214 protein-coding genes, 1 tRNA gene, 1 other RNA gene and 3 pseudogenes (1 of these 219 only partly in view) are annotated in these 222960 nt (G+C 61.5%); 100 read left to right on the plus strand and 119 right to left on the minus strand.

Features of this window, described 5'->3' with window-relative positions:
• Positions 1 to 126 precede the first annotated feature (126 nt).
• From C5J24_RS24860 to C5J24_RS24870, 3 genes are read right to left on the minus strand one after another with little or no spacing between them, the layout of a single operon-like run.
• Positions 127 to 1068 (minus strand): rhodanese-related sulfurtransferase, encoded by a 942-nt coding sequence (locus tag C5J24_RS24860; protein ID WP_371674827.1) that lies wholly within the window; start codon positions 1066 to 1068, stop codon positions 127 to 129.
• Between the two features lie 39 nt (positions 1069 to 1107).
• Positions 1108 to 2094 carry a CHAD domain-containing protein gene (locus C5J24_RS24865; RefSeq protein WP_105421712.1) on the minus strand — a complete coding sequence of 329 codons (987 nt, stop codon included), beginning with the start codon at positions 2092 to 2094 and terminating at the stop codon, positions 1108 to 1110.
• On the minus strand, positions 2069 to 2566 hold the full coding sequence (locus tag C5J24_RS24870; protein ID WP_105421714.1) for a CYTH domain-containing protein: 498 nt from the start codon (positions 2564 to 2566) through the stop codon (positions 2069 to 2071). The genes C5J24_RS24865 and C5J24_RS24870 overlap by 26 nt, the downstream gene beginning before the upstream one ends.
• 164 nt (positions 2567 to 2730) lie before the next feature.
• On the opposite strand from C5J24_RS24870, the gene C5J24_RS24875 reads away from it, so the two are divergent.
• The 5 genes from C5J24_RS24875 (at position 2731) to C5J24_RS24895 (ending at position 5630) form a co-directional block, all read left to right on the plus strand.
• Complete coding sequence (locus C5J24_RS24875; RefSeq protein ID WP_105421716.1) at positions 2731 to 3369, plus strand: 2-dehydro-3-deoxy-phosphogluconate aldolase; 639 nt, start codon at positions 2731 to 2733, stop codon at positions 3367 to 3369.
• A 74-nt stretch (positions 3370 to 3443) separates the two neighbouring features.
• A complete protein-coding gene (locus C5J24_RS24880; protein ID WP_105421718.1) occupies positions 3444 to 4160 on the plus strand; it encodes a tellurite resistance TerB family protein in 717 nt (238 codons plus the stop codon).
• Positions 4161 to 4170: 10 nt separating this feature from the next.
• Positions 4171 to 4599, plus strand: coding sequence for a VOC family protein (locus C5J24_RS24885; protein WP_105421720.1), 429 nt, complete (start codon positions 4171 to 4173; stop codon positions 4597 to 4599).
• Positions 4600 to 4737: 138 nt separating this feature from the next.
• On the plus strand, positions 4738 to 5433 hold the full coding sequence (locus C5J24_RS24890; RefSeq protein WP_105421722.1) for a GNAT family N-acetyltransferase: 696 nt from the start codon (positions 4738 to 4740) through the stop codon (positions 5431 to 5433).
• Positions 5430 to 5630: a hypothetical protein gene (locus C5J24_RS24895; protein ID WP_105421724.1), complete on the plus strand. Its 201-nt coding sequence runs from the start codon at positions 5430 to 5432 to the stop codon at positions 5628 to 5630. Before C5J24_RS24890 ends, C5J24_RS24895 begins: the two co-directional genes overlap by 4 nt.
• Before the next feature lie 5 nt (positions 5631 to 5635).
• Here C5J24_RS24895 and C5J24_RS24900 read toward each other — a convergent pair whose 3' ends face one another.
• Complete coding sequence (locus C5J24_RS24900) at positions 5636 to 6535, minus strand: LysR family transcriptional regulator (protein ID WP_105421726.1); 900 nt, start codon at positions 6533 to 6535, stop codon at positions 5636 to 5638.
• Positions 6536 to 6639: 104 nt separating this feature from the next.
• On the opposite strand from C5J24_RS24900, the gene C5J24_RS24905 reads away from it, so the two are divergent.
• Entirely contained in the window at positions 6640 to 7629 is a 990-nt protein-coding gene (locus tag C5J24_RS24905) for a zinc-dependent alcohol dehydrogenase family protein (RefSeq protein ID WP_105421728.1), read from the plus strand.
• Between the two features lie 6 nt (positions 7630 to 7635).
• Here the strand turns inward: C5J24_RS24905 and C5J24_RS24910 are convergent, their stop codons facing one another.
• The 4 genes from C5J24_RS24910 to C5J24_RS24925 form a co-directional block, all read right to left on the minus strand.
• Positions 7636 to 8706 carry a nickel/cobalt transporter gene (locus C5J24_RS24910; protein WP_371674829.1) on the minus strand — a complete coding sequence of 357 codons (1071 nt, stop codon included), beginning with the start codon at positions 8704 to 8706 and terminating at the stop codon, positions 7636 to 7638.
• Entirely contained in the window at positions 8700 to 9344 is a 645-nt protein-coding gene (locus C5J24_RS24915) for a DUF1007 family protein (RefSeq protein WP_105421730.1), read from the minus strand. Before C5J24_RS24915 ends, C5J24_RS24910 begins: the two co-directional genes overlap by 7 nt.
• Positions 9345 to 9436: 92 nt before the next feature.
• Entirely contained in the window at positions 9437 to 10612 is a 1176-nt protein-coding gene (locus tag C5J24_RS24920) for a glycosyltransferase (protein ID WP_105421732.1), read from the minus strand.
• A gap of 156 nt (positions 10613 to 10768) precedes the next feature.
• Complete coding sequence (locus C5J24_RS24925; protein WP_105400119.1) at positions 10769 to 11662, minus strand: LysR family transcriptional regulator; 894 nt, start codon at positions 11660 to 11662, stop codon at positions 10769 to 10771.
• Between the two features lie 530 nt (positions 11663 to 12192).
• Here C5J24_RS24925 and odc2 point away from each other — a divergent pair.
• The 3 genes from odc2 to C5J24_RS24940 all read left to right on the plus strand — a co-directional run bounded on the left by odc2 (position 12193) and on the right by C5J24_RS24940 (position 14962).
• Positions 12193 to 13326: an ornithine/lysine decarboxylase gene (odc2, locus tag C5J24_RS24930; protein WP_105421734.1), complete on the plus strand. Its 1134-nt coding sequence runs from the start codon at positions 12193 to 12195 to the stop codon at positions 13324 to 13326.
• 121 nt (positions 13327 to 13447) lie between these two features.
• A complete protein-coding gene (locus C5J24_RS24935; protein WP_105421736.1) occupies positions 13448 to 14017 on the plus strand; it encodes a GNAT family N-acetyltransferase in 570 nt (189 codons plus the stop codon).
• A gap of 255 nt (positions 14018 to 14272) precedes the next feature.
• Positions 14273 to 14962, plus strand: a complete 690-nt coding sequence (locus C5J24_RS24940; RefSeq protein WP_105421738.1) for an OmpW family protein — start codon at positions 14273 to 14275, stop codon at positions 14960 to 14962.
• Between the two features lie 87 nt (positions 14963 to 15049).
• Here C5J24_RS24940 and C5J24_RS24945 read toward each other — a convergent pair whose 3' ends face one another.
• On the minus strand, positions 15050 to 15268 hold the full coding sequence (locus C5J24_RS24945) for a 4-oxalocrotonate tautomerase family protein (protein ID WP_105421740.1): 219 nt from the start codon (positions 15266 to 15268) through the stop codon (positions 15050 to 15052).
• 24 nt (positions 15269 to 15292) lie between these two features.
• The gene (locus C5J24_RS24950; protein WP_105421742.1) at positions 15293 to 16033 is read right to left on the minus strand and encodes an SDR family oxidoreductase; all 741 of its coding nucleotides are present in this window, start codon (positions 16031 to 16033) and stop codon (positions 15293 to 15295) included.
• 100 nt (positions 16034 to 16133) lie between these two features.
• Here C5J24_RS24950 and C5J24_RS24955 point away from each other — a divergent pair, with 100 nt between their 5' ends.
• Positions 16134 to 17027 carry a LysR family transcriptional regulator gene (locus C5J24_RS24955; protein WP_105422031.1) on the plus strand — a complete coding sequence of 298 codons (894 nt, stop codon included), beginning with the start codon at positions 16134 to 16136 and terminating at the stop codon, positions 17025 to 17027.
• Between the two features lie 6 nt (positions 17028 to 17033).
• Here the strand turns inward: C5J24_RS24955 and C5J24_RS24960 are convergent, their stop codons facing one another.
• A complete protein-coding gene (locus C5J24_RS24960) occupies positions 17034 to 17273 on the minus strand; it encodes a hypothetical protein (RefSeq protein WP_046668285.1) in 240 nt (79 codons plus the stop codon).
• Positions 17273 to 17539 (minus strand): hypothetical protein, encoded by a 267-nt coding sequence (locus C5J24_RS24965; RefSeq protein ID WP_105422033.1) that lies wholly within the window; start codon positions 17537 to 17539, stop codon positions 17273 to 17275. The genes C5J24_RS24960 and C5J24_RS24965 overlap by 1 nt, the downstream gene beginning before the upstream one ends.
• A 270-nt stretch (positions 17540 to 17809) precedes the next feature.
• Here C5J24_RS24965 and C5J24_RS24970 point away from each other — a divergent pair, with 270 nt between their 5' ends.
• Together C5J24_RS24970 and C5J24_RS24975 are read left to right on the plus strand one after the other, a co-directional pair.
• Positions 17810 to 18841: a serine hydrolase gene (locus C5J24_RS24970; RefSeq protein ID WP_105421744.1), complete on the plus strand. Its 1032-nt coding sequence runs from the start codon at positions 17810 to 17812 to the stop codon at positions 18839 to 18841.
• 89 nt (positions 18842 to 18930) lie between these two features.
• A complete protein-coding gene (locus C5J24_RS24975) occupies positions 18931 to 20088 on the plus strand; it encodes a GGDEF domain-containing protein (protein ID WP_105421746.1) in 1158 nt (385 codons plus the stop codon).
• 399 nt (positions 20089 to 20487) lie between these two features.
• Here C5J24_RS24975 and C5J24_RS24980 read toward each other — a convergent pair whose 3' ends face one another.
• From C5J24_RS24980 to C5J24_RS25010, 7 genes are all read right to left on the minus strand, one after another.
• Positions 20488 to 21474 carry a WD40 repeat domain-containing protein gene (locus tag C5J24_RS24980; RefSeq protein WP_105421748.1) on the minus strand — a complete coding sequence of 329 codons (987 nt, stop codon included), beginning with the start codon at positions 21472 to 21474 and terminating at the stop codon, positions 20488 to 20490.
• 58 nt (positions 21475 to 21532) lie between these two features.
• Positions 21533 to 22651 (minus strand): GTP-binding protein, encoded by a 1119-nt coding sequence (locus C5J24_RS24985; protein WP_105421750.1) that lies wholly within the window; start codon positions 22649 to 22651, stop codon positions 21533 to 21535.
• Positions 22652 to 22793: 142 nt separating this feature from the next.
• Positions 22794 to 23192 carry a type II toxin-antitoxin system VapC family toxin gene (locus C5J24_RS24990; RefSeq protein WP_105421751.1) on the minus strand — a complete coding sequence of 133 codons (399 nt, stop codon included), beginning with the start codon at positions 23190 to 23192 and terminating at the stop codon, positions 22794 to 22796.
• Positions 23189 to 23446: a type II toxin-antitoxin system Phd/YefM family antitoxin gene (locus C5J24_RS24995; protein WP_105400129.1), complete on the minus strand. Its 258-nt coding sequence runs from the start codon at positions 23444 to 23446 to the stop codon at positions 23189 to 23191. The genes C5J24_RS24990 and C5J24_RS24995 overlap by 4 nt, the downstream gene beginning before the upstream one ends.
• A gap of 87 nt (positions 23447 to 23533) precedes the next feature.
• On the minus strand, positions 23534 to 23938 hold the full coding sequence (locus C5J24_RS25000; protein WP_105421753.1) for a type II toxin-antitoxin system VapC family toxin: 405 nt from the start codon (positions 23936 to 23938) through the stop codon (positions 23534 to 23536).
• Positions 23938 to 24192, minus strand: coding sequence for a type II toxin-antitoxin system VapB family antitoxin (locus C5J24_RS25005; protein WP_046668278.1), 255 nt, complete (start codon positions 24190 to 24192; stop codon positions 23938 to 23940). Before C5J24_RS25005 ends, C5J24_RS25000 begins: the two co-directional genes overlap by 1 nt.
• A 52-nt stretch (positions 24193 to 24244) precedes the next feature.
• The gene (locus C5J24_RS25010) at positions 24245 to 25036 is read right to left on the minus strand and encodes a creatininase family protein (protein WP_105421756.1); all 792 of its coding nucleotides are present in this window, start codon (positions 25034 to 25036) and stop codon (positions 24245 to 24247) included.
• Positions 25037 to 25119: 83 nt separating this feature from the next.
• Between C5J24_RS25010 and C5J24_RS25015 the strand changes: the two genes are divergently transcribed.
• Together C5J24_RS25015 and C5J24_RS25020 are read left to right on the plus strand one after the other, a co-directional pair.
• Positions 25120 to 25620, plus strand: coding sequence for a MarR family winged helix-turn-helix transcriptional regulator (locus C5J24_RS25015; RefSeq protein ID WP_046668276.1), 501 nt, complete (start codon positions 25120 to 25122; stop codon positions 25618 to 25620).
• 109 nt (positions 25621 to 25729) lie between these two features.
• A complete protein-coding gene (locus tag C5J24_RS25020) occupies positions 25730 to 26752 on the plus strand; it encodes a LacI family DNA-binding transcriptional regulator (RefSeq protein WP_046668275.1) in 1023 nt (340 codons plus the stop codon).
• A gap of 90 nt (positions 26753 to 26842) precedes the next feature.
• Here C5J24_RS25020 and C5J24_RS25025 read toward each other — a convergent pair whose 3' ends face one another.
• Positions 26843 to 27442 carry a GNAT family N-acetyltransferase gene (locus tag C5J24_RS25025; protein ID WP_105421757.1) on the minus strand — a complete coding sequence of 200 codons (600 nt, stop codon included), beginning with the start codon at positions 27440 to 27442 and terminating at the stop codon, positions 26843 to 26845.
• A 255-nt stretch (positions 27443 to 27697) separates the two neighbouring features.
• The gene (locus C5J24_RS25030; RefSeq protein ID WP_105421759.1) at positions 27698 to 28471 is read right to left on the minus strand and encodes a gamma-glutamyl-gamma-aminobutyrate hydrolase family protein; all 774 of its coding nucleotides are present in this window, start codon (positions 28469 to 28471) and stop codon (positions 27698 to 27700) included.
• A 306-nt stretch (positions 28472 to 28777) separates the two neighbouring features.
• On the opposite strand from C5J24_RS25030, the gene C5J24_RS25035 reads away from it, so the two are divergent.
• Positions 28778 to 29884: a TRAP transporter substrate-binding protein gene (locus tag C5J24_RS25035; RefSeq protein WP_105400132.1), complete on the plus strand. Its 1107-nt coding sequence runs from the start codon at positions 28778 to 28780 to the stop codon at positions 29882 to 29884.
• A gap of 83 nt (positions 29885 to 29967) precedes the next feature.
• Here the strand turns inward: C5J24_RS25035 and C5J24_RS25040 are convergent, their stop codons facing one another.
• The 3 genes from C5J24_RS25040 to C5J24_RS25050 form a co-directional block, all read right to left on the minus strand.
• Positions 29968 to 30903: an FkbM family methyltransferase gene (locus tag C5J24_RS25040; protein ID WP_172724131.1), complete on the minus strand. Its 936-nt coding sequence runs from the start codon at positions 30901 to 30903 to the stop codon at positions 29968 to 29970.
• A 320-nt stretch (positions 30904 to 31223) separates the two neighbouring features.
• The gene (locus C5J24_RS25045; RefSeq protein WP_105421763.1) at positions 31224 to 32726 is read right to left on the minus strand and encodes a TRAP transporter large permease subunit; all 1503 of its coding nucleotides are present in this window, start codon (positions 32724 to 32726) and stop codon (positions 31224 to 31226) included.
• Positions 32727 to 32751: 25 nt separating this feature from the next.
• Positions 32752 to 33291: a TRAP transporter small permease subunit gene (locus C5J24_RS25050; protein WP_105421765.1), complete on the minus strand. Its 540-nt coding sequence runs from the start codon at positions 33289 to 33291 to the stop codon at positions 32752 to 32754.
• A 314-nt stretch (positions 33292 to 33605) separates the two neighbouring features.
• Here C5J24_RS25050 and C5J24_RS25055 point away from each other — a divergent pair, with 314 nt between their 5' ends.
• The 9 genes from C5J24_RS25055 to C5J24_RS25095 all read left to right on the plus strand — a co-directional run bounded on the left by C5J24_RS25055 (position 33606) and on the right by C5J24_RS25095 (position 42394).
• Positions 33606 to 35927, plus strand: a complete 2322-nt coding sequence (locus C5J24_RS25055) for a bifunctional diguanylate cyclase/phosphodiesterase (RefSeq protein ID WP_245440334.1) — start codon at positions 33606 to 33608, stop codon at positions 35925 to 35927.
• Between the two features lie 169 nt (positions 35928 to 36096).
• The gene (locus C5J24_RS25060) at positions 36097 to 36855 is read left to right on the plus strand and encodes a hypothetical protein (RefSeq protein ID WP_105421769.1); all 759 of its coding nucleotides are present in this window, start codon (positions 36097 to 36099) and stop codon (positions 36853 to 36855) included.
• 190 nt (positions 36856 to 37045) lie between these two features.
• Positions 37046 to 37270, plus strand: a complete 225-nt coding sequence (locus tag C5J24_RS25065; protein WP_046668269.1) for an aa3-type cytochrome c oxidase subunit IV — start codon at positions 37046 to 37048, stop codon at positions 37268 to 37270.
• An 86-nt stretch (positions 37271 to 37356) separates the two neighbouring features.
• On the plus strand, positions 37357 to 38619 hold the full coding sequence (locus C5J24_RS25070) for a Re/Si-specific NAD(P)(+) transhydrogenase subunit alpha (RefSeq protein WP_105421771.1): 1263 nt from the start codon (positions 37357 to 37359) through the stop codon (positions 38617 to 38619).
• Positions 38619 to 39017 carry a proton-translocating transhydrogenase family protein gene (locus C5J24_RS25075; RefSeq protein WP_046634620.1) on the plus strand — a complete coding sequence of 133 codons (399 nt, stop codon included), beginning with the start codon at positions 38619 to 38621 and terminating at the stop codon, positions 39015 to 39017. Before C5J24_RS25070 ends, C5J24_RS25075 begins: the two co-directional genes overlap by 1 nt.
• Before the next feature lie 13 nt (positions 39018 to 39030).
• Positions 39031 to 40431 (plus strand): NAD(P)(+) transhydrogenase (Re/Si-specific) subunit beta, encoded by a 1401-nt coding sequence (locus C5J24_RS25080; RefSeq protein ID WP_105421773.1) that lies wholly within the window; start codon positions 39031 to 39033, stop codon positions 40429 to 40431.
• Positions 40432 to 40522: 91 nt separating this feature from the next.
• Positions 40523 to 40693: a hypothetical protein gene (locus tag C5J24_RS25085; RefSeq protein WP_172724132.1), complete on the plus strand. Its 171-nt coding sequence runs from the start codon at positions 40523 to 40525 to the stop codon at positions 40691 to 40693.
• 10 nt (positions 40694 to 40703) lie between these two features.
• Complete coding sequence (locus C5J24_RS25090) at positions 40704 to 41669, plus strand: acetylxylan esterase (RefSeq protein ID WP_105421777.1); 966 nt, start codon at positions 40704 to 40706, stop codon at positions 41667 to 41669.
• Positions 41666 to 42394 (plus strand): esterase family protein, encoded by a 729-nt coding sequence (locus C5J24_RS25095; protein WP_105421779.1) that lies wholly within the window; start codon positions 41666 to 41668, stop codon positions 42392 to 42394. The genes C5J24_RS25090 and C5J24_RS25095 overlap by 4 nt, the downstream gene beginning before the upstream one ends.
• A 38-nt stretch (positions 42395 to 42432) precedes the next feature.
• Here the strand turns inward: C5J24_RS25095 and C5J24_RS25100 are convergent, their stop codons facing one another.
• Positions 42433 to 43320, minus strand: a complete 888-nt coding sequence (locus C5J24_RS25100; RefSeq protein WP_245441017.1) for a tetratricopeptide repeat protein — start codon at positions 43318 to 43320, stop codon at positions 42433 to 42435.
• A 120-nt stretch (positions 43321 to 43440) separates the two neighbouring features.
• Positions 43441 to 43686, minus strand: a complete 246-nt coding sequence (rpsU, locus tag C5J24_RS25105) for a 30S ribosomal protein S21 (RefSeq protein WP_037077280.1) — start codon at positions 43684 to 43686, stop codon at positions 43441 to 43443.
• Positions 43687 to 44153: 467 nt separating this feature from the next.
• Between rpsU and C5J24_RS25110 the strand changes: the two genes are divergently transcribed.
• The 5 genes from C5J24_RS25110 (at position 44154) to C5J24_RS25130 (ending at position 49893) form a co-directional block, all read left to right on the plus strand.
• Entirely contained in the window at positions 44154 to 45407 is a 1254-nt protein-coding gene (locus tag C5J24_RS25110; RefSeq protein ID WP_105421781.1) for a sarcosine oxidase subunit beta family protein, read from the plus strand.
• Between the two features lie 244 nt (positions 45408 to 45651).
• Positions 45652 to 45993 carry a sarcosine oxidase subunit delta gene (locus tag C5J24_RS25115; RefSeq protein WP_105422035.1) on the plus strand — a complete coding sequence of 114 codons (342 nt, stop codon included), beginning with the start codon at positions 45652 to 45654 and terminating at the stop codon, positions 45991 to 45993.
• Entirely contained in the window at positions 45990 to 48965 is a 2976-nt protein-coding gene (locus C5J24_RS25120) for a sarcosine oxidase subunit alpha (protein ID WP_105421783.1), read from the plus strand. The genes C5J24_RS25115 and C5J24_RS25120 overlap by 4 nt, the downstream gene beginning before the upstream one ends.
• The gene (locus tag C5J24_RS25125) at positions 48958 to 49518 is read left to right on the plus strand and encodes a sarcosine oxidase subunit gamma (RefSeq protein WP_105421785.1); all 561 of its coding nucleotides are present in this window, start codon (positions 48958 to 48960) and stop codon (positions 49516 to 49518) included. Before C5J24_RS25120 ends, C5J24_RS25125 begins: the two co-directional genes overlap by 8 nt.
• 66 nt (positions 49519 to 49584) lie before the next feature.
• Positions 49585 to 49893, plus strand: coding sequence for a hypothetical protein (locus C5J24_RS25130; protein ID WP_105421787.1), 309 nt, complete (start codon positions 49585 to 49587; stop codon positions 49891 to 49893).
• Between the two features lie 12 nt (positions 49894 to 49905).
• Here C5J24_RS25130 and C5J24_RS25135 read toward each other — a convergent pair whose 3' ends face one another.
• The 17 genes from C5J24_RS25135 to C5J24_RS25215 all read right to left on the minus strand — a co-directional run bounded on the left by C5J24_RS25135 (position 49906) and on the right by C5J24_RS25215 (position 75987).
• Positions 49906 to 51147, minus strand: a complete 1242-nt coding sequence (locus C5J24_RS25135; RefSeq protein WP_105422037.1) for a cyclopropane-fatty-acyl-phospholipid synthase family protein — start codon at positions 51145 to 51147, stop codon at positions 49906 to 49908.
• Positions 51148 to 51231: 84 nt separating this feature from the next.
• Positions 51232 to 52290, minus strand: coding sequence for a DUF2332 domain-containing protein (locus C5J24_RS25140; RefSeq protein WP_105421789.1), 1059 nt, complete (start codon positions 52288 to 52290; stop codon positions 51232 to 51234).
• Between the two features lie 5 nt (positions 52291 to 52295).
• Complete coding sequence (locus C5J24_RS25145) at positions 52296 to 52781, minus strand: MaoC family dehydratase (protein ID WP_105421791.1); 486 nt, start codon at positions 52779 to 52781, stop codon at positions 52296 to 52298.
• A gap of 135 nt (positions 52782 to 52916) precedes the next feature.
• Complete coding sequence (glgX, locus tag C5J24_RS25150) at positions 52917 to 54863, minus strand: glycogen debranching protein GlgX (protein WP_105421793.1); 1947 nt, start codon at positions 54861 to 54863, stop codon at positions 52917 to 52919.
• A gap of 4 nt (positions 54864 to 54867) precedes the next feature.
• Entirely contained in the window at positions 54868 to 56496 is a 1629-nt protein-coding gene (locus tag C5J24_RS25155) for an alpha-D-glucose phosphate-specific phosphoglucomutase (RefSeq protein WP_105421795.1), read from the minus strand.
• Positions 56497 to 56498: 2 nt separating this feature from the next.
• The gene (gene glgA, locus C5J24_RS25160; protein WP_105421797.1) at positions 56499 to 57956 is read right to left on the minus strand and encodes a glycogen synthase GlgA; all 1458 of its coding nucleotides are present in this window, start codon (positions 57954 to 57956) and stop codon (positions 56499 to 56501) included.
• A gap of 6 nt (positions 57957 to 57962) precedes the next feature.
• Positions 57963 to 59225, minus strand: a complete 1263-nt coding sequence (glgC, locus tag C5J24_RS25165) for a glucose-1-phosphate adenylyltransferase (RefSeq protein WP_038545199.1) — start codon at positions 59223 to 59225, stop codon at positions 57963 to 57965.
• A 19-nt stretch (positions 59226 to 59244) separates the two neighbouring features.
• Positions 59245 to 61455, minus strand: a complete 2211-nt coding sequence (gene glgB, locus C5J24_RS25170) for a 1,4-alpha-glucan branching protein GlgB (RefSeq protein ID WP_105421799.1) — start codon at positions 61453 to 61455, stop codon at positions 59245 to 59247.
• Entirely contained in the window at positions 61455 to 63917 is a 2463-nt protein-coding gene (locus C5J24_RS25175) for a glycogen/starch/alpha-glucan phosphorylase (protein WP_046634656.1), read from the minus strand. Before C5J24_RS25175 ends, glgB begins: the two co-directional genes overlap by 1 nt.
• 200 nt (positions 63918 to 64117) lie before the next feature.
• The gene (locus C5J24_RS25180; protein ID WP_172724133.1) at positions 64118 to 65416 is read right to left on the minus strand and encodes a TadE/TadG family type IV pilus assembly protein; all 1299 of its coding nucleotides are present in this window, start codon (positions 65414 to 65416) and stop codon (positions 64118 to 64120) included.
• A gap of 125 nt (positions 65417 to 65541) precedes the next feature.
• Positions 65542 to 66423, minus strand: a complete 882-nt coding sequence (locus tag C5J24_RS25185) for a transglutaminase family protein (protein WP_105421803.1) — start codon at positions 66421 to 66423, stop codon at positions 65542 to 65544.
• Entirely contained in the window at positions 66423 to 68834 is a 2412-nt protein-coding gene (locus tag C5J24_RS25190) for a circularly permuted type 2 ATP-grasp protein (protein ID WP_105400153.1), read from the minus strand. Before C5J24_RS25190 ends, C5J24_RS25185 begins: the two co-directional genes overlap by 1 nt.
• 8 nt (positions 68835 to 68842) lie before the next feature.
• Positions 68843 to 72169: a DUF2126 domain-containing protein gene (locus C5J24_RS25195; RefSeq protein WP_105421805.1), complete on the minus strand. Its 3327-nt coding sequence runs from the start codon at positions 72167 to 72169 to the stop codon at positions 68843 to 68845.
• A gap of 128 nt (positions 72170 to 72297) precedes the next feature.
• Entirely contained in the window at positions 72298 to 73458 is a 1161-nt protein-coding gene (locus C5J24_RS25200) for an ABC transporter permease (protein WP_105421806.1), read from the minus strand.
• Positions 73455 to 74408, minus strand: a complete 954-nt coding sequence (locus C5J24_RS25205; protein ID WP_105421808.1) for an ABC transporter ATP-binding protein — start codon at positions 74406 to 74408, stop codon at positions 73455 to 73457. Before C5J24_RS25205 ends, C5J24_RS25200 begins: the two co-directional genes overlap by 4 nt.
• On the minus strand, positions 74405 to 75370 hold the full coding sequence (locus tag C5J24_RS25210) for an HlyD family secretion protein (RefSeq protein WP_105400157.1): 966 nt from the start codon (positions 75368 to 75370) through the stop codon (positions 74405 to 74407). The genes C5J24_RS25205 and C5J24_RS25210 overlap by 4 nt, the downstream gene beginning before the upstream one ends.
• Complete coding sequence (locus C5J24_RS25215; protein ID WP_105400158.1) at positions 75367 to 75987, minus strand: TetR/AcrR family transcriptional regulator; 621 nt, start codon at positions 75985 to 75987, stop codon at positions 75367 to 75369. The genes C5J24_RS25210 and C5J24_RS25215 overlap by 4 nt, the downstream gene beginning before the upstream one ends.
• 285 nt (positions 75988 to 76272) lie before the next feature.
• Between C5J24_RS25215 and C5J24_RS25220 the strand changes: the two genes are divergently transcribed.
• Together C5J24_RS25220 and C5J24_RS25225 are read left to right on the plus strand one after the other, a co-directional pair.
• Positions 76273 to 78048 carry an ABC transporter ATP-binding protein/permease gene (locus C5J24_RS25220; protein ID WP_105400159.1) on the plus strand — a complete coding sequence of 592 codons (1776 nt, stop codon included), beginning with the start codon at positions 76273 to 76275 and terminating at the stop codon, positions 78046 to 78048.
• A 1-nt stretch (position 78049) separates the two neighbouring features.
• Positions 78050 to 78772, plus strand: coding sequence for a DUF1003 domain-containing protein (locus C5J24_RS25225; RefSeq protein ID WP_205412903.1), 723 nt, complete (start codon positions 78050 to 78052; stop codon positions 78770 to 78772).
• Positions 78773 to 78816: 44 nt separating this feature from the next.
• Here the strand turns inward: C5J24_RS25225 and C5J24_RS25230 are convergent, their stop codons facing one another.
• Positions 78817 to 79701 carry a GyrI-like domain-containing protein gene (locus C5J24_RS25230; RefSeq protein WP_105421810.1) on the minus strand — a complete coding sequence of 295 codons (885 nt, stop codon included), beginning with the start codon at positions 79699 to 79701 and terminating at the stop codon, positions 78817 to 78819.
• Between the two features lie 252 nt (positions 79702 to 79953).
• On the opposite strand from C5J24_RS25230, the gene C5J24_RS25235 reads away from it, so the two are divergent.
• Entirely contained in the window at positions 79954 to 80451 is a 498-nt protein-coding gene (locus C5J24_RS25235; RefSeq protein ID WP_105421811.1) for a histidine kinase, read from the plus strand.
• A gap of 67 nt (positions 80452 to 80518) precedes the next feature.
• Here C5J24_RS25235 and C5J24_RS25240 read toward each other — a convergent pair whose 3' ends face one another.
• The 3 genes from C5J24_RS25240 to C5J24_RS25250 all read right to left on the minus strand — a co-directional run bounded on the left by C5J24_RS25240 (position 80519) and on the right by C5J24_RS25250 (position 84502).
• Complete coding sequence (locus C5J24_RS25240) at positions 80519 to 81229, minus strand: alpha/beta fold hydrolase (protein WP_105421813.1); 711 nt, start codon at positions 81227 to 81229, stop codon at positions 80519 to 80521.
• A 98-nt stretch (positions 81230 to 81327) separates the two neighbouring features.
• The gene (locus tag C5J24_RS25245; RefSeq protein ID WP_105421814.1) at positions 81328 to 82383 is read right to left on the minus strand and encodes a dipeptidase; all 1056 of its coding nucleotides are present in this window, start codon (positions 82381 to 82383) and stop codon (positions 81328 to 81330) included.
• A gap of 49 nt (positions 82384 to 82432) precedes the next feature.
• Positions 82433 to 84502, minus strand: coding sequence for an ATP-dependent helicase (locus C5J24_RS25250; RefSeq protein ID WP_105421816.1), 2070 nt, complete (start codon positions 84500 to 84502; stop codon positions 82433 to 82435).
• On the opposite strand from C5J24_RS25250, the gene C5J24_RS32070 reads away from it, so the two are divergent.
• From C5J24_RS32070 to C5J24_RS25270, 5 genes are all read left to right on the plus strand, one after another.
• Positions 84501 to 84716, plus strand: coding sequence for a hypothetical protein (locus C5J24_RS32070; RefSeq protein WP_172724134.1), 216 nt, complete (start codon positions 84501 to 84503; stop codon positions 84714 to 84716). The two genes, C5J24_RS25250 and C5J24_RS32070, sit on opposite strands and share 2 nt — an antisense overlap.
• A gap of 109 nt (positions 84717 to 84825) precedes the next feature.
• Positions 84826 to 85839 carry an iron ABC transporter substrate-binding protein gene (locus tag C5J24_RS25255; RefSeq protein WP_105400166.1) on the plus strand — a complete coding sequence of 338 codons (1014 nt, stop codon included), beginning with the start codon at positions 84826 to 84828 and terminating at the stop codon, positions 85837 to 85839.
• Positions 85840 to 85911: 72 nt separating this feature from the next.
• Complete coding sequence (locus C5J24_RS25260; protein WP_105422038.1) at positions 85912 to 87480, plus strand: iron ABC transporter permease; 1569 nt, start codon at positions 85912 to 85914, stop codon at positions 87478 to 87480.
• Complete coding sequence (locus C5J24_RS25265) at positions 87477 to 88526, plus strand: ABC transporter ATP-binding protein (RefSeq protein WP_105421818.1); 1050 nt, start codon at positions 87477 to 87479, stop codon at positions 88524 to 88526. Before C5J24_RS25260 ends, C5J24_RS25265 begins: the two co-directional genes overlap by 4 nt.
• 60 nt (positions 88527 to 88586) lie before the next feature.
• Complete coding sequence (locus C5J24_RS25270) at positions 88587 to 88760, plus strand: DUF1328 domain-containing protein (protein ID WP_038545141.1); 174 nt, start codon at positions 88587 to 88589, stop codon at positions 88758 to 88760.
• A gap of 234 nt (positions 88761 to 88994) precedes the next feature.
• Here the strand turns inward: C5J24_RS25270 and C5J24_RS25275 are convergent, their stop codons facing one another.
• Positions 88995 to 89234 carry a hypothetical protein gene (locus C5J24_RS25275; protein WP_037077223.1) on the minus strand — a complete coding sequence of 80 codons (240 nt, stop codon included), beginning with the start codon at positions 89232 to 89234 and terminating at the stop codon, positions 88995 to 88997.
• Between the two features lie 552 nt (positions 89235 to 89786).
• Between C5J24_RS25275 and C5J24_RS32075 the strand changes: the two genes are divergently transcribed.
• From C5J24_RS32075 to C5J24_RS25290, 3 genes are all read left to right on the plus strand, one after another.
• Entirely contained in the window at positions 89787 to 90392 is a 606-nt protein-coding gene (locus C5J24_RS32075; protein ID WP_172724135.1) for a hypothetical protein, read from the plus strand.
• Between the two features lie 195 nt (positions 90393 to 90587).
• On the plus strand, positions 90588 to 91493 hold the full coding sequence (locus C5J24_RS25285; protein WP_105421822.1) for a hypothetical protein: 906 nt from the start codon (positions 90588 to 90590) through the stop codon (positions 91491 to 91493).
• 123 nt (positions 91494 to 91616) lie between these two features.
• Positions 91617 to 93236: a DUF927 domain-containing protein gene (locus C5J24_RS25290; protein ID WP_105421824.1), complete on the plus strand. Its 1620-nt coding sequence runs from the start codon at positions 91617 to 91619 to the stop codon at positions 93234 to 93236.
• A gap of 691 nt (positions 93237 to 93927) precedes the next feature.
• On the opposite strand, the gene C5J24_RS25295 is transcribed toward C5J24_RS25290, so the two are convergent.
• Complete coding sequence (locus C5J24_RS25295) at positions 93928 to 94194, minus strand: hypothetical protein (RefSeq protein ID WP_105421826.1); 267 nt, start codon at positions 94192 to 94194, stop codon at positions 93928 to 93930.
• A gap of 322 nt (positions 94195 to 94516) precedes the next feature.
• Here C5J24_RS25295 and C5J24_RS25300 point away from each other — a divergent pair, with 322 nt between their 5' ends.
• Genes C5J24_RS25300 through C5J24_RS25320 form a run of 5 tightly spaced genes read left to right on the plus strand, consistent with a single transcriptional unit; the run spans position 94517 to position 101421 of the window.
• On the plus strand, positions 94517 to 95878 hold the full coding sequence (locus tag C5J24_RS25300; protein ID WP_105422040.1) for a metallophosphoesterase: 1362 nt from the start codon (positions 94517 to 94519) through the stop codon (positions 95876 to 95878).
• A complete protein-coding gene (locus C5J24_RS25305) occupies positions 95878 to 96906 on the plus strand; it encodes a GTPase-associated system all-helical protein GASH (RefSeq protein WP_105421828.1) in 1029 nt (342 codons plus the stop codon). The genes C5J24_RS25300 and C5J24_RS25305 overlap by 1 nt, the downstream gene beginning before the upstream one ends.
• 53 nt (positions 96907 to 96959) lie before the next feature.
• Positions 96960 to 97934: a GTPase domain-containing protein gene (locus C5J24_RS25310; RefSeq protein ID WP_205836974.1), complete on the plus strand. Its 975-nt coding sequence runs from the start codon at positions 96960 to 96962 to the stop codon at positions 97932 to 97934.
• Entirely contained in the window at positions 97931 to 98782 is an 852-nt protein-coding gene (locus C5J24_RS25315) for a hypothetical protein (RefSeq protein ID WP_105421832.1), read from the plus strand. Before C5J24_RS25310 ends, C5J24_RS25315 begins: the two co-directional genes overlap by 4 nt.
• Positions 98779 to 101421, plus strand: coding sequence for a hypothetical protein (locus tag C5J24_RS25320; RefSeq protein ID WP_205836975.1), 2643 nt, complete (start codon positions 98779 to 98781; stop codon positions 101419 to 101421). The genes C5J24_RS25315 and C5J24_RS25320 overlap by 4 nt, the downstream gene beginning before the upstream one ends.
• Positions 101422 to 101493: 72 nt before the next feature.
• On the opposite strand, the gene C5J24_RS25325 is transcribed toward C5J24_RS25320, so the two are convergent.
• The gene (locus tag C5J24_RS25325) at positions 101494 to 101991 is read right to left on the minus strand and encodes a hypothetical protein (protein ID WP_105421834.1); all 498 of its coding nucleotides are present in this window, start codon (positions 101989 to 101991) and stop codon (positions 101494 to 101496) included.
• Between the two features lie 278 nt (positions 101992 to 102269).
• Between C5J24_RS25325 and C5J24_RS25330 the strand changes: the two genes are divergently transcribed.
• Both C5J24_RS25330 and C5J24_RS25335 read left to right on the plus strand, forming a co-directional pair.
• Entirely contained in the window at positions 102270 to 103016 is a 747-nt protein-coding gene (locus tag C5J24_RS25330) for a DUF4145 domain-containing protein (protein ID WP_105421836.1), read from the plus strand.
• A gap of 385 nt (positions 103017 to 103401) precedes the next feature.
• Positions 103402 to 103953, plus strand: coding sequence for a recombinase family protein (locus C5J24_RS25335; protein WP_105421838.1), 552 nt, complete (start codon positions 103402 to 103404; stop codon positions 103951 to 103953).
• 106 nt (positions 103954 to 104059) lie between these two features.
• Here C5J24_RS25335 and C5J24_RS25340 read toward each other — a convergent pair whose 3' ends face one another.
• Together C5J24_RS25340 and C5J24_RS25345 are read right to left on the minus strand one after the other, a co-directional pair.
• Positions 104060 to 105127 (minus strand): hypothetical protein, encoded by a 1068-nt coding sequence (locus tag C5J24_RS25340; RefSeq protein WP_172724136.1) that lies wholly within the window; start codon positions 105125 to 105127, stop codon positions 104060 to 104062.
• On the minus strand, positions 105124 to 107142 hold the full coding sequence (locus tag C5J24_RS25345; protein WP_105421842.1) for an AAA family ATPase: 2019 nt from the start codon (positions 107140 to 107142) through the stop codon (positions 105124 to 105126). Before C5J24_RS25345 ends, C5J24_RS25340 begins: the two co-directional genes overlap by 4 nt.
• A gap of 747 nt (positions 107143 to 107889) precedes the next feature.
• On the opposite strand from C5J24_RS25345, the gene C5J24_RS25350 reads away from it, so the two are divergent.
• Positions 107890 to 108522 carry a hypothetical protein gene (locus C5J24_RS25350; RefSeq protein ID WP_172724137.1) on the plus strand — a complete coding sequence of 211 codons (633 nt, stop codon included), beginning with the start codon at positions 107890 to 107892 and terminating at the stop codon, positions 108520 to 108522.
• Here C5J24_RS25350 and C5J24_RS25355 read toward each other — a convergent pair.
• The 4 genes from C5J24_RS25355 to C5J24_RS32080 form a co-directional block, all read right to left on the minus strand.
• The gene (locus C5J24_RS25355) at positions 108519 to 109331 is read right to left on the minus strand and encodes a reverse transcriptase domain-containing protein (protein WP_105422042.1); all 813 of its coding nucleotides are present in this window, start codon (positions 109329 to 109331) and stop codon (positions 108519 to 108521) included. The genes C5J24_RS25350 and C5J24_RS25355 overlap by 4 nt on opposite strands.
• A gap of 386 nt (positions 109332 to 109717) precedes the next feature.
• Positions 109718 to 110251: a hypothetical protein gene (locus C5J24_RS25360; RefSeq protein ID WP_105421846.1), complete on the minus strand. Its 534-nt coding sequence runs from the start codon at positions 110249 to 110251 to the stop codon at positions 109718 to 109720.
• 9 nt (positions 110252 to 110260) lie between these two features.
• A complete protein-coding gene (locus tag C5J24_RS25365; protein WP_105421848.1) occupies positions 110261 to 110959 on the minus strand; it encodes a hypothetical protein in 699 nt (232 codons plus the stop codon).
• A 254-nt stretch (positions 110960 to 111213) separates the two neighbouring features.
• The gene (locus tag C5J24_RS32080; RefSeq protein ID WP_172724138.1) at positions 111214 to 111357 is read right to left on the minus strand and encodes a hypothetical protein; all 144 of its coding nucleotides are present in this window, start codon (positions 111355 to 111357) and stop codon (positions 111214 to 111216) included.
• A gap of 300 nt (positions 111358 to 111657) precedes the next feature.
• Between C5J24_RS32080 and C5J24_RS25370 the strand changes: the two genes are divergently transcribed.
• Positions 111658 to 112188 carry a hypothetical protein gene (locus tag C5J24_RS25370; RefSeq protein ID WP_105421850.1) on the plus strand — a complete coding sequence of 177 codons (531 nt, stop codon included), beginning with the start codon at positions 111658 to 111660 and terminating at the stop codon, positions 112186 to 112188.
• Positions 112189 to 112856: 668 nt separating this feature from the next.
• On the opposite strand, the gene C5J24_RS25375 is transcribed toward C5J24_RS25370, so the two are convergent.
• Entirely contained in the window at positions 112857 to 115751 is a 2895-nt protein-coding gene (locus C5J24_RS25375; RefSeq protein WP_105421852.1) for a TIR domain-containing protein, read from the minus strand.
• Between the two features lie 291 nt (positions 115752 to 116042).
• On the opposite strand from C5J24_RS25375, the gene C5J24_RS25385 reads away from it, so the two are divergent.
• A complete protein-coding gene (locus C5J24_RS25385; RefSeq protein ID WP_172724139.1) occupies positions 116043 to 117536 on the plus strand; it encodes a hypothetical protein in 1494 nt (497 codons plus the stop codon).
• A gap of 246 nt (positions 117537 to 117782) precedes the next feature.
• Here the strand turns inward: C5J24_RS25385 and C5J24_RS25390 are convergent, their stop codons facing one another.
• The 3 genes from C5J24_RS25390 to C5J24_RS25400 form a co-directional block, all read right to left on the minus strand.
• Positions 117783 to 118748, minus strand: a complete 966-nt coding sequence (locus C5J24_RS25390) for a DUF2207 domain-containing protein (protein WP_105421858.1) — start codon at positions 118746 to 118748, stop codon at positions 117783 to 117785.
• Positions 118741 to 119094, minus strand: coding sequence for a hypothetical protein (locus C5J24_RS25395; protein WP_105421860.1), 354 nt, complete (start codon positions 119092 to 119094; stop codon positions 118741 to 118743). The genes C5J24_RS25390 and C5J24_RS25395 overlap by 8 nt, the downstream gene beginning before the upstream one ends.
• A gap of 83 nt (positions 119095 to 119177) precedes the next feature.
• Positions 119178 to 119702 (minus strand): DUF805 domain-containing protein, encoded by a 525-nt coding sequence (locus tag C5J24_RS25400; RefSeq protein WP_105422044.1) that lies wholly within the window; start codon positions 119700 to 119702, stop codon positions 119178 to 119180.
• A gap of 149 nt (positions 119703 to 119851) precedes the next feature.
• Here C5J24_RS25400 and C5J24_RS25405 point away from each other — a divergent pair, with 149 nt between their 5' ends.
• The gene (locus C5J24_RS25405) at positions 119852 to 120118 is read left to right on the plus strand and encodes a helix-turn-helix domain-containing protein (protein WP_105421862.1); all 267 of its coding nucleotides are present in this window, start codon (positions 119852 to 119854) and stop codon (positions 120116 to 120118) included.
• 62 nt (positions 120119 to 120180) lie between these two features.
• Here C5J24_RS25405 and C5J24_RS25410 read toward each other — a convergent pair whose 3' ends face one another.
• From C5J24_RS25410 to C5J24_RS25425, 3 genes are all read right to left on the minus strand, one after another.
• Complete coding sequence (locus C5J24_RS25410; RefSeq protein WP_105421864.1) at positions 120181 to 120513, minus strand: DUF3768 domain-containing protein; 333 nt, start codon at positions 120511 to 120513, stop codon at positions 120181 to 120183.
• A gap of 78 nt (positions 120514 to 120591) precedes the next feature.
• On the minus strand, positions 120592 to 121161 hold the full coding sequence (locus C5J24_RS25415) for a hypothetical protein (RefSeq protein WP_105421866.1): 570 nt from the start codon (positions 121159 to 121161) through the stop codon (positions 120592 to 120594).
• Between the two features lie 314 nt (positions 121162 to 121475).
• Entirely contained in the window at positions 121476 to 121919 is a 444-nt protein-coding gene (locus tag C5J24_RS25425) for a hypothetical protein (protein WP_105421870.1), read from the minus strand.
• A 330-nt stretch (positions 121920 to 122249) separates the two neighbouring features.
• Here C5J24_RS25425 and C5J24_RS25430 point away from each other — a divergent pair, with 330 nt between their 5' ends.
• Positions 122250 to 123392, plus strand: coding sequence for an integrase (locus C5J24_RS25430; RefSeq protein ID WP_105421872.1), 1143 nt, complete (start codon positions 122250 to 122252; stop codon positions 123390 to 123392).
• A 65-nt stretch (positions 123393 to 123457) separates the two neighbouring features.
• Here the strand turns inward: C5J24_RS25430 and C5J24_RS25435 are convergent.
• Both C5J24_RS25435 and cpdR1 read right to left on the minus strand, forming a co-directional pair.
• A tRNA-Val gene (locus C5J24_RS25435) sits at positions 123458 to 123532 on the minus strand.
• 105 nt (positions 123533 to 123637) lie between these two features.
• Positions 123638 to 124000 (minus strand): response regulator CpdR1, encoded by a 363-nt coding sequence (cpdR1, locus tag C5J24_RS25440; RefSeq protein ID WP_037077221.1) that lies wholly within the window; start codon positions 123998 to 124000, stop codon positions 123638 to 123640.
• 184 nt (positions 124001 to 124184) lie between these two features.
• On the opposite strand from cpdR1, the gene C5J24_RS25445 reads away from it, so the two are divergent.
• Complete coding sequence (locus tag C5J24_RS25445) at positions 124185 to 125069, plus strand: N-formylglutamate amidohydrolase (RefSeq protein ID WP_105400168.1); 885 nt, start codon at positions 124185 to 124187, stop codon at positions 125067 to 125069.
• 347 nt (positions 125070 to 125416) lie between these two features.
• Positions 125417 to 126193, plus strand: a complete 777-nt coding sequence (gene hisN / locus C5J24_RS25450) for a histidinol-phosphatase (protein ID WP_105421874.1) — start codon at positions 125417 to 125419, stop codon at positions 126191 to 126193.
• Positions 126194 to 126214: 21 nt separating this feature from the next.
• Here hisN and C5J24_RS25455 read toward each other — a convergent pair whose 3' ends face one another.
• Positions 126215 to 127183: an alpha/beta fold hydrolase gene (locus tag C5J24_RS25455; protein WP_105422046.1), complete on the minus strand. Its 969-nt coding sequence runs from the start codon at positions 127181 to 127183 to the stop codon at positions 126215 to 126217.
• Between the two features lie 421 nt (positions 127184 to 127604).
• On the opposite strand from C5J24_RS25455, the gene C5J24_RS25460 reads away from it, so the two are divergent.
• The gene (locus tag C5J24_RS25460) at positions 127605 to 127988 is read left to right on the plus strand and encodes a YciI family protein (protein WP_105421876.1); all 384 of its coding nucleotides are present in this window, start codon (positions 127605 to 127607) and stop codon (positions 127986 to 127988) included.
• Positions 127989 to 128340: 352 nt separating this feature from the next.
• Positions 128341 to 128823, plus strand: a complete 483-nt coding sequence (locus tag C5J24_RS25465; protein ID WP_046668362.1) for an Hsp20 family protein — start codon at positions 128341 to 128343, stop codon at positions 128821 to 128823.
• Between the two features lie 89 nt (positions 128824 to 128912).
• Here the strand turns inward: C5J24_RS25465 and C5J24_RS25470 are convergent, their stop codons facing one another.
• The 3 genes from C5J24_RS25470 to C5J24_RS25480 all read right to left on the minus strand — a co-directional run bounded on the left by C5J24_RS25470 (position 128913) and on the right by C5J24_RS25480 (position 130646).
• Positions 128913 to 129326 (minus strand): DUF2442 domain-containing protein, encoded by a 414-nt coding sequence (locus C5J24_RS25470; RefSeq protein WP_105421878.1) that lies wholly within the window; start codon positions 129324 to 129326, stop codon positions 128913 to 128915.
• Positions 129313 to 129561, minus strand: a complete 249-nt coding sequence (locus C5J24_RS25475) for a DUF4160 domain-containing protein (protein ID WP_080951244.1) — start codon at positions 129559 to 129561, stop codon at positions 129313 to 129315. The genes C5J24_RS25470 and C5J24_RS25475 overlap by 14 nt, the downstream gene beginning before the upstream one ends.
• An 83-nt stretch (positions 129562 to 129644) precedes the next feature.
• A complete protein-coding gene (locus C5J24_RS25480; protein WP_105421880.1) occupies positions 129645 to 130646 on the minus strand; it encodes a bile acid:sodium symporter family protein in 1002 nt (333 codons plus the stop codon).
• A gap of 88 nt (positions 130647 to 130734) precedes the next feature.
• Here C5J24_RS25480 and C5J24_RS25485 point away from each other — a divergent pair, with 88 nt between their 5' ends.
• Positions 130735 to 131592, plus strand: coding sequence for a LysR family transcriptional regulator (locus C5J24_RS25485; protein WP_105421882.1), 858 nt, complete (start codon positions 130735 to 130737; stop codon positions 131590 to 131592).
• 9 nt (positions 131593 to 131601) lie between these two features.
• On the opposite strand, the gene C5J24_RS25490 is transcribed toward C5J24_RS25485, so the two are convergent.
• The gene (locus tag C5J24_RS25490; RefSeq protein ID WP_105400175.1) at positions 131602 to 132654 is read right to left on the minus strand and encodes a low specificity L-threonine aldolase; all 1053 of its coding nucleotides are present in this window, start codon (positions 132652 to 132654) and stop codon (positions 131602 to 131604) included.
• Positions 132655 to 133133: 479 nt separating this feature from the next.
• On the opposite strand from C5J24_RS25490, the gene gltB reads away from it, so the two are divergent.
• Both gltB and C5J24_RS25500 read left to right on the plus strand, forming a co-directional pair.
• Positions 133134 to 137867: a glutamate synthase large subunit gene (gltB, locus tag C5J24_RS25495; protein WP_371674832.1), complete on the plus strand. Its 4734-nt coding sequence runs from the start codon at positions 133134 to 133136 to the stop codon at positions 137865 to 137867.
• A gap of 65 nt (positions 137868 to 137932) precedes the next feature.
• Positions 137933 to 139387, plus strand: a complete 1455-nt coding sequence (locus C5J24_RS25500; protein WP_105421886.1) for a glutamate synthase subunit beta — start codon at positions 137933 to 137935, stop codon at positions 139385 to 139387.
• A 243-nt stretch (positions 139388 to 139630) separates the two neighbouring features.
• Here C5J24_RS25500 and C5J24_RS25510 read toward each other — a convergent pair whose 3' ends face one another.
• On the minus strand, positions 139631 to 140929 hold the full coding sequence (locus C5J24_RS25510; RefSeq protein ID WP_105422048.1) for a GDSL-type esterase/lipase family protein: 1299 nt from the start codon (positions 140927 to 140929) through the stop codon (positions 139631 to 139633).
• 66 nt (positions 140930 to 140995) lie between these two features.
• Positions 140996 to 142216, minus strand: a complete 1221-nt coding sequence (locus C5J24_RS25515) for a lytic murein transglycosylase (RefSeq protein WP_105421888.1) — start codon at positions 142214 to 142216, stop codon at positions 140996 to 140998.
• Between the two features lie 200 nt (positions 142217 to 142416).
• Here C5J24_RS25515 and galU point away from each other — a divergent pair, with 200 nt between their 5' ends.
• Complete coding sequence (galU, locus tag C5J24_RS25520; RefSeq protein ID WP_105400180.1) at positions 142417 to 143304, plus strand: UTP--glucose-1-phosphate uridylyltransferase GalU; 888 nt, start codon at positions 142417 to 142419, stop codon at positions 143302 to 143304.
• 94 nt (positions 143305 to 143398) lie between these two features.
• Entirely contained in the window at positions 143399 to 144283 is an 885-nt protein-coding gene (locus C5J24_RS25525; RefSeq protein WP_105421890.1) for an ornithine carbamoyltransferase, read from the plus strand.
• Here the strand turns inward: C5J24_RS25525 and C5J24_RS25530 are convergent.
• On the minus strand, positions 144280 to 145824 hold the full coding sequence (locus tag C5J24_RS25530; RefSeq protein WP_105421892.1) for an outer membrane beta-barrel protein: 1545 nt from the start codon (positions 145822 to 145824) through the stop codon (positions 144280 to 144282). The two genes, C5J24_RS25525 and C5J24_RS25530, sit on opposite strands and share 4 nt — an antisense overlap.
• 145 nt (positions 145825 to 145969) lie before the next feature.
• Between C5J24_RS25530 and C5J24_RS25535 the strand changes: the two genes are divergently transcribed.
• Positions 145970 to 146965 (plus strand): SIS domain-containing protein, encoded by a 996-nt coding sequence (locus tag C5J24_RS25535; protein ID WP_105421894.1) that lies wholly within the window; start codon positions 145970 to 145972, stop codon positions 146963 to 146965.
• 38 nt (positions 146966 to 147003) lie between these two features.
• Here C5J24_RS25535 and C5J24_RS25540 read toward each other — a convergent pair whose 3' ends face one another.
• Both C5J24_RS25540 and C5J24_RS25545 read right to left on the minus strand, forming a co-directional pair.
• Positions 147004 to 147462, minus strand: a complete 459-nt coding sequence (locus C5J24_RS25540; RefSeq protein WP_105421896.1) for an NfeD family protein — start codon at positions 147460 to 147462, stop codon at positions 147004 to 147006.
• 3 nt (positions 147463 to 147465) lie between these two features.
• Complete coding sequence (locus C5J24_RS25545) at positions 147466 to 148503, minus strand: SPFH domain-containing protein (protein ID WP_046634717.1); 1038 nt, start codon at positions 148501 to 148503, stop codon at positions 147466 to 147468.
• Between the two features lie 193 nt (positions 148504 to 148696).
• On the opposite strand from C5J24_RS25545, the gene queC reads away from it, so the two are divergent.
• Both queC and C5J24_RS25555 read left to right on the plus strand, forming a co-directional pair.
• Complete coding sequence (queC, locus tag C5J24_RS25550; protein ID WP_105421898.1) at positions 148697 to 149407, plus strand: 7-cyano-7-deazaguanine synthase QueC; 711 nt, start codon at positions 148697 to 148699, stop codon at positions 149405 to 149407.
• A gap of 87 nt (positions 149408 to 149494) precedes the next feature.
• Positions 149495 to 150250, plus strand: a complete 756-nt coding sequence (locus tag C5J24_RS25555) for an MBL fold metallo-hydrolase (protein WP_105421900.1) — start codon at positions 149495 to 149497, stop codon at positions 150248 to 150250.
• 51 nt (positions 150251 to 150301) lie between these two features.
• Here the strand turns inward: C5J24_RS25555 and hemH are convergent, their stop codons facing one another.
• The 8 genes from hemH to C5J24_RS25595 all read right to left on the minus strand — a co-directional run bounded on the left by hemH (position 150302) and on the right by C5J24_RS25595 (position 160110).
• Positions 150302 to 151336 carry a ferrochelatase gene (gene hemH, locus C5J24_RS25560; RefSeq protein WP_105421902.1) on the minus strand — a complete coding sequence of 345 codons (1035 nt, stop codon included), beginning with the start codon at positions 151334 to 151336 and terminating at the stop codon, positions 150302 to 150304.
• Positions 151337 to 151516: 180 nt separating this feature from the next.
• Positions 151517 to 153529: a 5'-nucleotidase C-terminal domain-containing protein gene (locus tag C5J24_RS25565; protein WP_105421915.1), complete on the minus strand. Its 2013-nt coding sequence runs from the start codon at positions 153527 to 153529 to the stop codon at positions 151517 to 151519.
• Between the two features lie 227 nt (positions 153530 to 153756).
• Complete coding sequence (gene omp10 / locus C5J24_RS25570) at positions 153757 to 154116, minus strand: outer membrane lipoprotein Omp10 (RefSeq protein ID WP_105421917.1); 360 nt, start codon at positions 154114 to 154116, stop codon at positions 153757 to 153759.
• Positions 154117 to 154291: 175 nt separating this feature from the next.
• On the minus strand, positions 154292 to 155743 hold the full coding sequence (locus C5J24_RS25575; protein ID WP_105421919.1) for a homospermidine synthase: 1452 nt from the start codon (positions 155741 to 155743) through the stop codon (positions 154292 to 154294).
• 249 nt (positions 155744 to 155992) lie between these two features.
• On the minus strand, positions 155993 to 156367 hold the full coding sequence (locus C5J24_RS25580) for a DUF4440 domain-containing protein (RefSeq protein ID WP_105421921.1): 375 nt from the start codon (positions 156365 to 156367) through the stop codon (positions 155993 to 155995).
• The gene (locus tag C5J24_RS25585; RefSeq protein ID WP_105421923.1) at positions 156367 to 157071 is read right to left on the minus strand and encodes an aminotransferase class IV family protein; all 705 of its coding nucleotides are present in this window, start codon (positions 157069 to 157071) and stop codon (positions 156367 to 156369) included. The genes C5J24_RS25580 and C5J24_RS25585 overlap by 1 nt, the downstream gene beginning before the upstream one ends.
• Positions 157056 to 158231 (minus strand): aminodeoxychorismate synthase component I, encoded by a 1176-nt coding sequence (locus C5J24_RS25590; RefSeq protein ID WP_105421925.1) that lies wholly within the window; start codon positions 158229 to 158231, stop codon positions 157056 to 157058. The genes C5J24_RS25585 and C5J24_RS25590 overlap by 16 nt, the downstream gene beginning before the upstream one ends.
• Before the next feature lie 22 nt (positions 158232 to 158253).
• The gene (locus tag C5J24_RS25595; RefSeq protein ID WP_105421927.1) at positions 158254 to 160110 is read right to left on the minus strand and encodes a M3 family oligoendopeptidase; all 1857 of its coding nucleotides are present in this window, start codon (positions 160108 to 160110) and stop codon (positions 158254 to 158256) included.
• Between the two features lie 150 nt (positions 160111 to 160260).
• On the opposite strand from C5J24_RS25595, the pseudogene C5J24_RS25600 reads away from it, so the two are divergent.
• The 3 genes and pseudogenes from C5J24_RS25600 to C5J24_RS25605 all read left to right on the plus strand — a co-directional run.
• A pseudogene (locus C5J24_RS25600) lies at positions 160261 to 161449 on the plus strand (sigma-54-dependent transcriptional regulator); the annotation flags it as partial.
• 197 nt (positions 161450 to 161646) lie between these two features.
• Positions 161647 to 161823, plus strand: a pseudogene (locus C5J24_RS32735) (helix-turn-helix domain-containing protein); the annotation flags it as partial.
• Positions 161824 to 162101: 278 nt separating this feature from the next.
• Positions 162102 to 163877 carry a DUF882 domain-containing protein gene (locus C5J24_RS25605; RefSeq protein ID WP_172724140.1) on the plus strand — a complete coding sequence of 592 codons (1776 nt, stop codon included), beginning with the start codon at positions 162102 to 162104 and terminating at the stop codon, positions 163875 to 163877.
• 86 nt (positions 163878 to 163963) lie between these two features.
• Here the strand turns inward: C5J24_RS25605 and C5J24_RS25610 are convergent, their stop codons facing one another.
• The 3 genes from C5J24_RS25610 to C5J24_RS25620 all read right to left on the minus strand — a co-directional run bounded on the left by C5J24_RS25610 (position 163964) and on the right by C5J24_RS25620 (position 165460).
• Positions 163964 to 164236 carry a DUF2312 domain-containing protein gene (locus C5J24_RS25610; protein WP_007752220.1) on the minus strand — a complete coding sequence of 91 codons (273 nt, stop codon included), beginning with the start codon at positions 164234 to 164236 and terminating at the stop codon, positions 163964 to 163966.
• A gap of 86 nt (positions 164237 to 164322) precedes the next feature.
• Positions 164323 to 164646: a DUF1244 domain-containing protein gene (locus C5J24_RS25615; protein WP_105421931.1), complete on the minus strand. Its 324-nt coding sequence runs from the start codon at positions 164644 to 164646 to the stop codon at positions 164323 to 164325.
• A gap of 22 nt (positions 164647 to 164668) precedes the next feature.
• Entirely contained in the window at positions 164669 to 165460 is a 792-nt protein-coding gene (locus C5J24_RS25620) for an N-formylglutamate amidohydrolase (protein WP_105422052.1), read from the minus strand.
• A gap of 272 nt (positions 165461 to 165732) precedes the next feature.
• Between C5J24_RS25620 and C5J24_RS25625 the strand changes: the two genes are divergently transcribed.
• Positions 165733 to 166143, plus strand: a complete 411-nt coding sequence (locus C5J24_RS25625; protein ID WP_245282782.1) for a DUF1036 domain-containing protein — start codon at positions 165733 to 165735, stop codon at positions 166141 to 166143.
• Positions 166143 to 167582 carry a pyruvate kinase gene (gene pyk / locus C5J24_RS25630; protein WP_105421935.1) on the plus strand — a complete coding sequence of 480 codons (1440 nt, stop codon included), beginning with the start codon at positions 166143 to 166145 and terminating at the stop codon, positions 167580 to 167582. The genes C5J24_RS25625 and pyk overlap by 1 nt, the downstream gene beginning before the upstream one ends.
• Positions 167583 to 167651: 69 nt before the next feature.
• On the opposite strand, the gene C5J24_RS25635 is transcribed toward pyk, so the two are convergent.
• The 7 genes from C5J24_RS25635 to C5J24_RS25665 all read right to left on the minus strand — a co-directional run bounded on the left by C5J24_RS25635 (position 167652) and on the right by C5J24_RS25665 (position 172275).
• Positions 167652 to 168398: a hypothetical protein gene (locus C5J24_RS25635; protein WP_105421937.1), complete on the minus strand. Its 747-nt coding sequence runs from the start codon at positions 168396 to 168398 to the stop codon at positions 167652 to 167654.
• Positions 168399 to 168473: 75 nt separating this feature from the next.
• Complete coding sequence (locus C5J24_RS25640; protein WP_371674833.1) at positions 168474 to 169511, minus strand: alpha/beta fold hydrolase; 1038 nt, start codon at positions 169509 to 169511, stop codon at positions 168474 to 168476.
• Positions 169512 to 169530: 19 nt separating this feature from the next.
• The gene (locus tag C5J24_RS25645; RefSeq protein ID WP_105400201.1) at positions 169531 to 170139 is read right to left on the minus strand and encodes a hypothetical protein; all 609 of its coding nucleotides are present in this window, start codon (positions 170137 to 170139) and stop codon (positions 169531 to 169533) included.
• A gap of 99 nt (positions 170140 to 170238) precedes the next feature.
• Entirely contained in the window at positions 170239 to 170364 is a 126-nt protein-coding gene (ykgO, locus tag C5J24_RS25650) for a type B 50S ribosomal protein L36 (protein ID WP_003497670.1), read from the minus strand.
• Positions 170365 to 170487: 123 nt separating this feature from the next.
• Positions 170488 to 171567 carry a 5-(carboxyamino)imidazole ribonucleotide synthase gene (locus C5J24_RS25655; RefSeq protein WP_105421939.1) on the minus strand — a complete coding sequence of 360 codons (1080 nt, stop codon included), beginning with the start codon at positions 171565 to 171567 and terminating at the stop codon, positions 170488 to 170490.
• Positions 171564 to 172061 carry a 5-(carboxyamino)imidazole ribonucleotide mutase gene (gene purE, locus C5J24_RS25660; RefSeq protein WP_007757842.1) on the minus strand — a complete coding sequence of 166 codons (498 nt, stop codon included), beginning with the start codon at positions 172059 to 172061 and terminating at the stop codon, positions 171564 to 171566. The genes C5J24_RS25655 and purE overlap by 4 nt, the downstream gene beginning before the upstream one ends.
• Before the next feature lie 10 nt (positions 172062 to 172071).
• Positions 172072 to 172275: a YdcH family protein gene (locus C5J24_RS25665; protein WP_037077103.1), complete on the minus strand. Its 204-nt coding sequence runs from the start codon at positions 172273 to 172275 to the stop codon at positions 172072 to 172074.
• A gap of 231 nt (positions 172276 to 172506) precedes the next feature.
• On the opposite strand from C5J24_RS25665, the gene C5J24_RS25670 reads away from it, so the two are divergent.
• Positions 172507 to 172683, plus strand: a complete 177-nt coding sequence (locus C5J24_RS25670; protein ID WP_105400203.1) for a YdcH family protein — start codon at positions 172507 to 172509, stop codon at positions 172681 to 172683.
• A 158-nt stretch (positions 172684 to 172841) separates the two neighbouring features.
• Here C5J24_RS25670 and C5J24_RS25675 read toward each other — a convergent pair whose 3' ends face one another.
• Positions 172842 to 173102, minus strand: a complete 261-nt coding sequence (locus tag C5J24_RS25675) for a helix-turn-helix transcriptional regulator (RefSeq protein ID WP_046634883.1) — start codon at positions 173100 to 173102, stop codon at positions 172842 to 172844.
• A gap of 114 nt (positions 173103 to 173216) precedes the next feature.
• Positions 173217 to 173987 carry a sulfite exporter TauE/SafE family protein gene (locus tag C5J24_RS25680; protein ID WP_105400204.1) on the minus strand — a complete coding sequence of 257 codons (771 nt, stop codon included), beginning with the start codon at positions 173985 to 173987 and terminating at the stop codon, positions 173217 to 173219.
• A gap of 119 nt (positions 173988 to 174106) precedes the next feature.
• Here C5J24_RS25680 and C5J24_RS25685 point away from each other — a divergent pair, with 119 nt between their 5' ends.
• Positions 174107 to 174760: a thiamine phosphate synthase gene (locus tag C5J24_RS25685; protein WP_105421941.1), complete on the plus strand. Its 654-nt coding sequence runs from the start codon at positions 174107 to 174109 to the stop codon at positions 174758 to 174760.
• Entirely contained in the window at positions 174760 to 175905 is a 1146-nt protein-coding gene (locus tag C5J24_RS25690) for a tetratricopeptide repeat protein (RefSeq protein WP_105421943.1), read from the plus strand. The genes C5J24_RS25685 and C5J24_RS25690 overlap by 1 nt, the downstream gene beginning before the upstream one ends.
• Here the strand turns inward: C5J24_RS25690 and C5J24_RS32085 are convergent.
• Entirely contained in the window at positions 175892 to 176110 is a 219-nt protein-coding gene (locus tag C5J24_RS32085) for a hypothetical protein (RefSeq protein ID WP_172724142.1), read from the minus strand. The two genes, C5J24_RS25690 and C5J24_RS32085, sit on opposite strands and share 14 nt — an antisense overlap.
• 53 nt (positions 176111 to 176163) lie before the next feature.
• Between C5J24_RS32085 and C5J24_RS25695 the strand changes: the two genes are divergently transcribed.
• From C5J24_RS25695 to C5J24_RS25710, 4 genes are all read left to right on the plus strand, one after another.
• Positions 176164 to 176964, plus strand: a complete 801-nt coding sequence (locus C5J24_RS25695) for an inositol monophosphatase family protein (RefSeq protein ID WP_105421945.1) — start codon at positions 176164 to 176166, stop codon at positions 176962 to 176964.
• 135 nt (positions 176965 to 177099) lie between these two features.
• The gene (locus C5J24_RS25700; RefSeq protein WP_105400207.1) at positions 177100 to 178152 is read left to right on the plus strand and encodes a flagellar motor protein MotA; all 1053 of its coding nucleotides are present in this window, start codon (positions 177100 to 177102) and stop codon (positions 178150 to 178152) included.
• A 3-nt stretch (positions 178153 to 178155) separates the two neighbouring features.
• Positions 178156 to 179187, plus strand: a complete 1032-nt coding sequence (locus C5J24_RS25705) for a peptidoglycan -binding protein (protein ID WP_105400208.1) — start codon at positions 178156 to 178158, stop codon at positions 179185 to 179187.
• Positions 179188 to 179211: 24 nt separating this feature from the next.
• A complete protein-coding gene (locus tag C5J24_RS25710) occupies positions 179212 to 179430 on the plus strand; it encodes a hypothetical protein (protein ID WP_105400209.1) in 219 nt (72 codons plus the stop codon).
• Here C5J24_RS25710 and C5J24_RS25715 read toward each other — a convergent pair.
• Together C5J24_RS25715 and C5J24_RS25720 are read right to left on the minus strand one after the other, a co-directional pair.
• Entirely contained in the window at positions 179414 to 180697 is a 1284-nt protein-coding gene (locus C5J24_RS25715) for a glucoamylase family protein (RefSeq protein WP_105400210.1), read from the minus strand. The genes C5J24_RS25710 and C5J24_RS25715 overlap by 17 nt on opposite strands.
• A 131-nt stretch (positions 180698 to 180828) precedes the next feature.
• Positions 180829 to 182625: an ABC transporter transmembrane domain-containing protein gene (locus C5J24_RS25720; protein ID WP_105400211.1), complete on the minus strand. Its 1797-nt coding sequence runs from the start codon at positions 182623 to 182625 to the stop codon at positions 180829 to 180831.
• Between the two features lie 187 nt (positions 182626 to 182812).
• On the opposite strand from C5J24_RS25720, the gene rpmE reads away from it, so the two are divergent.
• Together rpmE and C5J24_RS25730 are read left to right on the plus strand one after the other, a co-directional pair.
• Positions 182813 to 183034 (plus strand): 50S ribosomal protein L31, encoded by a 222-nt coding sequence (rpmE, locus tag C5J24_RS25725; protein WP_038589408.1) that lies wholly within the window; start codon positions 182813 to 182815, stop codon positions 183032 to 183034.
• A gap of 84 nt (positions 183035 to 183118) precedes the next feature.
• Positions 183119 to 183646, plus strand: a complete 528-nt coding sequence (locus C5J24_RS25730) for an AAA family ATPase (protein ID WP_371674834.1) — start codon at positions 183119 to 183121, stop codon at positions 183644 to 183646.
• A 53-nt stretch (positions 183647 to 183699) separates the two neighbouring features.
• Here C5J24_RS25730 and C5J24_RS25735 read toward each other — a convergent pair whose 3' ends face one another.
• From C5J24_RS25735 to C5J24_RS25745, 3 genes are all read right to left on the minus strand, one after another.
• On the minus strand, positions 183700 to 184212 hold the full coding sequence (locus C5J24_RS25735) for a DUF1465 family protein (protein ID WP_037077074.1): 513 nt from the start codon (positions 184210 to 184212) through the stop codon (positions 183700 to 183702).
• Between the two features lie 466 nt (positions 184213 to 184678).
• Positions 184679 to 184870 carry a DUF1192 domain-containing protein gene (locus tag C5J24_RS25740; RefSeq protein ID WP_046666813.1) on the minus strand — a complete coding sequence of 64 codons (192 nt, stop codon included), beginning with the start codon at positions 184868 to 184870 and terminating at the stop codon, positions 184679 to 184681.
• A complete protein-coding gene (locus C5J24_RS25745; protein ID WP_105421947.1) occupies positions 184867 to 186165 on the minus strand; it encodes an MFS transporter in 1299 nt (432 codons plus the stop codon). The genes C5J24_RS25740 and C5J24_RS25745 overlap by 4 nt, the downstream gene beginning before the upstream one ends.
• A 188-nt stretch (positions 186166 to 186353) precedes the next feature.
• On the opposite strand from C5J24_RS25745, the gene C5J24_RS32090 reads away from it, so the two are divergent.
• Positions 186354 to 186521, plus strand: coding sequence for a hypothetical protein (locus tag C5J24_RS32090; protein ID WP_172716904.1), 168 nt, complete (start codon positions 186354 to 186356; stop codon positions 186519 to 186521).
• A gap of 161 nt (positions 186522 to 186682) precedes the next feature.
• A complete protein-coding gene (locus C5J24_RS25750; RefSeq protein WP_105422058.1) occupies positions 186683 to 186997 on the plus strand; it encodes an EthD family reductase in 315 nt (104 codons plus the stop codon).
• 98 nt (positions 186998 to 187095) lie between these two features.
• Here C5J24_RS25750 and C5J24_RS25755 read toward each other — a convergent pair whose 3' ends face one another.
• The 10 genes and pseudogenes from C5J24_RS25755 to C5J24_RS25805 all read right to left on the minus strand — a co-directional run bounded on the left by C5J24_RS25755 (position 187096) and on the right by C5J24_RS25805 (position 197686).
• Positions 187096 to 187974 carry a GNAT family N-acetyltransferase gene (locus tag C5J24_RS25755; protein ID WP_105421949.1) on the minus strand — a complete coding sequence of 293 codons (879 nt, stop codon included), beginning with the start codon at positions 187972 to 187974 and terminating at the stop codon, positions 187096 to 187098.
• Between the two features lie 59 nt (positions 187975 to 188033).
• Entirely contained in the window at positions 188034 to 188951 is a 918-nt protein-coding gene (locus tag C5J24_RS25760) for a PhzF family phenazine biosynthesis protein (protein WP_105421952.1), read from the minus strand.
• Between the two features lie 111 nt (positions 188952 to 189062).
• Complete coding sequence (locus C5J24_RS25765) at positions 189063 to 189509, minus strand: hypothetical protein (RefSeq protein ID WP_105421954.1); 447 nt, start codon at positions 189507 to 189509, stop codon at positions 189063 to 189065.
• 157 nt (positions 189510 to 189666) lie between these two features.
• On the minus strand, positions 189667 to 190563 hold the full coding sequence (locus C5J24_RS25770; protein WP_105421956.1) for a fructose bisphosphate aldolase: 897 nt from the start codon (positions 190561 to 190563) through the stop codon (positions 189667 to 189669).
• 218 nt (positions 190564 to 190781) lie between these two features.
• Positions 190782 to 191984, minus strand: coding sequence for a phosphoglycerate kinase (gene pgk / locus C5J24_RS25775; protein ID WP_105421958.1), 1203 nt, complete (start codon positions 191982 to 191984; stop codon positions 190782 to 190784).
• Between the two features lie 170 nt (positions 191985 to 192154).
• Entirely contained in the window at positions 192155 to 194002 is a 1848-nt protein-coding gene (locus tag C5J24_RS25780) for a potassium/proton antiporter (protein WP_105421960.1), read from the minus strand.
• A gap of 666 nt (positions 194003 to 194668) precedes the next feature.
• Positions 194669 to 195526, minus strand: a complete 858-nt coding sequence (locus C5J24_RS25785; RefSeq protein ID WP_105421963.1) for a hypothetical protein — start codon at positions 195524 to 195526, stop codon at positions 194669 to 194671.
• 308 nt (positions 195527 to 195834) lie between these two features.
• On the minus strand, positions 195835 to 196869 hold the full coding sequence (locus C5J24_RS25790; protein ID WP_105421965.1) for a PIN domain-containing protein: 1035 nt from the start codon (positions 196867 to 196869) through the stop codon (positions 195835 to 195837).
• 306 nt (positions 196870 to 197175) lie between these two features.
• Positions 197176 to 197283 (minus strand): annotated as a pseudogene (locus tag C5J24_RS25800) (erythrose-4-phosphate dehydrogenase); the annotation flags it as partial.
• Positions 197284 to 197305: 22 nt separating this feature from the next.
• A complete protein-coding gene (locus C5J24_RS25805) occupies positions 197306 to 197686 on the minus strand; it encodes a helix-turn-helix domain-containing protein (RefSeq protein ID WP_105421969.1) in 381 nt (126 codons plus the stop codon).
• Between the two features lie 86 nt (positions 197687 to 197772).
• On the opposite strand from C5J24_RS25805, the gene C5J24_RS25810 reads away from it, so the two are divergent.
• Positions 197773 to 198390, plus strand: coding sequence for an FMN-dependent NADH-azoreductase (locus tag C5J24_RS25810; RefSeq protein WP_105421971.1), 618 nt, complete (start codon positions 197773 to 197775; stop codon positions 198388 to 198390).
• Positions 198391 to 198496: 106 nt separating this feature from the next.
• Here the strand turns inward: C5J24_RS25810 and gap are convergent, their stop codons facing one another.
• Complete coding sequence (gene gap, locus C5J24_RS25815) at positions 198497 to 199507, minus strand: type I glyceraldehyde-3-phosphate dehydrogenase (protein ID WP_105421973.1); 1011 nt, start codon at positions 199505 to 199507, stop codon at positions 198497 to 198499.
• Positions 199508 to 199550: 43 nt separating this feature from the next.
• Positions 199551 to 201533, minus strand: coding sequence for a transketolase (gene tkt / locus C5J24_RS25820; protein ID WP_105421975.1), 1983 nt, complete (start codon positions 201531 to 201533; stop codon positions 199551 to 199553).
• 342 nt (positions 201534 to 201875) lie between these two features.
• On the opposite strand from tkt, the gene C5J24_RS25825 reads away from it, so the two are divergent.
• The 10 genes from C5J24_RS25825 to C5J24_RS25870 all read left to right on the plus strand — a co-directional run bounded on the left by C5J24_RS25825 (position 201876) and on the right by C5J24_RS25870 (position 210845).
• Positions 201876 to 202148 carry a DUF4164 domain-containing protein gene (locus C5J24_RS25825; RefSeq protein WP_038589375.1) on the plus strand — a complete coding sequence of 91 codons (273 nt, stop codon included), beginning with the start codon at positions 201876 to 201878 and terminating at the stop codon, positions 202146 to 202148.
• A gap of 22 nt (positions 202149 to 202170) precedes the next feature.
• The gene (locus C5J24_RS25830) at positions 202171 to 202548 is read left to right on the plus strand and encodes a cell division protein ZapA (protein ID WP_105421977.1); all 378 of its coding nucleotides are present in this window, start codon (positions 202171 to 202173) and stop codon (positions 202546 to 202548) included.
• 65 nt (positions 202549 to 202613) lie between these two features.
• Positions 202614 to 202772, plus strand: a non-coding RNA gene (gene ssrS / locus C5J24_RS25835) — 6S RNA.
• A gap of 170 nt (positions 202773 to 202942) precedes the next feature.
• Positions 202943 to 204751: a diguanylate cyclase domain-containing protein gene (locus C5J24_RS25840; protein WP_105421979.1), complete on the plus strand. Its 1809-nt coding sequence runs from the start codon at positions 202943 to 202945 to the stop codon at positions 204749 to 204751.
• Between the two features lie 127 nt (positions 204752 to 204878).
• Entirely contained in the window at positions 204879 to 206378 is a 1500-nt protein-coding gene (locus C5J24_RS25845) for an ATP-binding protein (protein WP_105421981.1), read from the plus strand.
• The gene (locus C5J24_RS25850) at positions 206375 to 206818 is read left to right on the plus strand and encodes a response regulator (protein WP_105400228.1); all 444 of its coding nucleotides are present in this window, start codon (positions 206375 to 206377) and stop codon (positions 206816 to 206818) included. Before C5J24_RS25845 ends, C5J24_RS25850 begins: the two co-directional genes overlap by 4 nt.
• A gap of 9 nt (positions 206819 to 206827) precedes the next feature.
• On the plus strand, positions 206828 to 207856 hold the full coding sequence (locus C5J24_RS25855) for a sensor histidine kinase (RefSeq protein WP_105421983.1): 1029 nt from the start codon (positions 206828 to 206830) through the stop codon (positions 207854 to 207856).
• A 279-nt stretch (positions 207857 to 208135) separates the two neighbouring features.
• Entirely contained in the window at positions 208136 to 209419 is a 1284-nt protein-coding gene (locus C5J24_RS25860) for a hemolysin family protein (RefSeq protein ID WP_105400887.1), read from the plus strand.
• The gene (locus tag C5J24_RS25865; protein ID WP_105421985.1) at positions 209416 to 210018 is read left to right on the plus strand and encodes a 5-formyltetrahydrofolate cyclo-ligase; all 603 of its coding nucleotides are present in this window, start codon (positions 209416 to 209418) and stop codon (positions 210016 to 210018) included. Before C5J24_RS25860 ends, C5J24_RS25865 begins: the two co-directional genes overlap by 4 nt.
• Before the next feature lie 2 nt (positions 210019 to 210020).
• Entirely contained in the window at positions 210021 to 210845 is an 825-nt protein-coding gene (locus tag C5J24_RS25870) for a TIGR00282 family metallophosphoesterase (RefSeq protein ID WP_105400231.1), read from the plus strand.
• Between the two features lie 58 nt (positions 210846 to 210903).
• Here C5J24_RS25870 and C5J24_RS25875 read toward each other — a convergent pair whose 3' ends face one another.
• Together C5J24_RS25875 and C5J24_RS25880 are read right to left on the minus strand one after the other, a co-directional pair.
• Positions 210904 to 211335 carry a type II toxin-antitoxin system VapC family toxin gene (locus C5J24_RS25875; protein WP_172724144.1) on the minus strand — a complete coding sequence of 144 codons (432 nt, stop codon included), beginning with the start codon at positions 211333 to 211335 and terminating at the stop codon, positions 210904 to 210906.
• A 314-nt stretch (positions 211336 to 211649) separates the two neighbouring features.
• Positions 211650 to 212252 (minus strand): hypothetical protein, encoded by a 603-nt coding sequence (locus C5J24_RS25880; RefSeq protein ID WP_105421989.1) that lies wholly within the window; start codon positions 212250 to 212252, stop codon positions 211650 to 211652.
• 204 nt (positions 212253 to 212456) lie between these two features.
• On the opposite strand from C5J24_RS25880, the gene C5J24_RS25885 reads away from it, so the two are divergent.
• A complete protein-coding gene (locus C5J24_RS25885; RefSeq protein ID WP_105421991.1) occupies positions 212457 to 214391 on the plus strand; it encodes a DEAD/DEAH box helicase in 1935 nt (644 codons plus the stop codon).
• Positions 214392 to 214511: 120 nt separating this feature from the next.
• Here C5J24_RS25885 and C5J24_RS25890 read toward each other — a convergent pair whose 3' ends face one another.
• Complete coding sequence (locus tag C5J24_RS25890) at positions 214512 to 215243, minus strand: dienelactone hydrolase family protein (RefSeq protein WP_105421993.1); 732 nt, start codon at positions 215241 to 215243, stop codon at positions 214512 to 214514.
• A 200-nt stretch (positions 215244 to 215443) separates the two neighbouring features.
• On the opposite strand from C5J24_RS25890, the gene C5J24_RS25895 reads away from it, so the two are divergent.
• A complete protein-coding gene (locus C5J24_RS25895) occupies positions 215444 to 216289 on the plus strand; it encodes an MBL fold metallo-hydrolase (protein WP_105400234.1) in 846 nt (281 codons plus the stop codon).
• Positions 216290 to 216313: 24 nt separating this feature from the next.
• Here C5J24_RS25895 and C5J24_RS25900 read toward each other — a convergent pair whose 3' ends face one another.
• Complete coding sequence (locus C5J24_RS25900) at positions 216314 to 216826, minus strand: pyridoxamine 5'-phosphate oxidase family protein (protein WP_105400235.1); 513 nt, start codon at positions 216824 to 216826, stop codon at positions 216314 to 216316.
• Between the two features lie 191 nt (positions 216827 to 217017).
• On the opposite strand from C5J24_RS25900, the gene C5J24_RS25905 reads away from it, so the two are divergent.
• Complete coding sequence (locus tag C5J24_RS25905; RefSeq protein WP_105400236.1) at positions 217018 to 217764, plus strand: YebC/PmpR family DNA-binding transcriptional regulator; 747 nt, start codon at positions 217018 to 217020, stop codon at positions 217762 to 217764.
• A gap of 58 nt (positions 217765 to 217822) precedes the next feature.
• Here the strand turns inward: C5J24_RS25905 and C5J24_RS25910 are convergent, their stop codons facing one another.
• Positions 217823 to 218824, minus strand: coding sequence for an LLM class flavin-dependent oxidoreductase (locus C5J24_RS25910; protein ID WP_105421995.1), 1002 nt, complete (start codon positions 218822 to 218824; stop codon positions 217823 to 217825).
• Between the two features lie 129 nt (positions 218825 to 218953).
• Positions 218954 to 220366 (minus strand): methyl-accepting chemotaxis protein, encoded by a 1413-nt coding sequence (locus tag C5J24_RS25915; RefSeq protein ID WP_105421997.1) that lies wholly within the window; start codon positions 220364 to 220366, stop codon positions 218954 to 218956.
• A 190-nt stretch (positions 220367 to 220556) separates the two neighbouring features.
• Between C5J24_RS25915 and ruvC the strand changes: the two genes are divergently transcribed.
• The 6 genes in view from ruvC to C5J24_RS25945 are tightly spaced (at most 57 nt apart) and all read left to right on the plus strand, a layout consistent with a single transcriptional unit that may run on beyond the window.
• The gene (ruvC, locus tag C5J24_RS25920) at positions 220557 to 221066 is read left to right on the plus strand and encodes a crossover junction endodeoxyribonuclease RuvC (protein WP_105400888.1); all 510 of its coding nucleotides are present in this window, start codon (positions 220557 to 220559) and stop codon (positions 221064 to 221066) included.
• A gap of 55 nt (positions 221067 to 221121) precedes the next feature.
• The gene (locus C5J24_RS25925; protein ID WP_105421999.1) at positions 221122 to 221382 is read left to right on the plus strand and encodes an AbrB/MazE/SpoVT family DNA-binding domain-containing protein; all 261 of its coding nucleotides are present in this window, start codon (positions 221122 to 221124) and stop codon (positions 221380 to 221382) included.
• Positions 221363 to 221779, plus strand: a complete 417-nt coding sequence (locus C5J24_RS25930) for a type II toxin-antitoxin system VapC family toxin (RefSeq protein WP_105422000.1) — start codon at positions 221363 to 221365, stop codon at positions 221777 to 221779. The genes C5J24_RS25925 and C5J24_RS25930 overlap by 20 nt, the downstream gene beginning before the upstream one ends.
• A gap of 12 nt (positions 221780 to 221791) precedes the next feature.
• The gene (gene ruvA / locus C5J24_RS25935) at positions 221792 to 222409 is read left to right on the plus strand and encodes a Holliday junction branch migration protein RuvA (protein WP_105422002.1); all 618 of its coding nucleotides are present in this window, start codon (positions 221792 to 221794) and stop codon (positions 222407 to 222409) included.
• 57 nt (positions 222410 to 222466) lie between these two features.
• Positions 222467 to 222802: an AbrB/MazE/SpoVT family DNA-binding domain-containing protein gene (locus C5J24_RS25940; RefSeq protein WP_172724145.1), complete on the plus strand. Its 336-nt coding sequence runs from the start codon at positions 222467 to 222469 to the stop codon at positions 222800 to 222802.
• On the plus strand, positions 222765 to 222960 hold the 5' portion of the coding sequence (locus C5J24_RS25945; RefSeq protein WP_172724146.1) for a PIN domain-containing protein. 164 nt of this gene lie beyond the right edge of the window; 196 of the gene's 360 nt are visible here — the first part of the coding sequence; its start codon is at positions 222765 to 222767; the stop codon falls past the right edge of the window. The genes C5J24_RS25940 and C5J24_RS25945 overlap by 38 nt, the downstream gene beginning before the upstream one ends.

The raw sequence follows: 222960 nt of genomic DNA on the forward strand, positions 1-222960 counted from the left end.
CGTGGCTGTTTGCGACTATACTGCCGCCGGGTGGTCGGGTTCCACATGGCGCTTCCATTCAGGCTTCAGACACCTTCTTGGAATCATCATCGGCCCGATCACTCAACCCAATTCTCGGACGGGCTCTCAGCCGCCGATATGCCTCACGCCACGCTTTTTGGCGAGCGAAATCTGGAGTTGCCGCTGGCGGTAGCGATCGCGGTCTTCCTCGGTGCGGGTCGGGTAGCAGGTGGAGCAGGAGACGCCTTCCTCGTAATGGGGCGAGGTTACCTCTTCCGCGGTGATAGGGCTGCGGCAGGCGTGGCAGAGCTTGTGGTTGCCCTCCTTCAGCCCGTGCTCCACGGAGACCCGCTCGTCGAAGACGAAGCAGGCGCCTTCCCAGAGGCTTTCCTCTGCGGGCACCTCTTCGAGATATTTGAGGATGCCGCCCTTCAGGTGGAAAACCTCGTCGAAGCCCTGTTCCTTCATGAAGGCGGTTGCCTTCTCGCAGCGGATGCCGCCGGTGCAGTACATGGCGATCTTCGGCTTGTTGTGGAGGCCGGAATTGTTCTTCACCCAGTCGGGAAACTCGCGAAACGTCTTGGTCTGCGGATCGACCGCGCCCTTGAAGATGCCGATCGCCGTTTCGTAATCGTTGCGGGTGTCGATGACGATCGTTTCCGGATCGGAGATCAGCGCGTTCCAGTCCTTCGGCTCGACATAGGTGCCGACGATGCGCTTGGGGTCGATATCCTCGACGCCCATGGTGACGATTTCCTTCTTCGGCCGCACCTTCATGCGCAGGAAGGGCATCTTCGACGCGCGGCTTTCCTTGTGCTCGAGGCGTGCGAATTCCGGCTGGGCGCGCAGATAGGCGAGAAGGTCTGATATCGCCGCGTCGGAACCGGCAACCGTGCCGTTGATCCCCTCGCGGGCGATCAGCAGCGTGCCCTTGATGCCGTTCTCGTCGCAGAAGGCCTGCAGCGGCTCGCGGAAGCTCTCATAGCGGTCGAAACGCGCAAAATGATAGAGCGCGGCGACGAGCCAGGCGCCCGTCGCTTCCGGTTTGGCCTCCGGGCGGGTTTGCATGATGTTTTCGGTCATGGGCGCTGAAATACAGTTTCCGGACTATCCGCGCAACGCGGTTTCTTTCTCGTGCGCCGCGACGGCCCTGTGCAGCTTTGCCGCACGGCGCTCCTTGCGCGGCGCGGTGGCCGCCTTTTCCCACAGCAGCGCGATCAGGCCGCTTTCCGTCTCGGGGCTGTCGGCAAACACTTCGTGGGCGGCTTCCAGGCCTTCGTGCCGCAGCGCCTGCTGGCGGGCGATGATGGCGCCGAGCACCCGGGCGAGCGTATCGCTGTCGCCGAACAGTTCAGGGTTTTCGTTGACGAGCCCGGTCAGCACCGAAAGATCGTGTTCGTGGCCGAGCAGGTCGACCAGGGCCTTCGCCTGCTGCTGCTTGGCGAGCATGGCCGAAGGCCAGATCCCGCCGAGCAGCGACAGGTGCATCCAGTAGGTCTGGCCGCATTTGCGCAGCTCGTGATAGGTCTCCGCGTCGCCGTGTTCCTCGCAGCCGGCGAGTGCGCCGAGCGCCTTCTCGCGCTGGTCCTTCCAGGCCCTGGCGAGCCGCTTGGCCGTCTTGTGCGGATCGTCGTCGAGATCAAGGTCGTCGAGGGCTGCGATCGCCGCGCGGCAGGTGTCGGCGGCGGCCGCCATCTTGGCCGGCAGGTCGTGTTCCTCCGAAGCGATCCGGTCGCGACGTTCGCTCAGCGCCGTGGAGGCCGCGGTGAGGGCGGCAAGCTCTTCGGGAGAACCTGCGTGGCCGGCGAGGTAGTCGACCGTCTCGACCAAAGCCGTGGCGTCGCGCACGGCCGACAGCGTCTGCGCCATGTCGCGGATACGGGTGTTTTCCTGCCGGCGGAACGTTTTTGCGTCCGGCTGGATCAGCCGGTAGAGCGCACGCACCCGCTTGAAGCGTTTTCGCGCGCCGTGCACCGCTTCGTGCGGCCCGTCCGGCTGGTCTTGCAGCAGCCGGATCGCGTGGGAAAGCTGGCTTTCCGCAACCGAGCGGAACTCGTCGGTGAAGGATTTAGCGGGCCGCAGACGGTACGCCATGACACAATTCTCCGCTCAAATCTTCAGTCGCCATCACCATGTTGGAATACCGCCGGTCGCCGGTGATCTCCTCGCCGATCCAGTCCGGAATGTCGGGCAGCGCGCCCTCGTCCTCCACCTCGACCTCGGCGACGACCAGTCCCTTGTAGGCTCCGTCATAGACATCCACCTCCCAGGTATAACCCCCGTGCCGGACCTCGTGGCGGGTCTTTTGGAGCACCACGCCGACGGCGGCGTTCGCCATCTCCTCGGCGTCGCCAAGCGGAATTTCGTATTCGAATTCGTCGCGGGCTAGCAGTTCCCGGCCGATCTTGATGGTCAGCTTGGCGCGCTTGCCGTCCATGATCCGCACCCGTACCGAACGGTCGTCGCCGGATGCGACATAGGCCTGCAGGAAATCGGAGGATGACGAGACCTCCGAGCGCCAACCGTCGCTCTTCACCAGAAATTTCCGTTCGATTTCCTTGGCCATGCTCCACCCGCCGCCTCGGGAACTTCCACAATTGTTGCAACCCTAGTGCAAACTCCGCGTCCCGCAAACCCGTTCGACGTCGGAGGCCTGTTTTTTCTCGACAATGACGGGCTTGAGGGGTATCTCGACCTCAAAGTTTCAATCGTTTCAGCGGAGACCTTACCATGACCGGCAAGACGGAAAAGCTGCTTTCCATCCTGAAACTGCAGCCGGTGGTACCGGTGCTGATCGTCGACGACGCCAAGTCGGCGGTGGGCCTGGCACGGGCGCTGGTCGCCGGCGGCCTGAGGGCCATCGAGATCACCATGCGCACCCCGGCCGCCCTCGATGCGGTCAAGGCGGTGGCCGCCGAAGTCGAAGGCGCCAATGTCGGTGCCGGCACCATCCTCAACGCCCGCGACTACGAAGCGGCCGTCAAGGCGGGCTCGACCTTCATCGTCTCGCCCGGCGTGACACCCGGCGTGCTTTCCGCCGCCAAGGACTCTCCCGTGCCGCTTCTGCCGGGTGCTGCGACCGCCAGCGAAGTGATGACGCTGCGCGAAGCCGGCTTCGAGGTGCTGAAATTTTTCCCCGCTGAACAGGCCGGCGGCGCCGCTTACCTGAAGGCGTTGTCCTCGCCGCTCGCCGGCACGCTGTTCTGCCCGACCGGCGGCATTTCGCTGAAGAACGCCAACGACTACCTGTCGCTGCCGAACGTCATCTGCGTCGGCGGCTCCTGGGTCGCGCCGAAAGAGCTGGTCTTGGCAGGTGACTGGGCCGGCATCACCAAGCTCGCTTCCGAAGCGGCGGCGCTGAAGGCGTAAACCCCGCAACCCGTCTTTGTAATTTCACAATCGCATCCCTATCTTTCCCCGGAAACACAACAGGGAGATGTGCGATGTTCGACGCAAAGAAGCTTCTCGACCAATTTCTGGGGTCACAGATTCCGGGTATGTCGGGAGGAAGTGTGAGGGACCGGGCAGGGCAGGCGACCCAGCTTGCCAAGAACAACCCGCTCGCCACCGGCGCCATCCTCGCGGCCGTCCTCGGCACCAAGACCGGCCGCAACATTGCCGGCAATGTCGCCGCCGTCGGCGGCATTGCGGCGATCGCCGGCCTCGGTTATCTCGCCTACAAGAACTATCAGTCCGGCAAGTCTCCCGAAGCCGTGCCTCAGCCGGCACCTCAGGCCGACAAGCCGCTCCTGACGCCGCCGACCGATTCCCCCTTCCATCCGCAGTCTCCCGCTCTCACCAACGATTTTGCGCTGACGCTCGTGCGGGCAATGATCGCCGCCGCCAAGGCCGATGGGCATATCGATGCCGGCGAGCGCGCCAACATCATGGACAAGGTGCATGCGGTCGATCTCGGCGCCGAGGCGGAAGCCTTCATCGAGAACGAACTCGCCAATCCGATCGATATCGACGACCTCGTCGCCGCTGCCCGCACCGAGGAGCAAAAGGTCGAGATCTACGCCGCCTCGCGCCTGACCATCGATCCGGACACCCGCGCCGAACGCGGCTACCTCGATCTGCTCGCCGGCCGCCTCGGGTTGGACGATGCGCTGATCGCCCATATCGACGCGACGGTATCTGCGGCCAAGGTCAAGGCGTAAGGCACCCGTCATGGCGATCCCTTTTTCTCCTGTCGGCATCGATCATGTTGTCCTTCTGGTCGACGACATGGAGCGTGCGCTTGATTTCTATTGCGGCGTCCTGGGTTGCCGGCCGGGTTATTCGTACCCGGCCCTTGGGATGGAACAGGTCTGGTGCGGGTCGTCGCTGATCGTTTTGTGGGACATAACGCATCCGGGCGGAAAAAAGGCTGCTCCTCCGGTCGCCGGTGGCCGCAACGTGGATCACATCTGTATCGCGACCAGCCCTTTCGATCACGATGAACTGCGCCTGCATTTGCAAAGCCACGGCATCGAGATTGCTCAGGAGGCTTTCCACGGCGGGGCTCGAGGCATGGGGCACTCGTTTTACATCCATGATCCGTTCGGCAACAAGATCGAGATCAAGGGGCCGGCGGAATATCCGGATGGGCGAGCTTGACCACGAAGACGCGGTCTTCAATCGGCCTCCGTGCGTCTTCGCGAAGTCTTGTCGCCTGACCGGTGGGCAGGGCGTGGCCCACCGGTTGCCTTTCCCCCGTCGCTGGCCTAAGCCTCAGCCACGATGCAAGAGGCTGATATGCGCGATCTGAAGAACTACAAAGTTGCCGCCCCGGCTCCGGTCACCCTCAAGGGCCGGTTCGTGACGCTCGAACCCTATGACAGGGACACCCACCTCCAGGCGCTGTGGGACGGGCTCGGCGGCGCAGACGGCATCAATCCGCTTCTCAAATATTTTCCCAACGACGATTTTGCCGATGTCGGCGCCTTCGGCGACTGGCTGGAAAACGCCCGCGTCCATTCGAATTTCGTGACGCTCGTGTCGCGCGACAACGCCACCGGCAAGGTGGTCGGCATGGCGAGCTACATGCGGCCGGACCCGAAGAACGGTGTCATCGAGGTCGGCTCCGTCGCGCACGGCGCCGACATGAAGCGTTCGCCGCTGTCGACCGAAGTGCATTACCTGATGGCCAGGCACGTGTTCGAAGGGCTCGATTACCGCCGCTACGAATGGAAATGCCACAACGAGAACGAGCCAAGCAAGGCATCCGCCCGTCGCTACGGCTTCACCTTCGAAGGCGTGTTCCGCCAGCATGTCATCTCCAAGGGCGCCAATCGCGATACTGCCTGGTTTTCGATGATCGATGTGGAATGGCCGCTCCTGAAGGCCGCTTTCGAAGCATGGCTTTCGCCCGAGAATTTCGAGGCGGATGGCACCCAGAAGCGGCGGCTCGAAGATATCCGCGCCGAGCTTGCCAAGGGAGTGGCGGCATGACGCCCGAGGCAAAATCGCAGGCGATCGCCGCGGCGGTGATCCTCGCAGGCATCGGGCTGGTGATCTATTTCTTGCCGACGATCGTCATGTGGATCGCCCAGTTTTCCCCGGTGCTGGCCGTGGTCGTCGGCTCGATGCTGCTGCTCGGCTTCTTCGCGATCTTCTGGCTGCGGGCACGCTACCAGCGCCGTAGATAAACGCCTCAAGTCATCAGCCGGGGTAGCGCGGCGGCCAGGGCGTCGACCGTCAGGCGGACCTTGAGTGGCAGATGCGGCGTCTGCAGCCACAGCGCATAACAATCATACAGAAATGGTGGCTCCTCCGGCAGCAGCCGCACCAGCGCGCCCTGGCGGATACGTTCCCGCACCAGCCAGGAGGGCAGCCAGGCAAGCCCCATTCCCATCGCCGCCGCATCGGCAACCGCGTCGAGATCGTCAAGCCGAAAGCGATTGGGCGGCGACACTTCGACGGGCGGGGCACCATCGCACGGAAACAGCCAGGGCGGAACGGGGCCGGTCCGGCGATAGACAACCGCCCGGTGGGACATCAGATCCTCAATCGCGCGCGGTTGTCCGGCCTCGGCGATATAGGCCGGCGAGGCGCAGACGATCATCTGCTGGCGGGCCACTTTGCGGGCGATCACTCCGCTCCGGTCGCCAAGCTCACCGGTCCTGATCGCCAGATCGTAGCCGTCTTCCGCAAGATCGACGAGGCGGTCCGCAAAGGAGAGATCCAGCTCCAGCGCCGGATACCTGCGGGCGAATTCCATCAGCACGGGAAGCACGCAATGCCGGCCGAAATGGACGGGCATGGTGATGCGCAGCCTGCCGCGCGGTTCGGACTGATGGTCTGCGGCGAGCGCATCCGCGGCGGCGGACTCCGACAGGATCAGCCGGCAGCGGTCGTAATAATCACGCCCGAAATCCGTCAGGCTCTGGCGGCGCGTCGTACGGTGGAGAAGTCGCACGCCGAGCCGCTCTTCCAGAAACTGGACATGCTTGCCGACCATCGGTGCCGACATGTCGAGCGCGGCGGCTGCGGCCGCAAAGGAGCCGAGATCCACCGCCTTGACGAAGACGGCCATGCTGGTCAGCCGGTCCATATTCAAAACACCTGGTTTCTTCTGAAATACCGAAAGGCTGATTTATCGCCGATCTGGAGATCGGCATAGCTCATTCCATTCGATTATTTTGGAGTTTGGAAGAAATGGCACGTATCATCCGCTTTCATGAACATGGTGGGCCGGAGGTTCTGCGCATCGAGGCTTTCGAACCTCAGCCGCCCGGCAGGGACGAGGTCCGCATCCGGGTCAAGGCGCTCGGTCTCAACCGTGCCGAAGCGCTGCTCCGCGCCGGGACCTATATCGAGACGCCGGTGCTTCCATCAGGCCTCGGGCTCGAAGCGGCCGGTATCGTCGATGAGGTCGGTGAAGGGGTGGAGAATTTCGTCGTGGGCGATGTCGTCAGCATCATACCGCCGATCTCGATGGTCCGCTGGCCGGCCTATGGCGATCTCGTCACCTTTCCCGAATCGATGATCGTGAAACATCCGGCAAGGCTCGACTTCGTCGGCGCCGCGGCGCTCTGGATGGCCTATCTGACCGCCTATGGCGCGCTGATCGGCATTGCGGGGCTAAAACGCGGTGATTTCATTGTCATCACCGCGGCATCGAGCAGTGTCGGACTGGCGGCGATCCAGATGGCCAGGCTCGTGGGTGCCGTCCCGATTGCCGTAACGCGCAACTCGGTCAAGAAGCAGGCCCTGCTGGATGCGGGAGCGGCCGAGGTGATCGTTTCTTCGGAAGAGGACCTGCAGGCGAGGCTTGAGGAGATAGCCGGGAAGAACGGCGTCCGGGTGGTGTTCGATGCGATCGGCGGGCCGATTTTCCAGCCGCTGACCGCCGCGATGTCGCGCGGCGGGATCCTCATCGAGTACGGCGGCCTGAGTGGAGAGCCGACGCTGTTTCCCCTCTTCGAGGTGCTTGCGAAACGCCTGACCTTGCGGGGCTATCTCGTCCACGAAATCACCGGCGATCCGGCTCGACTGGCGGAGGCCAGGTCCTTCATTGCCGATGGCGTGGAGAGAGGGCTGCTGAAGCCGGTCGTCGCCAGGACGTTTCCGTTCGAGGAGATCGCCGAAGCGCATCGCTTTCTGGAATCGAATGCGCAGTTCGGAAAGATCGTCGTCACGGTCTGATCGGCATCAGCCGCCGGGGCCAGAGGCCTGCAGCGCGGCGCCGAGCAGCGACAGGCCGACCAGCAGCACGAACAAGGCGCCGCCGATCTCGATCGCATGGGTGACGCGCCGCCCAGTGCGCGAGCCGGGGCCGGCAAAGCGGACGGCGAGGTCCTTGGCGGTGACCGCGAGTGTCGCAAGGATGGTGACGGTGATCGCCGTGCCGATCGACATGGCGAGAACCGAAAGCACGCCGCCGAGATAGAGGCTGTTCAAAAGCGCGAAACTCATTACCAGGATCGCGCCCGAGCAGGGGCGCAGGCCGACAGCAATGATCGCCGACCAGGCCTCGTGCAGGCTGAAATCCCTGGACTTCAGCAGGGCCGGATCGGGCATGTGGCTGACGCCGCAGGTTTCGCAATAGTCGCCGGTTCCCTGGTAGTCGTGGTCGTCGATCTCGACGGCCTGGAAATTGAGCCCGGTGGAGCCGCGTCCGTTACCGGCGGGGGCTGCCATTGGCATGTTGACGACGCGCATCCGAAGCGCCCGGATCTTCTTCACCAGCAGCCAGGCGCCGAAAAGGGCGACCATGGCGAAGCTGGCGATCTCCATCGCCTGGGTCGCCGCCGTCATGGTGATGCCCGAACCGCGCAGTACCAGATAGGCCGCGCCGACGAGCAGCACGGCCACCAGGCCCTGGAGCAGCGCGGAGATGAAGGAGATGACGACGCCGCGCCGAAGTTCGACTTCGTTGGCGATCATGTAGGAGGAGATCACCGCCTTGCCATGGCCGGGACCGGCGGCATGAAAGACGCCATAAGCGAACGAGAGCCCGATCAGACCGGAAAGCGCCCACGGGTCCTCGCGCATCGCCTTCAGCGAACCGGTCAGCGCCCGGTAGAAGGACTGCTGGTAAAAATTGATCCAGGCGAAAAACGGACCGAGCGGTCCGCCGACCGAGAAGGAGGGTTCGGCCGAACCGACGCCGAGGGGTGATTGCGCATGCGCCGAACCCGTCATCAGGATTCCTCCCGCCGCAACAACGAGAAGGGCAGGGATCATGGCCGAAGGGGAGAGGGCACGGCGGATCGTCAGCATGTCAGTTCCAGTCGGGTGGCGAAGAGTTTCGACATGTCGGTGCCGGTCGGATCGTTGAAGAAGGCGTCCGTCAGCGACTTGCTGTTCTGCGAGATCACCTCATCGGGGTCGGGGCGCACCACCTTGTGCTGGCAATGCGAAAAACCGTCGCCCTTGACGTTCAGGTCGCCATCGGTCGGGAAGTCGATCGAGGTGTACATCGAAGGGTCATAGACGCCGAAGGCCAGCCGGCCCTTGAGCGGCACCGGCTTTTCGGGCTTGACCGCAAACAGGACAAGGAGCTGGTTGCCGTCGAGCGAGACGTGGATCACGTCCGGCTTCTGCACCCCGACGGTCGCGCCGTTCACCGTAATCGTCGTGAAATAGTGGTAGTCGCCGAGCGACTTGCGCATCACCTCGCCGAGCGCGGCAAGTTCCTTCGCGTCGAGCTTCAGGTCGGTGTTCTTGTCGAAATCCAGCAGCACGCTCGACGAGAACACCTCGTCGAACCGCCAGACATTGTGCAGTTCCGAGATATTACCGTCGGTGCCGGCCACCACTTCGAGCCGCGCCTCGGCGAAGATGTGTGGATGGGCGATAGCGGGCAGCGGAAGACAGGCTGCCGCCAGCGCGGCAATGGTCATGACTCGATATCGCATTCGCCCTGTGGCTCCCGGTTCGTCCGCCCCTTGCAGTGCAGCGTAAATGAGACGGAATTTCGACTCGAACCGGCCCCATGTCCAGTCCCGGTCTAGTGCCGGGTGAGATTTTCCAGATGCTCCATGCGTTTGCGGAACTGGCTCTCGAAATCCCAGCCCTTAGCGAACTGAAGCGCATTCTCGGCGCACTCCAGGATGGACGAGCGGTCCTTGTCGAGGGCGGTCAGCCGATCGGCCACCGCCCTGATGTCGCTGAGCGGGGCGATCCAGCCGGCTTTCGATTCGGCCATCAGCGCCGACCACATCCTGTTGTCGTAACCGACGATCGGCACGCCACAGCCCATCGTCTCGATATAGGTGCAGGAGGGATCCGACTGCCTGTGGCAACTGAGGAAGATATCGGCCCGGTTGCGCGTCAGCGGCACGAGCTCCTGCTCGAAATCGACCGGATCCTTGAGGAAGACGCAGTCGTGAAGCCAGTGCCTGCGGATATCGGCGTCGATCGCACCAGACAGGCTTCCCTCGCCGTAGATCGTCAGGGTGAAATCGACGCCCCGTTCGCCAAGCAGCCTGGCGATCGGAACGAGGTCCTGCACGCCCTTCATCGGTTCCAGCCGCCCGGAATGGATGAGCCGCAACGGCTCGCCGCTCAGGAGATGCCGTTTTCGGGCGGTCATCTCCTGCGGCGTCGCGAACATCGCCGGTTTCATGCGGTTGTCGAGATAGAGGAGTTGGCTGCCGCCCATGTCGCGGTAGGCCGTGTGGGCCGGGTAACCGTTTGCCTGGATGCCGCGGGCGGCGCGGAACGCGCGCTTGCGCTTGTATTCCTGCATCACCGTCCAGGCCATGCCGTAGATTTTCCGCGGCAGGCTGCGCGTATCGTCGAGCGAGATGATCTGCAGCCGGGTCTGGTGGGTGTATTCGATCGAGTAGACCACGGCGCTCCTGGCTTTCCGAATCGCCTCGGGGGCTAAGAGGTCGAGGTAGGAATCTCCCGACAGCAGCGCGAGGTCGAAATCGGCGAGATGGTCCACCGACACCCGTTCCTCCGGCTCCAGGATACGCACCCGGAAATCAAGTTCGCCGATGTCGTAACGCCCGCCGAACGGTATGTCGGTCGCGCCGCGCCGGATGAAGCAGGTGACCGGCCCCGACCAGTGCTGCACATGCAGGGCCATGCCGGAAACGAACTTCTTGTCGAGCACCAGCTTGCCGTTCGCGGCCTCGATCACCGGCGCCGACACGAACATCGCCAGGCTTTTCTGCATGGACGTCGATCCTCCGCGATGCCAGATTTTCGCACGCTGAGCCGTACTATGCTGATCGAGGCCAGGCTCGAGCAAGCCGGCCAATAGGTCGACTTGCCGCGGAGGCGTTACCTCATTTGCCGTAGGGACCGGCGAGGCGCCGGGCGCCCGGATCGGTCAATGCTGGCGGCGGAACCAAGTGGAGAGGAAGTCGACGAAGCTCCTGACCTTGGCCGGCAGGTAGCGGCGATGCGGGTAGACCGCGTAGATACCTCGGTCCTTGGCAATATAATCGTCGAACAGCGTCACCAGTTCGCCCGACTGGATCGAGGCGTTGGCGATGAAATCCGGGATGATTGCGACGCCGAGGCCCGCGCGGGCGGCACGCAACGTCGCCTGTGGGCTGTTGATCTCGACCGGGCCGCTGACGGCGACCGAGATGGTCGAGCCGTCCTTGTCGGTGAAGCGGACATTGTTGTGCCAGCGGGAATTGGTGTCGATGATGAAGGGGACGCGGTTCAGGTCCTGCGGGTGTTCGAGCGGACCGTATTTGGCGACGAAATCGGCGGTTGCTACCGTATAGACCCGGAAGTCTGAGAGCTTTCGGGCGATCAGCCCGGAATCCTCGAGCTTGGTGATTCGGATCGCGAGGTCGAAATTTTCCTCGATCAGGTCGACGAACCGGTCCTCGGCGACGATTTCCAGCGACACTTCCGTGTGGCTCTTGGCGAAATCGATCAGCGACTGGCCGACCTCGGCATCGATGAAGGTCCGGGGCACGGAAACGCGCAGGCGTCCCTTCAGGTCGGCATTGTTCTCGCGCACCAGGTCGGCGAGATTGTCGATCTCCTTGAGGATGTCGGCGGCGGTCCGGTAATAGGTGTGGCCGGCCTCGGTCATCGAGAACTGGCGGGTAGTGCGATTGAGCAGCAGCGCGCCGAGATCGTCTTCCAGTTCGCGCACGTATTTGGAAAGCAGAGCCTTCGACCGCCCGGTCCGCCGGGCTGCGGCTGAAAAGCCTTCTGCTTCAACCACATCGATGAAGGCCCGCATGCGCGTTAGAGTGTCCAAATGTCGCCCCTTTTAGTCTGGTCGATCGTAGTTGGGATTTAGCATGGAATTGTGCAATGCGAAATTTCGGTGATGGGCAAAAAAACTCTTGATTATGACTGCGAATATTCTTATCTCCCCGGTCAGCCCAAAGTCGCACGTGCCCGTGGGTGTCCGCCGACCCTCTATTTGGTGAGGTCATCGGTAAGGTACCTGGAACTAACCCCTCCAGTCGCTATTCCGGCCATCCGGGAAATGCGAGGACATCTGAAGCAACGACGGTGCGGGCCTTTTTGTTCTCTCCCTGCTTTCCATCAGCGGGGGTTACTGAAGAGGCACACCATCATTGCCGGAAGTGCGGTAGGGACCTCCCTCCAATCCATGGCAGACAAAGCCGGATCATTGTTCGTGGCAGAGCGTTGATCCACTTATCGCGCGTTTGAGCGTGTTCACGGTACCGGTGTCTCCACCAACCGGGCTGAACGCATTCTCATCCGTCCTTTGTCCTCCGGTTCACAGCCGGAGCTTTGAGATTTTGAAGGGACTGACCGATGACCACTGCTCGCATCCTTGACTTCATCAAGACCCAGCGTCCCGAAGGACCGTATCTTGTTGTCGATCTCGACGTCGTGCGCGACAATTTCACCGCTTTCCGTCATGCCCTGCCGGACAGCGCGATCTATTACGCGGTCAAGGCCAACCCGGAACCGGCAATCCTGAAGCTGCTTGCTTCGATGGGTTCCAACTTCGACTGCGCCTCGGTCGCCGAAATCCAGATGGCGCTCGACGCCGGCGCGTCCTCCGACCGCATCTCCTTCGGCAACACGATCAAGAAGGAACGCGACATCGCTCGCGCCTTCGCGCTCGGCGTCGGCCTCTATGCCGTCGACAGCCATGAGGAAGTCGAGAAGATCTCCCGCGCGGCTCCCGGCGCAAAGGTATTCTGCCGCGTGCTGACCGATGGCGAAGGCGCCGAATGGCCGCTGTCGCGCAAGTTCGGCTGCGTGCCGCAGATGGCCGTCGACGTGCTCGTCTACGCGCACCAGATGGGCCTGGAGTCCTACGGCGTGTCCTTCCATGTCGGTTCGCAGATGACCAAGGTCGATGCCTGGGATGCGGCTCTTGCCGATGTCAAGCGCGTCTTCGGTTCGCTTGCAAAGCAGGGCATCGTTCTGCAGATGGTCAACATGGGCGGCGGTTTCCCGACCAAGTACCTGCGCGACGTGCCGAAGGCCGAAGAATACGGCAAGGCGATCTTCGCTTCGCTGCGCAAGTATTTCGGCAACAACCTGCCGAAGACGATCATCGAGCCGGGTCGCGGCATGGTCGGCAATGCGGGCGTCATCAAGGCTGAAGTCGTCCTCGTGTCGAAGAAGTCGGACAACGACAATCACCGATGGGTCTTCCTCGACATCGGCAAGTTCGGCGGTCTCGCCGAAACCATGGATGAGGCCATCCGTTACCCGATCCGCACCGAGCGGGACGGCGACGAGATGGAACCCTGCGTTCTCGCCGGCCCGACCTGCGACAGCGCCGACGTGATGTACGAGAAGAACATGTATCCGCTGCCCGTCACCTTGACGATCGGCGACGAGGTTCTGATCGAAGGCACCGGCGCCTATACGACGACCTACTCGGCCGTCGCCTTCAACGGTTTCGACCCCCTGAAGGCCTACGTCATCTAAGGCGGCTTTGCCTGCCTAACTGGCGTCATCTAATACCGCCGGCCCCGTAACCAGCCGGGGCGGCAAATTCACAATTCCTCTTCATCGCCGCTCATAACGGTATTGGGTACGGGAGGCCACGATGGCCGCTGTTCTTGATTCTGTACGCGCATTCTTTGCGCCTAACTCCACTTTCACCATCGACGCCGAAACGCCGGCCGACGTGGTCGCCCGCGAAACCCTGCTCGACCGCGCCATGGGCCCGGATCGTCGCCGGAAGTCGTCGGAAAAGATCCGCCGCAACCGCGTGCCGGCCGATGGGCTCGCCATCGTTGCCCGCGACGGCGCCGGCCACGTGATCGGTACCGTGCGTCTTTGGAACGTAGAGGCCGGCATTTCGTCCGAAGGTCAGGCCATCGATGCCCTGCTGCTCGGCCCGCTCGCGGTCGATTGCGCTCATGAAGGCAAGGGCATCGGTGCGGCGCTGATGCGTGCAGCGATCACCGAGGCCCACAAGCGCGGCCACGGTGCTGTCCTGCTGGTCGGCGATGCGGCCTATTACGAACGGTTCGGCTTCTTCGCCGACAAGACCCGGCATCTCGTCATGCCAGGCCCCTTCGAGCGCTCTCGTTTCCTGGCGCTCGAACTCAAGGCCGGCTGGCTTGAAGGTGCCGCCGGCATGATCGTCGCCAACGGGCGCAAGCTGGCCTGACGAGGTCGCGTTCCCGACCCAAGGCATTCAGCACTCAAGGCCTCGCGCCCCGACGATCTGCGCAGACCCCGCCTCTCCGGTGGAGCGTTCCTGTTGGAGCGCCCGCGGCGAGGCGGGGTTTTTCGTGCGACAAATTCTCCGTTTCGGGCCGCCGCCGCGCATCCGCCGGCAGCGGTTGATCCGGATCAATCCGACTCTCGCTGCCCGCGCCTAAGCCTTTCCCTGCAAGATCAAAAAGCAAGCAGGAGAGCTTACATGAACACGAGCGGGGCACGGCATCTGAGATGGATCGCGGGCGCGGGTGCGGCTTTTTTCGCATTCGGGGCAGCGGCGGCGGATCTGACGCCCGTTTCCGTTGCCCCTCCGGCGGAGGAACCCGTGGCGGCATCGAGCCCCTGGCAGATCCGCGTGCGCGGCTTGGGCGTCATCACTGAGAACCGCGGTTCGGTCAACGGCGTGCCGGGTTCGGACCTGTCTTTCTCCGACTCGGTCATCCCCGAGCTCGATATCAGCTACTTCTTCACCGACAACATCGCGGCCGAACTGGTCCTCGGCACCACCTATGCGAATATCAAGGAGGACGGTGCCGTCGGCGTGCCGGTCGGCCGCGCCTGGCTTCTGCCGCCGACGCTGACACTGCAATACCACTTCACCGATTTCGGCGCGTTCAAGCCCTATGTCGGTGCCGGCGTCAATTACTCGCTCTTCTACAACCAGTCCGAAAAGCCGGGCTTCCACAATCTCGACGTCGAGAACAATGTCGGCGCGGCCCTGCAGCTCGGTTTCGATTACATGATCGACCAGCACTGGGGCGTGAACTTCGACGTGAAGAAAATTTTTCTCGAAACCAAATGGAAAGCCGACCACGACGTGCTCGGGCCGCTGAGCGGCAAGGCGAAAATCAATCCCTGGCTGATCGGGGCAGGCGTCACCTACCGCTTCTAGAAAAACAAAAAAATCGGTGGGGGACGGGGCCGGCGCCAGACAGGTGGCGCCGGCCTTGTTTTTTAGTTTCGCGGTGAATTGCGTTTCTCAGTCGCCGTCCTTGGCCCGATAGGCGTCCGGGGTGACGTAGATCTCGTCGGCGCGGCCGTATCCGCCGTCCTTCACCTCTTCGATCAGCACCATGGTGTGAGGCCGTGCGGCCTCGCTCAGGTATTCGACCAGCATCTCGGTGGTGCGGTGGACGATCTCCTGCTTCTGGGCCTTGCTGAGCGCGGCTTCGGGCGTCTTGATGTTCACGAATGGCATTGTTCTATCCTTTGGTTTGGTGTTTCAGATCATGCCGCCATTGGCGCGCAGCACCTGGCCGTTGACCCAGCCGCCGTCCGGGCCGGCGAGGAAGGAGACGACGGTGGCGATCTCCTGCGGCTGGCCGAGACGGCTGAGCGGGATTGTCTTGACGATGTTCCGGACCAGTTCGTCGGACTTGCCGGTCATGAACATCTCGGTTTCGACAGGACCCGGCGCGACCGCGTTGACGGTGATCCCGCGCCGGCCGAGTTCCTTGGAGGCAACGTGGGTCATCGCTTCGACGGCCGCCTTGGTGGCGGCATAACCGCCATAGGCCGGCCCGTAGACGCCGACGACGCTCGACGAGAAATTGATGATGCGGCCGCCGTCACGCAGCCGCTTGCCTGCTTCGCGTATGCCGCGGAACGTGCCCATCAGGTTTGTGGCAAGCTGGAATTCGAAAGTCTCGTCGTCCATCTCGGCGAGCGGCGCGAGCCGCATCACGCCGGCATTGTTGACGAGGATGTCGGCACCGCCGAAGCTTTGTTCGGCGGCGTCGAACAGGGTTGCGGCAGCGGTCGGGCTGCCGACATCCGCCTGCACCGCGACCGCCTTGCCGCCGCCGGCTTCGATCTGTGCAACGACCTCGGCGGCGGCCTGCCGGCTGGTCGCATAGTTGACGACGACGGCGATGCCGTCTTCAGCGAGGCGGAGCGCAATGGCTCTGCCGATGCCCTTCGAAGCGCCGGTGACGATCGCGACGCGTTGTCCGTTGGTGGTCATGGGATCTCTCCTTGGTTGGTGAGCAGGAGATATTGCTGACACGATGCAAGAACAATTGGCAGCGAATTGACATCAGAATTCGCCTGTGGTGAACAAGGTCATGGATCGCCTCGACCGCATGCAGCTCTTTGTCCGGATCGTCGAACGGCGCAGTTTTTCCGCTGCGGCCGCGGATCTAGGCCTTGCCCGTTCGACCGTCACCGAAGCGGTCAAACAGCTCGAGGAGGGGATCGGCACGCGACTTCTGGAGCGGACGACGCGCTACGTCACCCCGACGCTCGACGGCCGGGCCTTCTACGAGCGTTGCCTCGCGATCCTCGCGGAGGTGGACGAGGCGGAGAACATCTTTCGGGACGCGCAGCCGCGCGGCCTGCTGAGGGTTGACGCGCACGGGTTTCTGACCCGCACCTTCCTCTTGCCGCGCCTTCACGAATTCCTCGACCGTTATCCGCTCCTGGAACTGCAGATCGGCCAGGGCGACCGGCTGGTGGATCTGGTTCGCGAAGGCGTGGACTGCGTCATCCGGGCAGGCGAGATCGACGACAGCGGGCTGATCATGCGCAGGCTCGGAACCATCACCGAAATCACCTGCGCCAGCCGTACCTATGTCGAGAAACACGGGCTTCCGAAATCACCCGATGCGCTGGAAGGGCATCTTGCCATCGGCTTCATTTCGTCGCGCACCGGCCAGATCATGCCGCTCGAATTCGTCGTCAGTGACGAGGTGCGCTACGTCACACTTCCAAGCCGCCTGACGGTCAACAATTCCGATACGATGGTCGATCTCGCCCGCCGCGGCTTTGGGCTCATACAGGCGCCCCGTTATCGCCTGCAGCGGGATATCGACGAGGGCGTGCTCGTCGAAGTGCTTGCCGATTTCCCGCCGCCGCCGACACTGCTTTCGGCGCTCTATCCGCAGAACCGCCAGCTTTCGCCGCGGGTGCGCGTCTTCCTCGACTGGATCGTCAAGGTGTTCGCCGAAGCCGGGCTTTGAGGTGTCTTACGGCCGATAGATCGCCTGCAGCTTGGCAAGGTCGGCGATCTTCAGTTCCACGGGATCAAGGTCGTCGCGGGAAGGCTTGAACCAGGAGGCCGCCTCCTGGATATGCCGGCCGTAGGGCTCCGGATACATGCTCAGACCCAACACCCATTGGCGAACGATTTCGCGGTCCATGCGCCCCGACGCGTAGCGGTCGTGCATGGTTTTGGCGGATGTGGTGAGGTCTTCGACATTCTTCATCAATGCACCGCTGGATTGGGTTCGGGTTCGCCGAAGAAGGAGCGGATGCCGTCGCGCTCGACGGTCGCCAGGAACTCGTCGAAGGCTTCGCGGTCGGTCGGAAACGGCTCTTCCCAGGTGGTGACGTCATCCTCTTCGGTGATGACTTCGAGCGTCCAGTCGCCCTGGGTGCCGGCAGTGCGGTAGATATCGACCAGTACGGTAATGCCGTCGTCGGTGAATTCGCCGGCGAGTTCGGAATGTTCAGTCTTGGGTGCCTTGGCCATGTCGTATCCGATCGTATAAACGGCTGTCCCGCGCTGCGGGTCCGGTCCCGTGAGGGAATCGGGGACGCAACGATGAAGACGGTCGGGATGGTCCAATACACTGCTTTCCGTTTTTGCTCCACCGTGGATGATCCTTGAAGGTATTCGTTGCCGGAGGAATCGGAACGAGGCCTCGCATATGCGGGGAAGTGGCTTCACACTCCATCATCTCTGCGTGAAACGAGCCTTTCCGCCATGGTTTCGGCCGCCTGGCCGTCCTAGCTTCGCTGCATGATCACACGCCGCGCAACCCTCCTGTCCCTCCCTTTCGCCTTGACTGCGGCCCGCAGCCTTGCGCAGGACGCGCCCCAGGCACCTGTGCCGCAGCCGCCGGTGACGCTCGATACTGTGCTCGGCGGTGCGGCGGAGCTGGAGCCCCTGAAGGTCGTTCTGGTCGCCCGTAGTGGCGAGATGCTGGCCGAGCGGGCGTTCAACGGTCATTCGCTGGACGCCTCGACCAACATCAAGTCGGCCTCGAAATCGATCATCTCGGCTTTGACAGGCATCGCCATCGACCGCCGGCTGCTCGAAGGTCCGGACCAGAAGATCGCGCCGATCCTGAAGGCCGACCTGCCGGCCAATCCGGATTCGCGCATCCACACGATCACCATCGGCAATCTTCTCTCGATGCAGGCGGGGCTCGGAAGGTTGTCCGGGCCGAACTATGGCCGCTGGATCGCGAGCCGCAACTGGGTGCGGTTCGCACTCGCCCAGCCGTTCGACGACGATCCCGGCGGTTCGATGCTCTATTCGACCGCCTCCAGTCACCTGCTTTCGGCGGTCCTCACCAAGGTCGGCGGCAAATCGACGCTGGCGCTGGCGCGCGAATGGCTGGATCCGGTCGACGGGTTCCGGATCGGCTCCTGGGAACGCGACCGTCAGGGCATCTATCTCGGCGGCAACCAGATGGCGATGACCGCCCGCTCGCTTCTGGCGTTCGGGGAACTCTACCGCAACGGCGGCAAGACGAAGGACGGTCGCCAGGTCGTCTCGAGGGATTGGATCGACCAGTCCTGGACGCCGCGCACCAATTCGCGCTTTTCCGGCGACGGTTACGGATACGGCTGGTTCCTGCGCAATATCGGCGGCGAGGAGGTCAAGTTCGGCTGGGGTTATGGCGGGCAGATGCTCTATATCGTGCCGTCGCTCGGCCTCACCGTGGTGATGACGTCAGACGAAAGCGGCCCCTCGGCCCGCAGCGGTTATCGCGACGACCTGCACCACCTGCTCGCCGAAATCATCGGCGCTGTCCGCATCGTTTAAAGCCAGTTTGTATAAACTTGAATGACCGGGCACACCAAATCGTAACCGCCTGACGCTAGCATGCCCCGCGTCGCCATTGGGGGTGTTTCATGCTGGATCTGCGGACGATCTATATCGTCTCGGCTATGACCTGCTCTGTCCTGGGCATCGTCCAGATGATCGCCTATTCCAGCGGCCGGTTTGAACGCTGGCTGTTCTGGTGGAGCGCCAGCGGCATCGTCATCGGAGCCGGCCTGTTCAGCGTCGGCCTGCGAAACGTATTGCCGGATGTCGTCTCGGTCCTGATCGGCAACAACCTGATCCTGGTCGGCTATCTGTTGCTGATCGTCTCCGTCCGGCTTTTCGGCGGCCGTCCGGCCCGCTGGGGCCTGAGTTGGCTGATCCTCGCCGTTCTTTCGGCGCCGCTGATCCTCTTGTGGCGGGACGATGCCAGTACTGCGCCGCGCATCGCCATCTTCTCGCTCGTCTGCGCCCTCGGCGACCTCCTGGTGATGCTGGAGGGTATTCGCCTCGCACGGCAGGAGAAGCTGCGGTCGGCATGGCTGGTCGCTGCGATCTACCTGCCGACTGCCGCCATCTTTGCAGCGCGCGCCCTTCTGGCGGTGACGGGCTGGATCGGAGAGGGCGGCCTGTTTGGCCCCGGCAACGGTGCCGATGCCTGGCTGGGGCTCTGGGCCGCACCCTTCCTGGCATTGCGAAGCATCGTCATCAATCTGATGGCGGCCGAACGGGCCGGAAACAAGCTCACTTACCTGGCGGATCGCGACGCCCTGACCGGCGTGCTCAACCGCGGCGGCCTGATGCGCTCCTATGCTGGTCTCGAGCCGGGGCCGGTCGCCCTGATGCTCATCGATGTCGACCGTTTCAAGCAGCTCAACGATACGCATGGTCATGGGGTTGGCGACGAGGTCTTGCGGCGGTTCGCCTCCTCTGCATCCCTGCACCTGCGCAGCCGCGATCTCTTCGCTCGGCAGGGCGGCGACGAGTTTGTGATCGTCCTCAAGGGATGCCCGGTCGAAAAGGCAGTCGAGACGGCTCAGAAGATCCGCGCCGCCTTTGCCGCTTCCCTCGCCGAGATGGAGGGCCTTGTCGTGCAGCCGACACTCAGCATCGGCGTGGCGACCGAGATATGCGGTCCTGGCAACCTCGAAACCCTGCTGCAGCGGGCCGACCTGGCGCTCTATGCCCGCAAGCGCAACGGCCGCGACGGTATCGATACGTTCGAGGAAGACCGCCAAGCGGCGTGAAGGCGGGGACGATTTCGTTGCGGCGAACAGAAATTCCCTTTTCGTTTGAAGCAATTTTCCGTCGAAACAGTTCCGCGGCATCCCCGCCTGCGCCGGCGCGATTATAGTGGTCGCGTCACAGGGCAGGGGCCGGGTCGCGAACCGGGTCGCATCCTACGGAGAGCATCCGGCGTCCGGTGATGGTCGTAAAGGTGAGGAAGGCGCCGTCAGGGCGCCGACCGCCGCAAGGTCAAGGTTTCGGATCCAGACCCTCCGTTACCCGCCTTTCGGAAAAACGGGAGCGATCGGGCAGGCAGTACAGCCTGACACCCATACCATTCATACACGCTACCTGCCCATCCCGCATGGACCAGGCCGCGGCGGAGATTTCTCCGCCGCGGTTATTCGTGCTGCAAGATTTCAGGCTGCAATATCGATGACGCCGCAGTCGCCGGCATCGGACGCGAAGGCGACGAGCTTGCCGTTGGCACTCCAGCTCAATCCGGTAATGCCGCCCTTGCCGGGCCGGCGTAGAAGCGCTTCCTTTGCGTCGGCGAGCCTGACGCCAAGGATCATGCCGTCGATGAAACCGATGGCGAGCACTTCCTCGGCCGGATGGAAGGCCACCGACGTGACCATGATATTGGCGCGCGTGCCGAGTTCCTGCGGCGCCTTGCCCATCGGCCCGTCCTTTGCCGAAAACGGCCAGACGATCGCCGCCGGCGCGCCCGACGAGGCGAGCCACTTGCCCTTCGGCGACCAGGAGAGCGATTTCACCTTGGCCGGGTAACCGGTCATCCGCATATGGCGGTTTTCGCCCGGCTTGCCATCGAGCTTCCAGCCGTGCAGGGCGTTTTCCTGCATGGTCGTCACCAGGAAACGTCCGTCGGGCGAGAAGGTGACGGCGTTATGGGCGCCCTTCCATTCGAGATCGACCGGCGGGGCATTGGTGCCGACCCAGTGCAACGAGACGCCGTTGTAACGGGCAGCCGCGATCCTGAGACCCTTGCCGGCGAAGGCGAGGCCTTCGACGCTGCGCTCTTCGGGAAACTCCTTCAGCGTGCCGTCGCTCTGCTTTACGAAGCTCGACTTGCCATGCGCATAGGCGACCGCATTCTGCGGGCCGCCGGCGATGACGCTGATCCATTTGCGGGGCGCTTCGGCGATCAGGGTCGCCTCGCCATTGCTGCCGATACGCATCACCTTGCCGTCCTCGCCGCCGGTCAGCAGCGTGGCGCTGAAGGGATCGCGGATGCAGGTCAGCAGACCCTGATGGGCCTCTGTGACTTTCTCGCCGCCATCCAGACGGTGGATCGTGCCGGCAGCGGTGGCGAAGAATGGAACGTCGCCGAGGAAATGCGCGGCGACGACATGGCCTTCGAGATCAAGCGGTGCAACAGTCGGCATTACGCAGCATTGCTCCCGGGCATGACGTGGTCCGAAAACCGCTTCACACTTTTCGGCGTCATGCCGCTACCTCACAAGCCTTGAAGCTCTTCTCGATCTTGTCGACATCGAGATCGCGGCCGATGAAGACGAGGCGCGATTCGCGCTTTTCGCCATCCTTCCACGGCCGCTGGTGATCGCCCTCGACGATCATGTGGACGCCCTGCACGACATAACGTTCCTCGTCGCCCTTGAAGGCGATGATGCCCTTCAGGCGCAGGATGCTCGGGCCGTCCGTCTGGGTGATCTTCTGAATCCAGGGGAAGAACCGTTCCGGGTTCATCTCGCCGCCGCGCAGCGAGATCGACTTCACGGTCACGTCATGGATCGGCGACATCTCGCCGTGGTGATGGTGGTGGTGATCATGGCCGTGATGATCGTGATCATGGTCATGCGCGTGGTGGTCGTGGTCATGATGATGGTGGTCGTGCCCATGGTCATGGTCGCAATCCGGGCCGCAGACATGGTCGTCATGGCCTTGATCCAGGAAATGCGGATCGTTTTCGAGCGCGCGCTCCAGGTTGAAGGCGCCCTGGTCGAGCACGCGGGCGAGATCGACGCCGGAACGAGTGGTCTTGTAGACGCGGGCAGTCGGGTTGATGGCGCGGACGACGTCTTCGATGATCGCCAGCTCTTCCGGGGTGACGAGATCGGTCTTGTTGATGACGACGACGTCAGCAAAGGCGATCTGGTCTTCAGCTTCGCGACTGTCCTTCAGGCGCAGCGGCAGGTGTTTTGCATCGACGAGGGCGACGACCGCGTCGAGCTCGGTCTTGGCACGCACGTCGTCATCCATGAAGAAGGTCTGGGCGACCGGCACCGGATCGGCAAGGCCGGTGGTCTCGACGATGATGCCGTCGAAGCGGCCCGGGCGGCGCATCAGGCCCTCGACGACGCGGATCAGGTCGCCGCGTACCGTGCAGCAGACGCAGCCGTTGTTCATTTCGTAGATCTCTTCGTCCGACTCGACGATCAGGTCGTTGTCGATGCCGATCTCGCCGAACTCGTTGACGATGACCGCGTATTTCTTGCCATGGCTTTCGGAGAGAATGCGGTTGAGGAGCGTCGTCTTGCCGGCGCCGAGATAACCGGTGAGGACGGTGACGGGAACGGGCTTGACGGTGGCTGTTTCGGTCATGAAAACCTCGAGGACTTGAGAGCGCCCGATCGGCGCGGAAGCTTTGTTCGTCTCATATAAGGGCAAGCCGGGACGAGTTCAAAGGGTTTGTATGTTATAAGATCACATCGGAATTGCAGCTGACGCCGGGTGATCTTGTTGCTCACGCTGACGGCGACGCGATTGCGGAAACCACGTCTGTTCTTGCGAAATCGTCACCAACATAGAGAAGCGGACAGTCGAATTCCTTCGCTGTCGCATAAGCGAAGCAATCGCCGAAATTGAGCGAAGCCTTGTGAAAGCCTTTGCCGAACAGAGCGTAAGCGGCCGCAGCCCGTTCTGCTCTTACAGCATCCAGTTCGATGATGGTGATGGGAAGCCGGTCAATCAGGTTGGTAAGACCAGCCAGACATTTCTTTCCACGAGCCACAATCAGTGCTTCGGTGAGAGTAGCGGCGTTGAGGAGGACCTTCGATTCCCCTGTGAGCACCTCTTGGCAGTCAAAGGCACCAATTTCATTCTTGACGATGGCGATCAACGCTGACGTGTCGACCACAATCATGCCGGCAGGCCATCGTCACCATAGAGATAATCCTGGCTTCGCTCCGCGGGTACGTCGTTGCCATCAGGTGCAGGCGCCATTGCTCTGATCTCTTCGATCAGCGCTCTGCGTTGATCGCGCGTCAGTTCCGGCTCAATGGGTACAAGCCTTGCGATCTTATGACCTCTTCGCGTGAGAACAACATCTTCTCCAGCCTCCGCGCGATGAAGGAGTTCAGTCAGACTTGCTTTGGCCTCGCTCACTGAAATTTCCATTACGTGCTCCGTTGGTCCAATTAGATGGTCCAAACTTAGTCGTATCATGTTGTAGATTCAACTACGCCCCCGGAGGCGGTTTGATCCCTACGGCCTCGTTTCGGCATCCGTCTGGCGCAGAAGCTGGTCGAGGGTCAGAAGCGGCTGCTCCGTCACCTTGGCATAGGCATAGTGAAAGCAGTCGAAATTGCTGAGATACCGCCGCCCAATCCCGTGCCTCTCGGCGACTGCGACGGCATAACTCAGAAGCTGCCGAGGCGATCCGGCCTCGCGAATTTCAATACTCCGCGCATCCAGCCATTCAACGACAGCGCCTTCTGCCTCTCGATAACGGCAATCGAGCTGATCCGGGTGAGACAGGACGATGATCGCTTCCCAAGCGGCCAATGGTGAAGTGAAAGGCGAATTTGCCTGCAGAAGCGCCGTTTCGTAGGCTTCCGCAGTCTCCTCGCCGGCCATCATCGCGACGATCGCGCAGGCATCGACGAACATCAGCCGTCATCTCCGATCTGGTGATCGAGATCGTGATAGGCCTCGGGCGGTACAGGCTGCCTGTTCGCCTTGAAGGCAAGGCCGCGTTGCGTGAGAATTCTCGTTGCGGTCTCGCGAGGCGTTTCCTGGCGGATACGTTTGTCGATGGTTTCCTTCAATGCGGAAATCACCGCGTCGGTGATGGTCGTTCCGTCGATACGGGCCAATTCACGGGCCAATGCATCGGCCTCTTCGTTTCGGATATTCAGCGTCATCCGCAGCTACCTCAAGCGTGTAGCCTAATATCGCACATTGTGTAGCTTTTTCCTACTTCAATGTTCCAACATCAAACCGCGCCACATCCTCCAGCAGCTCGATGATGCCCGTCACAGCATGCGCAACCAGCATCTCACCGCGTTGCGCCGTCGCCGCGGCCGCGTTGCCGGCGACGGCCTTGGGGTTTAGATCGGACATCTTCCAGCCGAAGGCGTGCGGGCCGTAGGCGCGCAGATGTCTGAAATCGCGGGAAAAGTCCGATTGGCGGGACGGGAAGTTTTCGGCCCTGGTCATGTTGACCCTATCCGGATTGAGCGCCAGCATGACTGAAGTCTCGATGTCTCCGCCGTGGATGTCGACTGCCTTGTCCTCCGGGGCGATCCAGCCGGCGGGCTGGCCGAAGCGGGTCCAGCTTGTGGCGACCACCAGCATGCCGAACCGCACCCGCGCCTCGGTCGCGACGACGGTCATGAGCGGCGAATTGCCGCCATGGGCGTTGAGCAGCACCAGTTTGCGGATACCCTTGGCGTGAAGATCGCCGGCAATGCCGAGCCAGCGGTAAACGGCTTCGTCGAAGGCAAGTGTCTTCGTACCGGCGACATCTATATGCTCTATCGAATAACCGACGGGCTCCGTAGGCAGGAACGTGACCGGCAGGTGGGCAGGCAGGGCAGGGATCAAGCGGGCGACGAGGCCCTCGGCGATCATCGTGTCGGTCTCGAACGGCAGGTGCGGTCCGTGCTGCTCATGGGCGCCGAGCGGCAGGACGGCGACCCAGTTTCGCCTTTCTGTGGACGCAAGTGTCGTATCATTGTCATGATAGCGTGGCGAAGGGTGCGACATCTGGCGGTGGTTTCCCGGTTTCGATATGGATAGCGCGCAACAGATATAACGGCTACTTCTTTAGGGCAAAACGGGCGGAGCGAATGAGCAAGAAGAAGGGCGACAAAAAAGCCAAGTCCGGCAAGAAGAAGGAACTGGAAGGCCTTTCGGCCACCGACCTTGCGCCGGCGATCACCCAGGCCGCCCGCTCCATGCGCACAGCGCTCAGCCGCAGCCTCGGTGAAAGCGGGCTTTATGCCGGCCAGGACGGCGTCATCCTGATTCTTGCCGAAGAAGACGGCATGACCCCCGGCCAGCTCGCCATACGGCTCGGCGTCAAGGCCCCGACCATGACCCGCACGATCGGCCGCATGGAAGCTCAGGGTTTTCTGGAACGCCGCGCCGACGGCACCGACGGGCGCCTCACCAAGGTGCATCTGACGGAAGCCGGATTGCAGACTGTCGAACAGATCGGCCGCTCGGTCTCCGAGTGCGGCTCGATCGCCGCAAAAGGTCTCTCCGACAAGGAGATCCGCACCCTCCTCAAGCTTCTCAAGACCATCGAACAAAATCTCCAGTCCGAGCCCTCGGACGACAGAGGTTGATTTCCCTCCAGATTTTCGCGGTCACAGGATTGTCGCACGGAATTAAATTGTTTATTTAAAGTTTAATTCGAGCATCGGATAGCGATGCCGGCCATTGCGGGTGGGGGAAATGGCGCAAAAGATCAAGTTGTCGACGATTGGCGAGAGCCTTGGTCTTTCAACTGCCACGATATCGCTCGCGCTGCGCGACAGCCCGCTCGTGGCGGCCGATACCCGGGAAAAAATCAAGGAACAGGCAAGAGCGCTAGGTTATATCTACAACCGCCGGGCCGCCAGCCTGCGTACCTCGCGTTCCGGCATTATCGGCGTCGTGGTGCACGACATCATGAACCCGTTCTACGGGGAAATCCTCAAAGCGATCGAAAGCGAGCTCGACCGCAGCCGTCATACCTTCATCCTTTCCAACCATTACGATTCGGTCGAGAAACAGCGTACCTTCATCGAAACGCTGCTGCAGCTCGGTGGTGATGGGGTGATCATGTCGCCGGCGATCGGCACGCCGATCGAGGATATGAGGCTTGCAGAAGAGAACGGCATGCCGGCCATCCTCGTTGCCCGTTCGATGGAAGGCGTCGAACTGCCGACCTATCGCGGCGACGACAGCTACGGCATTTCGCTTGCCACCAACCATCTGATCGGCCTCGGTCACCGGGTGATCGCCATGATCGGCGGCACGGACCAGACATCGACCGGCCGAGACCGCTATCAGGGTTATGTCAACGCGCTGCGCAAGGCGGGCATCGAGGTCGATCCGAACCTCCGCCTGCCCGGTCCGCGTTCGAAGCAGGGCGGGTTCGAGGCGGCGGTGCATTTTCTCTCCCTGCCGCAGAAGCCGACAGCTGCGGTCTGCTGGAACGATCTGGTGGCGATTGGCCTGATGAACGGCATTGCCCGTGCTGGCCTGATGCCCGGCCATGACATCTCCGTCACCGGTTACGACGATCTCGAGGAAGCTTCGATCGCGACACCGGCGCTGACGACCGTGTGGAATGGGCAGACAGAAGTCGGCCGGCTTGCGGCGCGCGCCCTGCTCGACCGCCTCGCCGGCAGTCACGAGCCGGACGGCATCCATCTGATCAAGCCGGAAATGCGCATCCGCCAATCGACCGGCGTGCACCGGCCGAGGGCCTGAGGTTCACGCCGTGACATTGTGCGGTTGGTTCCGGCTGGAAGCGAAAAGACACTATAAGCAGTGGTGATGCCCAACCGAGGGGTCTGGAAATTATGGTCTTGGCTTTTCCAATTGCCACCTCAAGTTGGCTTTGACAGCGGGCCATTCAGACGCGATTATCGAATAAACTGCCGTATCGCGAATGGTGCCATTGGCCATCACCATATTGGAGCGAAGCACCCCATCAAGCTTGGCCCCAAGCCGCTCGATCGCTCGGCGGCTTTGAATATTCATAAAATGCGTCCTGAACTCCACGCATATGCAATCCAGCTTCTCAAAGGCGTGTTGCAACAAAAGCAATTTGCATTCGGTGTTGAGTGGTGACCTCTGCACAGACTGACGGCACCATGTAGCGCCGATTTCAAGCCTTCTGTTTGCGGCATCGATGTTCATATAGGTGGTCATTCCAACGGCTTTACCATTTGTCCTTTCGACAATGGCAAATGGGAGCATCGAGCCGATTGTGCGGAGCTCGAGCCGTCTTTCAATTTCGGCCCCGATATTTTCTGGCTCTGGAACTTTTGTGTACCAGAGGCGATGCAACTCTCCGTCGCCGGCGGCTTCGACCAAGTCATCATGATGCTCCATCGTAAGCGGAACGATGGATGCGAAATTGCCTTCTGCCGTAAACAGATCTGGCCAAACTGACATCCAAACACCCCAAAATTCGTTTCGATGGTTATGAAATTGACGAGGTTTTCTCACGACAATCATCACCTACTGAAGCACTGTCCACCTCGGCCACGCGGTCGCCGAAATGAAGGGCTTGATGTTCCGCCGGAACCTCTTAGAGCATCTCTCTCTGTTGGTTGGGCGCACATATTGCCGACCGGAAAGATCTCCGGTCTAACGGCGCAAGCGCTCAGAGTGTTATTTCCCCTATCGGAACCGGTCCCATTGTGATTGTCAGGCCGCCACGTTGGTCAGCGTCTTGCGGGCCGCATAGGCGCGGACAGCCTCGCCGAAGGCCTGGAACAGCGCCCGTGACGGCGCGTCGGTTTCCGCCCAGTATTCCGGGTGCCATTGCACGCCGACGGCGAAGTTTTTCGCGTCGATGACCGAAACCGCCTCGATCGTGCCGTCTTCGGCCGTCGCTTCGACCTTCAGCCGGGGGGCGGTTTCGGCGATCGCCTGGCGGTGCAGCGAGTTCACCTGGACCTCGCCTGTCAGGCCGAGATAGGTGGCGATGCAGGAGCCTTCCTCGATGAAGACCGGCTGGCGGATCGCATACATGCTGTCGCGCTCCTTCACATCGGGTTTGCGGTGGTCCCAGATGCCTGGCTGGTCCTGGATTTCGCTTGCCAGCGTGCCGCCCAGTGCCACGTTCAGTTCCTGGATGCCGCGGCAGATGGCGAGCAGCGGAATGCCGCGGTCGATCGCCCGGCGGATAAGGGGCAGGGAGGTCGCGTCGCGGGCCGGGTCGAAGGGACCATCGCCGGCCGTTGCTTCTCTGCCATAGAGCGACGGGTGAACATTGGTCGCTGAACCGGAAACCAGCACGCCATCGACCCGGTCGAGGATGGCGTCGGTCTCGTTGCCTTCTTCGAAAGCCGGAATGATGAAGGTCATCACATCCGCCACCTTCAATGCCGCCTGGACATACTGGTTCGGCGAGGCATGCCAGATCGCTCCATCCAGTTGGCGGATATCGGCAGGCAGGGCGATGATCGGTTTCGGCATCAGGCTCTCCAACGAGGCTCGCTATCGCGTCTCTTTTCGTTGTGCCGCGGCACCGCGCTTCAAGTCAAGATCGAGGGCCGTTTCGGGGGAAGGCGCTGCCCAAAGAATAAGCATCGGCGCTTTGAAATCTCTTGTGAATCCAGTTTGGGGGAGGCGCTACGAAAGTCTAAGGACAAAAGGCGTTCCCGCATTAAGGAATATTAGCTCCGGCGCTTGCAACCCATAGGCCAAAATGTTTACCTCGCCGCAGGATCGGGGGAGTGGGAACAGATAATCCCTCCGGTTTGTCTTACTGGGAGGTATTTCATGGATCGTCGTTCATTCTTTAAAAAGGCCGCCGTCACCGGCGCCGGCGCAGCTGCCGCTACGGTGCTCGCCGCACCGGCCATCGCGCAGTCGAGCCCGAAAATCACCTGGCGTCTGACGTCTTCATTTCCGAAGTCGCTGGACACCATCTATGGCGGCGCTGAAGACATCGCCAAGCATGTCGCCGCAGCAACCGACGGCAATTTCACCATTCAGCCGTTTGCCGCCGGTGAAGTCGTGCCGGCCGGTCAGGCTTTGGATGCCGTCAGTAACGCGACGGTCGAAATGTGTCATACTTGCTCCTACTATTTCGTAGGCAAGGACCCAACGTTTGCCATTGGCACTGCAATTCCTTTCGGCCTCAACGCACGACTGAGCAATGCATGGTTCTACGAAGGCAACGGCAACAAGTTCCTGAACGAATTTTACGCCAAGCACAATGTCTACGGGCTTCCCGCGGGTAATACGGGCGCTCAGATGGGTGGTTGGTTCCGGAAGGAAATCAACACCGTAGACGATTTCAAGGGCGTCAAGATGCGCATCGCCGGGCTTGCCGGCCGGGTGGTCGAGAAGCTCGGTGTCGTGCCGCAGCAGATACCTGGCGGCGACATCTATCCGGCGCTCGAAAAAGGCACGATCGATGCGGCGGAATGGGTCGGCCCCTATGACGACCACAAGCTCGGCTTCTACAAGGTGACCAAATATTACTACTATCCGGCCTTCTGGGAAGGTGGCCCGGTCATCCACGCCTTTATGAATTTGGACAAGTGGAACGCCCTGCCGAAGAGTTACCAGGCGGCACTGACCGACGCCTGCGCGTTTGCCAATACCAGCATGATGGCGAAATACGACACGAAGAACCCGACGGCGATCAAGCAGATCGTCTCGCAGGGCACCACCCTTCGCCCGTTCAGCCAGGAAATCCTCGAAGCCTGCTACAAGGCATCTCTTGAGGTCTACAAGGAAATTTCGGCTTCGAACGAGACGTTCAAGAAGATCTACGAAGATCAGGTCGCCTTCAAGAAGGAAGCCTATCTCTGGATGCAGCTGTCGGAATATACCTACGACACCTTCATGATGATCCAGCAGCGTAGCGGCAAGCTCTGATCCCAGATCAGGCAAGTGTCATTTCAGGAACCCCGGATCGAAAGGTCCGGGGTTTTTGTCTGTGCTGATGCCGCCGGGACGCATCAAGCCGAGGTGAGGGAGGCCGAAGGACGGTTCGTGAAGCGGCTGAAGACTTCCGGGGAGGGAAAGGCCAGGATGTTTTCGTAGGTCCGCGCCTCGGGGCGATCGAACCGTTTGAGAACCGGTGCGCCGCCATGGCGAAAATTCCATTTCAGTTTTTCCAGCGTTGAAGCCGATGCCGGCGCATATTCCAGGTCGTAGAGTTGATAATCCGGCAGGCAGGCGGTGAGCTTGCCGAAGTCGTCGGGCCCTGCGAGATGGCCGTGGAACTCGAAGGACACGATAGGCCGGTTGAAGGCGATGGTTTCGCGCAGTCCTTTCAGAACCCGCTGCTCGAACCCCTCGACATCGATCTTGATGAAATCGACCCTGGTTATTCCGAGCTGCCTGACGAGTTTGTCGGCTTGGAAAACCGGCAGGCGCAGGATGCGGCTATGCCCCGATGGCCGGTCATCGTCCACAAAGCCGCTGGCGCCCAGGTTGCCTTCGAGATTTTCGCGGAACATGAGCGTGTCGTCGCAATCGCCGAGAGCCGCTTGATGCAGTCGGATGTTGGTGAGCCGGTTCGAGCGAATGTTGTCGGTCAACCGCCTGAAGACTTCGGGGTTCGGCTCGAAGCAATGGATCTCGGTGAAGTCTCGATTGAGGTGAATGGCGTGGTTGCCGATATTGGCGCCGACATCGAGTGCCACGGCGCCGGGATCGAATCGGCCCTGCAGGAATTCCAGAAACCGTCCTTCAAAGCAGCCTTCGACGAAGATGGCCTCGTCGATGCTTTGCGCGGGATCGAGTTTGAAGATGTATCCCCGGTTGGTGCAGTGAATGAAGACGTCGCTCTCTTTCGCAAACCGCCTGCGCCGCAACGGCTCGACGATGGTGCGACCGATCGACCTTCGCACAACGTACATAGCATTCGGCAATACGTGGCTTATCTGCATGTCAGGCCCCGAGCGCTTCAGCCAAACTGATTTGGGGACGACCGACTTCAGCATCATGCCGTCTGTCAAACTTTATAGGCTCGACGGGCCGGTTAGTATGGCTACCTAAGTGTTAGCTGCGCCGGGATCTGGCACCGGACCTCGATCGGCATACGACTATTGCGGTAGAGGAACGGCCAAAAGACGAGTTTGACGTAGGGGCTCCGGGCTGGCCGGACTTCGCTGGGCTCCCTTGCTTGGCGGGAATAGCGATGGAGGACAGAGCGTCAACTCTGTCCTCCCAAGATATGGTCCCTGTCCAGGGTGGACGGGTGCTGCCCTTACGGGTTGATCTTCGGTGGCTCGCCGAAGTTCGGCATGCCGGGCAGGCCCTGCTGGCCCGGCTGAGCCGGGGCGCCGTCCATCGGGGGCAGGCCGAAATTCGGCATCTGGTTGCCGCCGCCGTTGCCGAAGCCGGGGATCTCGATCTTGATCGTGTTGAGATCGACGTCAGGCGCCTTGTCCAGCCAGTAGGTGACGGACTCGGGCCAGAAGATCACGATGGCGACGAGAACCAGCTGCATGCAGAGCCACGGGATGGCGCCGAGATAGATATCCTTCGTCTTCACCGATTTCGGCGCGATCGAGCGCAGGTAAAAGAGCGCAAAGCCGAAGGGCGGGTGCATGAAGCTGGTCTGCATGTTGATGCAGAGCAGCACGCCGAACCAGATCAGGTCGATGCCGAGAGCGCTCGCGACCGGCGCCAGCATCGGGATGACGATGAAGGCGATCTCGAAGAAATCGAGGAAGAAGGCGAGGAAGAAGATGAAGATGTTGACGAAGATCAGGAAGCCGAGCGCTCCGCCGGGAACGTGCGACAGAAGATGCTCGATCCACAGGCCGCCATCCATGCCCTGGAAGACGAGGCTGAAGCAGGTGGCGCCGACCAGGATGAAGACGACCATGGAGGTGATCGTCATCGTCGAATGCATGCCCTGACGCAGCAGATCCCAGGTGAGGCGGCGATGCATCGCGGCGATCACCATGGCGCCGACGACACCGAGTGCGCCTGCTTCCGTCGGGGTCGCGAGGCCCATGAAAATGGTGCCGAGCACGAGGAAGATCAGCACGATCGACGGGACCATGCCCCAGAGGACCTTGATGACCAGGGCCATGTTCATCTCGCCCCGCGCTTCCGGCGGCAGCGGCGGAACGTCCTGCGGCCGGAAGATCGACAGGCCGAGGATGAACAGCATAAAGATCGTCACCTGCAGGATCGAGGGTCCGATCGCGCCGAGATACATGTCGCCGACGGAACGGCCAAGCTGGTCGGCCAGAACGATCAGCACGAGCGAGGGCGGGATGACCTGGGTGATCGTGCCCGAGGCGGCGATGACGCCGGTCGCAAGCCGCGGATTGTAGCCGTATTTCAGCATGATCGGCAGCGAGATCACGCCCATGGTGATGACTGACGCGGCGACCGTGCCGGTGATCGCGCCGAGGATGGCGCCGACGATGATAACCGCATAGGCGAGGCCGCCGGGAACGGCGCCGAACAGCTTGCCGGTTCCTTCGAGCAGATCTTCGGCCAGGCCGCAACGCTCGAGGATCGCTCCCATGAAGGTGAAGAAGGGAATGGCAAGCAACAGATCGTTGGAGACGATGCCGAATATGCGGAACGGCAGCGCCTGCATGAAGGCGAATTCGAAATGGCCGGTGGCGATGCCGAGAAGACCGAAGAAGAGGCCGACGGCCGAGAGCGAAAAGGCGACCGGGAAGCCGTAAAGCATGAAGATGATCATGCCGATGAACATTGCCGGCGGCATTATACCGTATTGGAACATGAGCGGTTATCCCCCGAAAATGGTGTTATTGCAGCGGCTTTTCGTAGGTCGTATCGACCTGGAGGACGCCCAAAAGACCGGCGATGCGCTTCACCAGTTCGGAAAATCCCTGCAGCGCCAGGAGGCTGAAACCGGCGACGATGATGAGTTTCACCGGCCAGCGGATGAGGCCGCCGGCGTTCGAGGACACTTCGCCCTGCGCGTAGGAGAGCGCGAAGAACGGCCAGGCAAGCCATGCGAGATAGATGCAGGCCGGGATGAGGAAGACAATCAGGCCGATCGTATCGATCCACAGGCGGGCGCGGTCGGAAACGGCGCCGTAGATGAGATCGACGCGCACATGCTCATTCAGCCTCAGAGTGTGGGAAGCGCCCAGAAGCACGACGAAGCCGAAGAGATACCACTGGATTTCAAGCCAGCCGTTGGAGCTGTAGTTGAAGAGGTAGCGGATGAGCGCATTGCCGGCGCTGATGAGGGTGCAGGCGAGAACGAGATAGCCGGAAAATTTGCCAATAATTTCGCTGAGGCGGTCGATGAGACCGCTGATCTTCAACAATGCAGCCATGGTTTCCCCAATTCAACGGGTCTCTCTTATCCCGCCCGCCCTGGCATGGCGATGTAAACCAAGGTCTAATAAAAGGAAAGTCCTAAAAGCCTGGGTTTTCGTCTACAAAAAGCAGGGATCGAAAGGCGTTGCGCAAGCCGGGAAGAGGTTGCGTCTCTGCCGAAGGTTGCGTGGTCGAAATTTTAGCTATCCTGTTGTCAATTTATTCAGCAAACTCTCAAGAACCCCCCAATGAAAGGGGGGCTGCGGCCCGCGGACAAGCAATTTTTAAAGGGTTTCCCGCAGTGTCGACCGGAAGACAAGGGATGAACCCGATGAAAGAGACAGAAGCGAAGACGCTGTCGACGGATGTGTATCTGTCGTTCGTCACGTCGCTATTTGGAAATCGCGGCACACTATGGACCGGCGTGGTTGTTCACGTCCTGTGGTGCCTGCTCGTTTTCCATTACAGCGGTGCGCAATTCTATCTCCTGTTCGCCTGCGGCTTCGCGGCGGTCTTTGCCTATCGCATGTACTGGTTCCAGCGGTTCGACAAGGTGGACAAGGGGGCGCTGACCTATGACGGCATCGCCGCCTGGGAGCAGCAATATGTGATCGGCGCGTTCCTCGCGGCCTTCCTGCTCGGCATCGCCAGCGGCTATGCCCTGCTGGTGCTGGAAAACCCGTTCGTCGGCTTCACCTGCATCGCCATGACGCTCGGCTCGATGATGTCGATCGTCGGCCGCAACTATGGTTCGCGCATCGCCGTCGATCTCCAGACGCTCGGCTGCTGCGGTCCGATCCTGATCGCCTGCCTCTTTACCGAGGATCTGCATCTGGCGCTGATGTCGCTGCTGCTCATCCCCTTCGGCCTTACCACCAGGTCGATGGCCAACGGGGTGCGCGAATTCCTTTATGAAAACGTCATCGCGTCGCGGAAGATGGCGATCATCGCCGGCCGCTTCGATATCGCCTTGAAGACCATTTCCCACGGCCTGGTGATGCTCGACGGCGAAGGCAAGATTCAGGTGATCAACCGCCGCGCCCGCGATCTGCTCGGCCTCGACAAGAAGAGCGATCTCAAGGACCGCGATTTCGCCGCCGTGCTCTGCGAGGATGCGGAGAATGCGCCCGAGACCATCCTGCGCCAGCTTTCCAAACTTGCCGACGGCTCGCTCGAACGCGCGCTCTTCAAGTTCAAGGACGACCGTCATCTCGAATTCTCGGTCAGCCCGCGCACCGACGGCGGTGTCGTGCTGATCTTCGAAGATGTCACCGCCCGTCTCGCAGCCGAGGAAAAGGTGCTGCACATGGTGCGGTTCGACGCCTTGACCGGCCTGCCGAACCGCGGCCACTTCGCGGATCTTGCCACAAAGAAGCTGAAACGGCGGGGCGAAGCCCTGGCGGCGCTCGCGATGTTCGACGTGGACGGGTTCAAGCATGTCAACGACCTGCGCGGCCACGTGGTCGGCGACCGATTGCTTGCGGCGATCGCGGCAAGGCTTACAGCACTGAAGAGCGACGGACTGCTGGCGGGCCGCCTGGTCGGTGACGAGTTCGTCGTGTTGCTGACCGGCGGCGACGACGATTGCGAGCTGGAGCGTCAGATCCGCCGCATCCACGCCGAGATCCAGGGCGACTATTACGTCGACGGGCTTCGTCTTCCCGTTTCGATGAACAGCGGCTGCGTCATCCTGCCGTCGCAGGACTTCGACATGGAAAACTGGCAGATCAAGGCGGACCTTGCACTCAACCACGCGAAATCCACCGGCAACGGCACGCTGACAGTGTTCCTTTCGGAAATGGACGCCCAGTATATCGACGAGCAGAAGCTCCGCGTCGACCTTCGCCAGGCGATCGAGAACCACGGCCTGCATGTCGTCTATCAGCCGATGTATCGTCCCGACGGTTCCGGCATCGAATGCAGCGAGGCGCTGGTGCGCTGGCGCCATCCGGAGCGCGGCATGGTGGGACCGAACGTCTTCATCCCGATGGCCGAGGACATGGGGCTCGTCTCGCACATCACTCACCTCGTGCTCGACCAGGCCTGCCGCGACTGCGCGACCTGGCCGGAGCCGATGGCCGTTTCCGTCAACCTTTCGATCCAGGACCTGCGCAACGACGACATCGTCGGTTATGTGGCGGACGTGCTGAAGCGCTATTCGCTCGATCCGTCGCGGCTGCATCTCGAGGTCACCGAAAGCTGCTTTATGGACGAACCGGTGGCGGTCAGCGCCATTCTCAACCAGTTCCGGGTGACCGGGGTGACTATCGCGATCGACGATTTCGGCACCGGCTTCTCGAGCCTGAGCTATCTCGACTCCCTGCCGCTCGACGTGGTCAAGATCGACCGGGCGTTCATCCGCAATATCGCCGAGGACCAGCGCAAGCTGAAGCTCCTGCGCGGCATCGTGCATCTGTCTCGCGAACTCGGTCTCAAGATCGTCGTCGAAGGCGTGGAGACCAAGGAACAGCTTGCGCTGATCAACCGCCATCGGTTCTCCGATCTGGTCCAGGGTTACGTGTTCTCCGTGCCTGTCGCTTCCGAAAAGATCATCGAACTGGCGGCCGAGGCTGCTCCCGCCGCCAAGCTTTCGTCCATCCGGCGTGGTGCCAAAAATGCACAGGCCTCGCCTCTTCGGGCTGCCGCTCGCTAAATCCCGCCTGAAACTGGAACAGTGTTAACGGTTTTGGGACGCTGGCGAGCGGTCGTTAACCGTTTGTTAACCATAACATTTAGAATTTTATTCAATTCGTGGTCCATTCATTGCGGGCTATGGGTCTTTTAGGGTTAATCCATGGTTAAAGCTCATGGAACAAATCCCAATGCCCTTAGGCCAATCATTTTCTGACGGAAACTTTTCAGCAAAACTTCTCTCCACACTCGACCATGTCGAATATCGGCGTATCGAGAGCAACGAAGATTTCGAGGATATCGCCAGGCTGCGATACAGAGCCTACAAGACCCACAACGTGCTGCCGGTCGCGGCGACCAAGCTCATCGACGAGATCGACTTCGACAAAAATGCGCATGTCTTCGGCGTCTATTACGACGAGGAACTGGTCAGCACGATCCGCCTCCACCACGTCACGCCGGAGCACAGGGTCTGCCAGTCGATCGCCATTTTCCCCGAAGCCGTGAACGGCCTGCTGGATGCCGGGATGACGCTGATCGATTCAGCGCGTTTCGCCATTGCCCCGGAATATGCCAGCGAACTTTCGGCCATGCCTTACCTGACGGTGCGGCTGACGCCGGTCGCGGCGATCTATTTCGACGCGGACCGCGTGCTGCAGCCGATCCGTCCGGCGCATGCGGCATTTTATCGCCGGTTCTTCTATGCCCAGCCGGTGGTGCCGCCGCGGCGGATCCCGCAATACGATTTCGATCTGATGCTGCTCGCATCGCAGACCCGCGAATTGCGCTCCAAGATGATGAAGCGCTTCCCGGCGTTTCAGTCGGAGGCCTATGAACGCCGCCTGCTGTTTGCGCGCTCCTCGAATTTCGACACCGCGCCGCTCACCATCCTGCCGACGGCCCGCATCGCCGGCCGGCCGAACTCCCCCGAAATGTCCTACCTGACCTGAAGCTCTGAAGCTTGGGCGTACCGGAAGCCATTGTGGCGGCATTGCGCTTTCCCATGGCTTTGTGTAAGGCCTGAAGTGACCTCCATCGTGCCGAACGAGGCATGATTCCGGATGTCGACAAGGGTTTTCCCCGCAGGCGCCGACGCTTCGATCGAGCGGGCGCGTGCGGCTGATGAAGGAGACGGGACTGATGGACAATCACCATAGCGGGCCGGTGGAAACGGGTGCTTCGATGGATTATGCGGAACACGACAGGACCTACAACGCCTTCATCGCGGGTGCGAAATGGGGCACGATGGTCATCGTCGTTCTGATGATCGCCATGGCTGCCGGTTTCTTCGGCGGAGCGGGCTTCATCGGCAGCCTTCTCGTCTTCATCATTCTCAATATAGCCGGCGTTTTCCTGCTGCGTTGATCCGGTTCGGCCAGCCCGGCCACCGGCTTTGAGGAAGGGCGAAGCTTTTCGCCCGCCTTGCGATATCGACTGGGAGGAGACAGTCTTTGCCGAAGATCGTATTTGTATGCCGTGAAGGTTCCGACGAACCGCGCGTCGCCGCTTCGCCCGAGAGCGTCAAGCGGCTGACAGGGCTAGGGCTCTCGGTGGTGATCGAGAGCGGGGCCGGCCTTGCGTCCGGTGTTCGCGATGCGGATTTCGAAGCCACCGGTGCCCGCATAGCCGGTGCGGGGGAGGTCGGCTCGGCCGATATCATCCTGAGGGTCAACCGGCCGACGGCCGCCGAGATGGTGTCCTACAAGGCGGGCGCCGTGGTGTTCGCCGTCATGGACCCCTACGGCAACGAGGCCGCCCTTGCCGGGATGGCGAAAGCCGGGCTCACCACGTTTGCCATGGAACTGATGCCGCGCATCACCCGCGCCCAGTCGATGGACGTGCTGTCCTCCCAGGCGAACCTTGCCGGATATCGCGCCGTCATCGACGCATCCCATGAATACGGCCGCGCCATGCCGATGATGATGACCGCCGCCGGCACCGTGCCTGCCGCAAAAGTCTTTGTCATGGGCGCCGGCGTTGCCGGCCTGCAGGCGATCGCCACGGCTCGCCGTCTCGGCGCCGTGGTATCGGCAACCGACGTGCGCCCCGCCGCCAAGGAACAGGTCGCCTCGCTCGGCGCGAAGTTCATCGCGGTCGAGGACGAGGAATTCAAGGCGGCCGAAACCGCCGCCGGTTACGCCAAGCCGATGTCGGAAGCCTATCAGGCAAAGCAGGCGGCCTTGGTCGCCGAGCATATCGCCAAGCAGGACATCGTCATTACCACGGCTCTCATCCCCGGCCGCCCGGCCCCGAAGCTGGTGACGCGCGCTATGCTGGCGTCGATGAAGCCCGGTTCGGTGGCGGTCGATCTGGCCGTCGAGCGCGGCGGCAATATCGAAGGCTCGGAAAAGGGCAAGGTCGCCGATGTCGAGGGTGTCACCGTGATCGGTTACGCCAATGTCGCGGGCCGCATCGCCGCCTCCGCTTCGGCGCTTTATGCCCGCAATCTGTTCGCGTTCATCGAGACCATGGTCGACAAGGGCACCAAGGAATTTGCCGTCAATCTTGAGGACGAACTCGTCAAGGCAACCATGCTGACCCATGGCGGCCAGGTCATGCACCCGAATTTTGCGGCGGCCGCGCTCGCCGACGAGACGCCGGTTGCTGCGCCTGCTCCAGCCGCAATCTCCATAAAGGAGCCGGCGGCTGCCAAACCGGTGCGCGCCCGCAAAAAGCCGGTCGCAGATGAAGCCGCAAGCAATGGAGATCTGTGATGGCCGGTGAAGCAATGGACAAGGCGCTGGAGCAGCTCGACCAGGCTGTGACCGCCGTGATGAGTGCCGCCGCCCAGGCACCGGAAGCGGCGAGCGCCGCAACCGGCGGGGCGATCGATCCCTTCGTGTTTCGGCTGGCGATCTTCGTGCTGTCGATCTTCGTCGGTTATTACGTCGTCTGGTCGGTGACGCCGGCGCTGCATACGCCGTTGATGGCGGTTACCAACGCGATCTCCTCGGTCATCGTCGTCGGCGCGCTGCTTGCGGTCGGCGTATCGGCGAGCGGCTTTGCGACCGGCTTCGGCTTTATCGCGCTGGTGCTCGTTTCGGTGAACATCTTCGGCGGCTTCCTGGTGACCAGCCGGATGCTCGCCATGTACAAGAAAAAAGATCGCTGAGGGTTCGGATACCATGTCGCAGAGCCTCGCAGCTTTCCTCTATCTCGTGTCCGGCGTGCTGTTCATCATGGCTCTCCGGGGTCTTTCCCACCCGACGACCAGCCGCAAGGGCAATGTCTACGGCATGGTCGGCATGGGTATCGCCATCGTCACCACCCTGCTGCTCGCCACGCCCACTTTCGGCGGCTTTATCCTGATCGTGCTGGCGCTCAGCCTCGGCGGCGGGGCAGGGGCCTATATCGCCCGTACCATTCCGATGACGGCGATGCCGCAGCTCGTCGCCGGCTTCCATTCGCTGGTCGGCTTTGCCGCGGTGATGGTGGCGGCGGCAGCACTTTATGCGCCCGATTCCTTCGGCATCGGCGCGATCGGCCATATCCACGGTCAGGCGCTGATCGAACTGGCGCTCGGCGCGGCGATCGGAGCGATCACCTTTACCGGCTCGGTCATCGCTTTCCTGAAGCTCGACGGGCGGATGTCCGGCAAGCCGATCATGCTGCCCTACCGGCACTTCATCAATATCGGCCTGCTGGTGCTGGTCGTCGTCTTCGTCTTCGGCCTGGTGCAGACCGAAAGCCATTTCGACTTCTGGCTGGTCGTGGTGCTGGCCTTGGCACTCGGCGTGCTGCTGATCGTGCCGATCGGCGGCGCCGACATGCCGGTCGTCGTGTCGATGCTGAACTCCTATTCCGGCTGGGCGGCCGCCGGCATCGGGTTCACGCTCGGCAACCTCGCGCTGATCATCACCGGCGCGTTGGTCGGCTCCTCGGGTGCGATCCTCTCCTACATCATGTGCAAGGGGATGAACCGGTCCTTCATCTCGGTCATCCTGGGCGGCTTTGGCGGCGAGACGGCATCTGCTGCCGGCGACGACGGCGTGCAGCGGACGGTGAAACAGGGCTCGGCCGACGACGCGGCCTTCCTGATGCAGAACGCCGAGAAGGTGATCATCGTGCCGGGTTACGGCATGGCCGTCGCCCAGGCCCAGCATGCGCTGCGGGAACTCGCCGATACGCTGAAAAGCCACGGCGTCGAGGTCAAGTACGCGATCCATCCGGTCGCCGGCCGCATGCCCGGCCATATGAACGTGCTGCTCGCCGAAGCCAATGTCCCCTATGACGAAGTCTTCGAACTGGAAGACATCAATGCGGAGTTCGCGCAAGCCGACGTCGCCTACGTCATCGGCGCCAACGACGTCACCAACCCGGCGGCCCGCGACGACAAGACCTCGCCGATCTACGGCATGCCGATCCTCGACGTCGACAAGGCGAAGACCTGCCTGTTCGTCAAGCGCTCGCTCGGTTCTGGCTATGCCGGCATCGACAACACGTTGTTCTACAAGGACGGCACGATGATGCTGCTCGGCGATGCCAAGAAGATGACCGAGGACATCGTCAAGGCGATGAAGCACTGAAGCCAGTTGAACGGTGAACATGAAGCCCGGCATCGCCGGGCTTTTTTGTGAAGGCGGATCGTGCGACATTGGAAGTGAGCAGGAGGCCAGAATGGCGAAGATTGCCGATCACACGCGCGCTGCCGAAGAGCTTTCGCAGCGGGAATGGCAAGAGCCTGCATCCCGGGCCGCCCGTAAAGAAGCTTTGAAAAGATTGGGAAAATTCCGCGGCCGGCTTCCCGAAGACTTTGTCTTCGACCGGGAGGATGCGAGTTGCCGGTAATTTTTCGAGCATGACCATCCCCACCAGTCACCCTTTCGATTTCGATCCCACCTACGGCATGGGGCTGAAGCAGCTTCAGGCCGTGGTGCCGCCGCAAGCGCCGGAGGGTTTCGATACGTTCTGGAGGGATCGGTACCGGCGGGCGATGACAATCGATCCGGAGCCGGGCCTGCGCAAAAGCGGGCTCGACCATCCGAAATGGCATGTCTTCGACATCGCCTATATGTCGACCGGCCGGTTTCCGATCGGCGGCTGGCTTCTTTTGCCGCGGCAGGGGAAGATCAGGCGCGGGCTCGTCGTCGGCCATGGATATGGTGGGCGCGACGCGCCGGATCTCGACATCCCGGTCGAGGAGACCGCCATCCTGTTCCCCTGCTTCCGCGGTATGTCGCGCAGCACCCGGCCGCCGATCTCGCCTGACTCCCACTGGCATGTGCTGCACGATATCGACAAGCCGGACCGCTACATCATCGGAGGCTGCGTCGACGACCTTTGGGTCGCGGTGAGCATGCTGATCGCCCTTTACCCCTGGCTTTCCGGCCATATCGGCTATAGCGGCATCAGCTTCGGCGGCGGCATCGGCGGGCTGGCCATCCCCTTCGACAACCGGATCGATAGAGGACATCTGTCGCTGCCGACCTTCGGGCATCAGGAGCTTCGGCTGAAGCTGAAAAGCATCGGCAGCGCTGCTTCCGTCCAGGCCTATCAGGCCAAATATGGCAACGCGTTGAAGACGCTGCGCCTGCATGATTCGGCGGTGGCGGCGAGCCGCATCACGGTGCCGATGCTGACGAGCGTCGCGCTGTTCGATCCGGCGGTTGCGCCGCCCTGCCAGTTCGCCGTCGCCAACGCAATTCCGAAATCAAAATTTAATGAAATCTTCATCCTGGACGCCGGACATTTCGACTATCCTGGTAGCATGTTGCAAGAGGCGGCCCTTCGCGAGAGGGTCGGACAGTTTTTCAAGGTGTCATGAACCGCGAATATCTGCGCTGGTACAGCCAGCGGCTCCATCGAGACATGGAACTCCTGGTGTTCGGTCATGCCGGCGCCAAGGTGCTGATGTTCCCGACCCGCGAGGGGCGTTTCTGGGAATATGAAGAGCTCGGCATCGTCGGAAGCCTCGCCGACAAGGTGCGCGCCGGCCAGCTGCAGCTCTATTGCGTCGACGGGCTGGCGGCCGAGACCTTTTACGACACACACCAGCATCCCTCGGTGCGGATCCGCAGGCATGCGGCATTCGAGGATTATATCCTCAATGAGGTCCTGCCGCTGATGGCTACCCGGAACGGACATGACTGCACGATCGTGCAGGGCTGCAGCCTTGGCGCCTTCCAGGCGGCCAGCATCGCCTTTCGCCATCCGCATCTGTTCCGCAAGCTCGTCGCGTTTTCGGGGCGGTACGACCTGACGCTGAAGGTCGAGGCGTTCGGCGACCTGCTGGACGGCTATTATGACGATACCGTCTATTTCCACACCCCGTCGCATTTCCTCCCCGGCATCAGCAGCGGGTGGCAGCTCGAAAGGCTGCGGCAGGTGGAGATCGTGCTGACGATCGGTGATGCCGATCCTTTCCTCGACAACAACCAGCATCTCAGCCAGGTTCTGTCCGAAAAGGGTGTCGGGCATCGCATGCATGTCTGGGATGGCCGCGCGCACCGGGCCGGCGCCTGGCGCAAGATGGCGGCGCTTTATATCTGAGGCAGGGCGGAAATCAGCTCGGCCGACAGGCGGGGGTATCAGGTGCTGGCGCGGGTGCGGGTCGCGCCGTCCTGGGCCGGCTTGTAGTTCGGATCGAGACGCATGGCGTGCGAATAGGACTTGTAGGCGCGTGCCTTGTCGCCGCGGCGCTCATAGACCAGTGCCTGGTTCGCCCAGGATTCGGCGAGCTTGTCATTGAGCTCGATCGCGCGGTTGAAGTCCGCAAACGCGTTGTCGTCGTCGTTCAGGGCGACATAGGAAATGCCGCGGCCGTTATAGGGTTCCGGCGAATTCGCCGACAGCGAGATGGCTTTGGAGAAATCGTCGATCGCCTGGGCGTGCTGGCCGCGCCCCTGGTAGATCAGGCCGCGATTGTGCCAGGCGCGGCCATCGGTGGTTTCCAGCTGGATCGCCTTGTTGAAGTCGTTGAAGGCTTCGTTGGTACGGCCGGCCTGGCGATAGATATTGCCGCGGCCGATATAGGCGACGTCGTAGTTCGGGTTGATCTGCAGCGAGCGGTTGTAGTCGTTGGCCGCTTCGACGGGCTTGCCCATGTTGCGATAGACCAGCGCCCGGTTGGCATAGGCCTGGTAGAACTGCGGATTGAGCTGGATGGCGCGGTTGAAGTCCTCCAGCGCCTTCGAAAACTCGCCGGCGCGTCCATAGGCCGTACCACGGACATTGTAGGCTTCCGGATCCTGCGGACTGGAACTGATGACGGAAGAGAGCGAGGCGATGTTCTCTTGGGACCCCTGGGCGCGATCGACGGTGATCATGTCGGTCGAGGTCGTGGTCGAGCAGCCGGCGAGCGCCAGAAGGGCGATCAGCGCGGCAGGCAATGCTGTCTTGCGGCGGACGGGAGAAACATGGTTCAAGAGGCCGGAAATTTCGGTTCCACGAGAGAGAACGGGATTTTTGGCGGCCATCAGGCGCATTTCCTCATGTCGGGGCAAAGGCATTGTAAGTCTCGGACCAAATCAAAAGAGCGGCGGCGCCCATGTCGCCACCGCCCTGAAAGCACATGAAAACGTCCAAAAAACGGCCGATCAACGAGCCGGGCGTGCTGGAACCGTACGAGCCGGAGCTGCAATCAGGCCTTCGCGCTGCATGCGCTTGCGGGCCAGCTTGCGAACGCGACGAACAGCCTCTGCCTTTTCACGGGCGCGCTTCTGCGACGGCTTCTCGTAATAATCGCGCATCTTCATTTCACGGAAAATGCCTTCGCGCTGCATTTTCTTCTTGAGAGCGCGGAGCGCCTGGTCGACGTTGTTGTCGCGGACTAGTACCTGCACGTGAATCCCGTTCCTTTGGTTTGTTGCTCGCCTGGATCGGTACGATTCGAGGCGAAAGAATAACGTCCGCTCGGCCTGGAGCCGTGCGATTGATGACGGCAGATAGCAGAAGAGATGTGCGAAGTCCAGACGCATTAAGGTTGATTGCGCCAATTCTGCGGCCTTTTGCGGGGTGGTATGAGTGGGAAGAGCCTGCCGCGGCCGATGATCCGAATGCGGCGCTGGCCGGAAGCGATCGATCCGATGGTTATCCGGGCCGATTTCGCAAGACCTCGGGCCGGGTTCCGGAACGTCCGGCACCTCGGTCGGATATCGTCCAATCGGCGGACGATCTTGCCCGTGTCGATGGAGAAGGCGAATGCGTCGCAATAGAGCCATTGCGACGCATATTGATTTGCGATGGGTATGGCACTACCCAAATGCCGGCCCTGCGATGAGGGCTGACGATCCGAGGAGTTCGAGGCGAGATGCGCAGATATTCGGTTTTCGCCGTGGCCCGCGAGGCGATGCGTGCCCACAAGGGCTGGGAAGCGCAGTGGGCCTCGCCGGAGCCGCGCAGCGCATACGACGTGATCATCGTCGGCGCCGGCGGGCATGGCCTGGGCGCTGCCTATTACCTGGCCAAGGAACACGGCATCACCAATGTCGCGGTGATCGAAAAGGGCTGGCTCGGCGGCGGCAATACCGGCCGCAACACGACGATCATCCGCTCCAACTATCTCTATGAAGAGAGCATGGACATCTACGAGCATTCGCTGAAGCTCTGGGAGGGGCTGAGCCAGGATCTCAACTACAATGTCATGTATTCGCCGCGCGGCGTGATGATGCTGTCGCACAACACCCATGACATGCAGAGTTTCAAGCGGCATATCAACGCTAACCGGCTCTACGGCATCGACAACGAATGGCTGACGCCGGAGCAGGCCAAGGCCTTCGTGCCGCCGCTCGATATTTCAAAGACGGCGCGTTACCCGATCAACGGCGCCGCCCTGCAGCGGCGCGGCGGCACGGCCCGCCACGATGCGGTCGCCTGGGGTTATGCGCGTGCAGCGTCCGACCGCGGCGTGCACATCATCCAGAATTGCGAAGTGACCGGGATCCGTCGCGGCCCGAACGGCGATGTCCTGGGCGTCGAGACGAACAAGGGCTTCATCGGGGCGAGGAAGATCGGCGTTTCGGCCGCCGGGCATTCGTCCGTCGTGATGGAGATGGCGGGCGTCAGGGTGCCGCTCCATTCAACTCCGCTGCAGGCGCTGGTCTCCGAGCCGCTGAAGCCGATCTTCCCCTGCGTCGTCATGTCGAACACGGTGCATGCCTATATCTCGCAGTCGGACAAGGGCGAACTCGTCATCGGCGCCGGCACCGACCAGTACAATTCCTATTCCCAGACCGGCGGGCTGCAGATCATCACCCACACGCTCGACGCCATCTGCGAACTCTTCCCGATGTTCCGGCGGGTGAAGATGATGCGCCAGTGGGGCGGCATCACCGACAACACGCCGGACCGTTCGCCGATCCAGGGCATCACGCCGGTGCCGGGCCTGTTCGTCAATTGCGGCTGGGGAACCGGCGGCTTCAAGGCGACGCCGGGTTCGGCCAATCTCTTCGCGCATCTGATCGCCAAGGGCGAGCCGCACCGGCTGGCAGCGGGGCTGAACCTCGACAGGTTCCGCACCGGCCGGCTGATCGACGAGGCGGCCGCCGCCGCGGTGGCGCATTGATGTCGGCGGTTTTGGACATGTTTGCGAGCGGTGGATGGGGTCCTTCTTCTCCCCAGCGGGGAGAAGGTGGCGGCAGCCGGATGAGGGGGGCTTCAAGGCAGGCTCGTCCTTCGCTTGTCGCTCGGACGCTCGCGCCTTTCGTCGCTCGCCCCCTCATCCGCCCTTCGGGCACCTTCTCCCCGCTGGGGAGAAGAAGGAGTGCGAGGCTGGCCTTTACACCGACCCCATGTGCCGGGAGACTTTCATGCTGCTGATCCATTGCCCCTATTGCGAGGATGATCGCTCGGAACTGGAATTCCGCTGGGCCGGCGAGGCGCATATTGCGCGGCCGGAAAATATCTCGGCGATTTCCGACGAGGAATTCGCGGAATATTTCTTTCTGCGCAACAACGAAAAAGGCCTCACCTATGAACGCTGGCGGCATATCCACGGCTGCGGCCGGTTCTTCAACGCGGCGCGCGACACGGTGAGCGACAGGTTCCTGATGACATACAAGGCGGGAATGCCGAAGCAGCCGCTTCCGGAGACCGGAGCCTCGGAAAAGACCGTCGAGACCTATGAAGCGACCGAAGGAGACGCACGATGAGCGCCTCCTCCAATTCCGGCGGTTTCCGCATCAAGGGTGCGGGCCGGCTGACGCCCGCCCGCACGGCGCGCTTCACCTTCGACGGCAAGAGTTATACGGCTCTGGAAGGCGATACCGTCGCCTCGGCGCTCTTGGCGCATGGCGTGCATCTGCTTGGCCGCTCGTTCAAATATCATCGGCCGCGGGGCATCTTGTCTGCCGGTCCGGAAGAGCCGAACGCGCTGATCGACGTGTCGCGCGATGCGGCACGGCGCCAACCGAACGTGCGGGCGACCGTGCAGGAAGTGTTTGACGGCGCCAAGATTGCCTCGCAGAACCGCTGGCCGTCGCTCAAGTTCGATGTCGGAGCGGTCAACAATCTGTTTTCGCCATTCTTTGCGGCCGGTTTCTACTACAAGACCTTCATGTGGCCGCGCGAGGCCTGGGTGAAGATCTACGAACCCTTCATCCGCCGTGCGGCGGGCCTCGGCGTTGCGCCAACCGAAGAAGATCCGGATCACTATGCCAACCGCTACGCCCATTGCGACGTGCTGGTTGCCGGTGCCGGCGTTGCCGGCCTGACGGCGGCGCTTTCGGCGGCTGTGACGGGACAAAGCGTTTTCCTCGTCGACGAACAGCCAGAAGTCGGCGGCGCGCTGCATTACGACACGGCGACCACTATCGACGGACAGAACGGTTACGACTGGGCGCAGGCGACAGCGGCAAAGCTGAAGGCCATGCCGAACGTGACGGTGCTGACCCGCACGACGGTGTTCGGTTATTACAATCATGGTTTTCTCGGCCTCGCGGAGCGGGTGACCGACCACGTCGCCAAGCCTGCGAAGAGTTATCCACGCGAACGGCTGTGGCAGGTGCGGGCGAAAAAGGTGGTGCTGGCGACCGGTTCGATCGAGCGGCACATGGTGTTTGCCAATAACGACCGGCCGGGCATCATGCTGGCGTCTGCGGCACGCACCTTCCTCAACCATCACGGCGTTGCAGTCGGAAGACAGGTCGGCGTCTACACGGCGCATGATTCGGCTTACGAAACCGCCTTCGACCTGAAGCGGGCGGGCGTTTCGATCGCGGCGATCGTCGATTGCCGCGCCGATCCCGGCGAGACGCTGCTGGCGGAAGCCCGTGCGCTCGGCATCTCCGTGCTGAGCGGCCATTCGGTGACCGATACCGGCGGCCGGCTGCGGATTTCCTCGATGACCGTGGCCCGCAACGGTGGCGGCGATGCCCGCAAGATTGCCGTCGACGCGCTGATCGTTTCGGCCGGCTGGACGCCTTCGGTGCACCTGTTTTCGCAGTCGCGCGGAAAACTCCGGTTCGACGACGTCAACCAGCGCTTCCTGCCGAATATCTATGCGCAGGATTGCGTTTCCGTCGGCTCCTGCAACGGCACGGACGACTTGGCTGAACTGATCGACGAGGCGATTGCCGCCGGCGGCGGTTCGGTGGCCCTTGCAGGCGAGAACCGGTTCGAATGGACCGGCGGCATGATCGGGGCTGCAGAAGGGGCGGGGCCGGATACGACGGTGAAGGCCTTCGTCGATTTCCAGCACGACGTGACCGCCAAGGACATCCGCCTTGCGGTGCGCGAGGGCATGCATTCGATCGAGCATATCAAGCGCTTCACCACCAACGGCATGGCCTCCGACCAGGGCAAGCTTTCCAACATGCATGGCCTCGCCATCGCCGCCGAAATGCTTGAGCGGCCGATCCCGCAGGTGGGGCTCACCACGTTCCGCGCGCCCTACACGCCGGTCACCTACGGTACTCTGGTCGGCCATTCGCGCGGAGAACTCTTCGATCCGGCGCGCAAGACGCCGATGCACGCGCTCGAAACGGCCAAGGGCGCCGAATTCGAGGATGTCGGCAACTGGAAACGCGCCTGGTATTACCCGAAGCGCGGCGAGGACATGCTGGCTGCCGTCAACCGCGAATGCCGGACGGTGCGCGAAGTGGCGGGCGTGTTCAATGGTTCGACGCTCGGCAAGATCGAGGTCGTCGGCCCCGATGCGGCGCAGTTCCTTGACCTCCTCTATACGAATGCCTGGGGCAGCCTGAAGCCGGGCAAGAGCCGCTACGGGATCATGACCCGCGAGGACGGTTTCGTTTATGACGACGGCGTCGTCGGCCGGCTTGCCGAGGACCGGTTCCATGTGACGACCACGACCGGCGGGGCGCCGCGCGTGTTGCATCATATGGAAGACTATCTGCAGACGGAGTTCCCGCATCTCAGGGTCTGGCTCACCTCGACCACCGAGCAATGGGCGGTCATCGCCGTGCAGGGGCCGAAGGCGCGTGAGATCATTCAGCCGTTCGTCGAAGGCGTCGATATTTCCAGCGAGGCCTTTCCGCATATGAGCGTGGCGGAATGCAGCGTGATGGGCGTTCCGGCGCGGCTGTTCCGCGTCTCGTTTACCGGCGAACTCGGTTACGAAATCAACGTACCGGCCGACTACGGTCCGGCCGTCTGGAAGGCGATCTGGGAGCGGGCGGAGCCGATGGGCGCCTGCCTCTACGGCACCGAAACCATGCACGTGCTGCGCGCCGAAAAGGGCTATATCATCGTCGGTCAGGATACGGACGGCACGGTGACGCCGCACGATGCGGGCCTCGGCTGGGCTGTTTCCTCCAAGAAGCCGGATTTCGTCGGCATTCGCGGGCTGAAGCGCCCAGACCTTGTGCGCGAAAACCGCAAGCAGCTTGTCGGGCTGCTGACCAAGGACCCGGCTGTGGTGCTGGAGGAGGGCGGCCAGATCGTCGCCGATCCGAACCAGGCCAAGCCGATGACCATGCTTGGCCATGTGACCTCCGCCTATTGGTCGGACAATTGCGGCCGCTCGATTGCGCTGGCGCTGGTTGCCGGCGGAAGGGCGCGGATCGGCGAGACGCTCCATGTGCCGCTCAAAGACAGGACGATCGAGGTGGAAGTGACCGACATGGTGTTCTTCGACAAGGATGGAGGCCGCATCCATGGCTGATTCTGGGGCTGATCTGGCAAACCGCACTTTGCCCCTTTCCGGTTTCCACGGCGGTTCATCGACCGTCCGCCTTGAAGCCGCACCGCCCGCCGAGCGCATTTCGCTGCGCGCCAGGGCCGAGGATGTCGCAGCACTCTCCTCGGCGCTCGGCGTCGATCTGCCGGTGAGGCCGAAAACCTCGGCTTCCGCGAATGGCCGCTCGGCGCTGTGGCTCGGGCCGGACGAATGGCTGGTGATCGCGGAAGGGAACGGCGGGCTGATGCAGGCCGCGAAGAATTCCGGCGCGCTGCATTCGGCAACGGATGTTTCCCACCGCAATACGGCGATCCTGGTGTCGGGGCCGGGGGCCGCGGCGGCGATCAATGCCGGCTGCCCGCAGGACCTGTCACCGAAGGTCTTCCCGGTCGGCGCCTGCTCGCGGACCGTTTTCGGCAAGGTGGAAATCGTGCTTCTGCGAACCGCCGACGATGCCTTCCGGATGGAGGTGTGGCGGTCGTTCTCGGACTACGCCTTCGGCCTCTTGGCGGAAGGCGCACAGGACGCGGCCGTCTAAGACAATCGCCTGGCTTGACTTCATCCTGCAGAACCTCACTCTCCTCACGAGAATGGGGAGGATGTCATGGGACAATTCACACTGATGGCAATTGCCGTCGTTGCGGCGGTGATCGGCGGGGCGATTGCCGCAAAGCTTGCCGGAATCGAGATCTGGAAAGGTGCGCTGATCGGCGCCTGCGCGTCGGTCGCCGGGGCGGTCGCCTTCTTGGTGCCGGGAATCGACCGAAGCCTCTCGATCCCGATCGCCGGATTGGTCGGGGCCGGCATTTCCGGCGCGGCCGTCGGCCTGACGCCGACCCGCACCGCCCACCTCGCGATCGGCGCGGCGCTGCTGCCGCTCATCGGTTTCGTACTGATGGAAATGGGGGCTTAGAGGGCTGCGGGGTCACAGCGACAGATCGAGGGCGGCTTCCCGCTCGATATAGGCGCGCTGCTGATCGGTGATGTAGTCGCGAATGATCGGCGCTGCATCGCGCGAGCGCGAGAGCTGCATGTGGAAGACCAGCTGGCTGCCGGTGCGGAACATCATCTCGGCGCTGATCAGGTAGAATTCCCACATGCGGGCGAATCGCTCGTCATAAAGGGCGATGACGGCATCGCGGTTCTTCTCGAACCGCTCGCTCCAGTGGGCGAGCGTGGTGGCGTAATGCACGCGCAGGAATTCGAGATCGCTCACCCACAGGCTGTTGCGCTCGACCACCTCGAAGACCTCCGACAGGGCCGGCGAATAGGCGCCCGGGAAAATGTACTTGCGCAGCCACGGGCTTGCCATGCCGGGCGGGCTCATATGGCCGATCGAGTGCAGCACCGCCAGGCCATCGTCCGGCATCAGGCTGTTCAGCTTGGCGAAGAACTCGTCGTAATGATGCACGCCGACGTGCTCGAACATGCCGACCGAAACGATGCGGTCGAATTTTTCCGTGACATCGCGATAGTCCTTGAGTTCGAAACGCACACGGTCGGCGAGCCCCGCCGCCTGCGCCCGTGAGGAGGCGAGCGCCTGCTGTTCCTTCGACAGGGTGACGCCGACAACCTCGACGTCTTCGAGCCTGGCGAGGTAGAGCGCCAGATCGCCCCAGCCGCAGCCGATATCGAGCACTTTCATGCCGGGCTTGAGGCCGAGCTTGGCTGCCAGCAGCCGCAGCTTGTTGCGCTGCGCCTGTTCCAGCGTCTCGGTCTGCTCGCGGAAATAGGCGCAGGAATAGAGCATGTTGTCGTCGAGGAAGAGTTTGTAGAAGTCGTTGCCGAGATCGTAATGGTGCGCGACGTTCTGCTGCGCCTGGCCCTTGCGGTTGGATTGCTGCCGCTTGCGGAAGCGCATCTTGATGCTGCGCAGAACCTTCTGGAGTGGATAGGAGCCGAGCGACAGCCGGTTGACCGAAAACAGCGTCAGGAAATCGCGCAGCGTCGAGCCGTCCTCGAACCGCATCGTGCCGTCCATATAGGCTTCGCCGGCCGCCAATTCCGGATTGAACACGAGGGTCCGGTAGAGCCGTTTGTCGGTGAGGCGCATGGTGACCGACGGGCCGGGCGTACCGGCGAACACATGGCGGTTACCCTCTGCATCGATGACCGTCAGTCGGCCGCGGCGAATGAAGGATTTCATCATATGCGACAGCGGAAACATCAGCATCCCCCGGAACCATTAGCACCCGAGGGACAGGCTAACATCAAGTTTCGGGAATGGCGATCAACAGTTCGCGCGCGGGTCCTAGGCTTGCCAGCCCTTCCACTTCACCCAGCGGCCGTGGGGGTCGATGCGGGCGAGCTCCCGGGTCTCGCCGGTCGGCCAGATCTGCAGGCTGAGCGCCGCGCTGTTCGGATCCTCGTCCATTTCCATCTGCAACCGGGCGAGCGGGGCTGCTTCCGTCGCCCGGTTGCCGGCTTCGGCGATGATCGCCTCGCCTGCCGAGCGGGCTTCCGGCGGCAGGTATTGCCAGGCGATCGAATGGTAGACGACGTGGATCGTGCCAGGCACAAGCGCCTTCAACCGCTTGTCGCGGAGCCAGGCGAGCGCATCGCCTTTTTCGACGAGCACCGGATGTTCTCTGGCGATCTGCAGCGCCGCGCGGGTACGCTCCACCCGGTCCGCCTGGTCGGCCCATATGTAGGACAGGAGCCGCAGGCTGTCTTCCGGCGAGTTGGGGTCGAGAGGGTTGAGGTCGCAGCCGGCGCGATCCGCAATGGTGATTGGGATATTTGGCGGAGCTGGGCCCTGCCAATCGGGCTTCAGCCGGACCGGCGATGACAGGTCGCCCCAGAGTAAACCGCCGAGATCGTGATGATAGCGGTCCCAATTGAGATTGAGGCCCATGCTGGCACCGAATTCCGACAGGATCAACGGCCTGCGGAACAGATCGGCGACGGTGAGGAAACCCGCAAGCAGGCCGCTCGATCGACGCACCTCGTTGGTTTGCGGGGCGAAATTCAGCCGTTCGAGAATGAAGGCTTCATGTGTTTGGAAGGCGCTGGCGATCGCGGTCCAAAGCACATCGTCGCTCACCTCATTCGGCGGATAGGCAGCCTTCAGGCGATCGTCCTTGCCGTCGATGATCAGCGCACGCAGGGCGCCGGCGAGGCGGGTGGGCACCAGGTCACCCCTTGTGCCAGGATCGCCTTCCCAGCTCAAGATCCGCCTGCCCACTTCGGTCGAACGGTCGAGATGTTCGAGCATCAACTTGCCGAGGCGCGAGGTAAAAGGCGATCCGAGGATCTGGCCGGCGACGATCTGTTCCCGGAACGCCTGCCTGATTTCCTCTTCGGACGCCATGGCGCTCACACTCCTTCCGGCCGGTCCTTCGGGTCGAACTGGATGATGGTAGTCCAGATGGCCGTGAGCGCCGGTTTCTTTTCGTTCTCGATCTCGATCGAGATGTCGTAAGTGGTCATCAGCATGCCGGCACCACGGAAGCGGATTTCGGCCAGCGTGAAATGGCCGCGGATGCGGCTGCCGCTCTTGACCGGCGACATGAAGCGGATGCGGTCGAAACCGTAGTTGATGCCCATCGTCTGTTCGCGGATCCTCGGCACGCAGTCGAAGTTCATGGCAGACAGCAGCGACAGCGTCAGGAAGCCGTGGGCGATGGTGCCGCCGAAGGGGCTCTCTGTCAGCGCCCGTTCCGGATCGACATGGATGAACTGGTGGTCGTGGGTGGCCTTGGCGAAGAGGTCGATCATCGGCTGATCCACCGTGAGCCAATCCGAGACGCCGACTTCCGTGCCAACCAGACCCCCGACCTCGGTTAGCGAAATTTCACGCATGCGACCTCACTGATTTCTTTCAGAAAGCTGACGCAATTCCGGACGGAATGCCGCTTGATACTTTCCCGGAACTGCTCTGATGGCTGGCGGACTTTACAGGGTTTGCCTTGGTTGGCGAGTGATTTTTGCGGCGCATCATTCCTCGATGCAGAAACGGACCGAACGGGCGGGAAGCACCTGATTCCACAGCTCGCGGGAGGCGAAATGTTTCCATCCCCAGCCCGGAAGCGCGAAGCTTGCCTGCTCGTGGCCGCGGTTGAAGAGGATGGCGATGCGGGTGTCTTTGTCGGTCTGCCGGTCGAGCGTCTTCAGCAGCATGCCGAGCACCGGGTTGCCGGGATTTTCCCAGTCGCCGACCTCCATGGGCTTGCCCGAGGCGGACAGCCATTCGACATCGCCGCTGCCGGTGAAGAAGGACGTCTCCGTAAAGACCGCGAAGCGCTTTCGAAGCGCGGCGAGCATGGAGGTGTGTTCGATGAGCACCTTGTCGATCTTGCTCCAATCGAACCAGGTGATGGCATTGTCCTGGCAATAGGCATTGTTGTTGCCGCGCTGGCTGCGTCCGACTTCGTCGCCCATGGTCAACATGACGGTGCCGCGGCTGGCAAACAGGGTGGAGAGCAAGGCAGCGACATCGCGGCGGCGGTTCTCAAGGATAGTCACATCGTCGGTCTCGCCTTCGACGCCGTTGTTCCAGGAAAAATTCTCGCCATGGCCGTCGCGGTTCTGTTCGCCGTTCGCCTCGTTGTGCTTGTGCTCGTTGGAGACGAGGTCCATCAGGGTGAAGCCGTCATGGGCGGCGAGGAAATTGACGGTGCGGCTGCGGCCGGACTTTTCGAAGATATCCGATGACCCGGAGAGCCTTGTTGCAAGCGCGCCGGTCGTCCACTGGTCCCCACGCCAGTAGCGACGCATGTCGTCGCGGGCGCGGTCGTTCCATTCGAGGAAGGGTTCCGGGAAATTGCCGAGCTGGTAACCGCCACGGCCGATATCCCAGGGTTCGGCGATCAGGATGCGGTCCTTCAGCGCCTCGTCGGAGATCATCGCCTTCAGCGTCTCGCCCTTGGCGTCGAAACCGCTTTCTGTGCGGCCGATGATCGGGGCGAGGTCGAAGCGGAAACCGTCTATGCCGGCATGCACGACGAAATGGCGAAGCGTATCGATGATCAGCCGGCGGACGTAAGGGTGGTCGCAGGCGACCGTGTTGCCGGTGCCGGTATCGTTGACCAGATGGCCGGGCTCGCCATGGACATGGCGGTAATAGGAGCGGTTGTCGATGCCGCGCATGGAGAGCGTCGCGCCAAAGCGGTCGCTCTCGCCGGTATGGTTGAAGACGAGGTCGAGGATGGTGCCGATGCCGGCCTGGTGCAGCGTTGCGACCGTCTCGCGCAGTTCCCTGATGCCGCCCGGGCAGAGCCGCGGGTCGAGCGCCATGAAGGCGACCGGATTGTAGCCCCAGCCGTTGGTGAGACCGAGCGGAGGCAGGTGGCGTTCGTCGATCCAGGCGGTGATCGGCATCAGCTCGATCGCATCGACGCCGATTTTCTTCAGGTGGGCGACGATCGAGGGATGGGCAAGCGCTGCGACCGTGCCGCGCTGTTTTTCGGGGATCGCCGGGTGGAGCATGGTGAAGGGTTTGACCGCGACCTCGTAGACGAAGCCGCCCGGCGGCAGGATCGGCCGGCCGATCTTGGCGAGCGGGTCGCGGGTAATGACCGTCTTCGGCACCAGATCGGCGGTGTCGACGCCGAACATCGAGAGCCGGGCGTCGTGGCGGAAGGGGCGGTCCAGTTCGCGGGCATAAGGGTCGACGAGCAGTTTCGATGAATCGAACCAGGAGCCGTTGTCGGGATCGTAGGCACCCCAGGCACGGTAGCCGTAACGGGTGCCCGCACCGAGCGCCGGCACCGAGATGCGATGAATGTCGTCGCGGCCGCGCACCAGCCGGTGGCGGGCGGTTTCCTTCTTTCCCTCGGCGTCGAAGAGGCAGAGCTCGATCCGCTCGGCATGGTGCGACCAGACGGCGAAATCCGCGCCGTCTGCCGTTAGAGTCACGCCGCCCTGGATCGCCGTTTTTGCCATAGGCTCAGGTAATCACAGTGGGCTTGTCGCGGCCTGTCCTCTTGCGGAGATCGGAAATCTGGTCGGCCACAGTGATGAGGTCGGCGAGCGCCTCCTGGGTGTCGATCGCGTGGCGCGACGGATCGGGCTCGTAGCGCTCGACGTAGACGCGGATGGTGGCGCCCGAGGTGCCGGTGCCGGAGAGGCGGAAGACGACGCGGGAGCCGCCTTCGAAGAGGATGCGGATGCCCTGGTTCTTGGAGACGGAACCGTCGATCGGGTCGTGATAGGCGAAGTCGTCGGCGGTTGCGACCTTCAGTGCACCGAACGACTGTCCGGGGAGGGTTGCCAGCTTGTCGCGCAGGGCGGTGATCAGCAGGTTGGCGGCGTCCGAATCGACTTCTTCGTAGTCGTGGCGCGAATAGTAGTTGCGACCGTAGTCGGCCCAGTGCTTCCTGACGATCTCTTCGACGCTCTCGTTGCGGGCGGCCATGATGTTCAGCCAGAAGAGCACTGCCCAGAGGCCGTCCTTTTCGCGCACATGGTCGGAGCCGGTGCCGAAGCTTTCTTCGCCGCAGACGGTCGCCTTGCCGGCGTCGAGCAGATTGCCGAAGAACTTCCAGCCGGTCGGGGTCTCGTACATCCCGAGCCCCAGCTTTTCGGCGACGCGGTCGGCGGCAGCGCTGGTCGGCATGGAGCGGGCGATACCGGCAATGCCGCGGGCGTAACCGGGGGCGACGGTGGCATTGGCGGCGATGATCGCAAGGCTGTCGGAAGGGGTGACGAACATGCCCTTGCCGACGATCATGTTGCGGTCGCCGTCGCCGTCCGACGCGGCACCGAAATGCGGACCGTCGGGGCTCATCACGTCGTCATAGAGTTCCTTGGCGTGGACAAGGTTTGGGTCCGGGTGGTGACCGCCGAAATCCGGCAGCGGGACTGCGTTGCGCACCGAGCCTTCCGGGGCGCCGAGGCGGTTTTCGAGGATCTGTCGCGCATAGGGGCCGGTGACGGCGCCCATCGAATCGATGACGACATTGACGCCGCTGGCGATCAGCGCCCGGATGGACGGGAAGTCGAACAGCTGTTCCATCAGCTCGGCATAGTCGGCGACCGGGTCGATCACCTCGACCGCCATGCCGGCGACGTCGAAGGAGCCGATCGCATCGAGGTCGAGATCGGCGACATCGGCGATCTTATAGGTATCGATGACCTTGGAGCGGGCGAAGATCGCATCGGTGATCTTTTCCGGGGCCGGGCCGCCATTGCCGATATTGTACTTGATGCCGAAATCCTCGGTCGGACCGCCGGGATTATGGCTGGCCGAGAGGATGATGCCGCCGAAGGCCTTGTATTTGCGGATGATGTTGGAGGCGGCGGGCGTCGAGAGGATGCCGCCCTGGCCGACCATGACCTTGCCGAAGCCGCTGGCTGCGGCCATCTTGATCGCCTTCTGGATGACCTCGCGGTTGTAATAGCGGCCGTCGCCGCCGATCACCAGCGTCTGGCCCTCGAAGCCTTCGAGGCTGTCGAAGATCGACTGGATGAAGTTCTCCGCATAGTTCACTTGCGCAAAGACGGGGACCTTCTTGCGCAGGCCGGACGTGCCCGGCTTCTGATCCTGATAGGGGGCGGTGGTGACGGTCTTGATCATGGTCAGGAACCTTTTTTGGCAATAAGGCTGGCATAGAGGCCGGCATAAAGTCCGGCGCTCCTTTCCCAGGATACATCGGATTTCATGCCCTGCTTCTGCATCCCCGTCCAGACCTTCGGCTGGTGGTAGAGGCGAACGGTGCGGCGGAGTGCCCGGCGCAGGTTGTCGGTGGTGACCGGGCTGAAGGATACGCCGGTGGCTGCCTTGGCGGCGATCGCGGCGTGGCTGGCATCGATGACGGTGTCGTTCAAGCCGCCGGTTCGGGCGACGACGGGAATGCAGCCGTATCTGAGGCCGTAGAGCTGGGTGAGGCCGCAGGGCTCGAAGCGCGAGGGGATGACGATCGCATCGCAGCCCGCCTGCATCAGGTGGGAGAGCGGCTCGTCATAGATCGAGAGGACGGCGACCTTGCCGGGATGGCGCTTGGCCGCGGCATGGAAGGCGTTTTCGAGCGCCCGGTCGCCGGAGCCGAGCACGGCGAGCCGCCCGCCCATGTCTATGAGATCGTCGAGCGTGTCGGCCAGCAGGTCCATGCCCTTCTGCCAGGTGAGGCGCGAGATGACGCAGAACAGCGGCCCGGCTTCCTGGTCGAGGCCAAAACGCTCGGTGACAGCCCGTTTGTTCTCGGCCCGGGTCTTCAGCGTCGTGGCGTCGTAGTGGGTTTTCACGGCGGGGTCGGTCGCCGGGTCCCAGATCTCGGCGTCGATGCCGTTGACGATGCCATGCAGGTCGCCCTGGCGGATCGTCAGCAGGCCTTCGAGACCCATGCCGAACTCGGGGGTGAGGATTTCCTCGGCATAGGAAGGGCTGACGGTCGAGATCGCCCAGCTCGTCTGCAGGCCTGCCTTCAGGTAACCGACGCCGCCGAAATATTCGACGCCCTCGATGCTGAAGGCATGCGCCGGGAGCTCGAGATAGGGGAAGATGTCGGCGCCGTACTGGCCCTGGAAGGCGATGTTGTGGATGGTGATGAGCGTCGGCACTTCCGGCTTGTCGGAATAGCGCATATAGGCCGGCACCATCGCCGCCTGCCAGTCGTGCACGTGGACGATGTCAGGCCGCCAGCCCTCGATGCCGTCCGACATTGCCCCTTGCGCAATCATCGCGCCGGCCTTGGAGAGAGCCGCGAAACGACGCCAGTTGTCGAAATGGTCCTTGCCGGTGGCATCGACATAAGGGCCGCCGGGGCGGTCGAAGAAGGTCGGGGAATCGAGGATGAGGAGGTCGAGCCCCTGATGCTCGACTTCTAAGACATCGGCTCTGGCGCCGAGCAAATTGTCGAAGCTGACAACGACCTTCGCGTCCTTGACGGCCCGCATCACGGCCGGATAACCGGGCATCAGCGTCTTGACCGAAACGCCATGGCCCTTCAGCGCCAGCGGCAGCGCCCCAGCCACATCGGCAAGTCCGCCGGTCTTGACCAGCGGATAGACTTCGGACGCAACCGAAAGCACTTCCATAACGCGTTACAGGTCCAGTTTGTCGATCATCGTCTGGGTGATCAGGCAGATGCCGTTTTCGGTGCGCCGGAAACGCTTCGCATCGATTTCGGGATCCTCGCCAACCACCAGGCCTTCCGGAATGGTTACACCGTGATCGATGACGACATTGCGAAGTTGCGCGCGTCTTCCGATCCTGACATTCGGCAGCACGACCGCGCCCTCCAGGCGGGAATAGGAGTTGGCGCGCACGCCGGTGAAGAGCAGGCTGCGATTGAGCGACGAACCGGAGATGATGCAGTCGCCCGACACGACCGAAGAGGTCGCCGAACCGCGGCGGTTTTCGTCGTCATGCACGAATTTCGCCGGCGGGGTGATTTCCGCATAGGTCCAGATCGGCCAGGACTTGTCGTAGATATCAAGCCCCGGAACGATTTCCGTCAGGTCGATATTGGCCTGCCAGTAGGCGTCGACCGTGCCGGCGTCGCGCCAATAGGGTTCGCGTTCGAAATCGGAGCGGACGCAACTGTCGGCGAACCGGTGGGCGACGGCTTTGCCGTGCTCGACGATATAGGGGATGATGTCCTTGCCGAAATCGCGGCTGGAGCCGGGCGTCTCGGCGTCGCGCTTCAGCACGTCCATCAGGAACTTGGTGTGGAAAACGTAGATGCCCATCGAGGCGAGCGCAAAACCGGGATTGCCGGGAATGCCGGGCGGATCGGCGGGCTTCTCGACGAAGGCGATGATCTCGTCCTTCTCGTTGACATGCATGACGCCGAAGCCGGTCGCTTCCATGCGCGGCACTTCCAGGCAGCCGACGGTGACCTGTGCACCGGAATCCACATGCTGCTGCAGCATGTATTCGTAGTCCATCTTGTAGACGTGGTCGCCGGCGAGGATGACCATGTATTCGGGCGCGTAGGCCTCGATGATGTCGATGTTCTGGAAGACGGCGTCGGCGGTGCCTTCGTACCATTGCGTCTCGGAGACACGCTGGGAGGCGGGCAGGATGTCGAAGCTCTCGTTGCGCTCGGGGCGGAAGAAGTTCCAGCCGCGCTGCATGTGGCGGATCAGCGAATGGGCCTTGTACTGCGTCGCCACCCCGATGCGGCGGATGCCGGAATTCAGGGCGTTTGAGAGCGCGAAATCGATGATGCGCGCCTTGCCGCCGAAATAGACTGCCGGCTTGGCGCGGCGGTCGGTGAGTTCCTTCAATCGGCTGCCGCGGCCGCCGGCAAGCACATAGGCCATGGCATCGCGCGACAGAGGCTGAATTCTTTTCTCGTTCATCGTTCCCTCCCAAGGTCCCTTATGCTTGTTCCAGTTCGAGCATGATCGTCGCCAGCGGCGGCAGCGTGACTTCGGCCTGAACGGTTCCTCCCGCGTTCACAGCCTGAACGCGACCGCCATTGCCTTTGCCGCTGCCGCCGTAGATCTCGGCGTCGGTATTCAAGATTTCCCGCCATCTGCCTTCGATTGGCAAGGGGATGCGGAAATTTTCACGGTAGACGGGCGTAAAATTGCTGATCACCGCCACCGGCTTTTCTCCCGGCGACATGCGCAGCCACGCATAGACGGAGTTTTCCGCGTCGTCGGCGATCAGCCACTGGAAACCATCGCCCTCGCAGTCGCGCGCATGCAGCGCGGGTTTGGAGCGGTAACAGAAGTTGAGATCGCGGACCAAGCGGCGCATGCCCTCGTGCGGATGGTACTGGAGCAGGTTCCAATCGAGCGAGCGGGTTTCGCTCCATTCGCTCCACTGGGCAAATTCCTGGCCCATGAACAGCAGTTTCTTGCCGGGATAACCCCACATGAAACCGTAATAGGCCCGCAGGTTTGCGAATTTCTGCCAGTCGTCACCGGCCATCTTGGCGATCAGCGAGCCTTTGCCGTGCACCACTTCGTCGTGGGACAGCGGCAGGACGAAGTTTTCGGAATAGGCGTAGATGAGACCGAAGGTGAGTTCGTTATGGTGGTGTTTGCGGTGGATCGGTTCGCGCTGCATGTAGCTCAGCGTGTCGTGCATCCAGCCCATGTTCCACTTGAAGCCGAAGCCGAGGCCCCCCTCGTGGACGGGATGCGAGACCTTTGGCCAGGAGGTCGATTCCTCGGCGATCGTCATCACGCCCGGATGGGCGTTGTAGGAAAGCGAATTCATCTTCTGCAGGAAGCGCACCGCCTCGAGGTTCTCGCGCCCGCCATATTCGTTAGGCACCCATTCGCCCTCTTTGCGCGAATAGTCGAGATAGAGCATGGAGGCGACGGCATCGACGCGCAGGCCATCGAGATGGAATTTCTCCGACCAGTAGAGCGCGTTGTTGACGAGGTAGGAAAGCACTTCCAGCCGGCCGAAATTGTAGATCGCGGTGTTCCAGTCCGGGTGGAAACCCTGGCGCGGATCGGCATGTTCGTAAAGCGCCGTGCCGTCGAAGAAACGCAGGCCGTGGGCATCGGTCGGGAAATGCGCCGGCACCCAATCGAGGATGACGCCGATGCCGACCTTGTGGCAGCCGTTGACGAAGCGGGCGAACCCTTCCGGCTCGCCGAAGCGTGCCGTCGGGGCGAAAAGCCCGGTCGTCTGGTAGCCCCAGGACGGATCGAAGGGATGTTCGGTGATCGGCAGAAATTCGATATGGGTGAAGCCCATGTCGGTGCAATAGGGGATCAGTTCCGAGGCGAGCTCGTCCCAGGAGAGGAAGGAGCCGTCCGGCTTTTTGCGCCAGGAGCCGGCGTGTACCTCGTAGATCGAGATCGGCTGACGGCGGTGGTCCGCCTTTTCCCAGAATTCCCGGTGGGCGGCATCGTCCCATGCCTGGGAGAGTTCCGCTGCGGTGACCGAGGCGGTGTCGGGGCGGAGCTCCGCCCGCCGGGCGTAAGGATCGGCCTTCAGCGGCAGGAGCTTGCCGTTCTTGCCGACGATTTCGAACTTGTAGGCGGCACCCGGCCTGATGTCGGGGGCGAAGATCTCCCAGATGCCGGTATCCACCCGCAGCCGCATGACGTGCCGCCGGCCATCCCAGCCGTTGAAATCGCCGACGACGGAAACGCGCTTTGCATTTGGCGCCCAGACGGCGAAGTGGAAACCTTCGACGCCCTCGTGTTTCAGGGCATGGGCGCCCATCTTGTCGAACAGGCGCAGATGCGAACCTTCGCGGACGAAATAGTCGTCCATCGGGCCGAGCACCGGGCCGAACGTATAAGGGTCGGTGACCGCCCATTCGTCATCGCCGCGGCGGGCGCGGTACCGGATGGGCTGCAGGTGGGTGGCGTTGACGAGGCCTTCGAAATATCCGGCATCGTGGCGGCGCGTCAGTTCGCCGAGTTCGGCGCCGCCGAGCGACAGTGCGGTGACGGCCTCGGCACCCGGAACGAAGCAACGGACCCTGAACGCGTCCCCGAGCTTGTGGAGCCCGAGGACGGCAAAGGGATTGGTATGCCTGCCTTCCAAAATCGCCTCGATCTCGGATAACGGAATCTCCCCAGGGACTCTCCCGTCATCGACGCGCGGCGATTTTTTCATCAGGCTCTCCAGATTTCAGACGCATACTGACGAATAGTTCTGTCCGAGGAGAACCATCCCATCCGGGCGGTATTGCGAATTGTCTTCGAATACCAGGATTTAGGGTCGGACCAGATTTGGTCAACGTTACGCTGGGCGTCCGCGTAGGCATCGAAATCGGCGGCGACCATGAACCAGTCGTGATTGTAGATGCCGTCGGTGAGGGTCGTGAAGCGGGAACGGTCGTCCGGCGAGAAAACGCCCGTGGCGATGGCGTTGAGCGCCTGTGCAAGTTCCCGTGACTTCTCGATGATGGCGCGAGGCTGGTAGGTCTCGGAACGGACCTTGGCGACCTCGTCGGCAGTCATGCCGAAGATGACGATATTCTCCTCGCCGACATGGTCGCGCATCTCGACATTGGCACCGTCGAGCGTGCCGATGGTCAGTGCGCCGTTCAGTGCGAACTTCATGTTGCCGGTGCCGGATGCTTCCATGCCGGCGGTCGAGATCTGCTCGGAAAGATCGGCGGCCGGAACGATGATCTCGGCGAGCGAGACGTTATAGTTCGGCACGAAGACGACCTTGAGCAGGCCGCGGACGGCCGGGTCGTTGTTGATGACGCGCGCCACGTCATTGGCGAGCTTGATGATCAGCTTGGCATTGTGATAGCTCGGCGCCGCCTTGCCCGCGAACAGTTTTACGCGCGGCACCCAGTCCATTTCGGGATGCGAGCGGATCTGGTCGTAGAGGGCGACGGCTTCGATGATGTTGAGCAGCTGGCGCTTGTATTCGTGGATGCGCTTGATCTGGATGTCGAACATCGCCGACGGATCGATGCGGATGCCCATGCGGCTGCCGACGAGGTTGGCGAGCTGCACCTTGTTGGCCCGCTTCACGGCGGCGAACTTCTCCTGGAAGGAGCTGTCGTCGGCATGGGCGTTGAGCCCCTGCAAGGCGTCCGTATTGTCGAGGAACTCGTCGCCGATCGCTTCCTGGATCAGTGAGGTGAGGCCCTGGTTGCACTGCATCAGCCAGCGGCGCGGGGTGATGCCGTTGGTCTTGTTGTTGATGCGGGCCGGATACATCGTGTGCAGGTCGGCGAAGACCGTGACCTTCATCAGGTCCGTATGCAGGGCCGAGACGCCATTGACCGAATGCGAGCCGACAAAGGCGAGGTTGCCCATGCGGACGCGGCGGTCGCCGCTTTCGTCGATCAGCGAGATCGAGCGGATTTGGGTGTCGGAGAAGCTCTTCTGCTTGCGTGCCTCGATCAGGATCAGGGCGTTGATCGCATAGACGATCTGCATGTGGCGCGGCAGAAGGCGCTCGAACAGCGGTACCGGCCAGGTTTCCAGCGCTTCCGGCAGCAGCGTGTGGTTGGTGTAGGAGAAGGTCTGGCGGGTGACCGACCAGGCCTGCTCGAAATCCATGCCGTGGATGTCGGTCAGGAGGCGCATCAGCTCGGCGATCGACACGGCCGGGTGGGTGTCGTTGAGCTGGATCGCGACCTTTTCGTGCAGGTTCGTGAAGTCCGGATATTGCTGCAGGTGGCGGCGCAGGATGTCCTGAAGCGAAGCCGACGAGAAGAAGAATTCCTGGCGCAGGCGCAGTTCTTGCCCGGCCGGGTTGGCGTCGGCCGGATAAAGGACGCGGGTCAGGCTTTCGGCCTTGTTGCTCTCGCGCAGGGCGCCGATATGGTCGCCGGCGTTGAAGGCATCCAATAGAATCGGGTCGATCGGCTGGGCCGACCAGAGGCGCAGGGTGTTGACGCGCTTTCCGCGCCAGCCGACGGCCGGCGTGTCGTAGGCCATGGCGATGACGCGTTCGGCCGGCTTCCAGACGTAGCGCGGCGTCTCGTCATACCCGCCGACGGTTTCGACCGTGCCGCCGTAACCGATTTCGTAGGAGCTCTCGCGACGCTCGAATTCCCAAGGGTTGCCGTGGGCAAGCCAGCTTTCCGGAAGCTCGACCTGCCAGCCGTCGGCCATCTGCTGGCGGAACAGGCCGTGGACGTAGCGGATGCCATAGCCATAGGCCGGGATGTCGACCGTCGCCATGCTCTCCATGAAACAGGCAGCGAGCCGGCCGAGACCGCCATTGCCGAGTGCGGCATCGGGTTCCAGAACCGCAATCACGTCGATATCCACACCGAGCGAAGACAGCGCGTCGCGGATTTCCTGCATCAGGCCCATGTTGCTGACGGCATCGCGCATCAGGCGGCCGATCAGGAATTCGAGCGACAGGTAATAGACGCGCTTGCCGCCGGTCCGATAGACCTTGCGGGTCGATTCCATCCAGGTGTCGATGATGCGGTCGCGCACCACCAGGATGGTGGCGGTCAGCCAGTCGTGGGGCTTGGCCACCTTCGCGTCCTTGCCGATACGGTAGGTCAGGCGCTCGATGATCTCTTCCGCCATGATCTCGGGACGGGAGCTGCGGGGGGCCGGCTGAGGAATTTCGACCGGAGAAGACGTGTTGTTCATATGTCGCCAACTTTCTGGGGGAGCGGGAGGAAGGGCGTCCGATTCAGTCCATCTGGCAAGATGTATAAGGACAGTTTATGCACCGTTATGACACTGCGCAATGACCGATTTATCTTTGCGTGTATCGCTCGGACAAGACCAACGAAAAACGCCCCGCCGGTGAGGGCGGGGCGTTTTTGCAGCCTTTCTGAAAGGCAGGTTCAGTTGGTCAGGCGAGTGCCGGTCTGGGCAGCCTTGCGGGCGATCTCGCCGAAGGTTTGCACCAGCGTCGTCATGTTGGTCGGCTCGTAATAATAGCCGGGGCCGCTGGAGCAGTAGTTCAGCAGGCTCTTGCCCCTGTCCGGGGCCATGAAGGCGATCGTGTAGATCCTGATGCCCTTCCCCATCTCCTCTTCCGTGAGCTGCTTCCCTTCCGTCAGCTTCAGCTTTGCGGCATCCGTCAGACCGTCACTTTTCGCGTTCAAGCACATGTCGCGGACTTTGGCGTCGATCGTTGAGTTCCAGGTCCCGCTGTAGCCGGTCATCTCGCCGTCGGTCATGAGCACGATGAAACGTTCGAAATTCGTGTTGCCACTGGCGTCATGAGCGGCCTTCTCGGTGACGTTCGCCTTTTTCAAGGCAGCATAGGCATTGGCCATGGCGCCGCTGGCATCGGTGCCGCCAGCAGGAACATCCGGTAGGTCGTTGACATAGTCGATGACATTAGCCATGCCCCAGGCCATTCTTTCTTCCGCCTTGGTCTCATGGGTGTAGGAATCGGCACCGATACGGATCAGTGTCTTGTTAGGATCGGCTATTCCCAGCTCCTGAAACATCACCCCTGCAGCCGCCTTCAGAGACTCCATTTTTGTAAGATAGTTGGGGACATCCTTGTAGCAGGTCTGTTTGTTGTTTTTGCCGCACTTGTAGGATTCCTGTATGGTCGGCTGGGCGGAATTGATCGTCGTCGTGTCCTCTTTCATCGAGCCGGATTCATCGAGCGCCAGGTACATGGAAAGGGCGTTGCCTTCGCGGCCGCTCGCGGCGACGCTTTCGACGCTGACGCGCACGGTCGGGAAACCGAGGAACGAGGTCAGGCCGCTGAGCGGTACGTCGTAGCTCGACTTCATGCGGACCTCGTAGCTGGCAGCCGTCGTGGAACTGCCCGAGAAGGTTACCAATGTCTCGGTGTTCGCTCGAAGCTTGGCCTCTTCCGCAGCCAGCGTCTCAGCGGAAACACCGGAATTCTTGAGCTCCTTAATCTTCTGGGCGATATACATGTCGGTGCCAAGCTTCTGGGCTTCCGCCGTCGTCATGGTGCCCTTGGCGGCCATGGCGGACGCCGCAGCGAGAGTGGCGCCGTCCGCCAGCGCCTGGAGCTGGTTCTTTTGATCCATCGCCTGTGTCAGATCGACCGCGACGCCGCCGACCGCCAGCAGGACGGGAAGCAGTGCAGCCGTCATGATACCGAAATTACCGGCGCGGTCCTTCGCCAGCCGCGCAAAAATTGTGTGCTTCATCATGGCCCCCAGAGTTCAATTCATTTGAACACCTGTGGTGTATTCCTGGCGGGTATAGGAAGGCCTAAACCATTCGTTGCAATTTTACGGAATGCCAAGAATCAGCGCCAAAACGGAGCGGGATTTCAGGATTTCAGCGGAATGACGTCCACCGCCTGCACCGCATTCTGGTTTCCGTAACCCTTGAGCATGCCGATGACCGGGGCGACGTCGGAATAGTCGCGGCCGTATCCGACGACGATATGGTCGCTGCCGGCGGGAATGTTGTTGGTCGGATCGAGTTCGACATACCCCATGGTCTCGCCGCACCAGACCCGCACCCAGGCATGCATGGCGTCGGCGCCTTCGAGGCGCTCCTTGCCGGGTGGCGGGATGGTGCGCAGAAAGCCGCTGACATAACCGGCCGGGATGCCGAGGCTGCGGAGCGCCACGATCATGATATGGGTGAAATCCTGGCAGACGCCACGCTTCAGCCGGAACGCCTCCTTCGGGGTCGTATCGACCTCGGTCGCCTTGGCGTCGTAGGTGAAGTCCTTGTGGATGCGGGCGCAGATGCCAAGCGCGATTTCCAGCACCGTCTGGCCCGGCTTGACGATCTCGCGGGCATAGGCGGCGATCAGCGGCTCTTCGGCAAGGCGCGGGCTTGCGCCGGTCAGGTGATGCGGGGAGGCGGCATCGACCGACCAGAAATCCGCCAGTTCGTCGGCGAGCGTCGCCAGTTCCGGCGACAGGTCCGCCGTCATCGAGGTGGTTTCCACCATGACGCGGGCCTGCATGCGGATGTCGAGCTTTTCGTGCGGCGCACGCAGCAGCACGGATGTCGCCTGCTGGCCGAAGAAATCGATGAACGTGGTCCGCTCGTCGGCATGCGGGCCGACGGTGATCGAGCCGGCGATCAGCCGCTGCCGGTCGGGCAGGGACAGCGGCAGGAGGCGGATCACATGGCGGGCGCCCGAGGCCGGCACGTCGTAGGTATAACCCATGTGGAGGGAGAGGTCGTAAAGCATCAGCTGAAATAAGTCTGGCCGAGAATATCGGACAGCTTCTCCATCTCCAGTTCGATCTTCTGGTAGGTGTCGTCGTTCATGCCCTCCGGGGTCATCACCGCAAGGCCCGAATGCAACCGCATCGCCTCACGGTAGAAGGGCGACATCTGGCCGTTGACGAAGGCGTTCGGCAATTGCTCCACCTCGGTGCGGATTTCGTTCAGCTGGAACAGGATCGAGCGCGGGTTCAGGGGGTCGAGCGCCAGGAGGTCGGCGACCGTCAGCCTTGCCGTGGCGACGTTGTAGCGGCGTCGATGGGTCATGACGCTGTCGCCGATCTCGAGCAGCATGTCGAGCGAGCCATCCGGCGCGTCGGGGCCGGACATGTGGCCGAGCAGCCGGGTCATGTGCATGCCGCGCTCCAGGTGGCGACCGATCGACAGGAAACGCCAGCCGGTGAAACGGTACATGTTTTCATGCACCAGACCGGCAAACCCCGCGAGCTTGCGCAGGAGCACCGTCATTGCATGCGAGGCGTCGTCGCCCGCATGCACGGTGTCGTGGAAGCGGCGGGCGGTCTTGGCAAGGTCGGTCAGCGCCAGCCAGCCGTCCGGCGAGAAACGGTCGCGAATGTTGCTCGCCGAATAGATGGCGCTGTCGATGTTGCGCAGAAGCGATGCCGGCACCGCCTTGGTCATCTCGACATCGATGCCCTTCAGGTAGCGGGTGACGTCGGCCAGAAGCGGGGCTTTCGGATCGGCAGACTCCGCATAGCGCAGGTGCCAGGCGCGCAGAATGCGCAGGGCGCCTTCAGCCCGTTCGATATACCGGCCGAGCCAGTAGAGATTGTCGGCCGCGCGGCTCGGCAGGCTGCCGGGCATGTTGCGGGTGAAACTTTCCTCGGGCGGCAGGAGCGTCGCCTTCGCGACCGGCTTGTCGCTGACGATCCAGACGTCGGCAGCGGCTCCACCCGACTGCATGGCGATCGCCGCCACGTCGTCGCCGGCACCGATGCGGGCAAAGCCGCCCGGCATGATCTGCCAGCCGTGTTCGGTGCGGGCGGCAAAGACGCGCAGCGACATCGGCCTCGGCGTGAGCTTGCCGTTGACGTAGGCGGGCGTGGTCGAAAGCGTCACGACCTCCTGGCCGACCAGCTTGGCGCCCTCTGTCGCGAGCCAGTCGCCGACCGTGTCCCTCGCCGTCTTGCGCAGCGACGAGCCGAGCACCGATTGGCCGTTGTCGTCGAAGAAGGGCAGCCGCGAATAGGCTGGCCCGATGACCATGCGCTCGATATTCTTGGCGACGTGCTCACGTTCCTTTTTCTGCCCGCACCACCAGGTGGCGATCGAGGGCATGATCAGGTCTTCGCCGATCAGCCGCCGACAGACGGTCGGTGCGAATGCCAGCAGCGCGCGGGTCTCGAGAATGCCGGAGCCGAGCGCGTTGACGAAGGTGAGCGCGCCGGAGCGTAGCGCCTGCACCATGCCGGGGGTGCCGATATGGGAGTGCTGGTTGAGTTCGAGCGGATCGGCATAAGCCGCGTCGAGGCGGCGCCAGAGTACGCCCACGGGCTTCAGGCCAGCCACGGTGCGGACCATGACGCGGTCGCCGACGACCGTCAGGTCCTCGCCTTCGAGAAGCATGAAGCCGAGATAGCGGGCGATATAGGCGTGCTCGAAATAGGTCTCGTTGGCGGGGCCCGGCGACAGGACCGCGATGCGGTCCTCCGGGTTCTGCTTGTGGGATTGCAGCGCATCGCGGAAGGCACCGAAGAAGGAGGCGAGGCGGTGGACATGCGATTCGGCATAGATGTCCGAAAAGGCGCGGGTGGTGGCGACGCGGTTTTCGAGCGCGAAACCGGCGCCAGACGGCGCCTGGGTGCGGTCGGCAAGCACCCACCAGTTACCGTCCGGTCCGCGGCCGATCTCGAACGAGCAGAAATGCAGGTAATGGCCGCCGACCGGCTTGACGCCCACCAGCGGGCGGAGGAATTCGGCGTTTCCGGCAATCAGCGCCGGCGGCAGGAAACCCTCCTGCACCAGCTTGTTGTCGCCGTAGATATCGGCGATCAGCGCTTCCAGAAGATCGGCGCGCTGGGTCAGGCCCTTGCAGACCGTCTCCCATTCCTTGCCGTCGATGAGGACCGGCACGTGGCTGATCGGCCAGTTGCGCTCGCCGCTGCCCTGGGCGCCGTAAGTGCGGTAAAAGACGCCCGCATCCCGCAGGTAACGGTCGGCACGGGCGAAACGCTCGCGGCGCTCGTGCTCGGTCATGCGGCCGAGATGGGAGAGCAGGTTGCGCCAGACCGGCCGGATCTGGCCGTTCGCATCGAGCATCTCGTCGGCAACGCCGGGCAATGCGGCATAACCGAGAAGGGGATCGCCAGCGATCCCCCCTTTTGCCTTGCGTTCGGTTGCCGGTGCCTTGGACATCGGGCGTTTCAGACTCCTTGCGGCCGGCGCAGATCGAGCGTCAGCGGAAATTCGGGCGAGGGCGTTTCGGCCAGAAGCGTATAGCCGCCCGCCGTATGCCCCCACGGCTCGAACCGGGCGAGGCGGCGTGCTTCCGCCTCGTTGCCGTTGACCGGGAAGGTGTCATAACTACGCCCGCCCGGATGGGCAACGTGATAGATGCAGCCCCCGATCGAACGGCCGGACCATGTATCATATATGTCGAACGTGAGCGGCGTGTTAACCGGCAGGACCGGGTGCAGGCCGGCGGATGGCTGCCAGGCCTTGAAACGGACGCCGGCGACCGAGACGCCGGAGGTGCCGGTGCCTTTCAGCGGCACGGCGCGACCGTTGCAGGCGACGGTATAGCGGGACGGATTGGTGGTTTCGAGCCGGACTTGGAGTCGTTCCACCGATGAATCGACGTAGCGCACGGTGCCGCCGATCGCACCCTGTTCGCCCATCACGTGCCAGGGTTCGAGCGCCTGGCGAAGTTCCAGCTTTGAGCCTTCGTATTCGACCTCGCCGAAGAAGGGGAAGCGGAATTCGAGTTGTGCCTCGAACCATTCGGGACGCAGGTCGAAGCCGTTTTCTCGCAGGTCCTGGAGGACGTCCATGAAGTCGGCCCAGACATATTGCGGCAGCATGAAGCGGTCGGCGAGCGCCGTTCCCCAGCGCACGAACCGGCCCTGTAGCGGGTTTTTCCAGAAGCGGGCGATCAGTGCCCGGACCAGCAATTGCTGGGCAAGCGACATGCGCGCGTTCGGCGGCATCTCGAAGCCGCGGAACTCGACGAGGCCCAAGCGGCCGGTCGGGCCGTCCGGCGAGAACAGTTTGTCGATGCAGATTTCCGAACGATGGGTGTTACCGGTGACGTCGGTCAGAAGATTGCGGAACAGCCGGTCGACCAGCCATGGCAGGGGGGGCTCGCCCTGGCCGGGCGCCGGCACCTGGGCAAGCGCGATTTCCAGCTCGTACATCGAATCGTGACGAGCCTCGTCGATGCGCGGCGCCTGGGAGGTCGGGCCGATGAACAGGCCGGAGAACAGGTAGGAGAGCGACGGATGGCGCTGCCAGTGCAGGACCAGGCTCTTCAACAGGTCGGGGCGGCGCAGGAAGGGGCTGTCGTTCGGATTGGCGCCGCCGACCACGACGTGGTTGCCGCCGCCGGTACCGGTGTGGCGGCCGTCGATCATGAACTTGTCGGCGCCGAGGCGGCTCTGGCGGGCTTCCTCGTATATCGCGGTGGTGGTCGCAACCGTCTCCTTCCAGCTTGCGGCCGGATGGATGTTGACCTCGATGACGCCGGGATCCGGCGCGACGCGGATGACGTTGATGCGCTCGTCATGCGGCGGGGCGTAACCCTCGATATGAACGGCGAGCCCGAGCGCCGTCGCGGCGTTTTCGGCAGCGGCGATCAGTTCGAGATAGTCCTCGATCTTTTCCACCGGCGGCATGAAGACGCAGAGCCTGCCGTCGCGGGCCTCTACCGAAACCGCGGTGCGCACCGCACCGCCGATTTCGCCGAGGGTTTGTTCGACGCGGCCGGGATTGGCGGCATCACCTGCCTTGAAGGAGGATTCCGGCATGGCACGGCCGGCCGGGATGATCGCCTCGGGCAGCGGCTGGCGGGGGATCGAGGGGTCTGCTTCGTGGATATAGGGAAATTGCGAGGGTGGAACGTAAGGCAGGGTGCCGAGCGGCAGGCGATAACCGACCGGGCTGTCGCCGGGCACCAGGAAGATGCGGCCGCGGCGGGTGCGCCATTTCTCGCTGATCCAGCGCTTGCCGGCCGCTTGCGCGTTCCAGGCCTGGACGGGCAGGACGTAGCCGCTCGGGCTTGTCAGGCCGCGCTCGAAGACGCGGGCGATGCGATTGCGCTCCTCCGGGTCCTTGAGCTTTGAATTCGACGGATCGACATTGTCCGGCAGCGAGCCTTCCTTGATGATCCATTCGGCCGGATCCTCATAGGCCGGCACGACCATGTCCGGGGCGATGCCGAGTTCGGCGGCGATGCCGGTCAGGAGCTTGGCGGATTCTTGCTCGCCGACGCCGTAGTCGCGGCCTTCCTCGGCGACGAGGTCAGGATTGCTCCAGATCGGCCGGCCGTCCTTGCGCCAGTAGAGGGAGAAGGTCCAGCGCGGCAAGGTCTCGCCGGGATACCACTTGCCCTGGCCGTAATGCAGGAAGCCGCCGGGCGCGAAACGCTCGCGCAGCTTGCGGATCAGGATGTCGGCCTTTTCGCGCTTGGTGGGGCCGACGGCGTCGGTGTTCCATTCACCGGCTTCGAAATCATCGATCGACACGAAGGTCGGCTCGCCGCCCATGGTCAGACGAACGTCCTGGGCCTGCAGCACGCGGTCGACCTGGTCGCCGAGAGCGTCGAGCGCATCCCAGGATTCGTCCGAGAACGGCTTGGTGATGCGCGGATGTTCGGCGACGCGATTGACCTTCATGTCGAAGGCGAAGGAGGTTTCGGCTTCGCCGAAATAACCGCCGGAAATCGGGGCGGCGTTACGGAAATGCGGGGTCGCGGCAAGCGGGATATGGCTTTCGCCGGTCAGAAGCCCGGAGGTCGGGTCGAGGCCGACCCAGCCGGCGCCGGGGAGATAGACTTCGCACCAGGCATGCAAGTCGGTGAAATCGACCTCGGTGCCGGAGGGGCCGTCGAGCGCCTTGAGGTCCGGCGTCAGCTGGATCAGGTAACCGGAGACGAAACGGGCGGCGAGGCCGAGATGGCGCAGGATCTGGACGAGCAGCCAGCTGGTGTCGCGGCAGGAGCCCATGGCCGAGGTCAGCGTCTGCTCCGGCGTCTGCACGCCCGGCTCCATGCGGATGACGTAACCGATCGCCTGCTGCAGGCGGGCATTGATGCCGACGATCATGTCGACCGTCGGCTGGTCCGGGGACATGTCGAAGGTTTTCAGATAGTCGGCCAGCGCCGGTTCCGGCGGCTCCGGCACCATGTAGATCGACAGGTCCTCGACCAGTTCCGGCGGATAGCTGAACGGCCATTTCATCGCTTCCTCTTCGACGAAGAAGTCGAAGGGATTGTAGACCGTCATGTCGGCGACGAGATCGACCTCGATCTTGAACTCGGTGACCGGGTCCGGAAAAACGAAGCGGGCGAGGTAGTTGCCGTAGGGATCCTGCTGCAGGTTCACGAAGTGATTGGAGGGCGTCACCTTCAGCGAATGGCTGAGCACCTTGGTGCGCGAATGGGCAGCCGGTTTGAGGCGGATGATCTGCGGTCCGAGACGGACGGGCTTGTCGTACATGTAGTGGGTAAGGTGGTAGACACTCGCCTTGATCGACATACTTCCCCTTGCCGGCCGCTTTACCGGGCCGATCGATGATCGTTGCAAGGATTTTGTGCAATGCACGAGAATAAAGCAAGGCGGAATCCAAGCTTATACCGCAGACGCGAGATAACCGGCTTTATTCCTCAATCCAGCGTGCGGCGGAAACGGCGTACCGCGATCAGCATGGCGACGGTCATCAGGGCGGCGAGCGCCGCCGTATCGTAGCCGAGGCCGCCGATATCGGCGCCCTTCAGCATCACCGCCCGGACGATGCGGATATAGTGGGTGAGCGGCAGGGCCTCGCCGATCCACTGCGCCCAACCCGGCATGCCGGCGAAGGGGAACATGAAGCCGGAAAGGAGGATGTTCGGCAGGAAGAACATCATCGCCATCTGCGTCGCCTGCAACTGGTTCGCCGCGATCGTCGAGAACGTGTAGCCGATCGACAGGTTGGTGATGACGAAGAGGGCGGTGGCGGCGGTCAGCGACAGGGGATCGCCGAGGATCGGCACGCGGAAGACGAGGATGCCGACGCCGATGATCACCAGCGCCTGGATGAGGCCGATCAGCACGTAGGGAGCGATCTTGCCGAGCATGATCTCCAGCGGCTTGATCGGCATGGAGAGCAGGTTCTCCATCGTGCCGCGCTCGACCTCGCGGGTGACGGAGAGGGCGGTGAAGATCAGCAGCGTCATCGTCAGGATTGTGCCGAGCAGGCCAGGAACGATGTTCAATGTCGAGGATCCGGCCGGATTGTAGCGGCGGTGCTGGACAATCTGGAAGGCGGGTTTCACGGGCTCCGCAAAGGTGATCTGGCGGTCGTTTTCCAGCGCCGTCGAAATGATGCCGGAGAGCGCGCCGAGCGCGGAACTGGCAGCGACCGGGTCTGTCGCGTCGGCCGCGACCAGCAGCGAGGGAGAATCGCCGCGGCGCAGCGACCGTTCGAAACCTTCGGGGATTTCGACGACGAACAGGGCCTCGCCGGACTGCAGCAGGGCATCCATGTCCTCGGCGCGGGTGACGACCGATTTGACCTCGAAGAAATCGGTGTTTTTCAGCGCGGCCAGGATGGAGCGCCCGACATCGCTGTTTTCGCGCATCAGCACGGCGGTCGGCAGGTTGTGCGGAGTGGTGTTGATGGCAAAGCCGAACAGGAAAAGCTGCATGATCGGCAGCATGACCATGGTAGCGAGCGTGATGCGGTCGCGGGTCATCTGGATGAATTCCTTGACCGTCATCGCCCAGAAGCGGCCGAAGGAGCTGCCATTGCCATTGCCGTTGGTGTTGCCGGGCGCCGGGGTCATTTGAAATTGTCCTCCGAGCGGCGCATCAGGTCGATGAAGGCGTCTTCGAGTGTCGGTTCGCCCTTTTCCCATTTGAGGCCCGGCCTGTCGCGATAGGGAGCGATCGCCTGTTCCAGGGTCGCGGCATCGCGGCCAGCGACGTGCAGGCTGGTGCCGAAGGGGGCGATCATGTCGACACCGGGAGCATGTTCGAGTTCCGCTTGCAGACGGTCGGCGCCTGGGCCGGAGACGGCGAAGGTGACGAGGCCGGTGCCGGCGATCACCTCGTCCACAGTGCCTTCGGCGAGCAGTTTTCCGTAGGCGATATAGGCGATCTCGTGGCAGCGCTCCGCTTCGTCCATGTAATGCGTCGAGACGAGCACCGAGAGGCCGTTGGCGGCAAGCGCGTGAATCTCGTTCCAGAAGTCGCGGCGGGCCTTCGGGTCGACGCCGGCAGTCGGTTCGTCGAGGAGGAGAAGCGCGGGTTCCGGCAGGATGCAGGCGCCGAGCGCGAGGCGCTGCTTCCAGCCGCCGGACAGTTCTCCGGCCAATTGTTTTTCGCGGCCCTTGAGGCCGAGGCGCTCGATGGCGGCGCTCGCCTTGCCGCGCGGATCGGCGAGGCCGTAGACGCGGGCGACGAATTCGAGGTTCTCGCGGATCGACAGGTCCTGGTAGAGCGAAAATTTCTGGGTCATGTAACCGACCCGGCGGCGGATGCGGTCGCTCTCGGTCAGGATGTCGAAGCCGAGGCAGGTGCCGTCGCCGCTATCGGGTGTCAGCAGGCCGCAGAGCATGCGGATGGTGGTCGTCTTGCCGGAACCGTTGGGGCCGAGAAAGCCGTGGATGCGGCCTTTCTTCACCGACATGGAAACATCATCGACCACCTTGCGGCCGCCAAAACTCTTGGTGAGGTGGTGGACGTCGATCACCGTTTCCGGGGCGTCGACTTGGTAGGTTTCGGCGGCGGTCATGGATGAACTCCCGGAAGGACATCGACCGGCTGGCCGGGGCGGAGCGCCTTCGGGTCGGCAGGGATGGCCTCGATGCGATAGACGAGTTTTGCACGCTCTTCGAGGCTGTAGATTTCCGGCGGCGTATATTCCGCGCTCCTGGCGATGAAGCTGACCTTTGCATCGGACGGCCGGCAGGCGTCGCAGCCGACGCGGACCGGCTGGCCGAGCGACAGGCGGGCGATTTCGGTTTCGGGCACGAAAAAGCGGATGCGGACATTTTCGGGTGGCAGGAGGGCGACGATCGGGCGGCCTGCGGGCACGACTTCGCCCGTGCGGTAATAGAGTGTCTCGACGCTGCCGGCGGCGGGAGCCGAAACCGAGCGGCGGGCAAGTGCTGCCTGCGCCGAGGCGAGATCGGCCCTGGCGGCGGCGACGGATTCTTCTGCCTGACGCAGCGCCTCATCGCGGGCGGGAAGGGCGGCGAGGATGATCTGGCTGCGGACATTCTCGAGGGCGGCGCGGTTGGCGGCCTCGGTCGCGGTCGCGGTATCGAGATTGGCGCGGGTCGCGGTGCCGCGCTCGACGAGAACCCGGGTGCGGTCGAGATCCTGTTCGGCAAGCTCCAGCCGGGCGGAGGCTTCGCGTTCGGAGGCGCGCAGCACGTCGATCTCCTGGGGGCGTTTCTGGGCGGCTTGCGCCAGATCCAGTTCCGCCCGCGAGCGGGCAAGCGCGGCGCGGGCCGCAGCGACGGCGGCCTCTTCGCTTGAGGAGTCGAGCCTGAAGAGCGGCGCGCCGGCTGCGATCGTCGCACCTTCGGCGATATCGACCTGAGTGAGCCGGCCGGCACTTTCGGCACCGATGAACAGCGTGTCGGCTTCGACCCAGCCCTGGTAAGGGCGCGGCGGCTTGTCGGCGAAGAGGAAGGGCAGGGCGGCAAGGGCGGCGCCCGCCAGGATAGCGATGATGAGGATACGCTTCACTTCGCACCTCCTTCCGGCACGAACAGGGTTTCGAGAAAGGCATCGAACAGATTTTGGGTGTCGAGATGTTCGTAGGCCTCGAACAGCGTCGTCCAGACGATCGACAACAGCGCCGGGGCGATGACGATCTGCGGCACTTCGGCAATGGCCGGATTGCGCAGGTCGCCGCGGGCGGCGGCACGGGCGAGCAGGATGCGCAGGACGCCGAGACCCTTCGAAATGATCTCGCGGTGGTAAAACTCGGTGACGGCCGGAAACATCGGGCCTTCGGCGAGGATCAGCCGCAACAGGTGGCGGCGCTCGGTCTCCAGAACCTCGCGCTTGAAGAGGGTATAGAACATCGAGATGGCGAAACGCGGCGGGATTGCCTCGTTGGCCGCCAGCCCGTCGATCTGACCGAGGATCGGCGTGGCGATGCCCGAGACGAGCTCGGTGAACAGCGCTTCCTTGTCCGGAAAATGCAGGTAGACGGTGCCCTTGGCGATGCCGGCACGGGCCGCGACATCCTCCATGCGGGTGGCGGCGAACCCGCGTTCGGAAAAGCAGGCGAAGGCGGCGGCCAGGATTTCGGCCCGGCGCTGCTGCGGATCGCGTTTCTCTCTTTTCCTCTCGGCCACCGCGTATCTCCAATTGTGACTGACTGGTCGGTCATTAACATTTGGCTGCGAAATTTGCAAGCGGTTTTGGGAAAAGTGAAGAGAGGAGGTGGCGCGTGACGAACATTGTCGGGCGGTTTTTCGGTGGGGTTCGGCGGCGCGGACGCCGGATGAACCTCACGAAGACGTTGGATGCATCCGGCTGGTTCGACCCCCATATAAACCAAACGGGACCCTTGAAGCTGCATAAGCCGCAAACGCGTGCTAAGTTGGGGGTGACGAGGGTGATTGTAGGAGTCGCAGTAGATGTCGCAGAATTCCGAAGGTGTAGTGCCGGCCTTCGAACTTTCCCTGGGGGGGCAGCTCCGCATGATGGGCAAGGCATTCTGGAATGCGCCGGTGCGCAATCGCGTCCTGGTACTGACCGCGGCCCTGCTCGTCGTCATCTTCGCAACGACCTATGCGACATACCGTCTGAACGAGTGGAACGGACCATTCTACGATGCGCTGGAACGGCGCGACATGCCGGAATTTCTGAACCAGCTCGTCGTCTTTGGTATTATCGCCTTTTCGCTGACGCTCCTGAACGTCATCCAGCAGTGGCTGAACCAGATTACCGCCCTGCGGATGCGCGAGGGGCTGGCGCGCGACCTCGCCGATGTCTGGCTGAAGCCCGGCCGGGCGCTGAAGCTTGGCCGCGCAGGCTCGATCGCCAGCAATCCCGACCAGCGGCTGCATGAGGACACGCGCATCCTGGCGGAAAACACCACGGCGCTGGCGATCGGGCTCGTCAACTCGACGATCCTGCTCGCGAGCTTCATCGGCGTGCTCTGGGCGATCTCGTCGAATTTCGTCTTCCATTTCGGCGACCGCGCCATTTCGATCCCCGGCTATATGGTGTGGACGACGATCCTCTATGCGCTGCTGGGTTCGGTGCTCAGCAACGTCGTCGGCAACCTTTTGCCGAAGCTCAACGCCGAGCGTTATGCCCGGGAAGCGGACCTGCGCTCGGCCCTGGTGCGCGCCAACGAGAACCTCAAGCCGATCACGCTCGCGCGCGGTGAGGCAAGCGAGCGCGACCGGGTGCATTTTGCGATCGACGGCGTGCTCGGCATGCTGCGCAAGCTCGCCTGGGCGCTCGCCAACCTCACCTGGGTCTCTGCCGGGTTCGGCTGGCTGGCGCTGGTGGCGCCGATCATCATCGCGTCGCCGATGTATTTTTCCGGCGAACTTTCCTTCGGCGGGCTGATGATGGCGGTCGGCGCCTTCAACCAGGTCAACCAGGCGCTTCGCTGGTACGTCGTCAATTTCAGCGTCATCGCCGACTGGCGGGCAACGCTGAACCGCGTCTCTTCCTTCCGCAACGCGCTGCTCTCCATGGATACGCCGGCTGAGGAGGGCGGGGTGATCGCCTATCGAGAGGCGCAACAGGGGGAGGGCATCAGCGTTTGCGGCATCACGGTTTACGGCGCGCCCGAGCAGGGCGAGGCCGGACATGGGGTGCGCGTCGTCGAGGGCGATTGCGCCATCAAGCCGGGCGAGCGGGTGATGATCAACGGCGATCCCGGCGCCGACCGGCATCTGTTTTTCCAGGCGCTGGCCGGCATCTGGCCCTGGGGGCGCGGCGAGATCGCCCTGCCGCCCGCGGGCCGCATGATCCTGATGCCGCAGGACGGATACCTGCCGACGGCGACGCTGCGCGAGGTGATGACCTATCCGGACGGGCTGAGCGACATCAACGACAAGGCGCTGACCGAGGCCCTGGAGAAGGTCGGGCTCGACCGCCTCGTGCACCGGCTGGACGAGGTGGAGCGCTGGGACCGACTGCTCGACAAGGACGAGGAGGCAGCGCTCGCGATCGCCAACGCGGTGCTGCGTAAGCCGGCCTGGCTGATCATGGACGACGTGCTGGAAGGCCTGGAGCCGGAAACCCAGCAGCGGCTGCTGAACGTGCTCAGCCGTCTCGACGGCGTGACGCTCATCTATATCGGCCGTTCGGAAGAGTTCCGGGCCAAATTCTCGCCGCGCCTCTTCCACCTCTCGCCGCTTCACGCGCATGCGAAGAAGAAGGAAGATGCGTGAAATGAGCAGGCATCTGGCTCCGACCAAGACAGGGCAATGCGTCGTCTGCGGCCGCACTTTTCCGCTCTCGAAAATGCACAAGGCCGGACACCTGCGGCCGAACCTCGTGGCAATGGTCGCCGAGGAAGTCCCGGACTGCACAGCCGACAGCTATATCTGCGACGAGGACCTCGGCCGCTATCGCCGCCGTTATGTGGAAAAGCTGCTCGACGAAGAGCGCGGCGAGCTTTCCGATCTCGACAGGCGCGTGCTCGACAGTTTCGAAAAGGGCGCCTCGACGGTGCAGACGAGCGCCAGCGACCTGCTCGAGCGCAACCCCACCTTCGGCGAGCGGATTGCCGACAAGGTCGCCACCTTCGGCGGCTCCTGGACGTTCATCCTGAGCTTCCTCGGCGTGCTGGTCGTCTGGATGGGGATCAATGTCGTCGGCCTGTTCTCCCAGCCTTTCGACCCCTATCCGTTCATCCTGCTCAACCTGGTGCTCTCCTGCCTTGCGGCGCTGCAGGCGCCTGTCATCATGATGAGCCAGAGGCGGCAGGAGGAGAAGGACCGGCTGCGCTCCGAGAACGACTACATGATCAACCTGCGCGCCGAACTCGAAATCCGCCAGCTCCACGAAAAGATTGATCACCAGATGGCGCATCAATGGGAGCGGCTGGCGGAAATGCAGCAGATCCAGATCGAGCTTCTGGAACGGCGCGGCGGCGGGCGGAGCCCGAGCTAGGCCGGAAATACCGAATGTCCGAGACCGGCCGCCGTCCAGCGCTGCTATTTCAAGGGCAGGAACAGTTCCACGACGACATCATGGACCTGCGCGCCCGGGAAGAGGGAGAAGTGCCGCTGGCAATAGATGGGGAAGTCGCGTGCGTCCTCCCCACTGGCTGGAAGCCAATCCCGATAAAGAAAGAGCGCGGCGGGCTCTAAATTGTGGGTATCATGGAAGACGCGCAGGACCGCACAGCGCCCGCCGGGGATCACGCCTGGTTTCATCTGTGCGTCATCGGGCGCAATCGGCAGGTCAGTCCCGACACACAGGTCCATGCTATAATCGGCCGGGATCGCAGGGGTCCTCTCAGAACGGAAGACGTTGAAGGTCGGGCTCGTCTCAGGCGATAAGCCGGCCGCCTTGCGCCAGGCAATGAAGCGCTCGATGGTATCGCCAAGTGTTGCCCGGTCGCCCCGATGCTCCATGATCGCCACCGGCGTCGGGGGGACATCGCGGATAGTCACGTCGTCGTGGGTATAGGTAATCTGCATGAGCTTGCTCCTCGCATTGTTCAAAGGCCCGAAGGCCGCAAGCCACGGTGCCCAGTCGGGCGACTTCCGGAATGATGAAGGCGATTGGCCAAGCCTTTGCCGAAAGGCGCGGGCAAAGGCGTCGGGTGCATCGTAACCGGCATCCATCGCTACGTCCGTGACACTTGGAGCGTCCTTCGAAGCCAGCCGGTGCGAAGCATGCTTCAAACGGGCAAGCTGGACATAGCGATGTACGGACACCCCGAAGGTGGACGCGAACTGCCGGTGGAAATGGTATTTCGAGAACGCCGCAACGCCGCTCAACGCGTCCAGGCCCAGATCATCGTCCAGGTGCTGGTCGATATGGTCCAGCACCCGCTGCATTCGGGCATGGTAGTTTTCAAGTGGCGCCTTCATAGTCTTCCTCCGTGGCGACACCATCTACGCCCTTTCAAATATGACGCGCTCGACCGATCTTGCGGTTTGGCATGGATCAGCAGGTGCCTGCCAGCGACGGCGGAAGGGGAGGTGGCAAACCCTAACGCGAGTTTGGCGGAATTCCCCGGCTTTTTGAATGTTTGCTCCACCTATTCTTAAAGGGCTGCGTGCTAAACGGATTTTCGCCGCTGGTAGAAGCATCTGCGGTCCCCATTTCTTAAGGATTCACAGATGAAAAAAGCTCTCCTGATTGCCGTGCTCGTCATGGCCGCTCCCATGCTGGCTGAGGCGAAAACACTCAAGTTCCCGAGCGATGCTCCGATCGCCAGCATCAAGATCCCCGACAGCTGGAACCCGAAGGAAACCGACACCGGCGTCGATGCCACGTCCAGCGACGACGCCGTCTATCTTTCCGCCGATGTCGCGGAGCTGAAGTCGATGGACAAGACCGTTACGGACGCCATCGATTTCCTGAAGGAGGTTGGCGTCACCGTCGATCCCAAGACGCTGAAGGAAACTCCGGTCGAGGAGTTCAACGGCATGCAGATGACCACGCTCGATTGGGACGGCAAGGACGAGAACGGCCCGGTGAGCGTCGGGCTTGCGCTGATCCAGACGTCGCCGACCAAGGGCCTCGTCGTCACCTATTGGGGAACCAAGGGCGACGAGGAAAAGCACCAGAAGGAACTGGTCGACATCCTGTTGTCGATCAAGCCGATCGGAAAGTGATCCGGACAAGCGGCGGCGGTTGTTTTCGCCGCCGCTTTCGTCTCGCCTGACTGAACGGGCGAAAAAATCAGCCGATGAAATCGTGGATGATGCGGGCGACCTCGTCCGGCATTTCGAGCTGCAGCATGTGGCCGCTCGGCACTTCCATGGATGCCCAGGACGGATCGGCGCCAACCTTGGCGTAGATGCCGGAAAAGATCTTCGACTGGTCGATATTGGCCGAGACGTAAAGCCTTTTCGTGATCTTCCGATAGTCACCCGACAGCTTGATCTTCTGGATCATCGTCGCGAACGGCTGCGACGAGCGGCTGGTCATGTAATGGCGCAGATGTTCCGGCACGCGGGCCGTGTGACGGGCAGGCGGCGGCACCGCGACGCCGCCGAGTTCGCCGGCCATGGCAAGGTTGGCCATCGCCACTTCCGGGCCAAGCAGATCGAGCGCCGACTGGCCGTTTTCCGGCAGGAAAGCGTCGAGATAGGTCAGCGTGCGGATGCGGGCCGCGAAACGATCGGCGACGCCTGTAATCACCATGCCGCCATAGGAATGGCCGACGAGGTCGAATTCCTCCAGGCCCTCCGCTTCGATAAGGCCACAGACATCGCCGATATGGGTGTCGAGATTGATGGCGCCCGAGAAGAGGTGAGTGCGTTCACCGAGCCCGGTGAGGCTCGGCACGAAAACCTGGTGACCCATGCCCCGCAGAATATCGGCAACCGGCGTCCAGCTCGCACTCGAACCCCAGGCACCCTGAACCAGAACGATTTTGCGGCTGGCCATTCATCCCCTCCCGTCTGAACGATGCCGGTTGTTTCCCATCCGGGTCGGGTGGAGTCAATGCGACAGGCGAGGGGGCAGGTTTGGTGGAATACGGCCGTTCAGCCGTTCTTCCAGGTGAGGCGAAAGACGCGGAGCCAGTTGTCGAAGGCAAATTTTCTCAAGGTCGGTTCGTCGAAACCGGCCTTGCGCATGGCAGCGAAGAGATGCGGCAGGCCGCTCGCATCTCCGATCTCGCGGGGCACGACCGTGCCGTCGAAGTCTGACCCGAGCGCCACGCGGTCCACGCCAACGCGATCGATCAGATATCTGATGTGGGAGACAACGGTGTCGAGAGGCGTGTTTTCGTCCAGATGCGCGTCGGCACGGATATCGTAGACGGCGAGGTTGAAGCCGATGACCCCGTCCGTATCGCGAATGGCGTCAAGCTGCCGATCGGTGAGGTTGCGGGTGGAGGGGCAGAGTGCATGAGCACAGGCATGCGTCGCGACGAGGGGAGCGGAGCTCAAGGCGGCCACATCCCAGAAGCCCCGTTCGTTCAGATGCGCAAGGTCGATCATGATGCCGAGGGCATTACAGGCTCTCACCAGTTCCTTGCCAATATCCGTCAGGCCTGGGCCGGTGTCAGGCGACCTCGGATAAGCGAAAGGCACGCCGTAGCCGAATATATTCGGGCGGCTCCAGACCGGGCCGAGCGAACGCAGGCCCGCCATGTGCAGGACATGGAGATAGTCGAGATCGGGGCCGATCGCCTCGGCGCCTTCCATATGAAGAACGACGGCAAAGGCGGATTCCGCCCGGGCCGTCTCGATGCTGCCGACATCGGTCGCGAGGCGCATCCGGCCACTTGAGCGCCGGATCAATAGATTGATGGCAGCAAGCTGGGCGTCGATCAGCCGGCGGGCATAACCCTCTTCCAGGGCGTCGGCGTAACGAACCTCATAACCATCGTCGGTAACCGTCAAATCGTTTTCCGGCTTGCGCTCCGGATGGGCATGCAGCGCAAACAATCCGCCGACAAGGTTACCTTCGATCGCGCGGGGAAGATCGAGATGGCCGGCATCCGAGCGCGCCAAAAAATCCCGGCCGCCGGGTTTGTAGTCCAGCATGAACTGGACCGCATCGTTATGCCCGTCGAAGACTGCGATTTTGTCCATAAGAATTCGTCCGGTTCCGTGGAAGATGGCGAGTCTTAGGACAGTTTTGTTACCGCCACATGCCGCGCATGCGGGCGGTGACGTCGATGCGGACCTGGTGGCGGGCCTGGCGTTCGGCGTCGGTCATCTGGGCGACGACCGGCCAGGCGGCGGTTTCGAAGAATTGCAGCAAGGTCGCCGGGATGAAGCGGGTCCGGGCGGCATAGACGTGGCGGTCGCCCTGCGAGGCCTGGCCGTGCACGAAGAAGCGCTGCGGCGTCATCAGGTGCAGGTGGTCCTTGGCGCGCGTCATCGCGACATAGAGGAGGCGGCGTTCCTCCTCGATTTCGGCGGTCGAGCCGACGCCGAGGTCGGAGGGGATGCAGCCGTCGACGCAGTTCAAGAGGAAGACCGACCGCCATTCCTGGCCCTTCGAGGAATGGATGGTTGAGAGGATCAGATAGTCCTCGTCGAGCAGAGGCGTGCCGGATTCGGCGCTGGTCGCATCCGGCGGGTCGAGGGTCAGTTCGGTAAGGAACCGTTCACGCGAGGCATAACCCGAGGCGATCTGTTCGAGTTGCAGCAGGTCGGCCTTGCGGGTCTCGGCGTCCTCGTGGATGCGGACGAGATGCGGCTCGTACCACTGGCGGGCAAGGCCGATCTCGGACGGCCAGCCCTGGCCCCTGCGGATGGCGGCGAGCATGTCGACAAAGGCCGACCAGTCGGCGCCGGAACGCGGCGGGGCCGGGATTTCCTGGAGGGCTGCGAGCGGCTCGGGATCGGCGGCGATCGCATCGAGGATTTTTCCGGCCGTCTGCGGGCCGATGCCGGGGATGAGCTGCATCAGCCGGAAGCCGGCGACGCGGTCGCGCGGGTTCTGGGCGAAACGCAGCGCCGCCAGCATGTCCTTGACATGAGCGCTGTCGAGGAATTTCAGGCCGCCGAACTTCACGAAGGGGATGTTGCGGCGGGTGAGTTCGACTTCGAGCGGCCCGGAATGATGCGACGAGCGGAACAGCACGGCCTGCTGTTTCAAGGTCATGCCGGTTTCGCGGTTTTCGAGGATCTTTTCGACGATGTAACTGGCCTGCTCGGTCTCGTCCTTGACGGCGACGAGGCGGGGGCGCTCCTCAGACTGGCGCTCGGTCCAGAGGTTCTTGGTGAAGCGCTCGCGGGCAAGATCGATGACGCCGTTGGCGGCGGCGAGGATCGTGTTCGTCGAGCGGTAGTTGCGGTCGAGCGTGACGATATTGGCCGGCGGATCGAACGTGTTCGGGAAATCGAGGATGTTGCGGATCGTCGCGGCGCGGAAGGAATAGATCGACTGGGCGTCGTCACCCACCACGGTGAGGCCGATGCCGCCGGGCTTCATCGCCATCAGGATCGACGATTGCAGGCGGTTGGTATCCTGGTATTCGTCGACGAGGACATGGTCGAAACGGCCGCCGACATCCTGCGCAATCGCCGGCTCGCTCATCATCTGCGCCCAGTAAAGCAGTAGGTCGTCGTAATCGAGGACATTCTGGGCCTGCTTGGCCTCGACATAGGAGGCGAACAGTTCGCGGAGCTGCGGTTCCCAGGCGGAGCACCAGGGGAAATAGAGTTTCAGCACCTCGTCCAGAGGCGTTTCGGAATTCACCGCACGGGAATAGATCTGCAGACAGGTGCCTTTGGTGGGAAACCGGTTCTCGGTCTTCGAGAAGCCGAGTTCGTGGCGTACCAGGTTCATCAGGTCGGCGGAATCTTCCCGGTCGTGGATGGTGAAGTCGTGGTCGAGGCCGATCTGTTCGGCGTAGAGGCGGAGCAGCCGGGCGCCGATGCCGTGAAAGGTGCCGGCCCAGGCGAGCGCATCGGTCATGATGCCGGCATTTGCGCCCAGAACCTGCGCGCAGATGCGCTCGACCCGGCGGCCCATTTCCGAGGCCGCGCGGCGGGAAAAGGTCATCAGCAGGATGCGGCGCGGGTCGGCGCCCGAGACGATCAGGTGCGCGACGCGATGGGCGAGCGTGTTAGTCTTGCCGGAACCGGCGCCGGCGATGACCAGCAAAGGCCCGGCGGGGCCGCCCTTGGGCACGTCCGAGCCGTGCTCGACCGCACGCCGTTGCGCATCATTCAGCTTTTCCAGATAAGCAACAGCCATGCCCGTTCCCGATGTGTTCGAATTAGCCATAGCTGATTCGTGGGCCTGCGCGGAAATCCGCTTCGGCACTTATGCGGCAAGTCGCCAACTTGCCCGCGGGCCGGAAGATTGCGACGATGCGGCCGGCGGCAATTTCCGCCCAAGTACAATTTGCACACCACGGCCCGGTGCCGCGATCAATTCGCGTCTCCTGCTGTATCTATTTGTATTTTAAAGGTAAATCACGCTTTTGTTATGCCTGTCACGGGAATAAACTTGACCACAAATCTCTGCTTTGGTTATGACGGGCTCGTCAAATTCCTGACTCTCTTGCGGAGGCGACCTTGAAAGCTTCATTCACCTTGGCCGCGGGCGTTGCCCTGGCTTTTTCCGTTCTGTCCCTATCGTCGCCGGCTTCGGCGCAGGTGGCCGACAGTCTCACTATCTATAATGCCCAGCACGAAGGGCTGACCAAGGAATGGGTGAAGGCCTTTACGGAAGAGACCGGCATCGCGGTCACCATCCGCCAGGGCAGCGACCTCGAAGTCGCCAACCAGATCGTCCAGGAAGGCGCCAATTCGCCGGCCGACGTGTTCCTCACCGAAAATTCGCCGGCCATGGTGCTGGTCGACGGCAAGGGCCTTTTCGCGCCGGTCGACAAGGCAACCCTCGACCAGGTTTTGCCGGGTTTCCATCCGGCCAACGGCAACTGGGTCGGCATCGCTGCCCGCTCGACCGTTTTTGTCTATGACAAGACCAAGCTGACGGGAGACAAGCTGCCGAAGTCGATGCTCGACCTTGCCAAGCCGGAATGGAAGGGCCGCTGGACGGCCTCTCCGTCGGGCGCCGATTTCCAGGCGATCGTCGGTGCGCTGCTGCAGCTCAAGGGCGAAGAAGCGACCGCTGCCTGGCTGAAGGGCATGAAGGAAAATGCGACCCCGATCCGCGGCAACTCGACAGCGATGAAGGCGGTCAATGCCGGCCAGTTCGAAGGCGCCCTGATCTATCACTACTACTATTTCGGCGACGTCGCGAAGACCGGCGAGAACACCAAGAACATCGGCATGCATTATTTCAAGAACCAGGATCCGGGCGCCTTCGTGTCGATCTCGGGCGGCGGCATCCTCGCCTCCTCCAAGCACAAGGAACAGGCGCAGACCTTCCTGAAGTGGGTCACCGGCAAGGGCGGCCAGAAGATCTTGCGCGACGGTACCGCCTTTGAATACGCCGTCGGCAAGGGGGAGGCTTCCAACAAGATGCTGACCCCGATCGCCGATCTGCAGGCCCCGAAGGTCGAGCCTTCGACCCTCAACAACGCCAAGGTCACCGACATGATGACCGCCGCCGGCCTGCTTTAAAAAGCGGCCGATAACAGTTGCACGGAGACATCGCAGGGCGTACCTGCGATGTCTCGTATTTTCGGACCGGCAATGACTTCCACCACAGATACCAGGATCTCCATCGCGCCGCGACACCGCCTGCCGGCGGCGTCGTCCTGGACGCTGACGATCGCGGTCGTGGTGGCCTTGCTGGCGCTCCTGCCGCTCGGCTTCGTGTTATGGGCAGCGGTAGTGACAGGCTGGGAGATGGCCTCGCAGCTGATCTTCCGCTCGCGGGTCGGCGATCTGCTGGCCAATACGGTCCAGCTCGTCGTCTTCACCATTCCCATCTGCGCCGTGCTGGGCGTCGCGCTCGCCTGGTTGACGGAACGCAGCGACCTGCAGGGCGCGCGGTTCTGGTCCTGGCTCTGCGTCACGCCGCTTGCCGTGCCGGCCTTCGTGCATTCCTATGCCTGGATCGGGCTGTGGCCCGGTTTCAACGGCCTTCCCGCCGGCGTGGCGATCTCGGTCGTCGCTTACTTTCCGTTTCTCTATCTTCCGCTTTCCGCCGCCTTCCGGCTTCTCGATCCGGCTCTGGAGGACCAGGCGGCTTCGCTGGGGCTGGCGCCCTTCGCCGTCTTCCGGCGCGTCGTGCTGCCGCAGCTACGGCTTGCCCTCTGCGGCGGCGCGCTGCTGATCGGCCTGCATCTGCTGGCCGAATACGGTCTGTTTGCGATGATCCGCTTCGACACGTTCACGACTGCCATTCTCGACCAGTTCCAGTCCACCTATAACGGTGTCGCCGCCTATATGCTGGCGCTGGTACTGGTGCTCTGCTGTTTCGTGCTGCTCGGCCTCGAAGCTTCGCTGCGCGGCCGCAGCCGGTATGCGCGGCTCGGCTCCGGCGTCGCCCGCCGGCCGAAGATCGCCCGGCTCGGCCGGTGGAAATACGTCGCTCTCCTTCTGCCGGCCGCGACCGCCGCCTTTGCGCTCGGCATTCCGGTGCTGACGCTCGGTCGCTGGCTGATCGCCGGCGGTGCCGGCGTCTGGCGCGTCGACGAAGTCGGGTTGGCGCTGTGGCAGACGCTGGTCATTTGCCTGATCGGCGGGCTTGCGACGACTGCGGCCGCTGTGCCGATCGCCTGGCTCTCCGTGCGCCGGCCGACCCGCGCCAGCCGGTTCCTCGAAGGCTGCTATTATCTCGCGAGTTCGATGCCGGGCGTCGTCGTGGCGCTGGCGCTTGTCACCATCACCGTGCGGACCATGCTGCCGCTCTACCAGAGCGTTGCCACCATCGTGCTCGCCTATGTGGTGATGTTTCTGCCGCGGGCGCTGGTGAGCCTGCGGGCCAGCATTGCGCAGGTGCCGGTCGAGATCGAACAGGCGGCGGCAAGCCTCGGCCGCTCGCCGGGCAACGCGCTGCTCGCGACCACGATCCGGCTTGCCGCACCGGGTGCTGCGGCCGGCGTTGCGCTGTCTTCGCTCGGCATCATGAACGAGCTCACCGCCACCCAGATGCTGGCGCCGAACGGCACCCGCACGCTCGCCATGGCCTTCTGGGCGCTGACCGGCGAGATCGATTATGCCGGTGCAGCGCCCTATGCGGTGCTGATGGTCGCCTTCTCGCTGCCGCTCACCTTTCTTCTCCATCACCAATCGAAAAAGATCGCCGGGCGATGACGCTGCTTACCCTGACCTCCCTGCGCAAACAGTATGGCTCCGTCGCAGCCCTCGACGGGATCGACCTGTCGGTGACAGCCGGCAGCCGCACGGCGATCGTCGGTCCGTCCGGATGCGGCAAGACCACGCTTCTGCGCCTGGTCGCCGGCTTCGATGCCCCGGATGAAGGCCGCATCGTGTTCGGCGGCCAGACGCTCGCCGACGGCTCGTCCCAGGTGCCGGCGCACAAGCGCGGTATCGGCATCGTGGCGCAGGACGGCTGCCTGTTTCCGCATCTGACGATCCGGCAGAATATCGGTTTCGGGCTGGAGGCGGAGGCCTCGGTCAAGAATGCCCGCATCGCAGAGCTGATGGACATGGTCGGGCTTGACGCTGCCATGCTCTCCCGCAAGCCGGACCAGCTCTCAGGCGGCCAGCAGCAGCGTGTGGCGCTTGCGAGGGCCTTGGCACGCAAGCCGAGGCTGATGCTGCTCGACGAGCCCTTCTCGGCGCTGGATACGGGTCTGAGAGCCGCCACCCGCAAGGCGGTGACCGACGTGCTGACGGCCGCCGGCATCACCACGCTTCTGGTGACCCACGACCAGGGCGAGGCGCTCGCCTTCGCCGACCAGGTGGCGGTGATGCGGGCCGGCCGGTTCGCGCAGGTCGGTTCCCCACGCGAGGTCTATTCCAGGCCCGTCGATGCGGCGACGGCGGCTTTCCTCGGCGAGGCGATCGTGATGCCGGCGGATATTGCCGACGGACAGGCAAAAAGCCCGCTGGGCGTGCTGCCGGTCGACGATGCCGCCTATCGCGGCAAGGCGCAGATCATGCTGCGGCCGGAACAGGTCACGGTCAGTCAAGCCGGCGGCCACAATGGCGGCGAGGGGGCTTCAGGCACGATCGCCGAGATGAATTTCTGCGGTCCGACCTCCGATGTCCGGATCAGGCTTGGCGGCGATCCGCAAGGCTTCTCCTTCCGGCTCGACATTCCCAGCCGCGAGACGCTTGTCGTCGGCGACCGGGTGACGATCGGCGTGGCCGGAGCCGCCCACGTCCTGCGCTGATTGGGAACCCTGGAACATTTCTTCGCGTTATCGGACCATCAACGTGAAGGAAACAATTCCATGCTGAAATGGGCTCTCATCTTTCTGGTCATCTCGCTGATTTCCGGTTTCCTCGGTTTTTCGGGCATTTCCGCGGCGACGGCAGGGATCGCGAAAATCCTGTTCTTCATCTTCCTTGTCGTTTTCCTGATTTTCGTCGTGCTCGCCTTTGCCGCCGGCAATGCGATTCTCTGATTCCCCTGGCATCCTCGGGGCGTTAAGCGCGAGGAACCGTGCCCCGGAAACAAAAAAGCCCCGCCGAAGGTCGGGCGGGGCAAATTGGGGAAAATCCGCATCAAGGACGCGGTAGGTCGCATCTGGCATATTCGATGTCGTGTTGCGAGGCTGGTTGGGGCCGATTCGGTACGCTCCGACGAAAAAAGAGACCGGTCTCGAAACGGCGGTAACTGTTCTGCGCAGATGCGGAGGTCAGGGGCGCGAGGGATGTTTCTGGGCGAACACGAGCAGCTTCCAGATTACCGGTCCGAGGACCGTGTGCTCGTGGTGGATCTGAGGGATGGCCGCGTCCTTGTGTACGACGATTTCGTCGCCGCAGGTCTTGCACCGGTAGATGCCGGCATTCGGCACCTTCTGCCCCGGCATCCAATCCTTCTCAAAGGCCGGTGCTTTCGTCTGGACGAGATGCTCCGAATTCTTGAACTGCGCCATCTAGACCTCCTTGATGTCGTAACACCATAACAGCCGCAGATGACCAAATCGCCAGCAAGGCTGGTGAAGGATTTCGGGCGCAAGTGCGCCGTTTTGGAACGAATAGATTAAGGGGAGGATCAGAAACGAAGAAATCCGCCGAAGCGGATTTCTTAACGTTTTGAACTGGATGGTGGGCGTGACAGGGATTGAACCTGTGACCCCTACGATGTCAACGCACTGACTGTGCCGTAAATCACGGCTTTCTGGTCAAACGCCCCCGATAAGGATGCCGTTATCTCAAGCGGGCTTGGTCGTTGCTTGGGCAAACCTTGGGCAAATGATGCCCGCGAGGTCCATTATCACACGGTAAAAAAGCTTTGTAACTTGGCTGCTGCTGAGCGCATGCCGCCAATCCAAGTTAGAGGATCAGCTATGGAACTAAAATTCGGCGAAAGCCAGCGAAGGGTACTGAACAATTATTTCACTTCCGAAGGGCGAGATCCGCCGCTTCCCCCATGTAACAGCGGTTCTCCCTGTATGGACGGGCGGTGTCTCAAGTGCGGCTCTGACATGGCTTCGGTATTGTCAGGGTTCCGCCGTAAAGAGCAATTCGACCGGCGATCCTGGTATCGCGGCGCGTTCATTCTCGAAGATTTATCTGTCAATGTTGGTGACGCGCGAAGAATCCAAATATCGGCAGCTCACCGTTTGCTTCGCCGCCTCGCCTCTTCGCTTACCCGTAGGGACTCCATCTTCATCGGCACGACCGGTTTGATCCTGGACCTGGCTCGCCGCCGCAAAGTTGTCGCGATTGAGTTCTCCTGCACGCGGCGTGCTCAAGCTGCCGCGAAGGTCGCTTCTATCTTCGAAGATTTCGGTGATGGCGTCACTGCTCTTGCTCCGCATGAGAACATTACGAGGAATTTTGGCGACAGCGCATTTCTCCATGAGATCCTGCTGTACAACTACATCAAGCGGAGCTTGTATAGTCCGGCAAGGCCGTCCTGCTTTAAGAAGAAGGACTTGCTGTGCGAGGTCGCGCAGAACTACGGCGTTCACCGTGTCTGTGACCGTGTCGTCACGTTTGGTGTGGGTGTCCAAGCCAATCGCCTTGTTCAGGCACCTGGATGTTGTGATCAGCTTGATCTGACAGCGTTCGGAGATCTTTTGGACTAGCAAATTTTCCGGGCGGGAGGCGGCGAAATTGCTGCCTCCCCGCTGGGCCACCTACTCCTCCAACTAAAAGGTGACGCATGGATTATCACGCTGCCGAAGGGCCGCGCGACGCGCTCAATTGTGAACAAAAATCATCCAGCCCACTCCATCCCTCGATGACGACACTCAGTACACGTCGCTTGAAGGGGCTTGCTCATGGCTAGAATTCTGACTCCCCGAAGGGGGATCGAGCGTTATCTGCACGAACGCGAATTTGAGGTCCGGGCGTGCCTGAAGAGCATCCATGTTTCTAGTACGTTTTCGGTCGATGGCATCGTTGCTACGCAGTTGGCCCGGCTTGAAGCCCTCCAGGCAGCGAAGGTGGATTTCGCCTCCGATGCCTTACACGTCGATTGGAACAGGGTTGATCTACGCAGAGCGAGTGCCGCTTGCGCCTTCGAACAATTCCGCGCCCGAGCCTGGGCGTTAGGAGAGCTAAATCAGTCGCTCTCCTCCACTTATACAAATCTCTACCATCTAACCTTTGCCGATACCGCTGATCGGCGGCGGTCTGGCGCTCTCAAGCGGTTCAACCTTGCTGCGTATAAACGGAGAATCCGCAAAGCGCTGACGCCGCTCCAGGAATCGTTCTCTGAAATTTGGGCTGTTGGCATGGTGGAAATATCCGCGACTCCTACGTCGGATGACGCCGTTTTGTTCGAACCTCACTGCCATCTCCTTGTTGACGGCGTGCCCAGCATGGACCTTCGAGCTGCTTTTAAATCCGTATTGAAAAAGCGATCCTCGGCTCTTCGGCCGGTACAACTTGAGCCTGTGAGAACGCCAGCGGACCGTGCCCGAGTCCTGAGTTATTTCTTTAAGCAGGTCCCCGAACTTCGAAGTCAAATTGTGGGAGTAGATGGCCGCCTGATCCGTGGCAGATCAAATCATCTGACAGGAGCAGCCAAGGTCGAATGGCTGGCTTGGATGGCTGGTCATCACGTCACCGAATTACTTATCAGTATCGGCCCTCCGGCCGGAGTGATTGAAAAATTCGAATACCGTGATTTGCAGCCAATTATCGATGAATTACTCAAAGCGGGGATCGAACATGACAATTAGAGGCCATGATGGGTCGATTTGCGAGGTGGGTATCGAAACTGCAGGGCGAGGTTCGTTCTGCATCCTCGCTGCGAGGGCGGTGAATTTTCGCGGCAAGCAAGTGAGTAAAAAACGGAGAGCCTGATGCCAGAAGAGTTGGTGATTGAGGTAACGAATGGAGCCCAAGTCGAGGGTGAAACCAGGCCATATCTAGGTGTCTATGCCAGGGTTGGTAGCAGCCCAGTCGTGCGTATCTGGATGCCCGCCGAAGACGCAACCGATCCCGGAAAATGCGTGCCGGAGCTTATTAACGCTGGGCTGCAGTTTTTCGATCGACCTGTCATCAAGCAGCAGTTGGCCGAAGCATTGAAAAACGTTCGTCCGTCCTCCGCGAAGGTAGCGGTCCGGAGCGGTTGGCACGGGAACTGTTTCGTCTTCGACGGCCAAATATGCAAAGGAAAAAATAACCCGGGCTTTTTTCTCCATCAGGACTTGCGTCAACAGTACATTCCTTATCCAGAGGCGCGGAACGATGAACTAATCGACTTCATCGATGAGGCCGCAACTAACAGCGACTTCCTAGCGGCTGCGACGATGATAGCCTTCGCTCAGCCTCTCTTGGGTCTATTGCCGTCACCGGAGCGTCCCGTTATCTATTTCTGGGGTGAGAGTCGGACCGGGAAAACGACGCTTGCCGCGCTTATCAACGCGATTACTTGCCCACCATCGAATAGAGAGCTTCGCCCTTTCGATTCGACGCCGCGTGCATTCGAGGAGGTATTGCAGTACTGCTCGGACAACGTAGCTGTATTTGATGAGCTGAACACGTTGGATGATGCGGGAATCGAGCGAGCTTTGTCCCCCTTTATCTACACTGCAGCGAACGGGAGGGGGAAGGCTCGTTCAAAAAGTGCCAATTTCCCTGATCTGCGCTGGCGCACGACGGCCGTCGTAACCGGTGAAAAGAATCTAGATGCACTAAAAACGCGGCGAAAGGGCAGTGGACAAGATGCGCGATTGATGACGATTGCTATTCCTCTCCGAGAGAAGGGGGGTATTTGGCCATCCTCATGGACGGAAGAACGGCGCGCTAATCAAACAGATGAATTGTCTTCGCGCATAGGCACTTACTCAGGGCATAGTTATCTAAAGTGGATCCGTTGGATCGTCGAGCATCAAGACGAAATCAGGTTGAGGCATGCGAATAAGATCTCGCGTTACGCAGAACGCTTAGCGGGAAGGGACGCCGATAGTCTGGCTCGGTCAACTGCGATTAAGTTCGCTCAGCTGGCGGCGGCAGGAGAAGAGCTGATCCGCGCTTGTGTCGTTGATTGGGACAACGCCCTGCCTTTCGGAGCGATCGGCCGACTGTATGAGGCTGATAAAGCATCGAAGCTCGCGACAAGCGCCGATTGTAATGTGGCTCAGCAATCTGCTCTAACAATTCTCGCACATCTTGCAGTTGGGCATATCCCGGTCGCCATGGCCGAGCAGGATCTTACCAATACGAAAGCTTTCATTTCACGTTGGGACGGTCAGCAGTTCGTCATGATCGAAAAGGGAGCGGTTTCATGTTTTGCGGGAGCGCCCGAAGCGGAGGTCATGTCAGCCTTCAAAGCTTGTGGCTCAAATATCGCTTCTGGATCGACGCCTTATTTTCAGGATCGAAAGCTGGAAAAGAGGTTCCTGCGAGTTCCAGTCACGTCGTTGGAACGTATCGCCTTCGCACCGGCGTCAGTTGGACAACGCGACGGGCGGGGCTGACCATGCCCGTCAGTGTGAACCTTCACGGACAGACAAGTCCCACCCCACTGACGCGCGGCGAGGTGGTTCACTAAAGCGGGCACAAGGTAACGATGTAGCCTGAAACTAGTCGTCGGCTCCTTCTGCATCAAGATCAAGGCAGCGGATGCGGCTCGCGAATAAACTGATGCTCCGCTTGGACTCTGGCGAATCGTTGCGGCCGACCATAACCGTGTTGTCATCGCATCAACGGCAACCTTATCGTCGGCTGTGCGAAGAAGACGTCATGGCAAGTGACCGAGCATCGCTGGAAGACCCTGCATCACACGCCAGATCCTAGCATATTAGACAAAGAACCAGGATCGATTTCCCCGGGGCGGGATTAGCAATGGGGGATCATGAACAACGACGACGATGCCTTTTTTCGGCTGGGTGTTTTGCCACCGACTCAGGCTGGGGTGGTCTGGTGAAAAGGCCGCAACCCATCCAGCCCCCTCGGACTCGAAAAAATCAGCGGCCTTCCCTCAAGCTTTCGACTTGTTCGCCGATGGCCAATCTGCGTCGCCGGTCGTAGAAATCCCCAGCATTGGCGAGGCATTGTTCTACGCTCGCTTAAGGAAGCGCGCTAGGTCTGCCAGAGCCCCGGAAGGCGAAATTCCGTATCGACCGAGCGGTGGTAAGTCGGAATTGCCCCTCAGAGAGAGTGTGCGCGTCAATCTCCGGGATCGCAGCCAGGGCACTCATCACCGATATCGTTGAGGGTGTCGCGAACCGCTGCTTCTGCTTCGTCCGCGGACATACCGTCAAATGGCTTCTCCCGAGCGGAGGCAACCGCCTCGTCAAGCGCGCCGCTATCGAGATTGTCGGTGACGTAACCGTGGTTCTCACATTCGCTAGCTGCACCGTGCTCTATCAACACGCTCTCCGCCCAACTACGAATTTCCTCACGTTCGGCCATCAGCCTTTTTGCGCCACTCATTTTACCTCCTATCTTGATCCCATCATTTGGTCATGCCGCAGGGCTGGTGTAACTGTCCGGAACAAGCTTTCGGCGATCCGGCTTCGACTCCACGAACATCAAGGACGAACCGACTTCCCGGTCTCCCAGGATGAGACTAAGTCCCCAATTGCGGACGGCATGATCTTGGCCATGTCGATCGATACCACTTTGCTCGACATGTCAAGAATGAGTCTCGTTGCAGGCGACGTTCATCACATCAACAGCGGGCCTTTTCGATAGAAATAACCTTCGGAAGAACATATATAGATCCGTCGGACAATGATTGCGAATTGGGGGATTGATGGCGGCGATCTTCGTCCACGTATCGGACATTCATTTCGGCCAGGAACGCGACCACGTTGTTCACATCCATGATGATGTAAAGAAGGAGCTTGTTGCGGACGCCGCTGAGGTGATCGCCAATCTGCCATCGGGAGTGGCGCAGGGCATCCTCGTCACTGGCGACATCGCTTATTCTGGTAAGGCCGAACAATACGAAGCCGCCGGTAAGTGGTTGGATACACTCGCCGAGGCTATCGGGTGCCCCATACATCGGGTCCAGATGATCCCAGGGAATCACGACCTCGATCGCGACAAGTTATCGATCGGCGGTGGCAAGCTCCTCGATTTTATTCGGGCGGGTGGTCCGGCTGAATATGAGAAAGTGATCTCGAACGATCACGACCGCGCGACACTCTTCTCCAGATTCGAGGAATATGGCCGGTTCTGTATCGGCTACAACTGTGGCCTCGACGAGGAGGCGAAGTACGCAACCAATTTGCGCATCGAGGTGGGCCCGGAACGCTGGATCAGGTTCGTTCGTCTCAATTCTTCACTCTTGTGCCATGGAGAGGAGCGGGACGATCAGCCTGAGCTCGTGATGGGCGAACGTCAGTTCGTCATCCCCCGCCACGCGGGTGAGGAGAACGTTGTCCTCGCCCACCATCCATTGAACTGGTACAAGGACGCTGCAGATGTGCGTCAGTATGTGCGCAGTCGGGCTCGGGTGTTCATTTCCGGACATGAACACAATCCCAAGGTCAACATTGACGAGGTCAACGAGGGCTGCGATGTGATGATGCTCGCGGCCGGTGCCGCGGTCCCGTTTAGGTCCAACGAGATCTATACCTTCACATACAATATCATCGAATTCGACTGGGAAGATGGCACCGACAGCCTCGTTATCACGATACACCCGCGCGCATGGAACCCGGCCAAGACGTGCTTCGAGGCGGACGACAAGCGCCTGGGTGGGAAGGATCCGCGCTTCACGCTGGGTTCGCCGAACTTCAAGAAGATCGGTCCGGCCCCGGCCGCGCCCGCAAAGGAAGCGGATGTAGGTGGAGGTGATGCGGCGGCCGAGCCAATCGTTGAGCTGGTTCCCGCAGAGGGCGTGGAGGACAGCGCAGGGGAGACAGCGCCAATGCCGCGGGATATTGACGGATATGAGCTCGCCCTTTTGCGGTTCTTCCGCGACCTCTACGAGAGCGAGCGGCTGAAAATCCTAGTAGAGCTCGATGCCCTCCCAGCTGAATCCAACGAACGGATGAGCCAAGGTCTTGAGCGCCGGCTTTTTGACTGGCTAGCCAGGGAAGGCAGGCTCCCTGAAATGATTTCGATGATTGATAGGCTGATAGGCGAAAGAAAGGAGAGGGACGCATAATGGACAACCTTCCAGTTCATATTAGGATCACATCGCTCACTCCGACGAACGAGGACGTCAATGCGCGGCGGGCGGCTATAGACGAGCTTTCCACCGCATGGGCCAAGATTTCAGACATCGGCGAGATCTTGAGCAAGGCTGAGATGATCGCTGACTCGCTAGGGGGCGACGGTAAACCTGATGACGACCTGGGCTTGGAGGTACAGGAAGCGTTGCAGAAGCATGCGTCCGCCTTCCTCTACACGGAGTGTCCTCTTGACGTGGGTGTCTGTGCCGGCGTCGCCGCCTTGTCGATCCTCAGCAGCGCTCCCGGTATCGGAGGCTGGACGATCGTTGACGTTTATTCGAATACATTGTGGTCCGCCCTCGCGTTTCAGCCTAGTCTGACTGAAGAGAAGCGCGAAAGGCTGCGTCGCGAGGTCCTGGAACTGGCGCAGCAGCGTAGTCGGTCGGCGGCGGATAAGGCCCGCGAACGCACTATCGTTTCCGAGATGGGCGATCTGGTCGTGACGATCGCGGAAGGTGCCAAGCCTACCACAACGTTCAAGAAGGCGACCGGGGCGACTATCGAAGCACTCCGGCGGAATGCGGCACTCGATCGAGAGGAGCTCGACTTCCTATGGTGGGTGCAATTAAACCGCAGTCGTTTGCTGAAGCGTGCGATCGGCGATGTGGCTGAACCTTTGCGCCTCGTTGCCTCCGGGATCGAAGCGGCGACTCATTTGCGCCGCCTACCCGCCGATCTGCACTACGATCTCGTGCTCCGCACGATCGACGATGATCCCGAACTCAATCTTAAGGAGTTAATCGAGGCCATCGGCGATGATCGGAAGCTTCTCTCGGCGTCCTTCAACACGACGCGTGCTGCTGATCACTCGTCCGTTTTCCCCCTCCTGCACGCCCTCGCGACCGGCGAAGTTGACTCACCGGGAGCCGGCAGGAAACATAAAGTCTCCACATGGGCCGGTCGCGCGCTGCTCGAGGCGGGTCTGAACCGTATGTGCGACAATGGGGTCCGACAGCTATGAGCGCCGCGTGCAACTTCGACGGTTGCACGGTCGGGGAAACCGGAGTGTGCGCGTTGGAGCGCGATCCAGTAACCTGCGAGCACCGTATCGGTAACGCGGCACCGGCCATCGCGAATGGTTCGGCCTCCGAAGCCGAGCCGCCCAACCCAGCTGATTTATCCGCCATCGGCGCGCCGGTACTCCAACGGCCGACGGGCACCTCCTCGTTCCCGTCAAGCCGGGCTTTCGGTCCGGACTCGGTCAGCAAGATGATGGCGTCGCGCTACGTGACCGTGATTGGAATTCTAGGCGATCCTGAATCGGGCAAAACTGCCTGCCTAGCCAGCCTCTACCTGATGATCTCAAACGCTGAATTGGCCGGGTGGAAGTTTGCTGACAGCAAGACTTTGATGGCTTTCGAGGACATCGCGCGAGGCGCCCGCGAATGGAACGCGGGCAACCCACCCGAGCAAATGACCGTCCACACCGAACTGTCCGATGACCGGCGCCCTGGGTTCCTGCATATGCGCCTAGTCGGTGATTCGGATGGCCGGCGGGTTGACTTGGCTCTACCAGACCTGCCTGGGGAATGGACGACTGAGTTGGTCGGAACCTCACGGGCCGACCGCTTCGAGTTTCTGAAGGCTGCCGACGTGATTTGGGTCGTGCTGGACGGTCGCGCGCTTGCGAATAAGGAACGTCGACAGGGCGTTATATCGCGGGTGGGTCAACTTGCGGGCCGGCTCGGAACCCTGGTGGGCGGTAAGATGCCCAAGCTGGTGCTTGTAATCACTCATCGTGATTCTGGTGAGCCTTCAGCCGCGGTCACGACTCTGCTAGAGGCGGAGTTGGCGAAGCGCGACCTTACAGCGACTGTCATACCCGTAGCGCCGTTCTCCGATGACGACAAGCAGGTAAAGTCCGGTTTCGGTATCGATGAACTCATCGAGGCCTCGACCACCAGCATCCTGCCGCGCGTAGAATTCTGGCCGCCTTCGGACCCCGTGGAAGGCATGCGTTCCTACGTTAGCTACAGGAGAGACCGATGAGCCGCTCGATCGTGCTACTTGGCGGTCCTGACTCCGGCAAGACCAACTATGTTGGGCGCGTCTGGTCTGCGCTCGACGCAGGAGGCGGCTGCCTGCATGCGGCTGCGCAGCCCGAGGATATCCGCTTCGTTCTTGATGTTGCAGATCACCTGTATTCGGGCAACTTCGCCCCTCGATCCGAGCACGCCGACGAAAGGCGAGACTTCGAGGTGGTGGTCGCGGCTGAGAAGGGCGGTGAACAGACAACGATCGTGATCCCAGACATTTCAGGAGAGCTGTGGTTGAACGCCGCCGAGCATGGCGAAGTCACTACCACGCTGCTGGAGGAGATGCGGTCGGCCAATGGAGCATTGCTGTTCGTCCGCGTCAATTCAGAGGCCGACGTCCGCCCGTTGAACTGGGTGACCTCGAAGCAGCTTCTCGCCAAGCTAGGCAATGCCGATGATAAGGGGCTGCCAACTCAAGTCATGCTGTGCGAGCTGCTGCGGTTTCTGGAAGCCTCGCTATCGGAACGCCCGCACGGGCGACCACCTCGTGTCTCCATCGTGGTCAGCGCTTGGGACATAGTTGATCAGCAAAAGTTTGTCATGGGGCCAAAGGCTTGGCTTGAACATGAGTATCCGCTGCTCGCGGGTCGTCTCAATGACGTCGAGGCGATCGAACTGCGGGTCTTCGGCCTCAGTGTGGTCGGCGGCGATCTGAAGGTCGACGAGATCTGTAGGAACGATGTGCAGGAGAATGGATTGGATGGACGTGGCTGGGTCGCCATTCAGGATGGCGAAGGCGTCTGGCAGAAGGATCCAGACCTCACCCTGCCAATTGCGTGGGCGGTCGGTAGCTCATCGTGACTGTCATCGAACGCCAGATCCACGGATATCGGCAGGGGCACCAGCTCTTGGCCGCGTCTGCGCTACTTCCAAAGGAGGACCAGTCGGTCGTCGATCGGCTGTCGGACGTGGCGGGGCCACTGCGCCCGCGCGAACGGTTTAAATCCTATCTGACGGCGTATCCGCTGCCGAGCGGCCAGTGCTTCGTGGTGGCGCGGACATGGCAGGACCTGACAGTGGCCCGGGCCGGGTGCGTGCGGACCTTGAGTTTGCTCATACCGATAAAAGACTGGGGCGAGGCCGAGGGGCTGTCGGGCTATCTCAATCTGTTGAACATGGACCGGCTTCCCGAAGACCATGATGCGAGCCAAGTCGTCTTGAATGCGACGCCAGCGGTGCCGCTTCCGCCCGCTCCAGGTTTCGGCGGCAGTGATCTGCTGGAGGCGCTCTTCCTCGAAGAGGCGAGGCCGGTTGTCGTTCTCGATGCGGTCGATCCCGATCTCATCGCCACGCGACTGCTGACCGCGCTGTGGCCGTCGCTTCGGCGGCGGTTCGCGGTCTCTACGTTTGCGCTGTCACCACGCAAGGTCGCGGGTCGCGACTTCGACGTTGTATTTGCGCCAAAAGATGCCCGGGCGAAGTTCGCGGACTGGAACGGCCGCAGGGTGGATGGTCGCTCGATCCAAGGCAGTCGGCATCCGTGGACCGGGACCATCGTGTCTCGGGTTTTCGATCAAGCCTATCCCCGACTCCTTTCTGCCACCGAGGTTGAAATGGTCGGTGGAGACGAACCAGGCATCGATAACGCATCCGCCTTTCGTATAGCGATGTTGTGGAACGAGCTGGTCGGTAAGTTGCAAACGACGCCGACTGCTGCGCTTGGGCTACTGGACATCGCGAACTCCGGCAAGGTGCGCGACTCTCGGGCTCTTGAGGCGATTGAGCCGTCGCTTGCAGAGGCGGTGCAGCAGGCTTCCGCGAGATTCCCCGAGGTTGAGGCATGGAGCTTCCTAGGAGCGCTTGCCCGTAAGCTGCAAGGGCGATCAATGCCGAAGGGGCGCGCCGCGGTCGCCGAGGCGGTCGAACAGCTCGCTGCGCGAGCGCCGGAAGGGGCCGTCGCGCTACTGTCGCAGGACGATCCACGTGGTGTGGTCGCTGACCTGCTGCCAAGGATCGCGTCAGGCATCGGAGGCACGTTCACGGACCGCGCGGAGCGCGCGCTGCTCGAAGCCAAACCCGCGGTGCTGGGGCGGCTGCTGGCCCAAGATGGGCCGTTGATCGGGCGCGTTGCCTCTGAGCGCACGTTCATCGACCGCCTCGAACAGGTTCTGCCGCTGCTGGATGCTGCCACGCTTGACGTAGTTGGCCCAGGCCTGCTCCCGTTGTTGACTGAGGATTGGCAGATCCCTGCGGCAGAGCCGCTGCTTGGCCTGCTTGATGGCCCGCAGCTAGTTCGGGAATTACATCACCTTGGGGAGGTAAACGACTTTTCTGCTGCACAGCTCTCCGCCGTAGTTCTAGGCAGGGCGCTCTCTGCTTCCACCAAAGCGAAAGTGCGGTCAGCCCTCCTGTCACTTTCGCCCACTACACGCCGCGACACTATGATCGCGAGGACGCTGATCCCCAGCGTCGAGGACGCGCGCTGGCTCATTGATACCGATGTACTTGATCAGCAGACAGCGACCGCCATGCTGCTCGATCTTCTACGCGACGCTGATGACCTACAGCTCGCCGCCATGCTGGCCAACAAGGTGGTGGGAAAGCTCGCAATCGACACACTGACAATGCTGGAGCCCGATCTGCTGCTACGCGCTGTGTCCGGCGACGCGCTTCCGATAGCGATGTTCGTCCGGATCCTGCCGCGCGTGCTAGACGGGCTCGTTGGCGACGCAAAGTTGATATTAGCCAAGCACGCTCTCAGCCGTTGCCTTGGCTGCCGCCTCGGTGATGACGAGGTCGAGTTCCTTGCATCGACGCTGAGCATGTTGGGGAGCCATCTCGACGGTGCGTGGGCCGCCCGAATCGGCTTAGCGAAGAACGTCGACGCAACGATAGCCAGCCGGAACATGGTTGCCTTTAGTAAGGCGAGCCCGGCGGCCAGGCGTCGGATAGTTATGGCCGTCGCAGAGATAGCTCACGCCCTGCGGAATCGTTCAGTCTTCGACCTTAACGAGAAGGCGGTCGAAGCCTGCGCCGCATTCATGTTCGACGCCGAGAAGTTTTCCCCGAGCGCTCTTCTCGAGGCTGCAGGCTCCCTTTTGCCGACGTTGTTGCGTTTGCGCAGCCGGCCAGTCTCACTATTGATCGCAGCTACGTTTCCCCCGATCCATGGCGAGTTCGCCAAGGCCGACGACGTGCCCGAGTTTTTCAAGTTCATCCCGTTTATGGATTGGGATCGATGCAAGTCGGCACGGCATGAGCTTGTTGATGCGTTCATGTCATCGTCATGGCCGCCCCGCGATCTCGCTCTAACCGCCTGCCGCATCAATGAAGTAGCCAGGATCATGCGCCGGGTCGCCAAAAAGCACGACGGTGAGAATTACATCAAGCGGATTGCATCCGACGTCGGCAAGCTGCCGGAAGAGTGCAGAAACGCCGTCGAGAACGCGATTTCGCAACTGCGGGCCAATCCGGCGGCGAAGTACGATCCCTACGAATGAGCACGTCGCCATGAAGGATTAGAGGCGCCCCGGCTTGCGAGCGAAGCGACGGCCGGAAGTCGACGTGTTCTGTTATGCCATTGAAGCATTATTCCAACCCAAGGATTTACAATATTCGATGAGGCTAGGATTCGAATTTTCGAGCATCCATTGTGGATGATTGGCCGCGTTTCCCAACGGGTCGATGTAGGGCAGGCCTGGATCGGAGGTGCGGTTCTGATACAAGGTTTGATGTGTTCCATCATCGGTGATCTTTAGGCTGGCATCCGGGGCGAATATCACTTTAGTGCCAACTTTTGGAGGAGTCACATCAACAAACGTACCATCGGGCCTTTCCCAGATGCTGTGAAAATTGCCAACGATATGGCTCTCGAACTCCCAAAGTGCCCACCCGTGAACGCGGCGGCCGCCACCTTTCATAACGGCGTCCTTCACTGACACGTGGCAGAAGTCAGCCTGGTATTTGGCGTTTATCGCCGAATAGCCAACTACCTCAAACGCTTGCAAGTTGAAGTTCTTCAAAAAGGTTGGGATTCTAGTATCCATAAGGCTTGGTAACTTGGGATACATCTCTTACCCTCCTGGGTAGAAACAGCTTCAATTTCTGGTGGTTTTAACTGCAACTCTTTAAACCTTCGTTCTTACGCAGTCGATCTCGTCCAGTCCAATTCGGCGCGAGCGACATCATAGGGTAGGCGTTTACGACGGTCACTGCGTTGCCGAGGGGCAGGATGCGGCGACGTTGATGGCTTAATTCGGTGGAGAATGATTCAGCCCCAAGGGGCGGAGTAGGGGCGTGAATTGGTGCAGATGTATAAAGGCGATAAACGGCAGCAATCGAGGGTGGCATGACCGAGAGTTTGAGCGTCGCATTGGATAATTTCGCGAAAGCTATTGCGAATATGCCGACCCAGAAGATGACCAAGCACATCAAACTAAAAGGTCGTTGTCCGCATTGTTCGACCCCTGACGCCGGGTTTGAACAATGGTGGATAACCCACGGCGTATCGTCATCATTCAATGGCGGTCCCTCCTATGTGTGGGGCGTCTACGCTTGTAACTCCTGCGGCGGGATGATGCTGACCAGGGGGAACTCCGGGGATACCTCTGCTGAGCCCATCATCCACCAATACATTCCCCAAGCGCGGCAGGCGCATGAGGACATCCCGGTTCCAGCGCGCACTTATCTGGAACAGGCAATGTCTACCCTCCATGCTCCCGACGCTTCGGCGGTTATGTCCGGATCGGCCGTGGACTCAATGCTGAAGCTGCTGGGCTATGAGAAGGGCTCCGTCTATTCCCGCATCGATGAAGCCGTGGCGGAACATAAAATCACTGAAAACATGGGTGAGTGGGCGCATTCGGTACGACTTGGTGCAAACCGGCCGCGCCATGCCGATCTGGAGAGCCCTCATGTTTCACCTGAGGAAGCGACGCAATCGCTAGAATTCGCCGAGGCGCTGGCGTTCTTCCTTTTCGTTCTTACGAGACGAATTGAACGAGGCAGGGAGGCCGCGGCGAAGACGTTGCAGGGCGACGCAGCGGTAGATGAAAAATTGACGCCGCCGGAGAACCCGATCAAAATTCCGGTGTGAATTCTTCAGGCCGTGCCCACCTTTCCAATGTGGCCGCCCTCGGCTGCATCGTGGTGTTTCCGGATTCTGGCGAACGCTGTTCCTCTCCGGCTGAAACCCATGATCCCGCAAGGGGAATGCCCGCGGCTCGATGAGATGAGCAAGGGTGCCGAGAAGCCGAGCCGCCGGGCGTCGTGCAAAGACGCCCTTCCGCGCAGCGGGTTCGTCCTCGGCCCCCGATCGGCCGGTACGGTCGGCGTGTGCAATGATCGTCTTCGGCGCCCTCGCGTCACCTAGGGGTATAGGCTGGTGTAACGTCACCTTATCGTGCCCGGTGCCGTAACATCCGGGTTGACATCGACTATTTGTGACAGGGTAGCCTTGAGCCTAAAGCTTGAGGTGACATATGGCCCGCATTGGTTACGCACGCGTCAGTACGATCGACCAAGACCTGGATATTCAGTATACCAGGTTGAAGGCCGAAGGCTGCGAAATAGTCCGGTCGGAGAAAATATCGGGAGCAAGTCGAGAGGGACGTGGTGAGCTGGCCACCGTCATCGAATTTCTGCGGCCCGGCGATGAACTGGTCGTTTCGCGCCTTGACCGCTTGGGTCGCGATACTCGGGATGTGCTCAATATCATCTATGAATGCGAGCAGCGCGGGGCCTTCGTGACCGTGCTGGATCCCCATGTGACGACGCGTGGCGAAATGGGGCATCTGGTGCTAACCGTTCTAGGCATGGTGGCGCAGATGGAGCGCCGCTTTATCAAGGAGAGGCAGCGTGAGGGTATTGAAAGGGCCAAGTCAGCAGGGCAGTACAAGGGTGGAAAGGTTCGGATCGACCATGAGAAAATTCGCGAACTGTCAGATTCGGGCATTGGCGTAACGATAATCGCCAGAGAAATCGGCTGCTCGCGAATGCAGGTTTATCGCGTGCTAAATGCGCGAACAGCATGACCGATTTGCGCCCTCATTCCCGCCATCGGAGGTGAACCTTCAATTTCCTGAAAGCGGTCGATTCTTTTCGCCACTTCCGCAACGCGAGAAGAGCGGTCTCGATCGTTCAAGCTCCCACGACGTCAGCGTGGGGCTCGATTAGCTCCAACAAACGTCGTTCGATGAGTGCCCATGGCTGAGCTAGGTTGATAGTCGCGATGCGGATCGAATGGCCGTGAATGCGATAGTTCGCGTCGGGACGGGTCCTGGCTTCCGGGTAAAGCAGCATGCCATCGTACCGGTCGGTGCCCCCAGTCCCTTGAGCATTTCTGAGATACGCAAATAGCTGGTAAAGATGCCCAGAATGAAAGGTTTGTGCGCCTCTATAGCTCTGCAGCGCGTCCACGTAGTACTTGGTGTCAACGATAATTCGCCGCTCAGCCGATCGCAGAAAGACATCGACGCGCATCGTGGGCAGTTGGCCGTCACCAGCGTTCGATAGCTGCTCGGCGTTCCAGTTTAAGGTGAGGGGCTCCACAGCAAATGTACGCTGCTCGCGTCGATAAAAGTTGCGGACGAATGCCTCAAAGATGACGGCCATCTTCCGCTCGTCGCGCAGGACGTCATAGAACTTGAAGCCGGTCCCGCCCTCCGTGGGCAGTAGCGAATGAAAAGCGAGCTCCGCTACCCGCATTAGCAGTCGATACCCTGAGATGTTCCTGTGCAGGTAAACCCTCGAGAATACCGCCGCGTCCAAGCGAATGTGCGAGACGTCCGAGAGCTGCTGCGCTGCTTGCTTCAGCTCGTGCCTAATCGATGGTTCCAGGTCGCTGGCTCGCGCAAGCCTTAATAGGGATGCTTTCAGTATCTGGTTGTGAAGAACGTCGTGGCTCAGTTCGTCGAAGTGGCAACAGAGACGACGGGCCTGGCGCGACCGCAACCGAATAGTCTGACCTAAATCGATCTGCCCCCGCACGGTGGCAAGGTCTTCGTCATGCGGCAGGTATCCCCGATCTATTCCACGTCGAAGAAGGGTTCGAGTGCCGCCAAGCAGCACCTTGGCGAGAAGCGACGGCAGGTCAGGGCTAGCGCTGCGGCCTACCTCGGCAGTCTGGGCCTCCTCGAATCGGTCCCAGGCATAGCAGAACAAGTAATAGATGTTCTCTATCGGGATCTGTGCGATTGGTTCGCTCACGGTGGCGCCAAGAGTTTGCTCTCCCAATGAGCGACCTTTGTCGGAGCGTCGAACCAATACTCGCGCAGCAGATGCAGGATCTCCGTTCGGATGATCCGCTCATACCATGACCAAGCGTCCTCGCGATCAGATGGGCGGGAGCAAAAATAGCTATGCCCGATCTCGAACCCCGGACCAAGCGTAGTGGCATCGGAAACGATTTCGGTGTTGAGCGCTTCGATTCTCTGGATAAGCATTGATGCGATTGATGTGGAGACGCCGGCCGCGGTTAGCTGTGCTCTTAGCTTGGGAGAAGAAAGCTTCGGTACTAGATTGATAAAGGCGAAGCGTCGGCGGAGGGCATAGTCAACAACGGCCAACGATCGATCGGCGGTATTCATCAGTCCTAGCAGGTAGACGTTGCGCGGAACATGGAACGGCACTTTGCCTGAGGCCAGTGCAATCGCCCAATCTGGGAAACGCTTGTCGGCCTCGATAAGCAGCATCAGCTCGCCGAGGATCTTGCTGAGGTTACCGCGGTTGATCTCATCAATCACAAATACGTAGTTGCGGTCGGGGTCTGCCTCTGCGCGGCGACAGAACTCAACGAACTTGCCGGGGCGTAACTCAAAGCCGTCAGGTGTTGGTCGATAGCCCTCGACGAAGTCCTCGTATGAGTACGACTGGTGGAACTGCACAATGCCCAATCGCTCCCGATCCTTTGCGCCCAGCATGGCGAACGCCAGTCGTTGGGCGGCGAAGGACTTCCCGACGCCGGGCGGTCCCTGAAGTACGACGTTCTGCTTCGCCTGCCAGACCAGCATGATCTCCTCGGCCTCTGCCCGGTCGATAAAGAGCTCCTCAAGGGCGTCGTCCAGCGAGTACTCGTTGGCGAATGGCGCGGCCTCGCCATTCGCGCCATTGCCGGCCTCAATTTCGAAGTAAGGCAACTGCTTCCCTGAGAAGGCGTCATAGGCCCGATTGAGGATCGAAAGCAGTGTCGGCGTGGCCTCCGTTAGGTATGCGCCCTGATTGAGTTCTAGCTTTCTATTGTAGAACAGTCGGCTCGCACCAGCACGAACCAACTCAGAAAGCTCCGTCGCAAAAGGCTCCGTTGCGAGGAAAGCATTCCTTTCAAGAGGGGGGACGAGCTCCTCGAAGTCTTTCAGGGCGATCCTATAAGCGTCACCCTCCCATGCAGTGCCTGCAATTCCTCTAAACGTGTCATCTACAGCGGCATCGACTATCGACACACCCGTGATAGCGGTGTTGTCGGTCAGGTGGAACACGACATCGCCGGGCTGCACTTCACGCATGGAGGCGTAGATGTCGCCACCGCTCTTGGAACGTTGTGGCGACCATAAAGCTCGGCCCAGTCCGTGCTCACCGCTTTCCCGATCTCGCCGTTCGCTCACGATCGTCTTCTCGATCCAAAATCGGCGATTTGGTATTGTCGCTTCTTTCAATGCGGCTTCGACTAAATATCCAAGGCGTTGCAGTTCCCGCCTAGCGTCTGAACCGCTAAATTGCTCGTTGTCGAGTGGGGCGCCGCTGGGCAGGTATTGGTGCGCTACTCCGACGATGGCTTTCGACGGATAACGTCTATCTCCACTTACAGCCCAATGGGACAACGACGTGCCGAAGTTGTACGCCGCCATGAATTCTTCGAAACCTAGCGCGTCGTATTCGTCCATCGCTTTCTCAACGGCTTCACGGGTGAGCGTTGTGAGCTTTGGGCGCCGCGAGGTGCCGTCGCGATAGTTGCGGTAGTAGCTTATTGTGGTCCTAAAGTTGCTCAGATCGCGATAGATGTTCGGAGAGCTGAGCTGCAGCTTGGAGGGGTCTGGTCTGCCTTGTGCGTTGTCCTTCGACGAGTACGTCAGCGTCCTCATAACCGCCTCAAGGCGATCCGCGTCGAACGCACTATCCAAGTCACCGTAAGCTGCGGCCAGTTTTCGGGCTTCGAAGAGTTTTGTGTTGACGGTATTGGGGCGGTAGTTCGCCTCCAGCCACTCGCGAAACCCGCTCTCGTTCATTCCCACCCCCAACAAATGGAACTACCTTGCTCACACAACGATGGTCGGGTTGCAAGTGTTTTGCGGGCTGTTCGGCTAAGGCCTGAGGGTATCGTGTACCTAACAAGTGGCGCCAGCCGATGCCGTCCACTAGTACCTGGAGTGTGCAGCTCGAGATGAGGCCGGCGTCCAGTTTGGGCCCGGCGGCCGTCATGCGCCTTCAATTCGGTCGTTCGATTTCAATAATGAAGTGCTCAAGAGCTGCCGTCGAAAAGTTCGAGGTAATCGATATCCGCTCAAGGTGCAACCTGGCCACAGAACTCTACCAATCGGTCTCGTATCGGCCCGAGCCATGAAGTGATAGAAGAGTCAGCATGGTTTTCTTCCCGCATGGATCTACCGCGCGTATGTCATCAACTCACGACAAATCGATGACAGTCGGCACTGCGGGCTCCGCCCTATCTGGGCGGCTATCCGCTGCTTTATCGCTGTTCCTATTCACAAGGGGATTCTGACCCAGCGCAGCAATGTTGGCAACGCTGAAACGAAGAGCGCCGCTCAACCCTGCTGGGGAGCGGCGCTCAATAAGGTCCCTGTGCTTCCGCTACACCAAGCCCCCGTAAATGGTGGAGGCTACCGCATTCGAACCGGTGCTAAAGACTTGAACAGAGCGATACTCAGATATCAATGCGACAATTTGATGGCGAGGTCGCGCGAATCTTGGCAACTACATATGTACATTGCCACCTGACGGACTGGGGGACGAAATTGGCTGACAATAAGACACCCGAAGAGCTTGCGCGCTCTTCCGTAAAGGAGCGGTTTGTCGCGTTATCCGACAAATTGCTTCCAGCACTCATACTGATGTTCGGGTTCTCTCTGACCGTCCTGTCGATTGCGAATTACTTCATTCCCGACACACAACGAGCCGTTGAGATCACGCTGAGCCAAGCGAATCAGCTCCGCGAGAACGTGGCGGAATCGAAAAGGCTCGTCGCTAAGGTCCAGAACAGTCTTGCGGGTCAGCCGCTTCCGGCTGAAGCGCAGAGCGCGCTTCAAGACCTGAACAGGACGCTGGAGACCCTAATGTCCGACACCGAGAAAATGCGGCCGATCATCGAACGGAACTTGATTCAGCAGCTGATTGGTGAAGGTCCTGTCACCCGAGCCCACGCAGAGGAAGCTGCGCCGCCAACGCTTGCTGTAGCTGTGGGATGGATGCGTCAGGGCATTGTCGTCTTCATGATCCTCGCGATCACGATGCTTCTGGCCGTGTTTCTGATCATGTACTTCAAGACGACCGACCCCGAGAAGGTCAAATTCGCAGACAGCATGATCAGGATGATCGTGGGGTTTTACATCGGCGTAGTCACGGGACTGCTTGGGATACCGCCCATTTAAGAGGCTGGTGCGGCTTTCGCAGCCTTGCGCTTTGCCGCGTACAGCTTACGCCGACGTCGCTTCCCTGCTCCTACCCGCCACGTATGCGACTTCACGATATCGCAGTAGGTTTCGAAAGAGGCAACGCCGTTGGCCGACCTCGGGACGTCATAGAATTTTACGACGCGGGCCGGCGTGACCTCCGTGGTGCCGTGTTCAAGGGTGCAGTTGAAGATATCAATCTGCTTGGCGGGCTCTCGCGTCTTGTCTTGGTTCAACTGGAACCCCGCCTCCTCGACCGCGACCAAGAGCCCCTTGAATGCTTCAGCGAGCTGATCCTCATCAGGGCCGGAGAGACAGATATCGTCCATGTAGACGGATGCCGCGATACCGAGGGGAAGCTTGCGGATGTACGTGCCGATTGGCGATTCCGCGAGAACGAGCGTGGCCAATATGGGAGACTGCACGAAGCCATACGGGAGAACATACCCGCCCCCGGCAAAGGGGCTTTTCACCGTGGACCACTTCGCATAATACTCAGGCTTGCGAATTCCGATGGACTTCAGCACCCGTTTAACGCGATTGCGGCGGATGCTGTAGAAGAACTTCTCTAGGTCGATCCGGCAGAAAAACTGATTGTTCCTGTGCCGGTGGAGGGCCACTACGTGCGAGCCGTCCTTGAAGTGGTAGACGAACTTATCGAACGTATACTTCTTCGCAATTTTGCGTTTGAGCTTGGTGCCGAGGTCAGAACTGAAATCATTGGGTGCGAAGATCGGCTTGCCGTTCTTCCAGTATGAATGCAGGTAGTTTTCGAATGCGTGCGGCATAGTTGACAGCCTTGCTAAGCAGCTCAAGTGCAACATTTACGTTCTCAAGGATGAGAAGTACAAGTGCAAGATACTGCCCAGCAAGGCGTAGGCGCTTCTGATTTTTCTTCATCGGCGGTACCTCCATTGCTAGCTTCGGCCAATCCGCAACCTCATCTTCACGATGGAGTTGTCAACTGAGAGAGGGTTTAAGTCTCGAAGCCAATGCGCCATGAAGCCGTGAAGCCGTATAGTCACATATGGGCCAGCGCGAGGTGCGTCCTATCGCCGAAGCACCCAACATTTATTGATGCGCAGTTGCGTTTTCAATACTCTACAATGGCTTGCGAAAAATAACTTTTCGCTTGCCTATCAACCGGTGCGGGTCCGCGTATTACCAGAGGGGTTTAACCGCCTTTCAACGATGGAAACGCCCACAGGAATAATGGCTTCGCGGCAAAGTCGTAGAGGAGCGAAAGCAGGATCGTCACAAGCACGCCCGCAAAGAAGCTTATGACCTTACTCCGCAGCACTTCCCGTGGCGTGGGCATGCCTAAAGCCCGACGCACGGATTCGGCTTCCAATTCGGCCAGCTTCCGAAGGTCTTGATTATATGCCGACAGGTCTTGCTTTTCGGCGGTCGCCTTTTCAAGAGCGACTTGCAGCCGTTGCAATTCGGCCCTATTCTCTTCCGCGCTGGATTTCAGCTCGTCCATAGCCGAAAGAGCTTCAGCCAAGTTATCCCGCGCTAGGTCAATTTTCTGAATCCGCTGATCGACGGTGACTTCCATCTCACCGAAATACGAGTTCAGTTTCCGCTCCAAGCCCACCCTTTTTAGCGTTGGACGAAGGAGGAAAATGCTGTCGATGAAAAAATCAGCCGCCGTTCTCAAAAGCGCGACGACGACGTCTCCTACGATTTCATCAGGGTGTTTTGCCACGTCAATTCCTCAGAACGGGATATCATCGTCCATGTCGCGGCTGAATGTCGGCTCAACCTTCTTCGGCCCCTCGATGCGCTTGCGCTCGACAGGGGGAGGCAACTTCACCTCGCCTTCCAAATCCTTGGCGTGGCCGAGCAGTTCGTTGATACGTTTGACGAGTTCGGTGAGCGGGTTCAGCCCTTCCCCGACCTTTTTCACCGCGTCAGCCGCGTCGATCATGAACGCCATGGCGTTGTCGAACCTTGTCCTGGCTCGGTCCACGTCGGCCGCAAAGGCGTTGAGTTTGCCGTAGAGAGAGTTTCGCTTTCGCTCTTCGATATCGGCCTTGTCCAACACCTCCCTAATCGCCGTGATCAAGGAATGGACGCGCTCTCGGGTCGGAGCGTCGAGGCTGACAGAATATACCTTTACGAGCCGCGCGGCTTTCACCTGCGAACGGATCACGTAGCTCCGCGTAAAGAGTTTGAATTCGTTGATGGTCGAGTATGCGGCGTCCCAATCCGGGATGCGCCAGCCGTTGAACTCTTCCACTTCGAGGGCTTTCGCCGCCGACAGTACGTTGTTCATGAACTCGATCCCGACCTGACGGGTATCGTCGTTCTCGCCGTAATTGCCTAGCTCCTCCTGATAGAGGGCGGTGAACTCTTCGATGTATTGAAGCAGAGCAATTTCATCATCGTCGGGAAAGTTTTCAAAGTCCGGCACTGAAGCGTCCCCAGCTGACCACCACGATACTTAAATAATAGTGCCCCGCAGTCCAAACAATCTCGTTTCCTGCTAAATTGGGGTTATCCCGTTCTTTATACGTTCTCGGGCCGGTAGGGGGCTTGGGGCTCCGCCCTCCCGTGCATCAAGCTCCTTCAGCCTGCGAGCGGTTCCCCGCGAAGGAGCTTGACCCTTGCCACCCGCTGTTCGTCACGAGGCAGACGGCCACGGCCGTCGTTCTAATTTCGATATCATCACCAGATGCCGAAGGTTCGGCCCAACAGGTAACCCGCCCCTCCCACAAGAAAGGTCAAAAGCACGGCGACAATCGAGAAGCGACCGTGCGCGCCCGCCTTGATGCCGAGGATTTCGAGGAAGAGGGAATCTTTGGGTTCCATGGCCGGTCCTTTCACCAAAAAAAAGTGAAGAACGTCGGCTGCTTGCTGCGCAAAATATCATATCGCGGGCGGCTCACAAGGGGTCACGTCGAGTCGGCGCCGAGGCTGGTACCAGACTCGGTCCACCTGCACGCTTGAAACTGCTGTCAAATTTATTTTCGAGTCGGCCCAAGAGTATAAACTCTGAGTCTCAGAGGCGCCTTCTAAGGGCGTTGTCCAGCACCGCTACCCTCACAGCTTGTTTTGCTGTAGCTCTCTCAAGGCCGATTGTAAGCAATTGAAAAGGCCAAGGGAGGTGGCATGGAATTCTTTCGGGCAGACAAGCGTGTCTTTGAACAGGGTGATGCTATCAACACGGCGGGGCACTTCGAGGACAAGCATCCTGAAGCAGGGAGGCATCTCGAAGCGTTGATGCGCGAGCGGAAACCAGCGGACAAACCGGATCGCTCGGAATGCCTGATGCTGTTTCGTGATGAAGAAGCCGCGCGGCTCTTTCACTCGAAGATGACCGGTGGCCACCTCTACAGGGTCTACGCCGATCCGGCGAGCATCCTCCACGAAGGAGACATGAACCTCGTCAACCAGCTTGCGGTGTTGGTCGCGGCCGGCGAGGCACCGATCGACGGCATCGACCGGTACTGGCGAGAGGAGCGGACAGATACCCCGATCATCGAAGTGCTGTTGAAGTCCGCCGTGATAGTCGAAGAGATAGCCGTGACCTCTAACGAGAAGGCCGAATACCTGTATAAGGCGGTCGGGATCAAGCGCACTTCCCCCTCAGATTTCGGCGATGACGACTATTCAATTCTAAGTGGCAATTCCAGCGAGTGAAGGTTCGGGCCTTCGCTAGCCCCCCGGGGTATTTTTCTACCCGAGTAGGCCCGTATGATTGGTTGTAGATCAGTTCCCCTTTTTTTCAAAAGCGCGACTTGACACCGCGCTGACCAAACCCTTTCGGCCTGGTCGCCGCAACTACGGCACCGCGTTGCTTAAGGACGCTCTTCTGCAAGTCGAATTCATCAGGAAGTTCAACCATCTCGCTGATTGAGCTAAGGGCATCAGGGGCTGCAGTCTATACTGATTTTGCATCCGGCCTGCCCCGGCTACAGATCTTGATGGCGCGGGGAGAGCCTAGATTGCCATGAACTCCCGGTCGTCCTGAGGATGCTCGGACTGGGCGCGCGTTCAAAAATCTTCCCGTCATAGAAGTTTCACATTTCCGCTTCCTTGTAGGGTCTCCTGGCAGCGGACCGTCAGCAATCGGCCCCGAAGCGGACATGTCACATCAAGCTTTAGGCACTCGGCTCCCTTGTCACTGATGGCCGTTATCAACCTTGGTGTTACGGCGCGCGCGACCAGACTGTGACGTAACGACAGCGTATACCGTAATGTTACAGTTTGACCGAAGCTGTTTGCGGAAATCCGCTAGCTAGACTTGATGCTCCCTTTACCCCATACGAGGACAACAAATTGACGTTTCGCCCCATCCAACGCGCCATTCACGGCTGAGGCCGTGATGGATAATCGACCTCGGACCCGCAAAGGGCAACGACTGGGTTCGATTTGACAAAGGGTGGCAAGAAGGCTGATCGCCTCTCAGCTGGGCTTAAGCAGTACACGAGCTTACGTTTCGCCGCCTGAACCAACTCTTGCCCCAATAGCGGCTCAGGGAGAATTAGAGCAGCTCCCTCTGAATATCCAAGGATCTGGCCGTTCGGCAAGTACCGAATGTGTTCCGCTTCGCTGTTAAAGGTTAGGAGGAGGTTGCCTTCTAGGTCCCAACCGCGGATGACCTCGCCATCTGCCGTAACTATAATCGTGCCGTCCGAATTAAAGTCCGCTTCCAGACGGCCACTCCACATCGGCGGAACCTTTGTCATGAGCCTTCCATCAATATCCCAGACGTACGCAGCGGCGGTGGTATCTGCAAGCAGCCTAGTGCCGGCTTCATTGAACTTGACTCGCCAAACCGGAAATCCGCCCTGTTGGTTTGGGAGCGCCGGAATCTCAAGCTTGCGGATGAGTTTACCATCGAGACCGAACAGGAGTACCGTTCCATCGCCTAAACCAGCAGCGATGATGTTTCCTGTCGAGGAGATGGCGGCATCCCACACTCGGCTTCCCAGATCACCGAAACTACGAATGAAAGTCCCATTTGTATTCCACAGCCTAAATGTATTGTCGCCGGAGACAGTCACAATAAGCTTCTCGTCCGCACTAATAACTCCGCTATGCCAGTTCTTTCCCGCCTTATAAGAGAAAATCCATTGGTCTGTGTCGATGTTTCCGAGAGGTCTGCCGACTGGGTAGTCTTCACCTTTTAATACCGCTATGAGCTTCCCTTCAGAAGTCCAGAGGCGAGATGAGCCATCAGAGGATGAAGTCAATGCAAGCTTACCGCTGGTCGAAAAAACTCCATTCCAGACATTGTCGGTATGCCCCGAGAGAACTTGAGCCTTCCCGGACGTCCATATCCGCGCCGTGCTATCAGCGGCAGTCGTAAGAAGCTTACCTTCGCTCGAGAATGAGGTTGACCAGACCCTGTCTTCGTGACCAATAAGAATCCCGCTTACTTCGCCAGACGGATCATATAGTTGAATTCTCCCGTACGACTCACCCCCACTAGATAGAGTGCCGTCTGAGGAGAGATCGACATCCTCCGCGTTAAAAAGAGTGTGTCGTCTTATATCAGTCCGCTCAGGGTACCAGATATTGGGTCCGTTAGACATGACGACCCCCCGGCCGTCAGGCGCGAAACGGCTGCTAAAGAACGCGTCGGGCGAAACCTTATGAGAACCGAGCGTTATCTGTTTCTCGACATCCCAGACCTTAGTCATTCCTTCCTGCGCATCATGAGAGAGCAATCTCGACCCATCGCCGCTAAACTCTACCCAACTCACATATCCTTTGTGCCCCCTTAGTGTTGAGACACGTGTGCCGCCGACTGACCAAATCTCAATGGTGCCATCGGACATCCCTACAGCCAAATGCCGCCCGTCTGAACTGATGTTGGCGGATGACGCCGACCCGACCGAGTCGGTAATTGGAACAGCGAATATCTCTTTGCCCTCAAGACTCCAGACCGCGGCTTTCTCGTTGTCAGCTGTTACAACCTGACGGCCGTCGGACGAGAAAACTGCTGTGTTAAGACCTCTGACAGAAGGAACCGATGCCACCTTCGTTCCATCGAGTTGCCAGATGTCCGCGCCAGCATCATCTGCTGAGAAGGCGATGATACTAGTTCCTTGGTTGTTTGATCGAAGCCAACGAACACTACTGTCATACGCTTTGAACGAAGAAGTTTTTTTGCCGGCTGTCGTCGACACAGTGATCCATCCAGATGATGATCCCGTAATAACTATCTTGCCCGCGCTATCGATATCCGCGACATCGCTTGAAACTGCGTCGGCGGGGACTGAGCCTATAACCTTTCCGTCTTCACCTATAACCCGATAGTCGCTGTCCTCACCCTCGCCCGCTTCCAACGCCAACAATCCTCGAGTTGTTTTCCTGGCAACGACGGTGGACGTTTCGGTGGGTCTGGTGACTTCATTGGAAATCTGCCAGTAGCTTCTTGAAAGCGCCGCCTGTAATTTTGGCTCAAGCGGTCTGGCAATGCCTCTTGCCTCGTCAGGCATCCCTTCAACAGCAATGGCCATGGCCTTCATGTAGTCCTGCTCCTTTGCAGCGAGGTCACTTTGTTGAGCTACCGCTATCGAATTGTTGATGCGAGCTTCGCGTGACGTCTCGGCTACCGACCTTTCGCTGCTGACCAAAAAGTAAATCAGCGGCGCGGCGACTGTGAACAGAACAACAATGCCTACAGATGCTGCTGTGATGATGATTTTACGGCGGCGCCGGGCTTCACGTCTGTAAAGAATGTCAAAACCGACACCCAGCATGCCAGCGGCTAGCCGCATCACCTCTGTAGCGATACTTGCCTTCTCAGATGTTACGTCTGCGGCCAATGGGATAGAACCGTTCGGACCAATGAGTTCGGCGGAAAATGCGCCATCTTGCTGTGCTTCAGACCACACCTCGGATGTCCCGCGAACGATGATGCAAAGTATGTTGGCGGCTCGGCCCAGCGAACGAAAAAATCGTATTTCTTCGTTCACCCATCGGGAGCAGGCCGCCTCGGGGGAGCATACCACTACAAGGTATGCTGACGCCCGGAGATTAGCTTGCAGTGCATCAGGGAGTGAAGAAGTGGATGGAAGTTCATCTTTGTCCCTAAATACCGGACGCAATGCTCGATGACTACGCAGACCGTCGGGTAGTCCTCCCACAAAATCCGCTGGGATTTTTATTCGCTCCAGTTCTTGATGGATTTTTGCTGCGGTGGCTTCGTCACGATGGCTGTAGCTTATAAAAGCAAAATATCGGAAGTCCACAAGTCTTACCCCGCAAAAAAGATTCGATATCCTGAATCTATATTATTGATGGCTTTTAAAATGGCTAGTCTCCATATAGCACAACGGTAGCGTCACTGCGCCGGAGGTGTCGGTCGCATAACACGAATCCAGAGAGGCGGCATTTTGGGGCAGGTTGAGACAATTCCAGTTCTAATCGGGATTACTGGGCACCGTGATGTTCGCGAGGAAGACAAAGCACCAGTCCAGAAAGCATTGGTGGCGGAATTTCGTGGTTTGAGAGACCGATATCCAAGTTCACCCATATGGCTAATGAGCAGCCTTGCAGTTGGAGCCGACACCATCGCTGCTGACGCCGCGTTAGAAGTTGGCTCGATAGAGCTTGCTGTGGTGATGCCTCTTCGAGAAGAAGACTATCTGGACGATTTCGTTGTTGCTGGCGATAGAGAAAAATATCGCAGCCATCTGGCCCGCGCCGCCGCCGTCTTTTTTCCTTCCGAAGGCCTAACTTTCGAAAATAGAAGTGAACATTATTTTCGCGCAGGCGAGTTCATTGCTGCTAAAGCTCAGATTGTTTTTGCCGTGTGGGACGGGGTCTTCGAGCAAGCCGACGGTACTGGCCCGCCTCGAGTTCTCCGAGGCGGCACTGCTGATATTGTCAAAATTTGTCGAGAAGGTACGCGTTCAACAAGCCTGCTTGCGCTTCCAGAACCAACCTCTCTCGTTCATGTAATGGCTCTTCGAGAGCAATCGGATATTGGGCTCGTCGAGCAATATCGATCGAAGGTTGGAATGGTACAACCTGTTCCCAAGGATGATATCAGCGGTGCCCAGCGCATCGCACTGGCACTGGCAGCCATTGATCGCTTCAATCAGAACGTCAGCAAGGTCGGAAGGTCAAGTTCTGCGCGCAGCCTAGTGCGATACGATAGCCGCCTTGAGGGCGTTTTCGCTCAGGCCGACGAGTTAGCGTCGCGGCTACAGAAACAACGACTTTTTGGCATCCGCTTGGTCACGTTTCTTACCGCCGTCGCGGTGGTGCTTCATCAGATCTATTCCGGAGTGGCGATGAATTTGGGTTGGCTTTTGTTGCACCTCGGCGCTGTGTTTGCCGCATTGGTTGCCTATGGCCAATTCTTTCGAGGAAGTAAGCGACGAGATGCCCGGTTTCTTGATTGGCGCGCTCTGGCCGAAGGACTGCGGGTGCAGATATTCTGGAGCCGAGCGGGAGGGGTCGGCACGGTGCCAGATTTCTATTTCTCAGAAGACACTGATGAGCTTGAGTGGCTTAGGCACGCAGTAAGGAACGTCATTGTTACAAGTAAAATCGATCTCGCCGAAAATGACCTTGTGCGCATCAAGTATGACTGGCTTATAGAGCAAAAGGAATACTTTCTTCGGGCAGCTCCCCACAACGTGTTTTATGACAGAGTATTTAGATGGATTACACGAGTATCCATCGGTCTTGGAGCTTGCGCGACTTTTGTCGCACTCTTAGTTCACTTACTAGATCGGGAAGCGTATATCTTGAATATTGTCATTTTCATTTCTGCGATGTTCTTCCTACTGGCAGCGGTAGCAAAAGCATATGCCGATCAAATGGCGTTTGCGGAATTGGCAGTTCGGTATGGCGTAATGGCGAAGATCTTCGCTTTGGCGGAACTAAGGTTCAGCAAAGCCGCAGCGGAGGGTCGCGAGGATCAAATGAGGGAGGTCTTATGTGCGGCGGGTAAGGAATCTCTAGCCGAGAATTCTGCTTGGGTTCGCTCACACCGACGCCGTGACCTAGAACTCAACTTCAATTGATTGACGCGGTATGCCGAGAGCATCCGGCGAACAACGCAGTTCGACAATTCTTGATGGAACCGGCCCGGCCGAGCAATATCCGCGCCTAATTCGGCAGATGACATAACCCGCCGGAAGACGTCCTCGGAGTGCCCGGCTACGAAGCGTTCTGGTCATGTGAGCGACGGTATTCCCAGCCTCAGGGTTTGACTGGGCGAACTTAGGGCCAGAAGAACCTGCCGTTCGGGAGGCGCTCGCAATTAAGGCTCAGAACGGGCTCTCGCTTTGAGCCGCCTTAAAGACTTCGGGATAGAGGTACATCGCTTTTACCCTCGTGCTGGTGCAGTCTTGGCGCGTGACAACATCGCGAACGGCGTCGAACCGCGCGTTGACAGACCTCCACACCTCGTCTCGTAATGATTTTGGGGCATCGGAAGCTGTCATCAGCAAGGTGAGGTTCTTCTCAATCGCAGCGACGTTCTCGGATGTGAATGCCGCGCCTTTTTCAGCGCAAAATTTACCCAACACGTAATTCTGGAAGTATAGTTCGAGTAGTGCGGCATCCATCGCATGTTTGATGGCGCCTGAAGGTAATGCGAATGCTACCCTAAACCCTTCGTTTGGAGAGAGCCGCTCCGTCGTTTCTACTACCGGCTTTTCCAAGTTTCCAAGGAACCGAGCATTTTTCTGCGTACCGCCGATTCCCGTACTATAGCCGACGGATTGCGCGATCACGCCCGGCGGGAGATGGAGCGTTATCGACGCCTTCTCAACGACAAAATCCCAGCCTCCACCGACGACATCCCAAGCGAGGTTCAGGTTGCCGGGCTGGTCGCGGATGTGTTTGCTGATCTTATACGTGAAGCGATAGCGATGGGGTCCAAAGGGCAGAAACACCGTCTCCGATCCAGTATAAATTCGGGTACCGATTTCCACTTGTTCTGCGCGCCACTTTTCCGGCTGCCCGTTGCGTTCGACAGAGAGGACTTGAAAGTCCTGCTTTAGCAGCTGTGCGAGGGTGTCGTTTTGCCGCCAAGGAAAATCGCGGAAGAGCCCACGCCGTATTCTTTTACCTTCCGACACGATAGAGATATCTTCTATCACCGTAAGCACGTTCTCTCTGTCTAACGTGACGCTGACATCGTACGATGTTATTCTTTCTCCCAACTCTTCGGCGACACTCGCGCTAGCCATTAGAAGAAACGCTGCCAGATGTGCAAACGCTTTAAGCATTGTTCCTCGCCACCTTTGCCTTGCTCGCCGAACGCCATGTGAAAAATGACCCTACGGCGAGAATGAGCGCCACAACCGCCCAAACTGTCAAGTCACTGAAGTTTCCGCTCGCACCGGCCGCCAAAGCCAGCAGCGAAGCTACTGCGAACACGACCATCGCCACCATCGGCAAGCCGAACGAAAAGGCTCCGCCGACGAAGTAGAGAACCCCGACCAGCATGCCGACCGCACCGGCATCGGCCGTCGCTTGCTCCCCGAGCATGTGAGAGGCGGTGCCGACGGTGCAGGACTGCAGCAGCACGAGCAGTCCCAAAAACATCGAAATAATCCCGATCGCGATTTTCATTGTCCCTCCCAATTCACGATTTTTTTGACTTTCAAATTTTAGGCGCGCCGCCCGGGCGAGGGGCAAGGCAAAGGTCCGCAGCGTCAGCGAGCTACGCCGCTCAAGATCTGGTTCTTCAGCTGTGCGTACTCCGCGTCATCGATCGCACCAGACGCACGCAGCGCGGCTATTTTCTCGATGCGATCGACCACTGACCCGTTGGCGGCTTGAGATGCTGCTGGGGCGGTAGCAGGGGCGGAATGCGAGTGAGGCTGAGGCTGAAGGGGTAGGCCGTACCGATTCGGCCCCGGCGTCGGCGTGAAGCAGCCGAACGCGATGAAGGCGACAATCCCGATGCCGGGAATCAGGCACAACAACACCAGCCACCCGCTGCTGCCGGAATCGTGCAGTCGTCTGACGATGATCGCCAGCGACGGGATATAATGCCCGACTACGGCCACTGCGGAGACCAGTGGCTGCGGCTCACGGCCTCCGCTGATCATAATGTCGATGATGAAGGTGCCCACCGCGATCCCCACGAGGGCGAGGTGGTAGAACCAAAACTGAGCTCGCGTTGATCGCCCCGAGAAGTCGAAGTAGCGGCGCATGGCGTCAATGTAGGCGGTCATCGTGGAATTCCCTTAGATACCTTGCCTAACCGCATATGATCGACCCCCTCAGAGGCATCGGTTCGGTTGCGAGGTGAAACGTGTTGCAACGAATATGGGACTGACAGTCCGTCGATTGTCAAGCACTCAATGTGGCCTTGTGCGCCATCATGGACGCCCGCAAACTCATCGGCTGGAATCTGCGCGAGCTGCGCGTCGAGCGAGGCCTTTCTCAAGAAAGGCTTGCGCTTGAGGCCGCGATCGACCGGTCGTACGTGGGCCGAATCGAACGGGGCGAGGAGAACGTCACTATCTCGGTTCTGGAAGCTCTGGCAGCGGCCCTGGATGTCAGGGTCGGCCGTTTTTTCGCTGAGGTTGACCCGGCCCGGCCCCGACCTGCGGCGATGCGAGCAGGACGAAAACCGAGCAACACCTGACAAAAAAGAAGCCGCGAAATGATCGCGGCTTTGGGGGTCAACGTCCACTTGAAGCAGGAGGCTCAATATTCGTCCTCCCGCATGATCGTCATGACGCGTGTCGTCACCGCTGGGTCGGCTGGATCGGGTGATAAGTACTCCAGGTCGCTATCGAAATGGTCGATCTTCCAAAAGTACCCTTGCCCTGCGACCAGTACGCGACCGAACTCATGTTCGCCGTGCGGATCGTTCGCCGCATCGAAGGCATCAAACTGGCGCACGGCCTGCAGCAGCTGCGCCCGCTCATCGTCGAGGAGAGCTTGAACAGCGCGCGTCAGCATCACCCGCCCCCCGGTGAACGTTTCTCTTAGGCGATCGTTGAGGTCGCTGATCAGCGGGGTCCTGTCGAGGTTCATCGTCGTGAGCTGCCGAAGGTTGAAGGTGCCTGGCCGATATCGATCATCGGCAATATCGTGATCGTCTGCATGATGGCCTCAGGCAGCCACATGCTTGGGATGTAGCAGGGCGATATCGGTGATGCCCCGGGTGAAGTTGGGAAGATCTGGCCAATCACGCCACTTCAGACGAAACTGCTCGTTGGCGGCCTGTTCGATCACCTCGGCCTCGAACCAACCTTCGGACGGGGCGTCTTCTGCCAGAACCAAATCGCCGACCACGATCTTCGACCAGTCCTCCGGCTGGCGTGGTGGCACTTCGCCTTTGCTGGCCTTGGCATATCCTTCGGCTGCTGCCGCCTGTGCAGCTTCGACCCGAGTAGCAGTCGAGGTCACGAACTCCTCATCGAAGTACGTCGCGAGCTGATCGTATACCGTACGCTTGACGAACGGCACGAAGGCCTTGCCGCTCTCGAACAGCTTGCCTCGGGGTAGTTTCGCCCCGATCATGGCCAGTTCGTCGTTGGTGATGGGGAGCAATGCCATGTCCATGAGGTCGGCGGCGACGGCTGCGGCATCGCCATCCTCTTCACTGAACCAGGACGCGTGAGGCTTTCCCTGATCGTCGAGGCCGACAAGAATGTGCGCGGCGGCGGGTACCTCGGCCACCGTTGCCACCTTCGGCGTCACCGCGGGTACTATGGGTATTCCACCGAGTATCGAAACTGACGGCAATGTGATCTTCGATGAACGATTGTTCGAAACTGCGCTTGACGATGTGTGCATGAGGGTTCTCCTGAAAAGCAAAGAGCGCCAAATTGGCGCTCAGGGTCGTCAGTCGCAGGCATTCGAAAACTGGCGATTAAACTGCGATGACATGCAACTTATAAGACAATAAACACAAAATGTCAACCATTAGTAGCTTTAACGAGTTTCGCGATCAGCGAGCGCAACGGCATATCACGATAGAAAATTCCAGACATCTAGTCGCGCTTGCGCTGAAGGTGAGCCTCCAAAATCTTGAAGGCGGCCGCTACCTCGTCACCTTGTTCGTCCAGCCCCCTTAGTTTTTCTTCTGGGTATTCAAACTCTTTTAAAATGCGAGCCCGTCTGGTCATTGCGTCAACCGCTGTGCCCATCTTTAACGACGTAAGGGCGAGTTCGACGGGGATTTTGGACTTCTGTTTGTCCCTCGCTGGAGATGCGCCCGACAACTCCCGCTGCGCTTTAGTTGCAGCAGCGCGGGCTTCATCGAGGGCCTCCTGCAATTGGGGCAGGAGTTGATCCAGCGCCAAACCCAGTTTGCAAAGTCTGCGAAGCGCATCTGCTCTTGTCGCCACTTTGTTCGCGTATCGCCATTCGTCAACCTCCAGTAGTTCGCGTTCTGACATCATGAATGGGACGCGTTTTTCGCGGGGCTCGGTCATGTCTTTTCCTTGAGCTACTGGCACAAGTAGCCTTGACATACATCCGCTCATATGTAAATGAGGTAACAATGACGCTACTGGCACAAGTAGCGTCAGTCTCGTGACGAGGAAGGAGGCGTTGGCGGTGGTATCGTCAGAGTTTGTTGCTGTAGGCGAAATACAGCGGGATAGCCCCCTTAGGCTTTCAGTGGCTGCCCAACTCGGCTTTCCCGACGGTTCGATGACGGCAAACGGCCTTAGGAGAGAAATCGAGAAAGGTAACCTCGCCCATGAGCGGATAGCAGGGAAGATTTATACAACCCTCGGCGATATCGTCGATATGAGGATGAAATGCCGCGAAAATCAAAAGGAGCGCGACTCCACTGGCGTAAACCCCGCTCGGGTCGTCCGGGACAATGGGTCATCCTCGACGGAACAACTGAGCGCAGCACGGGATGCGGCGAGGATGGTCGCGCAAAGGCTGAGATTGCCCTCCAAGGCTACTTAGCTGAAAAACATCGCCCGGAATGGGGGCGGGGGGATCCGGGCGAGGTGGCGGTCGCCGATGTTCTTGCTTTCTACGGTGAGCAACGCGCGCCGGAACTCGCCCATCCCGAACTCGTCGGTTGGCACATCGGGACTCTTCTCGAATTCTTCGGCGATAAGATGTGCTCGTTTATCGACGGCACCTCCTGCCGCGGTTATGTCGCGGCGCGCACCAGCGGTAGGATTGGCAAGCGCGCCGTGAAGGCAGGAACTGCCCGGCGAGAACTTGAAACACTCGCTTCGGCGTTGAACTTCGCCCACAGGGAGAAAAAGCTTCTCTACCCCGTGCCCGTCACCTTCCCGGCCAAGTCACCGGCTCGCGAACGTTGGCTTGCGCGCTCTGAAGTGGCAATGCTCTTGGCGGGGGCCTTAGGAATCGTTCCAGTCGCCTGCGATATCGAGACACGCAAGCCGGTCAAATGGGGCAGGATGTTTAAGCCCGCCTACCATGTGGCCCGGTTCATCCTGCTGGCTCTCTACAGCGGCACGCGACACGAGGCCATCCTCGCGCTGCGTTGGGGCGTGAATTCGTCCGGCGGGTGGATAGATCTTGATAATGGCATTCTCTATCGGCGAGGACAGGGGCAAGCTGAAACGAACAAGCGACGAACGCCGGTTCCTATTCCAGAAAATCTCCTGCCTCATGTAATTCGTTGGCGCAGAATCACGACCATCGGGCCGGTCGAATACGCGGGCAGATTAATCAAGAAAGAGCGACGTGGATGGGATCGTGCTCGTGATCTGGCCGGTCTTGGTGAAGAGGTCACGCCGCACATAATGAAGCACACCTGCATCACATGGATGCTTCAGCGAGGTGTCCCATTCTGGGAGGTCTCGGGCTTCACGGGGACTTCCGAAAAGACCATCCGTGACACATACGGGCATCACTCGCCTCATCACTTAGAAACCGCCAAACGGCGATTTCATGGGCGAAACTTGGGCAAATAAATTAAGGGAGGACAATAGGTTATGTCGTAAACCTCATAAACGCCTGCGCGGGCAGGGGAACCGGATGGTGGGCGTGACAGGGATTGAACCTGTGACCCCTACGATGTCAACGTAGTGCTCTCCCGCTGAGCTACACGCCCATCCGTGGCGGCGCATAGACCATAGACTGGTCGGGCCGTCAACAGGTTTTTGCCATGAAATGCGAAGGTTTTTTGAAGGCCTTGCAGATCAGGGCTTTGCGGGCCTCAGGCCGCCAGAAGCTTGTTCACTTCGTCCACCAGATCGCGCAGGTGGAAGGGCTTCGACAGCACCTTGGCATCCTTCGGGGCCTTGGAATCGGAGTTCAACGCGACGGCCGCAAAGCCGGTGATGAACATCACCTTCAGGTCCGGGTCGAGTTCGGTCGCCCGGCGGGCGAGTTCGATCCCGTCCATTTCCGGCATGACGATGTCGGTCAGGAGCAGCGAGAAGGGCTCTTCGCGCAGGCGATCATAGGCGCTGGCGCCGTTGTCGAAGGACGCAACCTTGTAGCCCGCCTTTTCAAGCGCCTTGACCAGGAAACGACGCATGTCGTTATCGTCTTCGGCGAGAAGGATTTTCTGAATCATCTCCAGGACCGTTATCCAATGCAAATTTTTAGAGTTGTCGGTATCTCTTACACTGCCTACACGCGGTAAACATCCGTTTAATGAGGGTACAAGAGGATTTGGTAGGGTATAGATAGTATGGACTTCGCCTCGGGCAACTGGCAACATGAGTTCCTGAACAAGTTCGCGACATGGTAAAGGCAGGATGGATTGCAACGCGGGTGATTTTGAACACTTCGAAGTGAGGGAGCCCGCCACGCAGACTATCCCCTTCGTCTTCAATTCGCCTCACAGCGGCAGCTTCTACCCGCCCGAATTTCTCGCCGAGAGCGACCTCGATTCGCTCGCCATCCGCCGCTCCGCAGACCACTATGTCGACGAGCTTTTCGCCGATGCGCCGGAACTCGGTGCGCCGCTGCTTCTCGCCCATTTCCCGCGCGCCTATCTCGACGTCAACCGCGAGCCCTACGAGCTCGATCCGCGCATGTTCGACGGGCCTTTGCCGCCTTTCGTCAATATCGGCTCGATGCGGGTCGCAGGCGGGCTCGGCACGATCCCCCGGATCGTCGCGGAAAACATGGAAATCTATCGCCGCCGGCTGCCGGTCAACGAGGCGATGTCGCGTATCGAAACGATCTACAAGCCTTATCACGCCTGCCTTCGCAAGCTGATCGCCCGCACCCATGCCCGCTTCGGGCTCGCCATCCTGATCGACTGCCATTCGATGCCGGGCAATATCCGGCTCTCCGGTTCGGACGTGCGGCCCGACTTCATCATCGGCGACCGTTACGGCACCAGCGCCTCGGCCGAGCTTTCGCGGGCGGCGATGCAGTTCCTCGATGGCATGGGTTTTTCCGCGGTGCGCAACAAGCCCTATGCCGGCGGCTTCATTACCGAGCACTACGGACGGCCGGTGCGCGGCCTGCACGCGCTACAGATCGAGATCAACCGCGCGCTCTACGTGGACGAGATGACGCTTGCCAGGCGGCCGGAGTTCCCGATGGTCGCGGCCGCCCTTTCCACCTTTATGCGACAGATGGCGGATTTCGTCGTCGACTTCGCCGGCGACAGCGCGCTGGCGGCAGAATAGACCTTCAGGTTTTCCACAGGTTTGATCTTTTGCCGGCCCGTTAGAAGGCTCGCCAGCTTGATCGCGGGCAAAAAAAACCGCGCTTGTGGGCGCGGCTAAGTCTAGGGAGGAAACACCCAAGGAGGGTATTTACAGTCAAAGACTGTGCAATGAACCTACGAGTGCACTGCACAAATGTCAAGCAACTTTTTTGACTGATTAAATATGCGCCATTTTTAGGCGGTTTGATGAGTTTTTCGGCGCGGGTGGCGTGTTTTTTGATTTTCTGCGCCCGGCCACGCGATTCCGGTTTTCAGTTTCAGGCGAGTATCCTAGAAGGGATCACCTCTTCCTCAGCGGATCTCCCCATGCTCCCCGATCGCGATTTCTTCGATGCGCTTGCCGCCGCCGCCAAGGCAGAGACCCTGCCACGCTTCCGCACCGGACTTTCGGTGGTCAACAAGCTGATGGGCGGGTTCGACCCGGTGACCGAAGGCGACCGCGCCGCCGAGACGGCAATCCGGGCGCTGATCGCCGAACGCTTTCCGGAACACGGCATTCTTGGCGAGGAGCATGAGAATGTCGGCCTCGACCGCGAACATATCTGGGTGATCGATCCGATCGACGGTACGCGCGCCTTCATTTCCGGCCTGCCGGTCTGGGGTACGCTGATCGGTTTCCAGTCGAACGGCCGCGCCGCCATGGGGCTGATGGACCAGCCCTTTATAGGCGAGCGTTATTTCGCCGACGGCACCCGCGCCTGGTATTCCGGCCCGGACGGTGAGTGGCAGATTTCGGTGCGCGACTGCGGCAGCCTTGCCGACGCCACCCTGTTCACCACGTCGCCGCATATTTTCGGCGGCGAGGACCTGGCGAAATACCAGGCCGTCGAGGAAAGGGTGCGGCTGTTCCGTTACGGCTGCGATTGCTACGCCTATGTGCTGCTCGCCTCCGGCCATATCGACATTGTGGTCGAGAACAACCTGAAGCCCTACGACGTCGGCGCGCTGATTCCGATCATCGAGCAGGCGGGCGGCATCATCACCACCTGGGACGGCGGCCGTCCGGAAAACGGCGGCAATATTCTTGCGGCGGGCAGCAAGGCCGTGCACGCGGAAGCCATGAAGCTGCTTTCCGGCAAGTAGGTCAGCGAGCGGGTCGAAGGATCAGGCTGCCGTCTCGGAAAGCCCAAAACCGCCATCCTGGCCGGGCATAAAGGCCTCGATCGCCGCGAGCCCCTGGGCGCGGTAGATATCCCTGTCGTGAAACAGCTCGTGGCGCCCGCCGTTGATGGTGATCAGCTGGCCGGCGCGAAAATTGCGCGACATCTCCTCCTGCGCCGCGTAGGGGACGATGGCGTCGAGAACCGGAGCGAGGATCAGGGTCGGGATGGTGATCCTGGTCAGATGCGACTGGGAGGAGACCCGGCGCGCCGCCTTGAATGTCTCGTGCAGCCAGCGGGCCGTCGGCGGGCCGATCGTCAGTTCCGGATGGGCGGCAGCGATCTCGATGTTGCGGGCAAAACGCTTCGGGTCCGATGTCAGCGGGTTGCCTTCGAAGGGGCGGTTGCTGCGGTCGGTGCCCATCGAGACGCCGCCAAAGCCGGTCCAGCTTGCCAAACCGGCGAGCGAACGGATCAGCCCTTCCGGCACGCCCTGGCCCGAAAGCGCGATATAAGGGGCGGCAAGTGCCATCCGGTTGATGCGGTTCGAAAGGCGAGGGGCAGCCGAGAGCGCGATCAGGGCGCCTGTCGAGTGGGCCACCAGGAAGAAGGGCAGGCGGGCATCCGGCAGCACGATATGTTCGAGGAAGATCTCGAGATCCCGCTCGTAATCGGAAAAGCGGCGGACATGACCTTTACGCGGATTTTTCTTCAGCCGCTGCGAGCCGCCCTGGCCGCGCAGGTCGAAGGTCGCGACCCATAGGCCCATGGCGTTCAGGTCCCGGATCGTCTCGAAATATTTCTCGATGCACTCATTGCGGCCCTGCACGAGCACGATCGTGCCGATCGCCGGCGACATTCCGGAGCGAAACAGGCCGTAGCGTAACCGGGTGCCGCGATGGCCGGTGAAATAGCCGGCCGTGTAATTGGCCGGAACCGGATTGCCGGGCGTCGGGTGGAGAATGTCGTCGATGGAATCTGCGGCTTCGCTCATGCCGTCCAGCGTCAGCCAGCGGCGGCGGGACGTCAAGGAGATTGTTGTTTGGAGGATGTGATGTGGGTTGGGTGCGTGCAGGGTTGCCCCTCATCCCCCTGCCGGGACCTTCTCCCCGTTCTGACGGAGAGAAGGACGCAAGTGGCCGGTTCATCGCTCCCTCTTTTCGCAAGCAGGCAGTGTTTCCCAAAGACCTATGAGGGGACGGAGAGGGTGCGGCATATCCCTTCTCCCCGTCAGAACGGGGAGAAGGTGGCGGCAGCCGGATGAGGGGCAGCCGCAATCTGAGAGGTCGCAGCAATCACCGATTGGACGGATGGCTTGCGCGGCGGCGATCAAATATGTGTAGTCAAGGCCATGGGCTCTGCGCGCAATGCCGCCAATCGGGAGGAGACAAGTCATGTATTACGCAATCCTTGCCTATCACCAGGAGGGAGTGGTCCAATCCTGGACCGAGGAGGAGGATCAGGCGCTGATGACCGAGTTGCTCGAGGTCAACGACCGTCTGGTTGCGCAGAAATCCCTGGGGCCGGCCGCGCGGCTCGGCCCGACGGAGCAGGCCGTGACATTGCGGGGCAAGGGCGAAGGCATGGTCATCGACGGTCCGTTTGCCGAAACCAAGGAGCAGCTGCTCGGCCTCTACGTGGTGGATTTTCCGACGATCGAGGGAGCCATTGCGGCGGCACGAGATCTGCGCCGGGCCAATCCGACGGCGGTCTACGAAATCAGGCCGATCCTGCTTTATCTGCCGGGTGCGACGCTGGAGACGCGGGACGAGGCGTAACAAGTTCTTCAGCGGGAAAAAAGAAGCCGGAATCGCGGGTCTAGGGATACCTCAAGCGATTCCGGCAATTGATGACCGAAGCGAAGGGACGAATGGAGCTTCGGTCGAGAGAGACAGTCTGCCTTCCACTGTCACTTCTATCAAAACGATCCTGAACCGACCCGAAACGGGCTGTTCATGTCAGGTTCACGCGCAAAACTGCGCCGCCGACCGGGCTCTTGAAGCCGCGGAAATCAATCCCCATCTGAACTCTGCGGGCGCCAAACGGGTCCGCTGAACGGGACCGCATCGCCAATGAAGGGATGCGCAAACCCAGATGAAAACCGCAACGTCGCTTCCCAAGGAGGACTCCATGCGTCACGTCGATTTCTCGCCTCTTTATCGTTCCACCGTCGGTTTCGACCGTCTTTTCAACCTGCTCGACAATCGCGGGCCGGCCGACCAGACCCCGAGCTACCCGCCCTACAATATCGAGCGGACCGGCGAAAACACCTATCGCATTACCATGGCCGTTGCCGGTTTCGACGAAAAGGAACTGAGCCTTGAAGCCCATGCCAACGTGCTGACCGTCAAGGGTGAAAAGAGCGAAGACGAAACCGCTGCCGAACAGAGCGAATACCTCTATCGCGGCATCGCCAAGCGCGCCTTCGAGCGCCGCTTCCAGCTCGCCGATCATGTCGAAGTGCAATCCGCTTCGCTGAAGAACGGCCTGCTCCATATCGACCTCCTCCGGAACATTCCGGAAGCCATGAAGCCCCGTCGCATCGCGATTGCCGCAGACGCAGTCGCTCCGAAGACGATCGAGGCTCAGGTCACCCCGCAGCAGGTCAACTAACCCGCTGCCGGGTTACCGGCCGATATAGTCGAGCAAGCCCAGTGCGGCCCTTCCTCTTGGGGGAAGGGCCGTTTTCCGTTTTTGGGGAATTAGTTTGCGGCGGTCTTTCGCGGGCGGCCACCCTTGCGACCATTTTCCCGGGCCGTTGCCGCTTTCGCCGCTGAGCGGACCTTACCTCCGGCTGCACCCAGCAGAGCGGCCATCCAGCGTTTCGATCCAAAAATGCCCTGGAGGAGGCCGGGGACATAGACGTCAACGTCAAGTTTCGGCCAATGAAGGCCAAGGCCCGTGGGGCTGATCTCAATCCCGGAGAGCTCATCCGGGGAGGCTTCGGATAGGCCCTCGATCTTTCCCGTCGGAATAGCCACCTGGACATCGGTGTTCAGTCCGATCACGACGCGGGACGAGCGTCGATCATAACGGGCCGACACGGCATAACCCGCCTCCCGCTGAGCCTGCATACGTTCTTCGGCTGCTCTCAGTTCCTGTTCAGAAATCGCCATGATGGGCACTCCATGCCGCACAAAGAGCGGCTATTTCTTCTGCGAGGGCTTCCTCGATGCGGCGGAGTTCCGCGAGCTTGAAACCGTAGCTCTCCCGCAACTCCAGTGGCCCGCCGGGACAGTTCAGGATGAAAACCGCTTCTCCGTTGCCCCCTTTCACGTGAACATGCGCGGGACGGTGATCGTTGGGATAGATCACGACGCGTAGGCCAGCAAAGCGTAAAACGGTCGGCATGGTTCAATATAATAAAACCCAAGCGCTTTGGAAAGTGCTTGGGTTTCAATATCTCTCGTCGTAAAGGTGAATAACGCGGCCCCTCAAGCCGCAGCCGATGCCACCACCGCATCCTTCTTCGCCTTCAGGCGGTCGGCGTATTTCTGGGCGATGACGGCGCAGGCCATCAACTGGATCTGGTGGAAGAGCATCAGCGGCAGGACGATGGCGCCGATCGGTGAGGACTGGCCGGAGAAGATGGCATTGGCCATCGGCACGCCGCTTGCGAGCGACTTCTTCGAACCGCAGAAGGTGATGGTGATCTCGTCTTCCTTGTTGAAGCCGAGCGCGCGGCTACCGAACATGGTGATGCAGATGACGACCGCCAGCAGGGCCATGTCGACGAGGATGACTACGCCGATATCAAGTGCGGAGAAGGTGTGCCACAGGCCTTCCATGACAGCTTCCGAGAAAGCGAGGTAGACGACCATCAGGATGGAACCGCGGTCGACGGGGGCGAGCATCTTCTTCTTCGAGCGGATCCAGTTGCCGATCCAGGGCTGCAGGATTTGGCCTACAACGAAGGGGGCGAGGAGCTGCAGCAGGATACTCTCGAGCGCATCCCATGAGAAACCGGCGTCACCGGTGGTCGAAAGCAGGATGCCGGCGAGAAGCGGCGTCAGGAACATGCCGAAGATGTTGGAGCCCGAAGCGGCGCAGATCGCCGCCGGCACGTTGCCGCCGGCGATCGAAGTGAAGGCGATCGAGGATTGCACGGTCGAAGGGAGCACGCAGAGGAAGAGGATGCCGGCATAAAGCGGTGCCGCCAGGATATCTTCCGGAATAAATCCGATCATCAGCCCGAGAATCGGGAAGATCGCGAATGTCGTCAGCAGGATCGTCAGGTGCAGGCGCCAGTGCAGGATACCCGCCACCACGACATCGCGCGACAGCCGTGCGCCATGCAGGAAGAACAGGAGGCCGATGGCGATGTCGGTGGCGACGTTGAACCAGTCGGCATAAACACCGTGGATCGGCAGGACCGAGGCGAGGATGACGGTGCAGACGAGAAGGACCGTGAAGCGGTCCGGCAGAAAACGGCTCATGGGCGGATTCCTCGAACGTGAGGATTTACCCGTCCCTTATCATGAAGCAGAATGCAAACACTAACAGTTATCACGATCTTGGATAGCCATGCTGAACCTTCATCATTTGAACAGTTTCGTCATGCTGCAGCAGACCGGCAGTTTTACCGAGGCGGCGGCCCGGCTGGGGATCGGCCAGTCGACCGTCACCCAGCATATCCAGCGGCTCGAAAAATCGCTCGGGCGCCGATTGGTTTTTCGCGATACCCATCAGGTGAAGCTGACGGCGGAAGGCGAGGCGCTGCTCGGCTATGCGCGCGGCATGCTGGATATGAACGGCAAAGTCGCCTCGCTGTTCGGCGAGAGCCGGTTGCGCGGACGGCTGCGGCTCGGAGTTTCGGAAGACGTGGTGGCGAGCCGGCTGACGTCGATCCTCGAAGATTTCATCCGGCTTTATCCGCTGGTCGATCTGGAACTGACCGTGGCTCTCTCGGCCGTGCTCTACCAGATGCAGGACATTGGCGATCTCGACCTGGTGCTCGCCAAGCGGCATATCGGCGAGACGCATGGGCGGCTGCTTTATCGCGAACCGCTGGTCTGGCTGGCGCGCGATCCGGACCATGTCCTGTCGCGCGGCGATGCGTTGCCGCTGATCGCGTTTCCGCCGCCAAGCATCACGAGGCGCGTCGCCCAGGAAGCGCTCGACCGGGAAAAGATGGCCTGGCGGATCGTCTGCACCTGCGGCAGCTTGAGCGGGTTGACGGCCGCGGCGCGGGCCGGCATGGGCGTGCTCGTCCAGCCGCGCAGCATGGCGCCGGCGGGGCTCAAGGAAATCCCCGCGGACCGGCTACCGGTGCTGGAAGACGTGGAATTCGTGCTGGTGCCACGGCGCGGCGCCGATGCCGCGCTGGTCGATGCGCTGTCGAGCCTGATCGTGGCGCAGATCGCGCCACAGCATCAAGTGTAGGTCGAGGCTTCAGCCGGCTTTGCAGATCGCCAAAAACTGGTCGATGTCCTCTTCGGTGGTGGCGAACGAGGTCACGAGGCGGATCAGGGTTTCGTCGTCCCTGACCGGCTCCGGCATGTTGGTCGGCACCGGCCAGCCGTAGAATTTAGCGCCCCTTGCTTCGGCTGCTTCGGCCGACGCCTTGTTGAGGACGGCGAAAACCTCGTTGGAGGTCGTGTCCCAGGCAAGTCGCGTGCTGTTCAGCGAACCGATGCCGGCGCGCAGGCGGTCGGCCATGCTGTTGGCGTGGCTTGCCATGTTGAGCCAGAGGCCATCCTGCAGGTAGGCGTCGAACTGGGCCGAGATGAAGCGGGTCTTGGAAAAGAGCTGGGCGGCGCGCTTGCGGATGAAGGCGAAGTCCCGGGCAAGGTCCGGATTGAAGAAGACGATGGCTTCGGCACACCAGCAGCCGTTCTTGGTGCCGCCGAAGGAGAGGATGTCGATGCCGCGCTTCCAGGTCATTTCGGCGGGCGAGACGTCGAGCGAGACCAGTGCGTTGGCGAAACGGGCGCCGTCCATATGCACGGGCAGGCCGTTCGCCTTGGCAATCGCGGTGATCGCGTCGATCTCGTCGAGCGTGTAGATAGTGCCGGTCTCGGTCGCCTGGGTGAGGGTGACGGCGGCGGCGCGGCCGTGATGCAGCGAATCCTGCGGAAAGCCGGCAATGCGGGCGCTGAGCTTCTCCGGATCCATCTTGCCGTCTTCGCCTTCGACCGGAACCATGCGCATGCCGGAAAAGAAGTCGGGCGCGCCGCATTCGTCCTCGATCACATGCGCTTCCGAATGGGAAAAGGTGACGCCGCCGACCCGCGCGATGCTGGCGAGCGACAGGGAATTGGCAGCCGTGCCGGTGGAGACGAAATAGACCGAGACCTCCCGTTCGAAAATCTCGTTGAAACGGGCTTCGACCGCCTTGTCGAGATCGCTGTTGCCATAGGCGGCGGCAAACCGGGTCGACTCCTTGGAGAGGCGTTCATTGATGGATGGATGGGCGCCGGCCCAATTGTCGGAAGCGAAAAACATTCTGAAAAATACCCTGGAAGTTTTGTCTCGGAAGCGTGGGGAGATTAATCTTTTTGAACCGGTAATCAATCGGCGAGGGTGGTGGGCGGGGGCAAAACGGTTAGGTCAGCACGCGCCACGCTTTAAAAGGCGGTCGATTGTAATTAAATTTCGACATCTACGCCATTCGGCGTAATCTTCTGTCGTCAGGTGCGGCGGATTTTTAACAACCGCTCTTGTCGCGGGTTAACTTCTATGGCATAGATTTTGGAAATTAGGACAGAAGTACTGTCCTAATTTCGGGAAAAGAAGCGCCGATGGATGCGTCTTTCCCGCTGACGTTCGCGCCGATCCGCGTTATGCTGCGCTGCAAATCTGCAACTCACGCCGGAGCGGCGCCATCGCATGAAGCACGGGATGGAGCTTAGGCTTGTCATCCCCAAGAGACAATTGAGAGCCACTTTGCCCGCTGCCGAAGGCGGCCAACAGGAGGAATGACGATGACGAAGACCATCTCCGAGATATCCGGCCCGGCTCATCACGCCGAAGCCCCGGTGTCGGCCGAGACGACAGTTCGCGTTCCGTTTGTCGCCGGCGGTTTGCCGATGGCTCAGGGCCTCTATCACCCGCGCAACGAGCACGATGCCTGCGGCGTCGGCTTCATCGCTCATATGAAGGGCAAGAAGTCGCACCAGATCGTCAAGGACGGCCTGTTCATCCTCGAAAACCTGACGCATCGCGGTGCTGTCGGCGCGGACCCGCTGATGGGCGATGGCGCGGGCATTCTGGTGCAGATCCCCGACCGTTTCTTCCGCGAGGAAATGGCGAAGCAGGGCGTCACCCTGCCGAAGGCCGGCGAATATGCCGTCGGTCATATCTTCATGCCGCGCAAGGCGGAGGAGATCGAGCACTACAAGAAGGTGATCGAGGACGTCATTGCGGAAGAGGGGCAGCAGTTCCTCGGTTTCCGCGACGTGCCGGTCGACAACTCGTCGCTTTCCAAGGCGCCGGATATCGCCGCGACCGAGCCGCATCACGTCCAGGTTTTCATCGGCGCGGGCAAGGACGCTGCGACGAACCATGATTTCGAGCGCAAGCTTTTCCTGATCCGCAAGGTGATCTCCAACCGCATCTATGATGCGTTCGGCGGCGTCGACATGGGTTTCTATCCGGTATCGCTGTCGTCCTCGACGATCGTCTACAAGGGCATGTTCCTCGCCTATCAGGTCGGCGCCTATTACAAGGACCTCGCGGATCCGAGGTTCGAAACGGCGGTGGCGCTTGTCCACCAGCGGTTCTCGACCAACACCTTCCCGTCCTGGAAGCTCGCGCATCCTTACCGGATGGTCGCCCATAACGGCGAAATCAACACGCTGCGCGGCAACGTCAACTGGATGGCGGCACGCCAGGCGTCCGTCTCTTCGCCTCTCTTCGGCGACGACATTTCCAAGCTATGGCCGATCTCCTACGAAGGCCAGTCGGACACGGCCTGTTTCGACAACGCGCTCGAATTCCTCGTGCGCGGCGGGTATTCGCTCGCCCATGCGGTGATGATGCTGATCCCGGAAGCCTGGGCCGGCAACCAGTCGATGTCGAAGGAGCGCAAGGCCTTCTACGAATACCACGCCGCCCTGATGGAGCCGTGGGACGGCCCGGCTGCCGTTGCCTTCACCGACGGTCGCCAGATCGGCGCGACGCTCGACCGCAACGGCCTGCGTCCGGCCCGCTACATGGTCACCGACGACGACCGCATCATCATGGCGTCCGAAGCGGGCGTCCTGCCGGTGCCGGAAGAGCGTATCGTCAAGAAGTGGCGCCTGCAGCCCGGCAAGATGCTGCTGATCGACATGGAAAAGGGCCAGATCGTCTCCGACGAGGAGCTGAAGTCCGAACTTGCGACCAAGCATCCCTACGGCAAGTGGCTGGACAAGACCCAGCTCATTCTCGAAGACCTGAAGCCGGTGGAGCCGCGGGCGCTGCGCCGCGACGTGTCGCTGCTCGACCGTCAGCAGGCCTTCGGCTACACGTCGGAAGACACCAAGATCCTGATGTCGCCGATGGCGACAACGGGCCAGGAAGCCATCGGCTCGATGGGCACCGACACGCCGATCTCGGCGATGTCTGAAAAGTCGAAGCTGCTCTACACCTATTTCAAGCAGAATTTTGCGCAGGTCACCAACCCGCCGATCGATCCGATCCGCGAGGAGCTCGTCATGAGCCTGGTGTCGTTCATCGGTCCGCGCCCGAACATCCTCGACCACGAGGGTGCGGCGAACGCCAAGCGCCTGGAAGTGCGCCAGCCGATCCTGACCAATGGCGACCTCGAGAAGATCCGTTCGATCGGCCACACGGAAGACCGGTTCGACACCAAGACGCTCGATTTCACCTACGACATCGAGCGCGGCGCCGAAGGCATGCCGGAAATGCTCGACCGTCTCTGCGAACGTGCGGAAGCGGCGGTCAAGGGCGGTTACAACATCATCGTGCTTTCCGACCGCCAGATCGGCCCGGACCGGATCGCCATCCCGGCTCTGCTGGCGACCGCTGCCGTGCATCATCACCTGATCCGCAAGGGGCTCAGGACCTCAGTCGGCCTCGTCGTCGAGAGCGGCGAGCCGCGCGAGATCCATCACTTCTGCTGTCTCGCCGGTTATGGCGCAGAAGCCATCAACCCCTATCTCGCCTTCGACACGCTGACCGACATGCACATGCGCGGCGAGTTCCCCAAGGAAGTGGATTCCTCGGAAATCGTCTACCGCTATATCAAGGCGGTCGGTAAGGGCATTCTGAAGGTCATGTCCAAGATGGGCATCTCGACCTACCAGTCCTATTGCGGCGCGCAGATCTTCGATGCCATCGGCCTGTCTTCGGGTCTGGTCGAGAAGTATTTCTTTGGTACGGCGTCGAACATCGAAGGCGTCGGTCTGGAAGAGATCGCCCAGGAAACGGTTTCCCGGCACCATGCCGCCTTCGGCAAGGACCCGGTCCTCGCCTCCACGCTCGATATCGGCGGCGAATATGCCTACCGGATGCGCGGCGAAAGCCATGCCTGGACGCCGGATGTGGTCGCGACGCTGCAGCACGCGGTGCGCGGCAACAGCCAGGAACGCTACCGCGAATTCGCCGAGATGGTGAACGAGACGGCAGTGCGGATGAACACCATCCGCGGCCTGTTCAAGATCAAGAAGGCCGGTGAAATCGGCCGCACGCCTGTCTCGATCGACGAGGTGGAGCCGGCTGTCGACATCGTCAAGCGCTTCTCGACCGGCGCCATGTCGTTCGGCTCGATTTCCCGCGAGGCACATACGACGCTGGCGATCGCCATGAACCGGATCGGCGGCAAGTCGAACACCGGGGAAGGCGGCGAAGAGAGTGACCGCTACATGCCGCTGCCGGACGGTTCTCAGAACCCGGAACGCTCGGCGATCAAGCAGGTCGCGTCCGGCCGCTTCGGCGTCACGACCGAATATCTGGTCAACGCCGACATGCTGCAGATCAAGGTAGCGCAGGGTGCAAAGCCCGGCGAAGGCGGCCAGCTGCCCGGCCACAAGGTCGATGCGACGGTTGCCAAGACCCGGCATTCGACGCCGGGCGTTGGCCTGATCTCGCCGCCGCCGCACCATGACATCTATTCGATCGAAGACCTGGCGCAGCTGATCTACGACCTGAAGAACGTCAACCCGACCTCGGACATTTCCGTCAAGCTCGTCTCGGAAGTGGGTGTCGGCACGGTTGCCGCAGGCGTGGCCAAGGCCCGCGCCGACCATATCACGGTTGCTGGCTTCGACGGCGGTACCGGCGCTTCGCCGCTCACCTCGCTGAAGCATGCGGGTTCGCCCTGGGAAATCGGCCTTGCCGAAACCCAGCAGACGCTGGTGCTGAACGGCCTTCGTTCGCGCATCGCGCTGCAGGTGGATGGTGGCCTGAAGACCGGCCGCGACGTCATCATCGGCGCGCTGCTCGGTGCCGACGAATTCGGTTTCGCGACGGCTCCGGTCATCGCCGCCGGCTGCATCATGATGCGCAAGTGCCACCTGAACACCTGTCCGGTGGGCGTGGCGACGCAGGACCCGGTCCTGCGCAAGCGCTTCAAGGGCACGCCGGAGCATGTCATCAACTACTTCTTCTTCGTCGCCGAAGAAGTGCGCGAGATCCTGGCATCGCTCGGCTTCACCCGCTTCGACGAGGTCATCGGCATGGTCGAGCTTCTGGAAAAGGACGAGATGATCGCCCACTGGAAGTCCAAGGGCCTCGATTTCTCGAAAATCTTCCACAAGGTCGAGGCTCCGAAGGAGGCTACCTACTGGACGCAGCGCCAGAAGCACCCGATCGACGACATTCTCGACCGCAAGCTGATCGAGAAGTCGCAGGCTGCCCTTGAGAACAAGGAGCCGGTGGTTTTCGAAGTGCCGATCAAGAACGTCGACCGTTCCGTCGGCGCCATGCTTTCGGGTGCGCTTGCCAAGCGCTGGCGCCACAAGGGCCTCAAGGACGACACGATCCATGTGACGCTGCGCGGCACGGCCGGACAGTCGTTCGGTGCATTCCTTGCGCACGGCATCACCTTCGATCTGGTCGGCGACGGCAACGACTATGTCGGCAAGGGCCTGTCGGGCGGCCGCATCATCGTGCGCCCGCCGGAGAACTCAAGGATCGTTGCGGAGAACTCGATCATCGTCGGCAATACCGTGCTCTACGGTGCGATCACCGGCGAGTGCTATTTCCGCGGCGTTGCCGGTGAGCGCTTCGCCGTTCGCAACTCCGGTGCGATTGCGGTCGTCGAGGGCGTGGGTGACCACGGCTGCGAATATATGACCGGCGGCATCGTCGTCGTGCTCGGGGAAACGGGTCGCAATTTCGCGGCGGGCATGTCCGGCGGCGTCGCCTACGTGCTCGACGAGGAGGGTACGTTCGCCAAGCGCTGCAACATGGCGATGGTCGAGCTCGAACCGGTTCCGGAAGAGGACGACATGCTGGAGAAGCTGCACCATCACGGCGGCGACCTCATGCACAAGGGACGCGTCGACGTTTCCGAGGACATGACGCGCCACGACGAGGAGCGCCTCTACCAGCTGATCTCCAACCACCTGCACTACACGGGCTCCAACCGCGCCAAGGAAATCCTCGACCGCTGGAGCGAATACCGCCCGAAATTCCGCAAGGTCATGCCGGTCGAATACCGCCGTGCTCTCGTGGAGATGGAGCGGATGCGGATGGGCGTCGCTGCGGAATAAGTTTCGCGCGGGTTGTTAGGTTTTAACCGGCTGCGGTAGCGGCAGGACGGATTGAGGATTTAAACATGGGCAAGGTAACGGGTTTCCTGGAGATCGACCGGCAGGTGGGCAAGTATCAGCCGGCCTCCGACCGCATCCGCCATTTCCGCGAATTCACCATCCCGATGTCGGATGCGGAGGTCACCAAGCAGGCTGCGCGCTGCATGGACTGTGGCATTCCCTATTGCCACGGCCCGACCGGCTGTCCGGTTCACAACCAGATCCCGGACTGGAACGACCTCGTCTACAACAACAAGTGGGAGGAGGCGATCCGCAACCTTCATTCCACCAACAACTTTCCGGAATTCACCGGCCGCGTCTGCCCCGCTCCTTGCGAGGAAGCCTGCACGCTGAACCTCGAGGATGCGCCGGTTGCGATCAAGACGGTCGAACAGGCGATCGCCGACAAGGCCTATGAGCTCGGCTTCATCGCGCCGCAGCCCGCAACCGTTCATACCGGCAAGAAGGTGGCGATCATCGGTTCCGGTCCCGCCGGCATGGCGGCTGCCCAGCAGCTCGGTCGCGCCGGCCATGACGTGCATGTCTACGAGCGCGAGTCCAAGGCCGGCGGCCTGCTGCGCTACGGCATCCCGGACTTCAAGATGGAGAAGAATTTCATCGACCGCCGGGTCGAGCAGATCACCGGCGAAGGCGTGACCTTCCATTACGGCGCCAATATCGGCGTCGATATCCCGGTCGAGAAGCTGATCGCCGAGCATGATGCGGTACTTTATTGCGGCGGTTCGGAAACCCCGCGTCCAGCCGGCATTCCAGGCGTCGATCTGCATGGCGTCTATGACGCGATGCCTTACCTCGTGCAGCAGAACCGCCGCCTCGGCCGTGAGAACATCGAGAGCGTCGCTTGGGCGGCCGATCCGATCCTGGCAGGCGCCAAGCATGTGGTCGTCGTCGGCGGTGGCGATACCGCGTCCGACTGCGTCGGCACGGCCTTCCGCCAGGGCGCCGTCAAGGTAACCCAGCTCGACATCCGCCCGCAGCCGCCTGAAAAGGAAGACAAGCTGGCCGTCTGGCCCTTCTGGGCCACCAAGATGCGCACCTCGTCTTCACAGGCCGAAGGTGCGGTGCGTGAATTCCAGGTGGCGACGCTTGAATTTGTCGGCGAAGACGGCCAGCTCACCGGCGTGCGCTGCTGCGAAGTCGACGAGCGCCGCAAGCCGATCGCCGGCACCGATTTCATCATCAAGGCCGATCTCGCCTTCATCGCCATCGGTTTTTCCGGCCCGCTGACGGACGGGGTTCTGAACGAGCTCGAAGGCAAGCTGACGCTCAATGTCGACCGCCGCGGCTCCACCAACGTGGTTGCCAACGACAAGGACTACAGGACCTCGGTCGACAAGTTCTGGACCGCCGGCGACGTGCGCCGCGGCCAGTCGCTGGTCGTCTGGGCGATCCGCGAAGGCCGCCAGGCGGCACGGGCGATCGACGAGGCGCTGATGGGAAGCTCGGTTCTGCCGCGGTAAGTGGGAGGGCGGAATTCAGTAACGTTGGAGCGAGTAAGCCCCCCTCTGCCCTGCCGGGCATCTCCCCCACAGGTGGGGAGATTGGCTGGGCGCACCGGTTTGCTCAAACAACACGTTGTCAACTGCCGCATCGTTCAATGGGCGGGAAGGTCATGCCGCATGTAATCTCCCCACCTGTGGGGGAGATGCCCGGCAGGGCAGAGGGGGGCGATCTTGCTCCCACGCCGACAATGACAACTGCTGCTACCGCGCCACTTTCACCCGATAATCATCAACCCGTCCGGCCGGCGCCGGGGCGAGTTCGCCGCGCCTGACCAGTTTGTCGCGCGGCGTTTCGACGAGGACGGAGGGGAGCGGGGCGGCGCCGAGAAGATCCTTGCCGCCGTCGAGTTCGGGGTCTGAGAGGCTGATCGGATGGGTCGGGATGGCCTGGCCGGGCGAAGCGGGAAGGGCTGACAGCGCCGGCAGGTTGGAACCGTCGAGCTTGACGACATCGGGGCTTGCCATTTCGCCGAGATGCCGGCGCGCCAGTTTTTCCACGTAGAAGGCGAGCTTCTGCTTGCCGGCCTTGGTGAAGGTGATGCCGTCGGAACCGCGCAGGCGCACCTGCTGGCCGTTGACGTCGGAGCCGGTGATGACGAACTTGCCGTCCTCGTCGACGAAACCTTCCCATATATCGACAAATTCGCCACCGGCCTTTTCCGCCTGGTTGCGATAGATGGCGTTGAGCGTCACGGCGTCGGCGGTCGCAACCGGCGACTGGAAGGAAGGCAGGCCGACCCAGAGGAGCGGCAGCTTGCGGGAGGTGACGATGCCGACAAGTTCGGTCACCCGCCGCTCGTATTCCTTGAACCAGGCGTCGCTGCGGAACTTTTCCTTGGTGCTGCCGATCGTCATCTGCTGGCGGTCGTTGGCCCCGAGCATGATCACGACGACGGCGGGTTTCACCTCGTTGAGCATGGCGGGAAGCTCGGCCGCCCAGTCGAAGTGATCCTCGCGGACGAGACCGGAGGAGCCGTCGCTGCGTTCGGTGACCGCAACGCCGGGGGCGGTGGCAAACGCCGTTTCCAGCTCGCTGCCGATGCCGCCGGCCATGAAGTCGCCGACCACCAGAACATGCTTGGCATTTTCGAGCTTGGCAACCGGTTCCGGCGCCGGCGGCGCGATCGGCTGCACCGGGCGAGGGGCGGCAGCCCGCCCCGTGCTGCGGCGCGGCCGCGGTTTCATCTCGATGATCGAGCCGTCGCGGTCGTAACGGCGGCGGCCGTAGGGGGCGGGCCGCTCATAGCGGTCGTCGCGCTCGTAACGCGGACCGCCGAACAGGTAATCGAAGAGGTTACGGCGCGGGATGGGCTCCTGGGCGGCAGCCGGCGATAAGCCGACCGGCAGGGCGAGCAGCACCGCGAGGAGGAGAAGGGCCAGGCGCACCCATCCCCAGTTTCGCACGCCCCAGTTTCGCACGCCCTTGTCCGGTCGAGGCCTGTTCCGCCAGGCACCGTTCTGGACGGTCTCTTTTTGCCCGGATCTATGCAAAGCCTTCATGCCTCCGACGTCCCGCATACCTTGCGGGAGATTCCCTCAAACGATGTGGCGCGATACGCCTTCTTGTCAACGCAAAGCTTCGAGAAGCGACTTCGAGGGCTCGCCATTCTGCTGCATGCCGAGGCGTTTCTGGATCGCCGAGATCGCAGCCTTCGAGCCGGAACCGAAATTGCCGTCGACTTCGCCCTCGTAATAACCGAGCTGTTTCATGCGGTTCTGCAGCTCGAACTTCTGCTTGATGTCGAGCGTGCCTTCGGGGCGCGGCCAGCTCTGCTGGACGCCGCCGACACCGGCGATCTCGTCGGCGAGCAGGCCCACCGCCAGCGCGTAGCTGTCGGCGGCGTTGTATTTCTTGACGGTGAAGAAATTGCCGAGCATCAGGAAGGCGGGGCCGGTCTCGCCGGCCATCAGCTTCAGCGTCGCCCGGTCGGTGCCGCGCGGGAAGTTCTTGCCGTTCGCGCGCGCGAAACCGAGCTTTGCCCATTCGCCGAGCGTCTTGGTCTGGCCTTCATGACGGGCGCCGTTGGCCGGAAGCACCGCTTCGTAACCCCAGGTCTTGCCGCTCTGCCAGCCATTCTTGGCAAGCAGGTTGGCGGAGGTGGCGAGCGCATCCGGTACCGAATGCCAGATGTCACGCTTGCCGTTGCCGTCGGCGTCGATCGCGTAGAGCAGGTAGCTGGTCGGGATGAACTGGGTATGGCCCATGGCGCCGGCCCAGGAGCCGGTCAGCTGCTTGGGCGTGATATCGCCCGACTGCAGGATCTTCAGCGCGGCGATGAGCTGGTTGCGGGCGAACTTGGCGCGCTTGGGATCACCCCACGCAAGCGTCGCCAGCGCCTGCGGCACGTGGTGGAGGCGGTCGGGGTTTTCGAGCGCCGCCCCGTAGTTGGATTCCATCGACCAGATGGCAAGCAGAATGTTCCTGTCGACGCCGAAATGGCGCTCCAGGGAGGCGAGCGTCGAACCGTGCTTGGCCGCCATCTCGCGACCGATCTTGACGGTATAGGGGTTTACGCGGCTGTCGAGATAGTCCCAGATCCTGGACTTGAATTCCGGCTGAAAATTCGCCTTCTCAAGCACGTCCCGGTCGGGTTCGCTGACGCCGGCGAACGCTCGGTCATAGGTGGAGCGGGTGATACCGCTTTTGGCTGCGGTGTCGTAGAATTTTGTGATCCACGTCTTGAAACCGGCGTCTGCCTGGGCATCTATCGGCATGGCCGCAGCGGCGAGCCCGGCGATCAGGGAGAGAGCAAACCCACGAAAGAGGTTGGTGCGAAGCGTCTTCATCGGCAGTCGGGTCCAGTCTTCTTTTACCAAGCCTTGCGGCAAGAGTGGCATGCGGCTTAACGATGTAATAACAGGATTGGGTCAACAAATTCTTTACCATAGAAACCCGACCCGCGGCAGTCTTTGCGAAACGGTAGCAATTCGTCATTAGATGCCGAGATTTGAATATTTGCACAATGACGTGCTTTCAGGAGGCATGAGTGGCACAACAACAAAAGATCCGTAAGGCAGTGTTTCCGGTAGCAGGTCTGGGCACGCGCTTCCTGCCCGCGACCAAGGCGGTGCCGAAGGAAATGCTGACCGTGGTCGACAAGCCGGTCATCCAGTACGTCGTGGATGAGGCGGCCGAAGCCGGGATCGAACATTTCGTCTTCGTGACCGGACGCGGCAAGGGGGTCATCGAGGACTATTTCGACATCCAGTACGAACTGGAACAGATGCTGCGCGAGCGCAACAAGAATGCCGAACTGACGCTGCTCGCCGGCCTTCTGCCGGTTGCCGGCACCGCCAGCTTCACGCGCCAGCAAGTGCCGCTCGGGCTTGGCCATGCGGTCTGGTGCGCCCGCGACATCGTCGGCAACGAGCCTTTTGCGGTCCTGCTTCCCGACATGATCATGGCCGGTGGCAAGGGCTGCCTCAAGGGCATGGTCGATCTTTATGCTGAAAGTGGCGGCAACGTCGTCGCCGTGCAGGAATGCGATCCGGACCAGGCGCATAAATACGGCATCGTCGGCATCGGCGCGCCGGTCGGCGAAGGTTTCAAGATCACCCAGATGATCGAAAAGCCCGCCAAGGGCACCGCGCCGTCCAACCTCTACATCAACGGTCGCTACATCCTGCAGCCGGAGATCTTCAAGATCCTGGAAACCCAGGAGCGCGGCGCCGGCAACGAAATCCAGCTCACCGACGGCATGCTGACGCTCGCCAAGGCCCAGGAATTCGCGGCCTATCCGTTCAAGGGCGATACGTTCGACTGCGGCGCCAAGGACGGCTTCATCCTGGCAAACCTCGCCTTCGCCCTGCAGCGCGCCGATATCCGCCCGGCGATCGAAGGGCCGATGAAGGCGCTGCTCGCCTCGCTGAAGTAAATCCCTCTGTCCGGCGATTTGCCGGTCCGGACGTCACGCAAACCCCTCATGGTCCTGCTATGAGGGGTTTTGTTTTTTCACGGTGTCGGGTGACATGGCTGTCTCTGCGAATCTCGATTTTCTGGAATTCCACGATCTTTCGGCGGATACCATAGCGGCGATCCTCGATCGTGCCGGCGCGCTTGGGCAAGCGTGGCGGGAGCGGCGGATGCCGAAAAGCCTCGAAGGCAGGCGGGTCGCCCTGATCGTCGACGATGGCGGCTGGCGCAACACGACGGCTTTCGATCTCGGAATCCAGGCGATGGGCGGCATTTGCACCCAGGTGCCGGTCACTCTCGGCGGGCGCGAGGCGATCGGCGATCTGGCGGGTTATCTCGACAATTGGTTCGACATGATCGTCATCCGCACGCCGGAGCTGGCCTCGCTCCGGGAGCTTGCGGCAAATGCCCGGGCGCCGGTCATCAATGCCCGGACGCGGTCGAACCACCCTTGCGAGACGCTCGGGGACCTCGCTTATGTCAGAGCCAAAAGGGGCCGCATCGAGGATTTGAAGATCGTCGGAGTTGCGCCCGACGCCAATATTCTCCGGTCATGGGTCGAGGCGTCGATCTCGCTGCCGATCGAGGTGGTGCAGGTCTATCCGGACGGTTGGCACGTGGGCGACCCGGCGCTTCTCAATCCGAATTTCCGGCTGAGCACGGATACGCGGGAACTTGAGGATGCGGATGTCATCTTCACGGATAGCTGGCCGGGCGGGATCGCTGAAAGCACGCTTGCGGATTACCGGATCTCGGCGGCAGTTCTCGATCGCTGCCGTCCCGACGTGATCTTCATTCCCTGTCCGCCGGTGGCGCGGGACGAGGAGGTCAGCGTGGATGCGATGACGCACCCCGCCTGCCAGAGCACGACGGCGAAAGGCTTCCTGCTGCACGCGCAGAATGCGCTGATGGAATGGATTGATGCTCGAACGAAAGGCTAGCGCTTCAAGGTGAGGCCGACGCCGGCGCGGACGATCTTGTCGTTGGTGCCGCCGCCGCCCGCCTGCTCGTATTCGACGTCGCCGGTCAGATCGAGGTAGCGGTTGATCGCCCAGGTGAGGCCGGCGCCGCCGATCCAGACCGTCTCGTCGCTCGGGCCGCCGCTCGGGAAATCGCGCAATGTCGAGCTGCCGGTCAGCCGGGCGATGAGGTTGTCGCGCATCTCATGGGTCAGCGCTGCCGTCGCCTGGTATTCCACCCAGCCGCTCTGGCCGGGCGTGGTCGAATCCTGCACCGTGGTGCGCAGGCCGAGATCGACATTGGTGCCGCGCTGCGGTGACCAGGTGGCGCTGCCGTTGAAGGTGACGGCGCCGACCGATTTCAGGCGGTCATCCTCGTAATCGACGATCTCGTAACCGGTGCCGATTTCGCCGCGCAGCTTTTCGCCCAGATCGAATTCTATGCCGGTGCGCGCCGCATAGCTCTGCGACGAGCGGGCATAACCGGAATTGTCGCGCCTGAGGTCGTAGAACGTGCGGCCGGTCGCCACTTCTACATAAGGGACCAGCGCCGGCGAGAGTTCGTAGCCGAGCCGCAGGCGGCCGTCGATGCCGGTCCGGTTACGGTCCTTCGTGCTGACGATCGTGCCGTCGGAGAGTTTCGCATCGGTGTAGGCGGCGCGGGAAAGATCGAGCGCGGCGGTGCCACGGACCTTGCCGAAGTCGCGTTGGACGGACGTGCCGCCGGTGAATTCATGGACGCCCGGCTGGGTCGATGCGCCGCCCACCGCATTCGGATCGTAGTCGTCCTCGCGGGAGAACCGATAACCGCCGGTGATATGGGCAACCGTGTCGTTGGAGAGATCGAGCCGCAGGTCCGCATTGACGTTCGCTTCCGGCTGCTCGCCCTGGCTGCTGCTGCCGAGATTGCGTTCCAGCGTACCTTCACCCGTCACCGTCAACGAATGGCGCGACCAGTCGGAGGTCAGCGTGCCGCGGATCGCCGTCGACAGGTAATCGCGGCGGATCTTGGTGCCGTTCGAGCGGCGGGTCTCGGTGTCGATGCTCTGGTTGATCGAGGGGCGGAGCAGGAAACTGCCCATCCGGATGCCGGTCGGATCGCCCGGCTCGCGGGGCTGTTCCTGGGTTTCGACAGGCTCCGCGCCACGGTCGAGCGGCTCTTCGCGCGGCTGGTTCAGGTCGTCCTCGTAAGGAGGCTCCTGGGTTGCCGTGCGGTTGAGGCCGGGCGTGGTGCCGGTCGCGAGATTGGGATCGCTCGCATTCTGGTCGTCGGCGGCGTTGGCGCCAGTGGCAGCGGTTGTCGTCGGCTGGGCTGCGGTGCTGCCTCTCAATGCTGTGTTGGAGGCCGTGTTCGAAGTCGGCGACGTGGCGTTCGCGACCGAGGGAAGAGAGCCGTTCTGCGGCGGAAACACGCTGCGGGTCTGGGCGGCTGCGGGTGAAACTAGCGCCGAACAGGCCAGCAGAAGGCCGAGTGCCGTCCGGCGCCTCTGGCGCGTCCCGCCTGTCATTGTGGTGATCTTCATAGGCCTGCCCGGGCAATCGCAAATGCTTACCCAAACGTAAAGCCATGTGGTTAACGTTTGGTTGCGACGCCGTGGGCGGCGGTTAACTTAGTGGCGCCGCACCAAGCCGATAGACTTGATGGGTGAAAAGAGTTAAGGCTTGCCCATGATCAAGAGAGCTTTGCAACTGGTCGAGAACGACCTTGTCGATTCCGCCTTGAGGACAATTTCCTTCGGGAAACAAGGACTTAATGCGCTGGAGCTGGCGCTTCAGAACGGTCTTGGCGATGCCTTCCGCAAGGCCGCGGAACTGATCGGCGACATCGACGGCAGGGTCGTCGTGACCGGCATCGGCAAGAGCGGACATATCGGCCGCAAGATCGCCGCCAGCCTCGCTTCGACCGGCACTCCTTCCTTCTTCGTGCATCCCGTCGAAGCCAATCATGGCGATCTCGGCATGATCGGCTCGGGTGACGTGGTGCTGGCTCTGTCCTGGAGCGGCGAGACTGCCGAGCTCCAGGGTATCGTTTCCTTCACTCGCCGCTTCTCCATTCCGCTGATCGCCATGACGTCGGGCGAAATTTCGACGCTCGCCCGCGAGGCCGATGTCGTTCTGCTGCTGCCCAAGGAACAGGAAGCCTGCCCGCACGGCCTGGCGCCGACTACGTCGACGCTGATGCAGCTTGCCATGGGCGACGCGCTTGCCGTGGCGCTGCTAGAAGCACGCGGGTTTTCGGCAACCGATTTCCGCGTCTACCATCCGGGCGGCAAGCTCGGAGCGATGCTCACCCATGTCGGCGACCTGATGCATACCGGCGATCGCATGCCTCTGGTCAAGAAGGGCGTCCTCATGCTGGAGGCGATCGAGGAACTGTCGCGCAAGCGCTTCGGCTGCGTCGGCATAGTCGATGAGGATGGCAGCCTCTGCGGCTTCATCAGCGATGGCGATATTTCCCGGCACCTTCATCTCGATCTGCGCGAAACGCGGGTCGACGACGTGATGACGCACAACCCGAAGACCGTCAGCAAGGAAACGCTTGCCACGAAGGCCATGGCGATGCTCAACAAGCACAGCATCGGCGCGCTGCTCGTCGTCGATGAAGAGCGCAAGCCGGTCGGTATCGTCCACTTCCACGATCTGCTGCGCGTCGGCGTCGCCTGATACCCGCTAGGCTCCGAACCGCTTTCCGACCGGAAGAACTAAGCCGCTTCGACCGTCAGGTCGCGTCCGCTCGCCGCCACCACCTTCACCTGCGTGCCGGCCGGCAGGTCCGGTCCCATCACCGACCACCATGTATCGTCGAGCCGGATGCGGCCGCGCCCCTCGGCGATCGGTTCGTGGAGAGTTGCGGTGCGCCCGACCAGGCTTTCGCCGCGCCGGTTGAGATTGGGCTCGTCCGTCGCCTGGTTGCGGCTGGAATAGAAACGGCGGCCTGCCAGCGCGAAGGCGCCGGAAAGCACCGCGAAGAGCAGGAGCTGGACGTGCCAGGTCCAGAAGGCCGCATCCCAGAGCGCCAGAGACAGCACGCCGATAACGATCGCGGCAGCACCGATCCAGATCAGGAAGACGCCCGGTGCCGCGAGCTCGGCGGCGAGAAGGACGACGCCCAATATCCACCAGCTCCAGGGACCGAGATTGACCACAGCATCATGCAGCATGGCTCAGGTCTCTGAGGAATTCGGGTTGAACGGATTGAGGACCGGCGTGGTGCGCGGGCCGGGCTGGGGACGCGGGCCGGCCGGCGGGCGCGGCGGTGCTGCGGGCCCGGAACCATCGCCGAAAACGTCCTTTGCAATGGCGCCGATGCCGCCAAGCGAACCGATGACCGACGAAGCCTCCAGCGGCATCAGCACGATCTTCGAGTTCGGTGCCTTGCCGATCGCCGCCAGCGCCTCGATGTATTTCTGCGCCACGAAATAGTTGATCGCCTGCACGTCGCCGGCGGCGATCGCCTGCGAGACGGACTGGGTCGCCTTGGCTTCGGCTTCCGCCAGACGCTCGCGAGCTTCCGCCTCGCGGTACGCGGCCTCGCGCTTGCCTTCCGCCTCGAGAACCGCTGCCTGCTTGGCGCCTTCGGCGCGCAGGATCTGGGCGCTGCGGGAACCTTCGGCCTCGAGGATCTGGGCGCGCTTCTCGCGCTCGGCCTTCATCTGCCGTCCCATCGATTCGACGAGGTCGGCCGGCGGTTGGATGTCCTTGATCTCGACGCGGGTGACCTTGATACCCCAGGGGCCGACCGCCTCGTCGACGACGCGCAGCAGACGTTCGTTGATGACTTCGCGATTGGAGAGCAACTCGTCGAGATCCATCGAGCCCATGACCGAGCGGATGTTGGTCATGGTGAGGTTCTGGATGGCGTTCTGCAGGTTGGAAATCTGGTAGGCGGCCTGGGCCGGATTGAGCACCTGGTAGAAGGCGACCGCATCTGCGGAGACGCTGGCATTGTCCTTGGTGATGACTTCCTGGGTCGGGATGTCGAGCACCTGCTCCATGACGTTCATCCGCACGCCGATGCGCTCGATGAAGGGCGTCAGGATGTTGAGGCCGGGCTCCAGCGTGCGCGTATAGCGGCCGAAGCGCTCCACGGTGTAGCGATAACCCTGCGGCACGGTCTTGATCCCGGCGAACAGGACCAGGATGATCAGCAGTACGACGCCGATCACGACGATATCGAAGCCACCCAGGCCGCCCAGATTCATGACGTTCCTCCATTGCAGGCGGTAAGTCCGCCAGATCACACGTGATGAGTTAGCACGTTCTTTACAGGGAAGAAATGACAGCCCGACCGCTGCCGATGTCGCCTGGGTTATTCACAAGGACGCGTTGCCGGTCTAGGAAGCGAGTTCGAACACCCGGTCGCAGCCTACCCGGTCAAAACAAGGATGAAAGCCCATGAAAACCATCGTCGTCTGCTCCGGCGGACTGGATTCCGTTTCGCTCGCCCACAGGATTGCCGCCGAACAGCAGCTGCTGGGCCTAATCTCCTTCGACTATGGCCAGCGGCACCGCAAGGAACTCGATTTCGCTGCCGCCTGCGCCGCGCGGCTCGGTGTCTTCCACGAGATCATCGACATGCGCGGGATCGGCAGCCGGTTGACCGGGTCGGCACTGACCGACGACGTGGAGGTGCCGGACGGGCATTATGCCGAGGAGACGATGCGGGTGACCGTGGTGCCGAACCGCAATGCGATCATGCTGTCGATCGCCTTCGGAGTGGCGGCGGCGAGAAACGCCGATGCGGTGGCGATCGCCGTGCATGGCGGCGACCATTTCATCTATCCCGACTGCCGGCCCGGTTTCATCGACGCCTTCCAGGCGATGCAGGATCATGCGCTCGACGGCTACGCGTCGGTCCGGCTGCTTGCGCCTTATGTCCATGGATCGAAGGCCGATATCGTCACGGACGGCGCCCGTCACGCTACGCCGTTCGCCGAAACCTGGTCCTGCTACAAGGGTGGTGCCCGCCATTGCGGCCGCTGCGGCACCTGCGTCGAGCGGCGAGAGGCTTTCCATCTCGCTGGCATCGAAGATCCGACCGAGTACGAGGATCCGGATTTCTGGAGGGCGGCGACGGAAGGATTCAGGGCCGAGGAGACGCGTTGATAGAGTGGCTGTCTCATCTAGAACAGTCATTGGATCATCACGGCCAACCGGCCTAGGCTTCGCATTCTTCCCGCACGAGGTGCCTCGATGAAGCTTCAATTGATCCGCAATGCGACGCTCAAGCTTTCCTATGCGGGCCGCAGCATCCTGATCGATCCTTATTTCGCACCTCGTCACAGCCTGCCGTCCTATACCGGCAAATCCGCCAATCCGTTGACGGACCTGCCGCTTTCGGTGGAGGAGGTCCTGCAGGGTGTCGAACTGGTGATCGTCTCCCATCTCCATTCGGACCATTTCGATTCGGTGGCCAAACAACGCGTCCCGAAACATCTGCCGCTGATCTGTCAGCCGGGCGATGAGGCGACGATCGCCGCAGAAGGTTTTGCCGATGTGGAGCCGCTCGAGGGGGTGCTCGTCTGGCAAGGCATCACGATCACGCGCCGTGAGGGCAGCCACGGGCTTGGTCCGGTCCGGGAAAAGATGGGCTCGGTGATGGGACTGACGCTTGCCGCGCCCGGTGAGCCGCTAGTTTATTGGGCGGGCGATACGGTCCTTTATCCGCCGGTACTGGAGACGGTGGAGCGCGTCGTGCCCGATGTCATCGTCAGCCATTCCTGCGGCGCCCTCTGGGATGGCGACCTCATCGTCATGGATGCGGCGGAAACGATCGAGCTCTGCCGATCCGCGCCTGAGGCCACGGTTGTCGCGGCGCATATGGAGGCGCTCGATCATGCCACCGTTTCGCGTGCACATCTGCGCGAGGCGGCTCACTCGGCCGGAATCGGCCCATCGCGCCTGCTGATTCCGGCAGACGGCGATGTGATCGACCTGCCGGCCCGCTGAAAGCGCTGAACCCGGAGAGGCAATAAATCAGGGGCGGCTGGAATGAGCCGCTCACACCCAGCCCTGAAGTTCGCGGCGGACGACCTTTTCGAGCACGGTCATGCCACCCGGACTGTCGTTCAGACAGGGGATATGCGCGAACTTTTCGCCGCCGTGATGCAGGAAGATCTCGCCCGCTTCACCGGCAATCTCTTCGAGCGTTTCCAGACAGTCGGAGACGAAGCCGGGATTCATCACCGCGATCCGCTTGATGCCGTCATGGGCGAGTTTTTCCACCGTCTTGTCGGTATAGGGCTGCAGCCATTCCTCCGGTCCGAAACGGGACTGGAAGGTGATCATGAAATTCTTGTCCGTGAAGCCAAGCGCCTCCTTCAGGAGCCGCGCCGTCTTCTGGCAATGACAGTAATAGGGATCGCCCGCCTTGAAATAGGATTGCGGGATGCCGTGGAAGGACGCGATCAGCATCTCCGGCTCCCAGTCGAGGGCCGCGTATTTCGCCCTGACGGAGTCCGCCAACGCTTCGATATAGGCCGGCTCGTCGTGATAGGGGGGCACGGTGCGCAGGGCCGGCTGCCAGCGCAGCTTCATCAGGTGCTCGAAGGCCTTGTCGTTTACGGTAGCGGTGGTGGAGGCCGCATATTGCGGATAGAGCGGGAAGAGGAGGATCTTCTCGCAGCCCTTTTCCTTCAGCGCGTCGATGCGCTCGGCGATCGACGGCTTGCCGTAGCGCATCGCCCAGTCGACGACGACATCTGGCAGGTCCTTCAGCCGCTCGGCCATCAGTTCGCCCTGGCTGCGGGTATAGGTGCGCAGGTAGCTCTCGTTGCGATCCTTGTTCCAGATCGCCTCATAGGCCTTGCCGACTTTCTGCGGCCGCTTGTTGAGCACGATGCCGTAGAGGATCGGATACCAGTAGAGCCGCGACCATTCGATCACCCGCTTGTCGGAGAGAAACTCCGCCAGGTATCGCCGCATCGGCCAGTAATCCGTACCGTCCGGGGTGCCGAGGTTGACGAGCAGCACGCCGACCTTGCCGAAACTCACCTTCGGATGATCGGAGGGCATGTGGGCGGAATGCGGATGCATGGTGACCTTTCAAAGATCGGATGAAGCCGATACGGGGGCGGGCGCCTTTCCGGATCATTTAGGAATAAAAAACGGCCCGGGAAAGCCCGGGCCGGTATATGGATCGGGACAAATTGTCCCGGCCCGTTGTCTGAAGTCGCGGACCCGACCCTGGTGGGGTCGGGATGTCGCTGGCCGGCGTTACTTGGCGGGCAGTTCCAGCTCGGCGCCGATCTCGATGTGGTTCGGGCGGCGCAACTTGTTGGCCTCGGCGATCTTCGTCCATTCCTCGCCATCGCCGTAGTGGCTTTCGGCGATATCCCAGAGCGAGTCACCCTTGACGACCGTATACTTGGTCGGGCCGGCCGGCTGCGGAGCAGCGGGAGCTGCCGGCGCTGGCTTTGCCGGAGCTGCGGCCATGCTGTTCGGGGCAGGGGCGGCCGGCGCGGGAGCCGCAGGAGCGGCCGGTGCGGAGGCGGTCGGTGCCGGAGCGGCAGGCGCAGCCGGGGCAGGTGCCGCCGGTGCGGGTGCTGCAGGGGCAGACGCAGCCGGTGCCGGCGGAGCGGCGGGCGCGGGCTTCGGCGGCGGGGTGTAGCTTGCCGGCGTCAGGTCGGTGATGCGACCGTCCGTATAGGGCTTGTAGGGGTTGCGGGCAGCCACGAATTCCGCCGTCACGTCCGCGAGGTCCGGGCCGTAGTCATAGGCGTTCTTGCCGCCGGTCTTGAAGATGGCGTAACCGTCGCCGCCTGCGCGCATGAAATTGTTGGTGACGACGCCATAGGTCTTGGCCGGGTCGATCGGTACGAACTTGTCGCCTTCCTTGACCTGCACGTCGCTGACCTTGGAGCCGGCCGGCTTCGACTTGTCGAAGGAATATTTGAGGCCCGCGACCTGCGGGAAACGGCCTGCGCCGTCATCGATCTGGCTGACGCCGTTTTCCAGCGCCTTGACGACATCGGCGCCGGTCAGCTGGAAGGTGGCGAGCGTGTTCTGGAACGGCAGGACGCTGACGACTTCGCCCTGGGTGACTTCGCCGGCGTCGATCGAGGCACGCAAGCCTCCACCGTTCTGGATGGCGATGGTGATGCCCTGGCCCTTGGTGCGGCCGAGCATGGCATCGGCGACCAGGTTGCCCATCGAGCATTCCTTGGCGCGGCAGACGCGGCGGTCACCGTCGATCACGGCTTCGGAGGCGCCGACGACCTTCTTCTTCATGTCCTCGATCGGCTTCTTGAGCTCGGTCACCCGTGCCGCGAAGGCTGCGTCCGGCTGGAAGGCCTTGTCGACCAGGATCGGATTGCCCTCGGCGCTCTTCACGACGCCGCTGTCGTCGAAGACGACCTTCATGTCGCCGAGATATTTCGAATACTGATAGGCCTGGACCACCGGCACCTTGTAGCCGCCCGGATTGTCCGACCAGGTCGGATAGGGGCCTGCGGCATCCTTGGCGGTGTTCGAAAGGAGCGTATGCGTGTGGCCGCCGACGACGACGTCGACATCCGGGATCTTGGCGATCAAGGCGAGATCGCGCGGGTAACCGACATGGGTCAGCGCGATGATCTTGTCGACGCCCTGAGCCTTCAGGGACTGGACGGCTTCGGTGATCTTGGCGACATCGTCGGCGATCGTGATGTTCGGGCCGGGATTGGCGATTTCGGGGGTGTCGTTGGTGACGGCGCCGACGATGCCGATCTTCTGGCCACCGACGGTCAGCACCAGCGACGGCTTGATGCGGTTGCCGATCTTGGCGGCGGCGCTCGGGACGACGTTGGCGGTGACGACCGGGAACTGGATCTTGTCGAGGAAGGTGGCGAGCACGTCGTCGCTGTCGTCGAATTCATGGTTGCCGACGGTCATGGCGTCGAACTTCATGGCGTTCAGCGCTTCGGCTTCGGCGGCACCCTTGTAGGTCGTGTAGAAGAGAGAGCCCTGGAAGTTGTCGCCGGCGTTCAGGAGGATGACGTTCTTGTTCTGAGCCTTCAGCGCGTCGCGCGTCTGGTTGATCGCCGTCAGCAGCCGGGCCGCGCCGCCGAAGCATACGCCCTTGCCTTCATCCTCGGCCGAGCAGGTGGAATCCGTCGCGTTGATGGATTCGAGACGCGAATGGAAGTCGTTGATGTGCAGGATATTGAGCTCGAAATCGGCAAATGCCGCGCCGCTTGAAAGAGCCATGACCGACGCGGTCAGCAGCCCGAACCTCAATGTCTTCTTCATCTGATCTCTCTCCTGTTTTTATTGGTCGGCTCTCTGCCGCCTGACTCCGACTGTTCTACCGTCCCACCGTGACAGTCGTTGTGCAACGCATGTTTTCATCAAGGCAAAGTGGTTTCAAGGGGAAATATGACAAAGGTGCGCGTGTAAGTTTTCTCAGCGCCGAACGCGAGAAACCCCGCCGAAGCGGGGTTCCGGAATTTCCAGTCATTGTTCGATGACGGATTGTCTCAGCTGCGGCGGGAGAGCGAGAATTGGGCGCCGCTATCCTGCGTGCAGTTGAGCTGGTTGATGCTGACCAGCGAGCAGTTGACACGCGACTGGGTCTTGCGCACCAGCGAGGTCATGTTGATCTCGACCAGCGTCGGCGAGAGGCTGGTATAGGTGCCTGAGGCGAGCAGCGTGTTGCTGTCGCTGGAGCGGGTGTTGAACGTGCCGGCCTGGAACGAGGAAACGATGCCGTTCGGATCGACCCAGCTGCCTTCGACGCCCTGCGGCTGCACGGCCGCCATCTGTTGCGGCGGAGGGGAAGAAACGCAGGCGGTCAAGCTGGCTGCGGCGATGAGCGCAAAGCTCACTTTAAATTTCATGATCAGTCTCCCGCGATTCGGTCCGGCTCAGGTTGGCAAACCTTGCCGCCATCGCCCTATGTAACGCAAGATGTGGCCTTGAAAAGGCAAGAGCTTTCAACATGCAAAAAACCGCCTGCGGCAAGGCAGGCGGTTTCCATTGTGTTTTATCGGATCAACGAACCCGTTCGCGAGATTAACGAACCAGGATGTTCTTGAACTGCCACGGATCCTTGGTGTCGATGTCTTCCGGGAAGAGGCCCGGGCGGCCGTCGAGCGGGGTCCAGTCGGTATAATGGCCTTCGACCGGGCCGAGATAGGGCAGCTGCACTTCGAGGCAGCGCTTGTAGTCGATCTCGTCGGCCTCGACGATGCCGGCGGTCGGGTTTTCGAGCGCCCAGACCATGCCGGAGAGAACCGCGGAGGTCACCTGCAGGCCGGTGGCGTTCTGGTAAGGCGCGATGCGGCGGGTTTCCTCGAGCGACAGGCGCGAACCGAACCAGTAGGCGTTCTTCTCGTGGCCGTAGAGCAGCACGCCGAGTTCGTCGATGCCGTCCTCCAGTTCGTCCTCGTCGAGAACGTGGTGGACCGGCTGCGGCGTGCCGCCATTACCGAACATTTCGTGAAGCGACAGAACCGCGTCATTGGCCGGATGGTAGGCGTAGTGGCAGGTCGGGCGGAAGGTCACTTCGCCGTCCTTGTCGCGCACCGTGAAATAATCGGCGATCGAGATCGATTCGTTGTGGGTGACGAGGAAGCCATACTGCGGGCCAGGCGTCGGGCACCAGCTGCGAACGCGGGTGTTGGCGCCCGGCTGTTCGAGATAGATGGCGGCCTTGTTGCCCTTCTTGTGCTTCTTGCCGTTCTTCGGCATCCATTCTTCATGGGTGCCCCAGCCAAGTTCGGCCGGCTGCATGCCTTCGGAGATGAAGCCTTCGACCGACCAGGTGTTCCAGAAGACGTTGAGCGGCTTCGGGTGCTTGGTGCGCTGGGTGTCGCGTTCGGCGATGTGGACGCCCTTGACGCCGAGCTTCTTCATCAGCTTCGCCCAGCCTTCGCGGTCGTGCTGATCAGGCTCATCGAACTTAAGGCCGGTGTCGTTGGCGAGGTTGACCAGCGCTTGCTTGACGAACCAGGAGACCATGCCCGGGTTGGCGCCGCAGGTGGAAACGGCAGTCGCACCGCCGGGATTCTTGGCCTTTTCCTTGCGCACGGTTTCGCGCAGCGCATAGTTGGTGCGCTCGGAATTCTTCATGTTCTTGTCGAAATAGAAGCCGAGCCAGGGCTCGACGACCGTGTCGATGTAGAGGACGTCGAGCTTGCGGCAGAGCTTCATCAGGTCGAGCGAGCCGGTGTCGACCGACAGGTTGACGCAGAAGCCCTGGCCCTTGCCTTCGGTCAGGAGCGGCTTCAGGAGTTCCTTGTAGTTCTCCTTGGTCACGTATTCCTTGATGTGACGGACGCCGTGCTTCTTGAGGATCTCCATGTCGGAGGGTTCGTCGCGCGGGTCGATGACGACCATCCGGCTCTTGTCGAACTTGAAATGGCGTTCGATCAGCGGCAGCGTGCCGCGGCCGATCGAGCCGAAACCGATCATCACGATCGGACCGGTGATTTCGCCATAAACCGGATAAGTAGTCTCTGACATGTCTTTCTCCTTGATCGCGGCCTTCTCGGACCGCTGCCCCGCTTATTCGGCAGTGAAATGGAAATCTAAAGGCTGCACTCGGGCAATTCGCGGCGCTCTAGATCATAAAACTTCGTCACAATAAAGAGCCTGTCGATTTTCGGCAGACGAATCGACAGCGTTGTTCGATCGCGGTGGGCGCGACTGCGGTGTCGCTGCGAGTTGCAGAAGGGTCGGGAAACCCGGCTAGGCCAAACCATTTCCGCAAGATCACGCCGTCGCGGTGCCCTGATGAAAGACCATGCGCCATTTTCCATCGGGGTCGAGGCGCCAGATGGAGCTTCGGTTGGTAAAGAGCCTGCTGCCGTCGTCGTTGACGCGGGTGCCGCGATAGGTGGCGAGCGCGATCGTGTCGCTCAGCATCGTGGCGCTGAAATCCGAGATCGAAGTGTTGTCCGGTCCGGTCTCGGCGACGAGGTGGGTGACGATATCGTCGAACGCATAGGCGAGGCCGGAGCGGCCGAATTCGCGGAATTCCGGCGCCAGCAGTTCGCGCAGCTTTTCCTCGGAATTGCGGACCTCTCGGGTCTGCAAGGCAAGCTCGAGCCCAAGCAGATGATCCGCGAGGGCGCCGGGCGCGGTCATTACCGGCCTGCCCGGGCCATTTTTGCGGGGCGGGCGGCAGGGCGAGGGGTTTCCGCCGGCATTTCCGATCGCGCCGTCTGGGCGACGAGTTCGGCGGCGATCAGGCCGCGCAACGAATTGCCGACGAAGAAGCGGCGATTTTCGAGGTCGGCGAGGCGCAGGACCTGGCTTTTCGCTCTTCCCTCGCGGATCAGGTCGGCGCGCAGGATGCCGGGCAGGAGGCCGCTCGACAGCGCCGGGGTCAGCAGCGAGCCGTCCGGCTGTTGGACGAAGACGTTGGTGATCGTGCCTTCGCAGACTTCGCCGCGCTCGTTGAGAAGGATAATCTCGTCTGCCTCTTCGGGTGAAAACTCGGCGCGGGCGGCCTCATAGATTTCGCGCCGGGAGGTCTTGTGGCGATAGGTCGGGTCGTCGGAGGGAAGCGTCGTCCTGGCGACCTGGATCCGCCAGAGCGTATCGGCGGGCAGGGGCGTGAACGGCGTCGTGGTGATCTCGATCTTGCCGCGGTAGGTCATCACCAGGCGGACGCGGAGCGGCGTTTCGCCGCCGGCCGTAGCCGCTTTAAGCTGTTTCAGCGTGTCCGCCGGCGGCTGGCGGAAGCCCAAGGCATCCGCCGAGCGGCTGAGCCGGCGCAGATGCTGGTCGACCCTGAGCAAGCCATTGCCCGGTTCCCAGCGCATTGTTTCGATCAGCGAGAAATCCATTGGTCGCCCACCGCAAAGCGTGCCTTCAACAGGCACTCGTCATACTCGGCCTCGGCCTTCGAGTCGAAGACGATGCCGCCGCCGACATTGAAGACGGCTTTTTCGTCGTTGAAAAGCGTGATCGTGCGGATGGCCACCGAAAAACGCATCGGGCCGGCCGGATCGCACCAGCCGATCGCGCCGCAATAGACGTCGCGCGGTTCCCTTTCGAGATCGGCGAGGATGCGCATGGCCCACATTTTCGGCGCTCCGGTGATCGAACCGCAGGGAAAGAGCGCCGCAAGGATGTCCGGAAAGCCGATCTCGGGCAGCAGCTTTGCCCGCACGTGGCTCACCATCTGGTGGACGGTCGGATAGGTCTCAATTTCAAACAATTTCGGAACCGACAGCGAACCGACCTCGCTGATCATCGAAATATCGTTGCGCAAAAGGTCGACGATCATCCGGTTTTCGGCGAGCGTCTTTTCGTCGGCGAGCATTTCCGCGATGATCGCCTCGTCTTCTTTCGCGGTCGGGCCGCGCGGGGCGGTGCCTTTCATCGGATGAGTTTCGATGAAACGATCCGCATCGACCGAAAAGAACAGTTCAGGCGAACGCGACAGGATGACGGGGCCGCCGAGGTCGACGAATGCGCCGTAGCGCACCGGCTGGCGGGCGACGAGGGACCAGAAGGCGGAAAGCGGATCGCCGTGCCAGCGTGCCGCGACCGGCATGGTCAGGTTTGCCTGGTAGCAGTCGCCGTTGCGCAGGTGCTGGTGAAGCCGGTCGAACCGTTCCTGGTAGGTCGCAAAATCCCAGCCAGCACGCGGTTCACTGAGGAACGAGCCTTGCGAAGAACCGTCGTCCACGATCGTGCCGGGCGGTCCGGCGAGCGGATGTTCGTTGCCCGAAGGCTTGTCGAATATGCCCATGGCGATCAGCGGCGTCGGCCGGTCGTCTACGATCAGCGGCCGGAGCTTCTCCTCGAAGACGTAGCCGGCCTCATAGGAAATATAACCCGCCAGCCACTGACCCGCGAGGCACGCCTCTTCCAGGCGCCGAAGTGCGGGCAGCACCTCGGCGGCAGTCCGGGCCGTGACGATGTCCTTCGGCCGGTCGAAGACGAGGCTCCGGCCGGCGGGGTCGTCGCGAAAGAGCGCGAAGGGCGCTTTCTCATTCATGGACGTGCCTTAAGGGAATGCGTCAGGCCTTGTCCAGAGCCTCCAGCTCGTCGATCAGGCCTTCGATCATCGACAGGCCCCTGGACCAGAAGGACGGATCGGTGGCGTCGAGGCCGAAGGGCTTCAGCAGCTCCGAGTGATGTTGGGTGCCGCCGGCCTTCAGAAGCTCGAAATACTTCTGCTGGAAGCCCGGAGCGGCGTTCTGGTAAACCGCGTAGAGCGAGTTCACCAGGCAGTCGCCGAAGGCATAGGCATAGACGTAGAAGGGTGAGTGGATGAAGTGGGGGATATAGGTCCACCAGCTTTCATAACCCTCCGAGATCCTGATCGCCGGTCCAAGGCTTTCGCCCTGGACGGAAAGCCAGAGCTCGCCGATCTGCTCGGCGGTCAGTTCGCCTTCCTTGCGGGCGGTATGGACCTTGCGCTCGAACTGGTAGAAGGCGACCTGGCGCACGACCGTGTTGATCATGTCCTCGACCTTCTGGGCGAGCATGGCCTTACGCTCGCGCTTGTCGGTGGTCTTTTCGAGGAGAGCGCGGAAGGTCAGCATTTCGCCGAAGACGGAAGCGGTTTCGGCAAGCGTCAGCGGCGTCTGGCACATCAGGGCACCCTGATCGCCGGCCAGCGCCTGGTGCACGCCGTGGCCGAGTTCGTGGGCGAGCGTCATCACGTCGCGCGGTTTGCCCATGTAGTTGACGAGCACGTAAGGGTGGGCCGACGGCACGGTCGGATGTGCGAAGGCGCCTGGCGCCTTGCCCGGCCGCACCGGCGCATCGATCCATTCCTCCTCGAAGAAGCGGCCGGCGATCTCCGCCATTTCGGGCGCGAAGCCGCGATAGGCGTCGAGCACGGTATCCTTCGCCTCCGTCCAGGAAATCAGCGCGTTCGGGGTTTCCGGCAGCGGTGCGTTGCGGTCCCAGAAATTCAGCTGGTCCATGCCGAGCCACTTCGCCTTCATCGCGTAGTAGCGATGCGAGAGGCGCGGGTAGGCCTGCCTGACGGCCTCTGCGAGCGCATCGACGACTTCACGTTCGACGCGGTTGGCGAGATGGCGACTGTCGGCGATGTCCTCGAAGCCGCGCCAGCGGTCGGAAATTTCCTTGTCCTTGGCGAGCGTGTTGGTGATCAGCGTGAAGACGCGCAGGTTATCGCCGAAAGTTTTGGACAGGGCTGCAGCCGCCTTGGCGCGGATCTCCGGCTGAGGTTCCTGCAGCATGTTGAGGGCGACTTCCAGCGGCAACTGTTCGCCATCGACCTCGAAGCGGAGCTCGGCCATGGTCTCGTCGAAGAGACGGTTGAAGGCGGCGGCAGAGGTCATCGACTTTTCGAGGAAGAGCTGTTCCAGCTTATCTTCGAGCTGGAAGGGCTTGTCCTTCCTGAGGTCGACGAGCCAGGGGCGGTAATGGCCGGCGGCCGGGTCGCGGTCCATGCAGGCGTCCATCACCGCGTCGTCGATCCGGTTGAGCTCCAGGGCGAAGAACAGCAGGTGCGAGGAGAGGTCGGTCAGCTTGGCCTGCACATCGCCGTAGAACTTGCCATTGGCCGGGCTCGACGTATCGGAGAAATAGGTGAGGCCGGCGAAGGAGCCGATCTTGCCGAGCAGATCGTCGAGCGCCTCGTATTCCTGAAGCGCTTCGCCGATGCCACCGGCGCCGGTTTTGGTCGCGGCTTCGGCAAGCCGGCCCTTCCATTTTTCCTCGAAGGCGATCGAGAGCTTGTTCGCCTTTTCCATGTCGGCGGTGAAAGCCGGGGCGTCCTTGGCCTCGTAGAGGTCCGAGAGCTTCCAGACCGGCAGGAGGCCGAGCGCCGGGTCGGAGGCAGCAGCGCCCGCGGTGGGCGCGGCCAGAATTTCGGGGAGGGCGGGTGCGGACATTCTCATCGCTTTTTCCTTCTCACCCTGTTGCGCCTGTTTTCCTTGCCGGCCGTTAAAATGCAAGCTTTTCTCAAAAGGGGATGTTCAAGGCTTTCTGACACAACCAGCGGCATAACAGCCTAAAAAGGCCATGATGACCATTGGTGGGAGCCGAGCATGATTGCGCAAATCCTCGTTGTCGACGACGATCCTATTCAGCGTCGCCTGTTGAAGAATGCGGTTGAACGTTACGGCCATGCCGCCCATCTTGCCGAAAACGGACTGGCGGCGCTGGAGTTCCTGAAGCGCACCGCGACCGACATCAATGTCATCGTGCTCGACCTGATGATGCCGGAAATGGACGGCCTCACCTTCCTCGCGGCTATCCGCGAACTTGGCATCGAAACGCCGGTCATCGTCCAGACGGGGCAGGGCAGCATCGAATACGTGGTGCAGGCGATGCGCGCCGGCGCTTTCGATTTCGTCGTGAAGCCGGTGTCGCCGGAACGGATCGGCGCCTCGATCACCAATGCGCTGAAGCTCGACCAGAAGGAATCGAAGGCCCGTGTCGGCCGCCGCCATCGCGCCGGTGCCGTCGGCTTCGGCGATATCATCTCGGCAAGCCCCGACATGCTGCGCGTCATCGATCTCGCGCAGCGCGCCGCCCATTCCAACATCCCGGTGGTGCTGGAAGGCGAATCCGGCGTCGGCAAGGAAATGATCGCCCGCGCCATCCAGTCGAACAGCGACCGCGCCGGCAAGCCGTTTATCACCGTCAACTGCGGCGCCATTCCGCACAATCTGGTGGAAAGCATTCTCTTCGGTCACGAGAAGGGCGCCTTTACCGGCGCTTCGGAAAAACATACCGGCAAGTTCGTGGAAGCCGACGGTGGCACGCTTTTCCTCGACGAGATCGGCGACTTGCCGCTTGACGTGCAGGTGAAGCTGTTGCGAGCCGTGCAGCAGGGCGAAGTCGAAACAGTCGGTGCCTCGAAGGTCCAGAAGGTCAATGTCCGGCTGATCTCGGCCACCAACAAGGACCTGATCGAGGAGGTCCGGGCCGGCCGCTTCCGCGAAGACCTCTATTATCGCCTCAACGTCTTCCCGATCACCATCCCGGCGCTGCGCCGCCGCAAGGAAGACATTCCGCATCTCGCCCGCGTGTTTGCCGAGCGGTTCTCGACCGAACAGAAGCTCAACAGGACGCTGTCGGTCGGCGCCGGGGCGCTCGCGCTTCTGACGGCCTACGACTGGCCGGGCAACATCCGTCAGCTCGAAAACGCCGTGTTCCGCGCCGTCGTGCTTGCCGAGGGTGCCGAGCTCACCGAGGACGATTTTCCACAAATCGCCGCGCAGATCCCGGAATTCAGGCAGGCGGAACTGGCGGCGACCGCCGTCATGCCCGCACCGGGTGTCCTGTCCGACTACGCCATGCGCGAGGCGCTTGCCGATTCGCCGGTATTTGCCAATAACGACAAGGCTCGGGCCGGCAGACCGGATGCGAAGGCGATGCTCGCCGCCGCTTATCCCCAGGAAAACGTCATCGTCAGCACCGACGAGACCGGCGAAGTGAGGAAGCTTGCGGATGTCGAGGAGGAGCTGATCCGCTTTGCCCTGAAGTTCTATCGCGGCCAGATGAGCCAGGTTGCCCGTAAACTCGGCATCGGACGCTCGACACTTTACCGCAAACTCAAGGATTACGGCATCGATCCTGATGATCCCCTGAAGGAAGCCGCGTAATTCCTAATGTATTAGCTTGTGTTAACCTTCGCGCAAGGATGTCCTGTCAACGTCTGTCAATCTCTGATTAGTCAATTGTTGACTATATGGGAGAAGGTTGTACATGTGTGGCACATTTGCCATCGTGTCACCGCAATTGACAGTCATTTGAGGCAACGTGGGACGTTGTCGACAGGACGGGGATCGTTTTGCCGGATCAGTATGCAAAAGAAACGCCTTCGGGTGAGAAAAGGCGCGGCGGCAAAGCTGGGTTTTTTGTCAGTTTGACCCGGCGCGTCATGGCCATCACCCTGTTGGTGTTGATGGCGCTGCCCGTGCTTTCGGTCTCCGCAAGCGGTGCAGCAGCCCAGGAAAAAAGCCTCAAGCTCTATTTCGTCCATACCGGCGAAAAAGCCGTCATCACCTTCAAGCGGAACGGTAAGTTCGATCCCAAGGGCCTCGCCCAGATCAACCAGTTCCTGCGCGACTGGCGCCGCAACGAACCGGCCAGGATGGACCCGCGGCTCTTCGACCTCGTCTGGGAAGTCTATCGCCGTTCCGGCGCCTCCGATTATATCCACGTGGTTTCCGCCTATCGTTCGCCGACCACCAACAACATGCTGCGCACTCGTTCGCGCACCACCGGTGTCGCCAAGAACAGCCAGCACATGCTCGGCAAGGCCATGGATTTCTACATTCCGGGCGTGAAGCTCTCGACGCTGCGCGGGCTCGCCATGCAGATGCAGGTCGGCGGCGTCGGCTATTACCCGACCTCGGGTTCGCCCTTCGTGCATCTCGATGTCGGCGGCGTTCGTGCCTGGCCGCGCATGACGCGCCAGGAACTGGTGCAGATCTTCCCGAACGGCAATACGATCCATCTTCCCGCCGACGGCAAGCCGCTTCCCGGCTACGAAACGGCGATGGCGGATTACAAGCGGCGTGTCGGCTCCGATTCGATCCAGATCGCCAGCACCGCCGGTCGCGGCATCCGCGGCGACTCGGAACGCAAGCGTCAGCCTAACCTTCTGGCATTCCTGTTCGGCGGCGGTGGTGCCGACGAGGAGGAGGATAACGAGGAAAGCGCTACTCCGGCCGTGGCGCGGCGTGCGGCTCCGGCTGCAAAGCCTGCTGCGGACGACGAGGGCGAAGCTCCTGTTGCGGTTGCCTCGGCTTCGCCTCTGACAGGCCAGATGCAGAACCAGGCACAGCCTCCGGCGCAGGCGCAGATGGTTTCAGCGCCCGTACCGCTTTCGCGCCCGGCCTTCCGTTCGGACAGCGGTGGGCTTGCCACTGCGCTCTATTCTCCGGCGCGCAACCCGGCCCAGGAAGCGCTCGCCCTGCAGGCGTCCGCTCCGGCCCAGCCCGGCGGCGAGACTTTTGCCGATCTTTCCACCTACAATATTCCGGTTCCGACGCTGCTCGGACCGCGTGGCTTCAAGGGTGACGCAGAAAGCGGCGTGATGACCGCGTCCGTCGGCCCGATGCAGCCGCCGGAGGATGTCGCGTCCGTTCCGCTTCCCAGCCAGCGGCCGAACATTGCCGCTGCCGCTCCCGCCGCCAAGGCTGAGGAACAGCAGGAGCTGACGCCGGCCCTCGTTGCAGCACTTGCCCAGAGTGTCGAGCCGCGCCAGGCGGCGGTGCCCACGCCTGTTGCTCCGGCCCAGCCTGCTGCGGCAATGGCGGCAGCACCCATGCCGGTCCAGAAGCCGGTTGAAACGGCGTCGGCTTCTCCGAAGGTCATTCATTCCAACAAGGGTGCGCAGTTCGGTGACGGTTTCGACGCGCCGCGCAGCCCGGTCTCGGCTTCGACAAGCGCGCTTCCGATCCCCGCCAAGGGCGGCCGTGCGCCCGCCTCTGCGCCGCAACCGGCAAATGCCGGGCTGACGGGCGACATGCTGGCGAAATGGGCTCTCAACAACAATCGCGCCGACGCGGCCGCCTCGATGAAGGCACCGCGCGTCGTCAGCCGGACCCTCAACAACGAATATTCGGCAGGTTATTCCGGCGGTGGCTTCAGGCCGGTTGCCGCCACGGTGGCGATCGACCCGAACCGGTTCAGCGGCCCGAACAACTGATCGCCGGGCTGATCGAAGACCATAAAAAACCCGCCGAAATGGCGGGTTTTTCATGCTTTCTGCCTGGCCTGCGTGCCTGGAAAGAATCAGGCGGCGTCCTGGTCGGCAGGGGCCTCGATCATGCCGAGCGCCTGGAGGTAAGTATCGAGGATCAGATCCTCTTCCATGCGCTCCTGGTCGTCCTTCTTGCGCAGGGCGATGACCTTTTTCATGATCTTCGTGTCGTAGCCCATGCCCTTGGCTTCGCCGTAGACATCCTTGATGTCGTCGGCGATAGTCTTCTTTTCTTCTTCCAAGCGTTCGATACGCTCGATAAATGCGCGAAGCTGGTCGCGGGCGACGCCATGAGCATCAGACATCGGGGCCTCCTGATCGTGTAGATTTCAATGAATGGTCGTCAACTGCCGAAAAGCCGCCGCGAGGTCAAGCCCAATCGGTAAATCGATCAGCCATGGGCCGGCTTGTTCACGTCGAATGCGGCTTTTTGTGCATCCGAGGCTTCCGCCTGGTGCAGATTTTTCCAATCCTCGTAGGGCATGCCGTAGACGATCTCGCGGGATGCGTCCTTGGAGAGGTCGACGCCGGCATCGCTGGCGGCATCGCGATACCAGTTCGACAGGCAGTTACGGCAGAAGCCGGCGAGGTTCATCAGGTCGATATTCTGCACGTCGGCGCGTTCACGCAGATGCTGCACGAGGCGGCGGAAGGCGGCGGCCTCGAATTCGATCTGCTGCTCTCTGGTCAGTTCCGTAGGCGTGACTTCGCTCATGGGCGCATCTCCTGGTGTCGCGTCAGACTGGATAGGGGCCGGTGCGCGAGGGAAAGATCCTGTATTCATGCAATGTGGGGTCGGCGTTGAGCGTCTTGAAGACCGGTGCCAGTCTTTCCGTCCAGGCGGCGATGCCGGCCTCGTCGCCGATCAGGTCCTGGCGGACCTCGAGAAGCGCGTGCGGAGTTCCCGACACCATGCAGTGCCGGTACATCGTGTCGCCTTTAAGCGCCCCGTCATAGGGCTCGTTGTCGCCGACGACGATGTCGCCCGGTTCGTCGAGCAGGTGGAGGAGTGGCGTCACGGCGCGGTCGTCGCTGTCCCAGAGCACGGCCGCGTGCCAGGGGCGGGCAACGCCCTTCCAGAACGGCGTGAAGGAATGCAGCGACAGGACGAGCGGCGCGCGGCCCGAGGCACCTGCCTTGGCGATCGTGCGCTCGACGGCGCGGTGATAGGGCCGGTGATAGGTGTCGAGGCGGAAATCCCACTCTTCCTGCGTGATCGGATGATTGCCGGGGATAATCGCCCCGTCGGAAATCTTCATGATCAGGGTCGGATCGTCTTCGCCGCGGTTCGGGTCGATCAGCAGGCGCGAGAAGCAGCCGAGCACCGCCGGCACGTTGAGCATCGCCGCAAGGCGGCGGGTGAGCCCCTCGATGCCGATGTCGAAGGCGATATGGCGCTGGAAGGCGCTCGCCGGCAGACCGAGGCTGCCATAGCGGACGGGCAGGCGGTTCATCGCATGGTCGGCGAGCAGCACCATGCCGCTGTCATAATCGCCTTCTATGATCTCGAAAGGAATGAAGTCCTGCATCGCCATCGGAAATGAAACGGTTTCGAAAGGTCGGTTGGGAGACGGGTGTTGATGGCATGGGGAAAGCCGCGGCGCAAGCCGTGCCGGTGCGACGATCAGCTTGGATTGAGGGCATGAGACGGACTAATCGATTAGAGTTACGTTGACTTTCCGACTCCGCCGCGCGAAGAAAGTGCTTCACGAATAACCATGGAGTCCTGACGGAAACCGTGTCGAAAAAATCCCCCAAAGCCATTCTTCGCTCCATCGTTTCCGCCCCGGCGCTGGCCGCCATGGTCGCCTCCGGTGTTCCGCTTTTCGCGGCGACCGTCGCGCATGCGGATTTCCGCGTCTGCAACGCCACCCAGAACCTCGTCGGCGTGGCGATCGGCTATCGCGCCACGGAGGGCTGGACTACCGAAGGCTGGTGGCAGGTTCCGGCCTCCACCTGCGCGACGCTGATCGAGGGCGAACTGCAGTCGCGTTACTATTACCTCTATGCCGAGGACGCGGCCCGGGGCGGCCGCTGGACCGGCAATGTGAACATGTGCGTCGCGGAGAACGAGTTCAAAGTCGTCGGCGTCAATGACTGTTTTGCCCGTGGCTTCCAGCGCATGGGCTTCAAGGAATATGATACGGGCCGTCAGGGAAGCTGGATGGTCCAGCTTTCGGACACGCCTGGCACACAAGAAGGCCACAACTGATGAGGCGCAACCGCAAAGTAAAGATCCTCGCAACCCTCGGACCGGCTTCGTCCGAAGAGGCGATGATCCAGAAGCTGCATGAAGCGGGGGCTGATCTCTTCCGCATCAACATGAGCCATGCGAGCCACGACCTGATGCGCACGCTGATCAAGCGCATCCGTTCCGTCGAGGAGCGCTGCGGCCGGCCGATCGGCATTCTCGCCGACCTTCAGGGCCCGAAGCTGCGCGTTGGCAAGTTCGCGGCGGGCAAGGTGACGCTGACCCCCGGCCAGACCTTCACGCTCGACAGCCGTGATGAACCCGGCGACGAGACCCGCGTGTTCCTGCCGCACCCGGAAATTCTCGAATCTGTGAAAGTGGGCCACCGGCTGCTGATCGACGACGGCAAGCTGGCGCTGAAGGCCGAGAAGGCCGATGGCAAAAGCATCGTCTGCAAGGTCGTCGCCGGCACCAGCATTTCCGATCGCAAGGGCGTCAGCCTGCCCGATACGCTGCTCGGCGTCGGCGCGCTGACCGAAAAGGACCGTATCGACCTCGACGCGGTTCTCGCGACCGACGATGTCGACTGGGTGGCGCTTTCCTTTGTCCAGCGCCCCGACGACCTTGCCGAAGTGCGCAAGATCGCCCGCGGCCGCGTCGGCATCATGTCGAAGATCGAGAAGCCCCAGGCGCTCGAGCGCATCGACGAGATCATCGAGCTTTCCGATGCCGTCATGGTGGCGCGCGGCGATCTTGGCGTCGAAATGCCGATCGAAGCCGTACCGGGCATCCAGAAGCAGCTGACGCGCTTGTGTCGGCGCGCCGGCAAGCCGGTCGTGGTCGCAACCCAGATGCTGGAATCGATGATCACCGCGCCGGTTCCGACCCGCGCCGAAGTTTCGGACGTGTCGATCGCCGTTTTCGAAGGCGCCGACGCGATCATGCTCTCGGCCGAATCGGCCTCCGGCCAGTATCCGGTCGAGGCGGTGTCGATGATGGCGTCGATCGCCAGCACGGTCGAGCAGGATCCGCTTTATCCGAGCATCATCTATGCACAGCGCGCGACGCCCGAGGCGACCGGTGCGGACGCCATCTCGCTTGCCGCACGCCAGATCGCAGAAACCCTGAAACTGTCCGCGATCGTCACCTATACCTCGTCGGGCACGACGGGCCTGCGCGCTTCCCGCGAACGTCCGGAGGTGCCGATCATAGCACTGTCGCCGATCGTCCAGACGGCACGCCGGCTTTCGGTCGGCTGGGGCATGCATTGCGTCGTCACCCATGACGCGACCGATCTCGACGACATGGTCAACCGCGCCTGCCGCATCGTCGTGTCGGAAGGCTTCGGCAAGCCCGGCGACCGGATCATCATCTCGGCCGGCGTTCCGCTCGGCACGCCCGGCGCCACAAACATGCTGCGCATCGCCTATATCGGCTCGGACGGTCAGAGCGGCATCTGAGACGCAACGCCCCGACAAACGGAAACCGCCGGAGCGATCCGGCGGTTTTTTGTTGCGCACTTCCGTTGGTCAGACGGTGATGCTCACCGTTGGCATGGCGGAGATCGTGCCGGTCAGGGCGTTGACGGAAGCATCGAGGCTTCCGGTGCCGGGCACCGTGGCTGTGCTGTTCTGCTCGCGCAGCCTGCGGGCCGCCTCTTCCAGCAGCGCCTTGATCTGGCGGGCGACGGTGCTGAATTCCATCGCGGTCTTGATGTCGTCGAGGGACAGTTTTGGCGTCTCGCGCGGCGTTTCGTCCATCGCGTCGAGATGGGCCTGCTCGGCGTGGGAGACGGGTTTGTCGTCTGCGGGCTCACCCGCCGGTTCGTCGGCGGAGGCAGCCGTGGCCTGTTCGTTCGTGTCCAGGATGGCCTCTCCTGTCTCCGCTCCGGAAAGAGCATTGGCGGGGGCCGTTGGCGCGGTCCCGCCGCTCCCGGCCAGGGCCTCGGTGAATTCGCGGGCGGCGCCGGCAACGATGACGCCGAGCTGGGCCGCCTGCTTGGCGATCACTTGCGGATCGAACCCCCAGCGGCGCATGAACTCGAGCTGCTGCTTGGCATCATCGAGCTTCTGCCTGGCACGCGCCTTAGCCTGTTCTTCCGCCTCGTCGCTCGCTTTCTTCAGCGAGGTCAGGCCATGGACGAGGCGATCGTAGAGCTCGTCCTTGGGGCTGGATGGACCGGACGATGCGGCTGTTGCGGCATCCGTCGAGGCAGACGCTCCATCCTGCTTCGCAGGCCGCGCCGGGTAGTCACTGCCAATGCTGCCGATCTGCATCTCGTCTCTCCGATTCCATTTGGCCGGAGGTTGGGACGGTCAGCTTGCTTCGGGCTGGCGTCGTCCGAGCAAGGCTCAGGTTTTCTCGATCGAGAGATCCATTTCGGGAGCCGAGTCTTCCGCTGCCGGCGCGATGCGCGCTTCCGCGATGTGGGCGGCGGCCTTCAGGTCGCGGGGAAGGCCCGCAAGTTTTTCGATTGCCGCGATCACCACGTCGCTCGCCAGATAATCCGGCTTGTGGCCGAGATTGCGGATGGAGACGAGTTCGGACCCGGCGATATCGCGGGCAAGGCCGCGCGAGTGGATTTCCTCCGCGACGATCGCATCGCTGTCGCCGGTGATGATCACCGTCGGCGCAGTGATCTCCGTATATCGCGGCGCGACGCGCGTCACGTAGCTGTTGAGGTTGGCGACGTCGATGGCGTTGCTGCGAAACACCTTCGGGCGCAGGACCAGATACGGCGCGCCGTTGCGAAGATAGGTCTCGGGGCAGGGGTTGGGGTGAAAGACCGAGCGCGTGGCGGCCTTCATCACCATGAGGCCTGCCGGCAGGGCGAGAAGATGGCTGAACAGCCGGCCGACCACCGGGCGGGCGGTGAGTTTGTAGTACCAGTCGATCCGGCCGGGCCAGGGATGGGTGGCAGGCGCCAAAAACAGCAGGCCGGCGGTCTTTTCCGGATGATAGAGGCCGAAGCTCGCGGCGATCGCGCCGCCGAAGGAATGGCCTGATATGATCGCCTTGTCGATGCCGCGCTTTTCCATCAGCCTTGCGATCGCCGCTGCCTGGCCATCCGGGAAACCGTTTTCGGGCCCGCCGCGCTCGGAATAACCGTGGCCCGGCCGGTCGACGAAGAGCATTTCGGCGCGGCCTTCGAGCGCCTTACGGAAGGCCGCCTCCTGGTCGCGGAAATTGCCGCTGGCGCCATGGATGAAGACGATCGCCGGCAGATCGGCGCCGGCAGGCTTCGGCACATGCAGCGAATTCATGGAGAAGCCGCCGACATCGACCAGTTCGCCGGTATTCGGAAACTCGGCCTCGATCGCCTTCGCCTTCCAGGCGGTGAAGCAAAAAGCGGTGGCAACAATGATGATGGCAAGGGGCAAGATCATCATCGACGTGCCGCCCGAAGGCTCAGGTCCTGTTGCCGGCGAGCTTTTCGGAAAGCTTGGTGACGGCTTCCTGGGCGTCGCGGTCGGCCGGGTAGACGGCGAGATAGTCCTGCCATGCCTTCAGCGCCAGTTCGTCCTTGCCCGCCTCCGTCAGGATGCCTGCCATGCCGGCCAGCGCTCCGAAATGGCGCGGCTCGCGTTTCAGCACTTCGGCGATGTCGGCCATGGATTTGCGCGGGTCACCCATCGTGTAGTGCAGCGTCGCACGACGGTTCCAGCCTTCGGCGAAGGCGGGATCGAGCACGGTCACCTGATCCAGGAAATCGAGTGCCGCGGCGTTGCGCTTTTCCTTGATGGCGGTCGCAGACCACTGCATCAGCAGGTTGACGGTGGCGCTGCCCGAATCGTTGAGGTCGGCGATGATCTGGCTGGCGATGCCGCGTGCCTTTTCCGGATTGCGTTCGCGCTTCAAGGCACCGAACAACGCATCCACGGGCTTGCCGGGTTTCTGGGCTGCGGCGGGAATGATCGGGGCGGCCGCAGGCGGCTTGGGTGTCGCGGTCTGGGCAAGAGCGGACGAAGCGGCGAGGCTCGCGGCGAGAATCAGGGTACTGAAACGAAAATAGCGCATGCGGATAAGGTAATCCGCCTGCGCCGAAGGTCAAACCCGATTTGTCGTGTTATCGACAATTTGATCGGCTGCGGCCGAGACCGAAGCCGATTGCCTGTATCAGCCCTGACGAGCCTTGAAGCGCGGGTTCTGCTTGTTGATGATGTAAACGCGGCCCTTGCGGCGAACCAGACGGTTATCGCGGTGACGAGCCTTCAGCGCCTTAAGCGAGTTCTTGATCTTCATTTTCCTGGTCCAGCAGTCTGTGGGCGCGAGGCCGCATGTCTATCAATCAAAAGCGCGCCGCCAAGATTCTTCGAGGGGCGCGCTCTCAGTTGGGCGTGCAGATAACCCGAGCCAATCTGCATGTCAACCTTGTGACGACGTTTTCAGGCCCTTCAATTCGGTCACATGGCCCATTTTCCGGCCCGGTCTGGATTCCGCCTTGCCATAGAGATGGACCAGAACATCGTCGCGGGAAAGCCAGGCGGGCACGTCCAGAATGTCGTCGCCGATGAGGTTGGTCATTACGCAGTCGGAATGGCGGGCGGGGTTGCCGAGCGGCAGGCCTGCGACAGCGCGGATATGCTGCTCGAACTGCGATACGACACAGGCAGCCTCCGTCCAGTGGCCGGAATTGTGGACGCGTGGGGCGATCTCGTTGGCGATCAGCGTTCCATCCGCCATCACGAAGAACTCCATGCCGATGACGCCGATATAATCCAGCGCGGCGAGCAGCTTCTCGGCCGATTCGCGGGCGGTCTTCGCCGTCGCCTCGGAAACCCTTGCGGGCAGGGTGGAGGTGTGGAGAATGCCGTTGCGGTGGACGTTTTCGGCCGGATCGTAGCAAGCGACCGTGCCGTCTATGGCTCGGGCGGCGATGATCGACACTTCGCGCTCGAAGGGCACGAAGCTTTCCAGAATCAGCGGAACGCCTCCGAGCGCATCATAGGCCCCGGCCGGCTTGTCGTCGACGGAACGGAAGACGCGCTGACCCTTGCCGTCATAACCCATGCGGCGGGTCTTCAGGACGCCCTGGCCGCCGAAATCGGCGAGCGCCTTTTCAAGGTCGGACTGGCCGTCAACGGCATGGAATCGGGCGGTCTCGATGCCGCAGGAATTCAGGAAGCGCTTTTCGGTCAGCCGGTCCTGCGACATATCGAGCGCCTTGGCCGGCGGATAAACCGGAACCGAGCGCTGCAGCGCCTCGGCGGCGGTGACCGGCACGTTCTCGAATTCGTAGGTGACGACGTCGCAGCGGCTGGCGAGTTCGGCGAGCGCTGCCGGATCGTCATAGGCGGCAGTGATCTGGGCGTTGGCGACCTGGGCTGCCGGGCAGTCGGCCTGCGGTTCGAGCACGATCGTGCGGAAGTTCAGCCGGGCTGCGGCCATGGCCAGCATGCGGCCGAGCTGGCCGCCGCCGATGATGCCGATCGTGTGGACAGTCATGGAGCCTCGTCGATTGGGTAGTCTGCAACGGCCGCACTCTGGCGGGCGCGCCATTCGTCGAGCCGATCGGCGATCTCGTCGTCGTTGAGGGCGAGAACCGCGGCGGCCAGCAGGGCGGCGTTGATGGCGCCGGCCCGGCCGATGGCAAGAGTGCCGACCGGAATGCCGGCCGGCATCTGGACGATCGACAGCAGGCTGTCCTGGCCGGACAGCGCCTTCGACTGAACCGGCACGCCGAAAACCGGAAGCGGGGTCATGGCGGCGGTCATGCCGGGCAGGTGGGCCGCACCGCCGGCACCGGCGATGATGACCTGGAAACCTTCCGCACGGGCGCCCTTGGCAAATTGCATCATCCGCTCCGGCGTGCGATGCGCCGATATGATACGGGCCTCGTAACCGATATCGAGCGCCTCCAGCGTGTCGGCGGCGTTCTTCATGGTCTCCCAGTCGGACTGGCTGCCCATGATGATGGCGACGGCAGGTCTTTCAGACATGGCGGGACCCTTAAGCGATGATGTCCGGAACAATCTGGTCTTCGAGCTGAGTCATCTTGTCTTTCAGGGACAGTTTCTTCTTCTTCATGCGCTGCACGCGAAGAGCGTCGCAGCCGACCTGGATCATGGCATTGATGGCGGCGTCGTAATCCTCGTGTTCCTGTCGAAGTTTCGCGAGCACCAGCCGGACATCCGCCTGTTCCTGATCTGCCATATTCCAGTCCCCATTCTCACGCCCGGCATTTCAGCGGTCGCCGGCATTCTCCGCAAGCCTCTACCACCAAACCGCGTTAACGGGAAGTTAGACAAGGTCACGAATTTGCCCACTTCAAACCATGATTTCACCTTCGACAAAGCCGGCCGATCGTGTCACACTTCCTTCGTAAACCTGAAGCCTCGGCATTAGGGAATGCCGTGGTAGGTGACTAAGGAAGGAACATGCCACATGACCGTCCAGGCTCATATCGCATCGCTTGAAAAGAAGCACGGTGCATTGGAGGAGGAGCTCCAGACCGTTCTCGCGTCCCCCTCCGCCGACGACCGTGAAATAGCCGACCTCAAGCGGCGCAAGCTGCGCATCAAGGACCAAATGCAGCGCCTTAAGGCAACCACGCGTCATTAGTTCCTCAGTAGGAGAAGCGCCGCTCGCCCATTGTTTCATCAGTCAGAGGCGAATAATAAAAGCGGCAAACCAATAATCCAGAAATAACCCAGAAATAACAATGACAAGGTTCTGGTCGTGGAAGGGAGCCACAATTCCCACGGTTTAAAAGCCGGTCGTCACGACCAGAACTGATCCAGCCACAGGTTCAGCCTGTCGAAGCCCTTGCTGTTGACGGAATAGATGCGCCGCGTGCCTTCCGCCGTCACATTCACCAGATTGCTATCCAGAAGAGCCTTCAAATGCTGCGACACCGCGGGCCGGCTGATCGGCAGGCCTTGCGCAAGTTCGTTTACGGTTCTCGGCGCGCGCCGCAATTCCTCCAGCAGATACCGCCGGTTAGGATCAGCTATGGCTGCAAAGGGGTCAACGGTTGTCATGCGTTGAACTTACGGTAAACGCTCGATAACGGCAAGATTTATTGTGCATCGCAACAATGTTGCTCGCCTTATTTTGCGTTGCTTTTTTAGCTGCATCGCGCTCGCTTTGCCGGGTCAGAACGGCAGGCCGTCCCACAGCAGTTTCAATCCCGCACAGAATGCCAGACCGTAAGTCATCGGATAGAAGGTTTCCGCCTTCAGATGCTTGACGATGGCCGCGCCGATCATGGTCGCGATCAGGGCGACCGGTAGAAGGGTTGCGGAGATGGTGAGGTTTTCGGAGTCGAGTGCGCCGAGGAAGAAGTAAGGGATGACCTTGACCGCATTGACGATCGCGAAGAAGCGGATGCTGGCGCCGGTATAGGCTTTCGGATCGAGCCGCATCGGCAGGACGTAGATCTGGAACGGCGGCCCGCCGGCATGGGCGACGAAGCTCGCGTAACCGGACAGGGCGCCCCAGAAGGTGGCGGCTCCCGGGCGATGCGGCAGGGGAGCCCTCGGCTGGTTGGATCGCGGGCCGTAGACCTGCCAGAAGTAGCGCACGGTAAACAGGATCGTCGCAACCGCGATGACGAGGCGCAGCGCATCGTCCGAGACATAGGCCGACGTTGCCCATCCGAGCGCGATGCCGATGATGCCACCGGGCAGGATCACCAGCAGCGTCCTGGGGTCGTTGAAGTTCCGCCATGACCATAATGCGACGATGTCCATGACGATCAGGATCGGCAGGAAGATCGCCGCCGCCTTGACCGGATCGACGGCAAGCGACATCAGCGGCACGCCGAGCAGACCGATAGCGCCGCCGATGCCTCCTTTCGAGAGGCCGACAAGCAGGACGGCGGGGATGGCGAAGGTGAAGAACGCGAAGCTAAGCGTATCGGGCATGAAGACTCGGAGGTCGATGAGGGAATGGTTGATCCGGCAGGCGGTCCGGTCTATCGAATTTGCGGACAGAAAACGAGTGCGGATTTTCGCAAACCGATATCCGCCGAACGGGAAGAAACATGACCGGACAGAAAGACCGCTGCCGCCTCGTGCTGATCGTGCCGCAATATGACGATGCCGATCAGCAGGCCAAGGATCTCGAAGCAGCGCTTGCAGGCGGCGACGTCGCGTCGGTGATCGTGCCGCAATACGGGCTCGACGACCAGGCGTTCCAGAAGCGTGCGGAAGCGCTGGTCGAACTGATCCAGGCGGCGGGCGCTGCGGCGCTGATTTCCGGCGACAGCCGGGTGGCCGGACGCATCAAGGCGGATGGCCTGCATCTTGGCGGTGACCTCACCGAGCTGGGGGAGGCGATCGAGAAATTCGTGCCGAAGATGATCGTCGGCACCGGCGGGGCGGGCGACCGGCATCAGGCGCTTGCAATCGGTGAACATCGTCCCGACTATATCTTCTTCGGCAAGCTCGATGGCGACATCAAGCCGGAAGCACATCCGAAAAACCTCGCGCTCGGCGAGTGGTGGGCATCGATGATCGAGATCCCCTGCATCGTCATGGGCGGCACCGATACCTCCTCGGCGCTTGCCGTCGCGGAGACCGGCGCGGAGTTCGTGGCGCTCAAGGGAGCGGTCTTTTCCAGCCCCCAGGGCCCCGGTGCCGCGGTCGCTGAAGTCAACGCAATTCTGGACGAAAAAGCGCCACGGTTTGAGGCTTGATGGAGCCCATGCCGTCGAACCGCCTTTCCCGCGTGATTCTGAAAGGGCTGCTGGCGACACTCATCGCTTCGGCGGCGATGCCTTGTCTTGCGCTGGCGCAGGCGAATTCCAGGGCGGTGACCCGGCCCGTGGAGCCCGATTTCCAGCCAATGAAAAAAGGGCGGGTCGAGACCCAGCCAGTTCCGGGCTCCGCAAAGGGAACCAAGGAGCCTGAGGGCCAGCCGAACGGTATCATTCCTTCGGGCGGCGTCGAGCTTTACCAGCGCATGGGCGCGGCACTGCCGCCGGCACCGGCGGAAAAAAACTATACCGGCACCGTGGACGAAGCCTACGGGGCATACCAGCGCGGAATGTATGTGACCGCCCTCGACAAGGCGCTGACCCGGGCGGGGACCGGCGATGCGGCGGCGCAGACGCTGGTCGCCGAAATGATGACCAAGGGCCTCGGCATCAAGCGCGACGCCAAGACCGCGGCATTCTGGTATCAGAAGGCGGCGGAGGGCGGCGATCCGGCCGCCATGTTCCAATATGCGCTGCTGCTGATGACCGGGCGAGATGTTCCCCGCGATAAGCCAAAGGCCGACGGTTTCATGCGCAGGGCCGCCGAAGCCGGCAATGCCTCGGCGCAATTCAACTGGGCGCAGATCCTGATTTCCGAAAATCCGGGCGACAAGGGCCTGCATCTGGCGTTGCCCTTTTACGAAAAATCCGCAAGGCAGGGCGTCGCCGATAGTCAATATGCGGTGGCGCAGGTCTATGTGACGCTGAAGGATATTCCGGCTGAAAAGAAGGCGCGGGCCCGCGAATGGCTGGAGCGCGCCGCAACGGCCGGCTTCGACACCGCGCAGCTCGACATGGGCCTCTGGCTGGTCAACGGCGTCGCGGGAGACCGCGATTACGAAAAGGGTTTCGAGTGGCTGCGGATCGCCGCCCATCGCGGCAATGTCGTCGCTCAGAACAAGCTCGCGCATCTTTATGTCAACGCGCTCGGCACTCGGCCTGATCCGGTCGAAGCGGCAAAGTGGTACGTGCTGTCGCGCCGCGCGGGCCTTCAGGACCCGGAGCTCGAGGATTTCTATCTCGGGATCAACGAGGATCAGCAGCGCCGGGCGATCGAGGCGGCGAACAAGTTTAGACGTGGGTGAAGCGCGGTCCGGCGAAGCCGGAGCAATCGATCCAGCGAAGCGCCGGGATACGGTGCGGCAATCTGGTTTCGTCGCTCACACATCCGGGACCGCCTAAGACCAGTTTTGCAGACGCGGCCAGGGCTGCAATGCCCGCATTCCCGCAGACGGCTTGAATTTCGCGCTGTTTTATGGTCTTGAAGCCGCCAATCAAAAAATCGCTCATAAAACGCCGTCCCGTCCAGACGACAAGTCGGGACAACCCCAAGGATTTCCCGCATGGCCCGCTCCGCCCTTCTCAACGTCATGGTTCAGGCTGCCCTCAAGGCAGGCAAGTCGCTTTCGCGAGATTTCGGCGAGGTGCAGAACCTGCAGGTTTCGGTGAAGGGCCCCAGCGATTTCGTGTCCCAGGCGGATCTGAAGGCAGAAAAGATCGTCCGCGACGAGCTCATGAAATCGCGTCCGACCTACGGTTTCCTCGGCGAGGAAAGCGAGGAGCTGAAGGGTACCGACGGCGCGCATCGCTGGATCGTCGATCCGCTCGACGGGACCACCAACTTCCTGCACGGCATTCCGCAGTTCGCAGTCTCCATCGCGCTCGAGCGCAACGGGGAAGTGGTTGCCGGCGTCGTGTTCAATCCCGCGACCGACGAGCTGTTCACCGCCGAAAAGGGCGGCGGCGCCTTCATGAACGACCGCCGCATCCGGGTCGCCGCGCGCCGCGTGCTGTCCGACTGCGTGATTGGCTGCGGCATGCCGCATCTCGGCCGCGGCAATCACGGCAAGTTCCTCGTCGAACTGCGCCACGTGATGGGCGAAGTGGCCGGCATGCGCCGGTTCGGCGCGGCCGCTCTCGACCTTGCCTATGTCGCTGCCGGTCGTCTTGACGGCTTCTGGGAAACCGAGCTTATGCCCTGGGACATGGCCGCCGGCCTGATCCTCATCCGCGAGGCGGGCGGGTTCGTTTCCGACATGAAAGGCACGACCGATATCTTCGGCAGCGGCAATGTCGTGGCTGGCAACGAACTTATCCAGAAGGCGCTGGTCGAAGTCGTCAATCGACCCGTTCCGACCCGCTGAGGCATTTTTGCGCCACCGCCCGGCTTAGAGCTCCAGTACTGAATAGCTGACTGTTTTCCTGAGCTTCTGCACTTCAATTCGTCGCATTTTTCAACTAGCCTCCGGCACTGCAGACTACCGGAGGCGAAGCATATTATGGCGAATGCGACAGTGGACGATTTGGACGCGTCTGAAACGGGCCGCGGCGGTTATGCCTACAAACTGTCCAATCCCGCATCGTTCCTATGGACGATGCTGATCTTCCTGATCATCGTCGGTTTCGTCGCTTCCATCCTCTACCGCCAGGCCGCCCACGCCTTCCAGACCAATCCCGGACTGAACGGCCTTATTCTCGGCGTTCTCCTGATCGGCGTGATCCTGGTTTTCAACCAGGTGATCGCCCTGATGCCGGAAGTTCGCTGGTTCAATTCCTTCCGCGCCGCCGGCAGCGCCGACAAGGTCGGCCGCGAGCCACGCCTGCTGGCGCCGATGCGCACCCTGATCGGCAGCCGCCGCCGGATGGCGCTGTCGACCAATGCCTTCCGCTCGATCCTCGATACGATCGGTACCCGCCTCGACGAATCACGCGACACGTCGCGCTACCTGATCGGCTTGCTCGTCTTCCTCGGCCTGCTCGGCACGTTCTGGGGCCTTATCCAGACCATCGGCTCGATCAGCAACGTCATCGGCGCGCTCGACCCGAATTCCGGCAGTTCCAACGACGTGCTGGCCGCCATCAAGAGCGGCCTTGCCCAGCCGCTCGCCGGCATGGGCACGGCGTTCTCGTCCTCGCTGCTCGGCCTTTCCGGTTCGCTGATCCTGGGTTTCCTCGACCTGCAGGCGGGCCGCGCCCAGAACCGCTTCTATACGGAACTTGAAAACTGGTTGTCGTCGGTGACCGACCTTGGATCGGACCTGCCGCCTGCCGTCGCCGAAACGCTCGCGAGCGGTTCCTCGGAGGATTTGAGGGCGCTGACGGAACAGCTGCGCGCGCTCGCCTCCGCCCAGAGCAAGGCACCGGTCGACGGCCACCAGAACGAGCGGTCGCTATCGGCCATGGCCAATCTTGCCGAAGGCATCCAGGGCCTGGTCAAGAACATGCGCAACGAACAGCAGATGCTGCGCGACTGGATCGAGGCGCAGCAGGAGGAATCAAAGGCCCTGCGCCGCACGCTCGACCGGCTTTCCGACAAGATCGGGGGGAAGTAAGCGATGGCGCTTGGCAAGAGCCGCCGTCGGGAGCGGGGCGTCGACTATTGGCCGGGTTTCGTGGATGCGCTTTCCACGCTGCTGCTTGCCATCATGTTCCTGCTTACCGTCTTCGTGCTGGCGCAGTTCCTGCTCAGCCGCGAAATCACCGGCCGTGACGAGGTGCTGAACCGGCTGAACAGCCAGATCGCCGAACTGACGGAGCTGCTGGCGCTCGAAAAGGGCAATAGCCAGGACGTCGAGGATCAGCTTGCCAACCTGCAGTCGTCGCTTGCCACGGCCGAGGCCGACCGCTCGCGCCTGCAGCAGCTGCTGAGCCAGGGTGCCGGCAATAGCGGCGCCGCCAATGCCCGTATCGGCGACCTCACCAACCAGCTCAATCAGGAACAGCAGCTGAGCGCCCGCGCCGCAAGTCAGGTAGAACTGCTCAACCAGCAGATCTCCGCGCTGCGTGCCCAGATCGCGGCCATCGAACAGGCGCTGCAGGCCTCGGAAGCCAAGGATGCTTCTTCGCAGGCGCAGATCTCCGATCTCGGCCGGCGCCTCAACGTCGCGCTGGCGCAGCGTGTCCAGGAACTGAACCGTTACCGCTCCGACTTCTTCGGTCGGCTGCGGGAGATCCTTTCCGACCGCGAGAACATCCGCATCGTCGGCGACCGTTTCGTCTTCCAGTCGGAAGTGCTCTTTCCGGTCGGCGGCAACGAGCTCGACCCGGCCGGCCGGGTGGAGATGGACAAGCTTGCGGCGGCTCTTCTCGATCTCGCCAAGGAAATCCCGGCCGAGATCAACTGGGTGCTGCGCGTCGACGGGCATACGGACAACTCGCCGCTTACCGGCACTGGCCGCTACCGCGATAACTGGGAGCTTTCCTCGGCCCGCGCTACTTCGGTGGTCAAGTACCTGATTTCCAAGGGCGTGCCGGCCAACCGCCTCGTCGCCGCCGGCTTCGGCGAATTCCAGCCGCTCGCCCAGGGCGATACGCCGGACGCCCGCTCCCAGAACCGCCGGATCGAGCTGAAGCTCACCGAGCGGTAATCGGCCACGGGAAAGACTTAAGTGATGGCCGAAGACAAGCCGGATATGAGCGTCCTCCTGAAGGAGGTGGCGGAAAGCCCGAAACGCGACAACAGCGTCTACCACAAGGCGATCGCCGAGGCGCGCCAGGCCTTCGAAGACGCCGAATCTGCCCTCGGCGGGCCGGTCGAGGTGCGGACCAAGACCAAGATCAAGCGCAACGGCGACTATGTGGTGAAGTGGACGTTCAGGCGCCTGGAGTAGATATTTCCGCCCCGATGGAATGGGTGCTCGACGTGAAGCCCAGCCGCATCAGACCGCGACGCACTTCGGGTGCGTTCATGAACAGGCGCCACAGCAGGCCGGATCGATAATTTTCGATCATCGCGATGATCGGACCCTGGTCGATCGCAAGATATGTGCCGGCCACCCAGCCTGTCTTCGGCACGAAGGCGTCGACGAAGCCGAACGCGCCGAGCAATTTACCATCGCCATACTGAAGCAATGCGCGCATGGCGCTTTCCGCCTCGGCGGGAAGGAAGGGGAAGCTCGACAGGGCGGCGGTCGGGGCGATGACGCCGCGATCGAATGTCGGCGAATGGGCGCCGTAACCTTGCGGTCCGTCGGACGCGCTGAGGCCCCAGACCCCGGCATTCGCATAGTCGGGCACCGTCAGGCAATAGTCGTGGTTGATGCGCGTATGTGCCACGGCCTGGTCATGGTAGTTGCTGCAATAGCGATCGCTCAGGCCCCGCGGATCCAGCGCGCAGAACGAATAATGCGAGATGAACAGCGGCCCGCCATAGGGCTCGCCGAGCGGAAGCTCCGTTCCAAGATAGATCTCGCCGTTGAGCATGGCTCCGGACCGGGCCCAGCCGGCACGGTAACTCTTGGGGCTGATCGGATGGGTGTCGGAGCCGGCGGCCAGGACATAACAGGACAATGCCTCGTTCCAGCCGCGGATCGGCAGGTTCATGGCCCAGCCGTAGTTCGGGCTCCAATGCCAGTAGAGGGCTCCATCCTTACCGCGGGTGAACCAGTTCCACTCCACCTCGTCGTACAATCGCGTGATATCCGCCCGCAATTTCTCTTCCCGAGAGGTCTCGCCGGCGAAATATTCCCGCGCGCAGATCAGGCCTTGCATCAGCAGCGTCGTTTCGACGAGGTCGCCGCCGTCGTCACGCCCGGAGAAGCGGATGACGTCGTTCGTCGAGCCGTCGATGAAATGCGCGAATGCCCCGCGGAAAGTTGGGGAATGCCTCAGATGATCGATGATGGTCGATATGCGCGCCAGTGCCTGCGAACGGGTGACCCACTGGCGTTCGCAGGCGACGATGATGGCAAGGACCCCAAAGCCGACGCCGCTGATCGACACCATATTCGGGGAAGGCGCGCCCGAGACGAAGCACTTGTCGAACGGCAGCCCCGATTCGGGATGGGCGCCATCCCAGAAGAACCGGAAGGTCCGGGACTGTATCTTGTCCAGGCAATCGTCGAGCGACGGGTCGGGCGGCAGTTGACTGAAATTCATGATCTCGAGCTTCTGGCGGCAATGGTATCTGCGATACTGGTGGTTCTCTGGCGGCTCTGCAGTAGGTAGGCATTCGGCGCGCCCGGTTCACTTCCAGCCTGGACCCGAGCGAAACACGTTGGCGTGAATGGTCAGAGTGCGGCGGCGCTCTGCCGTTCGATGTCGTGGAACTGCAGGCGGGCGAGCTTGGCATAGAGGCCGCCCTCGGCGATCAGGCTCTGGTGGGTGCCTTCCTCGACGATCCGCCCGTCTTCCAGCACGAGGATGCGGTCGGCCTTCAGCACGGTCGCCAGCCGATGGGCGATGACCAGCGTGGTGCGGTTCTGCATCAGCCCGTCGAGCGCCTTCTGGACCAGCGTTTCGCTTTCCGCATCGAGCGCCGAGGTCGCTTCGTCGAGTAGCAGAACGGGAGCGTCTTTCAGGATGGCGCGGGCGATGGCGATGCGCTGGCGCTGGCCGCCGGAAAGGGTGATGCCCCGCTCGCCGGCCATGGTGTCGTAGCCGTTGTCCAGCTTCGAGATGAACTCGTCGGCCTGGGCGGCGATGGCCGCGGCACGGACCGCCTCACGGCTGGCATCCGGAGCGCTGAAAGCGATGTTGTCATGGATGGAGGCGGCGAAGATGGTCACGTCCTGGGGCACGATGGCGAGGCGGGAACGCAGTTCGGCGAGCCTTGCCTGGCGCAGGTCGATGCCGTCGAGCTTCACCGACCCGGCGGAGGGATCGTAGAAACGCAGCAGCAGCGAGAATATCGTGCTCTTGCCGGCGCCGGATGGACCGACGATCGCCACCGTTTCCCCTGACCTCACCTTGAATGAGAGCGAGTTCAGCGTGATGGCGCTGACGCGGGCCGGATAGGCGAAGGAGACCTTTTCGAACTCGACCTCGCCACGCGGCGGGGAGGGGAGCGCGACCGGATTTTGCGCGTCGCGAATGGCCGGGACTTCGTGCAGCAGCTCGGTCAGCCGTTCGGCGGCGCCGCCGGCTGACGAAAGCTCGCCCCAGACTTCCGAGAGCTGGCCGAGCGAGCTTGCGGCAATCACCGAATAGAGCACGAACTGGCCGAGCGTGCCGGCGGTCATGGTGCCGGCCAGAACGCTCTGCGCGCCGTACCAGAGCACGCCGACGATGCTGCCGAAAACGAGGAGGATACCGAAACCGGTCAGCAACGCGCGGGCCTTGATGGCGGTGCGGGCGGCGTCATAGGCGCTTTCCACAGTGCTGCCGTAGCGGCCGTTTGCGGTCGTCTCGCCGCCAAATGCCTGGACCGTGCGGGTGGCGCCGATCACTTCGGAGGCGAAGGCGGAGGTCTGGGCAAGCGTATCCTGGGCGGCGCGCGAGCGTTTTCTGACCGAGCGGCCGAATCCGACCAGCGGAAAGACGATCAGCGGGATGGCGCCGAGCACCAGCGCGGACAGCCGCGGGCTGGTATAGATCATCATGCCCATCGCGCCGAGACAGAGAATGGTGTTGCGTAGCGCCTGCGAAGCTGCGGAACCGAAGGCGGACTTGATCTGGACCGTGTCGGCCGTCAGCCGCGAGACGATCTCGCCCGACTGATTGACGTCGAAAAAGGACGGCGACAGCGACGTCACATGTGAAAACACCTCGCGGCGCAGGTCGGCGACAACCCGCTCGCCGATGGTGATGACGTAATAGTAGCGCATGGCGCTGGCGACGGCGAGCAGGGAGGCCAGCGCCAGCAGCATGCCGAAATAGTTGTTGATGAAATGGCCGTCCGAAGAGGCAAAACCGTGGTCGACCATGCGGCGCACGGCAAGCGGCAGAGCAAGCGTGGTTGCGGCGGCGAGCACGAGGAAAACGATTGCCGCGGCGACCATCGAACGATAACGGGCAAGGTAGGGAACGAGCCTTGCGAGCGGTCTCAAGGCTTTGCCTCTCGGCTGGTTTTCTCGGGCGTCTGCCACGTCATCTCCATAGGCTCGAAAGGCTCAATTCTCGGCCTTACGGGTACTTGTACTTCCGGCGACCTTCCTGTATAGGCTCCGCATCGAATTGGGAAGCCGTGACCAGACCGGTCTGCGGCTTCATTTATTAAAGAGGCCTCTCGCTCGCAATTGCGACAAATGGACCTCGCAGAGCAGGAATATCGACATGAAGGCTGGCATCCATCCGCAGTATCACGTGATCAAAGTGGTCATGACCGACGGCACCGAATACGAAACCCGCTCTACCTGGGGTTCGGAAGGCGCTACCATGAACCTGGAAATCGACCCGAACTCGCATCCGGCCTGGACGGGCGGGAACCAGCAGATGCTGGACCGCGGCGGCCGCGTTTCCAAGTTCAACAAGCGTTTCGGCGGCCTCGGCCTCTAATACGCTTCTTGGCGCCAAGAGTTACGAAGAGCCTGGCGGAAGCCGGGCTTTTTTCGTTTTGCGTTGTTTGACGGGGAGGAGCCGTTGAAAGAGCAATCCGATATTTCGGCCGCATCCCGGCGGATCGTGATCATGGGGAACGGCGGGTCCGGCAAGACTTGGCTGGCGCTAAGGCTGGCGGAGCCGCTTGGCCTGCCGCTCGTTCACCTCGACGACGTGCATTGGGAACCGGGTCGCTACGGGATTGCACGCGACCGGGCGGTCGTGCACGAGGATGTCCGGGCGCTAGCATCAGGTGAGGCTTGGCTGATCGAAGGCGTCTATGGCCGCTACGTCGATATCGCCCTGCCGAGGACAACGGCGCTGGTCTGGCTTGATCTGAGCGAAGACGAGTGTGTGGCGAATATCCTGCGCCGCGGCATTCAGGGCGGCGAGAGCCAGGGCGCGTTCGACGGGCTGGTCAAATGGGTGTCGGAATACAGAGTTCGAAAGAACAACTGGAATTCGTTCGACGCTCACCTGAAGCTTTTCGAGAGCTTCTCAGGCCACAAGGCGCGGCTGACAAACAGGGACGAGATCGATGCCTGTGCGGAGGGCCTTCTGCAGACATGAAGAAGCCGGCGCAACGTTTGCACCGGCTGTGATAGGAAAAGCCTTGACGGCGATCAGTTGCCGAAGGCGGTGCGCAGCAGGTTGAGCTGGGCACGGACGCTGTTTTCGTTGTCCGGCAGAACGGCCGGGTCGGCCGGGCGGTAGATCTCGCGGTCGAGAATGGCGACGCGGTTCTGGAGCCGCAGCGAACGTTCGACGAGGTCGCGGAAACCTTCCGGCAGGTCGAGCCAGCCCGGAGCATTGCGGTCGACGTTGAAGCCGTCGAGGCGGACCTTGCTCTTTTCCGACATGACCTGTTCGCGGCTCATCTCGCCATTGTTGACGGCGCGCTGCAGAAGCAGCCAGGAGGCCATCTGCATGAGGCGGGTGGTCAACCGCATGGACTCGGCCGCGTAGAGAACCGATGCCATGCGCGGTAGAACCTTCGACGCGGCGCGGCCCGTACCGTCGAGATAGCTCGCGGTCTCCTCGACCAGCGACATACCTTCGGAGTAGAGCGCCTTGAACTGCGAAGACGCAGCGGCACGGCCTGCAAAACTTACGGTATTCAATCCCTGTTCGGACATCGAAATCATCCTGCTCAACGCAATCACATTCAGGCAATGACAACGGCGGATAAAAGTTCCCATGCCGTTCTGACTGACCTGAACATGATACTTATAATGGAAATCCGCAAGGCGTTTCTTAAGGAAAGGTTAATACCCACAAGAAGTGGTAAACAACGGCCATGTTCCTGAAATGAGACGCATTTTGGCGTCCAATACAGCAGTTTGTTTCTGTGGGAAAGCCGGTTGAAACCGGTTCCGGGAGGGTGTCGAAGGCAAAGAGCCTGAGCCGGGCCGGCGTCGCCCTAAAAAAGAAGAGCCGCGGAAAGGCGGCTCTCAAGGTAAAACAGGGAGAAATCAGACCATTCGCCGAATGGTGAAACTGTCTGAGTCCAGGAAACCTGAACGTCTCCATATTCTCCGATGATGATTAATATACTCTTAAAACTAAGGAGAAATACTTAAAGTTCGCGTTGGAGCCCGACGTTCAGGAACGGAACAGACTGTCGGCTGCGCGCCGGCCTGCGGCCTTCGCCTCCTTCTCGGCCTCCAGCCGGACGATTTCCTGCCGCAGCAGATCGATTCGCGATTCGAGCTCGTCCACGGACAGCATGGAGAGGTCGCTGCCGAGTTCGTGGGTGGTGGGTTTCTTCGGTCGTTCGTCGTCGATGAAGCTCATGATGTCTCCTTTCCGGCACTGGTTTCCGGCCTGGCACTATCCGGCGTCGAGCCGCCGGTCTTGGCGCGCGGGTCGAGCGACAGGCTCTCGGGCGTGGCAAGCGGCGAGGTCGAAGCCGGCGCGGTCGTGTAGGCGTCGCGATCGGCGATCGGAATTGGCGCTCGCTGGCGGCTGCGGATGATAGCATAAACGGCCACCAGAAGATGCGCCCCGGTTGTCACCGCAAACAGCGCATGCGGGCCGGCCCAGGTCATCACCGGGCCGCCGAGCGTCGGACCGATGATCGTGCCGATGCCGTAGAGCAGAAGCAGGCCGCCGGAGATCTTCACGAAGTCCTCGGGGGCTGCGAAGTCGTTGGCGTGGGCGACGGCGATCGGATAGAGCGCGTTGGCGGCCGCGCCGTAGATCGCCACCAGCACGACGATCTCATAGGTGCCGGAGGGCCGGATTGCGACGATCGCCAGGCCCGCGAGGGCTGCCGCAGCCGAAAGGCCGGCCAGTACGTGGCGGCGGTCCATTCTGTCGGAGAGCCGGCCCGCCGGAAACTGCATGATCGCGCCGGCGAAGAGCGTGATGCTGACCATCGCCGCCACCGCGCCCTGGTCGAGCCCGGCGCGCGTGCCGAAGACGGCGCCGAGCGTGCCGTAGGCGCCGTTGGCGACGCCGATCAGCAGGATGCCGATGCAGGAGATCGGCGAGTTGCGGAAGAGGCCGCGCAGATCCAGGCGCGCGCGCTTCAGCGGCTGCGGCGAGGCGGCCTTGGACAGCGTCGTCGGCAGTGCGGCAAGGCTGTAGAAAATGCCGCAGATCATGAACAGCGTCGGCGTCGCGATATCCGCGAACGGCACCATCAACTGGCCGCCCACGACACCGAAAAGAGTGATCGAGATATAGAACGAAAAGATCGTCCCGCGGCTTTCGCTGGTGGCGCGCTCGTTCAGCCAGCTTTCGATGATCATCGATGTGCCGGCGGTGCAAAAGCCGGTGATGGCGCGCAGCACCAGCCAGGTATTCTGGTCGACCATCAGCCCGGTCAGCAGCACGTTGAGGCAGATCAGCGACAGGAAACCGGAAAAGGCGCGGACATGGCCGATGCGGCGCACCACGTTGGGCGCCACGAAGCAGCCGATGACGAAGCCGGAGGCCCATGTGGTGCCGAGCAGGCCGAGCACTTCGTTGGAATAACCTTCCTGAGCGCCCCGCACCGGGAGAAGCAGGCTCTGCAGGCCATTGCCGAGGAAGAGGAGAAGCGTACCGCAAAGGAGGGCGAGGATTGGAAGGAGGTTTCGTCTCATCTTTGCACTGTCAGCTCTTTGCGCGAATGCGATCAATCACGGCTCCGCAGGCAAGCATTGTTGCATGCTGATGAACCGGGCGTTAACGAAAGCGAAGCGGATTACCTTTTCCCCGAATCCCCTCCACATCTATCTGTGGTGGAGCGCAAAAATGTCCAGCCTATGGCGGATAAGATCGGCAAGACCAAATGACAAAGACAATCGCGGTTCTTCTGATCTTTGCCATGCTGGTGCAGATCATCAAGCCGCTCAACCTTCCCGGCTTGAGGCGCCGGGGCGACTTCTGGAAGCTGGCGATCGTCGCCTTCGCGGTCTGGAGTGCCGCGCTGATCCTGCGCGAATTCACCACGCTCTAGGTCACGCACTCATAAACTGAAGAGGCGTTCGACGAGGTTGCGGTGCGGTAAAACCTTGCTCTCGTCAAATTCGCTCAGCCAAAATCCGGATGCGCTTTACGAGCCGGTGAGCTATAAGGCCCCCCGGACGCTCGCAGAGGCGTTCAGGCAGGAGCCCGATGATGATCAAGATGAGCGTCTACTATCCGGCCGATGGCGGCTCGAAGTTCGATCACGACTACTACCGCACCCACCACATGCCACTAATCCAGGAACGGCTCGGCGCTGCCTGCCTGCGCTACGAGATCGAAAAAGGCCTTGCGGGTCGCGAACCTGGAAGCGCGCCGGAGTTCGTCGCGGCGTGCCACGTCTACTCGCCGACCCTGGGGACATTCCAGGAGGCGTTCGGTCCCCACCGCGCGGAGATCGTCGCGGACGTCGCCAACTATACGGACATCGTGCCCATCGTGCAGATCAGCGAAATCGTTGGAAGGTAGGGGCTTCGGCGCGTCAGGGCGTAGCCGTTGAACTTTCCGGGGCCGGCGTAGCGCCGGCGCACCTGATCAAATCTGAATGCGCTTGATGAGTCGGTGACCTAAAGCTTCTTTTCGAACCAATGGTGGGCGTAGGGTTCCGCGTTGAACGGCGCAACTTCCTGGTAGCCCTCGCTGCGGTAGAGCGCCTGGGCTTCGTTGAGGGCGCGATTGGTCTCCAGGCGCAGCCGCGTCAGGCCAGCCTCGCGCGCCATTGCTTCCAGCGAACGCAGCATGCGGCGGCCGATGCCCAATCCCCGCGCCGTCGGGGCGGTCCACATCCGCTTTACCTCGCCCGATCCCCCGTCACTGATCTTGAGCGCTCCGCAGCCCTGAGGGGCGCCGTCGAGCCAGGCCACAAGGAAGAACCCGGATGGCGGCGTCATTTCCTCGGGACTTGCCGGGTTACTCCGGGAAGGATCGAAGCCGACCTCGAAACGAGCCGAAAGTTCGGCAAAATACTGTTCCAGACACCATTGTGCCGCAGCGCTGGCCGGCGGCTCGAGCCTTACCTCCACCGCTCCGGCGCGAAGCAGGCGTTCAACTTCCGCCATGGCGTCGACCAAACGGTCGCGCTGGTGAGGCTCGAGAGGCCGGAGGAACGACATAGCGAGCTCATCCGAGAGCGCCTCGTAGGTCGCCCGCTCATTCAAGCCGCCGGGCGTCAGGGCCACGCGCCGAACCCTTCCGTCGCTCGGATCCGCAGTCGTCCGGACAAGCCCCTGCGCTTTGAGCGAGCGCAACAGACGGCTGATGTGACCCGAGTCGAGTTTCAGCCGCTCGCGTAAGGTGCGCACATCGGTGTTGTCACGGATCTCATGCAGCAGCCGAGCTTCGCTGAGCGGACGGCCACGTTGCAAGTAACTGTCTTCCAACGCGCCGACATGCAGTGTGACGACCCGATTGAAGCGGCGAATCTGTTCGATCTGACCCTTGAACATTCTCTGACTTTAGTCAGATATTCGCCTGTTGTAAATCGCCACCGCCAATGAAACGGTTTCTAGACGTCTATCGAGCCGCGCATGACGGGCACGCAGCGACCGGTAATGGTGACGTCGGTGACGGTTCCGGCCGCCTTCATCACATCAAGCTCGATGATGCTGCGGCGGCCCATCTCTACACCCTGTTCTATCGTCAGATGCACCTTGGCATCCGTCTCCGGCGCACGCGTTACCAGGAAGGCGGAGAGGGCGGCAGAGGCGCTACCGGTCGCCGGGTCCTCCATGATATCGTCGAGCGGCGCGAACATGCGGGCGCGGAGGTTCCAGGGTTCTTCCTGGCTGCGGACATAGAGGAAGATCGGAAAGTCGCCATCTGTACCCTGGTGTTTCGCGGCAGCCTTGCGGAAGGCCGTGATGTTCGGCCGGGCGGCGGCAAGTGCTTCGAGGCCATCGAGTTCGGCGATCGCGAAGGCGAGGCCGACCGAGGCGAAGACCGGCCTGTGGGCGGTGGTGCGCACATGTCTTGCATCGATCGAAATGCAGTCGGCGATCAGGCCCGGCTCTATCTCGACGCCGATTTCCAGCGGTCTCGGTGCGCGGATCGTTGCGCCGATCACACCAGCTGTCTCCTGCAGCAGCCGGATTTCCACCAGGCCGGCGATCTCCTCGAACCGGAGCTTGTCAGTGACCGGCTTGCCGAACAGCTCGCGCCGCTGACCGAGCACGTAGGCGGTGCCGACATTGGGGTGGCCGGCAAAGGGAATTTCCATCGTCGGGGTGAAGATGCGTACCCGCGCGCTGTTTTCAGGGCTTTTCGGCGGCAGGACGAAGGTGCTTTCGGCGTAACCGAATTCGACCGCGATCTTCTGCATCTGGCGGTCGGTGAGCCCGCGCGCATCCGGCACCACGGCGAGCGGGTTGCCGGCGAAACGCTCGGTGGTGAAAACATCGACGGTGACGAAATCGGCGGTCGGCATGGCAAAACTCTCCGGATGCGATGCCGGATTTAAAGCCTCATCGACCTTCCTGACCAGCCAATGTTTTTGATCGCGGTCATCAACGGAATGAAAGCGGCCGGCATCATCGGCTCAGGTAAGGCCGTGGTCACGCATCGCCTTCTCCTCGTCGCCGGTGATATAGGCGAAGATCCTCGGGTCGCCATCGGCGATCGTCACCAGATAGAAGTTGGTGAACCGGACATTGCCGGCTTCGCCCGCCTTGTTGACGTAGGAAAAATCCCACCCGACTTCCGCAAGCGCATGAAGATCGTTGAGGCAGGTGATCCTGACGCCGGTAATGTCCATCCGCTTGCCGCCGGCATCGCGATATCGGGCAAAGCCTTGCGGGATCACTTCCCGGAATGCCGCGTCATTGGCTCCACCGAATACCGCCTGCGGTGTCGAGCCGACGAAATAGGGCGCGAAGAACGCCGCGACGCCGGAGACATTCACCGACGCCGCGTCCTTCAGGGCGTCATTGCTGGTCCGGCCGTATTCGTCGAAAAGCCTTCGGACCTTTTCTTCAATTTCCGTCATGGGCAACCTCCATCATGCAATGAACGTTGTTTTGCCCGTTCGGTTCACGTCGGCTTCGACGTCGCAGCAAACAGAAAGGCCGCTCCGTTTCCGGAGCGGCCCTCTTCCTCCTCCTTGAAAAGGCGCTCCTCAAGCGGCCTTTTCGAGATCTTTCGCGTCAGGACTTGTTGACGCTTGCGGCGTAGATCTGATCGATCGTTGCGGCCAGGCTCGCATTGAATTCTGCGTCACTCATCGAGGCGCGGAGGTTTTCCGCCAGAGCGCGCGAGAAGCTGGCGATCATGCCGTGGTTATGGCTGAGCTTTTCGCAGGCTTCCGCGGTGCTGTAGCCGCCGGAAAGGGCGACGACGCGGACGACCGATTTGTGGGCGGTCAAGGGAGCGTAGAAATTGGCGACCGTCGGGATCGTCAGCTTGAGCATGACCGTCTCGCCCGCGGGAAGCTTGTCGAGCTGCTGCGCGATCTCGTCGCGCAAGATCGCTTCAGCCTGTTCCTTTGTCGGGCTCTTGATGGAAACTTCAGGCTCGATGATCGGCATGAGGCCCTGGCCGATGATCTGACGGGCAACCTGGAACTGCTGCTCCACGACGGCAGCGATGCCGGCCTTGTCGGCATGGCCGATCACCGACCGCATCTTGGTCCCGAATATCCCCTTTTCACGACCGCGGATCAGGAGATCATCCAGTTCGGGCATCGGCTTCATCGTCTGAACGCCGTTTTCCTCGGCGTTGAGGCCCTTGTCGACTTTGAGAAAGGGGACGACGCCGCGCTTTTCCCAGAGATAGGAGGGAACAGGCTCACCATCGACGTCGCCGTCCATGGTTCGCTCGAACAGGATGGCGCCGAGAACCTTGTCGCCAGTAAAGGCGGGCGCGCTCATGATGCGGACGCGCATGGCGTGGATCAGGCGGAACATCTCGTCGTCGCCCTGATAGTCGGACTCGGACACGCCATAAAGGCGCAATGCTCCGGGTGTTGAACCACCGCTCTGATCCAGCGCCGCGATGAATCCGGGCGCAGAACTCATCTTGTTCAACATCTTCGCGTCCACCATACTACACTCCTGTCCCTAAGTTGGCGCAAAACGCGCTCGTCTCTCCCAAGCTGTCAGTCGCGGATAACAGAAGTTATTTTAAAGGGAAATCCTCCGGTAAGCTATTGAAACGATTGAAATGCTTTCAATCGTTTAAAACATCTAAAATTTTTTAAACCAGTTAACCCGGGAGCGCGCCGCCCTATATGGAACGCGCTCCCTTTCGGGAAACTGACAGATCAGGCGGCCTTGATCAGCACCGAGACGCCTGGCAGATCCTTGCCCTCCATCCATTCCAGGAATGCGCCGCCGGCGGTCGAGACGTAGGAGAAGTCGTCGGCAGCACCAGCGTGGTTGAGGGCCGCGACCGTATCGCCGCCGCCTGCGACCGACGTGAGCTTGCCGGCCCTGGTCTGTTCTGCCGCATGTTTGGCGGCAGCGACCGTCGCCTTGTCGAAAGGCTCGATCTCGAAGGCGCCGAGCGGGCCGTTCCAGACGAGCGTCGAGGCCTTGGAAATCCATTCGTTGACGGCTGCCACCGACTTCGGCCCGACGTCGAGCATCATGGCGTCAGAAGGGATCGCGTTGATATCGACCACTTCGTTGGCGGCACCAGCCTTGAACTCGCGAGCGACGACGCCGTCGACCGGCAGCACGATGGCGCAATTGGAGGCTTCGGCTTCTGCCATGATCTTGCGGGCCGTGTCGGCAAGGTCATGCTCGCAGAGCGACTTGCCGACATCGATGCCCTGTGCCGCGATGAACGTGTTGGCCATGCCGCCGCCGATCACCAGCGCGTCGACCCGTTTCACGAGGTTCTGAAGCAAGTCGATCTTGGTGGAGACCTTGGCGCCGCCGACGATCGCGACGACCGGGCGGGCCGGATTGCCGAGGCCCTTTTCGAGCGCTTCGAGTTCCTCCTGCATGGTGCGGCCGGCATAGGCGGGCAGGTGATGGGCGAGGCCCTCGGTCGAGGCATGGGCGCGGTGGGCGGCGGAGAAGGCGTCGTTGACGAAGATATCGCCGTTTTTGGCGAGCGCCTCGGTGAAGCCCGGGTCGTTCTTTTCCTCACCCTTGTGGAAACGGGTATTTTCGAGCAGCAGGATATCGCCGTTCTTCATGCCGGCGATCGCCTGTTCGGCTTCCGGGCCGATGCAATCGGAGGCGAAGAGGATCTTGTGGCCGAGGACGTGGTTGACGGCAGAAACGATCAGCGACAGCGACATGTCGGCGACCGGCTCGCCCTTCGGACGGCCGAAATGGGCAAGCAGGATAACCTTGGCACCCTTCTTCGAGAGTTCCAGAATGGTCGGGGCGACGCGCTCGATGCGGGTCGCGTCGGTGACCTTGCCGTCGGCAACGGGGACGTTGAGATCGACGCGCACGAGGACGCGCTTGGCTGCAATATCGGTGAGGTCGTCAAGGGTTTTGAAGGCCGGCATGATGCTAATCCATTTACTCGGAAAGTTCGTAGCGGACCTTACTATGCCTGACCGGCGACGCAAGACGATTGGTCGCAACCATTGCCATTCCGTCTGTCGCGGAGACGGAGCGTGCCGATTCTACTGCGATAACGCAGCGGGTGGAGGATTTTATTTGAGCGTTCGCTACTCTATGCCGGGCCTTCCGGCGGCAGGGCGCCCGGCTTCACCGGTACGTGCTTGCCACGATATTTGCGGACCAGATCGCGGACGCGGTGGGCGATCTCGCGCATGTTGATGAAGATCGGCAGATTGGTCGCCGGCTCCACGGGTTCCAGCGAAATGCCGATGCTACGGACATGTTCGTGCTCATCGAGTTCGCGGACGATCAGGATGATCGAGCCGAAGCGGATGCGGTCTGCATATTCCGCGCGGCCGCCGAGCCGCGAGGTGATCAGGTCGCCGATCGTCATGTTCTGCTCGTTGGCGGAGAGCAGGCCGGGGCCATAGGCGGCATCGAGCTCCTTGGCAGGGCCCGCCGGCGAGATCGCAAACGCGCCGAAAAATTCCGCATCGTCCTCGTCGACCGGCACCTGGCTTGCGAAGATGCGGTCGAGCAGTTTCGAATAGGCGGGCGAGATGAACAGGTAGACCTGGTCGTTTTCCTTCAGCCGGCCGGCATATTGGTAACGCATGCTGCGGCCATCGCGGATGACCAGCGACGGCATGGCCCAGCGGGGGATGCGCTCGCCCTGCAGGATCGGGCTGTCCTTCATGACGCGGTAGGAGATCAGTTCGTGATGGGCGGTGCCCGGCAGGTCGAGCTCGATCTTGTCGACGGCGCCGATGCGCGGCGGAATGATGAGGCCGAGCTTCTGGGCGACCGGCTTGATCGTCCAGCCCTGGACGAGCAGGGAGACCAGCACGATGATGAAAGTGACGTTGAAGAAGAGCTGGCCGTTCTCGACGCCGCTCAAGACCGGCATGATCGCAAGAAGGATGGAGACCGCGCCGCGCAGGCCGACCCAGGCGAGGAAGCTGGTCTCCTGCTGGGTGAAATCATAGGGCAGCAGGCTCAGCCACACGGCGATCGGCCGGGCGACGAAGATCAGGAAGAGCGCCAGCCCGATCGCCGGCAGAAGGATGGCCGGGAATTGCGAGGGCGTGGCGAGCAGGCCGAGCACCAGGAACATGATGATCTGCGCAAGCCAGGTCAGCCCCTCGTTGAAGCGGATGATCTGGGGTTTTGCGAACATCTTGCGATTGCCGGAATAGATGCCGGCCACATAGACCGCTAGAAAACCGCTGCCGCCCACGGCGCCGGTGAAGGAAAAGACGAGCAGGGCGAGCGTCAGCACGAAGATCGGCGCGAGGCCCCGGTCGGAGGTGAAGCGGTTCAGCACCCAGACGATCATCATGCCGCCGAACAGGCCGCAGATGACGCCGAGCCCCATTTCCTCGACGAACAGGAAAAGGAAGTGCAGGTCGAGGCCGGAAAGGCCCTGGCCGGTCGCCAGCAGTTCGGCAAGCGCAATCGTCAGGAAGATCGCCATCGGGTCGTTGGTGCCGGACTCGACTTCGAGCGTCGAGCGCACCTTGTCGCGGATGTTGATGCCGCTGACGCGCAGCAGGAAGAAGACGGCGGCAGCATCCGTCGAGGCGACGATCGAGCCGAGCAGCAGGCCTTCGAGCCAGTTGAAGTTGAGAAGGATCATCGCGCCAAGGGCGAAGATGCCGGTCGTCAGCAGCACCCCGACCGACGCAAGCGTGATCGCCGGAGCCGCGGCAAGGCGGAACGAGTGGATAGGGGTCATGAAGCCGGAATCGAACAGCACGATCGCCAGCGCCAGCGAGCCCAGCATGAAGGTGAAGGAATAGTTTTCGAACTGGATGCCGAGGCCGTCGACGCCGGCGAGCAGGCCGATCGACAGGAAGATCAGCAGCAGCGGAGCGCCGAAGCGGAAGGCAAGCAGGCTCGAAAGGGCAGCCGCCAGCACCAGGACCGTGCCGACCAGCAGGACGATATAAAAAGCCTCCACCTAAAAGTCCCTTCCTTCGCACCTCTCGCCGACACCATCCCCGTCCGCAGCTCCGGTACCGGAACTGTGCCACGCCGCAACGCGGCCATGCAAGAATGGGGCAGATCCCGGCCGAGGGCCAGGCGAATCGACTGATCGATTAGGCGGGAACAATTCCGGCAAGAGAAGGGCAGGGGATAAAAAAGACGGACCAATGCCTTGATGCCGACGGCTTTTCAAAGATCGGAGAGCCCACACGAATGCGGAACCTCGATTGATTTTTTAATGGTGGCTCCGCATTCGCGTGGCCTTCGGCGTCTTTTCGGGGCTTCCGGCCCCTACAGGTGATCATCTCGCCTCGCTGCGTGGCTTTATTCGCGATCTCCTTTCGGGAAATCCTGCCACTTGCACGGCTCAACCGAACCGGACATGGCTGTCCGGGGGAGGCTTGATAGGGAGATTTTCATCTCCCATGGCTTTCACCTCTTCCACCATCCCCGCACGTTACGGTTCCGATGAAAGCGCCGGCCCCCGCCTGCCCGCGAACGTCTCGCGAAACACTCCGGCGACGGAAGCGAGGGGATTGTAGGCATGGGTTGGAGGGGTGGGGATGTCGAGGGTGAAAAAATCTGGCGGTGCGTCGTAGTGCAGGGCTTTGCTTCTGCGGTCTTACGAAGCCACTGATGACTAAGCCAAACGTTTCATTCGCTCGATATGCTCTCGAAGTCTTCCGATTTCGTCTAACGCTCCAACCTGACCTAGCGCCCAAGCGTATATTGAAAGGTAATCCAGATTTTCAGATTGCAAGGCGAGAAGGTCTCTCAATTTCGGCACGAGCCTCTTTTGTTTTTGACGTCCAACGGCATGCGTAAATTCACGGGGAAAGTCTGCCGCCAAGGTCAGAGCCCTAGTTTCGTCGTCTACCAATATGGCTTCGACCAGGCGCATTCGCCAATACTCATCTTCGAACAGGGGCAAAACCTGCTTGACATCCAAGGCTCTCGTAGCCGACGGGTTTCGGGCTATCAACTCTAGTGCTGTCTGATCACCCGTACTTTCGAAAACCTCAAGCAAACGCGAGCCGGCTTTCTCGTCAATTCCTGTTTTGCGAAGAATTGCGTAGGCTGTTTCTCTCCTGAATTTTCTCTTGTGCTCAAGCCAGGGATCGGCAACCGGCCATGCCGCTTCTGCAGGAAGCCGTGACAAAATCCGCCTAATCGCTCTGTCGTAGGTTGGTTTGCGACGACTAGGCAATCCGTCGACGATCTCTGCCAATCGCCGCACAGACTCCGCAAGGGAATAGGCTTGGTTGCGTGAAGGCTCATATTCACATACACGAAAGACGACTTCCGCAGAATTGCTGATGTCCGGCAGGCGTTCGATGCTGTTCAGCAACTCATCAAATGGCTGCGATCGTACTTCTGCCAGGGAAAGTGTTCGATCAATCTCCTCCATTAGCATCTTGCGATGCAGAGCGATAAGCTCTGGATTGTCTGCGAGTTTAGCGGGAATGGAGAATCGGCGCATGAGCGAATAATAACGCATCCTTAGAACTTAGTCTTTTTACGAATATTCCGGCCCGTCAAGTTTACGTCAACGAACAGGCTCGAAAACGACATTTTCGGCGGGCGCCATTAATTTCAGCTTCGGAATTACAGTCCACAAAACCGGACACTATCCTCTCGGCCCCTTGCTCGGAAACCGCCTTGGCCGGCCGCGATTGAGTGGAAGAACTGACGGCTTTGAAGGTCGACATAGTCGAACGCGGCAATTCGCTTCTTGCCAGAGCCACTAAGCTCAGACACCAGCCATCCTGGCTTCCAAAAGGATAGGGATTGTCGGTTACAAATGGCTCAAGTGTCTAGCATGTCCCACTCGTCGCCGAGCACCCAACGAATAGCGGACAGCTTGCCGCTGAGCATTCCCCACTCGAAATTAGTCCAAGGGCCCAGTTCACCGGGATACTGCTCTTCGGCGGACTTCATTGCGGCAATCATGCCGTCCCATATCTCGTCTACGATCATGCCCCGCCGCTCTTCGGGTGTGCCAGACTCCCAGACCTCCTTTGGAACCCGCCTCTGTTTGCCGCTCTCGACGGCGGCGATTATACCCCACTTGCGGCCGTACCAAATCTGCGTCGTCAATTTATCTTCAGCTTCGAGCAGTTCGGACAGTGCCCGAGGCTCTTGCCTGTATTCTCGGTCGAAGGTGATCTCCTCGATTAGGTCGCTGGCGTACTCGTTCAGGAGCGTGCCAAGGTTGGTCGAGTAATGTGAGTGTGCTCCGTCGAAAAGGGCCGCGAGATCCGGGTGCGGTAAGCGCGTGTCGGCACCTTTCTGACTGAAGTCGTGGATGTTGTGCGTGACGAATGCGAGCACGTCGTCGCCCTTCCGCTCCGCGAATGCGTCGACGTATGTCTCAATGATTATAGCGTCGCCGATGCCGTTCATTTGCCGGTGAAACGGCGCGACCTTTGCAATAGCGCGGTCCGCTGCACGGGCCTTTACGCTCTCGCGAATGGGAATCGGTTCGGTCGTTGTGAATAGCTTCTCGATCAGGCCAATCGCTTCATTCACGGCTTCACCGCCAGTGGCGATGCGATGATCAATCTCGTTCAATTGCTTAAGAACCTCGCTTCGTCCGTCCTCTGGTGCGAACTGCGCGATCGCGTCCTTAACCCGTTTGAAGTGACTTGACAGGCTCGCGCGGCTCGATGCTATCACGCGCTCTCGATTGCGGGCGAATTCATCGAGGATAATCTGTGGCAGGATCAGTTCAACTTCGCCTGCATTCGTCATCGCGAATAGGACGTCTAGCAACGTTAAGTGGCGCGGGTCTTTCGCGAGGTCCAGCCACACCGACGTGTCGATAAGTAATCTAAGCTTCATCTTAACTCCCGCAAAAGACTGATTACGGAGACTAGCGGATTCTAAGTGGAGCCACCATCCGGAGGCTATCTCTTCCGAAGTTGTGAACGGAACGGCCGCTTCTCAACAACATCATCTCGTAAGCTGCCGGTCCGTTCTCGGCCCGTGGGGCCATGGCGCTTCGCGGCCGCTGACCTTGCTTCCGACGTGCTTCTGTCGAAGACAGCACCTTCTTCGTCACCACCATCCCCGCATACAAAAACCCCCTCCCTTGCGGGAGGAGGTCCATATCTTGCCGGTGCCGCCCGAAGGCAGCGTCTGTGATCCTCAGATCAGCTTGGCAAACGCGACCGACGTGTCGGCCATGCGGTTCGAGAAACACCATTCGTTGTCGTACCAGGTGAGGATGCGGACGAAATTGCCTTCGAGCACCCGAATACATATATCGCCGCAGCGATCATCTCGTTTGGTCATGTAGCCGGCGCGCCTGCTCGATCGCATCCCGATTTGATTCTGCCCAGGTCATCAAGGCCATGACTGGAGCGCGAAGCGACTTGCCGACTGCAGTCAGCTCGTAATCCACGCGCGGAGGGATCGTCGGAAAGTGGGTGCGACTGACCAAACCGTCCCGTTCCAATTGACGAAGCGTAATCGTGAGCATCCGCTGCGAGATCCCGTCGATCTGCCGGCGCAATGCATTGAAGCGGACCGGCCCATCGTTCAGGGCCACGAAGATGTAGAGACTCCACTTATCGGCGATGCGATCGAGGATTTCCCGAACGGGAAGGCAGTCGGCTTCTTCGCTTGGGGTAGGAAACTCTATGTCACCGAGTGTCATGAATGTGCCTTCTTGCGAACGGTCGAATAGTTATCTTAATAGGGTTGGTCACAATTTTATACTACTCATTCTCCCAGGAGCCACCAATGACCAACATCCTCCTCGTTACCTCCAGCCCACGCGGTCCTCAGAGCCTTTCCACCCGATTTTCCCGTGACATCGCTGAAAGCCTCAGCGCCCGTTCTGCCGGCACAATTGTCGAACGTGATCTTGGGGCGGCACCTCTGCCGCATATCGCAACAGCCTATATCGACGGCCGCGTTGCGCCGCCCGAGACACGTACGCCCGAACAGACCGAAGCCGTCAATCTCGCTCAAAGCCTCGTCGATGAGGTTCAGGCTGCCGACGTGATTGTCATTGGCTCGGGCATGATCAACTTCGGCCCGCCGACGCAGCTCAAGGCTTGGTTTGACTACATCACTTGGCCTGGCGTCACCTTCCGCTACGACGCAACCGGTGTGATGGGATTGTTGCCCGCCAAGAAAGTCTATCTCGTGACCGCAACCGGCGGCGTCTTTTCGGAAGGCAGGAACGCCCCGTTGGACTTCCAGACCACCTATCTCGTGCATCTTCTCGGTTTTATCGGACTGACGGATATCGAAGTGGTCCGCGTGGAAGGGACACTCGTCAGCCCGGACGCAGCCAAGGCTGCGATCGCCTCCACCGAAGCACAGATCCGGGCTGCATTGGAGCGTGCCGCCTGACCGGCAAACCCGTCACCGACATCCCGCAAACAAACAAAAAACCCCCTCCCTTGCGGGAGGAGGTCCATATCTTGCCGATGCTGCCCGAAGGCAGCCGGGTCAGGCTTCAGATCAGCTTCGCAAACGCGACGGACGTGTCGGCCATGCGGTTCGAGAAACCCCATTCGTTGTCGTACCAGGTGAGGATGCGGACGAAATTGCCTTCGAGCACCTTGGTCTGGTCGATCGCGAAGATCGACGAATGGCTGTCGTGGTTGAAGTCGCGGCTGACGAGCGGCTCTTCGGTGTAACCGAGGATGCCCTTCAGGGCGCCGTTGGAAGCGGCCTTGATCGCTTCGTTGACTTCCGCAACCGAGGTCGTCTTCTTGGCGACGAACTTGAAGTCGACGACCGAGACGTTCGGGGTCGGTACACGGATCGAGGTGCCGTCGAGCTTGCCCTTCAGGTGCGGAAGCACCAGGCCGACAGCCTTGGCGGCGCCGGTCGAGGTCGGGATCATCGACAGCGCTGCTGCACGGGCGCGATAGAGGTCCTTGTGCATGGTGTCGAGGGTCGGCTGGTCACCCGTGTAGGAGTGGATCGTGGTCATGAAGCCATGATCGATGCCGATCGCGTCGTCGAGGACCTTGACGACCGGAACCAGGCAGTTGGTGGTGCAGGATGCGTTGGAGATGACCAGGTGTTCCCGGGTCAGCTGATCGTGGTTGACGCCGAAGACGACGGTGAGGTCAGCGCCATCGGCAGGCGCCGAGACGATGACGCGCTTGGCGCCGGCGGTCAGGTGCAGGGCGGCCTTGTCGCGGGCGGTGAAGATGCCGGTGCATTCGAGCGCGATATCGACGCCGAGTTCTCGGTGCGGCAGGGTCGCAGGATCCTTGATCGCGGTCACCTTGATCGGCTTGCCGCCGCCGACGATGATCGTGTCGCCGCTGACTTCGACGCTTGCCGGGAACTTACCGTGGATCGAGTCGTAACGCAGCAGGTGGGCGTTGGTCTCGACCGGGCCGAGGTCGTTGATGGCAACGACCTCGATATCGGTGCGGCCGGATTCGACGATTGCTCGCAGCACGTTGCGGCCGATGCGGCCGAAACCGTTGATGGCAACCTTGACAGTCATTTCACATACTCCGCTTTTAGTTTGTCCTGGTAGTTCAGTTGGTTCAGGCGAGCTCTTTTTCGGCTGCGGCAACAACCGCTTCCGCGGTGATGCCGAAGTGCTTGAAGAGATCCTTGGCAGGGCCGGAGGCACCGAAGGACTTCATGCCGATGAAGGTGCCCTTCGGACCGATGAAGTGATCCCAGCCCTCGCGCACGCCGGCTTCGACGGCGATCTTGACCGGCGAATTGCCGATCACCGCGGTCTGGTAGGATTCCGGCTGGTCGAAGAAGAGTTCGACGCAGGGGACGGAAACGACGCGCGTCGCGATGCCCTTGCCGTCAAGCGTCGCCTGCGCCTTCAGCGCCAGTTCGACTTCTGAACCCGACGCGAAGATCGTCACCTGGGCGTCGGCCGCGGAAACGAGTTCGTAGGCGCCCTGGGCGCAGAGGTTCTTCTCTTCATAGGTCTTGCGGGCCGGCGCCAGGTTCTGGCGGGTGAGCGCCAGGCCGGACGGGCGGTGCTTTTCCTTGAGCGCCAGCTGCCAGCATTCGGCCGTCTCGGTCTCGTCGGCCGGACGGAAGATCAAGAGGTTCGGGATGGCGCGCAGCGCTGCGACCTGCTCGACCGGCTGATGGGTCGGGCCGTCTTCGCCGACGCCGATCGAATCATGCGTCCAGACGTGCACGACGCGGATACCCATCAGGGCTGCGAGGCGGACGGACGGGCGGCAGTAATCCGAGAAGATCAGGAAGCCGCCGGAATAGGGGATCAGGCCGCCATGCAGCGAGATGCCGTTCATGGCAGCGGCCATCGCGTGTTCGCGGATGCCCCAGTGCATGTAGCGGCCGGAGAAGTCGGTCGGGGTGATCGACTTCATCTGGCTGGTCTTGGTGTTGTTCGACGGCGTCAGGTCGGCCGAACCGCCAAGCGTTTCGATGACGATGCCGTTGATGACTTCGAGCGCGTCCTCGGATGCCTTGCGGGTCGCGACGGTCGGGTTGTTCTCGGCGATCTTCTTCTTGAAGGCGTCGATGGCGCTGTCGAAATTGCCCGGCAGGTCACCGGCGAAGCGGCGCACGAATTCGGCCTTCTTGCCGGTTTCGGTCGAAGCCAGGCGATCCTCCCAATCCTTGCGGGTCTTGGTCGAGCGCAGGCCTGCGAGGCGCCATGCATCGAGGACGTCGGCCGGAACGGTGAAGGCTTCCGCCTCCCAGTTCAGCGCCTTACGGGCAGCCGCGATTTCCTCGGCGCCGAGCGGCGAACCGTGGACCTTGTGGGTGCCCTGCTTGTTCGGGGCGCCGAAGCCGATGATGGTCTTGGCTGCGATGAAAGTCGGGCGGTCGGACTTCTGGGCGGCTTCGATGGCCGCCGAAATCTGGTCGACGTCATGGCCGTCGATCTCGATCGTGTTCCAGTGGGCGGACTTGAAGCGCATCACCTGGTCGGTCGAGTCCGACAATGAGACGGCGCCGTCGATGGTGATCGAGTTGTTGTCCCAGAAGAGCACGAGCTTGTTGAGCTTCAGGTGGCCGGCAAGCGCGATCGCTTCCTGGCTGATGCCTTCCATCAGGCAGCCGTCGCCGCACAGCGCATAGGTGAAATGGTTCTGCAGGTCGGAGCCGAATTCCTCTTCCAGCTTGCGCTCGGCGATCGCCATGCCGACGGCATTGGCAATGCCCTGGCCGAGCGGACCGGTGGTGGTCTCGATGCCCGATGCATGGCCGTATTCCGGGTGGCCGGCGGTCTTGGAGCCGAGCTGGCGGAACTGCTTCAAATCCTCCATCGTCATGTCCTCGTAACCGGTGAGGAACAGGAGCGAATAAAGGAGCATGGAACCGTGGCCGGCGGACAGCACGAAACGGTCGCGGTCCGGCCAGAGCGGGTTCTTCGGATCGAATTTCAAAAAGCGGGTAAAGAGGACGGTCGCTATATCGGCAGCGCCCATCGGCAGGCCGGGATGGCCGGAATTGGCCTTCTCTACAGCATCCATGGCAAGAAATCGGATCGCGTTCGCCATCCGGTTATGTTTGTCGAGAGAGGTCATGGCTAATCCGCTTTTTACGGGTGTCGGTCACGGTCCGCATGGGACCACTTGAAGGGCGGCCCAGGGACCACCTAAGAGCGGGTGATCCTTAGCAGGTGCAACGCGCAAGTCAACAAAAGCGCCGTCTTTACGAGCGGGTGATGACGAACTTTCCTGCAGCTGCCCGAATTCGATGCAGCATGTGGCGAGCGGCAGAAACATAGGTGACGATCCACAGTTAGGACACGTTTGAAGGGCCTGGATTGATTGACCGGCTTGCGGGCGGTGAATAGTCTTCCGCCCTTGTTGGAGAGGCCGATCGTATCGATTCGGCGCATTTCGCGTATCGACAGGAAGCTTCGCATGCCGTCGGAAAAGACGATCGACATGGTGATTTCGGAACTCAGGGCGGCGATCGGCGGTCTGGAGAGCGCCGTCGATGCGCGTATCGAGCGCCAGCGTGAAACCCAGGACGTGGAAGGCGAGGTTCGCCGCGTGCATGCGGACCGGGCACGGCTGGCGCAGGAACTCGACCAGTCGCAATTCCGCGCCAATCGGCTGGAAGAAGTCAACCGGGAGGTCTCCCGGCGCCTGGTGACGGCGATGGAAACCATCCGCGCCGTGCTCGACCGCTGATGCAGGATCAAGAGGGAACGCCATGGCCCAGGTAACGGTAATGATCGACGGCAAGGCCTATCGCATGGCCTGCGAGGAAGGGCAGGAAGACCACCTGACCGAACTCGCCGACCGGTTCGACCGTTATGTCGGCCACCTCAAGGGCCAGTTCGGCGAGATCGGCGATCTGCGTATCACAGTGATGGCCGGCATCATGATCATGGACGAGCTTTCGGAGATGACCCGCAAGCTCGGCCTGCTCGAGGCGGAGGTCGCGTCGCTCAAGTCCAATCGCGACGGCGCGCTCGAAACCCAGGAGCGCAACGAGCAGCAGGTGGTCTCGGCGCTCGGCGAACTCGCCTCCCGGCTCGACGGGCTGACCGCCAAGCTCAACGGCCGGATGCCGGCGCAGGTGAACTGACCCAAGGTCAATAATAAAGGTTTTCCGCCACTGGTGCGGGCCGACAATCGAACATATATTGGCAACGCGGTCTGCGCCTCACGACAGGAACCACAATCCCTGGGGCCATACTCGATCCAAAGGGAGCTGTCCCTGGCCAGGCCCGTGGGCTTGGACACACGGCGCCCACCTACGTTTGTAGGCACCCAGGATCGTAAACATCCATCGGTTGCCGTGGATCGCGCTTATCCTTCCCCCGATTTCAGGCGTTACCCGATCAGCCGCCTTCGTGCGGGCGGATATATATTTAAGAAAATCCTAATTTATTTACCATGCCGCGGACTTGGCGCGGCCTGATCGCGGATTGGGCGAGGCCCTTAATCCTCTTTTCAAACGATGGCTTTATCGTCCCGGCATGCGTATCAACGAGATCACCAACTGGGCCTATGGCGTCACGGTCGTTCTGACCGTGCTGTCGGGCACTGCTTTCATCCTATCTGCCGGGAGCGCCAATCAGGAGAGGATCGCCGTCGAGGAGCACCTTTCCCTCGATGAACTTTCCGAACAGCTGGCGCTCGGCGCGGAAGAGCGCACCGATGAAGCGCGGCTTTATGTGATGCGCGGTCAGGACCGGCATCTGAAGGCCTTCCACGACAAGGAGGCCGAAGAGCAGGGGCTCGAAGAGGCGATCAGGGGCATCAAGGCGCTCGGCGCCTCCGATGCCGAGTTTGCCGCGCTGGTCGAGGTGGGGGAGGACGCAGAGGCTCTCGACCAGCTCGAGAACGCCGCCATCACCGCTTACCAGAATGGCGACCGGGCCGGGGCACAGGAGGCGTTGTTCGGCCCCGAGCACGACCGCCTGCAGACCGGGCTGCTCGAAACCGTCACCCGGTTCCGGGAACTGGTAAAGGCGCGCACCGAGACTGCGGTAGCACTTGCGCAGTCTCGCAGCGACTTGTGGGGTCTTGCGGCAAAGACGATGCTTGCCGTCACCGCAGCACTTTTCCTCGGTGTCCTCTATTTCGTGCTCAAACGCCGCGTCGCCATGCCGCTCACCCGCATGACCGGCATCGTCACCCGGCTTGCCCGGCAGGACTATGCCGTGGAAGTGCCGCTCGACCGCCGGCGGGACGAGATCGGCGAGATGAACCAGGCAATCCACATCTTCCGCGAAAACGGTTTGGAACGTGACCGTCTCGATGCCGAACGGCGCGCTGACCAGCTGACCAAGGATTTCATCCTGCAGATGATGCACCGTCTGCAGGCCTGCCAGACGCAGGGCGAGCTGGCGGACGTCGTCTCCCGCTTTGCGCCGCAGATATTCCCGAACCTCGCAGGCCAGCTCTATGTACTGAACGACAGCCGAACGACGCTCACCGAGATCGGCTGCTGGCTCGACCCGCAGCTTTCGGCCACTTCCTTCCCGACCGGCGCCTGCTGGGGATTGCGCCGCGGGCGGCCGCACCTGAGCAATCACGGCCACGGCGACATTCCCTGCCAGCATCTCGGCGAAAGCGACGTCGCCGGGCTCTGCATTCCTCTGACGGCGCAGGGAGATACGATCGGCCTTCTTTATTTCGAAGAGCGCCCTGATCATGACATGGCGGCGGAAAGCTCCCGTCTCTATCTCGAACTGATCGCCGAGAATATCGGCCTTGCGGTTGCCAACCTGCAGCTCCGCGACAGGCTGACGAACCTTGCGGTGCGAGACGCGCTGACCGGCCTGCTCAACCGCCGCCGCCTCGACGAGACGCTGGCCCGCCATGGGCGCGACCTTCCGGACCGGCCGCTTGCCTGTCTGATGATGGATATCGACCGGTTCAAGCGCTTCAACGACGAGTTCGGGCACGACTCGGGCGACATCGTCATGCAGTACGTGGCGCAGATGATGCTCGACGCCGTCGGCGAGACGGGGACCTGCCATCGCTTCGGCGGCGAGGAGTTCACGATACTCTTGCCGGATGCGACGGAGACCGCCGCCTTCGCGCTCGCCGAACGCTTGCGGCAGAAGATCGCGACCACGCCGCTTTCGCATGGCGGTCGCATTCTCGGCCTCGTCTCCGTTTCGATCGGCGTCGCAGGCTCGCCTGCCGGGGGACCGATATCGACGCTCGTCACGCGGGCGGACGCAGCCCTCCTGGAAGCCAAGGCGGGCGGGCGGAACCAGACCGTGCTTGCAGGCGCGGTGAAGCTCGCGGATCAGGCCAGCCGCAATTCGGCTTGAACGGATCGGCGAACAAAATCGCCGTGAGCGACGCCGGCTCCTGATCGACCATTCTGCGGCCTTTGCTTGACAACGGGCGAATGACCGCCAATTTCTGGCGGTCCCGTTCAACTACCGGCCTGTATCAATGCCCTTTTTGAATTCCACCTTCGCCCGCTCCTCGCTGCTCATGCTTCTGGTCGGGGGCGGCGTCCTTGTGGCGATCGTGTTGTCATCGTTCTTTCTGGCTAGGACGACGCAGGCCTATTTCCAGGACGTTGTGAAACTACGCGAGCTTCGAAGCGCTGCGGCGGACATGCAGCTTTTCCTGCGGGCCGCCGAATCCGGGCAGCGCGGTTTCGTGCTGACGCAGGATTCCGAATTCCTGATGCCCTATACGACGGCGAGCGCAGTCATTCCGCGGTTGCGCGAGCGGCTGAAGAAGGCCGCCGACGATCTGGACACTGTGCCCGTTCCATTTGCCCAACTCGGCCCGCTGATCGACGACAAGCTCGCCGAGATGCAGTCGACGGTGGCGATGGTGCAGAAGGGAAATGCCGTCGGGGCGATCGAAGTCATCCGGGGCGCCTATGGCCGGCAGCTGATGGAAGGCATCACGTCGATCCTCGGCAAGCTGATCGGCGACATGGACGGGCGGATCGGGACCGGCGTCGACGACCTCAATGATTCGGCTTCGGCGTTGCAATGGATCACCATCGGCGGCGGCCTGATGATTATCCTCGTCATCGGCGGCGCGATCGTGATCGTTGGCCAGCATGTTCGCGAGCTTCAGCGGGCGCGCTCCGAGGTCGAGGAGCTCAATGCCGGGCTCGAGGAGCGCGTCAACGAGCGCTCCGAGGATCTGATCCAGGCCAATCGCGAGATCCAGCGTTATGCCTATATCGTCTCGCACGACCTGCGCGCGCCGCTGGTCAACATCATGGGTTTCACCAGCGAACTCGACGCGAGCCTCAAGTCGATCAGCACCTATGTGCTGGCCGACGGGACGCCGCTGTCCGAAGCCGACGTGAATGACGCCCGCATCGCCGTCGAGCAGGACCTGCCGGAGGCCATCGCCTTCATTCGTTCTTCCACCAAGAAGATGGACGGGTTGATCAACGCGATCCTGAAGATTTCCCGCGACGGGCGGCGCGAACTGAAGCCGGAGAGGATCGATCTCGGGGAGCTTCTCGAAGCGACCGCCGACAGCATCTACCACCAGGTCAGCGAAGCGGGCGGCGAGGTGAATATTTCGGTCGCCCAGGCGAGGGGCCTTATTACCGACCGATTTTCGATGGAACAGGTTTTCGGCAATCTCTTCGACAACGCGGTGAAATACAAACATCCGGATCGGCCTTTGAACCTTTCCGTAAAGGCAATGCCGATCGGCCGCGCCGCGATGAGGATAGAGGTCGCAGACAATGGCCGGGGCATCGCTCCGGAGGATCATGAGAGGGTTTTCGAGCTTTTCCGCCGCTCGGGCGTTCAGGACCAGCAGGGCGAGGGTATCGGTCTTGCACATGTGCGTTCATTAGTCAGAAATTTAGGCGGTGAGATTACGGTGACGTCCACATTGGGCGGCGGGACGACGTTCGTCATCCGGTTGCCTACGGATTTGTCCCAGTATGTCAGGAGTAACGGGTCATGAAGGCTGCCGGTAAAGAAGTTACCATCGTGATGATCGAGGACGATGAAGGCCATGCGCGCCTGATCGAGAAGAACGTTCGTCGCGCCGGTGTCAACAACGAGATCGTCCCGTTCACGAACGGCAATGCGGCTCTCGACTTTATCCTCGGCGCGGATCGTTCCGGAAACTCCAATCAGGATCGCCACCTGCTGATCCTTCTCGACCTCAACCTGCCGGACATGTCGGGTATTGACATCCTCGAGAAGGTGAAGTCCAACCCACACTCGAAGCGTCTGCCGGTGGTCATCCTCACGACCACGGACGATGAGCTTGAGATCCAGCGCTGCTACGATCTCGGCGCCAACGTCTACATCACCAAACCGGTGGACTACGACAGTTTTGCGCATGCCATCCGACAGCTCGGGCTGTTCTTTGCCGTGATGCAGATACCCGGACAATAACGAGACGCGATGCCGCAAACCATACTTTATGTCGATGACGATCTCGCGCTTGCCAGATTGGCGGAACGGCACTTCGCGCGGGCCGGTTACGAGGTCGTCCATGCCGTCAACGCGGCATCCGCGATGGAAGCGGTCGAAAAAGGCGGTATCGACGCGATCGTCCTCGACCACTATCTGAGGACCGAAACCGGGCTCGACATCCTGCACAAGCTGAAAGACCGGGGCTCGGCCATCCCCGTGATCTACGTCACCGGTTCCAGCGACGCGACGATCGCCATCGACGCGCTGAAGAACGGCGCCTCCGACTATGTCATCAAGACGGTCGGCGAGGAATTCTGGCCGCTGATGGAGAGCGCGATCGCGCAAGGGATCGCCAATGCCGAATTGCGGCGAGCCCAGGAAAAGGCCGAGCAGGAGATCCGCCTCGGCAAGGAACGCGCCGAGGTTCTGCTCGCCGAGGTGAACCACCGCGTCGCCAACAGCCTGGCGCTGGTCGCGGCACTCATCCGCCTGCAGGTTTCCAGCAGCAAGAGCGACGACGTCAAGGCGGCCCTTTCGGAGACGCAGGCGCGCATCAGCGCGATCGCCGGCATGCATCGCAGCCTCTACACGTCCGACGACGTCCGGCATGTGGAGATGGACAAATATCTGGGCACGCTGGTGCGCGAGGTACAGGGCTCCGTCAACGACGACCAGGGTCCGTCGATCCGCCTCGATGCCGAACCGTTGTCGTTGACCTCAGACCGCGCCGTCTCGGTCGGCATGATCGTCACGGAGCTGCTCACCAACGCGCTCAAATACGCCTATCCGGCCGGCACCGAGGGTGAAGTGCGGGTGCTTCTCAAACGCCGGGACGAGGGCAGCGCGCTTCTCGCCGTCGAGGACGACGGTATCGGTTGGCGCGAGGGCGACACGCCCAAGGGCACCGGGCTCGGCAGCCGCATCGTCAAATCCATGGCCGCGACGCTCGGCTCGACGATCCACTACGTGCCTTCCTCTTCCGGCACCCGCGCCGAACTGACGGTCAGCCTTCAGTAGGCCACCCTTCAGTTAGGTTGGCACGAAGTGGCCGTGCCGTTTCTGCCACGGTTGTGGCCCTTCATTTTGTTCCAACCATTGCAATGCCCGCATGGCGACCCTATGATTTCCGGGATGCGCGTGAGGTGCATAGCTCCGAGAACCGGTCCCGGTTTTCCGAACTGTGCGTGAGACGTCGCGACGAGGCGCCTCTGGCGCCGTCGTATGGATGCGGGCCGTTCTTCGGAGCGGCACATTCGTTTCGCGTGCAGGCATATTGTTCCAATCAAAGAGATTCTCTTGTTAACCGAAATACTCATCGTCATCGCCCTCACCGTTTTGAACGGTGTCCTCGCGATGTCGGAACTTGCCGTCGTCTCCTCCCGCCCCGTGCGGCTCCGGATCATGGCGGAGCAGGGCAACCGTGGCGCGGCGACAGCCATACGGCTCGCGGAAGATCCCGGCCGCTTCCTTTCCTCCGTCCAGATCGGCATCACGCTGGTCGGCGTGCTCTCCGGCGCGTTCTCCGGCGCCACGCTCGGCGCCCGGCTGACCACCTGGCTTGAAGCGCAGGGCATGGCCGACAACCTGGCCGACTGGCTGGGCGTCGGCACCGTCGTCGTTTTCATCACCTATCTGTCGCTGATCGTCGGCGAACTGGTGCCGAAGCAGATCGCACTGCGGGCGCCGGAAGCGGTTGCTGCCCGTGTCGCGCCCGCCATGAAGATGCTTGCCACCGTCGGCGCCCCGATCGTCTGGTTCCTCGATGTCTCCGGCCGGCTGGTTCTGACCGTGCTCGGCCAGCGGGGCGAGCAGGGCGATCGCGTCACCGACGAGGAAATCCGTACCGTGCTTGCCGAAGCCCAGAGCGCCGGCGTGATCGAGACGGAAGAATCCGCGATGATCTCCGGCGTCATGCGGCTCGCCGACCGCACCGCCCGCGGCCTGATGACCCCGCGCCGGGACGTCGAGGTCATCGACATCGAAGACAATTCGGATGAGATCCGCGAGCAGCTGCGTGCCACCCAGCGCTCTCGCCTGCCGATCCGCAACGGCAGTTCGGACGAGATCCTCGGCACGCTGTTCGTCAAGGACGCCTATGATTTCATTGCCGGCGGCAAGATGCTGGATATCCGCGGCGTCATGCGCGAGGCGCCCGTCGTCTCCGACCTGACAGGCGCGCTCGACGTCATCCAGGCGCTGCGCAAGGCGCCGGCCCATATGGTGCTGGTCTATGACGAATACGGCCATTTCGAAGGCATCATCACCTCAGGCGACATCCTCGAGGCGATCACCGGCGTCTTCCAGGAGGAAGAGGACGAAGAACCTGCGATCGTTGCGCGCGACGACGGTTCCTTCCTGATCGCCGGCTGGATGCCGGTCGACGAGTTCTCCGACCAGATGGGTTTTTCGCTCGGCGACGATCCCGGCTACGAAACGGTCGCGGGCTTCGTGCTCGACGAGATGAAGCGCCTGCCGGAACTCGGCGAGAGTTTCACCAAGAACGGCTGGACCTTCGAGGTCATCGACCTCGACGGCCGCCGCATCGACAAGCTGTTGGTCAGGCGGTCGGACAAGGTATGACGGACGTCCTGAAGACCAAGGCGGAGCTTCGTGCCGCGCGGCTTGCCGAGCGGGATGCCATCCCGCCGGTCGAGCGCATCGAGAAGAGCCTAGCCATCGCGTCGCATGGGGCCGAGGCGATCAGCCTCGACGCCGGCGCCATCGTTTCGGGCTTCCTGCCGATCCGCTCGGAAGTCGATGTGCGGCCGCTGATGGCGCATCTCAGGGACCGCAGCGCGCGGCTCTGCGTGCCCGTCATTCTCGACAAGAAGACGATCGTCTTCCGCGAACTGGTGCGCGGTGCCGAACTGGTGCCGGGCGTGTTCGGCACGTTCGGCCCGGGCGCGGATGCGGCGGAACTCGAGCCGCAGGTGATGTTGGTGCCGCTGTCGGCCTTCGATGCCGGAGGGCACCGGATCGGTTATGGCGGCGGTTATTACGACCGGGCGATCCACCGCCTGCAGCAAAAAGGCCTGAACCCGAAGCTGATCGGGATTGCCTTCGACTGCCAGGAAGTGGCATCAGTTCCCGTTGAACCTCACGATATCAGACTTGACGCTGTCCTGACGGAGAGCGGTTACCGGCCCTTCGAAGACATGGGCCGCGCACAGATTGGATAAGAATGCGCCTTTTGTTCCTGGGTGACATGGTGGGCAAGACCGGCCGCGTGGCGGTGTGGGAAAAGCTGCCCGGCCTCGTCGCCGACCTGAAGCTCGATTTTGTCATCGTCAACGGCGAGAACGCCGCGGGCGGTTTCGGCATTACCGAGGATATCTTTCTCGAGACGATCAATGCCGGCGCCGACGTTGTGACGACCGGCAACCATGTCTGGGACCAGAAGGAGGCCGTCAGCTTTGCCGGTCGCCACGAGCAGTTCCTGCGGCCCGCCAACTATCCCGCCGGCACGCCGGGCAAGGGATCCGGCATTTTTTACGCCCGCAATGGCGCGCGCATTCTGGTCGCCAACATCATGGGGCGGGTGTTCATGCATCCCGAACTCGACGATCCCTTCAAGAGCGCCGAGACGATCCTCGCGGCAGCCCCCCTGAAGGAACAGGCGGACGCGGTCATCTTCGACTTCCACGCGGAAGCGACCAGCGAAAAGCAGTGCTTCGGGCATTTCGTCGACGGCCGCGCCAGCCTCGTGGTCGGCACCCACACGCATGTGCCGACGGCCGACTGCCAGATCCTCAACGGCGGCACCGGCTACATGTCGGATGCCGGCATGTGCGGCGACTACGATAGTTCGCTCGGCATGGACAAGGAAGAACCACTCAACCGCTTCATCTCGAAAATGCCGAAGGGCCGTTTCGAGGCGGCGACCGGACCCGCGACGATCTGCGGCCTCGGCATCGAGATTTCCGATACGACCGGGCTTGCGGAAAAGATCGAGCCGCTCCGGATCGGGCCGCGGCTTGCGGAGACGATACCGTCGTTCTGGCGGTGACAGGCGCGGACTACGGAAGTCGGGTATCTTCAGAACGCGCGGCATATGCCCGAAAATGTCAGCACACAATCACTTCGAGATACTCGGGTGAGGCGAAATCCAGCATGACGGCATCGCGGGTTATGATGGGGATTTTCTTAATCCGTGCGGTGGCGATCAGGTAGCAATCTCCTGGGTCCTTATGCCCGGTATCCATCACAACAGCCGCTGCTTCGCAGGCGATCCGTTGTCTGATTGGAATAATTTTCGTCCCTGTAGCCGCGACCGCCCTCGAAAACCATTTGGACGGCGACTTCGCGTCGAGATTTGGCGGGTCTCTGTGTGCTGGCTTGCGCGAAGCGATCGTCAACTCCCAGGCCGTAATTGGCGACACATAAAGCGTTCCCGCCGCTTGGTTGTCGGCGATCGCGATGAGAGCTTCTTCCGACAGCGTCTCGACAGCTGTGACCAGCCAGTAAAAGGTGTGGGTATCGAGCAGCGCGCCCGGCAAGATCAGTTCTTCACGGAGGGCTTGCGCGACTTGGACGAGTTGCCTTCGAGGGCTTGTTCAGCAATTGGCTTTGTAAGGTCGACGCTCTTCTTTATAGGCAGCTGCGACGACTTCATTGAATCAGCACCGCGCACTTCGACAAAGCGACCGCTGTGTGAATCGCGTACCACCCACCTGCCAGTCGATTCTCGTTTGAGTTCTGCCTTTGCCATAGCCCTTTATATAGCGCGAAATCGTCGCTAGTGCGAGTCCAGTAGAGGTGTTGATCGGAGGCCTGATTGCACTGAAGGGAGACTGCATCACGCTTCAAACCTTCAGCTAAGGTTCTGCTGGCGCAAAAGCCATTCTTCGAACTCAGCAGTTGTTGTTACCTCTCCATCGAGCACCGCTTCATACACCAGTGCGCTCGGGGCAGGCTTGCCGCCTTTCGGCGCGGTTGCGGCGAGGTCGGCCTTGATGACGAGGATCGTTTTCCGCGTCTCGTCGGTCAAGCGGGGCAGCAGCGTCTTCAGATGTTTCAGGTCGGGCTGGCGGTCCGGTTCGTCGATGAACCAGATGTCGAGATTCCAGTCTTCGCCCGTGTCCGTCCGGTAGGTGAGGCCAAGATAGAGGCCGTCCGGGTAGTTTTGCGGTTCGACGTTCCAGAGGCCGCTGTCGTTGCGGTAGCGCACGGCGCCGATGCGGCTGTCGAGCATCAGTTCGCCGGCGATCTCGGCGACGGTTCGGCGGGCGGCTGGGTCGAGCCTTTCGCAGACCACAGTGATGTCGATATCGCGGCGGACCATGAGGCCGAGCGCCGAGCTTCCGACCCGCACCGGATTTCCGGCCAGACGCAAGGCATCCTCGAGGCCGAGGGCGCTGACGATCGCATCCGCCTGCGCTTGCAGTTCGGCCTGCTTTTCCAAAATGCCCGACATGGCCTTCTCCTCTTGGATCTTCCCCGCCAACGGCGGATTTACGTCAGATATTAAGCTTATGGCGTCAATAGCGGCCTTGATCGGGGCCTCGCGCTGACATGCTCTTTGACATTTGCCCTGCAAATAAGTAGGAACGGCGCAAGTTCGGCTGCGAGTGTTGCAGCCACAGCGCTTTGAGCGCGAAAATCCGAAAGACAGATTTAGATGACCGATTACAACGGCGCCGTCCCGGCGATCGCCAAGGCGTTGGCGAAACGGGGCTATGTAACGCTGACCCCCGTCCAGAAATCCATGCTCGACCCGGCTCTCATCCATTCCGATGCGCTGGTTTCGGCGCAGACCGGCTCGGGCAAGACCGTTGCCTTCGGCCTTGCGATCGCCCCGACATTGCTCGGCGACGCGGAAAAGTTCGGCCCGGCGCGGCAGCCTTTGGCGCTCGTCATTGCGCCCACCCGCGAACTGGCGATGCAGGTCACCCGCGAGCTGGAATGGCTTTACGAGATGACCGGCGCGGTCATCACCAGCTGCGTCGGCGGCATGGACATCCGCAGCGAACGGCGCGCGCTTGAGCGCGGCGCCCATATCGTCGTCGGCACGCCCGGCCGGCTCTGTGACCATATCCGCCGCAACGCGCTCGACATGTCGGCCCTCAAGGTCGCCGTGCTCGACGAGGCGGACGAGATGCTCGATCTCGGTTTCCGCGAGGACCTGGAATTCATCCTGGAATCGGCGCCCGACGACCGCCGCACGCTGATGTTCTCGGCAACCGTTCCGGCCGCGATCGCCAAGCTTGCCAAGAGCTACCAGCGTGAAGCGGTCCGCATCGCCACCTCTGCCGAGGAAAAGCAGCATGTCGATATCGAATATCGCGCGCTCACTGTGGCATCGGCCGACCGCGAAAATGCGATCATCAACGTGCTTCGTTATTACGAGTCGACCAACGCGATCGTGTTCTGCTCGACCCGCGCTGCCGTCAACCATCTGACGGCGCGGTTCAACAACCGCAATTTCGCCGTCGTGGCCCTCTCCGGCGAGCTGACGCAGAACGAGCGGACCCATGCGCTGCAGGCGATGCGCGATGGCCGTGCCCGCGTCTGCATCGCCACCGACGTCGCCGCCCGCGGCATCGACCTGCCGGGCCTCGACCTCGTCATCCATGCCGACCTGCCGACCAATCCGGAAACGCTGCTTCACCGCAGCGGCCGCACCGGACGTGCCGGACGCAAGGGCATCAGCGCTCTGATCGTGCCGGTCAATGCCCGCCGCAAGGCCGAGCGCCTGCTCGGGGGCGCGGGCATTTCCGCCACCTGGGCTCGTCCGCCGTCTGCCGAAGAGGTCATGCGGCGCGACGACGAGCGTCTGCTGGCCGATCCGATCTTCAGCGAAAATCCGCGCGAGGAAGAGCAGGATCTCGTCGCCAAGCTGGTCGAGAGCCATGGCGCGGAAAAGCTGGCTGCCGCGTTCGTCAGTCTCTACCGCACCAAATATTCGGCGCCGGAGGATCTGATCGAAATCTCCGTGCAGCAGGATACCCGCAAGCCGCGCGAGCGCGCCGGCGGCGAAGGTGACTTCCCGATGACCCCGCGCCCGTCGCGCGACGAGTTCGGCCCCGCCGTATGGTTCTCGCTGTCGGTCGGCCGCAAGCAGAATGCCGAGCCGCGCTGGCTGATCCCGATGCTCTGCCGCAACGGCAACGTCACCAAGCGGGAGATCGGCGCGATCAAGATGCAGCAGGACGAGACCTTCGTCGAGATCGCCGCCGATCACGCCGACGCCTTCATGCAGGCGGTCGGCAAGGACAAGGCGCTGGAGCGCGGCATTCGCGTCACCCGACTGACCAGCGCCCCAGACCTCAGCCGTCCCGCGCCGGCCAAGCCCTATGCCAAGAAGCCCTATGACGACCGTCCGAAGGAGCCTCGTGGCGACGACTGGGCGAAGGGCAAGCCGAGGAAGAACACCTCCAACGCGGCTGGCCCTGGCGGCCCCAAGGCAGCCGAGGCACGCGACGGAAAGCCCTTCGCCAAGGATGCGAAGCCGTTCCGCAAGGATGCCCAGCCCTTCAAGAAAGACGAAAAGCCTTTCAAGAAGAAGGACAAGCCGAAACTGGCCAACAGCAGCAATTTCGAGCGCCGGAAGTAAAGCTGGACGCCGCGGCAAACCCTGTTTGGGGTGATGCTGCGTCACCGGCCGGAATGCTGGACGTTCAATGAGATAAGGGGCGGCCCGAAGCCGCCCCTTTGTCGTTTTGGAAGGTTCGTTTCAGAGGGTCTCTTCGAACAGCGTCAGCAGGCGCTTGAAGTGGCGCTCGGAACCGTCCTTGTCGTAGATGCTGTGGTCCGGCACCGTCCAGCCATGTGCCATGCCGACATAGTTCTCGACGATATGGTCGACGCCGCCGGTGCGAAACGCTTCGGCGAGCCGGGCCGACTGCTCCGGCGGAAAGCTGTTGTCGACGCCGGCGACGCCGACATAGACGCGCGCCTTGATCCGGTCCGCCAGCCTGTGCGGGCTGTCTTCGGCGTCGCTTGCGAGATTGCCGCCATGGAAGCTGGCGGCCGCCTTGATGCGCTCCGGATAACGGGCTGCGGCGGTGATCGCCCGGCCGCCACCCATGCAATAACCGACGGCGCCGAGTGCGCCGGTGGCGCCTTCGGAGGTCAACGCTTGGATGAAGGCTTCTCCGTCCTCGGCGGTGAGCGGTTGGGAGTTGGCGCGCATCAGGCCCATCAGCTGCGTCCTGGTGGCTTCTTCGCTGAAGGCCGTCTTCGCATCGAACGGGCCGTAGGCGCCCGAGCGGTAGAATAGGTCCGGAACGAGCGCGGTATAACCGGCATCGGCGATGCGCTGGCCCATCCGGTAGAGCGCCTCGCGCGGGCCGAAGGCATCCATGTAGAGGATGACGCCCTTGTCCGTTGCAGCGCCGTTCGCAGGCTTGATGACGGCGGCCTTGGCCGTACCGTCCTTGGTCTTGATCTCAATGTCATGCTTCATGAAATATCCTCTCGCTCTTCCGACCGGACGCCGGCGAGCTTATGTCGGGGCGTTGCCGCGGCTTTTCAATGATCAACTCCATGACCTCCGCCAATGACAGAATTGTGAGACCGGCCGCGGCGATTGCGGCTGGACCGGCCTTTCGCATTGCCGCATGTTTTCGCCGGGAATGAGCATGAACGCAGTTCTTTGGGATCAGCATGATGCTACGGGCTCTCGCACTCGGTCTTTCCGGCCTCCTCCTGTCCGCTGTCGCAGCGCTCGCCCAGGACGGCCTGCCCATCAGCCAATGCCAGGCGATCGCGCAAAAGCTGCCCGGCGTCACCTTCGCAAGCTTCAGCCCCTCCGACCTGCAGTTCGTTCAGGCGAGGAGGAACCTGGCGCTGGCCGAGAGGGAAGAGGTGAAGATCACCTTTGTCGGCCATTCCACCTATTTTATTGAAACGCCTGAAGGGATCGGCATCGCCACCGACTATAGCGGCGCCTACCGGCCGTCGCGGCTGCCGGATGTCGCGACCATGAACAAGGCTCATTCCACCCACTACACGCTCAGCCCCGACCCCGGAATAAAGCACGTCCTGCACGGCTGGAGCGATGTCCCGGGCGAAAAGGCGCAGCATCGCGTCATGGTGGGGGATGTCTATGTCCGCAACGTCGTGTCGGATATCCGCAACTGGGGCGGCGGCATCGAGGAAAACGGCAATTCGATCTTCATCTTCGAGGTCGCGGGCCTCTGCATCGGCCATCTCGGCCACCTGCATTTCGAGCTGAACGAGGCGCAGTACACGGAGATCGGCCGCCTCGACATCCTGATGGTGCCGGTCGACGGCGGCCTGACGATGGGGGCGGACAGCATGAGCCGGGTCGTGCAGCGGTTGCGCTCGTCGCTCATCCTGCCGATGCATCGCTGGGGACCGCCGCTCGATAATTTCATCGCCATGTTCGACGCCAAGTTCGACATCGCCTATGCCAAGGAGCCGACGATCCGGGTATCGATGCGCAGCCTGCCGAAAAAGCCGACGATACTGGTGCCGCAGGGGCTGTAATTGCCCCCGCGGCCTTATTCCCGTTCAGTGGAATTGCGGGAAGGCGAGGTGCTGCTTGACGCCGACATCCGGCATCTTCTCGTCCTTCAGATTGGCCTTGGCGATTTCCCAGCCGAATTTCAAAGTGCTGTCGGTGGAAGCCCAGATTTCCGCGTCGTCGACCCGGAAGGCGAGCAGGGTCAGCAATGGGTCTTCCTTGCCGCGCTCGTACCAGGCCGAGGTCACGGCGCTCCAGTATTCGTCGATCTTGGCGCGGTCGTTACGGATTTCCAGCGTGCCGGAGAGGCAGGCGTGGTAATCGTGGTTCTTGCCGACGACGCAGAAATGGGCACGGCTGCCGGCGCGAATGGCGCGTACCAAGTCCGTGTCGGCCTTGGTGAAAAACCAGATCGTGCTCGATTTCGGATCGGCATTCGGCGCCATCGGCTGGAAATGCATATGCGACCCCTCGATCCCGAGCATGCCGGCATGGATGTTGTTGATCTCGTCCCAGAGCTGGCGTTCGGGTGCTTCGCGGGCTTCGGTAAGGCTTGCCATCGATTGTCTCCTTGTTGTTCGTCTCGGTGAACAAACGGCAAGGCTTTGGCTTTGTTCCTGGCCTTGTCGGCGGGGCGGCATCAGGAAAAGCCTCGCCTTGCCCTGGAATGCCCTTGAACGGCTCAGGCTTCGAAATTATAAGGCGCCATTCCAGAACGAGTTCCAGAACAAGCTAAAGTGTCAGGGGTGCCATGGCTGGCCATTCACAGTTCAAAAACATCATGCACCGCAAGGGCAAGCAGGATTCGATCCGGTCGAAGATGTTTTCCAAGCTTGCGCGCGAAATCACCGTCGCCGCCAAGACCGGTCTGCCCGATCCGACCATGAACGCAGCACTGCGCCTGGCGATCCAGAACGCCAAGGCGCAGTCGATGCCGAAGGACAATATCGACCGGGCGATCAAGAAGGCTGCCGGCGCGGATGCGGAAAACTACGATTCCGTTCGCTACGAGGGTTATGGCCCAGGTGGCACCGCCGTCATCGTCGAGGCGCTGACCGACAACCGCAACCGCACGGCCTCCAACGTCCGCTCGATCTTCACCAAGGCCGGCGGCGTGCTCGGCGAAACCGGCTCGGTTTCCTTCTCCTTCGACCATGTCGGCGAAATCACCTACAAGGCGAGCGTCGGCGATGCGGACAAGGTAATGGAAGCGGCGATCGAGGCCGGTGCCGACGACGTGACCACCGACGAGGACGGCCACACGATCATCTGCGCTTTCGAAAGCCTCGGCGAAGTGTCCAAGGCGCTCGAAGCGACGCTCGGCCAGGCCGAAACGGTCAAGGTGATCTGGCGGCCGCAGAACACGATCGAGGTGGACGAGGAGAAGGCGCAGTCGCTGCTGAAGCTCATCGACAACCTGGAAGACGACGACGACGTGCAGAGCGTCTATTCGAACTTCGAGGTTTCCGAAGAGGTCATGGCCAAGCTTTCGGCCTGATCGGTTATCGACCTCCCAATTTTACGGAGCGGGCTGGCATGACCAGCCCGCCTTTGTTTCAGGCTCGAACTTTTTCCATCATCGGCAACGTGGCGAACAATTCGACCGAGCGCAGTCGTGCATCGACATCGTGGATCGGCATCGAGATGATCAATTCGTCGGCGCCGGTTTCTCCCAGGAAATCCCTGAGCTTTGCCTCGACCGTCGCAACGGAGCCGACCGCTGCGTAACGCAGCGTGCGCTCGACGTTCATCTTCTCCATCGGCGTCCAGAAACCTTCCATGCTGTCGACGGGCTTCGGGAACCGGGTGCGGACGTTCTTGCGCAGATTGACGAACTGCTGCTGCGACGAGGTGAAGGCGCGCTCAGCTTCGGCATCGGTTTCCGCCGCGACGCCCATGACGCCGACCATCATGTAGGGCCTGTCGAGTTGAAGAGACGGCTTAAAACGGTCGCGATAGATCGAGATCGCTTCCATCAGCATGTCAGGCGCGAAATGCGAGGCAAACGCATAGGGCAGGCCGAGGGCGGCGGCGAGATGGGCGCTGTAGACGCTCGACCCGAGCAGCCAGATCGGCACATGCGCATCCATGCCCGGGACGGCGAGCAGGCTCTGGTCCTTTTCCGGCGTGCCGAGCAGGCGCTGCAGTTCCAGAATGTCGTGCGGAAAACTTTCGGCGCCGGCATCGAGATTGCGGCGAAGGGCGCTCGCGGTACGCATGTCGGTTCCGGGCGCCCGGCCAAGGCCGAGATCGACGCGGCCGGGCAACAGCGCTTCCAGCGTGCCGAACTGTTCGGCGATGACGAGAGGGGAATGGTTGGGCAGCATGATGCCGCCGGAGCCGACGCGGATGGTCTTGGTGGCGGCGCCCACATGGGCGATGACGATCGCGGTTGCGGCGCTGGCGATGCCCGGCATGCCATGGTGCTCGGCAAGCCAGACGCGTTTGTAGCCCTGCTCCTCGGCCTTGATCGCTAGGCGGCGGGACTGGTCGAGCGCATCGCTCACGGAATAACCTTCACCGACGGGTGAAAGATCGAGAATGGAAAAGGGGATCATCGGCGCGTCCTGAAGGCGGAATAACTGACAGGGTGTTCCACTTATCTAGGCAGTCTCGTCCAGGAATACGACCCTGCGGCCAACAGAAAAAGAAGCGCCCGAAAAAGGCGCGCAGCGGAGCGCCCGACATCACGACTTGACCAGCCGCAGGTGCGAACCAGGTTTTGCGGGTTTGAGGCTCTCCGGTACCGCCACTCCTCCCGCGTGGAGGATCGTGACGGGCGTGAAGCGCCCTGCATGATGGTCGATCGCGCCGATATCGCGGTTCATGCGGCCGAGCTTTGCCGTCAGCGTATCCAGCACGCCGATCTGGTCGCGGCTCGCCTTGGCAAGCGTCGTCATCGTGGTCCTGACGGCTGCGACCGCTTCGATCTCCTGGCCCGAGCTTGCCGCGAGTGCCGCTACGTGATCGTGCAAGGCATCCGCGTAGATCGTCATCGCGTCCAGTTCCCCGCCGGCCTTCTCGACAGACTTGCCGCCGAGTTCGGCCGCTTCCGCCGACCTTCGGGACAGGCCGGAGATTTCCTTGGCCACCTCGGCGGCCCGCTCGGCAAGTCCGCGGATTTCCTCCGCCACGGTCTTGAAGTCGGTCTCGGCCTCGCTGGAACGGGTCGCTTCGAGGCCGGCATTGAGGGCGAGCATATTGGCCTGGAAGGCGATCTCGCGGATCGTCGCGGTGGCGGGCTCGATTCTGAGCGACGCCTTACGGATCGCCTCCATCGCCACCGTTGCGGCTTCTATCATCTCCTTCGGCGGGCGCATGTCGAGCCGGGCATTGTTGGCGATCTCGGCCGCGTGCTGGGCCTGGATCTTTCGCACCCTCAGCGTCTCGGCAAGCTTGCCAACATCCGCGGCTGTCTTGGCGATGGTTGCCGTCAGCCGGCCACCGGCCTCGGCGGTTTTCGTCAATTCGTCGCGAGCCTCGGCGCAGTCCGTGTGGAGGCCGTGGGCGCAGCTGCCGATCATGCCGAGCACGTCTTCCAGGATCGTCAGGGCATGGTTGAAATCCGCCCGCAGGCCCTCGTACCTGTCGGGGAACGGCATATCGATCCGGACGGTCAGATCGCCGACCGCCAGGCGTCGCAGGCCTCCGTCAAGCGCTTCGACCACTGTCCTCAGGTCGCGCGCCTCCTCTCCGGCGGCCTCAAGATCGCGCATGCGAGCTTGCGCCGCCGCCGCCTCCTGCCGCTCGCGCGCCTCTTCGTCCTTGACGAGCCGGGTGAGATGATTGCGGCAAAGCTGCTCCAGCGCCCGGGAGATCGAGCCGATTTCATCGGTGCGGGCCAGATGTTCGCGTGGCACCGCCGTCTTGCCGGCGGCGACCTCCGAGACCGTTCCCGCGATGGCGCGCAACGGATTGATCAGTGCACCGGCAAGGGAAATGGTGACGAGGGTCAGCGTTATCAGCGACGCGGCGATGCCCAGCATCTCGAAAGGCGTCAGCTCGTCGGCGACGTAAAAGAGGAGCCCCGCGAGAATCCCATTCTGCGCCAGCACAAGCCCGATCACCTTGACGGATAGGGAATGATGTCTGCCTATCATGGCTGCCTCCTCACATTGCGTCCAAGCCGCGATTTGCAACGCGCGAGGCGCAGGGGCGTTGCCGACCGGCGACCCGAAAGGGGGCAAACCTTCCCGATATGGTTACCGGAGGGTAAACGGTCTCTCGTTTGTGTTTTCGGTTTGTTCACATTCTCGTGGCACTGATTGGGGCATCAGGATAGGGTATGGCATGACAGGCACGATTCGTATCATCGGCATCGATCCGGGGCTCCGACGCACCGGCTGGGGCATTATCGAGACGCTCGGTAACAGCCTGAAATTCGTCGCCTCGGGTACCGTAACTTCCGACGGTGACATGGACCTCGCCTCGCGCCTCTGCCAATTGCATGATGGACTGGCAGAAGTGGTGCATGCCTACCAGCCGCACGAGGCGGCCGTGGAGCAGACCTTCGTCAACAAGGATGCGGTCGCCACGCTGAAGCTCGGCCAGGCGAGGGGGGTCGTCATGCTGGTGCCGGCACGGGCCGGGCTGCCCGTCGCCGAATATGCGCCGAACGCCGTCAAGAAGGCGGTGATCGGCGTCGGCCACGGCGAAAAGCAGCAGATCCACATGATGCTGAAGATCCTGATGCCGAAGGCGGAGTTCAAGGGCAACGACGCCGCGGACGCGCTGGCAATCGCCATCTGCCACGCCCATAACCGCGGCGGCCAGCGGATGCGCGCCGCGCTCGCCGGCTAGTTTGTTCTTGACTTGTTCTAGTCCGGTCGATAAGTAATACCTCAGAGGTATTACCATGCGCGTCACCGAAAAAGGCCAGGTTACGATCCCCAAAGAAATCCGCGACCGATTGAAGATCGGCCCGGGTTCGGAAGTGGATTTTATCGTGTCTGATGACGGCGTGAGGCTTGTCAGGCTCGACGACAGCAAGCAGGACTACAAGAGCTTCGAAGAATGGGCGGACAGCGTCAAAGGCACTTGGGATCTCGGCGGCATGACGACCGATGAGTACATCGACTGGCTTCGGGGACCGCGCGATGACCTCGACCGTCGTTGATACGAATGTGCTGATCGATATGCTTGGGCCTGCCACTCCGGCGCGGACCTGGTCGCTCGGTGCATTGAAACGATGCGCGGAAGAGGGCGAGCTTATCCTCAATCCGGTCATCTGGTCGGAACTGTCGGCATCGCCTCTGAGTGAGCTTGAGATAACGCTGGCATTCGGCTGGCTCGGTATGAAGCGCGAGACCTTGTCTTATGATGCGGCATTTCAGGCGGGTAAGGCGCATTTTTCCTGCCGCAGGTCCGGCGGACTTCGTGAGCGAACCCTGCCTGATTTCCTGATCGGCGCCCATGCCGCGGTCCGTTCTCATCGTCTCCTCACCCGTGATGCAGCCCGTTATCGCGCCTATTTTCCTTCGCTCGATATCATCTCCCCCGAAACCCATCCCTGACGGATATCTTTCATGATCGGCAAGCTCAAAGGCACTATCGACGAGATCGGCGACGACTATGTGCTCGTCGACGTTCATGGCGTCTGTTACGAGGTCTTCTGCTCGTCGCGGGTGCTGTCGAAGATGGGGTCGATCGGCGAAGCGGTGGTCCTCTTCATAGAGACCTATGTCCGCGAGGATCAATTCAAGCTTTTCGGCTTCCTGAGCGCGCTGGAGCGGGAATGTTTCAACTTGCTGCAGAGCGTGCAGGGCGTCGGCGCCAAGGTGGCGCTCGCGGTGCTCTCGACCCTGACACCCTCCGAGCTTGCCAACGCGATCGCCCTTCAGGACAAGACGACGGTCTCGCGTGCGCCCGGCGTCGGGCCGAAGGTCGCGGTGCGTATCGTGACCGAACTCAAGAACAAGGCGCCCGCCTTTGCCGGCGAGGCTTCGGGCAATATCGGCCTCAAGCAGGAGCTTGGCGAGGGCGTGGCCGCTGCACCGGTCGCCGATGCCGTCTCGGCGCTCACCAATCTCGGCTATTCGCGGGACCAAGCCGCGAACGCGGTTGCGGCGGCGCTCAAGAACGGCGGCGAGGGGGGCGATAGCGCCAGGCTCATACGGCTGGGGCTGAAGGAACTGGCTCGGTGATTCCTTGCAATTTTCTATGATCCTTACTAAAATAAAAAGTAAGGAATGGAGGTGCTCATGGGCTATGGCGCAAAATTGACCTCTAAAGGTCAGACGACAATCCCAATTGAAATCAGAAAGTATCTCAACCTTAGTCCGGGTGATCAAATGGACTTCATCATTGAAAATGGTGAAGTCAAATTAAGGGCCAAGACGCGGAGCGTCATGGAGTTTGCGGGTATTCTCGGCCATGCTCCCAACGGCGTCCGTTTGACCATCGAAGAAATGAGCGAAGCCGCGGCGGAAGCGGCTGCAGATGATGATCGGAGGATCATGCGTGATTGGCATCGATACAAACGTGCTCCTCAGATTTCTGATGACGGACGATCTGAAACAGTACGAAAGCGCAGTTGAGTTCTTCCGTTCGAGATCGGCAGAAAATCCGGCTTATATTTCGCTCTTCGTTTTCGCCGAAGCATGTTGGGTGATGCGGAAACGTTACGGCTACAAGAACCAGGAGATTGCGTCTCTGTTTCGTGGACTATTGGAAAGCCGAGAGCTTGTCTTCGAGG

It is taken from the genome of Neorhizobium sp. T25_27, from assembly GCF_002968565.1.
Classification (GTDB): domain Bacteria; phylum Pseudomonadota; class Alphaproteobacteria; order Rhizobiales; family Rhizobiaceae; genus Neorhizobium; species Neorhizobium tomejilense.

Excerpts from the sequence above, each read along its gene's own strand:
- C5J24_RS25015 (WP_046668276.1), top strand. The coding sequence starts at position 25,120 with ATGAGCAAGAAGAAGGGCGACAAAAAAGCCAAGTCCGGCAAGAAGAAG.
- C5J24_RS25655 (WP_105421939.1), bottom strand. The coding sequence starts at position 171,567 with ATGACTGTCCACACGATCGGCATCATCGGCGGCGGCCAGCTCGGCCGC.
- C5J24_RS24975 (WP_105421746.1), top strand. The coding sequence starts at position 18,931 with ATGCTGGATCTGCGGACGATCTATATCGTCTCGGCTATGACCTGCTCT.
- glgX (WP_105421793.1), bottom strand. The coding sequence starts at position 54,863 with ATGGCAAAAACGGCGATCCAGGGCGGCGTGACTCTAACGGCAGACGGC.
- C5J24_RS24880 (WP_105421718.1), top strand. The coding sequence starts at position 3,444 with ATGTTCGACGCAAAGAAGCTTCTCGACCAATTTCTGGGGTCACAGATT.
- ruvA (WP_105422002.1), top strand. The coding sequence starts at position 221,792 with ATGATCGGCAAGCTCAAAGGCACTATCGACGAGATCGGCGACGACTAT.
- C5J24_RS24960 (WP_046668285.1), bottom strand. The coding sequence starts at position 17,273 with ATGAAGAATGTCGAAGACCTCACCACATCCGCCAAAACCATGCACGAC.
- C5J24_RS32085 (WP_172724142.1), bottom strand. The coding sequence starts at position 176,110 with ATGAGCGATTTTTTGATTGGCGGCTTCAAGACCATAAAACAGCGCGAA.
- C5J24_RS25410 (WP_105421864.1), bottom strand. The coding sequence starts at position 120,513 with ATGAACCTCGACAGGACCCCGCTGATCAGCGACCTCAACGATCGCCTA.
- C5J24_RS24900 (WP_105421726.1), bottom strand. The coding sequence starts at position 6,535 with ATGGACCGGCTGACCAGCATGGCCGTCTTCGTCAAGGCGGTGGATCTC.
- C5J24_RS25765 (WP_105421954.1), bottom strand. The coding sequence starts at position 189,509 with ATGACGGAAATTGAAGAAAAGGTCCGAAGGCTTTTCGACGAATACGGC.
- rpmE (WP_038589408.1), top strand. The coding sequence starts at position 182,813 with ATGAAGGCTGGCATCCATCCGCAGTATCACGTGATCAAAGTGGTCATG.
- C5J24_RS25395 (WP_105421860.1), bottom strand. The coding sequence starts at position 119,094 with ATGAAAATCGCGATCGGGATTATTTCGATGTTTTTGGGACTGCTCGTG.
- C5J24_RS25445 (WP_105400168.1), top strand. The coding sequence starts at position 124,185 with ATGGATTGCAACGCGGGTGATTTTGAACACTTCGAAGTGAGGGAGCCC.
- C5J24_RS25515 (WP_105421888.1), bottom strand. The coding sequence starts at position 142,216 with ATGAAGACGCTTCGCACCAACCTCTTTCGTGGGTTTGCTCTCTCCCTG.
- C5J24_RS25735 (WP_037077074.1), bottom strand. The coding sequence starts at position 184,212 with ATGTCCGAACAGGGATTGAATACCGTAAGTTTTGCAGGCCGTGCCGCT.
- C5J24_RS25580 (WP_105421921.1), bottom strand. The coding sequence starts at position 156,367 with ATGACCGCGCCCGGCGCCCTCGCGGATCATCTGCTTGGGCTCGAGCTT.
- C5J24_RS25665 (WP_037077103.1), bottom strand. The coding sequence starts at position 172,275 with ATGGCAGATCAGGAACAGGCGGATGTCCGGCTGGTGCTCGCGAAACTT.
- C5J24_RS25755 (WP_105421949.1), bottom strand. The coding sequence starts at position 187,974 with ATGTTCAAGGGTCAGATCGAACAGATTCGCCGCTTCAATCGGGTCGTC.
- C5J24_RS25370 (WP_105421850.1), top strand. The coding sequence starts at position 111,658 with ATGGAATTCTTTCGGGCAGACAAGCGTGTCTTTGAACAGGGTGATGCT.
- C5J24_RS25525 (WP_105421890.1), top strand. The coding sequence starts at position 143,399 with ATGGCTGTCTCTGCGAATCTCGATTTTCTGGAATTCCACGATCTTTCG.
- C5J24_RS25135 (WP_105422037.1), bottom strand. The coding sequence starts at position 51,147 with ATGTTTCCGCTGTCGCATATGATGAAATCCTTCATTCGCCGCGGCCGA.
- C5J24_RS25940 (WP_172724145.1), top strand. The coding sequence starts at position 222,467 with ATGGGCTATGGCGCAAAATTGACCTCTAAAGGTCAGACGACAATCCCA.
- C5J24_RS25385 (WP_172724139.1), top strand. The coding sequence starts at position 116,043 with ATGAGCAGCCTTGCAGTTGGAGCCGACACCATCGCTGCTGACGCCGCG.
- C5J24_RS25680 (WP_105400204.1), bottom strand. The coding sequence starts at position 173,987 with ATGCCCGATACGCTTAGCTTCGCGTTCTTCACCTTCGCCATCCCCGCC.
- C5J24_RS25810 (WP_105421971.1), top strand. The coding sequence starts at position 197,773 with ATGACCAACATCCTCCTCGTTACCTCCAGCCCACGCGGTCCTCAGAGC.
- C5J24_RS25245 (WP_105421814.1), bottom strand. The coding sequence starts at position 82,383 with ATGGACAAAATCGCAGTCTTCGACGGGCATAACGATGCGGTCCAGTTC.
- C5J24_RS25220 (WP_105400159.1), top strand. The coding sequence starts at position 76,273 with ATGTCGCAGAATTCCGAAGGTGTAGTGCCGGCCTTCGAACTTTCCCTG.
- C5J24_RS25470 (WP_105421878.1), bottom strand. The coding sequence starts at position 129,326 with ATGGCGATTTCTGAACAGGAACTGAGAGCAGCCGAAGAACGTATGCAG.
- C5J24_RS25865 (WP_105421985.1), top strand. The coding sequence starts at position 209,416 with ATGACGGACGTCCTGAAGACCAAGGCGGAGCTTCGTGCCGCGCGGCTT.
- C5J24_RS25430 (WP_105421872.1), top strand. The coding sequence starts at position 122,250 with ATGCCGCGAAAATCAAAAGGAGCGCGACTCCACTGGCGTAAACCCCGC.
- C5J24_RS25490 (WP_105400175.1), bottom strand. The coding sequence starts at position 132,654 with ATGTTTTTCGCTTCCGACAATTGGGCCGGCGCCCATCCATCCATCAAT.
- C5J24_RS25880 (WP_105421989.1), bottom strand. The coding sequence starts at position 212,252 with ATGTCGGGCATTTTGGAAAAGCAGGCCGAACTGCAAGCGCAGGCGGAT.
- C5J24_RS25605 (WP_172724140.1), top strand. The coding sequence starts at position 162,102 with ATGGCCATCACCCTGTTGGTGTTGATGGCGCTGCCCGTGCTTTCGGTC.
- C5J24_RS24955 (WP_105422031.1), top strand. The coding sequence starts at position 16,134 with ATGGATCGCCTCGACCGCATGCAGCTCTTTGTCCGGATCGTCGAACGG.
- C5J24_RS25295 (WP_105421826.1), bottom strand. The coding sequence starts at position 94,194 with ATGAGTGGCGCAAAAAGGCTGATGGCCGAACGTGAGGAAATTCGTAGT.
- tkt (WP_105421975.1), bottom strand. The coding sequence starts at position 201,533 with ATGACCTCTCTCGACAAACATAACCGGATGGCGAACGCGATCCGATTT.
- C5J24_RS25715 (WP_105400210.1), bottom strand. The coding sequence starts at position 180,697 with ATGAATTTCAGTCAACTGCCGCCCGACCCGTCGCTCGACGATTGCCTG.
- C5J24_RS25710 (WP_105400209.1), top strand. The coding sequence starts at position 179,212 with ATGGCCGAAGACAAGCCGGATATGAGCGTCCTCCTGAAGGAGGTGGCG.
- glgA (WP_105421797.1), bottom strand. The coding sequence starts at position 57,956 with ATGGAAGTGCTTTCGGTTGCGTCCGAAGTCTATCCGCTGGTCAAGACC.
- C5J24_RS24980 (WP_105421748.1), bottom strand. The coding sequence starts at position 21,474 with ATGCCGACTGTTGCACCGCTTGATCTCGAAGGCCATGTCGTCGCCGCG.
- C5J24_RS25685 (WP_105421941.1), top strand. The coding sequence starts at position 174,107 with ATGACCGGACAGAAAGACCGCTGCCGCCTCGTGCTGATCGTGCCGCAA.
- C5J24_RS25080 (WP_105421773.1), top strand. The coding sequence starts at position 39,031 with ATGTCGCAGAGCCTCGCAGCTTTCCTCTATCTCGTGTCCGGCGTGCTG.
- queC (WP_105421898.1), top strand. The coding sequence starts at position 148,697 with ATGAAAACCATCGTCGTCTGCTCCGGCGGACTGGATTCCGTTTCGCTC.
- C5J24_RS25575 (WP_105421919.1), bottom strand. The coding sequence starts at position 155,743 with ATGTCAGAGACTACTTATCCGGTTTATGGCGAAATCACCGGTCCGATC.
- C5J24_RS25180 (WP_172724133.1), bottom strand. The coding sequence starts at position 65,416 with ATGAAGCACACAATTTTTGCGCGGCTGGCGAAGGACCGCGCCGGTAAT.
- C5J24_RS24875 (WP_105421716.1), top strand. The coding sequence starts at position 2,731 with ATGACCGGCAAGACGGAAAAGCTGCTTTCCATCCTGAAACTGCAGCCG.
- C5J24_RS24945 (WP_105421740.1), bottom strand. The coding sequence starts at position 15,268 with ATGCCATTCGTGAACATCAAGACGCCCGAAGCCGCGCTCAGCAAGGCC.
- C5J24_RS24895 (WP_105421724.1), top strand. The coding sequence starts at position 5,430 with ATGACGCCCGAGGCAAAATCGCAGGCGATCGCCGCGGCGGTGATCCTC.
- C5J24_RS24990 (WP_105421751.1), bottom strand. The coding sequence starts at position 23,192 with ATGATTGTGGTCGACACGTCAGCGTTGATCGCCATCGTCAAGAATGAA.
- C5J24_RS25285 (WP_105421822.1), top strand. The coding sequence starts at position 90,588 with ATGGCTAGAATTCTGACTCCCCGAAGGGGGATCGAGCGTTATCTGCAC.
- C5J24_RS25545 (WP_046634717.1), bottom strand. The coding sequence starts at position 148,503 with ATGAATCTGGGCGGCCTGGGTGGCTTCGATATCGTCGTGATCGGCGTC.
- C5J24_RS25640 (WP_371674833.1), bottom strand. The coding sequence starts at position 169,511 with ATGATGATCTTGCCCCTTGCCATCATCATTGTTGCCACCGCTTTTTGC.
- C5J24_RS25155 (WP_105421795.1), bottom strand. The coding sequence starts at position 56,496 with ATGATCAAGACCGTCACCACCGCCCCCTATCAGGATCAGAAGCCGGGC.
- C5J24_RS25830 (WP_105421977.1), top strand. The coding sequence starts at position 202,171 with ATGGCCCAGGTAACGGTAATGATCGACGGCAAGGCCTATCGCATGGCC.
- C5J24_RS25020 (WP_046668275.1), top strand. The coding sequence starts at position 25,730 with ATGGCGCAAAAGATCAAGTTGTCGACGATTGGCGAGAGCCTTGGTCTT.
- glgB (WP_105421799.1), bottom strand. The coding sequence starts at position 61,455 with ATGAAAAAATCGCCGCGCGTCGATGACGGGAGAGTCCCTGGGGAGATT.
- purE (WP_007757842.1), bottom strand. The coding sequence starts at position 172,061 with ATGTCTGAAAGACCTGCCGTCGCCATCATCATGGGCAGCCAGTCCGAC.
- hisN (WP_105421874.1), top strand. The coding sequence starts at position 125,417 with ATGCTCCCCGATCGCGATTTCTTCGATGCGCTTGCCGCCGCCGCCAAG.
- C5J24_RS25260 (WP_105422038.1), top strand. The coding sequence starts at position 85,912 with ATGACTTCCACCACAGATACCAGGATCTCCATCGCGCCGCGACACCGC.
- C5J24_RS25555 (WP_105421900.1), top strand. The coding sequence starts at position 149,495 with ATGAAGCTTCAATTGATCCGCAATGCGACGCTCAAGCTTTCCTATGCG.
- C5J24_RS25305 (WP_105421828.1), top strand. The coding sequence starts at position 95,878 with ATGGACAACCTTCCAGTTCATATTAGGATCACATCGCTCACTCCGACG.
- C5J24_RS25345 (WP_105421842.1), bottom strand. The coding sequence starts at position 107,142 with ATGAACGAGAGCGGGTTTCGCGAGTGGCTGGAGGCGAACTACCGCCCC.
- C5J24_RS25390 (WP_105421858.1), bottom strand. The coding sequence starts at position 118,748 with ATGCTTAAAGCGTTTGCACATCTGGCAGCGTTTCTTCTAATGGCTAGC.
- C5J24_RS25695 (WP_105421945.1), top strand. The coding sequence starts at position 176,164 with ATGGCCCGCTCCGCCCTTCTCAACGTCATGGTTCAGGCTGCCCTCAAG.
- C5J24_RS25885 (WP_105421991.1), top strand. The coding sequence starts at position 212,457 with ATGACCGATTACAACGGCGCCGTCCCGGCGATCGCCAAGGCGTTGGCG.
- C5J24_RS25850 (WP_105400228.1), top strand. The coding sequence starts at position 206,375 with ATGAAGGCTGCCGGTAAAGAAGTTACCATCGTGATGATCGAGGACGAT.
- omp10 (WP_105421917.1), bottom strand. The coding sequence starts at position 154,116 with ATGAAATTTAAAGTGAGCTTTGCGCTCATCGCCGCAGCCAGCTTGACC.
- ruvC (WP_105400888.1), top strand. The coding sequence starts at position 220,557 with ATGACAGGCACGATTCGTATCATCGGCATCGATCCGGGGCTCCGACGC.
- C5J24_RS25110 (WP_105421781.1), top strand. The coding sequence starts at position 44,154 with ATGCGCAGATATTCGGTTTTCGCCGTGGCCCGCGAGGCGATGCGTGCC.
- C5J24_RS25805 (WP_105421969.1), bottom strand. The coding sequence starts at position 197,686 with ATGACACTCGGTGACATAGAGTTTCCTACCCCAAGCGAAGAAGCCGAC.
- C5J24_RS25125 (WP_105421785.1), top strand. The coding sequence starts at position 48,958 with ATGGCTGATTCTGGGGCTGATCTGGCAAACCGCACTTTGCCCCTTTCC.
- C5J24_RS25115 (WP_105422035.1), top strand. The coding sequence starts at position 45,652 with ATGCTGCTGATCCATTGCCCCTATTGCGAGGATGATCGCTCGGAACTG.
- C5J24_RS24935 (WP_105421736.1), top strand. The coding sequence starts at position 13,448 with ATGGCCGCTGTTCTTGATTCTGTACGCGCATTCTTTGCGCCTAACTCC.
- C5J24_RS25500 (WP_105421886.1), top strand. The coding sequence starts at position 137,933 with ATGGGCAAGGTAACGGGTTTCCTGGAGATCGACCGGCAGGTGGGCAAG.
- C5J24_RS25900 (WP_105400235.1), bottom strand. The coding sequence starts at position 216,826 with ATGGCAAGCCTTACCGAAGCCCGCGAAGCACCCGAACGCCAGCTCTGG.
- C5J24_RS25145 (WP_105421791.1), bottom strand. The coding sequence starts at position 52,781 with ATGCGTGAAATTTCGCTAACCGAGGTCGGGGGTCTGGTTGGCACGGAA.
- C5J24_RS25635 (WP_105421937.1), bottom strand. The coding sequence starts at position 168,398 with ATGCAGATCGGCAGCATTGGCAGTGACTACCCGGCGCGGCCTGCGAAG.
- C5J24_RS24865 (WP_105421712.1), bottom strand. The coding sequence starts at position 2,094 with ATGGCGTACCGTCTGCGGCCCGCTAAATCCTTCACCGACGAGTTCCGC.
- C5J24_RS25890 (WP_105421993.1), bottom strand. The coding sequence starts at position 215,243 with ATGAAGCATGACATTGAGATCAAGACCAAGGACGGTACGGCCAAGGCC.
- C5J24_RS25120 (WP_105421783.1), top strand. The coding sequence starts at position 45,990 with ATGAGCGCCTCCTCCAATTCCGGCGGTTTCCGCATCAAGGGTGCGGGC.
- C5J24_RS25510 (WP_105422048.1), bottom strand. The coding sequence starts at position 140,929 with ATGAAGGCTTTGCATAGATCCGGGCAAAAAGAGACCGTCCAGAACGGT.
- C5J24_RS25400 (WP_105422044.1), bottom strand. The coding sequence starts at position 119,702 with ATGACCGCCTACATTGACGCCATGCGCCGCTACTTCGACTTCTCGGGG.
- C5J24_RS25905 (WP_105400236.1), top strand. The coding sequence starts at position 217,018 with ATGGCTGGCCATTCACAGTTCAAAAACATCATGCACCGCAAGGGCAAG.
- C5J24_RS25035 (WP_105400132.1), top strand. The coding sequence starts at position 28,778 with ATGGATCGTCGTTCATTCTTTAAAAAGGCCGCCGTCACCGGCGCCGGC.
- C5J24_RS25770 (WP_105421956.1), bottom strand. The coding sequence starts at position 190,563 with ATGGTGGACGCGAAGATGTTGAACAAGATGAGTTCTGCGCCCGGATTC.
- C5J24_RS25040 (WP_172724131.1), bottom strand. The coding sequence starts at position 30,903 with ATGCAGATAAGCCACGTATTGCCGAATGCTATGTACGTTGTGCGAAGG.
- C5J24_RS25000 (WP_105421753.1), bottom strand. The coding sequence starts at position 23,938 with ATGTTCGTCGATGCCTGCGCGATCGTCGCGATGATGGCCGGCGAGGAG.
- C5J24_RS25175 (WP_046634656.1), bottom strand. The coding sequence starts at position 63,917 with ATGAACAACACGTCTTCTCCGGTCGAAATTCCTCAGCCGGCCCCCCGC.
- cpdR1 (WP_037077221.1), bottom strand. The coding sequence starts at position 124,000 with ATGATTCAGAAAATCCTTCTCGCCGAAGACGATAACGACATGCGTCGT.
- glgC (WP_038545199.1), bottom strand. The coding sequence starts at position 59,225 with ATGAACGAGAAAAGAATTCAGCCTCTGTCGCGCGATGCCATGGCCTAT.
- C5J24_RS25610 (WP_007752220.1), bottom strand. The coding sequence starts at position 164,236 with ATGTCTGATGCTCATGGCGTCGCCCGCGACCAGCTTCGCGCATTTATC.
- C5J24_RS25045 (WP_105421763.1), bottom strand. The coding sequence starts at position 32,726 with ATGTTCCAATACGGTATAATGCCGCCGGCAATGTTCATCGGCATGATC.
- C5J24_RS25590 (WP_105421925.1), bottom strand. The coding sequence starts at position 158,231 with ATGAATGAGAAAGCGCCCTTCGCGCTCTTTCGCGACGACCCCGCCGGC.
- C5J24_RS25205 (WP_105421808.1), bottom strand. The coding sequence starts at position 74,408 with ATGACCGCCGCCGAAACCTACCAAGTCGACGCCCCGGAAACGGTGATC.
- C5J24_RS25050 (WP_105421765.1), bottom strand. The coding sequence starts at position 33,291 with ATGGCTGCATTGTTGAAGATCAGCGGTCTCATCGACCGCCTCAGCGAA.
- C5J24_RS25760 (WP_105421952.1), bottom strand. The coding sequence starts at position 188,951 with ATGCCGACCGCCGATTTCGTCACCGTCGATGTTTTCACCACCGAGCGT.
- C5J24_RS25845 (WP_105421981.1), top strand. The coding sequence starts at position 204,879 with ATGCCCTTTTTGAATTCCACCTTCGCCCGCTCCTCGCTGCTCATGCTT.
- C5J24_RS24940 (WP_105421738.1), top strand. The coding sequence starts at position 14,273 with ATGAACACGAGCGGGGCACGGCATCTGAGATGGATCGCGGGCGCGGGT.
- C5J24_RS25645 (WP_105400201.1), bottom strand. The coding sequence starts at position 170,139 with ATGCGCTATTTTCGTTTCAGTACCCTGATTCTCGCCGCGAGCCTCGCC.
- C5J24_RS32075 (WP_172724135.1), top strand. The coding sequence starts at position 89,787 with ATGGCTTCGGTATTGTCAGGGTTCCGCCGTAAAGAGCAATTCGACCGG.
- C5J24_RS25915 (WP_105421997.1), bottom strand. The coding sequence starts at position 220,366 with ATGATAGGCAGACATCATTCCCTATCCGTCAAGGTGATCGGGCTTGTG.
- C5J24_RS25565 (WP_105421915.1), bottom strand. The coding sequence starts at position 153,529 with ATGAAGAAGACATTGAGGTTCGGGCTGCTGACCGCGTCGGTCATGGCT.
- C5J24_RS25335 (WP_105421838.1), top strand. The coding sequence starts at position 103,402 with ATGGCCCGCATTGGTTACGCACGCGTCAGTACGATCGACCAAGACCTG.
- C5J24_RS25840 (WP_105421979.1), top strand. The coding sequence starts at position 202,943 with ATGCGTATCAACGAGATCACCAACTGGGCCTATGGCGTCACGGTCGTT.
- C5J24_RS25230 (WP_105421810.1), bottom strand. The coding sequence starts at position 79,701 with ATGAAGGCGCCACTTGAAAACTACCATGCCCGAATGCAGCGGGTGCTG.
- C5J24_RS25075 (WP_046634620.1), top strand. The coding sequence starts at position 38,619 with ATGGCCGGTGAAGCAATGGACAAGGCGCTGGAGCAGCTCGACCAGGCT.
- C5J24_RS25615 (WP_105421931.1), bottom strand. The coding sequence starts at position 164,646 with ATGAGCGAAGTCACGCCTACGGAACTGACCAGAGAGCAGCAGATCGAA.
- C5J24_RS25675 (WP_046634883.1), bottom strand. The coding sequence starts at position 173,102 with ATGACAACCGTTGACCCCTTTGCAGCCATAGCTGATCCTAACCGGCGG.
- C5J24_RS25465 (WP_046668362.1), top strand. The coding sequence starts at position 128,341 with ATGCGTCACGTCGATTTCTCGCCTCTTTATCGTTCCACCGTCGGTTTC.
- C5J24_RS25595 (WP_105421927.1), bottom strand. The coding sequence starts at position 160,110 with ATGAGAATGTCCGCACCCGCCCTCCCCGAAATTCTGGCCGCGCCCACC.
- C5J24_RS25265 (WP_105421818.1), top strand. The coding sequence starts at position 87,477 with ATGACGCTGCTTACCCTGACCTCCCTGCGCAAACAGTATGGCTCCGTC.
- C5J24_RS25250 (WP_105421816.1), bottom strand. The coding sequence starts at position 84,502 with ATGGCTGTTGCTTATCTGGAAAAGCTGAATGATGCGCAACGGCGTGCG.
- C5J24_RS25700 (WP_105400207.1), top strand. The coding sequence starts at position 177,100 with ATGGCGAATGCGACAGTGGACGATTTGGACGCGTCTGAAACGGGCCGC.
- C5J24_RS25055 (WP_245440334.1), top strand. The coding sequence starts at position 33,606 with ATGAAAGAGACAGAAGCGAAGACGCTGTCGACGGATGTGTATCTGTCG.
- C5J24_RS25405 (WP_105421862.1), top strand. The coding sequence starts at position 119,852 with ATGGACGCCCGCAAACTCATCGGCTGGAATCTGCGCGAGCTGCGCGTC.
- C5J24_RS25060 (WP_105421769.1), top strand. The coding sequence starts at position 36,097 with ATGCCCTTAGGCCAATCATTTTCTGACGGAAACTTTTCAGCAAAACTT.
- C5J24_RS25140 (WP_105421789.1), bottom strand. The coding sequence starts at position 52,290 with ATGGCGTCCGAAGAGGAAATCAGGCAGGCGTTCCGGGAACAGATCGTC.
- C5J24_RS25540 (WP_105421896.1), bottom strand. The coding sequence starts at position 147,462 with ATGCTGCATGATGCTGTGGTCAATCTCGGTCCCTGGAGCTGGTGGATA.
- C5J24_RS25355 (WP_105422042.1), bottom strand. The coding sequence starts at position 109,331 with ATGCCGCACGCATTCGAAAACTACCTGCATTCATACTGGAAGAACGGC.
- C5J24_RS25750 (WP_105422058.1), top strand. The coding sequence starts at position 186,683 with ATGATCAAGATGAGCGTCTACTATCCGGCCGATGGCGGCTCGAAGTTC.
- C5J24_RS32070 (WP_172724134.1), top strand. The coding sequence starts at position 84,501 with ATGCCCGTTCCCGATGTGTTCGAATTAGCCATAGCTGATTCGTGGGCC.
- C5J24_RS25225 (WP_205412903.1), top strand. The coding sequence starts at position 78,050 with ATGAGCAGGCATCTGGCTCCGACCAAGACAGGGCAATGCGTCGTCTGC.
- C5J24_RS24950 (WP_105421742.1), bottom strand. The coding sequence starts at position 16,033 with ATGACCACCAACGGACAACGCGTCGCGATCGTCACCGGCGCTTCGAAG.
- C5J24_RS25240 (WP_105421813.1), bottom strand. The coding sequence starts at position 81,229 with ATGGCCAGCCGCAAAATCGTTCTGGTTCAGGGTGCCTGGGGTTCGAGT.
- C5J24_RS25025 (WP_105421757.1), bottom strand. The coding sequence starts at position 27,442 with ATGTCAGTTTGGCCAGATCTGTTTACGGCAGAAGGCAATTTCGCATCC.
- C5J24_RS25745 (WP_105421947.1), bottom strand. The coding sequence starts at position 186,165 with ATGAGACGAAACCTCCTTCCAATCCTCGCCCTCCTTTGCGGTACGCTT.
- C5J24_RS25030 (WP_105421759.1), bottom strand. The coding sequence starts at position 28,471 with ATGCCGAAACCGATCATCGCCCTGCCTGCCGATATCCGCCAACTGGAT.
- C5J24_RS25010 (WP_105421756.1), bottom strand. The coding sequence starts at position 25,036 with ATGTCGCACCCTTCGCCACGCTATCATGACAATGATACGACACTTGCG.
- C5J24_RS25130 (WP_105421787.1), top strand. The coding sequence starts at position 49,585 with ATGGGACAATTCACACTGATGGCAATTGCCGTCGTTGCGGCGGTGATC.
- C5J24_RS25065 (WP_046668269.1), top strand. The coding sequence starts at position 37,046 with ATGGACAATCACCATAGCGGGCCGGTGGAAACGGGTGCTTCGATGGAT.
- C5J24_RS24860 (WP_371674827.1), bottom strand. The coding sequence starts at position 1,068 with ATGCAAACCCGCCCGGAGGCCAAACCGGAAGCGACGGGCGCCTGGCTC.
- C5J24_RS32090 (WP_172716904.1), top strand. The coding sequence starts at position 186,354 with ATGACAAAGACAATCGCGGTTCTTCTGATCTTTGCCATGCTGGTGCAG.
- C5J24_RS25620 (WP_105422052.1), bottom strand. The coding sequence starts at position 165,460 with ATGCAGGACTTCATTCCTTTCGAGATCATAGAAGGCGATTATGACAGC.
- C5J24_RS24905 (WP_105421728.1), top strand. The coding sequence starts at position 6,640 with ATGGCACGTATCATCCGCTTTCATGAACATGGTGGGCCGGAGGTTCTG.
- C5J24_RS25270 (WP_038545141.1), top strand. The coding sequence starts at position 88,587 with ATGCTGAAATGGGCTCTCATCTTTCTGGTCATCTCGCTGATTTCCGGT.
- C5J24_RS25825 (WP_038589375.1), top strand. The coding sequence starts at position 201,876 with ATGCCGTCGGAAAAGACGATCGACATGGTGATTTCGGAACTCAGGGCG.
- C5J24_RS25100 (WP_245441017.1), bottom strand. The coding sequence starts at position 43,320 with ATGGCCGCCAAAAATCCCGTTCTCTCTCGTGGAACCGAAATTTCCGGC.
- C5J24_RS25290 (WP_105421824.1), top strand. The coding sequence starts at position 91,617 with ATGCCAGAAGAGTTGGTGATTGAGGTAACGAATGGAGCCCAAGTCGAG.
- C5J24_RS25190 (WP_105400153.1), bottom strand. The coding sequence starts at position 68,834 with ATGTCCAAGGCACCGGCAACCGAACGCAAGGCAAAAGGGGGGATCGCT.
- C5J24_RS24965 (WP_105422033.1), bottom strand. The coding sequence starts at position 17,539 with ATGGCCAAGGCACCCAAGACTGAACATTCCGAACTCGCCGGCGAATTC.
- C5J24_RS25625 (WP_245282782.1), top strand. The coding sequence starts at position 165,733 with ATGGTCGCCTCCGGTGTTCCGCTTTTCGCGGCGACCGTCGCGCATGCG.
- C5J24_RS24985 (WP_105421750.1), bottom strand. The coding sequence starts at position 22,651 with ATGACCGAAACAGCCACCGTCAAGCCCGTTCCCGTCACCGTCCTCACC.
- C5J24_RS25670 (WP_105400203.1), top strand. The coding sequence starts at position 172,507 with ATGACCGTCCAGGCTCATATCGCATCGCTTGAAAAGAAGCACGGTGCA.
- C5J24_RS24885 (WP_105421720.1), top strand. The coding sequence starts at position 4,171 with ATGGCGATCCCTTTTTCTCCTGTCGGCATCGATCATGTTGTCCTTCTG.
- C5J24_RS25275 (WP_037077223.1), bottom strand. The coding sequence starts at position 89,234 with ATGGCGCAGTTCAAGAATTCGGAGCATCTCGTCCAGACGAAAGCACCG.
- C5J24_RS25235 (WP_105421811.1), top strand. The coding sequence starts at position 79,954 with ATGAAAAAAGCTCTCCTGATTGCCGTGCTCGTCATGGCCGCTCCCATG.
- C5J24_RS24995 (WP_105400129.1), bottom strand. The coding sequence starts at position 23,446 with ATGGAAATTTCAGTGAGCGAGGCCAAAGCAAGTCTGACTGAACTCCTT.
- C5J24_RS25325 (WP_105421834.1), bottom strand. The coding sequence starts at position 101,991 with ATGTATCCCAAGTTACCAAGCCTTATGGATACTAGAATCCCAACCTTT.
- C5J24_RS24915 (WP_105421730.1), bottom strand. The coding sequence starts at position 9,344 with ATGCGATATCGAGTCATGACCATTGCCGCGCTGGCGGCAGCCTGTCTT.
- C5J24_RS25930 (WP_105422000.1), top strand. The coding sequence starts at position 221,363 with ATGACCTCGACCGTCGTTGATACGAATGTGCTGATCGATATGCTTGGG.
- C5J24_RS25085 (WP_172724132.1), top strand. The coding sequence starts at position 40,523 with ATGGCGAAGATTGCCGATCACACGCGCGCTGCCGAAGAGCTTTCGCAG.
- C5J24_RS25910 (WP_105421995.1), bottom strand. The coding sequence starts at position 218,824 with ATGATCCCCTTTTCCATTCTCGATCTTTCACCCGTCGGTGAAGGTTAT.
- C5J24_RS25870 (WP_105400231.1), top strand. The coding sequence starts at position 210,021 with ATGCGCCTTTTGTTCCTGGGTGACATGGTGGGCAAGACCGGCCGCGTG.
- C5J24_RS25925 (WP_105421999.1), top strand. The coding sequence starts at position 221,122 with ATGCGCGTCACCGAAAAAGGCCAGGTTACGATCCCCAAAGAAATCCGC.
- C5J24_RS25485 (WP_105421882.1), top strand. The coding sequence starts at position 130,735 with ATGCTGAACCTTCATCATTTGAACAGTTTCGTCATGCTGCAGCAGACC.
- C5J24_RS25705 (WP_105400208.1), top strand. The coding sequence starts at position 178,156 with ATGGCGCTTGGCAAGAGCCGCCGTCGGGAGCGGGGCGTCGACTATTGG.
- C5J24_RS25460 (WP_105421876.1), top strand. The coding sequence starts at position 127,605 with ATGTATTACGCAATCCTTGCCTATCACCAGGAGGGAGTGGTCCAATCC.
- hemH (WP_105421902.1), bottom strand. The coding sequence starts at position 151,336 with ATGCATCCGCATTCCGCCCACATGCCCTCCGATCATCCGAAGGTGAGT.
- gltB (WP_371674832.1), top strand. The coding sequence starts at position 133,134 with ATGACGAAGACCATCTCCGAGATATCCGGCCCGGCTCATCACGCCGAA.
- C5J24_RS25095 (WP_105421779.1), top strand. The coding sequence starts at position 41,666 with ATGAACCGCGAATATCTGCGCTGGTACAGCCAGCGGCTCCATCGAGAC.
- C5J24_RS25585 (WP_105421923.1), bottom strand. The coding sequence starts at position 157,071 with ATGGATTTCTCGCTGATCGAAACAATGCGCTGGGAACCGGGCAATGGC.
- ykgO (WP_003497670.1), bottom strand. The coding sequence starts at position 170,364 with ATGAAGATCAAGAACTCGCTTAAGGCGCTGAAGGCTCGTCACCGCGAT.
- C5J24_RS32080 (WP_172724138.1), bottom strand. The coding sequence starts at position 111,357 with ATGGAACCCAAAGATTCCCTCTTCCTCGAAATCCTCGGCATCAAGGCG.
- pgk (WP_105421958.1), bottom strand. The coding sequence starts at position 191,984 with ATGCCGGCCTTCAAAACCCTTGACGACCTCACCGATATTGCAGCCAAG.
- C5J24_RS25530 (WP_105421892.1), bottom strand. The coding sequence starts at position 145,824 with ATGAAGATCACCACAATGACAGGCGGGACGCGCCAGAGGCGCCGGACG.
- C5J24_RS25330 (WP_105421836.1), top strand. The coding sequence starts at position 102,270 with ATGACCGAGAGTTTGAGCGTCGCATTGGATAATTTCGCGAAAGCTATT.
- C5J24_RS25895 (WP_105400234.1), top strand. The coding sequence starts at position 215,444 with ATGATGCTACGGGCTCTCGCACTCGGTCTTTCCGGCCTCCTCCTGTCC.
- C5J24_RS25690 (WP_105421943.1), top strand. The coding sequence starts at position 174,760 with ATGGAGCCCATGCCGTCGAACCGCCTTTCCCGCGTGATTCTGAAAGGG.
- C5J24_RS25005 (WP_046668278.1), bottom strand. The coding sequence starts at position 24,192 with ATGACGCTGAATATCCGAAACGAAGAGGCCGATGCATTGGCCCGTGAA.
- pyk (WP_105421935.1), top strand. The coding sequence starts at position 166,143 with ATGAGGCGCAACCGCAAAGTAAAGATCCTCGCAACCCTCGGACCGGCT.
- C5J24_RS25785 (WP_105421963.1), bottom strand. The coding sequence starts at position 195,526 with ATGCGTTATTATTCGCTCATGCGCCGATTCTCCATTCCCGCTAAACTC.
- C5J24_RS25535 (WP_105421894.1), top strand. The coding sequence starts at position 145,970 with ATGATCAAGAGAGCTTTGCAACTGGTCGAGAACGACCTTGTCGATTCC.
- gap (WP_105421973.1), bottom strand. The coding sequence starts at position 199,507 with ATGACTGTCAAGGTTGCCATCAACGGTTTCGGCCGCATCGGCCGCAAC.
- C5J24_RS24910 (WP_371674829.1), bottom strand. The coding sequence starts at position 8,706 with ATGCTGACGATCCGCCGTGCCCTCTCCCCTTCGGCCATGATCCCTGCC.
- C5J24_RS25790 (WP_105421965.1), bottom strand. The coding sequence starts at position 196,869 with ATGAAGCTTAGATTACTTATCGACACGTCGGTGTGGCTGGACCTCGCG.
- C5J24_RS24970 (WP_105421744.1), top strand. The coding sequence starts at position 17,810 with ATGATCACACGCCGCGCAACCCTCCTGTCCCTCCCTTTCGCCTTGACT.
- C5J24_RS25185 (WP_105421803.1), bottom strand. The coding sequence starts at position 66,423 with ATGCTTTACGACCTCTCCCTCCACATGGGTTATACCTACGACGTGCCG.
- C5J24_RS25480 (WP_105421880.1), bottom strand. The coding sequence starts at position 130,646 with ATGAGCCGTTTTCTGCCGGACCGCTTCACGGTCCTTCTCGTCTGCACC.
- odc2 (WP_105421734.1), top strand. The coding sequence starts at position 12,193 with ATGACCACTGCTCGCATCCTTGACTTCATCAAGACCCAGCGTCCCGAA.
- C5J24_RS24870 (WP_105421714.1), bottom strand. The coding sequence starts at position 2,566 with ATGGCCAAGGAAATCGAACGGAAATTTCTGGTGAAGAGCGACGGTTGG.
- C5J24_RS25200 (WP_105421806.1), bottom strand. The coding sequence starts at position 73,458 with ATGACCCCGGCGCCCGGCAACACCAACGGCAATGGCAATGGCAGCTCC.
- C5J24_RS25300 (WP_105422040.1), top strand. The coding sequence starts at position 94,517 with ATGGCGGCGATCTTCGTCCACGTATCGGACATTCATTTCGGCCAGGAA.
- C5J24_RS25090 (WP_105421777.1), top strand. The coding sequence starts at position 40,704 with ATGACCATCCCCACCAGTCACCCTTTCGATTTCGATCCCACCTACGGC.
- C5J24_RS25855 (WP_105421983.1), top strand. The coding sequence starts at position 206,828 with ATGCCGCAAACCATACTTTATGTCGATGACGATCTCGCGCTTGCCAGA.
- C5J24_RS24890 (WP_105421722.1), top strand. The coding sequence starts at position 4,738 with ATGCGCGATCTGAAGAACTACAAAGTTGCCGCCCCGGCTCCGGTCACC.
- C5J24_RS25195 (WP_105421805.1), bottom strand. The coding sequence starts at position 72,169 with ATGTCGATCAAGGCGAGTGTCTACCACCTTACCCACTACATGTACGAC.
- C5J24_RS25315 (WP_105421832.1), top strand. The coding sequence starts at position 97,931 with ATGAGCCGCTCGATCGTGCTACTTGGCGGTCCTGACTCCGGCAAGACC.
- C5J24_RS25425 (WP_105421870.1), bottom strand. The coding sequence starts at position 121,919 with ATGACCGAGCCCCGCGAAAAACGCGTCCCATTCATGATGTCAGAACGC.
- C5J24_RS24920 (WP_105421732.1), bottom strand. The coding sequence starts at position 10,612 with ATGCAGAAAAGCCTGGCGATGTTCGTGTCGGCGCCGGTGATCGAGGCC.
- C5J24_RS25475 (WP_080951244.1), bottom strand. The coding sequence starts at position 129,561 with ATGCCGACCGTTTTACGCTTTGCTGGCCTACGCGTCGTGATCTATCCC.
- C5J24_RS25740 (WP_046666813.1), bottom strand. The coding sequence starts at position 184,870 with ATGAGCTTCATCGACGACGAACGACCGAAGAAACCCACCACCCACGAA.